General features: G+C 62.4%; 199 protein-coding genes, 1 tRNA gene and 1 pseudogene (1 of these 201 cut by a window edge). 107 read left to right on the top strand and 94 right to left on the bottom strand.

The annotated features are described in order from the left end of the window. On the bottom strand, window positions 1-754 hold the 5' portion of the coding sequence (locus tag C7A17_RS02925) for an HDOD domain-containing protein (protein WP_106736601.1). It extends 83 nt beyond the left edge of the window; only the first 754 of its 837 coding nucleotides appear in the window; its start codon is at window positions 752-754; the stop codon falls past the left edge of the window. A gap of 46 nt (window positions 755-800) precedes the next feature. Then, complete coding sequence (gene ygfZ / locus C7A17_RS02920; RefSeq protein WP_106736600.1) at window positions 801-1,742, bottom strand: CAF17-like 4Fe-4S cluster assembly/insertion protein YgfZ; 942 nt, start codon at window positions 1,740-1,742, stop codon at window positions 801-803. Between the two features lie 145 nt (window positions 1,743-1,887). Here ygfZ and C7A17_RS02915 point away from each other — a divergent pair, with 145 nt between their 5' ends. Together C7A17_RS02915 and C7A17_RS02910 are read left to right on the top strand one after the other, a co-directional pair. After that, complete coding sequence (locus C7A17_RS02915) at window positions 1,888-2,142, top strand: FAD assembly factor SdhE (RefSeq protein ID WP_106736599.1); 255 nt, start codon at window positions 1,888-1,890, stop codon at window positions 2,140-2,142. Beyond that, complete coding sequence (locus tag C7A17_RS02910) at window positions 2,126-2,593, top strand: protein YgfX (protein WP_106736598.1); 468 nt, start codon at window positions 2,126-2,128, stop codon at window positions 2,591-2,593. Before C7A17_RS02915 ends, C7A17_RS02910 begins: the two co-directional genes overlap by 17 nt. Here the strand turns inward: C7A17_RS02910 and nadB are convergent. Beyond that, window positions 2,547-4,178 carry an L-aspartate oxidase gene (gene nadB, locus C7A17_RS02905; RefSeq protein WP_106736597.1) on the bottom strand — a complete coding sequence of 544 codons (1,632 nt, stop codon included), beginning with the start codon at window positions 4,176-4,178 and terminating at the stop codon, window positions 2,547-2,549. The two genes, C7A17_RS02910 and nadB, sit on opposite strands and share 47 nt — an antisense overlap. 507 nt (window positions 4,179-4,685) lie before the next feature. Here nadB and rpoE point away from each other — a divergent pair. The 11 genes from rpoE to pdxJ all read left to right on the top strand — a co-directional run bounded on the left by rpoE (window position 4,686) and on the right by pdxJ (window position 14,820). Then, on the top strand, window positions 4,686-5,267 hold the full coding sequence (gene rpoE, locus C7A17_RS02900) for an RNA polymerase sigma factor RpoE (RefSeq protein WP_003245473.1): 582 nt from the start codon (window positions 4,686-4,688) through the stop codon (window positions 5,265-5,267). A gap of 30 nt (window positions 5,268-5,297) precedes the next feature. Continuing rightward, window positions 5,298-5,870, top strand: a complete 573-nt coding sequence (locus tag C7A17_RS02895) for a sigma-E factor negative regulatory protein (RefSeq protein WP_106736596.1) — start codon at window positions 5,298-5,300, stop codon at window positions 5,868-5,870. An 8-nt stretch (window positions 5,871-5,878) separates the two neighbouring features. Further along, entirely contained in the window at window positions 5,879-6,826 is a 948-nt protein-coding gene (locus tag C7A17_RS02890; protein ID WP_106736595.1) for a MucB/RseB C-terminal domain-containing protein, read from the top strand. Between the two features lie 228 nt (window positions 6,827-7,054). Next, window positions 7,055-8,479, top strand: a complete 1,425-nt coding sequence (locus tag C7A17_RS02885) for a DegQ family serine endoprotease (protein WP_106736594.1) — start codon at window positions 7,055-7,057, stop codon at window positions 8,477-8,479. A 153-nt stretch (window positions 8,480-8,632) separates the two neighbouring features. After that, window positions 8,633-10,432 carry a translation elongation factor 4 gene (lepA, locus tag C7A17_RS02880; RefSeq protein ID WP_106736593.1) on the top strand — a complete coding sequence of 600 codons (1,800 nt, stop codon included), beginning with the start codon at window positions 8,633-8,635 and terminating at the stop codon, window positions 10,430-10,432. A 6-nt stretch (window positions 10,433-10,438) separates the two neighbouring features. Then, the gene (gene lepB, locus C7A17_RS02875) at window positions 10,439-11,293 is read left to right on the top strand and encodes a signal peptidase I (protein ID WP_106736592.1); all 855 of its coding nucleotides are present in this window, start codon (window positions 10,439-10,441) and stop codon (window positions 11,291-11,293) included. An 88-nt stretch (window positions 11,294-11,381) separates the two neighbouring features. Next, window positions 11,382-11,759: a DUF4845 domain-containing protein gene (locus tag C7A17_RS02870; protein WP_106736591.1), complete on the top strand. Its 378-nt coding sequence runs from the start codon at window positions 11,382-11,384 to the stop codon at window positions 11,757-11,759. After that, window positions 11,756-12,445: a ribonuclease III gene (rnc, locus tag C7A17_RS02865; protein ID WP_106736590.1), complete on the top strand. Its 690-nt coding sequence runs from the start codon at window positions 11,756-11,758 to the stop codon at window positions 12,443-12,445. Before C7A17_RS02870 ends, rnc begins: the two co-directional genes overlap by 4 nt. After that, a complete protein-coding gene (gene era / locus C7A17_RS02860) occupies window positions 12,438-13,340 on the top strand; it encodes a GTPase Era (protein ID WP_106736589.1) in 903 nt (300 codons plus the stop codon). The genes rnc and era overlap by 8 nt, the downstream gene beginning before the upstream one ends. Before the next feature lie 51 nt (window positions 13,341-13,391). Continuing rightward, window positions 13,392-14,081, top strand: coding sequence for a DNA repair protein RecO (gene recO, locus C7A17_RS02855; RefSeq protein WP_106736588.1), 690 nt, complete (start codon window positions 13,392-13,394; stop codon window positions 14,079-14,081). Continuing rightward, complete coding sequence (gene pdxJ / locus C7A17_RS02850) at window positions 14,074-14,820, top strand: pyridoxine 5'-phosphate synthase (RefSeq protein WP_106736587.1); 747 nt, start codon at window positions 14,074-14,076, stop codon at window positions 14,818-14,820. The genes recO and pdxJ overlap by 8 nt, the downstream gene beginning before the upstream one ends. Before the next feature lie 117 nt (window positions 14,821-14,937). On the opposite strand, the gene C7A17_RS02845 is transcribed toward pdxJ, so the two are convergent. After that, window positions 14,938-15,822, bottom strand: coding sequence for a LysR substrate-binding domain-containing protein (locus tag C7A17_RS02845; RefSeq protein ID WP_106736586.1), 885 nt, complete (start codon window positions 15,820-15,822; stop codon window positions 14,938-14,940). Window positions 15,823-15,938: 116 nt separating this feature from the next. Here C7A17_RS02845 and C7A17_RS02840 point away from each other — a divergent pair, with 116 nt between their 5' ends. After that, window positions 15,939-16,199, top strand: a complete 261-nt coding sequence (locus C7A17_RS02840) for a hypothetical protein (protein ID WP_106736585.1) — start codon at window positions 15,939-15,941, stop codon at window positions 16,197-16,199. A gap of 62 nt (window positions 16,200-16,261) precedes the next feature. Here the strand turns inward: C7A17_RS02840 and cmoB are convergent, their stop codons facing one another. The 3 genes from cmoB to C7A17_RS02820 form a co-directional block, all read right to left on the bottom strand. Continuing rightward, on the bottom strand, window positions 16,262-17,230 hold the full coding sequence (gene cmoB / locus C7A17_RS02835; RefSeq protein WP_106736584.1) for a tRNA 5-methoxyuridine(34)/uridine 5-oxyacetic acid(34) synthase CmoB: 969 nt from the start codon (window positions 17,228-17,230) through the stop codon (window positions 16,262-16,264). Then, entirely contained in the window at window positions 17,227-17,970 is a 744-nt protein-coding gene (gene cmoA, locus C7A17_RS02830) for a carboxy-S-adenosyl-L-methionine synthase CmoA (protein ID WP_106736583.1), read from the bottom strand. The genes cmoB and cmoA overlap by 4 nt, the downstream gene beginning before the upstream one ends. A gap of 286 nt (window positions 17,971-18,256) precedes the next feature. Beyond that, window positions 18,257-18,895, bottom strand: coding sequence for a lysoplasmalogenase (locus tag C7A17_RS02820; RefSeq protein ID WP_106736582.1), 639 nt, complete (start codon window positions 18,893-18,895; stop codon window positions 18,257-18,259). Window positions 18,896-19,048: 153 nt separating this feature from the next. On the opposite strand from C7A17_RS02820, the gene C7A17_RS02815 reads away from it, so the two are divergent. The 5 genes from C7A17_RS02815 (at window position 19,049) to C7A17_RS02795 (ending at window position 27,845) form a co-directional block, all read left to right on the top strand. Next, window positions 19,049-20,287 carry an RNA polymerase sigma factor gene (locus C7A17_RS02815; RefSeq protein ID WP_106736581.1) on the top strand — a complete coding sequence of 413 codons (1,239 nt, stop codon included), beginning with the start codon at window positions 19,049-19,051 and terminating at the stop codon, window positions 20,285-20,287. 219 nt (window positions 20,288-20,506) lie between these two features. Further along, the gene (bglX, locus tag C7A17_RS02810; protein ID WP_199796388.1) at window positions 20,507-22,801 is read left to right on the top strand and encodes a beta-glucosidase BglX; all 2,295 of its coding nucleotides are present in this window, start codon (window positions 20,507-20,509) and stop codon (window positions 22,799-22,801) included. 259 nt (window positions 22,802-23,060) lie between these two features. Then, on the top strand, window positions 23,061-24,596 hold the full coding sequence (locus C7A17_RS02805) for a glucan biosynthesis protein G (protein WP_106736579.1): 1,536 nt from the start codon (window positions 23,061-23,063) through the stop codon (window positions 24,594-24,596). Continuing rightward, window positions 24,589-27,129: a glucans biosynthesis glucosyltransferase MdoH gene (gene mdoH, locus C7A17_RS02800; RefSeq protein WP_106736578.1), complete on the top strand. Its 2,541-nt coding sequence runs from the start codon at window positions 24,589-24,591 to the stop codon at window positions 27,127-27,129. The genes C7A17_RS02805 and mdoH overlap by 8 nt, the downstream gene beginning before the upstream one ends. 182 nt (window positions 27,130-27,311) lie before the next feature. Then, complete coding sequence (locus tag C7A17_RS02795; protein WP_106736577.1) at window positions 27,312-27,845, top strand: cytochrome b; 534 nt, start codon at window positions 27,312-27,314, stop codon at window positions 27,843-27,845. Window positions 27,846-28,125: 280 nt separating this feature from the next. On the opposite strand, the gene C7A17_RS02790 is transcribed toward C7A17_RS02795, so the two are convergent. The 5 genes from C7A17_RS02790 to C7A17_RS02770 all read right to left on the bottom strand — a co-directional run bounded on the left by C7A17_RS02790 (window position 28,126) and on the right by C7A17_RS02770 (window position 34,218). Continuing rightward, entirely contained in the window at window positions 28,126-29,313 is a 1,188-nt protein-coding gene (locus tag C7A17_RS02790; protein ID WP_106736576.1) for a GGDEF domain-containing protein, read from the bottom strand. A 297-nt stretch (window positions 29,314-29,610) separates the two neighbouring features. Then, window positions 29,611-30,006 carry a GFA family protein gene (locus C7A17_RS02785; protein ID WP_199796387.1) on the bottom strand — a complete coding sequence of 132 codons (396 nt, stop codon included), beginning with the start codon at window positions 30,004-30,006 and terminating at the stop codon, window positions 29,611-29,613. Between the two features lie 83 nt (window positions 30,007-30,089). Further along, window positions 30,090-31,277 (bottom strand): MFS transporter, encoded by a 1,188-nt coding sequence (locus tag C7A17_RS02780; protein ID WP_106736575.1) that lies wholly within the window; start codon window positions 31,275-31,277, stop codon window positions 30,090-30,092. Between the two features lie 107 nt (window positions 31,278-31,384). Then, window positions 31,385-32,284 (bottom strand): LysR family transcriptional regulator, encoded by a 900-nt coding sequence (locus C7A17_RS02775; protein WP_106736574.1) that lies wholly within the window; start codon window positions 32,282-32,284, stop codon window positions 31,385-31,387. Window positions 32,285-32,304: 20 nt separating this feature from the next. After that, window positions 32,305-34,218 carry a DEAD/DEAH box helicase gene (locus C7A17_RS02770; protein ID WP_106736573.1) on the bottom strand — a complete coding sequence of 638 codons (1,914 nt, stop codon included), beginning with the start codon at window positions 34,216-34,218 and terminating at the stop codon, window positions 32,305-32,307. Between the two features lie 150 nt (window positions 34,219-34,368). Between C7A17_RS02770 and C7A17_RS02765 the strand changes: the two genes are divergently transcribed. Next, window positions 34,369-35,262, top strand: a complete 894-nt coding sequence (locus C7A17_RS02765; protein WP_106736572.1) for a DMT family transporter — start codon at window positions 34,369-34,371, stop codon at window positions 35,260-35,262. 40 nt (window positions 35,263-35,302) lie between these two features. Here C7A17_RS02765 and mnmC read toward each other — a convergent pair whose 3' ends face one another. Next, window positions 35,303-37,264: a bifunctional tRNA (5-methylaminomethyl-2-thiouridine)(34)-methyltransferase MnmC2/FAD-dependent 5-carboxymethylaminomethyl-2-thiouridine(34) oxidoreductase MnmC1 gene (mnmC, locus tag C7A17_RS02760; RefSeq protein WP_106736571.1), complete on the bottom strand. Its 1,962-nt coding sequence runs from the start codon at window positions 37,262-37,264 to the stop codon at window positions 35,303-35,305. A gap of 145 nt (window positions 37,265-37,409) precedes the next feature. Here mnmC and pap point away from each other — a divergent pair, with 145 nt between their 5' ends. The 7 genes from pap (at window position 37,410) to C7A17_RS02725 (ending at window position 45,814) form a co-directional block, all read left to right on the top strand. Then, the gene (pap, locus tag C7A17_RS02755) at window positions 37,410-38,897 is read left to right on the top strand and encodes a polyphosphate:AMP phosphotransferase (RefSeq protein ID WP_106736570.1); all 1,488 of its coding nucleotides are present in this window, start codon (window positions 37,410-37,412) and stop codon (window positions 38,895-38,897) included. 216 nt (window positions 38,898-39,113) lie between these two features. Continuing rightward, window positions 39,114-40,301, top strand: a complete 1,188-nt coding sequence (locus tag C7A17_RS02750; RefSeq protein WP_106736569.1) for a thiolase family protein — start codon at window positions 39,114-39,116, stop codon at window positions 40,299-40,301. A gap of 152 nt (window positions 40,302-40,453) precedes the next feature. Continuing rightward, the gene (locus tag C7A17_RS02745) at window positions 40,454-41,074 is read left to right on the top strand and encodes a LysE family translocator (protein WP_106736568.1); all 621 of its coding nucleotides are present in this window, start codon (window positions 40,454-40,456) and stop codon (window positions 41,072-41,074) included. Window positions 41,075-41,137: 63 nt separating this feature from the next. Beyond that, the gene (locus C7A17_RS02740; protein WP_106736567.1) at window positions 41,138-42,061 is read left to right on the top strand and encodes a LysR family transcriptional regulator; all 924 of its coding nucleotides are present in this window, start codon (window positions 41,138-41,140) and stop codon (window positions 42,059-42,061) included. Next, window positions 42,058-42,948 (top strand): LysR family transcriptional regulator, encoded by an 891-nt coding sequence (locus C7A17_RS02735; RefSeq protein ID WP_106736566.1) that lies wholly within the window; start codon window positions 42,058-42,060, stop codon window positions 42,946-42,948. The genes C7A17_RS02740 and C7A17_RS02735 overlap by 4 nt, the downstream gene beginning before the upstream one ends. 143 nt (window positions 42,949-43,091) lie before the next feature. Continuing rightward, window positions 43,092-43,715 (top strand): glutathione S-transferase family protein, encoded by a 624-nt coding sequence (locus C7A17_RS02730; RefSeq protein WP_106736565.1) that lies wholly within the window; start codon window positions 43,092-43,094, stop codon window positions 43,713-43,715. A 53-nt stretch (window positions 43,716-43,768) separates the two neighbouring features. Next, window positions 43,769-45,814: a pyridoxamine 5'-phosphate oxidase family protein gene (locus C7A17_RS02725; RefSeq protein ID WP_106736564.1), complete on the top strand. Its 2,046-nt coding sequence runs from the start codon at window positions 43,769-43,771 to the stop codon at window positions 45,812-45,814. A gap of 334 nt (window positions 45,815-46,148) precedes the next feature. On the opposite strand, the gene C7A17_RS26895 is transcribed toward C7A17_RS02725, so the two are convergent. From C7A17_RS26895 to C7A17_RS27025, 3 genes are all read right to left on the bottom strand, one after another. Next, window positions 46,149-46,322 (bottom strand): hypothetical protein, encoded by a 174-nt coding sequence (locus C7A17_RS26895; protein ID WP_199796386.1) that lies wholly within the window; start codon window positions 46,320-46,322, stop codon window positions 46,149-46,151. A 178-nt stretch (window positions 46,323-46,500) separates the two neighbouring features. After that, window positions 46,501-46,686, bottom strand: coding sequence for a helix-turn-helix domain-containing protein (locus tag C7A17_RS02720; protein WP_234035874.1), 186 nt, complete (start codon window positions 46,684-46,686; stop codon window positions 46,501-46,503). A 42-nt stretch (window positions 46,687-46,728) separates the two neighbouring features. Continuing rightward, window positions 46,729-46,980 (bottom strand): hypothetical protein, encoded by a 252-nt coding sequence (locus tag C7A17_RS27025; RefSeq protein ID WP_234035873.1) that lies wholly within the window; start codon window positions 46,978-46,980, stop codon window positions 46,729-46,731. A gap of 166 nt (window positions 46,981-47,146) precedes the next feature. Between C7A17_RS27025 and C7A17_RS27020 the strand changes: the two genes are divergently transcribed. After that, window positions 47,147-47,419 (top strand): hypothetical protein, encoded by a 273-nt coding sequence (locus C7A17_RS27020; RefSeq protein ID WP_234035872.1) that lies wholly within the window; start codon window positions 47,147-47,149, stop codon window positions 47,417-47,419. A gap of 14 nt (window positions 47,420-47,433) precedes the next feature. On the opposite strand, the gene C7A17_RS02710 is transcribed toward C7A17_RS27020, so the two are convergent. Both C7A17_RS02710 and C7A17_RS02705 read right to left on the bottom strand, forming a co-directional pair. Next, the gene (locus C7A17_RS02710) at window positions 47,434-48,669 is read right to left on the bottom strand and encodes an NADH:flavin oxidoreductase/NADH oxidase family protein (protein WP_106736563.1); all 1,236 of its coding nucleotides are present in this window, start codon (window positions 48,667-48,669) and stop codon (window positions 47,434-47,436) included. Between the two features lie 100 nt (window positions 48,670-48,769). Further along, window positions 48,770-49,279, bottom strand: a complete 510-nt coding sequence (locus C7A17_RS02705) for a winged helix-turn-helix transcriptional regulator (protein WP_106736562.1) — start codon at window positions 49,277-49,279, stop codon at window positions 48,770-48,772. A 137-nt stretch (window positions 49,280-49,416) separates the two neighbouring features. On the opposite strand from C7A17_RS02705, the gene C7A17_RS02700 reads away from it, so the two are divergent. The 3 genes from C7A17_RS02700 (at window position 49,417) to C7A17_RS02690 (ending at window position 52,115) form a co-directional block, all read left to right on the top strand. Beyond that, window positions 49,417-49,713 (top strand): hypothetical protein, encoded by a 297-nt coding sequence (locus tag C7A17_RS02700; RefSeq protein ID WP_106736561.1) that lies wholly within the window; start codon window positions 49,417-49,419, stop codon window positions 49,711-49,713. Then, window positions 49,706-51,037 carry a DUF1329 domain-containing protein gene (locus tag C7A17_RS02695; RefSeq protein ID WP_234035871.1) on the top strand — a complete coding sequence of 444 codons (1,332 nt, stop codon included), beginning with the start codon at window positions 49,706-49,708 and terminating at the stop codon, window positions 51,035-51,037. The genes C7A17_RS02700 and C7A17_RS02695 overlap by 8 nt, the downstream gene beginning before the upstream one ends. Before the next feature lie 76 nt (window positions 51,038-51,113). Next, window positions 51,114-52,115: an NADP-dependent oxidoreductase gene (locus C7A17_RS02690; protein ID WP_106736560.1), complete on the top strand. Its 1,002-nt coding sequence runs from the start codon at window positions 51,114-51,116 to the stop codon at window positions 52,113-52,115. A 79-nt stretch (window positions 52,116-52,194) separates the two neighbouring features. On the opposite strand, the gene C7A17_RS02685 is transcribed toward C7A17_RS02690, so the two are convergent. Beyond that, window positions 52,195-52,647, bottom strand: coding sequence for a MerR family transcriptional regulator (locus C7A17_RS02685; protein WP_106736559.1), 453 nt, complete (start codon window positions 52,645-52,647; stop codon window positions 52,195-52,197). 162 nt (window positions 52,648-52,809) lie between these two features. On the opposite strand from C7A17_RS02685, the gene C7A17_RS02680 reads away from it, so the two are divergent. After that, window positions 52,810-53,559 (top strand): substrate-binding periplasmic protein, encoded by a 750-nt coding sequence (locus C7A17_RS02680; RefSeq protein ID WP_106736558.1) that lies wholly within the window; start codon window positions 52,810-52,812, stop codon window positions 53,557-53,559. Here C7A17_RS02680 and C7A17_RS02675 read toward each other — a convergent pair. Further along, complete coding sequence (locus C7A17_RS02675) at window positions 53,553-54,326, bottom strand: SDR family NAD(P)-dependent oxidoreductase (protein ID WP_106736557.1); 774 nt, start codon at window positions 54,324-54,326, stop codon at window positions 53,553-53,555. The two genes, C7A17_RS02680 and C7A17_RS02675, sit on opposite strands and share 7 nt — an antisense overlap. Next, the gene (locus tag C7A17_RS02670) at window positions 54,323-55,099 is read right to left on the bottom strand and encodes an SDR family NAD(P)-dependent oxidoreductase (RefSeq protein WP_106736556.1); all 777 of its coding nucleotides are present in this window, start codon (window positions 55,097-55,099) and stop codon (window positions 54,323-54,325) included. The genes C7A17_RS02675 and C7A17_RS02670 overlap by 4 nt, the downstream gene beginning before the upstream one ends. 93 nt (window positions 55,100-55,192) lie before the next feature. On the opposite strand from C7A17_RS02670, the gene C7A17_RS02665 reads away from it, so the two are divergent. Further along, window positions 55,193-56,080, top strand: a complete 888-nt coding sequence (locus C7A17_RS02665; RefSeq protein WP_106736555.1) for a LysR family transcriptional regulator — start codon at window positions 55,193-55,195, stop codon at window positions 56,078-56,080. A 66-nt stretch (window positions 56,081-56,146) separates the two neighbouring features. Here the strand turns inward: C7A17_RS02665 and C7A17_RS27015 are convergent, their stop codons facing one another. From C7A17_RS27015 to C7A17_RS02635, 6 genes and pseudogenes are all read right to left on the bottom strand, one after another. Next, window positions 56,147-56,302, bottom strand: a complete 156-nt coding sequence (locus C7A17_RS27015; protein WP_234035870.1) for a hypothetical protein — start codon at window positions 56,300-56,302, stop codon at window positions 56,147-56,149. A gap of 214 nt (window positions 56,303-56,516) precedes the next feature. Further along, on the bottom strand, window positions 56,517-58,763 hold the full coding sequence (locus C7A17_RS02655) for an autotransporter outer membrane beta-barrel domain-containing protein (RefSeq protein WP_158704636.1): 2,247 nt from the start codon (window positions 58,761-58,763) through the stop codon (window positions 56,517-56,519). A gap of 450 nt (window positions 58,764-59,213) precedes the next feature. Further along, window positions 59,214-59,875: pseudogene (locus C7A17_RS02650) on the bottom strand (phytanoyl-CoA dioxygenase family protein). A gap of 184 nt (window positions 59,876-60,059) precedes the next feature. Beyond that, window positions 60,060-62,477, bottom strand: a complete 2,418-nt coding sequence (locus tag C7A17_RS02645) for a TonB-dependent siderophore receptor (RefSeq protein ID WP_106736553.1) — start codon at window positions 62,475-62,477, stop codon at window positions 60,060-60,062. 99 nt (window positions 62,478-62,576) lie between these two features. Then, window positions 62,577-63,539 (bottom strand): FecR family protein, encoded by a 963-nt coding sequence (locus C7A17_RS02640; RefSeq protein ID WP_106736552.1) that lies wholly within the window; start codon window positions 63,537-63,539, stop codon window positions 62,577-62,579. Window positions 63,540-63,547: 8 nt separating this feature from the next. Next, window positions 63,548-64,066, bottom strand: coding sequence for a sigma-70 family RNA polymerase sigma factor (locus C7A17_RS02635; RefSeq protein ID WP_106736551.1), 519 nt, complete (start codon window positions 64,064-64,066; stop codon window positions 63,548-63,550). A gap of 278 nt (window positions 64,067-64,344) precedes the next feature. On the opposite strand from C7A17_RS02635, the gene C7A17_RS02630 reads away from it, so the two are divergent. Then, window positions 64,345-64,830 (top strand): hypothetical protein, encoded by a 486-nt coding sequence (locus C7A17_RS02630; RefSeq protein WP_106736550.1) that lies wholly within the window; start codon window positions 64,345-64,347, stop codon window positions 64,828-64,830. Between the two features lie 12 nt (window positions 64,831-64,842). Here the strand turns inward: C7A17_RS02630 and C7A17_RS02625 are convergent, their stop codons facing one another. The 6 genes from C7A17_RS02625 to C7A17_RS02600 all read right to left on the bottom strand — a co-directional run bounded on the left by C7A17_RS02625 (window position 64,843) and on the right by C7A17_RS02600 (window position 70,926). Further along, window positions 64,843-65,322 (bottom strand): VOC family protein, encoded by a 480-nt coding sequence (locus tag C7A17_RS02625; protein ID WP_106736549.1) that lies wholly within the window; start codon window positions 65,320-65,322, stop codon window positions 64,843-64,845. A 121-nt stretch (window positions 65,323-65,443) separates the two neighbouring features. Continuing rightward, complete coding sequence (locus tag C7A17_RS02620) at window positions 65,444-67,615, bottom strand: TonB-dependent receptor plug domain-containing protein (protein WP_106736548.1); 2,172 nt, start codon at window positions 67,613-67,615, stop codon at window positions 65,444-65,446. A gap of 570 nt (window positions 67,616-68,185) precedes the next feature. Next, a complete protein-coding gene (locus C7A17_RS02615) occupies window positions 68,186-68,527 on the bottom strand; it encodes an antibiotic biosynthesis monooxygenase family protein (protein WP_106736547.1) in 342 nt (113 codons plus the stop codon). A 41-nt stretch (window positions 68,528-68,568) separates the two neighbouring features. Beyond that, on the bottom strand, window positions 68,569-69,543 hold the full coding sequence (locus C7A17_RS02610) for a zinc-dependent alcohol dehydrogenase family protein (RefSeq protein ID WP_106736546.1): 975 nt from the start codon (window positions 69,541-69,543) through the stop codon (window positions 68,569-68,571). A gap of 151 nt (window positions 69,544-69,694) precedes the next feature. Beyond that, complete coding sequence (locus tag C7A17_RS02605) at window positions 69,695-69,997, bottom strand: ArsR/SmtB family transcription factor (RefSeq protein ID WP_106736545.1); 303 nt, start codon at window positions 69,995-69,997, stop codon at window positions 69,695-69,697. Between the two features lie 227 nt (window positions 69,998-70,224). Continuing rightward, on the bottom strand, window positions 70,225-70,926 hold the full coding sequence (locus C7A17_RS02600; RefSeq protein WP_106736544.1) for a hypothetical protein: 702 nt from the start codon (window positions 70,924-70,926) through the stop codon (window positions 70,225-70,227). A gap of 207 nt (window positions 70,927-71,133) precedes the next feature. Between C7A17_RS02600 and C7A17_RS02595 the strand changes: the two genes are divergently transcribed. Both C7A17_RS02595 and C7A17_RS02590 read left to right on the top strand, forming a co-directional pair. Further along, window positions 71,134-72,024, top strand: coding sequence for an NAD(P)-dependent oxidoreductase (locus tag C7A17_RS02595; RefSeq protein WP_106736543.1), 891 nt, complete (start codon window positions 71,134-71,136; stop codon window positions 72,022-72,024). Beyond that, complete coding sequence (locus C7A17_RS02590; protein WP_106736542.1) at window positions 72,021-72,806, top strand: hydroxypyruvate isomerase family protein; 786 nt, start codon at window positions 72,021-72,023, stop codon at window positions 72,804-72,806. Before C7A17_RS02595 ends, C7A17_RS02590 begins: the two co-directional genes overlap by 4 nt. A gap of 103 nt (window positions 72,807-72,909) precedes the next feature. Here C7A17_RS02590 and C7A17_RS02585 read toward each other — a convergent pair whose 3' ends face one another. After that, window positions 72,910-75,090: a putative bifunctional diguanylate cyclase/phosphodiesterase gene (locus C7A17_RS02585; RefSeq protein WP_106736541.1), complete on the bottom strand. Its 2,181-nt coding sequence runs from the start codon at window positions 75,088-75,090 to the stop codon at window positions 72,910-72,912. Window positions 75,091-75,155: 65 nt separating this feature from the next. Beyond that, window positions 75,156-77,327, bottom strand: coding sequence for a hypothetical protein (locus C7A17_RS02580; protein WP_106736540.1), 2,172 nt, complete (start codon window positions 77,325-77,327; stop codon window positions 75,156-75,158). A gap of 275 nt (window positions 77,328-77,602) precedes the next feature. On the opposite strand from C7A17_RS02580, the gene C7A17_RS02575 reads away from it, so the two are divergent. Then, on the top strand, window positions 77,603-78,931 hold the full coding sequence (locus C7A17_RS02575) for a spinster family MFS transporter (RefSeq protein WP_106736539.1): 1,329 nt from the start codon (window positions 77,603-77,605) through the stop codon (window positions 78,929-78,931). Window positions 78,932-79,118: 187 nt separating this feature from the next. Here the strand turns inward: C7A17_RS02575 and C7A17_RS02570 are convergent, their stop codons facing one another. Further along, a complete protein-coding gene (locus C7A17_RS02570) occupies window positions 79,119-80,096 on the bottom strand; it encodes a zinc-dependent alcohol dehydrogenase family protein (protein ID WP_106736538.1) in 978 nt (325 codons plus the stop codon). Window positions 80,097-80,243: 147 nt separating this feature from the next. Here C7A17_RS02570 and C7A17_RS02565 point away from each other — a divergent pair, with 147 nt between their 5' ends. Together C7A17_RS02565 and C7A17_RS02560 are read left to right on the top strand one after the other, a co-directional pair. Then, window positions 80,244-80,969: a substrate-binding periplasmic protein gene (locus tag C7A17_RS02565; RefSeq protein ID WP_106742690.1), complete on the top strand. Its 726-nt coding sequence runs from the start codon at window positions 80,244-80,246 to the stop codon at window positions 80,967-80,969. An 83-nt stretch (window positions 80,970-81,052) separates the two neighbouring features. After that, entirely contained in the window at window positions 81,053-82,198 is a 1,146-nt protein-coding gene (locus tag C7A17_RS02560; protein ID WP_106736537.1) for a PQQ-dependent sugar dehydrogenase, read from the top strand. Between the two features lie 42 nt (window positions 82,199-82,240). Here the strand turns inward: C7A17_RS02560 and C7A17_RS02555 are convergent, their stop codons facing one another. Further along, window positions 82,241-82,432 (bottom strand): hypothetical protein, encoded by a 192-nt coding sequence (locus tag C7A17_RS02555; protein ID WP_003462311.1) that lies wholly within the window; start codon window positions 82,430-82,432, stop codon window positions 82,241-82,243. A gap of 240 nt (window positions 82,433-82,672) precedes the next feature. Between C7A17_RS02555 and C7A17_RS02550 the strand changes: the two genes are divergently transcribed. The 3 genes from C7A17_RS02550 to C7A17_RS02540 all read left to right on the top strand — a co-directional run bounded on the left by C7A17_RS02550 (window position 82,673) and on the right by C7A17_RS02540 (window position 84,115). Beyond that, entirely contained in the window at window positions 82,673-83,515 is an 843-nt protein-coding gene (locus C7A17_RS02550) for a CvfB family protein (RefSeq protein WP_106736536.1), read from the top strand. A 55-nt stretch (window positions 83,516-83,570) separates the two neighbouring features. Further along, window positions 83,571-83,646 (top strand) — tRNA-Thr (locus C7A17_RS02545). A 142-nt stretch (window positions 83,647-83,788) separates the two neighbouring features. Continuing rightward, on the top strand, window positions 83,789-84,115 hold the full coding sequence (locus tag C7A17_RS02540; RefSeq protein ID WP_106736535.1) for a hypothetical protein: 327 nt from the start codon (window positions 83,789-83,791) through the stop codon (window positions 84,113-84,115). A gap of 4 nt (window positions 84,116-84,119) precedes the next feature. Here C7A17_RS02540 and C7A17_RS02535 read toward each other — a convergent pair whose 3' ends face one another. The 5 genes from C7A17_RS02535 to rapA form a co-directional block, all read right to left on the bottom strand. Next, window positions 84,120-85,166: a GGDEF domain-containing protein gene (locus C7A17_RS02535; RefSeq protein WP_106736534.1), complete on the bottom strand. Its 1,047-nt coding sequence runs from the start codon at window positions 85,164-85,166 to the stop codon at window positions 84,120-84,122. A gap of 108 nt (window positions 85,167-85,274) precedes the next feature. Beyond that, window positions 85,275-85,685, bottom strand: coding sequence for a GNAT family N-acetyltransferase (locus C7A17_RS02530; RefSeq protein ID WP_106736533.1), 411 nt, complete (start codon window positions 85,683-85,685; stop codon window positions 85,275-85,277). A gap of 128 nt (window positions 85,686-85,813) precedes the next feature. Then, a complete protein-coding gene (locus C7A17_RS02525) occupies window positions 85,814-88,444 on the bottom strand; it encodes a DEAD/DEAH box helicase (RefSeq protein ID WP_106736532.1) in 2,631 nt (876 codons plus the stop codon). Between the two features lie 199 nt (window positions 88,445-88,643). Continuing rightward, window positions 88,644-89,516 (bottom strand): helix-turn-helix domain-containing protein, encoded by an 873-nt coding sequence (locus tag C7A17_RS02520; RefSeq protein WP_106736531.1) that lies wholly within the window; start codon window positions 89,514-89,516, stop codon window positions 88,644-88,646. Between the two features lie 154 nt (window positions 89,517-89,670). After that, complete coding sequence (gene rapA / locus C7A17_RS02515) at window positions 89,671-92,514, bottom strand: RNA polymerase-associated protein RapA (protein ID WP_106736530.1); 2,844 nt, start codon at window positions 92,512-92,514, stop codon at window positions 89,671-89,673. A 161-nt stretch (window positions 92,515-92,675) separates the two neighbouring features. On the opposite strand from rapA, the gene C7A17_RS02510 reads away from it, so the two are divergent. From C7A17_RS02510 to C7A17_RS02490, 7 genes are all read left to right on the top strand, one after another. Then, window positions 92,676-92,969, top strand: a complete 294-nt coding sequence (locus C7A17_RS02510; RefSeq protein ID WP_106736529.1) for an aspartate-semialdehyde dehydrogenase — start codon at window positions 92,676-92,678, stop codon at window positions 92,967-92,969. Window positions 92,970-93,003: 34 nt separating this feature from the next. Then, window positions 93,004-93,603, top strand: a complete 600-nt coding sequence (locus C7A17_RS02505) for an alpha-ketoglutarate-dependent dioxygenase AlkB family protein (protein ID WP_106736528.1) — start codon at window positions 93,004-93,006, stop codon at window positions 93,601-93,603. After that, a complete protein-coding gene (locus C7A17_RS26890) occupies window positions 93,600-93,761 on the top strand; it encodes a hypothetical protein (protein ID WP_177323694.1) in 162 nt (53 codons plus the stop codon). The genes C7A17_RS02505 and C7A17_RS26890 overlap by 4 nt, the downstream gene beginning before the upstream one ends. Window positions 93,762-93,960: 199 nt before the next feature. Continuing rightward, the gene (gene ccoM, locus C7A17_RS27235; protein WP_017361612.1) at window positions 93,961-94,077 is read left to right on the top strand and encodes a cytochrome c oxidase subunit CcoM; all 117 of its coding nucleotides are present in this window, start codon (window positions 93,961-93,963) and stop codon (window positions 94,075-94,077) included. Window positions 94,078-94,300: 223 nt separating this feature from the next. Next, window positions 94,301-96,289: an FUSC family protein gene (locus C7A17_RS02500; RefSeq protein WP_106736527.1), complete on the top strand. Its 1,989-nt coding sequence runs from the start codon at window positions 94,301-94,303 to the stop codon at window positions 96,287-96,289. Further along, a complete protein-coding gene (locus C7A17_RS02495; RefSeq protein ID WP_106736526.1) occupies window positions 96,276-96,479 on the top strand; it encodes a DUF1656 domain-containing protein in 204 nt (67 codons plus the stop codon). Before C7A17_RS02500 ends, C7A17_RS02495 begins: the two co-directional genes overlap by 14 nt. A 12-nt stretch (window positions 96,480-96,491) precedes the next feature. Continuing rightward, window positions 96,492-97,343: an efflux RND transporter periplasmic adaptor subunit gene (locus tag C7A17_RS02490; RefSeq protein WP_106736525.1), complete on the top strand. Its 852-nt coding sequence runs from the start codon at window positions 96,492-96,494 to the stop codon at window positions 97,341-97,343. Between the two features lie 215 nt (window positions 97,344-97,558). Here C7A17_RS02490 and codA read toward each other — a convergent pair whose 3' ends face one another. From codA to C7A17_RS02465, 5 genes are all read right to left on the bottom strand, one after another. Beyond that, window positions 97,559-98,794, bottom strand: coding sequence for a cytosine deaminase (gene codA, locus C7A17_RS02485; protein ID WP_106736524.1), 1,236 nt, complete (start codon window positions 98,792-98,794; stop codon window positions 97,559-97,561). 11 nt (window positions 98,795-98,805) lie between these two features. Then, on the bottom strand, window positions 98,806-100,029 hold the full coding sequence (locus tag C7A17_RS02480; RefSeq protein WP_106736523.1) for a PucR family transcriptional regulator: 1,224 nt from the start codon (window positions 100,027-100,029) through the stop codon (window positions 98,806-98,808). Further along, a complete protein-coding gene (codB, locus tag C7A17_RS02475) occupies window positions 100,026-101,297 on the bottom strand; it encodes a cytosine permease (protein WP_106736522.1) in 1,272 nt (423 codons plus the stop codon). Before codB ends, C7A17_RS02480 begins: the two co-directional genes overlap by 4 nt. 208 nt (window positions 101,298-101,505) lie before the next feature. After that, entirely contained in the window at window positions 101,506-101,976 is a 471-nt protein-coding gene (locus C7A17_RS02470) for a MaoC family dehydratase (protein WP_106736521.1), read from the bottom strand. Then, entirely contained in the window at window positions 101,973-102,923 is a 951-nt protein-coding gene (locus C7A17_RS02465; protein ID WP_106736520.1) for an alpha/beta hydrolase, read from the bottom strand. The genes C7A17_RS02470 and C7A17_RS02465 overlap by 4 nt, the downstream gene beginning before the upstream one ends. Before the next feature lie 283 nt (window positions 102,924-103,206). On the opposite strand from C7A17_RS02465, the gene fadD2 reads away from it, so the two are divergent. Together fadD2 and fadD1 are read left to right on the top strand one after the other, a co-directional pair. Further along, window positions 103,207-104,895 carry a long-chain-fatty-acid--CoA ligase FadD2 gene (gene fadD2, locus C7A17_RS02460; RefSeq protein WP_106736519.1) on the top strand — a complete coding sequence of 563 codons (1,689 nt, stop codon included), beginning with the start codon at window positions 103,207-103,209 and terminating at the stop codon, window positions 104,893-104,895. 393 nt (window positions 104,896-105,288) lie between these two features. Further along, window positions 105,289-106,977 carry a long-chain-fatty-acid--CoA ligase FadD1 gene (gene fadD1, locus C7A17_RS02455; protein WP_106736518.1) on the top strand — a complete coding sequence of 563 codons (1,689 nt, stop codon included), beginning with the start codon at window positions 105,289-105,291 and terminating at the stop codon, window positions 106,975-106,977. Between the two features lie 73 nt (window positions 106,978-107,050). Here the strand turns inward: fadD1 and pdxR are convergent, their stop codons facing one another. Further along, window positions 107,051-108,535, bottom strand: a complete 1,485-nt coding sequence (pdxR, locus tag C7A17_RS02450) for a MocR-like pyridoxine biosynthesis transcription factor PdxR (RefSeq protein WP_106736517.1) — start codon at window positions 108,533-108,535, stop codon at window positions 107,051-107,053. Between the two features lie 108 nt (window positions 108,536-108,643). On the opposite strand from pdxR, the gene C7A17_RS02445 reads away from it, so the two are divergent. The 4 genes from C7A17_RS02445 (at window position 108,644) to glyA (ending at window position 113,376) form a co-directional block, all read left to right on the top strand. Beyond that, entirely contained in the window at window positions 108,644-109,885 is a 1,242-nt protein-coding gene (locus C7A17_RS02445) for a benzoate/H(+) symporter BenE family transporter (RefSeq protein ID WP_106736516.1), read from the top strand. Further along, window positions 109,885-110,694 carry a YggS family pyridoxal phosphate-dependent enzyme gene (locus C7A17_RS02440; protein ID WP_106736515.1) on the top strand — a complete coding sequence of 270 codons (810 nt, stop codon included), beginning with the start codon at window positions 109,885-109,887 and terminating at the stop codon, window positions 110,692-110,694. Before C7A17_RS02445 ends, C7A17_RS02440 begins: the two co-directional genes overlap by 1 nt. A gap of 43 nt (window positions 110,695-110,737) precedes the next feature. Further along, a complete protein-coding gene (locus C7A17_RS02435) occupies window positions 110,738-111,910 on the top strand; it encodes an aspartate aminotransferase family protein (RefSeq protein WP_106736514.1) in 1,173 nt (390 codons plus the stop codon). A gap of 194 nt (window positions 111,911-112,104) precedes the next feature. Next, entirely contained in the window at window positions 112,105-113,376 is a 1,272-nt protein-coding gene (glyA, locus tag C7A17_RS02430) for a serine hydroxymethyltransferase (protein ID WP_106736513.1), read from the top strand. Between the two features lie 126 nt (window positions 113,377-113,502). On the opposite strand, the gene C7A17_RS02425 is transcribed toward glyA, so the two are convergent. Together C7A17_RS02425 and C7A17_RS02420 are read right to left on the bottom strand one after the other, a co-directional pair. Next, window positions 113,503-114,672 carry a cyanate transporter gene (locus tag C7A17_RS02425; protein ID WP_106736512.1) on the bottom strand — a complete coding sequence of 390 codons (1,170 nt, stop codon included), beginning with the start codon at window positions 114,670-114,672 and terminating at the stop codon, window positions 113,503-113,505. Beyond that, complete coding sequence (locus tag C7A17_RS02420; protein WP_106736511.1) at window positions 114,669-115,571, bottom strand: DMT family transporter; 903 nt, start codon at window positions 115,569-115,571, stop codon at window positions 114,669-114,671. Before C7A17_RS02420 ends, C7A17_RS02425 begins: the two co-directional genes overlap by 4 nt. 85 nt (window positions 115,572-115,656) lie before the next feature. On the opposite strand from C7A17_RS02420, the gene C7A17_RS02415 reads away from it, so the two are divergent. Beyond that, complete coding sequence (locus C7A17_RS02415) at window positions 115,657-116,160, top strand: MarR family winged helix-turn-helix transcriptional regulator (RefSeq protein ID WP_106736510.1); 504 nt, start codon at window positions 115,657-115,659, stop codon at window positions 116,158-116,160. 434 nt (window positions 116,161-116,594) lie between these two features. Then, window positions 116,595-117,899 carry a CitMHS family transporter gene (locus tag C7A17_RS02410; protein ID WP_106736509.1) on the top strand — a complete coding sequence of 435 codons (1,305 nt, stop codon included), beginning with the start codon at window positions 116,595-116,597 and terminating at the stop codon, window positions 117,897-117,899. A gap of 109 nt (window positions 117,900-118,008) precedes the next feature. On the opposite strand, the gene C7A17_RS02405 is transcribed toward C7A17_RS02410, so the two are convergent. Continuing rightward, on the bottom strand, window positions 118,009-118,608 hold the full coding sequence (locus tag C7A17_RS02405) for a TetR/AcrR family transcriptional regulator (RefSeq protein ID WP_106736508.1): 600 nt from the start codon (window positions 118,606-118,608) through the stop codon (window positions 118,009-118,011). A 23-nt stretch (window positions 118,609-118,631) separates the two neighbouring features. Then, window positions 118,632-119,228, bottom strand: a complete 597-nt coding sequence (locus C7A17_RS02400) for an NAD(P)H-dependent oxidoreductase (protein ID WP_106736507.1) — start codon at window positions 119,226-119,228, stop codon at window positions 118,632-118,634. Window positions 119,229-119,549: 321 nt separating this feature from the next. Here C7A17_RS02400 and C7A17_RS02395 point away from each other — a divergent pair, with 321 nt between their 5' ends. After that, window positions 119,550-120,527, top strand: coding sequence for a threonine/serine dehydratase (locus C7A17_RS02395; protein ID WP_106736506.1), 978 nt, complete (start codon window positions 119,550-119,552; stop codon window positions 120,525-120,527). Further along, a complete protein-coding gene (locus C7A17_RS02390) occupies window positions 120,524-121,501 on the top strand; it encodes an ornithine cyclodeaminase family protein (RefSeq protein ID WP_106736505.1) in 978 nt (325 codons plus the stop codon). Before C7A17_RS02395 ends, C7A17_RS02390 begins: the two co-directional genes overlap by 4 nt. On the opposite strand, the gene C7A17_RS02385 is transcribed toward C7A17_RS02390, so the two are convergent. Then, window positions 121,479-122,090, bottom strand: coding sequence for a helix-turn-helix transcriptional regulator (locus C7A17_RS02385; RefSeq protein WP_106736504.1), 612 nt, complete (start codon window positions 122,088-122,090; stop codon window positions 121,479-121,481). The genes C7A17_RS02390 and C7A17_RS02385 overlap by 23 nt on opposite strands. Before the next feature lie 178 nt (window positions 122,091-122,268). Further along, on the bottom strand, window positions 122,269-123,162 hold the full coding sequence (locus C7A17_RS02380; protein WP_106736503.1) for a LysR family transcriptional regulator: 894 nt from the start codon (window positions 123,160-123,162) through the stop codon (window positions 122,269-122,271). A 95-nt stretch (window positions 123,163-123,257) separates the two neighbouring features. Here C7A17_RS02380 and C7A17_RS02375 point away from each other — a divergent pair, with 95 nt between their 5' ends. Continuing rightward, a complete protein-coding gene (locus C7A17_RS02375; protein WP_106736502.1) occupies window positions 123,258-124,424 on the top strand; it encodes an MFS transporter in 1,167 nt (388 codons plus the stop codon). A 49-nt stretch (window positions 124,425-124,473) separates the two neighbouring features. Here C7A17_RS02375 and C7A17_RS02370 read toward each other — a convergent pair whose 3' ends face one another. The 4 genes from C7A17_RS02370 to C7A17_RS02355 all read right to left on the bottom strand — a co-directional run bounded on the left by C7A17_RS02370 (window position 124,474) and on the right by C7A17_RS02355 (window position 128,583). Next, window positions 124,474-124,923, bottom strand: coding sequence for a carboxymuconolactone decarboxylase family protein (locus tag C7A17_RS02370; protein WP_106736501.1), 450 nt, complete (start codon window positions 124,921-124,923; stop codon window positions 124,474-124,476). A 497-nt stretch (window positions 124,924-125,420) separates the two neighbouring features. Continuing rightward, window positions 125,421-127,838, bottom strand: coding sequence for a glucose/quinate/shikimate family membrane-bound PQQ-dependent dehydrogenase (locus C7A17_RS02365; protein ID WP_106736500.1), 2,418 nt, complete (start codon window positions 127,836-127,838; stop codon window positions 125,421-125,423). A 207-nt stretch (window positions 127,839-128,045) separates the two neighbouring features. Continuing rightward, window positions 128,046-128,348 (bottom strand): LasR-specific antiactivator QslA, encoded by a 303-nt coding sequence (locus C7A17_RS02360; RefSeq protein ID WP_106736499.1) that lies wholly within the window; start codon window positions 128,346-128,348, stop codon window positions 128,046-128,048. Next, window positions 128,341-128,583, bottom strand: coding sequence for a hypothetical protein (locus tag C7A17_RS02355; protein WP_106736498.1), 243 nt, complete (start codon window positions 128,581-128,583; stop codon window positions 128,341-128,343). The genes C7A17_RS02360 and C7A17_RS02355 overlap by 8 nt, the downstream gene beginning before the upstream one ends. 683 nt (window positions 128,584-129,266) lie before the next feature. On the opposite strand from C7A17_RS02355, the gene C7A17_RS02350 reads away from it, so the two are divergent. From C7A17_RS02350 to cyoE, 11 genes are all read left to right on the top strand, one after another. Next, window positions 129,267-130,247, top strand: a complete 981-nt coding sequence (locus tag C7A17_RS02350; protein ID WP_158704635.1) for a HamA C-terminal domain-containing protein — start codon at window positions 129,267-129,269, stop codon at window positions 130,245-130,247. Further along, window positions 130,228-132,876 carry a DEAD/DEAH box helicase gene (locus C7A17_RS02345; RefSeq protein WP_106736496.1) on the top strand — a complete coding sequence of 883 codons (2,649 nt, stop codon included), beginning with the start codon at window positions 130,228-130,230 and terminating at the stop codon, window positions 132,874-132,876. Before C7A17_RS02350 ends, C7A17_RS02345 begins: the two co-directional genes overlap by 20 nt. A 179-nt stretch (window positions 132,877-133,055) precedes the next feature. After that, window positions 133,056-133,820: an 8-oxoguanine DNA glycosylase OGG fold protein gene (locus tag C7A17_RS27295; protein WP_394337060.1), complete on the top strand. Its 765-nt coding sequence runs from the start codon at window positions 133,056-133,058 to the stop codon at window positions 133,818-133,820. 361 nt (window positions 133,821-134,181) lie between these two features. Continuing rightward, on the top strand, window positions 134,182-138,198 hold the full coding sequence (hrpA, locus tag C7A17_RS02340) for an ATP-dependent RNA helicase HrpA (protein WP_106736495.1): 4,017 nt from the start codon (window positions 134,182-134,184) through the stop codon (window positions 138,196-138,198). A 63-nt stretch (window positions 138,199-138,261) separates the two neighbouring features. Further along, window positions 138,262-138,525 (top strand): hypothetical protein, encoded by a 264-nt coding sequence (locus C7A17_RS02335; protein WP_013714708.1) that lies wholly within the window; start codon window positions 138,262-138,264, stop codon window positions 138,523-138,525. Beyond that, entirely contained in the window at window positions 138,522-139,097 is a 576-nt protein-coding gene (locus tag C7A17_RS02330; RefSeq protein WP_106736494.1) for a DUF6436 domain-containing protein, read from the top strand. Before C7A17_RS02335 ends, C7A17_RS02330 begins: the two co-directional genes overlap by 4 nt. A 1,049-nt stretch (window positions 139,098-140,146) precedes the next feature. Then, the gene (gene cyoA, locus C7A17_RS02325) at window positions 140,147-141,064 is read left to right on the top strand and encodes a ubiquinol oxidase subunit II (protein WP_106736493.1); all 918 of its coding nucleotides are present in this window, start codon (window positions 140,147-140,149) and stop codon (window positions 141,062-141,064) included. 2 nt (window positions 141,065-141,066) lie between these two features. Then, entirely contained in the window at window positions 141,067-143,055 is a 1,989-nt protein-coding gene (gene cyoB / locus C7A17_RS02320; RefSeq protein ID WP_106736492.1) for a cytochrome o ubiquinol oxidase subunit I, read from the top strand. 2 nt (window positions 143,056-143,057) lie between these two features. Further along, window positions 143,058-143,684: a cytochrome o ubiquinol oxidase subunit III gene (cyoC, locus tag C7A17_RS02315; protein WP_106736491.1), complete on the top strand. Its 627-nt coding sequence runs from the start codon at window positions 143,058-143,060 to the stop codon at window positions 143,682-143,684. Continuing rightward, the gene (gene cyoD, locus C7A17_RS02310) at window positions 143,684-144,019 is read left to right on the top strand and encodes a cytochrome o ubiquinol oxidase subunit IV (protein ID WP_106736490.1); all 336 of its coding nucleotides are present in this window, start codon (window positions 143,684-143,686) and stop codon (window positions 144,017-144,019) included. Before cyoC ends, cyoD begins: the two co-directional genes overlap by 1 nt. After that, window positions 144,019-144,975 carry a heme o synthase gene (gene cyoE, locus C7A17_RS02305; RefSeq protein WP_106736489.1) on the top strand — a complete coding sequence of 319 codons (957 nt, stop codon included), beginning with the start codon at window positions 144,019-144,021 and terminating at the stop codon, window positions 144,973-144,975. The genes cyoD and cyoE overlap by 1 nt, the downstream gene beginning before the upstream one ends. 272 nt (window positions 144,976-145,247) lie before the next feature. Here cyoE and C7A17_RS02300 read toward each other — a convergent pair whose 3' ends face one another. Next, a complete protein-coding gene (locus C7A17_RS02300; RefSeq protein WP_106736488.1) occupies window positions 145,248-145,841 on the bottom strand; it encodes a nucleotidyltransferase family protein in 594 nt (197 codons plus the stop codon). A gap of 12 nt (window positions 145,842-145,853) precedes the next feature. Beyond that, on the bottom strand, window positions 145,854-146,474 hold the full coding sequence (locus C7A17_RS02295; protein ID WP_106736487.1) for a TetR/AcrR family transcriptional regulator: 621 nt from the start codon (window positions 146,472-146,474) through the stop codon (window positions 145,854-145,856). 82 nt (window positions 146,475-146,556) lie between these two features. Here C7A17_RS02295 and C7A17_RS02290 point away from each other — a divergent pair, with 82 nt between their 5' ends. The 3 genes from C7A17_RS02290 (at window position 146,557) to C7A17_RS02280 (ending at window position 150,917) form a co-directional block, all read left to right on the top strand. Then, window positions 146,557-147,804: an oxygenase MpaB family protein gene (locus tag C7A17_RS02290; RefSeq protein ID WP_158704634.1), complete on the top strand. Its 1,248-nt coding sequence runs from the start codon at window positions 146,557-146,559 to the stop codon at window positions 147,802-147,804. A 203-nt stretch (window positions 147,805-148,007) separates the two neighbouring features. Then, the gene (gene nhaA, locus C7A17_RS02285; protein WP_199796385.1) at window positions 148,008-149,351 is read left to right on the top strand and encodes a Na+/H+ antiporter NhaA; all 1,344 of its coding nucleotides are present in this window, start codon (window positions 148,008-148,010) and stop codon (window positions 149,349-149,351) included. A 120-nt stretch (window positions 149,352-149,471) separates the two neighbouring features. Continuing rightward, a complete protein-coding gene (locus tag C7A17_RS02280) occupies window positions 149,472-150,917 on the top strand; it encodes an alpha/beta hydrolase (RefSeq protein ID WP_106736486.1) in 1,446 nt (481 codons plus the stop codon). A gap of 77 nt (window positions 150,918-150,994) precedes the next feature. Here C7A17_RS02280 and C7A17_RS02275 read toward each other — a convergent pair whose 3' ends face one another. The 3 genes from C7A17_RS02275 to C7A17_RS02265 all read right to left on the bottom strand — a co-directional run bounded on the left by C7A17_RS02275 (window position 150,995) and on the right by C7A17_RS02265 (window position 153,793). After that, entirely contained in the window at window positions 150,995-152,641 is a 1,647-nt protein-coding gene (locus C7A17_RS02275; RefSeq protein ID WP_106736485.1) for a methyl-accepting chemotaxis protein, read from the bottom strand. Between the two features lie 360 nt (window positions 152,642-153,001). Beyond that, window positions 153,002-153,256, bottom strand: a complete 255-nt coding sequence (gene grxC, locus C7A17_RS02270) for a glutaredoxin 3 (protein ID WP_106736484.1) — start codon at window positions 153,254-153,256, stop codon at window positions 153,002-153,004. Between the two features lie 18 nt (window positions 153,257-153,274). After that, entirely contained in the window at window positions 153,275-153,793 is a 519-nt protein-coding gene (locus tag C7A17_RS02265) for a carboxymuconolactone decarboxylase family protein (protein ID WP_106736483.1), read from the bottom strand. Window positions 153,794-153,920: 127 nt separating this feature from the next. Here C7A17_RS02265 and C7A17_RS02260 point away from each other — a divergent pair, with 127 nt between their 5' ends. Further along, on the top strand, window positions 153,921-154,745 hold the full coding sequence (locus C7A17_RS02260; protein ID WP_106736482.1) for an AraC family transcriptional regulator: 825 nt from the start codon (window positions 153,921-153,923) through the stop codon (window positions 154,743-154,745). Window positions 154,746-154,850: 105 nt separating this feature from the next. Continuing rightward, window positions 154,851-155,390 carry a DUF3087 domain-containing protein gene (locus C7A17_RS02255; RefSeq protein WP_106736481.1) on the top strand — a complete coding sequence of 180 codons (540 nt, stop codon included), beginning with the start codon at window positions 154,851-154,853 and terminating at the stop codon, window positions 155,388-155,390. Window positions 155,391-155,583: 193 nt separating this feature from the next. On the opposite strand, the gene C7A17_RS02250 is transcribed toward C7A17_RS02255, so the two are convergent. The 13 genes from C7A17_RS02250 to C7A17_RS02195 all read right to left on the bottom strand — a co-directional run bounded on the left by C7A17_RS02250 (window position 155,584) and on the right by C7A17_RS02195 (window position 163,567). Beyond that, window positions 155,584-155,799, bottom strand: coding sequence for a VF530 family protein (locus C7A17_RS02250; RefSeq protein ID WP_106736480.1), 216 nt, complete (start codon window positions 155,797-155,799; stop codon window positions 155,584-155,586). Window positions 155,800-155,846: 47 nt separating this feature from the next. Beyond that, window positions 155,847-156,359 (bottom strand): hypothetical protein, encoded by a 513-nt coding sequence (locus tag C7A17_RS02245; protein WP_106742683.1) that lies wholly within the window; start codon window positions 156,357-156,359, stop codon window positions 155,847-155,849. Between the two features lie 23 nt (window positions 156,360-156,382). Next, window positions 156,383-156,787 (bottom strand): lysozyme inhibitor LprI family protein, encoded by a 405-nt coding sequence (locus C7A17_RS02240; RefSeq protein ID WP_234035869.1) that lies wholly within the window; start codon window positions 156,785-156,787, stop codon window positions 156,383-156,385. A 50-nt stretch (window positions 156,788-156,837) separates the two neighbouring features. After that, on the bottom strand, window positions 156,838-157,263 hold the full coding sequence (locus tag C7A17_RS02235) for a hypothetical protein (protein ID WP_106736479.1): 426 nt from the start codon (window positions 157,261-157,263) through the stop codon (window positions 156,838-156,840). Between the two features lie 742 nt (window positions 157,264-158,005). Then, window positions 158,006-158,563: a hypothetical protein gene (locus tag C7A17_RS02230; protein ID WP_158704633.1), complete on the bottom strand. Its 558-nt coding sequence runs from the start codon at window positions 158,561-158,563 to the stop codon at window positions 158,006-158,008. 470 nt (window positions 158,564-159,033) lie between these two features. Next, complete coding sequence (locus C7A17_RS02220; RefSeq protein ID WP_106736476.1) at window positions 159,034-159,321, bottom strand: putative quinol monooxygenase; 288 nt, start codon at window positions 159,319-159,321, stop codon at window positions 159,034-159,036. A 101-nt stretch (window positions 159,322-159,422) separates the two neighbouring features. Next, complete coding sequence (locus C7A17_RS02215; RefSeq protein ID WP_106736475.1) at window positions 159,423-159,815, bottom strand: hypothetical protein; 393 nt, start codon at window positions 159,813-159,815, stop codon at window positions 159,423-159,425. Window positions 159,816-159,887: 72 nt separating this feature from the next. Beyond that, complete coding sequence (locus C7A17_RS02210) at window positions 159,888-160,427, bottom strand: hypothetical protein (protein WP_106736474.1); 540 nt, start codon at window positions 160,425-160,427, stop codon at window positions 159,888-159,890. Window positions 160,428-160,553: 126 nt separating this feature from the next. Further along, window positions 160,554-160,802, bottom strand: coding sequence for a hypothetical protein (locus C7A17_RS26705; protein WP_158704632.1), 249 nt, complete (start codon window positions 160,800-160,802; stop codon window positions 160,554-160,556). Window positions 160,803-161,335: 533 nt separating this feature from the next. Further along, a complete protein-coding gene (locus C7A17_RS26700; protein WP_158704631.1) occupies window positions 161,336-161,866 on the bottom strand; it encodes a hypothetical protein in 531 nt (176 codons plus the stop codon). Between the two features lie 82 nt (window positions 161,867-161,948). Next, window positions 161,949-162,182, bottom strand: a complete 234-nt coding sequence (locus C7A17_RS02205; RefSeq protein ID WP_106736473.1) for a hypothetical protein — start codon at window positions 162,180-162,182, stop codon at window positions 161,949-161,951. Between the two features lie 131 nt (window positions 162,183-162,313). Next, window positions 162,314-162,769: a hypothetical protein gene (locus tag C7A17_RS26695; RefSeq protein WP_158704630.1), complete on the bottom strand. Its 456-nt coding sequence runs from the start codon at window positions 162,767-162,769 to the stop codon at window positions 162,314-162,316. Between the two features lie 402 nt (window positions 162,770-163,171). Continuing rightward, the gene (locus tag C7A17_RS02195; protein ID WP_106736471.1) at window positions 163,172-163,567 is read right to left on the bottom strand and encodes a hypothetical protein; all 396 of its coding nucleotides are present in this window, start codon (window positions 163,565-163,567) and stop codon (window positions 163,172-163,174) included. A gap of 146 nt (window positions 163,568-163,713) precedes the next feature. On the opposite strand from C7A17_RS02195, the gene C7A17_RS02190 reads away from it, so the two are divergent. From C7A17_RS02190 to C7A17_RS02165, 6 genes are all read left to right on the top strand, one after another. After that, on the top strand, window positions 163,714-164,676 hold the full coding sequence (locus C7A17_RS02190; protein ID WP_106736470.1) for an integron integrase: 963 nt from the start codon (window positions 163,714-163,716) through the stop codon (window positions 164,674-164,676). A 164-nt stretch (window positions 164,677-164,840) separates the two neighbouring features. After that, window positions 164,841-165,764 (top strand): ABC transporter ATP-binding protein, encoded by a 924-nt coding sequence (locus C7A17_RS02185; protein WP_106736469.1) that lies wholly within the window; start codon window positions 164,841-164,843, stop codon window positions 165,762-165,764. Continuing rightward, on the top strand, window positions 165,761-166,492 hold the full coding sequence (locus C7A17_RS02180; RefSeq protein ID WP_003244158.1) for an ABC transporter permease subunit: 732 nt from the start codon (window positions 165,761-165,763) through the stop codon (window positions 166,490-166,492). The genes C7A17_RS02185 and C7A17_RS02180 overlap by 4 nt, the downstream gene beginning before the upstream one ends. Window positions 166,493-166,504: 12 nt before the next feature. Continuing rightward, window positions 166,505-168,334: a GldG family protein gene (locus C7A17_RS02175; RefSeq protein ID WP_106736468.1), complete on the top strand. Its 1,830-nt coding sequence runs from the start codon at window positions 166,505-166,507 to the stop codon at window positions 168,332-168,334. Window positions 168,335-168,423: 89 nt separating this feature from the next. Further along, a complete protein-coding gene (locus C7A17_RS02170) occupies window positions 168,424-169,416 on the top strand; it encodes a DUF4340 domain-containing protein (protein ID WP_106736467.1) in 993 nt (330 codons plus the stop codon). A 230-nt stretch (window positions 169,417-169,646) separates the two neighbouring features. After that, complete coding sequence (locus C7A17_RS02165) at window positions 169,647-169,856, top strand: cold-shock protein (protein WP_106736466.1); 210 nt, start codon at window positions 169,647-169,649, stop codon at window positions 169,854-169,856. A 304-nt stretch (window positions 169,857-170,160) separates the two neighbouring features. Here C7A17_RS02165 and C7A17_RS02160 read toward each other — a convergent pair whose 3' ends face one another. Next, window positions 170,161-170,514, bottom strand: a complete 354-nt coding sequence (locus C7A17_RS02160) for a 4a-hydroxytetrahydrobiopterin dehydratase (RefSeq protein ID WP_106736465.1) — start codon at window positions 170,512-170,514, stop codon at window positions 170,161-170,163. A 107-nt stretch (window positions 170,515-170,621) separates the two neighbouring features. Further along, the gene (gene phhA, locus C7A17_RS02155; RefSeq protein ID WP_106736464.1) at window positions 170,622-171,407 is read right to left on the bottom strand and encodes a phenylalanine 4-monooxygenase; all 786 of its coding nucleotides are present in this window, start codon (window positions 171,405-171,407) and stop codon (window positions 170,622-170,624) included. A gap of 249 nt (window positions 171,408-171,656) precedes the next feature. Here phhA and C7A17_RS02150 point away from each other — a divergent pair, with 249 nt between their 5' ends. Continuing rightward, a complete protein-coding gene (locus C7A17_RS02150) occupies window positions 171,657-173,210 on the top strand; it encodes a sigma-54-dependent transcriptional regulator (protein WP_106736463.1) in 1,554 nt (517 codons plus the stop codon). A 27-nt stretch (window positions 173,211-173,237) separates the two neighbouring features. Here C7A17_RS02150 and ykgO read toward each other — a convergent pair whose 3' ends face one another. The 3 genes from ykgO to C7A17_RS02135 all read right to left on the bottom strand — a co-directional run bounded on the left by ykgO (window position 173,238) and on the right by C7A17_RS02135 (window position 174,867). Further along, complete coding sequence (gene ykgO / locus C7A17_RS02145; protein ID WP_106736462.1) at window positions 173,238-173,393, bottom strand: type B 50S ribosomal protein L36; 156 nt, start codon at window positions 173,391-173,393, stop codon at window positions 173,238-173,240. Further along, window positions 173,390-173,647: a type B 50S ribosomal protein L31 gene (locus C7A17_RS02140; RefSeq protein WP_106736461.1), complete on the bottom strand. Its 258-nt coding sequence runs from the start codon at window positions 173,645-173,647 to the stop codon at window positions 173,390-173,392. Before C7A17_RS02140 ends, ykgO begins: the two co-directional genes overlap by 4 nt. A 332-nt stretch (window positions 173,648-173,979) precedes the next feature. Then, the gene (locus C7A17_RS02135; protein ID WP_106736460.1) at window positions 173,980-174,867 is read right to left on the bottom strand and encodes a LysR family transcriptional regulator; all 888 of its coding nucleotides are present in this window, start codon (window positions 174,865-174,867) and stop codon (window positions 173,980-173,982) included. Between the two features lie 214 nt (window positions 174,868-175,081). On the opposite strand from C7A17_RS02135, the gene C7A17_RS02130 reads away from it, so the two are divergent. The 9 genes from C7A17_RS02130 (at window position 175,082) to C7A17_RS02090 (ending at window position 186,912) form a co-directional block, all read left to right on the top strand. Then, entirely contained in the window at window positions 175,082-175,909 is an 828-nt protein-coding gene (locus C7A17_RS02130; protein WP_106736459.1) for an HTD2 family dehydratase, read from the top strand. A 204-nt stretch (window positions 175,910-176,113) separates the two neighbouring features. Beyond that, entirely contained in the window at window positions 176,114-177,277 is a 1,164-nt protein-coding gene (locus C7A17_RS02125) for an acyl-CoA dehydrogenase family protein (protein WP_100546692.1), read from the top strand. A 199-nt stretch (window positions 177,278-177,476) separates the two neighbouring features. After that, entirely contained in the window at window positions 177,477-178,829 is a 1,353-nt protein-coding gene (locus tag C7A17_RS02120; protein ID WP_106736458.1) for an MmgE/PrpD family protein, read from the top strand. A 14-nt stretch (window positions 178,830-178,843) separates the two neighbouring features. Then, window positions 178,844-180,046, top strand: a complete 1,203-nt coding sequence (locus C7A17_RS02115; protein WP_106736457.1) for a CaiB/BaiF CoA transferase family protein — start codon at window positions 178,844-178,846, stop codon at window positions 180,044-180,046. Between the two features lie 109 nt (window positions 180,047-180,155). Next, complete coding sequence (locus tag C7A17_RS02110) at window positions 180,156-180,983, top strand: HpcH/HpaI aldolase/citrate lyase family protein (protein WP_106736456.1); 828 nt, start codon at window positions 180,156-180,158, stop codon at window positions 180,981-180,983. A gap of 71 nt (window positions 180,984-181,054) precedes the next feature. Beyond that, a complete protein-coding gene (locus tag C7A17_RS02105) occupies window positions 181,055-182,059 on the top strand; it encodes a TRAP transporter substrate-binding protein (protein WP_106736455.1) in 1,005 nt (334 codons plus the stop codon). 186 nt (window positions 182,060-182,245) lie between these two features. After that, window positions 182,246-184,207 carry an acetate--CoA ligase gene (acs, locus tag C7A17_RS02100; RefSeq protein WP_106736454.1) on the top strand — a complete coding sequence of 654 codons (1,962 nt, stop codon included), beginning with the start codon at window positions 182,246-182,248 and terminating at the stop codon, window positions 184,205-184,207. A gap of 251 nt (window positions 184,208-184,458) precedes the next feature. Next, entirely contained in the window at window positions 184,459-186,090 is a 1,632-nt protein-coding gene (locus C7A17_RS02095; RefSeq protein ID WP_106736453.1) for a methyl-accepting chemotaxis protein, read from the top strand. Window positions 186,091-186,132: 42 nt separating this feature from the next. After that, on the top strand, window positions 186,133-186,912 hold the full coding sequence (locus tag C7A17_RS02090) for an EAL domain-containing protein (protein ID WP_106736452.1): 780 nt from the start codon (window positions 186,133-186,135) through the stop codon (window positions 186,910-186,912). 88 nt (window positions 186,913-187,000) lie between these two features. Here C7A17_RS02090 and C7A17_RS02085 read toward each other — a convergent pair whose 3' ends face one another. Beyond that, on the bottom strand, window positions 187,001-187,678 hold the full coding sequence (locus C7A17_RS02085; RefSeq protein ID WP_106736451.1) for a DUF4197 domain-containing protein: 678 nt from the start codon (window positions 187,676-187,678) through the stop codon (window positions 187,001-187,003). A 116-nt stretch (window positions 187,679-187,794) separates the two neighbouring features. On the opposite strand from C7A17_RS02085, the gene C7A17_RS02080 reads away from it, so the two are divergent. Further along, window positions 187,795-188,196: a hypothetical protein gene (locus C7A17_RS02080; protein WP_106736450.1), complete on the top strand. Its 402-nt coding sequence runs from the start codon at window positions 187,795-187,797 to the stop codon at window positions 188,194-188,196. 4 nt (window positions 188,197-188,200) lie between these two features. Here C7A17_RS02080 and C7A17_RS02075 read toward each other — a convergent pair whose 3' ends face one another. Together C7A17_RS02075 and C7A17_RS02070 are read right to left on the bottom strand one after the other, a co-directional pair. After that, entirely contained in the window at window positions 188,201-188,377 is a 177-nt protein-coding gene (locus tag C7A17_RS02075; protein ID WP_199796384.1) for a hypothetical protein, read from the bottom strand. Window positions 188,378-188,466: 89 nt separating this feature from the next. Then, window positions 188,467-189,408 carry a LysR family transcriptional regulator gene (locus tag C7A17_RS02070; RefSeq protein ID WP_158704629.1) on the bottom strand — a complete coding sequence of 314 codons (942 nt, stop codon included), beginning with the start codon at window positions 189,406-189,408 and terminating at the stop codon, window positions 188,467-188,469. Window positions 189,409-189,596: 188 nt separating this feature from the next. Here C7A17_RS02070 and C7A17_RS02065 point away from each other — a divergent pair, with 188 nt between their 5' ends. From C7A17_RS02065 to C7A17_RS02040, 6 genes are all read left to right on the top strand, one after another. Then, window positions 189,597-190,373 carry a response regulator gene (locus C7A17_RS02065; protein ID WP_106736448.1) on the top strand — a complete coding sequence of 259 codons (777 nt, stop codon included), beginning with the start codon at window positions 189,597-189,599 and terminating at the stop codon, window positions 190,371-190,373. 23 nt (window positions 190,374-190,396) lie between these two features. Further along, on the top strand, window positions 190,397-192,739 hold the full coding sequence (locus tag C7A17_RS02060; RefSeq protein ID WP_106736447.1) for a hybrid sensor histidine kinase/response regulator: 2,343 nt from the start codon (window positions 190,397-190,399) through the stop codon (window positions 192,737-192,739). Beyond that, window positions 192,736-194,679: a sensor histidine kinase gene (locus tag C7A17_RS02055; protein ID WP_106736446.1), complete on the top strand. Its 1,944-nt coding sequence runs from the start codon at window positions 192,736-192,738 to the stop codon at window positions 194,677-194,679. The genes C7A17_RS02060 and C7A17_RS02055 overlap by 4 nt, the downstream gene beginning before the upstream one ends. Next, window positions 194,676-197,033: a TonB-dependent receptor gene (locus C7A17_RS02050; RefSeq protein ID WP_106736445.1), complete on the top strand. Its 2,358-nt coding sequence runs from the start codon at window positions 194,676-194,678 to the stop codon at window positions 197,031-197,033. Before C7A17_RS02055 ends, C7A17_RS02050 begins: the two co-directional genes overlap by 4 nt. A 339-nt stretch (window positions 197,034-197,372) precedes the next feature. Continuing rightward, window positions 197,373-204,632 (top strand): DUF7933 domain-containing protein, encoded by a 7,260-nt coding sequence (locus C7A17_RS02045; protein WP_106736444.1) that lies wholly within the window; start codon window positions 197,373-197,375, stop codon window positions 204,630-204,632. Next, window positions 204,629-208,834: an OmpA family protein gene (locus tag C7A17_RS02040; protein WP_106736443.1), complete on the top strand. Its 4,206-nt coding sequence runs from the start codon at window positions 204,629-204,631 to the stop codon at window positions 208,832-208,834. Before C7A17_RS02045 ends, C7A17_RS02040 begins: the two co-directional genes overlap by 4 nt. A gap of 70 nt (window positions 208,835-208,904) precedes the next feature. On the opposite strand, the gene C7A17_RS02035 is transcribed toward C7A17_RS02040, so the two are convergent. From C7A17_RS02035 to C7A17_RS02015, 5 genes are all read right to left on the bottom strand, one after another. Beyond that, window positions 208,905-209,603: an SDR family NAD(P)-dependent oxidoreductase gene (locus C7A17_RS02035; RefSeq protein ID WP_106736442.1), complete on the bottom strand. Its 699-nt coding sequence runs from the start codon at window positions 209,601-209,603 to the stop codon at window positions 208,905-208,907. Next, window positions 209,600-210,133: a DUF3833 domain-containing protein gene (locus C7A17_RS02030; RefSeq protein WP_106736441.1), complete on the bottom strand. Its 534-nt coding sequence runs from the start codon at window positions 210,131-210,133 to the stop codon at window positions 209,600-209,602. Before C7A17_RS02030 ends, C7A17_RS02035 begins: the two co-directional genes overlap by 4 nt. Window positions 210,134-210,141: 8 nt before the next feature. Beyond that, window positions 210,142-210,690: a chalcone isomerase family protein gene (locus C7A17_RS02025; protein WP_106736440.1), complete on the bottom strand. Its 549-nt coding sequence runs from the start codon at window positions 210,688-210,690 to the stop codon at window positions 210,142-210,144. Window positions 210,691-211,057: 367 nt separating this feature from the next. Further along, window positions 211,058-211,756 (bottom strand): SDR family oxidoreductase, encoded by a 699-nt coding sequence (locus C7A17_RS02020; protein WP_106736439.1) that lies wholly within the window; start codon window positions 211,754-211,756, stop codon window positions 211,058-211,060. Then, window positions 211,747-212,610 (bottom strand): MBL fold metallo-hydrolase, encoded by an 864-nt coding sequence (locus C7A17_RS02015; protein WP_106736438.1) that lies wholly within the window; start codon window positions 212,608-212,610, stop codon window positions 211,747-211,749. The genes C7A17_RS02020 and C7A17_RS02015 overlap by 10 nt, the downstream gene beginning before the upstream one ends. A 101-nt stretch (window positions 212,611-212,711) precedes the next feature. Here C7A17_RS02015 and C7A17_RS02010 point away from each other — a divergent pair, with 101 nt between their 5' ends. The 3 genes from C7A17_RS02010 to C7A17_RS01995 all read left to right on the top strand — a co-directional run bounded on the left by C7A17_RS02010 (window position 212,712) and on the right by C7A17_RS01995 (window position 216,078). Beyond that, window positions 212,712-213,611: a LysR family transcriptional regulator gene (locus C7A17_RS02010; RefSeq protein WP_106736437.1), complete on the top strand. Its 900-nt coding sequence runs from the start codon at window positions 212,712-212,714 to the stop codon at window positions 213,609-213,611. Window positions 213,612-213,671: 60 nt separating this feature from the next. After that, window positions 213,672-215,033 (top strand): putative bifunctional diguanylate cyclase/phosphodiesterase, encoded by a 1,362-nt coding sequence (locus C7A17_RS02005; protein ID WP_106736436.1) that lies wholly within the window; start codon window positions 213,672-213,674, stop codon window positions 215,031-215,033. Window positions 215,034-215,421: 388 nt separating this feature from the next. Then, entirely contained in the window at window positions 215,422-216,078 is a 657-nt protein-coding gene (locus tag C7A17_RS01995) for a TIGR04211 family SH3 domain-containing protein (RefSeq protein WP_106736434.1), read from the top strand. Window positions 216,079-216,269: 191 nt separating this feature from the next. Here the strand turns inward: C7A17_RS01995 and C7A17_RS01990 are convergent, their stop codons facing one another. The 5 genes from C7A17_RS01990 to ccoG form a co-directional block, all read right to left on the bottom strand. Beyond that, on the bottom strand, window positions 216,270-216,503 hold the full coding sequence (locus C7A17_RS01990) for a cbb3-type cytochrome oxidase subunit 3 (RefSeq protein ID WP_106736433.1): 234 nt from the start codon (window positions 216,501-216,503) through the stop codon (window positions 216,270-216,272). After that, window positions 216,493-217,926 carry a cytochrome-c oxidase, cbb3-type subunit I gene (gene ccoN, locus C7A17_RS01985; RefSeq protein ID WP_106736432.1) on the bottom strand — a complete coding sequence of 478 codons (1,434 nt, stop codon included), beginning with the start codon at window positions 217,924-217,926 and terminating at the stop codon, window positions 216,493-216,495. Before ccoN ends, C7A17_RS01990 begins: the two co-directional genes overlap by 11 nt. Window positions 217,927-218,084: 158 nt before the next feature. Next, complete coding sequence (gene ubiM, locus C7A17_RS01980) at window positions 218,085-219,257, bottom strand: 5-demethoxyubiquinol-8 5-hydroxylase UbiM (RefSeq protein ID WP_106736431.1); 1,173 nt, start codon at window positions 219,255-219,257, stop codon at window positions 218,085-218,087. Between the two features lie 242 nt (window positions 219,258-219,499). After that, window positions 219,500-220,912 carry a GntR family transcriptional regulator MpaR gene (gene mapR / locus C7A17_RS01975; RefSeq protein ID WP_106736430.1) on the bottom strand — a complete coding sequence of 471 codons (1,413 nt, stop codon included), beginning with the start codon at window positions 220,910-220,912 and terminating at the stop codon, window positions 219,500-219,502. A gap of 258 nt (window positions 220,913-221,170) precedes the next feature. Then, window positions 221,171-222,583: a cytochrome c oxidase accessory protein CcoG gene (ccoG, locus tag C7A17_RS01970; protein ID WP_106736429.1), complete on the bottom strand. Its 1,413-nt coding sequence runs from the start codon at window positions 222,581-222,583 to the stop codon at window positions 221,171-221,173. A 341-nt stretch (window positions 222,584-222,924) separates the two neighbouring features. Between ccoG and C7A17_RS01965 the strand changes: the two genes are divergently transcribed. From C7A17_RS01965 to C7A17_RS01945, 5 genes are all read left to right on the top strand, one after another. Further along, window positions 222,925-224,592: a nitrite/sulfite reductase gene (locus tag C7A17_RS01965; RefSeq protein ID WP_106736428.1), complete on the top strand. Its 1,668-nt coding sequence runs from the start codon at window positions 222,925-222,927 to the stop codon at window positions 224,590-224,592. Then, entirely contained in the window at window positions 224,589-225,119 is a 531-nt protein-coding gene (locus C7A17_RS01960; protein ID WP_106736427.1) for a DUF934 domain-containing protein, read from the top strand. The genes C7A17_RS01965 and C7A17_RS01960 overlap by 4 nt, the downstream gene beginning before the upstream one ends. Further along, window positions 225,116-225,472: a CidA/LrgA family protein gene (locus tag C7A17_RS01955; RefSeq protein ID WP_106736426.1), complete on the top strand. Its 357-nt coding sequence runs from the start codon at window positions 225,116-225,118 to the stop codon at window positions 225,470-225,472. Before C7A17_RS01960 ends, C7A17_RS01955 begins: the two co-directional genes overlap by 4 nt. After that, a complete protein-coding gene (locus C7A17_RS01950) occupies window positions 225,469-226,155 on the top strand; it encodes an LrgB family protein (protein ID WP_106736425.1) in 687 nt (228 codons plus the stop codon). Before C7A17_RS01955 ends, C7A17_RS01950 begins: the two co-directional genes overlap by 4 nt. 298 nt (window positions 226,156-226,453) lie before the next feature. Continuing rightward, complete coding sequence (locus C7A17_RS01945; protein WP_106736424.1) at window positions 226,454-228,058, top strand: malate:quinone oxidoreductase; 1,605 nt, start codon at window positions 226,454-226,456, stop codon at window positions 228,056-228,058. Window positions 228,059-228,201: the final 143 nt, after the last annotated feature.

Below are 228,201 nucleotides of genomic sequence, written 5' to 3'. Positions count from 1 at the left end.
GCTTGGCGAAGGCGGGAATCTTGCTCCAGTCCAGCTGGGTGTAAGGGTGCTCGCTGCCCAGGTAGCTCTGCAGGGTGGCGACCTGGACGATATCGACGTAATCGACCTTGGCCGAGTCGCGGGTGAAGTCCAGGTACTGGCTGGGCACGATGGCGATGGGCTCCGGGAACTCCCAGGTACGCAGGATCTTGTCGCCGATGATCGGGTGGATCTGCTCGATCACATGGTTGAGGCTGATGGAGTCGGCCAGCAGCTCGTTATGTTCTTCGGCGTAGGTGAGAATCGGCAGCACGCCGATCTGATGCACAAGGCCTGCGAGGGTGGCCTGATCCGGCATGAGGCGAGTGTAGTGACGGCACAGCACGTGGCAGATACCGGCGATCTCGGTGCTCTTGTTCCACACTTCGCGCATCTTGCGGTCGACCACGTCACTGGTGGCCTGGAACATCTGTTCCATGGCCAGGCCGGTCGCCAGGTTGCAGGTGTAATTGATGCCCAGACGACTGACCGCCATCTGCAGGTCGGTGATTTCCTTGTTGGTGCGCAGCAGCGGGCTGTTGACCACCTTGATGATGCGGGCAGTGAGGGCGGCGTCGTTGCCGATCACTTTGCTGATCTGCGGGATGCCCACGTCCGGGTCTTCCGCTGCCTCACGAACCTTCAGCGCCACCTCGGGAAGAGTAGGCAGCACCAGCTCATCGTTCTCGATGGCATGGATCAGATCCTGTTGGACTTTTTCGGCAAGCTTGCTCATGAAGTGGCTCTCTTAGGCGATCCGGTGTGGCGCCAGGGAAGTTTAGTCAGCGCTGGATTTCCTTGTCGGCATCCAGCTGGTAAGGCAGATCGAGTAGGGTCAGCGTCGGGCCTTCACTGCTGCCGAGATGAATGCGGCCGTCGTTCACGGCGTCTTCCTGCAGCACTGCGAGCAGTTCGACTGCGTCGCCGGCTTGGGCCGCCAGTACCACTTCGCCAACGCTGGAGCCATGCACCGGGGAGAACAATTCGACACCGATGGCCGGTAGCTCTGCAGCGACCAGACGCAGGCGCTGCAGGCGGCGCTTGAGCTTGCCGAGGTACTGCATGCGCGCGACGATTTCCTGGCCGGTGTAGCAGCCTTTCTTGAAGCTCACGCCGCCCAGGGCTTGCAGGTTGATCATCTGTGGGATGAACAGCTCACGGGTGGCGCCGAACACCTGGCCTACACCGGCACGAACCTGAGCCAGCAACCAGTCGTTCAGTGGCGCTTGTGGCAGATGGGCCGCCAGGTGGCTCTGCAGGCGTGAGGCCTCGGTCGCTGGTGCCCAGAGTTCGGCACGGCCATCGCTCAGGCGTACCGCCAGCAACTGGCCGGCGCTGCTTAGCGAGTCACTGGCATCGCCCAGTTGCAGGCCGAGCTCATTCAGCACGGCGTCGCCGCCCGCGAGGCCGAAGCGTATCCAGTCCTGGCTTTCGTCGCTCAGTTTGGATTTGGAGAACACGGCGTATTTCTGCAGATCGGCCTGCTGCGAGGCGATCAATTCGCGATCCATGGCGAGCAGGTAACCGCCCTCTACCGCAACGATGCGGAAGCTCGACAGCATGCGGCCCTTGGGCGTGCAGCGGGCACCAAGGCTCGATTGTGTCGGGGACAGATAATTGAGGTTGCAGGTCACTTGGCCCTGCAGAAACTTGGCCGCGTCTGCGCCGCGCACGGCGAGCAGGCCTTCGTGGTCGAGGAGGGTGAAGTACGCGCTATCGGCCATGGTAGAAGTGGTATCACTGAGAATAAGTCTGGTGCGCCATCATAGAGGGCGTGATAGGGCCTTGTCAGCGCAATTGCAAAGCGTCGCGGTGAACAGCGAAGCAATTCACCGTTATACTGCCGCCCTCGTTCGAGGAGTGCGTTGCATGGTTGAGCAAAGTGAACTGAATCGTCTGTTCTGGCATAGCCGCCGTGGCATGCTGGAGCTGGACGTCCTGTTGGTGCCTTTCGTCAGGGAGGTGTACCCGACCCTGGATGCCGAGAACCAGGCGCGCTACCGCAAGTTGCTGGAGTGCGAGGATCAGGACATGTTCGGCTGGTTCATGCAGCGCGGCGAACCCGAGGATGCTGACCTGCGCCACATCGTGCGCATGATCCTGGATCGTGTCCAGCCGCAATGATGTCTTCGAGTGCCGTTGGCAGCCGTCCCGCGCGCTGCTGAGGCTCTATCTTTCGGTTCTGGCGCTGGCCTTGCTGGCGCCCTGGCTGGCCGACATTCCCCTCTGGTCGAAACTGCTGTCGCTAGCCGTGTGCCTGGTGCATGCCGCCTGGGTGTTGCCGCGGCATATCCTGTTGTCGTCGGCGCAAGCCTTCACCGGCCTGCGTCGCGACGCGTCGGGCTGGCAGCTGTGGAGCGAGGCGCATGGCTGGCAGTCGGTGCAGCTGCTTCCCGATAGCCTGGCCTTGCCGCTTGCTGTGGTGCTGCGTTTTCGCTTGCCGGGACAACGTTTCGGTCGCGGGCTGTGCATTGCCCGCGATGCGCTGGCGCCCGAGCAGCATCGACGCCTGCGCTTGCGCCTGAAATTCAGCAGGCGACGCTGGGCTGAGCCAGAGGCGTCGGGGTCAGAATAGTATCGCGGGCTTCGGCCAGCTGCTCGGGGTAGTCCAAGGTGTAATGCAGGCCACGGCTTTCATGGCGCTGCATGGCCGAGCTGATCATCAGTTCGGCCACGAGAGCCAGGTTGCGTAGTTCGATCAAATCCCGGCTGACCTTGTAGTTCGAATAGAACTCGTCGATCTCGTCCAGCAGCAGGCGTACGCGGTGCTGGGCGCGCTGCAGGCGCTTGTTGGTACGCACGATGCCTACGTAGTCCCACATGAAACGACGCAGCTCATCCCAGTTGTGGGCGATGATCACGTCCTCGTCCGAGTCCGTCACCTGGCTGGCGTCCCATTGCGGTAGGTCGCTCGGGGCGCTGATGCTATCGAGTTGGGCGACGATGTCGGCACAGGCCGAGCGGGCGTAGACGAAGCATTCGAGCAGCGAGTTGCTGGCCATGCGGTTGGCGCCGTGCAGGCCGGTGAAGCTGGTTTCTCCGATGGCATACAAGCCTGGCACATCGGTGCGCCCGTGCTGGTCGACCACCACGCCGCCGCAGGTATAGTGCGCCGCGGGTACCACGGGAATGGCTTGTTTAGTGATGTCGATGCCGAAGCCCAGGCAGCGTTCGTAAACGGTGGGGAAGTGGCTTTTGACGAAGTCGGCCGGCTTGTGGCTGATGTCGAGATAGACGCAGTCGATGCCCAGGCGCTTCATCTCGTGGTCGATGGCGCGAGCGACGATATCGCGTGGCGCCAGCTCGGCGCGCTCGTCGAAACGTTGCATGAAGCGTTCGCCGTTCGGCAGTTTGAGCAGGCCGCCTTCGCCGCGAACTGCCTCGGTGACCAGAAAGCTCTTGGCCTGCGGGTGGTACAGGCAGGTGGGGTGGAACTGGTTGAATTCCAGGTTGCCCACGCGACAACCGGCGCGCCAGGCCATGGCGATGCCATCGCCACAAGCACCGTCCGGATTGCTGGTGTAGAGGTAGACCTTGGCCGCGCCGCCAGTGGCAAGAATCACGAAACGGGCGCCGAAGGTATCCACTTCGCCGCGGGCACGATCCAGCACGTAGGCGCCCAGGCAGCGATCACCGTCCAGGCCGAGCTTGCGCTCGGTGATCAGATCGACCGCCACACGTTGTTCCAACAGCTCGATGTTCGGGCGTTGGCGAGCCTGTTCCAGCAGGGTATTGAAGATCGCTGCACCCGTAGCATCGGCTGCGTGAATGATGCGTCGATGGCTATGGCCGCCCTCGCGGGTCAGGTGGAATTCGAAGCCGCCATCCTCGCGCGCTGTCTCATCGTCACGGGTGAAGGGGACGCCCTGGTCGATCAGCCACTGGATAGCCTCGCGGCTGTGCTCCACGGTGAAACGGGCGGCATCTTCACGGCACAGGCCGGCGCCGGCATCGAGGGTATCGGCAACGTGGGATTCCACCGTGTCGGTGTCATCCAGTACGGCTGCTACACCACCTTGCGCCCAGTAGGTCGAGCCGTTGGCCAGGTTGCCTTTGCTCAGAACCGCGATGCGCAAATGGGGAGGAAGAGTGAGGGCGAGGGTCAGGCCAGCGGCGCCGCTGCCGATGACCAGAACGTCGTGCTGGAAATGTTGGCTCATGTCGAGTTCCGCGTGAAAGCGAGCCCTAGTATATAGAGAGGGGCAGCGGCACAATAGCCAGCCAGAGCCGGATCAGGATCTGCTGCGCGTCGGCCCTACTGCGTTGAAAACAATCTCGGACTGCTCATTTACAGCTCGTAAACTCCGCGCCCTTGATCGTTTCGCCTTGTAGGGCTCTAGCTCGCAAGCTCCTGAACAGACTCTTATGACCGACCGTGGTGCTCGGGAACTTTCTTAGTCTTTAAGGTTCCATACAGGGTCGCCCATATAAGGGAGAGCGCTTGCGCGTGCCTGCATCTGAAGTCAGCGGAGGGTGTGGAAAATGAGCAGCGATAAGATTATTTGCTCGAGTGGAGAGGTTCCGCTCGTGCCGTTCCGGGCAGAGGGAAGAAAACTCTGCGGGAAGCTTGCTTGGAGGGGAGAACTTTTGCGTAAGGCCCGAGTCTATCTTGGCAAGCTGATTCGCTTTCGGGCGCAAGCCTCCTCCAAGCGTAACGAGGAGAGTGCATGCTAACCCAGGAAGATGATCAGCAGCTGGTCGAGCGAGTGCAGCGTGGTGACAAGCGTGCCTTCGATCTGTTGGTGCTGAAGTATCAGCACAAGATCCTCGGTTTGATCGTGCGATTCGTGCACGACACTCACGAGGCTCAGGATGTCGCTCAAGAGGCGTTCGTAAAAGCCTATCGAGCGCTTGGAAACTTTCGCGGTGACAGCGCGTTCTATACATGGCTGTACCGCATCGCCATCAACACGGCGAAGAACTACCTGGTGTCCCGCGGTCGGCGGCCGCCAGATAGTGATGTCAGTAGCGATGACGCGGAGTTCTATGACGGCGACCATGCCCTCAAGGACATCGAGTCACCGGAACGGGCATTGCTGCGCGACGAGATCGAGGCGACTGTGCATCGAACCATCGCCCAGCTGCCGGATGATTTGCGTACGGCTCTGACCTTGCGTGAGTTTGAAGGTCTGAGTTATGAGGACATCGCTAGCGTCATGCAGTGTCCGGTTGGTACGGTGCGTTCGCGGATCTTCCGTGCGCGTGAGGCAATTGATAAGTCCCTGCAACCTCTGTTGCAGGAAGCCTAAGGCAGCGGCGACAGCCAAGAGAGGAACACCATGAGTCGTGAAACCCTGCAGGAATCGCTGTCCGCGGTGATGGATAACGAAGCGGACGAACTGGAGCTGCGGCGTGTGCTTGCAGCCAGTGAGAATGGCGAGTTGCGTGGCACCTGGTCGCGTTATCAGGTCGCCCGGGCAGCCATGCACCGTGAGTTGCTGGTGCCGCAGCTAGACATCGCTTCTGCGGTTTCCGCGGCGCTGGCTGACGAGGCTGCACCCGCTCGCAAGACGCCGATGTGGCGCAGTGTCGGGCGTGTAGCGGTCGCAGCTTCGGTGACTGTTGCCGTGCTGGCAGGCGTACGTCTGTACAACCAGGATGACCTGAACGGCGCGCAACTGGCCCAGCAAACGACTTCTCCGGTAATCTCTGTGCCGCAAGTGCAGGGGCCTGCACTGCTCGCCGGCTACAACAGCAGCGAAGAAGTCAGCGAGGCCGCCGAGCCCGGTACTGCAAGCTGGCACGAACAGCGCCTGCCGACTTACCTGCGCCAGCATGCACAGCAAGCGGTCATGGGTGCCGGTGAGACCGCTCTACCTTACGCACGAGCTGCCAGCCTGGAAAATCGCTAAGGAATCACATGCGCGCGATCCCTCTCTGTCTGCTCAGTGGCTTGCTGGCTATGCCGGTGCACGCCACTGAGGTGCAGGACTGGCTCAAGCGCCTCGCAGATGCGGAGCGTCAACAGAGCTTTCAGGGCACTTTCATCTACGAGCGTAATGGCAGTTTTTCCACTCACGGCATCTGGCATCGAGTGGGGGAGGGGGGCGAAATTCGCGAGCGCCTTCTGCAACTCGATGGCCCTGCGCAGGAAGTGCTCAAGGTCGACGGACAAGCGCAGTGCGTAAGCGGTGCGTTGGCCGACCAGGTCAGCGAAGGGCAAGCTTGGCCGGCACGCCATCTCGATGCAGAACAACTGAGTAACTGGTACGACATACGTGTCGCGGGACAGTCTCGCATCGCAGGCCGTGCAGCCGTGGTTCTGGTATTGGAGCCCAAGGATCAGCATCGTTATGGCTTCGAACTGCATCTGGATCGCGAGACGGGGCTGCCGCTGAAATCCTTGTTGCTCAATGAGCGAGGCCAGCTTCTGGAGCGTTTCCAGTTCGCCCAGTTGAATGTTGTGGCGCCTGATTCCAGCGACGTGCAGCCCAGCTCGCGTTGTCGCCCTGTGCGCCTGCATGCGGTCGACAGCATGGCTGAAGGCAGTTGGCGCTCGGAGTGGTTGCCTCCCGGTTTCACGCTTAATGCTGCTCAGTTGCGGCAGTTGCCATCCTCTGATGCGAAAGTCGCCTACCTGATGTATGGCGATGGCCTGGCGCGGTTTTCGGTATTCCTCGAGCCCTTGAACGGCAGCGTTGTGGACGACGCGCGAAGCCAGTTGGGGCCGACTGTTGCAGTGTCGCGTCGTATGAGCACTGATTCGGGTGAGGTCATGGTTACCGTTGTCGGCGAAATTCCATTGGGAACCGCCGAGCGTATTGCCCTTTCCATGCGTGCCGGAGTGCCTGCACAGGCCAGCAAATGAGTGAAGAGTCGGGTGTTATGCGGCATTGCTTGGGGCGTCTGTTATGCCCTGTTGGTCAATGCCGCTCTGGCTGCGATTCTCATCTTTCTCCTTATCACCGGCGCGCTGGTGTATTTCGCGTTGTGTCGAGAAACCCGCTTTATAACCCGTTGTCCTACGTACGCTGCTGGTGATGATGCCGGTGGCGCACTGAGAGTGTCCGCGTTTCACATGGGGAGTCGTCGTTCGATGAAAAATCTCAAGTCCGTTGCACCGCTGCTGGTTGCAGCGCTGCTGTGGGGGCAGAGTCTGCTGGCGCAAGCCAGTCTGCCGGACTTCACCGAGTTGGTGGAGGAGGCCTCGCCAGCGGTCGTCAATATCAGTACGCGGCAGAAGGTTCCCGAGCGCAATGTCGCCGGGCAGCCGGGGATGCCCGATCTGGAAGGTCTGCCGCCGATGTTTCGTGAATTCTTCGAGCGCAATATTCCGCAGGTGCCGCGCAATCCTGGCGGTCGCCAGCGCGAGGCGCAGTCTCTCGGCTCCGGGTTCATCATTTCTTCCGATGGCTACGTGCTGACCAACAACCATGTGGTTGCCGACGCAGACGAAATCATCGTGCGTCTTTCCGATCGCAGTGAGCTAGAGGCCAAGCTGATCGGTGCCGATCCGCGCAGCGACGTTGCTTTGCTCAAGGTCGAGGGCTCGGGTCTGCCAACCGTGCCGCTGGGCAAGGCCGATGACCTGAAGGTCGGTGAGTGGGTGCTGGCCATCGGCTCGCCGTTCGGCTTTGACCACTCGGTAACTGCCGGCATCGTCAGTGCCAAAGGGCGTAATCTGCCGAGCGACAGCTATGTGCCATTCATCCAGACCGATGTGGCGATAAACCCAGGTAACTCCGGTGGCCCGCTGTTCAACCTGAAGGGCGAAGTGGTCGGCATCAACTCGCAGATTTTCACTCGCTCCGGTGGTTTCATGGGTCTGTCCTTCGCTATTCCGATGGAAGTGGCCATGCAGGTCGCCGATCAGCTCAAGGCTGAAGGAAAAGTGACCCGTGGCTGGCTAGGCGTGGTGATTCAGGAGGTGAACAAGGATCTGGCCGAGTCTTTCGGTCTGGACAAACCGGCCGGTGCACTGGTCGCTCAGGTGTTGGAGGATGGCCCGGCGGACAAGGGCGGCCTGCAGGTAGGTGACGTTATCCTCAGCCTCAATGGTAAACCCATCATCATGTCGGCTGACCTGCCGCATCTGGTTGGTGGTCTCAAGCCCGGCGAAAAGGCCGAGATGGACGTGGTGCGTGACGGTTCGCGCAAGAAACTCAACGTCACCATCGGCACCTTGCCTGAAGAAGGTCAGGAGCTGGCCTCTACGGGCTCTGCCCAGGGCGGTGAGCGCAGCAACAATCGCCTGGGTGTGACGGTTGCCGAGTTGACGGCCGAGCAGAAGAAGGGGCTCGACCTGAAGGGCGGCGTAGTCGTCAAGGACGTGCTCAACGGGCCGGCCGCGATGATCGGGCTGCGCCCGGGCGATGTGATTACCCACCTGAACAATCAGGCCATCGACTCCACCGCTACCTTCACCCAGGTGGCGCAGGAACTGCCGAAGAACCGTTCTGTATCCATGCGTGTATTGCGCCAGGGGCGCGCCAGCTTCATTACCTTCAAGTTGGCGGAATAAGGCTCATATACGACGGAAAAAGGGCGCTTTCGGGCGCCCTTTTACGTATCTGCGAGTCCGGGTGCCAGACGTGACGCGGCTATCAGGGTTCAGGTACAATCCGCGGCTATTTTCGGCAAGCGTCTTGCCTGTGCCTTCTTCGAGTGTTGATCTGTGAGTGACCTGAGTCATATCCGCAATTTTTCCATCATTGCCCACATTGACCACGGCAAGTCCACTTTGGCTGACCGTTTCATCCAGATATGCGGCGGCTTGACCGCGCGCGAGATGGAGGCTCAGGTACTGGACTCCATGGATCTGGAACGTGAGCGTGGCATCACGATCAAGGCCCACAGCGTTACGCTCTATTACAAGGCGCAGGACGGCATCACCTATCAGCTGAACTTCATCGATACCCCTGGTCACGTCGACTTCACCTACGAGGTCAGCCGCTCGCTGGCGGCCTGTGAAGGTGCGTTGCTGGTGGTCGATGCCGGTCAGGGTGTCGAGGCGCAGTCGGTCGCCAACTGCTACACCGCCATCGAGCAGGGCCTGGAAGTGATGCCCGTGCTGAACAAGATGGATCTGCCGCAGGCCGATCCGGATCGGGTCAAGGACGAGATCGAGAAAATCATCGGTATCGATGCCTCCGAGGCGGTGGCTTGCAGTGCCAAGAGCGGCATGGGCGTCGAAGATGTGCTCGAGCGCCTGGTACAGACCATTCCGGCACCGACCGGCGAGATTGATGCGCCGCTGCAGGCGCTGATCATCGACTCCTGGTTCGACAACTACCTGGGCGTCGTTTCCCTGGTGCGTGTACGTCACGGCCGGGTGAAGAAGGGCGACAAGATTCTGGTCAAGTCCACTGGCAAGGTGCACCTGGTCGACAGCGTGGGTGTATTCAACCCCAAGCACACCGCTACGGCTGATCTGAAAGCCGGTGAAGTGGGCTTCATCATCGCCAGCATCAAGGACATTCATGGTGCGCCGGTGGGCGATACCCTGACCCTCAGTTCGACTCCTGACGTCGAAGTGCTGCCAGGCTTCAAGAAGATCCAGCCGCAGGTCTACGCGGGCCTGTTCCCGGTCAGCTCCGATGATTTCGAAGATTTCCGCGATGCCCTGCAGAAGCTGACCCTCAACGATTCGTCGCTGCAATATCTGCCGGAAAGCTCCGACGCACTGGGCTTCGGCTTCCGTTGCGGCTTCCTCGGCATGCTGCACATGGAGATCATCCAGGAGCGCCTGGAGCGCGAGTACGACCTGGATCTGATCACCACGGCGCCAAGCGTAATCTTCGAGGTCGTGCTCAAGACCGGTGAAACCATTTACGTGGACAACCCGTCGAAACTGCCGGATGTCTCATCGGTCGAGGATTTCCGCGAGCCGATCGTGCAGGCCACCATCCTGGTGCCGCAGGAGCACCTGGGTAACGTCATCACCCTGTGCATCGAGAAGCGTGGCGTACAGCGCGACATGCAATTCCTCGGTTCGCAGGTTCAGGTTCGCTACGACCTGCCGATGAACGAAGTGGTGCTCGACTTCTTCGACCGTCTGAAGTCGACCAGCCGTGGCTATGCTTCGCTGGACTATCACTTCGACCGTTACCAGTCGGCCAATCTGGTCAAGCTGGACGTGCTGATCAACGGCGACAAGGTCGATGCCCTGGCACTGATCGTGCACCGTGACAATGCCCACTACAAAGGGCGTGCATTGACCGAGAAGATGAAAGAGCTGATTCCTCGGCAGATGTTCGATGTGGCGATCCAGGCAGCCATTGGTGGCCAGATCGTTGCGCGTACCACTGTCAAGGCGCTGCGCAAGAACGTATTGGCCAAGTGCTACGGCGGTGACGTCAGCCGTAAGAAAAAGCTGCTGGAGAAGCAGAAGGCCGGTAAGAAACGCATGAAGCAGGTCGGCAACGTGGAAATTCCACAGGAAGCCTTCCTCGCTGTGCTCAGGTTGGATGGCTAAGGGTTTATGTCGATCAATTTCCCGCTCCTGTTGGTTATCGCCGTCGCCGTTTGTGGCTTCCTGGCTCTGATCGATCTGATTCTGCTGGCCCCGCGTCGCCGTGCGGCGATTGCGGCGTATCAGGGGCGGGTCGACGATCCTGAAGACAGGGTGCTGGAGCGCCTGAACAAGGAACCCTTGCTGGTCGAATACGGCAAGTCGTTCTTTCCGGTGCTGGCCATCGTGCTGGTGCTGCGTTCGTTTCTGGTCGAGCCGTTCCAGATTCCTTCGGGGTCGATGAAGCCGACACTGGAAGTGGGCGACTTCATTCTGGTCAACAAGTTTGCTTACGGCATTCGCCTGCCGGTGATCGACACCAAGGTCATCGAGGTGGATAACCCGCAGCGCGGTGATGTGATGGTATTCCGCTACCCCAGCGACCCTACCATCAACTACATCAAGCGTGTGGTCGGTCTGCCAGGCGACCAGATCCAGTACACCCAGGGCAAGCGTCTGTTGATCAATGGTGAGCCGGTGGCCGAGAAACTGATCGGCGAAGAAGCGGGCAGCCTGGGCAGCGCAACGCTCTATCAAGAGCGTCTGGGCCAGGTGGAACACACCATCCGCAAGGAAATGACCCGCATGCGCCGCGAGCCTGGCGGTGAATGGGTGGTGCCTGAAGGGCACTATTTCATGATGGGTGACAACCGTGACAACTCCAACGACAGCCGCTACTGGCGTGATCGTCATATCCCTCAGGAGCTGTGGGGCATGGTTCCCGACGACCATATCGTCGGCAAGGCCTTCGCCATCTGGATGAGCTGGCCGGAGCCCAAGCTCAGCAATCTGCCCAATTTCTCTCGTGTCGGCCTGATTCATTGAGCACTGGCGCGCTGTTCAACGCAGCGCCGCAGGCTATAAATAGTCTAGCCGTCAGGCTTTCCAACAAGACCGTTCATTGGGGATACACATGACTTTCGCGCGCTCGCAGCAGGGGCTTTCCATTCTGGGTTGGCTGGTGGTTCTGGCCGTGGTGGCGTTCTTCGCCAGTACTGCGTTCAAGGTACTGCCGCATTACCTGGATTATATGTCCATGGAGAAGATCATCACGTCGGTGGAAACCGACAAGGCGGCTGACGTGCGAACCCTCAACGAGTTTTACACCCATGTCAGCAAAGGTATGCAGGTCAACAACATTCGTGACCTGAACATGCGCGACGCTCTGCAGGTGAAGGTCGAGAACAACGAGTTCCTGGTTCACCTCAAATATGAAAAACGCGAGCCGCTGATCGAGAACCTCGATCTGGTGGTGAATTTCGACAAAGAATTTCGTGTACGGATGCCGTGAGTCCCAATTTGTCCCGCCTCGAGCGCCAGCTCGGATATAGCTTCAAGGATCAGGATCTGATGATCCTGGCCCTGACCCATCGCAGTTTCGCCGGTCGCAATAATGAGCGCCTGGAATTTCTCGGTGATGCCATCCTTAACTTCGTAGCCGGTGAGGCGCTGTTCCAGCGCTTCCCGCAGGCCCGTGAAGGCCAGTTGTCGCGCTTGCGCGCACGCTTGGTCAAAGGCGAAACCCTGGCCGTGCTGGCCCGTGGCTTCGAGCTGGGTGAGTACTTACGCCTGGGTTCTGGTGAGTTGAAAAGTGGTGGCTTTCGTCGTGAGTCGATCCTCGCCGATGCGCTCGAAGCGCTGATCGGCGCCATCTATCTGGATACCGGCATGGACGCGGCGCGTGAGCGTGTGCTGGCCTGGCTGAGCAATGAGCTCGACGGCCTGACGCTGGTCGATACCAACAAGGATCCGAAAACGCGCCTGCAGGAGTTCCTCCAGTCGCGCGCCTGCGAGCTGCCTCGTTACGAGGTTGTGGACATTCAGGGCGAGCCGCACTGCCGTACCTTCATGGTCGAGTGCCAGGTGGCCCTGCTCAATGAAAAGACCCTGGGCCAGGGCGGCAGCCGGCGTATCGCCGAGCAGGTCGCCGCGGCTGCGGCGCTGATCGCCCTCGGGGTGGAGAATGGCAATGACTGATGCACCTGTGACCCGTTGCGGCTATGTCGCCATCGTCGGCCGCCCCAACGTGGGTAAGTCGACGCTGCTCAACCACATCCTCGGGCAGAAGCTGGCGATCACCTCGCGCAAGCCGCAGACCACCCGCCACAACATGCTCGGGATCAAGACCGAGGGCGAGATCCAGGCCGTCTACGTCGATACGCCCGGCCTGCACAAGCACAACGACAAGGCACTCAACCGCTACATGAATCGCAGTGCCACCACTGCGCTGAAAGATGTCGATGTCGTGGTGTTCGTGGTCGATCGCATGCGCTGGACCGATGAGGATCAGTTGGTGCTGGAGAAGGTGCAGCACGTCAAATGCCCGATCCTGTTGGCGGTTAACAAGGCTGACCGCCTGGAAGACAAGAGTGAGCTGCTGCCGCACCTGAACTGGCTGGCCGAGCAACTGCCGCAAGCGGAGATCGTGCCGATCTCCGCGCTGCAGGGGCAGAACCTCGACACGCTGGAGAAGCTGGTCGGCGAGCGTCTGCCTGAGTCCGAGCATTTCTATCCCGAAGACCAGATCACCGATCGCTCCAGTCGCTTCCTGGCTGCCGAGCTGATTCGCGAGAAGATCATGCGTCAGCTCGGTGCCGAGCTGCCGTACCAGATCACCGTTGAGATCGAGGAGTTCAAGCAAGAAGGTCGCATCCTGCACATCCACGGTCTGATTCTGGTGGAGCGTGACGGGCAGAAGAAAATCATCATCGGCGACAAGGGCGAGCGCATCAAACGCATCGGCCAGGACGCGCGCAAGGACATGGAGACCATGTTCGACTCCAAGGTGATGCTCAACCTCTGGGTCAAGGTAAAAGGCGGCTGGTCCGACGACGAGCGTGCCCTGCGTTCACTGGGTTATCTGGATCTGTAGAGCGCGCTTCGCGCACTCTCTCATGGCCTTCTCCAGGCGGTTGCCATCTTCATGACTCACGCCGCCTACGTCCTGCACAGCCGTCCTTACAAGGAAAGCAGCGCCCTGGTGGATTTCTTCACCGCGCAGGGACGTGTGCGTGCGGTGCTGCGCGCGGCGCGCGGCAAGGTCGGCAGCATCGCCCGGCCTTTCGCACAGCTCGAACTGGAGCTGCGCGGACGTGGCGAGCTGAAGACCGTCGGCCGTCTGGAGAGCGCCGGTATCCCGTTGCTGTTGAGCGGCGAGGCGCTGTTCTCCGGGCTCTACCTCAACGAACTGCTGATTCGCTTGCTGCCGGCCGAAGACCCGCACCCCGTGATGCTCGAACACTATGGCCTGACCTTGCAGGCGCTGGCGGCCGGGCGGCCGCTGGAACCCTTGCTGCGTGCATTCGAATGGCGCCTGCTGGACGAGCTGGGCTATGGTTTCGCCCTGGATCGTGACCAGCATGACCAGCCCATCGAGCCGACGGCGCTGTATCGCTGGCAGCAGGACATCGGCCTGGTGCCGGTGGTACAACTGCAGCCCGGCGTGTTCCAGGGCCGCGAACTGCTGGCCATGGCCGAAGCTGACTGGCAAACGCCGGGTGCACTGGCTGCGGCCAAGCGCCTCATGCGCCAGGCGCTGGCACCCCATCTTGGTGGCAGGCCACTGGTCAGCCGCGAACTTTTCATGACGCTCAAGGAGTCCAAGCGTGACTGAGGCCAATCGTATTCTGCTCGGCGTGAACATCGACCACGTCGCCACCCTGCGCCAGGCTCGCGGCACGCGCTATCCGGATCCGGTCAAGGCTGCGCTGGACGCCGAAGAGGCCGGCGCCGATGGTATCACCGTGCACCTGCGCGAAGACCGCCGGCACATTCAGGATCGCGACGTGCGTGTGCTGGCCGATGTGCTGCAGACGCGGATGAATTTCGAGATGGGCGTCACCGATTTCATGCTCGGTTTCGCCGAGCAGATCCGTCCTGCGCATGTCTGCCTGGTGCCGGAAACCCGCCAGGAACTGACCACCGAAGGCGGCCTCGATGTGGCCGGTCAGGAGGCGCGCATCGCTGCGGCGGTGGAGCGTCTGACGCTGGCTGGTTGCGAGGTGTCGCTGTTCATCGATGCCGAAGAGCGGCAGATCGAAGCAGCCATGCGTGTCGGTGCTCCGGCCATCGAACTGCACACCGGTCGCTATGCCGATGCTCACACCGCGGAAGAAGCTGCGCATGAGCTTTCGCGCATTCGTGATGGCGTCATCTGCGGCCTGAACCACGGCCTGATCGTCAATGCCGGTCATGGACTGCACTACCACAACGCCGAAGCCGTGGCGGCGATTCCCGGTATCAACGAACTGAACATCGGCCACGCCATCGTCGCTCATGCCCTGTTCGTCGGTTTCAAGCAGGCCGTTGCCGAGATGAAGGCGTTGATCGTCGCGGCTGCCAATCGCGGCTAAACGTGGGCGCGCGGCTGTCTAAACGACTAACTGTTGGCCAGGCGGCAGCTCGTAGGGTGCGCTGTGTGCGCACCAGGCAGGCACTGCGATATTCCCGGTGCGCACGGCGCACCCTACTCAGCTCTGCGCGAACGCCTGAACCATCTGCCCGGCGAGTGCCTCGACGGCGTCGTTGCGTTGATGGCCGATAATCAGCTTGATGTGGTACTCGCCCAGCGGCGGTAGGCCTTGTTCCGCACCGAGCCGGCGCAGGGGTGGCCTGACCAGGCTGCGAGGGAAGGGCGCTATGGCCAGGTCGGCAGTCATCGCCGCTTCCTGGCCGGCGCACTGTTCGCACGAATAAGCGATACGGTACGCCAGTCCTTGCCGATCCAGCGCATCGAGGGCGGTACGGCGCCAGGCGCAGCCTGGGTTAGCCAGCGCCAGCGGCAGGGGCGAGCGCTGCATGGCCAGGCCGCCGTCGCGTCCGGCCCAGACCAGCTCTTCGGAATAGATCACGTCGCCGCGCGAATCATCCAGGCCGTCGTTGCCGGCGTTGATCAAGGTCAGATCCAGTTCGCCAGCATCCAGCTTGGCCACCAATTCCACACTGCGCCCGACGTTCACTTCGACCTCCACACCTGGGTGGCTGCGAGCGAACAGCATGAGTACGCCGGGTAGCACACGGTCGCCGATATCGTTCGGTGTGCCAAAGCGCACACGGCCGGTCAGCGTCGGGGTGAGAAAGCGGGCCACTGCCTCTTCGTTGAGCTTGAGCAGACGCCTGGCGTAACCCAGCAACAACTCGCCCTCGGCCGTCAGTTGCACGCGTCTGGCCTCGCGGGTGAACAGGCGCTGGCCCAGTGTTTCCTCCAGGCGCTTGATCTGCAGGCTGACGGCTGCGGTGCTGCGAAACACTTGTGCCGCGGTGCGGGTGAAGCTGCCGCTGTCGGCGATGGCGACGAAGGTGCGCAGCACGTCGCTTTCCAGAAGTGGCAGCGCGGTCGGGGCTGTCGAGTTCATAATTGTTAAATATTACTTAACTTAATGTTTTATATTTGTCGTTTGTTTGAACGATAGGCGCGTTTCATCCTGATCGCAAGCCCGGCACACGCCGGCAGCGAAACGGAGGAAATGCCATGAACAGTTCGAGCAAGCACGACAAGTCGCGCTCGGCCATGCCAGAGTTCTACATGCCGGCCATGTGGCCGCTGGATCTGCAGAACGCCATCGTCGACTGGGTTGGCGCCTGGTTCTGGCGTCGGCGCATGCGTCGCCTGCTGGCGCAGGACATCGAGGGAAGGATCCGCCTGGGCGGTGCCCGTGGCGTGGTGGAGCAGGGCGCCGGTGAACCGCTGCGGCTGATCGCACAGCGGCGTGCACGTTGGCTGCGGCCGTAGGGCGGGTGCAACCCGTCAATTGCAGTCTGGCGGGTTGCCCCGCCCTGCGAGACTCGCTGTCCTTAGGGCTTGCGCGCTACCAACACAGCGCGGGTTGGTGCCGGCAGGCCTTCGACGGTGCGGCTGTGGTCGGCCGGATCGAGGAACTCCGGCAGCGACTGGAAGCGCATCCACTCGGTGGCGCGCTGCTCCTCCACCGAGGTGGTGCTGACATCGACGCAGCGCACGTCCTCGAAACCGGCGCGGCGCAGCCAGCGCTCCAGCGCGGGTACCGAGGGCAGGAACCAGACGTTGCGCATCTGTGCGTAGCGGTCTTCCGGTACCAGCACCTGCTCGCTGTCGCCCTCGACCACCAGTGTTTCCAGCACCAGTTCGCCGCCCTTGACCAAGGCATCCTTGAGGTCGAGCAGGTGATCGATGGGCGAGCGACGGTGGTACAGCACGCCCATGGAGAACACCGTGTCGAAGCCTTGCAGTTTGGTCGGCAGCTCTTCGAAGGCCAGTGGCAGGTGCCACACCGGTTGCTCCGGCAGGTAGCGTTTCATCGCCAGGAACTGGCAGAGGAACAGCCAGTTGGGGTCGATACCGACCACGCTATCGGCGCCGGCGCCGAGCATGCGCCACATGTAGTAGCCGTTGCCGCAACCGACATCGAGGATGCGCTTGCCGGCCAGATCCAGGTGCGGTGCAACGCGCTGCCATTTCCAGTCCGAGCGCCATTCGGTGTCGATGTGTACGCCGAATAGCTCGAACGGCCCCTTGCGCCAGGGAATCAGGCCCTGCAGGGCGGTCTTCAATTGCGCACGGCTTGCCTCGTCGCAGGCACCGCCAAAGGCGAAGCGCTGAACCAGTTCCACCTCGCTCACCGACAGGTTCGGCAGCGCCTGCACGGCGCCATACCAGCGCGCCAGGTCGCCGTGACCGATGGCCAGCTTGGCATCGAGCTGGCCGGGTAGCTCACAAGCCCAGTCCTGCAGCGGAGTGCCAGCCAGTTGCGCCTGCAAGGCATCGAGATCCAGGTCGCGCATCATGGCAGGGCCACCAGCGAGGCGAAGTTCAGGCACTGGAACCAGGGCAGCACCTTGCTGAAACCGGCGGCCAGCAGGCGCTCGCGATGCTGTTCGAGACTGTCGGGCAGCATCACCTTCTCGATGGCACTGCGCTTCTGCGCGATTTCCAGTTCGCTGTAGCCGTTGGCGCGTTTGAAGGCGACGTGCAGTTCGGTGAGCAGGTCGTGCTCGGCGGCGTCCTCGAAACGCAGCTTCTCCGAGAGGATCAGCGCGCCACCGGGTAACAGGGCCTGGCGAATGCGGGTGAGCAGCTCCAGGCGCCGCTCCGGCGGGATGAACTGCAGGGTGAAGTTGAGCGTGACCAGTGAGGTGGGCTGCAGCTCGAGGGCGAGAATGTCGGCCTCGATCACCTCCACCGGCAGCAGCTCCTGGAACATGGCGTCCTGAGCATGCAGGTATTCGCTGCAGCGTGCGACCATGGCCGGCGAGTTGTCCACGGCGATCACCTTGCAGCCATCGACGCGCACGTGGCGGCGCAGGGCCTGAGTCACCGCGCCGAGCGAAGCGCCGAGGTCGTACAGGGTGGTCTGCGGTTGGGCGAACTGGCCGGCAAGTACGCCGATGTTCTCGACGATGGTCGGGTAACCAGGTACCGAGCGCTTGATCATGTCGGGAAACACCCGCACCACGTCCTCGTTGAAGACGAAATCGGGCACCTCGGGCAGAGGCTGGGCGAATAGACGATCAGGTTCTTGGCTCACGGCAGTCGCAACGGATAGCAGAAAAGGCCGGCATTTTAGGCTTTGTACGAAAAGTCGTCGAGCGATGGTCAGGCGAGGCAAAAACGGGTGAGGAAGCGGAGTTTACGAGTTGTAAATGAGCATGACTCGCTGCGCTCGCCCTCCGGGCCGCGCTGAAGCGCGTTAGCCGTAAGCGGCTTGCCGAACCAGTTTTTAACGAAGCATCACCGAGCGCAGGCACTTTTCGTACAAAGCCTGGCCAAGTGCGGGCAATAGTCAGGGTTTTTCCGACTGCTCGCCGGGGCGATCAAACCTGGGTGCGTTGAAAGGCTGAGGCGGTGATTCCCCACTGGCCGAGCCAGTAGGTAAGGATGATGGCGTAGGGTGCGGCGTCGAAACTGGCGACGAAGCGGTCGATGCCGATCAGGCTGTCGGACAGCACGAAGAGGACGGCGCCGCCGGCGGCGAGCCAGGTTGAGCGTGGCTGCAGAGCCGGGTGCCCGATACGGGCCAGGGCGCGCCAGAGCATCAGACAAATCGCGGTGGCATAGCAGGCCACAGGAATCAGCAGCTCGCCCAGGCCGCTGCTGGCCAGTATGGCGAACATCGCGCCACCGGCGATCAGCGCAAGCAGCAGGGCGGGCAGGGCAGGTTGGCGGCTGTCGGAGACGTAGGCGCGCAGGTAGGCCAGGTGGCCGAGCAGGAAGGCGCCGAGGCCGAACACGAACAGGTCGCCGGGCCAGTCCAGCAGAATGTCACCGGCCAGGGAGAACAGCAGGCCGATGCCGATCCAGCGCCGGTAGGTGCCGGCCGGCGCCTGGTGCAGCCATAGGAGCAGGGCGATCACTGGGATGCCCTTGGTCAGCAGGCTGAGCTGCGTATCGCCGGTGATCCGGCCGTAGAGAAATACCGCAGCACCTGCCAGACCGAGCAGCAACCAACGCATAGCAAGACTCCCTTCGTGATTGGAATGGCGCGACTATGCCCAGCGACCGGATGGCTGCCAATGCGAGGGGTGCCAAATCGAGGGGCGGATCGTGCCGCCACTCGACGCCATCGGCAGTATTGGGCAACGTATGTGTTCGTTCAGGAGAAGCGCATGTCGATATCGCCACCTGTCACCGAGCTGATCGAGCGGCTGTACCGCGAAGAGTCTCGTCGTGTACTCGCCACCCTGATTCGCCTGCTCGGCGATTTCGACCTGGCCGAAGAGGCGCTGCACGAGGCGTTTCGCAGTGCGGTAGAGCAGTGGCCGCGCGAGGGCGTACCGGACAATCCGCGTGCCTGGCTGGTGTCTGCCGGGCGTTTTCGTGCCATCGACAGCCTGCGTCGGCAGCGCCGCTTTCAGCCGCTCGATGATCAGGTCGAGTTGTCGGACGAGCGCGGCGCCGAGGAGGGCGAGCTACTCGAGGACGACCGCCTGCGCCTGATCTTCACCTGCTGCCATCCTGCGCTGTCCAGCGATGCCCAGGTGGCGCTGACCCTGCGCGAGGTGTGCGACCTGAGCACCGAAGAGATCGCCCGCGCCTTTCTCTCCAGCCCCTCGACCCTGGCGCAGCGCATCGTGCGGGCCAAGGCGAAGATTCGCGATGCGCGCATCCCTTACGAAGTGCCGGGGCGCAGCGAACTGCCCGAACGCCTGGAGGCGGTGTTGCGGGTGGTCTATCTGGTATTCAACGAAGGCTATTTCGCCAGCTCCGGTGAATCGCTGACCCGCAGCCAGCTGTCCGACGAGGCGATTCGCCTAGGCCGCTTGCTGCTGGAGTTGCTGCCCGAGCCGGAGGTGCAGGGGTTGCTGGCGCTGATGCTGCTGCACGAATCGCGTCGTGCGGCACGCAGCGGGGTCGATGGCGAGGTGATTCTGCTGGAGGCTCAGGATCGCAACCTGTGGAACCGCGAGCTGATCGCCGAAGGCGAGGCCCTGGTCTTGCAGGCGCTGCATTCACGGCGTTTCGGCCCTTACAGCCTGCAGGCGGCGATTGCCGCGGTGCATGCCGAGGCGGACAGTCTGGAGCAAACCGATTGGATGCAGATCGTCGGCCTGTACGACGAGCTGCTGCGCCTGAATCCGTCGCCGGTGATCGAACTCAACCGCGCCGTGGCGCTGGCCATGCGTGATGGGCCTGAGACCGGGCTGGAGCAGGTCGACCGTCTACTGGCCAAGGGAGAGTTGGAAGGCTACCACCTGGCCCATGCAGCGCGGGCCGACCTGCTGCGCCGGCTGGGCCGCCGTGAGCAGGCGCTGGTTGCCTATCGCCAGGCCCTGACGCTGGCGCAGCAGGGCCCGGATCGGCAGTTTCTGCAGAAGAGGCTGGAGGAGTTGGGTGACGAACCGTAGTGTGAACGTTCACCTTTCCTGGGTTGACCAGTTTCCAACTTGCCGCTTGATAAGAATCTGTTCCTTACTCATAGGTTAGCACCAGTCAATGCTTGCAATGTCATTGCGATAGTGTGAAAACACGCCAGTTTTTTTATGCCAGGCAGCGGCGCGGGGGGCGGACTCGGAGTATCGTGGCGAGCATTCAAACAATGATCTGCAGCCCGGATGCCGCTCTTGATGAAATCTCTGCGCCAGTTCGCTCTTGCCTCCCTGTTCGTTGCCCCCTGCCTGGTGGTTGCCGCCCCTTCCATTGATGACAAATCGGCTTTTATCGCCGATCTGGTCAAGCGCATGACCCTGGAGGAGAAGGTCGGTCAACTGCGCCTGATCAGCATCGGCGGCGATATGCCGCGTGAGCGCATCCGTGAGGAGATGGCCGCCGGCCGTATCGGCGCCACGTTCAACTCGGTTGTGCGGCCGGAGAACCGCCCGATGCAGGAGGCTGCAATGCGCAGCCGCCTGGGCATTCCGGTGTTCTTCGCCTACGACATCATTCACGGCCATCGCACCACCTTCCCGATTGGTCTGGGGCTGGCCTCGAGCTGGGACATCCCGGCCATCGAGAACAGTGCTCGAGTCGCAGCCTTCGAGGCCAGTGCCGATGGCCTGGACATGACCTTCGCGCCGACCGTGGATATTTCCCGCGATCCGCGCTGGGGCCGCACTTCTGAAGGTTTTGGCGAGGATCCCTACCTGGTCTCACGCATCGCCACGGCCATGGTGCATGGTTTCCAGGGCAAGGATCCCAGCGATCCGCAGCGCATCATGGCCAGCGTCAAGCACTTCGCCCTTTACGGCGCGGTGGAGGGCGGACGCGACTATAACGTGGTCGACATGAGCCCGATGCGCATGTACCAGGACTACCTGCCGCCCTACCGTGCGGCCATCGACGCGGGCGCCGGTGGTGTGATGGTGGCGCTGAACGCCATCAATGGTGTGCCGGCCTCGGCCAACACCTGGCTGCTGCGCGACCTGCTGCGCCGTGACTGGGGCTTCAAGGGAGTGGCGCTGAGCGACCACGGTGCGATCACCGAACTGATGCGCCATGGCGTGGCCGCTGATGGTCGCGAGGCTGCGCGCCTGGCGATTACCGCCGGTGTTGGTATGAGCATGGCTGACACGCTGTACGATCAGGAGCTGCCAGCTTTGGTGCGCAGCGGCGCAGTACCGCAGAGTGTGCTGGATGAGGCAGTTACCCACGTACTCATTACCAAGTACGACCTGGGTTTGTTCCATGATCCGTTCCGCCGCATCGGCCGCGCCGAGGACGATCCGGCCGACGTCAACGCCGAAAGTCGCCTGCACCGTGCCGATGCGCGGGCCATGGCGCGTGATTCACTGGTGCTGCTGGAAAACCATGGCGACACCCTGCCATTGAGCAAGACCAAGACCGTCGCCCTGATCGGTCCGCTGGCCGATTCGCCGGTGGACATGCTTGGCAGCTGGTCTGCCGTCGGCGTGGCCGAGCAGGCCGTCACGCTGCGCAAAGGTATGGAGGCGGCGCTCAAGGGCCAGGGCAAGCTGCTTTACGCGGTGGGCGCGAACGTCACCGACGATGCTCATGTGATCAACTATCTGAACCAACTCAACTGGGATCGCCCGGAGGTGGTGCTGGACAAGCGCACGCCGCAAGCGATGTTGGAGGAAGCCGTGCGCGTCGCGGCGCAGGCTGACGTTATCGTCGCTGCCGTCGGCGAGGCGCGTGGCATGTCGCATGAGTCGTCCAGCCGCACCCGTCTGGATCTGCCTGACAGCCAGCAGGCCCTGCTGCGTGCGCTCAAGGCCACCGGCAAGCCGCTGGTGCTGGTGTTGATGAACGGGCGACCGCTGGCGCTGAGCTGGGAGAAGGAAAACGCCGACGCGATTCTGGAAACCTGGTACAGCGGCATCGAGGGTGGCCACGCCATCGCCGATGTGCTGTTCGGCGAGCACAACCCCTCGGGTAAGCTGCCGATCACCTTCCCGCGTTCGGTTGGGCAGATTCCGACCTACTACAATCATCTGCGTGTGGGACGACCGTACACGCCAGGGACACCGGGCAACTACACTTCCCAGTATTTCGAGGAGCCCAATGGCCCGCTGTATCCATTCGGCTATGGTTTGAGCTATAGCGATTTCCGCTTGTCTGCTCCAAAGCTGTCCGCCGAGCGCATGGGGCCAGAGGAGAAAATTCGCGTCAGCGTTACGCTTAAGAACGTCGGGCCACGAGCTGGCGCCACCGTGGTGCAGCTGTATCTGCACGACGAGGCCGCCTCGGTGATCCGGCCGGTGAAGGAACTCAAGGATTTCCGCAGGGTCAAGCTTGAGTCTGGTGAGGCTCGCGAGCTGCATTTCGAGATCGATGAAAGCATGCTGCGTTTCTACAACGCTAGCCTGCAGCAGGTCAGCGAGCCAGGCGCCTTCCGCGTTCAGCTAGGGCTGGATTCGGAGACCGTGCAGGAAGCACGTTTTGAATTGCTGCCACGCCAGTGAAGGGGTGGCTCTAGGAGGCGAAAATATACTCGCGCGGGTACCTTTGCCAGACTTCACGATCTGGTAATAATGCGCAGAAAGAATCCGCGCATGCGGGGACGTCTCCGCTCGGTTGGCTGTCTGCATTGCGCTCGCGTTGTCGTTGCATCATTCGCCTGATTTGAATTCCGTGTAGCGGTTGCCCGTGGGGTAGCTGCTGCACGTCAATACGTGTCGCCTTGGAGGCTGTGTGTCGATGAGTCGTTGTTCTGGAGCCCGTATGGGCAAGGCCGGCAAGCTGGCCCTCTGTGTGCTCCCTCTGCTGTTCGCTGCCCAGAGTTGGGCCTTCGATCTGGATGATGTGGCGGTCAAGGCCAAGGCCCTTGCCGCCGAAGGCTATAGCGCGCCACAAAGCCGTTTGCCGGCATCGTTGCGCGAGCTGCCATTTGCTGGCTACCAGAAAGTTCGTTTCCTTGAAGAAAAGGCGCACTGGCGTGACGGCAAGACGCCGTTCCAGCTGTACTTCTTCCACCAGGGCATGCACTTCGACGTACCGGTTAAGATCAACGAAGTGACCGCCGAAGGTACTCATGAGATCAAATACGATCCGTCGATGTTCGACTTCGGCGATCTCAATCTGAATCCGGATGATCTTAAAGGTCTGGGTTTCGCTGGCTTCAAGGTCATCAATGAGATCAACGCCGATGGCAGGCATGACGAAGTGATGAGCGTGCTCGGCGCCAGCTACTTTCGCATCGTCGGCAAGGGGCAGGTGTTCGGCCTCTCCGCCCGTGGCCTGGCGATCGACACGGCGTTGCCCTCTGGTGAGGAGTTCCCGCGTTTCAGTGAGTTCTGGATCGAGAAGCCGCAACCGGATCGCCGCAGCCTGGTGATCTATGCGCTGCTTGACTCGCCGCGTGCCACTGGTGCCTATCGGATGGAAATCAAGCCGGGCCGTGACAGCGTGCTCGACGTGCAATCGAAGGTGTACCTGCGCGAAAACGTCGAGAAGCTTGGCATTGCGCCGCTGACCAGCATGTTCCTGTTCGGTGCCAACCAGCCTTGGCCGCGCCCGAACTATCGTCCTCAACTGCACGACTCCGATGGTCTGGCGATCCATGCCGGCAATGGCGAGTGGATCTGGCGTCCGCTGAATAACCCGCAGCGCCTCAACGTCAGCAGCTACCGTATCGACAACCCGCGTGGCTTTGGCCTGATGCAGCGTGGTCGTGACTTCAACCAGTACCAGGATCTCGACGATCGCTACGAGCTGCGCCCGAGCGGTTGGGTGGAAACCGTCGGTGACTGGGGGGCCGGTCACGTCGAGTTGGTGGAGATTCCTACGCCGGACGAAACCAATGACAACATCGTCGCCCTGTGGCGCCCGGACAAGCTGCCGGCTCAGGGGGAGTCGCTGGATGTCGCCTATCGCCTACACTTCAGCCGTGACGATGCCAAGCTGCACGATCCGCAACTGGCTATGGTCAGCCAGACCCGTCTGTCCGAGGGTGATATCAAGCAGGCCAATCTGATTCGTCAGGCAGATGGCAGTACCGCGCTGGTGGTCGATTTCGTTGGTAAGGAACTGGCCAAGCGCTCGCCCGATGCAGCGCCGACCGCGCAGGTCAGTGTTGATGGCAACGCCGAGTTGCTGGAAGAGAGCCTGCGTTACAACCCGGTGAGCAAGGGCTGGCGCCTGACCCTGCGGATCAAGGTCAAGAACTCGGCGCAGCCGGTGGAGATGCGTGCCGCCCTGGTCGAGGATGGCAAGCCTTTGTCGGAAACCTGGAGCTATCAGCTGCCTTCCCATGAATAACTCCCTCGACGCTACACAGATCCAGGATTATCTCGATGAGCTGCCGCTCGATCAGGAGCGGCAACAGGCGTTGGCCCATCGCTTGGAGTTGGAGGGCGGTGATCTCGCCGCGTTGCACCGGGCTCTGCAGGAGCAGGAGCACGGTGTTGCCGAGCCACTAGAAGAAACCCGTGAGATGCTCGACTCGGTGCCAGCGCGCCTGGCACTGGGCTGGCCGGACGCTGTCGAGCGTGGCTGCCGTATCGTGCAGGATCACCAGGGCCGCCCGACCATCGATTCCACGCCGCCGATCACCCGCACGCGCATGGTTCCGGAGCCCTGGCAGATCAATATCCTGAGTCGCGGCTGGTCGCGTCTCAAGGGTAAGAAGACGGCGCCGCGGCCGCGTACGCGTGAGCCCGAAGCCTTCAGCGAAGCGCACTGGCGGCGTGTCGCCGCCGTGCGACGCAGCGCCCTATTGGTGCTGATGCTGGTGCAGACGGTGGTCGCCACCTGGTACATGAAATCGGTGCTGCCTTACCAGGGCTGGTCGCTGGTCGACCTGGGCCTGGTGTTCGAGCAACCCTGGCTGGAGTCGGCGCGGCAGATTCTGCCGTACGTGGTGCAGACCAGCATCCTGGCGTTGTTCGCCCTGTTGTTCTGCTGGGTGTCGATGGGCTTCTGGACGGCGCTGATGGGCTTCTTCCAGTTGCTCAAGGGGCGTGACCGCTACAGCATTTCGGCCAGCAGCTGCGGTGACGAGCCGATCTCGCCGCGGGCGCGCACCGCGCTGGTCATGCCGATCGCCAACGAGCACGTGCCGCGTGTATTCGCCGGCCTGCGCGCGACCTTCGAGTCGCTCAAGGCCACCGGGCAACTCGAGCACTTCGATTTCTTCGTCCTCAGCGACAGTAACGATCCGGACATCTGCGTCGCCGAACAGCAGGCCTGGATGGAGCTGTGCCGCGAGGTCGAGGGCTTCGGCCACATTTTCTACCGCCGCCGTCGGCGCCGGGTGAAGCGCAAGAGCGGCAACATCGACGACTTCTGCCGTCGTTGGGGCAGCAACTACCGCTATATGGTGGTGCTCGATGCCGACAGCGTGATGAGTGGCGAATGCCTGACGCGCCTGGTGCGCCTGATGGAAGCCAACCCGGGCGCCGGCATCATCCAGACCGCGCCCAAGGCGTCCGGCATGGACACTCTGTACGCGCGCCTGCAGCAGTTCGCCACCAGCGTCTACGGGCCACTGTTCACCGCGGGGCTCAACTTCTGGCAGCTGGGTGAGTCGCACTACTGGGGCCACAACGCGATCATTCGCGTCAAACCCTTCATCGAGCACTGCGCGCTGGCGCCTTTGCCGGGCACCGGTTCCTTCGCCGGGGCGATCCTGTCCCACGACTTCGTCGAAGCCGCGCTGATGCGACGCGCCGGCTGGGGTGTGTGGATCGCCTACGACCTGCCGGGCAGCTATGAAGAGCTGCCGCCGAACCTGCTCGACGAGCTCAAGCGTGATCGCCGCTGGTGCCAGGGTAACCTGATGAACTTCCGTCTGTTCCTCGTGCGCGGCATGCACGCGGTGCACCGCGTGGTGTTCCTCACCGGCGTGATGTCCTATCTGTCGGCTCCGCTGTGGCTGCTGTTCCTGCTGCTGTCCACCGGCCTGCTGGCGATTCATACGCTGATGGTGCCGGAGTACTTCCTGCAGCCCAATCAGCTTTACCCGCTATGGCCACGTTGGCAGCCGGAGCAGGCCATCGCGCTGTTCTCCGCGACCATGACCCTGCTGTTCCTGCCCAAGCTGCTCAGCGTACTGCTGATCTGGATCAAGGGCGCCGACGCTTATGGCGGCCGTCTGCGGGTGTTGCTGTCGATGTTGCTGGAGGCGTCCTGTTCGGTTCTGCTGGCACCGGTACGCATGTTGTTCCACAGCCTGTTCGTGACGGCCGCCTTCCTTGGCTGGTCGGTGCAGTGGAATTCGCCACAGCGTGTCGATGATTCGACGCCCTGGAGCGAAGCCTTCCGCCGCCATGGCACCCAGGTGCTGCTGGGGATCGGCTGGACTGCGCTGGTTGCGTGGCTCGATCCGGATTTCCTCTGGTGGCTGGCGCCGATCGTTGTGTCGCTGATTCTCTCGCCGGTGGTGTCGGTGCTGACCAGCCGAACCACACCGGGGCTGGCGGCCCGACGCAGCAAGCTGTTCGTGATTCCGGAAGAGCACAAGATTCCGCTTGAACTGAGCAACACCTCTGCGTACGAGCAACTGAACAGCGCGCGGGCGCTGCGCAAGGGCTTCCTGCGTGCCGTGGTCGATCCGTTGTACAACGCCCTGGTCTGCGCCATGGCCCGTGCCCGCCACGCCAAGGTGGTGCCGGCTGCCGAAGCATTGCGCGAGGCGCGTATCGAGGAAATCCTCAATGCCGGGCCTGAGGGCAAGGTCGAGGCAACCCGCTGGCGACTGCTCAACGATCCTGACGGCATGGCGCGGCTGCATGCGCGCATCTGGCAGGAGCCGCAATACCACGCCTGGCGCGAAGCGCTGCGCGACGCCTGATCATCCGGCACGTCCTCGTTTTCACGGGTGCGTGCCGTGATGCCTTTCTGACATCCTTGCTAACATCTCTCTTGCTCATGATTTGAGTCGGCGCGGCACCATTGGCTCTGGGACGGGTCTTTCGCACCGATAGCGGCATGAAGCCGCGTAGATTTCATTGATGACATTGGAGAGGAACCGTGATGTCGAACCTGCATGATTCTGCACAGCGCTATGGCGCCGTTACGCGCCTGCTGCACTGGGGTATGGCCGTTCTGCTCGGCTGGCAATTCGTGACCGTGCTCGCGCACACACTGGTAGAGGACAGCGCCCTGGATAAATTCGCCTGGGGTACGCACAAGGCCACCGGCCTGCTGCTGATGGTGCTGGTGGTGATTCGCCTATTGTGGGCGCTGTACAACAGCGGCCGGCGCCCGGCAGCGGTCAGCAGCCTGGCGCGCTTTGGTCACCTGGCGCTGTATGGACTCATGTTCGTGATTCCCTTCATTGCGTTGCTGCGCCAGTACGGTTCGGGACGCGAGTTCGTCGCCTTCGGCATGACCATCATGCCCGGCTTCAGCGATGGCAAGATCGAGTGGATGATTGCCCTGGCCAGCCTGCTGCACGGCAACCTCGGCTGGCTGCTGCTGTTCATGGTGATCGGCCATGCGGCGATGGCTTTCGTCCATCGCCGTCAGAGTGGTGAAGACGTGCTGGCGCGCATGATCGGTCGTTGAGTTGGCCGGCTATAGCGAATGTATTACACGCTATGGCGGTAAGCACCGCTTTTGCCGCACCGGCCTGAGCAGTAATCTACACACATCCCCTGCAGCGATGGAGTGCTGAGGATCAAGGACGATGACCAGGCCATGAATGGCCACCGACAGGATGTCGGATGGTTGGGAGGAAACCCGCTTCGGCGGGTTTTTTGTTGCCTGCAATTTTTCACGGCAAGCGTTCGGGCGTGCAGGCGATGCCAAAGGATGTTCCCGATGCTCTTGTCTGGCCGGCAAAAGCTCAGCCCAGTGTCAGGCGATTTCGACCGGACTGTTTGGCCTGATAGAGCAGGCCGTCGACTCGGCGATACAGCTCCTCACTGCTTTCGCCATCCATGGCCAGGTGCGCGCCAATGCTCACGGTGAGCTGGTTGGCCGTCGGTGAGGCGGCGTGGGCAATGTTCAGGGAGGCCAATTCGCTGTGCAGCGCTTCTCCGAGCGCTCGCACCTGCTCAGCGTCGCAGCCGTACAGCAGTAGGGCGAACTCTTCTCCGCCCAGGCGTACTGCCATGTCCATGGGGCGACGAGCGAAATGCTGCAGTAGTCGGCCGACCTGGCGTAGCGCATCGTCGCCGGCTTGATGTCCGTAGTGATCGTTGAAGCGCTTGAAATGATCGATGTCGAGCATCAACAGCGCGACCTTGGCTGACTCCCGTCGCCCCTGGAGCAGGGCGAGATCCAGGTGCTGAGTAAAGCTGCGGCGGTTGTGCAAGGCCGTGAGCGGATCGTGATTGGCTTGCCAGTCCAGCAGTTGCAGCAACAGAAATTGCTCGCGCTGGGTGTGATCCCTGACATAGGCGCCCATTGCACAGATCAGCAGTGCCAGGCTGAAGATGAAGCACAGGCGCAGGTGATCGACCTGTTGCGTCTCCGTTAATAACCACAGACCTGGTATCACGACCAGGGGCAGGCTGGCCGCTGCCAGCAGCAGATTGCCGCGAAACGACAGGCCGAGGGGAAAGAACAGGGTGATGGCCATCAGCAGCAGCACGCTGTTGGAGATGTGGACGTCTAGATTCTGGTAGAGAACGACCGTTAGCGTGGTGCCCAGCACCAGGCTCAGCAGGGTGACGGTTACCACGTTCGGGCCGTAGTGCCCCCGGCTGCCGTTGAGCAGCTGCAGGGCGAGGAGGCCGAGCATGAGGATGATCGCGCCGCGCACCAGCAGCAGGCTCCAGAGCGCTGCCGGGTAGTCAGGGAAGCGTTGCCACAGATCTAGGCGCAGTACGTCGACAAAGGTGAAGACCATCCATATGCCGAGCCCCAGGAGTACGGCGACTTTCTGGTAGCGCGCCTGCACCTGGCTGATGTATTGGCGATATTCCGGTTCCAGCTGCTGGCTGAAGCGCAAGAAACGAAAACCGCGGTGCAACTGTTCGGCATAGCGATTTTCAGGGAGCGAACGGAGAGCTTCCGGGGCTGAATGCATGACGACTCCTTGTTTCCCTGAGCATAAGGGGCTCGGCAGGATCGTCAATCGGTAACGCTATAGCAAATCTCCTACACGTACTGGCGCCAACCGCTGCTATGTCTGCCTAGGCCCGATCATTAATCTATACACATCCCCTGCAGCGACGGATCGCTGAGGATCAAGGACGATGACCAGGCCAGGATTGGCCACCGACAGGATGTCGGATGGTTGGGAAGAAACCCGCTTCGGCGGGTTTTTTGTTGCCTGCATTTTCCCTGCTACCCCTTTCCTTCGGCGGCACAGCTGGGGCGGGTATCAGCCCTGATTCGGCTCTTGCAGGCGCCACCAGTGGGGGCGGCTGGAAACATGGGAGTGGTACTGCGGCATCAGTGTCTTGCGCTTGGGAGTGTCGAACACACCCACGGCGATGGCTAGTGTCGGCTCGTCGTCGATGGCGCCGATGGTGCTGCCGCATACCGGGCAGAACGCCCGGCTCGACCACTCCGATGAGCGCCAGGTGGCCGGTGCTCCGCCCGGGCCTGTCCACTCGACTTGGTCGATGGCGAACTCCACCCAGGCCTGGGTCAAGGCTCCGGAGTGACGCTGGCATGTTCGGCATGAGCAGGTATGTGGCCGGAGCACCTGACCTTTGGCGGCGAAGCGGATGTGGCCGCACAGGCAGCCGCCTTCGTGAATCTTCATGGTTGCCATCGCAGTGCCTCCTTCCCCTGGTCGAACCAGCAATGTGCGGCCGGTTTCCGTGTGGCGAAGTGAACCACAGCCGGCAGGTGCGATCACCTGTCGCCGCGCAGGAAGGCGCAAAGAGCCAGCAGGGGCAATCCGGCGGCCAGCAGGGCCGTGCCTGACCAACCGAAGCGCTCGTAGACCGGGCTGGCCAGCGCCGAGCCGATGGCGCCACCGACGAAGATGCTGGTCATGTACAGCGCATTGAGGCGGGCTCGGCTCTGCGGCTCTAGGGCGTAGATGCTGCGTTGACCCAGCACCATGCTCATCTGCACCGCGAAATCCAGGACGATGGCGGTGACGATCAGCCCGACCCAGCCCAGCCCGGTGTTCAACAGGTTGGGGGCGAAGGCCAGTGGCGCCAGGATCAGCGCCACCAGGCTGGCGCGCCAGGTGTGGCCGGCATCGGCCAGGCGCCCGGCGATGGGCGCCGCCACTGCGCCGATGGCGCCGGCGAGGGCGAACAGGGCGATGTCCTGTTGGCTCAATCCCAGGTGACGCGACAGTTCCAGCGGCGCCACAGTCCAGAACAGGCTGAAGCTGGCGAACATCAGTCCCTGATAAAGCGCACGGCGGCGCAGTGTTGGGTAGCGGCGCAGCAGGTGGATGAGCGAAGCCAGCAGTTGCCCGTAACTGGCGCGGTGGCTGGGGGCGTGGCGCGGGATGGTGGTGGCGATCACCAGTGTAATCAGCAGCATCAGGCCGGCAGCCATCAGGTACACCGCGCGCCAACCGAGCTCGCCAGCCACCAGACTGGCCAGCGGCCGCGCCAGCAGGATGCCCAGCAACAGGCCGCTCATGATGTTGCCCACGACGCGGCCCCGGCTGGCTTCCGGTGCCAGGTTGGCCGCCAGAGGAATCAGCATCTGCACCGAGACCGAGCTGAGGCCGATCAGTAGTGCCAGACCGAGAAACAGATCCGGCTGATTCGCGAAGGCGGCCGCCAGCAGGCAGAGCAGGGCGGCCGCGGTGGTGATCAGCATCAGCCGACGGCTTTCCAGCAGGTCGGCAAGCGGTACCAGAAACAGCAGCCCGAGGGCATAGCCGATCTGCGTCAGCGAAACGATCAGGCTGGCGCGCTCGGCGCTGAGGCCGACATCCGGGGCGATCAGCTCGATGATCGGCTGGGCGTAGTAGAGGTTGGCGACGATGGCGCCGCAGCACAGGGCGAACAGCAGCACCAATGCCTGCGGCAGGGCTGGCGACTCGCTCGTGAGTGAGGAGGTCTGGCTAGTCATGATGGGATCTCGATGAGAGGAAGCGACAGGCGCAAGGTTAGGCAGGTAACGCCAAGCGGAGAATCCGTCGAACCGGCAACGCTGCGTTGCGCGCCGTGCAAAGGCGCTTAGTCCCGCAGCAATCCCTGGAGAAACTCGCTGAACGCGGCGATGCGCTTCGAACCCCGGTGGTTCGGCAGGTACAGCAGGTGGATGGTGCCTTCGTGAGGGCCGGGGGCAACTTCATAGTCGGGCAGCAGGCGCTGCAGCTTGCCACTATCCACATCGTCGCGTACCAGCCAGTCCGACAGTAGCGCGATGCCCTGACCATCCAGCGCCGCCTGACGCAGGATATCGGCGTTGTTGCTGCGCAGGCGCCCGCTGATCGGCACCTGCAGCGTCGTGCCCTGCTGCTCGAAACGCCAATAGTTCGCCGGGCTGCCATAGTCGTATTGCAGGCAGGCGTGCGCCTGGAGGGCATCCGGATGGGCGATGGTGGAGGTGCGCCCCAGGTACTGCGGGCTTGCCACCAGCCAACGCCTGAAACTACCAACGCGCTGGCTGACCACGTCGTCGCTGACGATGGACGAGCCCAGGCGTAGCGCCAGGTCGACCCGTTCGCTAAGCAGGTCGACCACCTCATCGGTCACGCGCAGCGTCAGCTCCAGGTGCGGGTGTCGCTCCAGCAGTTCGCCCAGGCGCGGAGCGATGATGCGCCGGGCGAACTCCACCGGCACGCTCACTGCGAGCCTGCCACGCACCTCTTCGCCATTGTCGGCCACGGCAGCATCGGCTTCGTCGAGAGCGTCGAGGATGGCCAGGGCGCGTTCGAAATACTCACGTCCAGCCTCGCTGACGCTGATCTGCCGCGTATTGCGGTTGAGCAGCACGCAGCCCAGCTCTTGCTCCAGGGCGTTGACCGCGCGGGTTACCGATGAGGTGGCCAGGCCCAGTTGCCGCGCTGCAGCGGAAAAACCTCCGCAGCGGACGGTGGCGACGAAGGTGCGCAGAGCCAGCAGTTTGTCCATGGGAACGCCTGAAGTGCCGATCAGCCTGAAGCTTGCGCGATTGGCCGGCTCGCTGCCAAGCACTGCGTGGCGCCCTGGGCCTTGCGCGTGTACCACAGTACCCGGCTCACACCGCGGGTAATGGCCACGTAGGCCAGGCGTCTGGCTTCGTCCTGCATGGCCTGGTCGTAGCTACCGGCGAAGAAGCCGCATTGGGCGTAGAGCGCGTTGCGCAGCGGGTGTTTGTCCACGGGCAGGCAGTCGTCGAGGATGATTGCCACTTCGGCCTGCAGGCCCTTGGCGCGGTGGATGGTCATGGTTCTGACCGGCAGCGCCTTATCCAGCTGTGCGCGCACCTGCTGCAACGGCTCGTTGCGTCGGCTGAGCAGCAGCACGGCGGTACGATCCGCGTTGGGACGCTGGCTGACGTGCTGGCACTGCGCGCTGATTTCCTTGAGCAGCGTCGGCAGGCCGCTGGCCAGGTCGAAGCGCTGGATCAGCCTGACACCATGGTCGCCCGGCTGCATCGCCTTGGCCGCGACGCAGGTCTTGGCCTGCTTGTTGTGCACCTCGGCCAGCACCTTCTCGCCGTCACGGATCACCGGCTCGATGCTGCGGTAATTGGTGCTCAGCAGCAGGGTGGTGCTCTTGCCGCGCCCCCGGCTGGGGAAGTGACGGTCGAAGTCGATGAACAGCTCCGGCGAGCTGCCACGCCAGCCGTAGATCGATTGCCAGTCATCACCGATGGCCATCAGGCTGATGCGTTCGCCCGCTGCGTGCAGGCGACGGTGTACTGCCTGCAGCCACAGCACGATCTGTGGCGAGATGTCCTGGAATTCGTCGATCAGCAAGTGACTCAAGGCGAGCAGGGCGGGGCCGGATTTGCCACCGTCGCTGCTCAGGCGCTCGCTCAGCTGCGCGAAGGCACCGTTGAAACTGATCAGCCCCTGGCTGTGCAGCAGCGCACTGAAGTGCTGGTGAAAGCGCTGCATGGCCTCGATGAAATCACGCTCGCGGGGGCCGCAGTCCAGCGCTTTCACGTCCAGACGCTCGAGACGAGTCCCCAGACTCTCGGCGAAATCGATCTGCCCGTGCAGCAACTCGAACAGCGGCAGAGCGGCGAATTCACCGGGCAGCTTGCAGGCGTCCAGTGGTGCCTTGGCCTTGCCCTGTGGCGGCTCCTCGGGCGCCGGTAGCTTGAGCAGGCGGTGAGTCAGGGCGCGAAAGCGCGCATCGTCGGCGTAGGCGTTCTGGTAGGCCTGCTTGAGCAGGCGCTGTTGCGCGGGACGCAGGCGTCCGCCGGCGAGCGGGTTGTCCGGTTCGTCGCTGGGGTCGTCCAGTTGCTCGAACCAGCGCGGGTTGCCCAGGCGCTCCTTGGCCAGCGTCGCCATGGCGGCGTGGAAGGTGCGCACGCATTGGCGCGCATCATGCGGGTAGTGCCAGAAGTCGAGCAGGCGTTGCAGGCGTTCGCGCAGCTCGTGGCAGGAGGCGTTGGTGAAGGAGATCACCGTCAGGCGTTTCGGCTCGACCTCCAGGTGGCAGAGCAGAAACACCACGCGCAGTACCAGGGTGCTCGACTTGCCCGAGCCGGCGCCAGCGAAGATGCGCGCCAGCGGGGCGCGACAGAGGATCATCGCCCACTGTTCGTCCGACGGTGCGCCGATCAGGCCGGCGCTCACCGCCTGGGCCACGCGCTCGCGCATGGCCTGCACCTGGGCATCTTCGATCTTCAGTCGGGCGGCGGGGTAGATGCCGGCGGGGCCAGGCTTGCTCTTGGCCGATTTGCTGGCGATCGCTTTCTTGCTGCCGGTGGATTTCTTCTTGCTCTGTTTGCGTACGGGCTTGCGCGGCTGCGTGGCTTCGCGCTCGGCGCGCAGGTAGGCGGTGGTGCGGGGGAAGTAACGGGCGAGGGCGCTGGACAGCAGTTGTTTGTAGCGCGCGACAGCGGAAAGCATGCGGTGGTGAAGGCCTTAGTGAAAAGGCCTGCATGATAAAGCCTGTGAGGCGATGGCAGGCAGTGATGGCGCAGCGATAAATGCGCAACTTTGTGCAAGCGCCCGGCGTACATCGCTTCCAGACTGTGCTCCAGTCTTGGGAGATGCTCGATGAACCTGTCGCTTTATCTGCTTACCGTACTGATCTGGGGCACCACTTGGATCGCCATCAAATTGCAGATGGGCGAGGTGGCTGTCGCCGCCTCCATCGCCTATCGCTTCGCTCTGGCCTCGCTGGTGCTGTTCGCCATGCTCTGGTTCAGCGGTCGCCTGCAGCCTCTGGATCGACGTGGTCAGGGCATCTGCCTGGTGCAGGGGCTGTGTCTGTTCTGCCTCAACTTCCTGTGCTTCTACACCGCCAGCCAGTGGATCCCCAGTGGCCTGATCGCGGTGATCTTCTCCACTGCCACCTTGTGGAACGCGATCAATGCGCGGCTGTTCTTCAAGCAGCGTATTGCCGCCAACGTGCTGCTCGGCGGCGCGTTGGGGCTTGCCGGCCTTGGCTTGCTGTTCTGGCCGGAACTGGCCGGGCACGAGGCCAGTCGCGAAAGCCTGCTGGGCATCGGCCTGGCGCTGTGCGGCACGCTGTTCTTCTCCGCCGGTAACATGCTCTCCAGTCTGCAGCAGAAGGCCGGACTGAAGCCGCTGACCACCAACGCCTGGGGCATGCTCTACGGCGCGCTGATGCTGGTGGGCATCTGCCTGGTCAGCGGTACGTCGTTCGCCTTCGAATGGAACGCGCGCTACGTCGGTTCGCTGCTGTACCTGGCGATTCCCGGTTCGGTGATCGGCTTCACCGCCTACCTGACCCTGGTCGGGCGTATGGGGCCGGAGCGCGCCGCCTACTGTACGGTGCTTTTCCCGGTGGTGGCGCTGAATATTTCGGTATTTGCCGAGGGCTACCAATGGACAGCGCCCGCGCTGCTCGGCCTGGGGTTGGTGATGCTGGGCAACGTGCTGGTGTTTCGCAAGCCGAAGCCAGTGCTGACCGAGGCCAGAGCCTAAGCGCGGTCTACCCGGTAGGGTGCGCCGTGCGCACCGTCTATCAGCTCCCGCGAATCAGCTTGCGCAGCATAAAGCGATTGGGATGGCTGGCCTCGGCCACGTCGCGCGGCACCGGCAGTGGCTCGTCATCCAGCCAGGCAGCTATCAGCTCGCCCGACAGTGGCGCGGTGATCAAACCGCGTGAGCCGTGGCCGCTGTTGATGTACAGGCCCGGCAGCCAGGGGCAGAGCGTTTCCGGCACCTGGCGAGCGTCTCTGGCCAGCACGGCATAGGCATCGTTGAAGGGCCCCTGCGCGGCCAACGGGCCTACCAATGGCAGGTAGTCCGGGCTGGTGCAGCGAAACGCCGCGCGGCCTTGTAGTGTGGCTGGGTCGAGTGATTGCGTATCGAGCCGCTCGGCCAGATCGAGGGAAATTTCCCGCAGCAGTTCGAGGTTGCCGGCGTGCTCGGCGACGCTGGGCGTCAAATCATCGCTATGGAAGTCGAAGCTGGCGCCCAGGGTGTGTTCGCCTTCGCGCGGTGGCGCGACGTAACCTTCGGCGCAGACTACGGTGCGCAGCGCGCGGCTGGCTTCGCTGGCCGGCAGGCGGCTGATCTGGCCACGGATGCGCTTGAGCGGCAGATTCGCCTTCGGCAGCAGGCGGCCAATCTCGGCGGCGCAGGCAAGTACCAGCACGGGCACCTCGGCCAGCACGCCGTTCTGTCCCTCGACGCGCCAGCGATCATTTTGCCGACTCAGGCTCAGCGCCTCCTGATAGGGGCGCAGTTCGATCAGCGGGTGCTGCACCAGTTGCCGGCACAGCGCTGGCGGGTGCACCCAGCCAGCATTCGGGTAGAACAGGCCACCGGCTGGCAGGCCGATGCCTGCAAGATCCTCGGCCTCATCCTTGGTCAGCGCATGCAGCAGGTCATTCGGGAAGACCGCGGCCAGTTTGGCTTGGCGCTCGGCTTCCTTGGTATCGAAGGCCAGTTGCAGCACGCCGCAGGCATCCCAATCGGCGCCGCGTTGCAGGCGCTCGAGCAGGCGGCGGGTATGGCCGAAACCGGCGACGATCAGTCGCGACAGCGCGGTGCCGTGTGCCGACAGTTTCAGGTAGAGCACGCCCTGTGGATTACCGGACGCCTCGCGGGCGACATCGTCATGGCGCTCCAGCAGGATGACGCGCCAGCCACGTGCAGCCAGGCTGGCAGCCGTGGCGCAGCCTGCCAGGCCGGCGCCGATCACCACGGCATGGCGTTCGCCAGGTGGCAATACCGGGCGGGCGAACCAGGGTGTCGGGTGCTGCGATTGCTCAGCCTGGAAAGGGCCGGCGAGCATCTCGCGCTTGTGGCCGAAGCCCTTCACCCGCACCACGGCGAAACCCGCCGCGATCAGCCCGCGACGAACGAAACCGGCACTGGTGAAGGTGGCCAGGCTGGCGCCGGGGGCCGACAGCCGCGCCAGTTCGGCGAACAGGGCGTCCGTCCACATCTCCGGGTTCTTCGACGGGGCGAAGCCATCGAGGAACCAGGCGTCGACCCTCGCGTCCAGCTGCGGCAGGCACTCGAGCACATCACCGATCATCAGCGTCAGCACCACGCGCCCGCCATCGAGCAGCAGGCGCTGGAAACCGGGGTGGATGGCGCGGTACTGCGCCAGCAGTTGCTCGGCGTAGGGCGTCAGTTCCGGCCATAGGGCCAGGGCGCGCTGCAAGTCTGCTTGGGTCAGCGGGAATTTCTCCACGCTGACGAAATGCAGCCGGGCATCGCGCGGGGCATGCTCGGCGAAGGCCTGCCAGGCGCAGAGGAAGTTGAGCCCGGTGCCGAAGCCGGTTTCGCCGATCACCAGTCGTCCGCCAGCCGGGAGAGCCTGGCAGCGCTCGACGATGTGGTTGTGGGCGAGGAAGACGTGACGGGTCTCCTCCAGGCCGTTGGCGCGGGAGAAATATACGTCGCCGTAGCTGCGCGACAGCGGCTGGCCGTATTCATCCCAGTCGAGCTGGGCGTTGTGGGCGTCGGACATGCTGGGGTTCCGGGTAAAACAGGCGGCGATTCTAACCGCTGCGAGCCGGGTTTTCCTGGCGCAGATCAATCTGCCACGGATGCCTATCGGGCAAAGTCGCGTTCTATCCGTTAGGCTCTGATGATCATTCCAGGGAGGTCATTGCATGTTCGAATCCGCCGAAATCGGCCGCAGTATCGACAAGGCCACGTTCGAGGCCGAAGAGCCGGCATTGCGCGAGGCGTTGCTGGAGGCGCAGTACGAACTCAAGCAGCAGGCGCACTTCCCTCTCATCGTGCTGATCAACGGTGTCGAGGGTGCCGGCAAGGGCGAAACGGTGAAGCTGCTCAACGAGTGGATGGATCCGCGGCTGATCCAGGTCAGCACCTTCGATATCCAGACCGACGAAGAACTGGCGCGTCCGCCGGCCTGGCGCTATTGGCGGCAACTCCCGCCCAAGGGGCGTATCGGGGTGTTCTTCGGCAACTGGTACAGCCAGATGTTGCAGGGCCGCGTGCATGGCCACTTCAAGGACGCCGTGCTGGATCAGGCCATCGACGGTGCCGAGCGCCTGGAACGCATGCTTTGCGACGAGGGCGCGCTGATCTTCAAGTTCTGGTTCCACCTGTCCAAGAAGCAGATGAAGGCACGGCTCGAAGCGCTCAAGGATGACCCGCTGCACAGCTGGCGCATCAGTCCGCTGGACTGGCAGCAGTCGAAGACCTACGACAAGTTCGTGCGCTACGGCGAGCGCGTGTTGCGTCGCACCAGCCGCGACTACGCGCCCTGGTACGTGGTCGAGGGCGTCGATCACTATTACCGCAGCCTCACCGTGGGCCGCATTTTGCTCGAGGGGCTGCAGGCGGCGCTGGCCAATACGGCCCGCGAACCCCAGCGGCCACACGCCGCTCCGTTGGTGTCGAGCCTGGACAACCGCGGCCTGTTGGCCAGTCTGGACATGACCCAGACGCTGGACAAGGACGACTACAAGGAGCAACTGGCCACCGAGCAGGCGCGCCTGTCCGGCCTGATGCGCGACAAGCGCATGCGCAAGCATGCCCTGATCGCGGTATTCGAAGGCAATGATGCGGCCGGCAAGGGCGGCGCTATTCGCCGCGTGACCGGAGCTCTCGATCCGCGCCAGTACCGCATCGTGCCGGTGGCGGCGCCGACCGAGGAAGAGCGCGCCCAGCCCTATCTATGGCGCTTCTGGCGACACATCCCGGCGCGCGGGCATTTCACCATCTTCGACCGTAGCTGGTATGGCCGCGTGCTGGTGGAGCGGGTCGAGGGCTTCTGCAGTCAGGCGGACTGGCTGCGTGCCTACGGTGAGATCAACGACTTCGAGGAACAGTTGACCAACGCCGGGGTGATTCTGGTGAAGTTCTGGCTGGCCATCGATCAGCAGACGCAGCTGGAGCGTTTCAAGGAGCGTGAGCAGATTCCGTTCAAGCGCTTCAAGATCACCGAGGAGGACTGGCGCAACCGCGACAAGTGGGACGACTACGCCGATGCGGTGGGGGACATGGTCGACCGCACCAGCACCGAGATCGCGCCCTGGACGCTGATCGAGGCCAATGACAAGCGCTTCGCCCGGGTCAAGGTGCTGCGCACCATCAACGAGGCCATCGAGGCGGCGTTCGCGAGGGATTGATGTCTTGTCGCGGCTAAAGCCCCTCCCACAGGTTACAGGGAAGCCGTGGGAGGGGCTTTAGCCGCGATGCTTTTATGTCGTTCCCGGTGATCCCGGATTGCATCCGGGCTACGTCTCTGCATCGCCTCGTATACGCCATATCAATGATGGTCGCGCCTATGCATGGGCTGGATTTATCTTCACGCCATTCGCCATCCAATAACAACGAGGTGCGTCATGCGTGAAGTGGTGATCGTCGATAGCGTCCGGACTGGCCTGGCCAAGTCCTTCCGCGGCAAGTTCAATATGACCCGGCCGGACGATATGGCCGCTCACTGCGTCGATGCGCTGCTGGTGCGTAACGGCATCGACCCGAAGCTGGTCGATGACTGCATCGTCGGCGCCGGCTCCAACGAGGGTGCCCAGGGCATGAACATCGGCCGCAACGTCGCGGTGCTCTCGCGCCTGGGCAACCCGGTAGCGGGCATGACCCTCAACCGCTTCTGCTCCTCGGGCCTGCAGGCCATCGCGATCGCCGCCAACCAGGTGGCATCCGGTTGCAGCGACATCATCGTCGCCGGCGGCGTCGAGTCCATCACCATGACCCTGAAAAGCATGAACATGGACAACCTGTTCAACCCGCTGCTGCAAAAGGAAAACCCCGGCATCTATTACCCCATGGGCAAGACCGCCGAGATCGTCGCCAACCGTTACGGCATCACCCGCGAGGCCCAGGACGCCTACGCCCTGCAGAGCCAGCAGCGCACCGCGCGCGCCCAGGCCGAAGGCCTGTTCGCCGACGAAATCGTACCGATGACGGTGAAGTATCAGGTGGAAGACAAGGCGACCGGCGAGAAGAAGATCGTCGACGGCGTGGTCGAGGCCGATGACTGCAACCGCCCGGACACCACCCTGGAGTCCCTGGCCAAGCTGCAACCGGCATTCGACCCGGCGGGTAGCGTCACGGCCGGCAACGCCTCGCAACTGTCCGATGGCGCCTCCATGACCCTGGTCATGAGCCTGGAAAAGGCGCTGGAGCTGGGCCTGACGCCCAGGGCCTATTTCCGCGGCTTCACCGTGGCCGGTTGCGAGCCTGACGAGATGGGCATTGGCCCGGTGTTTTCGGTGCCCAAGCTGCTCAAGGCCAAGGGCCTGAGCGTGGCCGACATCGACCTGTGGGAGCTCAACGAGGCCTTCGCTTCGCAGTGCCTGTATTGTCGCGACACGCTCGAAATCGACAACGAGAAGTACAACGTCAACGGCGGCTCCATCTCCATTGGCCATCCCTTCGGTATGACTGGCTCGCGCCAGGTCGGCCATCTGGTGCGCGAGCTGCAGCGTCGCGAACTGCGCTACGGCATCGTCACCATGTGCGTTGGCGGCGGCATGGGTGCCAGCGGATTGTTCGAGGCCTATCGCGGCTAAACCTAGGGTGCGCCGCGCCCACCACCGGCAACACGCACCGCATGACCGAACCGCGGTGCGCGCGGCGCACCCTACGGGATCGCAGGCCCCCACGACGGCCAGCGATGCGCTGTTTATACTCGCGCTCTGCCCTGCGGACGGAGCGCCTGCCGATGCCCTTTGCCGAAAACCTGATCGCTTTCACCCTTGCCGCCACGCTGCTGACGCTGACACCGGGGATCGACACTGCGCTGGTGTTGCGTACCGCTGCGGTCGAGGGCCGGCAGCAGGCGTTTCGCGCGGCGCTGGGCATCAATGCAGGCTGCCTGATCTGGGGCGCGGCGGTGGCCTTCGGCCTCGGCGCGCTGCTGGCGGTTTCCGAATTCGGCTACAACCTCCTCAAGTATTGCGGTGCGGCGTATCTGGTCTGGCTCGGGCTGAACATGCTGCTGCACCCGCGTACCTCGCTGGCGCCTGCCCAGGCGAGTGGCACACCTGGAGCCAACTGGTTCCTGCGTGGCCTGCTGGGTAATGTGCTCAACCCCAAGGTGGGGATTTTCTACCTGTCCTTCCTGCCGCAGTTCATCCCGCAGGGGCAGCCGCTGATTATCTGGACATTTGGCCTGGTGGGCATCCATGTGGCGCTCAGCCTGGTCTGGGCATTGCTGCTGATCGGCGCCACCCAGCCGCTTGGCCACTGGCTGCGGCGGGCGGCGGTGATCAGGTGGATGGATCGCTGTACCGGGTTGATCTTCGTCCTCTTCGCGGCGCGTCTGGCTCTGAGCCGGCGTTGAGCCCTGCCACCACGTCGGCTTGAGTTACCCTGTGCCGATGCAACAGAAAACCAGGCGGTAACGATGGATCGGTTTCAGGAAATGAGGGTGTTGCTGGCGGTGACCGAGGCCGAGAGCTTCGCCGGGGGCGCCAAGCTGCTGGGCATTTCGCCGCCCAGCGTGACCCGCGCCGTCGCTGCGCTGGAGGCGCGCCTTGGCACGCTGTTGCTGGCCCGCAGCACGCGCAGCCTGCGCCTGACCGAGGCCGGCCAGCGCTATGTCGAGGACTGCCGGCGCATTCTGCTGGAACTGGAAGAGGCCGAGGAACTGGCCGCCGGCGGCAGTGTGCGCCCGCGTGGACGACTCACCGTGACCGCGCCGGTGATGTTCGGCGAGCTGTTCCTGATTCCACGCATCGCCCAGTACCTCGACACCCACCCGGACGTGGAAATCAACGCGCTGCTGGTCGACCGCGTGGTGAACATGATGGAGGAGGGCATCGACGTGGCTGTGCGCATCGGCTCGTTGCCTGAGGGCGATCATCCGGCGTTGCAGGTCGGGCAAATCCGCCCGGTGGTGTGCGCCTCGCCCGCCTTTCTCGATCGTGTCGGGCGCCCGCGCCATCCGGATGAGTTGCGTGATGCGCCCATCGTCATGTCCAGCGCCAGCACCCTGCTGTCGCACTGGCAGTTCGTCGGCGCCGACGGTCCGTTCGGCTTCATGCCTCAGCCGCGCTTTACCGTCAGTTCCAACCAGGCGGCGATCAGCGTGGCACGCCTGGGTTGGGGTTATACCCGCGTGCTGTCCTACCAGGTGGCCGCCGCGGTGGCTCGCGGCGAGATCGAACTGGTGCTCGAAGCCTTCGAACCCCCTGCCTTGCCGGTGCATATCATTCACCAGGGCGGTCGCCAGGTGTCGGCCAAGGTGCGTACCTTCGTCGACCACTGTGCTGCCAGTTTTCGCGCCGATCCGGCGCTGCGTGCAGCAGGGGCAGCGCCTGTTTCATGAGCCATCACCGCGAGATGCAGGTGTTCCTTGCCGTGGCCCAGAGCGGCAGTCTGGCGGCCGCGGCCAGGCACTTGCAGCTGTCGCAAGCCACGGTGATGCGTACCGTGACCGCGTTGGAGAGCCGTCTGGACAGCACCTTGCTGCAGCGCGGGCCTCGTGGTGTCAGCCTCAGCGTGGCTGGGGCGGCGTTCGCCGAGAGCTGCCAGCGTATCCTGCAGCGGGTGGAGGAGGCCGAGCAGTCGGTGACGGGGCTGCACGCCACTCCCGCCGGACAATTGACCCTCGCCCTGCCGCTGTTGATGACCCATCAGGTGCTGACCCCCATCGCGGTCGACTACCTGGCGGCATTTCCCGAGGTGAGCCTGGCCACCCTGGCGCGCGAGGAGCCGCCCAGGTTGCTGGAGGAGGGCATCGACCTGGCCGTGGTGGTTGGCCATCTGCCCAGTTCGTCCGGTTTCGCCGTACCGTTGGGATGGGCGCGGCCGCTGGTGTGTGCGGCGCCGGCTTACCTGGAGCGCTGGGGCTGGCCCGCCAATCCGCAAGCCCTGTACGTGCACCGCACCATTGGCCGGTCTTCGACCGGTCATGCGGGGGAATGGCGTTTTGCGGACGGCGCGGTGAGGCTCGCGCCGCGATTGACCTGCAGCACGCCGCAGGCCGCGATCCGCGCGGCGCTCGCCGGTTTTGGCCTGACCCGCTGCCTGAGCTACGAAGCCTATCAGGAGCTGCAGAGCGGGCAGTTGCAGGCGGTGCTGGAAAGCTTCGCCGCGCCGCCAGTGCCGGTGCAGCTGTATTACCGAGAAGGGCGGCGGGCGGCGGGGCGGGTGCGCAGTTTCCTCGATTTTGCCGTGCCACGCCTGCGTGCCCATCCGGCATTTCAGGCGTGACGGAATTGAATTGCAGAAAGTGAAATAGTGGATTGTCCTGTGTGGTGATTCTTATCGAGATTGGATGAGGCGAACATGGCCCCATCGTCGCGAAGGCAAGCCGTCTCGCGGTGTCCTAAGCCAACCTCAAAGGAATCATCGCCATGTCCCCAGCCATCAAACTGTATAACTTCCCACGCTCCGGCCACGCCCACCGTGCCGAGCTGATGCTGTCGCTGCTGAAAGTGCCCACCGAGCTGATCTTCGTCGACCTGGCCAAGGGCGAGCACAAGACCCCCGAGTTCCTTGCCCTCAACCCCTTCGGTCAGGTGCCGGTGATCGATGACGGCGGCACCATTGTCAGCGACTCCAACGCCATCCTCGTCTACCTGGCCAAGCGCTACGGCAATGACGACTGGCTGCCACAAGAGCCGGCTGCAGCCGCCCGCGTGCAGCGCTGGTTGTCGGTGGCCGCTGGCCTGGTGGCGTTCGGCCCTGCCGCCGCTCGCCTGGTCACCGTATTCGGCGCCTCGTTCAACACCGAGGAAGTGATCAACCGTGCCCATGCGCTGTTCACCGTGATGGAAGGCGAACTGAGCGACACCCCGTTCCTCGCTGGCGACAAACCGAGCATCGCCGATGTCGCCAACTACTCCTATATCGCCCATGCGCCGGAGGGCAACGTCTCGCTGGAGCCCTACCCGAACATTCGCGCCTGGCTGGCACGCATCGAAGCGCTGCCGGGTTTCGTGCCGATGCCGCGTACCGCCGCCGGCCTGCAAGCCTGAGTCGCCGATAGCTGCCGGGATCACTCGGCAGCTTCTTGCGTGGAGGACAGAACATGCAACAGCTCCCCAGCCATCGGCAGTCGCCCTGGCACGCCGGTGAACGGCAACTGCAGGAAAAGGTCGGCGTCGCCGAGCGCATGGAAGTGCTCGGGCAGAAGGTGATCCGCGACTACATGCCGGATCAGCATCGCGAGTTCTACCACCAGCTGCCGTTCATGATCGCGGGTGCTGTGGATGGTGCAGGCCAGCCCTGGGCCACGCTGATCGAGGGCGAGGAGGGTTTCGTCACCTCGCCTGATCCACATCGACTGTCGTTCGATCTCGCCGACATTGCGCTCGACCCGCTCGATCCGGCCACATCCGGCCTGGGCAGCGGCGAGGCCATCGGCCTGCTCGGCATCGAGCTGCATACGCGGCGGCGCAATCGTCTCAATGGGCATATTCGCCAAGCCTCGGCGCAGCGTCTGGAGATTGCAGTGGAGCATTCCTACGGCAATTGCCCGCAGTACATCCAGCTGCGCCAGTACCGCCGCGCGCACGAACGGGGTATCGAGCGCATTGATGCGACCGAACTGGATGCGCGCAGCGTCGAGATGATCCGCAGCGCCGACACCTTCTTCGTCGCCAGTTATGTCGAGCACGACGATGGCCGCCGCTCGGTAGACGTTTCGCACCGTGGCGGACGCGCCGGCTTCGTGCGGGTGGAGGGCAATCGGCTGACCATTCCCGACTACGCCGGCAACCTGTTCTTCAATACCCTGGGCAATCTCAGCGTCAATCCGCGCGCCGGCCTGCTGTTCGTCGATTTCACCAGCGGCGACGTGCTGCAACTGGGCGGCCGCGCCGAGATCATCCTCGACAGCCCGCTGATCAACGCCTTCGAAGGCGCCGAGCGGCTGTGGACGCTCGACGTCGAACAGGCGGTACTGCGCCCGGCGGCGACCTCACTGCGCTGGGCTTTCGAAGAATATGCACCGACCAGCCTGATGACCGGCACCTGGGCGGAAACCGACGCCCGTCTGCGCGAGCGTGAGCAGCGCAACCAGTGGCAGCGCTGGCGCGTGCAGCACCAGCAGCAGGAAAGCACCGATATCCGCTCATTCGTGCTGGCGCCGGAGCAAGGCGTTGCACCGCGCTTCGCCGCCGGTCAGCACCTGCCGATTCGCATCACCACTGTCACGGGTGAAACCCTGCTGCGTACCTACAGCCTGTCCAGTGCGCCGGCGGACGGTCAGCTGCGCATCAGCGTCAAGGCGCAGGGTGTGGTTTCGCGACATCTGCACGAGCAGGTGCAGGTGGGCGATGTGCTGGAAGTGCGTCCGCCGCTGGGCAGTTTCACCCTGAACAGTGACACCAACCGGCCACTGGTGCTGGTCGGTGCCGGTGTCGGCATCACCCCATTGCTGTCGATGCTGCGCGAGCAGGTGGCGCTGGGGCAGGGCAGGCGTATCCACTTCTTTCAGGGCGCACGGACGCTCGCTGACCTGCCGTTCCAGGCTGAGCTGCGCGAGTTGGTAAAGCGCGCAGGTGGTCTGTTGCAGGTTCACCGTGCTCTCAGTGCACCGGAACAGGACGCAGTGCTCGGGCACGACTACGAACAGCACGGGCGCATCGAGCTGGCGCAGATCAAGGCGGCGCTGTCGTTCGACGATTACGACTTCTACCTGTGTGGCCCGGCCGCCTTTACCCAGGCGATCTACGACGGCCTGCGCGATTTGAACGTCGCCGACACGCGTATTCATGCCGAGGCGTTCGGCCCGTCGACACTGACGCGTCGCACGGATGGACAGAGTGTCACCTTCGTCCAGCCGCCCGCCGCGAGCGAGCCGGTACCGGTGTATTTCACCTCCTCGAGCAAGGAGGCACGCTGGAAGCCGGAGGGTGGCAGCCTGCTGGAACTGGCAGAAAGCCGTGGCCTGACGCCTGAGTTCAGCTGCCGTGGCGGTTCCTGCGGTACCTGCAAGACGCGCCTGGTCAGCGGTCAGGTGCACTACCCGAACCCACCGGCTGAATTGCCGGAAGACGGTAGTGTGTTGATCTGCTGTGCAATCCCGGCGCAAGGCGAGGACGGCGTGCAGCCCCTCGTGCTCGATCTGTGAGAGGGCCGAGGTGATGAATATTCAATCTGAAAGCCGTTACGCCTGGTCTGACGTCGATACAGAGGGTTCGCGCAGCTCGTATGGGCGTTACGAATACAGTGAAGTGGAGGTCGGCTATCTGGCGGCGCAGTTACTAGTGCGTAGCGAATTGCTCGGCTACCAAGCGGGCACTTCAAGGTTTTGGCAACGCTGGGCGCGTAGCCTGCGCCGTTGGTTGTCGAGGGAGGGGCGGATGTTGTGCACTGGCGGGAGGGCGGTGGCTCGTTTGAGAGCGGTGGGCTGAGTGCTTCTTCGAAGCTGTTGCCGTTTCGCTGGAAACGGCAACAGCCTCCGCTCATCCTTGCAGCTGCGCTTCTTCCAGCGCCTGGCGGTAGGCATCGGCTTCGTCCTGGGACGGGAAGATGCCGACCAGCTCGCCATTCTGAATCACGTCCCAGACCACGATCCCCATGGCACGGGCTTCACGGGAAAGATGTTCGTTGTCACGCTCATGCACGATCACGTTCATGCTTGTCTCCTCGAAATGCGAATGCGGCGATATGTCGCAGTTCGTTTATACGCCTCGTTAGCAAGCTCATTAAACCGGGGATTTGGCAAAGGACTGTTGCATCAGCGCAACGAGCGAAGCGGCGTTTTGGTTGTCGTCTGGCCTGGCCGACTGTCGCAAAAGACCGGCAGTTACGAGTTCAGACGCGCCCATATTGCTGGCGATACTGCGCGGGTGTCAGTCCGGTCAGCGCCTTGAACATGCGCCGCAGATTGGCCGCGCTGCTGAAGCCCAGTTCGGCACTGAGCGTGCTCAGCGGTGAGGAGGTCATGGCCAGGCGTTCGCTGAGTTGGTAGAGCTTGATGCGCCGCGCGTAGCTCGCCACCGGTTCAGCGGTTTGCGCGCTTACCTTGCGCGCCAGGGCGCGTTACCACCGCTGCGATTGTTCGGCGCTCGCCAGCGCAATCCACTGGTCGAGTTGCCAGTCGGTGCTCGCGCCGCGCAGGAGTCGGTCACTCACTGCCTGATCACCCATTGCCAGAAAGGTCATTTCGATCACCAGGATCGTGCCGGCACCCAGTGGCTGCGCGAACGGCAGATTCCGGTGATCTGCACGCCGCACGACGCCCGCTACCTGCGACAGCGCGGTTTGAACGTGCAGGTGTTGTTGCCAGAGCATGAATACCCCGGCCCTTTTCTCGGCGGACGTATTCGCACCATCCGCTGCACCCATGGCCTGGGAATGATCGGGCGCCTGATGGAGCACGGTGTCGGTTTTCTGATCGAGATGCCGGGTGAGCCGAGCCTGTACCTGGCGGGCGACACGCTGCTCACCGATACGGTGCGTGCCTGCGTGCCTGCGTGCCTGCGTGCGCGAGCATCGGCCTGCCGTCAGTGTGGTGCCGGCAGGTGGTGCGCGTTTCGACCTGAGCGGCGACATCATCATGGGTATCGACGAGGTGATCGAGTTCGCCCGGTTGAGCGGCAAGGCTGTAGTGGCCAATCACCTCGAGGCGATCAACCACTGCCCGGTCAGCCGCCTGGCGTTGGCCGAGGCCGCTACCCGCGCGCAGGTCGAACTGCTGATTCCGCAGGATGGTGAGGTGCTGGCGTTCTGAGTGGTGAGGCGCGGTTACCGCGCCTGTCGCCGCTGCATCCAGCGCCGATATTGGCGAGTGCGAAAGATGTCTTTCACCTGCTGCGTCAGCAGCGCCCACAAGGGGGATACGCGGGGCTGGGACTCCCGGCCCTGGCTGAGCTTGTGCAGTTGGTACTTGACCACCGCCATGTTGGCCAGCGAGGCCAGCACCTTATTGTTCCAGGTGATCGGAGGTAGCTGCGGGGTGTTGCCGAGGCCGAGTTGCCAGTCGCGCGGCAGGTTCGGGTCGATGGCCAGGGCCGTGCCGATGCCGACCATCTCGATGCCACTGGCCAGCACTTCTTGCGCCACCGGTGCACGGCGGATACCGCCGGTGACCATGATCGGCATGCTTGCCACGGCGCGGATCTCGCGGGCGAACTCCAGGAAGTAGGCCTCGCGCGCCAGGGTACGGCCGTCGCGGGCCTGGCCCTGCATGGCCGGCGCCTCGTAGCTGCCACCGGACAACTCGACCAGATCCACGCCCAGCCCGTCGAGCAGACGCACCACCTGTTGTGCGTCCTCGGCGCTGAAGCCGCCGCGCTGGAAGTCGGCCGAGTTGAGCTTGACCGCCACGGCAAAGCTAGGCGTGACCACAGCACGCACTGCCTTGACGATCTCCAGCAGCAGGCGCGCACGGTTCTCCAGCGAGCCGCCCCACTGGTCACTGCGCTGATTGCTCAGCGGTGAAAGGAACTGGCTGAGCAGGTAGCCATGCGCGGCGTGGATCTCCACCCCGGTAAAACCGGCCTGCTCAGCCAGACGCGCGGTGCGGGTGAAGCGCTCGATCACCTCCTGAATCACCGCCGGAGTCATTTCCTGTGGCGTGGCGAAACGCTTGGACAGGTTGCCCAGCTCCAGTGCCACGGCCGATGGCGCCCAGGTCGGCTGGCCCAGGTTGACCTGCATCTGCCGGCCGGGATGGTTGATCTGCAGCCAGAATTGCGCGCCCTTGGCGCGGCCGACACGGGCCCAGTGCTCGAAACGGGTCAGTTGCCTGTCGTCTTCCAGCACCACGCCGCCGGGGCCGGTCATGGCGCGGCTGTCGACCATCACGTTGCCGCTGATCAGCAGACCGGCGCCACCTTCGGCCCAGGCCTGGTAGAGACGTATCAGCTGCGTGGAGGGGGCATGGTCGGCGTCCGCCATGTTCTCCTCCATCGCCGCCTTGGCGAGGCGATTGGGCAGGGTCGAACCATTGGGCAGGGCAAGGGGATCGAACAGGTTCATGGGCGCTTTCTCGGCTGAAGGTGAAGCGACCTTAACTTTAAAGTTCACTTTAATGTCAATGGGGCTCGCTAGCCCCATACCCATGGCGGAGGGCAGTCGCTCAGTGGCCTACCGCAGCCTTCTGCTGATAAGCCTTGCGCAGGCTGTCCAAGCGGTCCAGCGTCGAATCATCCGCGCCAGGGCCGGGGCGCAGGCTCAGGTTCTCCAGCGCAAGCGGTTCGCCGTTGACATCCGTCAGTTGAACCGGGGCGAGCGTCGCTCCGGTCTTGCGGTTGATGGGAATCAGCGGGGCTCCCTCCGGCAGCGGGTTCCACTTATCCCCCCACTGCATCATGGCGATGATGATCACGTGCAGGGCCCGGCCTTTTTCGGTCAGGGCGTATTCGGTGCCGCTGCCGACGGAGTGTTTCACGACGATGTCGTAGTCCTGCAGCAGCTTCAGGCGCTTGGACAGGATGCCCTTGGAGATCTCCAGGTTGCGCTGGAATTCATCGAACTTGGTCGTGCCCCAGAGCAGCTCGCGGATGATCAGCAGGTTCCACCAGTCGCCCAGTACATCCACCGAGCGGGCTACAGAGCAATTGCGATCCTCGAAGGTGACTCGTTCCACGTGAATGTCTCCGGGCGGGTGGGCGGCGTACGAGCGCCGGCAACAAAGCGGTTGACAGGTTTCATGATAGCACCTAATTTCTCGTCACAAGGTTCTGTTATAGAACCTATCGAGAAGCATCCTACCGAGGTCTATCCATGATCAAGCAGCTCCTGACTGCGACGGCCTTCTTCGTCGTCGCCACCGCACAGGCCGAACCCCACAGCAACTGCGTTACCAATGAACTGGACGACCGCCTGATCACGGCGGATCTCGCGATTGCCGTTGGCAACTGCCACCTGGCCCGTGCCAGTGATGAAGGCGAGGCAATATCGGCGCTGGAATACGCCCACAGCTGGTTCCTGCAGGCGCAAGCACTCGGTTCCAGCCAGGCGCGCCAAGGCCTGGACGTCGTCGAAGGAAAACTGGCGCAGGCAGGGCAAGCCCATGACTAAGGCCATCACGATCTCGGTGCTGGCGGCGACCCTCGCCGCCAGCTTCAGTCTTGCTGCGGCGCAGGAATTCACGCCGCTGGGCGCCGAAGCTGCCGGCAATGCCGACGGCTCCATTCCGGCCTGGACGGGCGGCTTCAGTCGTGATGTGACGTGGAGCGATATCGGCAAGCAGTTCGTCGACCCCTTTGCCGACGACCCGGTGAAGTTTTCCATCGACGCCAGTAACTACGAGAGCTATCGAGACAACCTCACGCCTGGGCAGATAGAACAATTACGCCGTAATCCGGACGGCTATCGCCTGAACATCTACGAAACACGGCGTACCGCCAAATACCCCGAATACGTCTACGAGGCGGCGCAAGAGAACGCGCAGACAGCCAGGTTGGTCGCGGGCGGCAATGGGGTACTCGACTACCAGGGCTACTACCCCTTCATCCATCCCAAGAGCGGGGTGGAGGTGCTGTGGAACCACTTCATGCGCTACCGGGGTGGCAGCCTGCTGCGCACGCATACCCAGGTGATCACTCAGCCGAACGGTGCTTTCAGCGAAGTCCAGCTCGAAGACCGTGCGGCCTGGCCGGAGAACCTCAATGGCTTCGACCCGGTGAGCGACGCCAACATCATGATCTTCTCGACGCAGAAGGTGACGGCGCCGGCCCGCCTGGCGGGAAACATCCTGCTGGTGCAGGAAACCATCGATCAGGTCAAGGAGCCGCGCCTGGCCTGGCTCTACAACTCCGGGCAACGTCGCGTGCGGCGGGCTCCACAGGTCGCTTATGACGGCCCTGGCACTGCCGCCGATGGCTTGCGCACGTCCGACAACTACGACATGTACACCGGCTCGCCGGATCGCTACGACTGGAAGCTGGAAGGCAAGCAGGAAATCTATATCCCCTACAACAACTACCGCCTGACCAGCCATGAGCTGACTTCGGACAAGTTGATCGAGAAGGGGCATCTCGATCCGGCCTATCTGCGCTATGAAAAGCACCGCGTATGGAAAGTGGTCGGCACCCTCAAGCCGGGCATGCGCCACATCTACGCCAAGCGCGTGTTCTATGTCGATGAAGACACCTGGCAGATCGCCCTGGCCGAGCATTACGACAGCCGTGGCGTGCTGTGGCGGTTCTCCGAGGGCTTTCATGTGCAGTACGACTACGCCGACACACCCTGGTATGCGGGTGAGGCGATCTACGACTTCACCAATGGTCGCTATCTGGTGTTCGGCCTGACCTACAACAGCACGCAGCCCATCACCTTTGGTTTCAAGGCGAGCAAGTCGGAGTTCGTGCCGGCCGCTCTCAGAGCTCAGGGGATTCGCTGATCCAGCGATAGATCGTCTAACCATCCGGTGGCGTCTTCCTGCGCCACCGGCCACGCAGTGAACCCAGGTGATTTCAATGAAAGCCTTCGTCATCGATCGTTATGGAAAGCAGGAACCCTTGCAACTGGCCGAGGTGCCGGAGCCGAAGCTGGGCGAGCAGGACGTGCTGGTGCAGATCCACGCGGCCAGCATCAATCCATTGGATCTGAAGATTCGCAGTGGTGCACTCAAGCGGATTCTGCCGCTGCGCCTGCCGTTGGTGCTGGGCAACGACCTGGCCGGCGTGGTGACGCGGGTTGGCGCCAAGGTTCAGCGCTTCAAGCCGGGTGATGAAGTCTATGCCCGTACCGATACCCGTCGCATCGGCACCTTCGCCGAGTTCATCGCTGTCGCCGAATCCAACCTCGCCCTGAAACCGGCCAGCCTGAACATGGAGGAGGCCGCCTCGATCCCCCTGGTCGGCCTGACCGCATGGCAGGCGCTGGTGGAGAAGGGCAACCTGCGCAAGGGGCAGAAAGTCTTCATTCATGCCGGTTCCGGTGGTGTCGGCACCTTGGCGATCCAGCTGGCCAAGCACCTGGGCGCGCACGTTGCGACCACCACCAGCAGCGCCAATATCGCGCTGGTGAAAAGCCTCGGCGCGGATATCGTCATCGACTACAAGAAGGACGATTTCGCCAAGACACTGCGTGACTACGATCTGGTACTGCACAGCCTGGGCGCGGAGGAACTGGAGAAATCCCTGAGTGTGCTCAGACCCGGCGGCCAACTGATCACGCTATCCGGTCCACCTGACCCTGAGTTCGCCAGAGATGCCGGCATGCCCAAGCTGCTGCAACTGATCGTGGGGCTGTTGAGCCGCAGGATTCGCAAGAAGGCCAGGCAGCGCCAGGTCAGTTACGCCTTTCTGTTCATGCGTGGCAGTGGCGAGCAACTGGCCACGCTGGGTGAGCTGATCGACAATGGCGTCATTCGCCCGGTGATCGACAAGGTCTTTCCGTTCGAGGCCACCGATCGAGCACTGGCCTACGTCGACAGTGGGCGTGCGAAGGGCAAGGTAGTGGTCAAGTTGAGGTGAGCCTGGCGTCGGCTGGAGCAGCGATCCGGCCATTCACCAACGGAGGCGGTGCGCGCGGAGCACCCTACGAAGGGCAGCCTTATGCGCGCTTGCTGTTCTTGCCGGCGCGCTTGGGTGCCTCGCTCGGTTCGCCCAGGTTCATCTTCGATAGTACCCGCCTGGCGTTGGCGGCGCAGTCGAGGTCGTCCGGTTTGCTTTCGATCTCGTCGATCAACGCCAGCAGGTGCGTCTTGCTCTGCGTCAGGCGCTGCTCCAGCGCCTCAATGTCTTTCACTTTTGCCTGCAGGGTGTCGAGCAGTTTGCCGTGTTGCCATTGCGACAGATCCTGCGGCAGCAGCGTGCGCAGTTCATCCAGGCTGAAGCCGGCTTGCTGGGCCGTGGTGATCAGGTTGAGCACCATCACGGCTTGTTCCGGGTAGCTGCGATAGCCGTTGGCCTGACGCTCCACCAGCTTGAGCAGGCCAATGCTTTCGTAGAAACGAATGCGCGAGGCTGCCAGGCTGGTGCGCTGCGCCAGTTCACCGATCTTCATACCGATTGCGCCTCTATCGTGATGGTCGAGCCATAGGTTGAAGCACTACTTTAACCTTCGTTTTCGCTCATGCAACTGCTGCGTTTCCTCACACGAGTGGCAGCGCGATGCAGGTAGCAACGGCTATGATTGCCTGATCCCTCGAATTGTCAGGCAGGATGCGTGAAGCCTTCGATATTCACCTTAGCGCTGCTCTGTCTGTTGTCTGGTGCCCTGGCCAGGGCCGAGCCATATCAGGTCGTCACGGAGGAGTGGGCACCCTACAACTACCGCGACAACGGCCAACTGACCGGCATGGCCACGGAAGTCGTACGGGCGATCATGGCGCTCACCGGAGATGACTTCGAGATCGTGCTGCTGCCGAGCATGCGCACCGCTCACGTCTTGCAACATCGTCCGCATACCATCATGTACTCGCTCTTCCGTACGCCTGAGCGCGAGCCACTTTACAAGTGGGTAGGGCCCATCGTGGAAGAGTCCATTCATCCCTATCAGTTGGCCAATTCCGCGCAGCCGATCAGTTCTCTGGAACAACTGCTGCGTGCGCCGCAAATCACCACGCGGCATGCCGGCCTGGTGCCGAACATGCTGCAATCGCTGGGTTTCAATAACCTCGACAGGAGCGCAGGCGAGAGTCATCAGCTTTACCGCATGCTGCTCGCTGGTCGTACCGAGATCATCGTCGGTGACACGGACGCCGGGGTGGCCTACTACAGCGGCCAGTTGAAGATCGCCCCTGGCACCTTGCGACGGGTGCCCATCGAGCTGTATCGCTCCTCGCTTTACATCGCCTTCAGCCGTGACAGCGACGACGTACTGGTTGCCGCCTGGGCCGCAGCTCTGGCACGGTTGCGTCGCACGGGTGAGCTGGCGCGTATCCAGCGACGCTACGAACGGCCAGAGGCTCAATGACCGGCTGAGACACCCTGGTCGATCGCCATATCTGCCCCGGTGATCGACCTGGCGCTAGGCTGGCAGAGAAAGAACGCCAGCTCAGCCACTTCCTCTGGCTGGATGAAGCGCGCCTGTTCGCCTTGCGGGTACTTCGCCAGCAGCTCGCGGTAGTAGGCGTCCGGGTCGCCATTGCCGTAACGCTCGGCCTGAAACTTGAGCATGGGTGTGTCGATATCGCCGGGCGAGACGGCATTGCAGCGCACGCCGTAGGGCGCCAGGTCGAGTGCCAACGCCTTGGTGAAAAGGCTGAGGCCGCCCTTGCTGGCGCAATAGGCCGCAGCATTCGGATTGCCCTGGCGCCCGGCGTCGCTGGAGATGTTGACGATCGCGCCGCGGGTTTGCCGCAGATGCGGGATTGCCGCAGCGCAGATGAAGAAGCTGGCCTTGAGGTTGACGCTCAACACCAGGTCGAAATCCTCCTCGCTGAAGGATTCCACCGGCCCCTCGCGCCACACGCCTGCCGCATTGATCACCGCATCGAGCTGACCGGCCGCTGCGATTGCCGCACTCACCACCGCGTTGCAGGCTGCAGGTGTTCGAATGTCCGCCGCCAGGCTGCCGATGAGCACGTGGCGCTTGCCCAGTTCAGCCAGGCCGGCGGCATTGGCGTCGGTGGCAAACACCTGCCAGCCACCGGCCAGAAAACGTGCCACCAGCGCACTGCCCACGCCCCCGGCGGCACCGGTGATCAGAACCACGGGGTTTATCGTTGATTCCAGCTTCATGGTGCTTTGTTCTCGATCAGGCAGTTGCCGCCGTCGACCACCAGGGTTTCGCCGGTGATGTAACTGGCTTCAGGCGAAGCGAGGAAGGCCACGGCCGCCGCCACCTCCTCGGGGCGACCAGCCCGGCCTACCGGTACATAGGCTGCGGCGCGCTGTTCCTCCGGCGTGCTTGACCCGGTGGCAATCCAGCCAGGTGCCACGGTGTTGACCGTGATGCCGTGACGGGCGACCTCCAGTGCCAGGCCCATGTTCAGACCCACCATGCCGGCCTTGGCCGCGCTGTAGGCCGCTTCACCGGGGTTACCGCCGCGGGTGCCGGTGGTGGAACCGATATGAATGACCCGGCCATGACCGCGTGCCTGCATGCCGGGTAGCAGTGCACGGGTGAGCAGGAAGGCACTGGTCAGATTGCGGGCCAGCGAAAGGTTCCAGACCTCCAGGCTCATGCTGGAGACCTCCGCGAACGGCTCGGGACTACCCTGCATGGCCATACCGGCATTGTTGACCAGGATGTCGACCCGTCCCCACAGCCCCTCGGCCCACACGGCGAACGCCATTACGCCGGCTTCATCGGTGAGGTCGACCGCCTTGCCCTCGGCTTCGTAGCCTGCGGCACGCAACTCGGTGACACGCTGTTCGATGCGCGCGCTGCTGGCGGTGACGATCAGTTTTGCGCCGGCCGCACCCAGCCGTCTGGCGATGGCCATGCCGATGCCGTGCTCGCTACCCGCGCCGCTGATCAGCGCGACCTGGTCTTTCCAATTCTGACTCATGACCTTGTTCCTCTCCTGTTGCAGATGGCTGGAAATTAGGTTGGATTTACTGATAAATAAAGACGATCGTTATCAGTGATTCTGACAATAACCATGGCGTTCAACAGCGAAACCCTGCGTGTTTTTCTCGCCGTACTCGATGCCGGATCGTTTTCCGCCGCAGCTCGTCGCTTGGGTCGTGTGCCTTCGGCCGTGAGCATGGCGATTGCTCAGCTCGAGGCGGAGCTGGATCTGGAATTGTTCGACCGCAGTACGCGCAAGGCCCTCCCCACCGAGGCGGCGTTGGCTCTGGAGCCACAGGCGCGTCAGGTTGCCAGCCAGCTCAACCGGCTCGATGCGCAGGCGCTGCAACTGCATCAGGGCCTGGAGCGGCGCCTGATCATCGCCATGGCCCCGGAGCTGCAGACCGGTATATGGAGCCAGCCTCTGGTCGACCTGGCGGATGAGTTTCCCTTGCTGGAGATCGAGGTGCGCTCCGCCTCGCAGGCCGAGGCCGTGCGCCTGATGCACGAAGGCAGCGCTCACCTGGCGCTGGTGTTCGAGCGCCCGGGCATCGATGAGCGTGAGCGCTTTCTCGAGGCGGGTAGTCAGTTGCTGGTGGCAGTTGCCGCGCCGGATTACCTGAAAGCAATGGACGCGCAGATGATGGTCGATACACGGCAGATCATCGTCGCCGCAGGTTCGCCGTCGGCAACCGATCCGCAGGTTGTGCTCTCCCATCGGCTGTGGCTCACCGACAGCCACCTGGCCACCTTGAACCTGGTGCAGGCGGGGCTTGGCTGGGCCTATCTGCCGGCGCCCCTGGTCGCTACGCTGATTGCCTCGGGTAGCTTGCAGGAAGTGAAATTTGACAACATGGCCAGCCAGCTGCGGCTTTGGGTCGACATCGTCTGGAGCAGTGGTCGGCCACTGGGATTGGGGGCTCGACGCTATCTCGAGTTGATACGGGAGCGGATACAGACGCAGCCGCCGCGGTGCTAGAACCGACAGGCAAGTGCTCGCGGTGACACGAACACTTGCCTGATCGCATGGCGTACTGCTTGGCGGTCAGATCGTCTGCCCGCCGGATACCTCGATGCGTTGAGCGTTGATCCAGCGATTCTCCTCACCGAGCAGGCTGGCGATCATCGGGCCGATATCGTCCGGTACGCCCACACGGCCAAGCGCCATCCTCTCCGCGAATACCGTGTTCAGATCCGGCATGTCGGGCACGGCAGCGCCGAAAAAATCCGGCTCGCGCGATGGGGGCTGCGGTATTGACCGCGGCCCCCGATTGCCCAGTTCTTGGTCAGGTAGACGTGCAGCGTCGCCACGCTTGTTCACCGTCTCCCGATAGCGTGCAGGAGAGCGGCGGGATACTGGGCTATATGGTGCCCTCGGCGGTTCGGCTACGCGGGCCTGCTTTGCAGGTGAGCGTTCAAAAACTCCAAACCGCCTTGATCGAGGCTGATTGAGCCAGGTAGTCATTTCGGCCACTGGCTTCGTAGCGAATCGAGATATCCGTTCCGTTCTCAAGGCTGTAGGTATAGCCCACGCCAGCCCTGGCCAGCCAGGGGCCATGGTCGATCCCGGCGGCTACAAAGCTTTGCCCCGGAGCACCGGCATACGTGGCCACCAAGTTGTTGTCGTCGTTGATGACGTCATAACTCACGCCAACGATGGCTTCGAGCTGTGCATTGGGGGTGAGAGTGTGGACGAGACGGCCATCTAAACCGAAGGTCAGAACCTCGACGGTATTAGCTTCGACATCGAGGTTCAGTGCACCTGCACCGCGCTCGGTATAGGACTCACTTCTAAGCCGGGTGTAATCAGCACGGATAGCCGGAATGAAGGTATTGGCCTGATCCAGAACGATGGCTTTGGACAAGTTGGAGCCTGCATGCAGGCTCCAACTGTCATAGCTGGCGCTGGCAGAGCGATTGAGCCCCCCGAAGTCGAGGCTGCGATCACTGTCGTTGTCGTTCCATCCAGCATCGATCTGAAAGCCCAGCACCATGTCACTGAGCGGGCGGCTGCCGTAGAGGGCGATGACATGGCTATCGATTTCCGAGTGGGTTCCTGCACCACTCAGGTGGGTGTTGCCGTCGAGTCGAGTGTTGGCGTAGGCATAGGCAATGCCTAGTTGGGTTTCTCCGATATCACCCTCGACACCCGCCGCCAGTCCCCAGGTATCGGCGCTGTAACCCGAGGCGTTGTCATCGGTATCGTCCTGATCGGCTCTGGAGCCGAAGGGTCTGATCCAGACTTGCTTGTTCATCGCTGTGTCACCAGCGGACATACCGCTGGGTCTGGGAGCGAAGCGACTGGCGAAGATCGAGTTGATGGTGTTGAGTGCCCCCAGTGTGGCCTGGGCACTGGCGTTGAGGGGGAGAGTCTGTGCTGCGGCGCGCGCGACGCTACGCTCGTCCGGCAGGCGGCCAAGCGCGGTAACGACATCGGCCATATCGCCGGTTGGGGCCCCCTGGACTTGAGTATCAAGGACGCTGGCTGCACCCAAGGCCGGGTATAGACGGTTGTTGAGCGCCGAACCGTAGACGGTAGTGCCGCTCGAACCGTTACCACTGGCAATGACGTTGAGATCGACGCTATTACCGTTGATGGTGGCGTTGAAGTCGAACAGCGCGGAATTGTCAGTGACGTTGAAGCTCGTCGCGTTCAGCGTACCGGCCGTGACAACGCCTGTCAGAGAGAGGTTGTTGGCCAGCGTAGGGCTTCCGATGACATCGACGGCGAGGTTGCTGTTGTTGAAGTTGGCGACGCCACTGACATTGAGCCTGCCGTAGTTCGAGCTACTGGCGACGCCAATGGTCAGTGTCTGGCTGCCACTCTGGGTGTAACTGCTCAGCGCTAGTGTGCCTGCGGTTACGGTTGTGTCGCCATTCCAGGAGTTGTTGCCGGCGATGGTCAGGGTGCCCGCGCCCAGCTTGGTCAGACCGCCGGTGCCAATGAGGATGCCGGGCGTTTGAATACCGACGTTGTAGCCGTTGGTATCGAGAAAGGCCCCGTTGTTTGTAATGTTAATGTCCCCGAAGCTGAAGTTGGGGAAGAATTCGAGCTCGTTACTTCTAGCCTGCAGGATACCGCCGTCCCACTGAAGCAGCCCTATACCTATGCCCTTCATGATGTAAGGCGTTGAAAACAGCCCACGGGCATTACCGGTACCGCTGAGTGTCAACTGAGCGTAGCTGTTCAAGCCTGCCGCCAGGTCAGTGCCATCTTGGACGATGACACTTGCACCGTCGTCAACCATGACGATGGCCTGCCCATCAAAACCTATGGAGAGGAAGCCGTTAGTTGTCCATTTGGCGCCTGTGCCGCTAACGAATACCTCGCCCTGGCTCCCATTGCTAAAGCCAACATAAGCATCGGTGTTGGTAGCTTCGCCGCCACCGGCGATGCTGAGTTGGCCAAACGTGTTTCCGCCAACAACAAGGTACCCGGCAGCGTCGAACAGCATACCTGAAGGCACACTCTGGGACATGCCAGAGTCAATAACTATATTGGCTGCTGCAGTGCCTGCTGCTACGGAAATACTCGTTGCTAACAGTGCTTTGGTAAATAAATTATCCGATTTAAGTGCTTTCTCTTTAATCGTCGATAGCGGGGAGACGATCCAATCCTCAGATAGTCCTGTAAATGCGTTTTTTCTATTATTTTTGTTCAAGACTTTCTCCCTAGCATCGGCAATCTGCGGTTTTCCGCTGTTATTAGTCGGCAGGCTACTCTTTAATGTGCAAGCGCTGCAACAAAAAGTATAAAGCTGTCGTCGCTAACTAGAATTCGCGAAGGTACAGCCATGGAGTGTTTGAAGCTGAATTGCCCTGCCAATAGGAATCGACGACCATCTCTGTTCGAGGCCGTATTTGGCGGGGTAGCACCGCATTAGTGACGTGTCCAAGGTACTGATATTGCCCAGGGCTTGGGGGTGATTAATTCGCTGTGAGGCGTTAGCACAGGTAATTGATTCGCAGGGGTATGTATGCCTGTTGTGGTGATGCTCATGTGTTGGGTCGTTATTTAACAAGCTATTGAGCGAATGTTTGGGGATGTGGGGAATGCATTTTTTACCAATTGGCATATTTCAGTAATTGACTGGCCATCCCTTTCTTTTTATTTAGATCCTGAATACCCCAGGCTCGAACCGCTCGCTTGCATCCATCCGAATCCCCCGCATGCTGCGTGTCTGCAGGTAGGACTCATACAGCGCCTCGGAAAAGTAGCTGATCAGGATGGAACGGCGACGGGGGCCGAGTACGTTTCGGCTGCCGGCGTGTACCAGGTCGACGTCGAATACCAGAATGTCGCCCGCTGCACCGGCAAGTTGTTCGGCGTGCGACTCGTCGTTGCAGTCGAATGGTGGCTCGCCCGATTGTGGGCGATGGCTCCCCGGGACGATGCGGGTGGCGCCGTTACCGGGGCCGTAATCGTCGAAGTAGATCATGGCGTTGGCGATATCGCCCGGGCGCTGCGCCGAGAGATCACGGTGCAGCTGTTGATGACCACCGCCTGCCAATGGCTCGCGGCCTTCCACCAGGGCGAGGAAGAAGCGCTCACCGATCAGTTCGCCAACCACTGTCAGCAGCTGTGGCAGGCGTGAACCCTGGCGTCATCATCGAGCTGCGAGTGACGCCAATCGGAACCGCGTGGCACGGGCCATTGATCCGAGGCTCTGACGCCGGCATCGAACACTGTACGCAGTTCATCCAGCCAGCCCGGTGGAACCGCCTGGCTTAGCAGGGCATAGCCTTGCAGATGGAGCAGGTCGCGGTCTGTCATGACGCCATGAGCTTCCCTGCATCTCCAGGAGAAGGGGGCGGATATGCCAACTGGCAAAGGCCTCGTCCACCACCCAAGGCAGTATCGCTCTGCCTTGAGTGGGCGTGCTATCTCACCATGTGGCAGCAGTAGCGTCACGCCCTCAGATGCGAAAACCCGAGTGCTCGAACTGGTGCGGCCGTTTCTACCAGCGGTAACTCACTGTGCTGACGACTTGGCGTTCGTCGCCATAGCGGCAGATGGCGAACTCGCAGTAGGTGTACTGCTTGTTGGTCAGGTTGCTGGCGTTCACCGTCACTTCCCAGTTGTCGTCGATGGTGTAGCTGGCCATGGCATCGAACAGGGTGTACGGCGGCAGGGCCGAGTCGATCTGCGAGGCCTGGGTGCTGCCCTTGTAGCGAGCACCGCCGCCGATGCGCAGCTGCGGCAGGCCGAAGTCGGTGAAGCGGTAATCGGCCCACAGGGCTGCCTGGTGATAGGGCGTGTCCTCGCTGCGCTGGTCGATTTCCGCAGCGATGGTGCTCTTGGTGATGCGCGCATCGACATAGGCATAGGAGGCGATCAGGCTGGCATTCGGCGTGAGGTCGGCGCGGGCCTCCAGTTCCAGTCCGCGCGAGCGTACTTCGCCGGTCTGGGTGTAGGTGTTGTTCAACTGATCCGGCTTGAGCACGTTGCGTTGGGTCAGCTCATAGACCGCTGCGCTGAGCAGCAGGTTGCTGCCTTGCGGTTGGTAGCGTATGCCGATCTCGTACTGCTCGCCTTCGGTGGGCGCGAAGCTCTGCCCGGCGGCATCCGCCACGGCGATGGGGAAGAAGGATTCGCTGTAGCTGATATAGGGCGCCAGGCCGTTGTCGGCCTTGTACACCAGCCCGGCGCGCCAGGTGGTGGCTTCGTTGTCGCTGCTGGCCTTCATGCCGTTGGCATGCGCGCGCTGATCCTGGCCAGCCCAATCGTGACGGGCGCCGAGCACGGCGATCCAGCGATCGTCGAAGCTGATCTGATCCTGCAGATACACGCCTTTCTGCAGGGTGTCGACTTGCGAGCCACGGTCGCGCGACTGGCGCTTGTCCACCACCACGGGTTGGCCGTAGTTGTAGCGGGTCAGATCCAGTGCAGGTGCATTACCGCGGAAGTTGTGCGAGTCGTACGAGGTGTCGTAGCCGTCGAAACCGACCAGCAGCACATGGCGCCAGTCACCGAAATGCCAGTTGGTCTCGATGTTGGTATCGCTGGCAATGCCTCGCGAGTTTTCGGTTCGGTCACTGTACTGACGGCCCAGCACCCCGGTGGTCGGGACATTGGCCAGGCTGGCGTTGTTGACCTGCAGGTAATCCCACTCGACCTTCGACTGGTAGTAGCGCAGCTTGTGGCTGATGCGTGCATGCTCGTTGAAGCGATGCTCGAACTCGTAGCCGAGGGTCGACATCTCGCCGTCCATCTTGTCGTAGTCCGGCTCACCGATGAAGTCATGGCGACCGATTTTGTACGGGCTGTCGCCGACGCCTTTTACCAGTTGGTAGGGCAGCGGTGCAGAGAAGCCGGTCTTGGTCTTCTGGTAGAACGACAGCAGCGTCAGCGAGGTGTCTTCGTTCGGGCGCCAGGTCAGTGCCGGGGCGATGTACAGCTTGTCGTTGTCGATATGATCCTGCGGCGTCGAGCTGTCGCGGTTGAGCAGGGTCAGGCGGTAGCTCAGCGTTTCGCTGTCGCCCAGCGGGCCACTGAAGTCGGCCGAAACCTGGCGCCGATCATCCTGGCCCAGTTGCAGGTTCACTTCACGCAGCGGTGTGCTGGTGGGGCGCTTGCTCACCGCATTGATCAGGCCTCCCGGCGAGAGCTGGCCGTAGAGTACCGAGGCCGCGCCGCGAATCACTTCCGCGCGCTCCAGGCCGTAGGGCTCCTGCACACCGTCGTAGGAGTTGTTCTGCAGGCGCAGGCCGTCGCGCAGGGAGCCGCCGGTGGCCGATTCCACATCGAAGCCGCGGATGCGGAAGCGGTCGGAGGTGCGGTTGAAGCTGGTCGGCTGGCTGGTGAAACCGGGCGTCAGATTCAGCGCCTGGGACAGTGTCTCCGATTGGCGATCACGGATTTCGTCGCTGGTGACCACCGACAGCGACTGCGGTGTTTCGATGATGGGCGTATCGGTCTTGGTCGCGCTCAGGTTGCGCTTGGCCACGTAGCCGGCCACGTACTCGGTGGCGCGTTCCTCGCCGACTCCGGTGACGGTCAGGGCGCTCAGTTCCAGGCTGTCGCCCACGGATACCAGGACATACCCATTGTTGCCCCGGCTGGCTGCGAAGCCACTGCCTTGCAGCAGGGTGGTGAAACCGCTGTCGACGTCATACTGGCCGCGCAGGCCGGTGCTCTGCCGGCCGGCCAGCCGCTGCGGCTCGAACGCCAGGGCGATGCCGGACTGCTGGGCGAAGCGGTTCAGTACGTCGGCCAGCAGGCCGGCGTCGATGTCGTAGCGGTGCTGCACCTGCTCTGCGCCCAGGGCGCTGGCAGGGAGGATGACTGCGGTGCCGAGCAGGGTGGCGAGCGTCAGCTGGACGGCTAGAGCCAATGGGGTGACGGCGTAGCCAAGTGGCGCGGTGGAGAGGCGCATGATCGATAGAGTCCCGTGTTTTTTGGTTTCTATCCTCCTTGACGGGCGAGCACTGAAACCCGGAACCCTCGGTCGTGCAAATTATTTCAGGTCACTGCCTCAGGGCTTGCGGGTGACGATGCGCAGCCATGGGGTGAACTCGCGAACCTGCAGCGGCAGCACCTCGGCGAGCAGGTTCAGTGCGCGAGTGCTGTCATCCAGCGGCAGCACCGCAGAGACGCGCAGATTCGCCAGTTCCTCCCGGTCGAATTGCACATGGCCGGGGAACTGCCTGGCCAGTTGGTCGAGCACTTCCGGCAGCGGCTGATCCTTCACCACCAGTTGATGGTGACGCCAGGAGTCTTCGACGCTACGGGTATCCACCGGGGCCGTCAGTTGCACGTCGCTGCGACTGATACGTGCCTGCTCGCCAGCGCTTACCTCGACGGTTATGGGCGCGTCGACAGCGCTGGCTGCCACGCGTGATTCGAGCATGGTCAGCAGGGTCACGTCGTTCTGCCGGGTGACCACGAAACGGGTGCCCAATGCACGCATCTGACCTTGCTCGGTCTCGACGACGAACGGCCGCGCCGGATCGTGAGCGACCTCCACCAGCACTTCGCCACGCAACAAACGGATACGACGTTGTTCGCCGTCGTACTGCACGTCCACGGCGCTGTTGCCGTTGAGGGTCAGCAGCGACTGATCGGGCAACTGGTGCTGCAACCACTGCGCTGGCTGAGTGCGCAGGTCAGCCAGCATGTAGCTGGGTAGCTCGCTGCGCCACAGCGCCCAGGCGGGCAGCAGGGCGAACAGCAGGAGCAGGGCAGTGGTGCTGCGCTTGCTACGCGTGTTGCGACTGCTGAATGCCGCATCCAGCGCGGCATGCACCGAAGCCTTCTGCGGACGCAGCGCCGCCATCTGGCCGATGAACCCCTGCAGTCGTTCGGCCGCCGCGGCATGACGCGGGTCGCTGTGTTTCCAGAGCTCGAACTCGGCGCGCAGGCGCTCGTCGGCATCCGGCTCGTTGAGCAGGATCAGCCAGTTGGCGGCCTGTTCGTTGATGGCGTCGGTTTTGCTCATGGCAGTGTTCAGATATCCAGCGCGTTACTGCAATGCAGCAGCGCTTGCATCAGGTGCTTGCGCACCATCCGCTCGGAAATACCCATCTGTGCGGCGACTTCGAGTTGCGTCTGGCCGTCCAGGAAATACAGGAGGAAGGCTTGCCGCTGCTTGGCGCTGAGTTCCTCGAGCACGAAGGCGATCTGCTCCAACGCTTCGAGGGTGACGAGAATCTGCTCGGGCGATTGGTAACCCTCCAGACTCTCGGCGACCAGCGCCAGTTCTCGCAGGTAGGCGTCTTCGATCTGCTGGCGGCGTGACTTGTCGATCACCAGGCGGCGTGCCGTGGTGGTCAGGAAGGCTCGCGGCTCACGGATGCTGCCCAGCATCTCGCGTGAGGAGATAATGCGCGCGAAGGTGTCCTGCGCCAGATCCGCCGCGTTGTGCGAGCAGCCAAGCTTGCGACGCAACCAGGCGAGCAACCAACCGTGGTGGTCGCTGTAGAGCTCATGGAGGGCTTGCTGGAAAGGAGGCTCGGCCGCGGACATGCGCAAACTCGCGATGGGGGAATCCATCTCAAATTACATTTGAGAATTATTCGCATGATATGGGTTTGCCGGCTCGTATCGCAACTACCGACCTGATGCATGCGCTCGCAGCAGCGTTGCGGTGGATGCCATGCCGGTTGGCGCCGGCGGCGTATAGCGTTCGGCCGCCTCGAAAATGCCTGTGCCTGGGGCCGACAGTCTTCGGCAATACCCCATACAATGGGCGCCTGACCATTCCGGGCCATGAACATGGCTGCACCAACGAGGAACTCGCCTGCATGGCCTCCCCTGAGAAACAGAAGAAGCGCGCCCAGCGGGCCAAGACCAAGGCCAAGCAGAACCGCATGGGCAAGCCCAAGCACCAGGCCAATCTCGTCCACCCGATTCTGGCCAACCCACTGATCAACGAGCCGTTCGACGATGTCGAGATCGATCTCAGTACGTTCGACTTCAAGGACATCGAAGAGAACGGCTTCGACCCGGCGCATTTCGACGACCTGCTCCAGGCGATGAAGGCCGGCGAGGGCATCAGCCTGCTCGCGCTGTGCCTGGTGTTCCTGCAATACCCGGTGTTGGAGCTGGTAGTCGCCGAGGAGTCGCAAGACGCCGCGACCGATTTCATGATGGGCCTGCTGATCGTCTACCGGGCGATATTCCATGGCGAAGACGAGGATGCGGCGGTCGCCTGGATCGGCAGCGACGCCTTCCAGAGCGCCTATAACGAAGCGTCTCTGATCCTGGAGAAGAAGAACGCCCGCACCTGACCGACGGGCTGATCAACCTCTAAGCGCCGCCTCGATCCGGGCGATATCGATCTTGCTCATGGTCATCATCGCCTCGAAGGCGCGCTTGGCGGCTGCGCGGTCAGGGTTGGCGATGGCATCGCTAAGAATGCGTGGCGTGATCTGCCAGGAAATACCCCATTTGTCCTTGCACCAGCCGCATTCGCTGGCCTGACCACCGTTGTCGATGATCGCGCTCCACAAGCGATCCGTCTCGGCCTGATCGTCGGTGGCGACCTGAAACGAAAACGCCTCGTTGTGTCGGAACACCGGGCCACCGTTGAGGCCGAGGCAGGGAATGCCCATCACCTTGAACTCAACCGTCAGCACGTCGCCCTGTTGGCCGCTGGGGTAATCGCCGGGCGCGTGATGCACGGCCAACACGGTGCTGTCAGGAAAGGTCTCGGCGTAGAAGGTGGCAGCCTCCAGCGCGTCACGGTCGTACCAGAGGCAGATGGTGTTCTTGCTGCTCATTCCGACTCTCCAGAGCGGTGTATGGAGTCAGAAGTCTAGTCGGCAATAACGCTGGCGATGCCAGAATGAGAAAGGCTCCAGGCACTGATGTGCCCGGAGCCTTTGGCGCGGGTGAAACCGGTCAGAAGGCGGTTTGTACGCGTACGTAGAAGGTGCGGTAGGTGCCTTCCTCGGTCAGGCTGTTGCTTTCCAGCAGGCCATTGGCGCCATAGGTGGTGGCGCGGCTGTCCTCGTTCTGGGCGAACAGGTTGAGCACCGACAGGTTCAGGCTGGTGTTCTCGCTGAGTTGGGTACGCGCCGAGACATCGACACGGCCGACGGCATCCTGATCGCCCTCTGCCGTCTTGCCCGAGGTCAGTCGATATTTCTGGTTGTAGCCGCTGTTCCAGTTGTAGTTGACGCCGAAGGTAGTGCGCAGGCTGGCCAGGTAGTAGTCGGCGCCAGCGTTGAACAGGTAGTCCGGTTGATCGAGGAAGCGCCGGGTTTCACCGGTGGCTTCGCTCTTCAGACGGGTGTGCACGGCAGTGGCGTTGGACCATAGCGTTAGCTGCGGCATACCAAGGGCATCCAGCGGCGCGCGTGCTTCCAGCTCCAGACCGCTGGCCTGGCCGTCGCCGGCGTTCTCCGTGTGGCTCAGCCAACGACCGTTGTCCTGCTGGCTGAGGACGCTTTCGATCTTGTCGCTGAACTGGCGATGGAACAGGTTGGCCGAGAGCAGGCCGCGTTGATCATTGAAGAAGTGATCCAGCCCCAGGTCGACACCCCAGATGGATTCTGGCGTCATTGCCGGGTTGCCGCCGGTGTCGGGTCTGGCCAACGTGCCGGAGTCGGTGGTGACGGTCGGGCTCAGTTCGCGCAGATCCGGCCGGCGCAGCGTGCGCGCGATACCCAGGCGCCAGTCGGTGTTGGCGCTGAGATGGCCCAGGTAGCTGATCGAAGGCAGCGGGCTCAGCTTGCTGGTCTGCTGCTTGGCGCCGCTGAAATCGCGGGTGCGGGTGTGGGCATCTTCCAGGCGCAGGCCGTAGGTCAGGCTGTCGCCCCAGGGCAGGAGCCAGGTGTCCTGAGCGAACAGATGGGTGATGTCTTCACGAATTTGATAGGTGCGCGCGGCATTGATTGGCCTGAGCGTACCGTTCTCGATATTGCTGTTGTCCTCTTCGCGGGTTTCGCGGCGTGCCCCGACGCCCCATTCGAGGCTGTGCGCGTCGAGCAGCGTCTTGACCTTGAGGTTGGGAGAGACGGAGGTCATGTGGATGTTCTCGTCGCGTAGGCGCGTGCGATCCAGGGTGCCGTTGGCCCGGTAGCGTTTGGCGTCGCGGGTGGTGTCCTCGTCGGCCTTCTGCAGGTCTAGGCTCAGCAGCAGCTCAGTGTCATCGCTCCACTGGTGCGTCCAGTCGCTGAGCAGGCCCAGGTTGGTGCGCTTGCGCTCGCGATCCTCGAACTCGGTGCGACGAACCGCGTTCTGCGCGGTTTCCAGCTCGGCAGCGATGTCATCGCGGTATTCGGTGGTCTTCAGGTAATCGAGCTGGAAGTTCAGGCGGTTGGCCTCGTCCAGGCGCAGCTCCAGCGAGGGCAGGAAGTTGCCTTGCTCGAAGCGGCGTTCATTGGTGCCCAGCTCACCGCCATTGGCGCCACTGTTGTTGAACACCAGCGAGTCCTTGCTCTCGTTACGGCGCTGCAACTGCACGCCACCCGCCAGGTTCAGCGTGACGTTGTCGTTACCCAGGCTGTAGAAGGCGGTGGCATCTCCCAGGCCACCGTTGCTTTCCATATGCCCGGCACCGATGCCGATCTCGCCGTTACCGCCCTTGGCGCGCTGCTTGAGAATGATATTGACGGTGCCCGCAGCGCCCTGGCCCTCCTGGCTGGCCAGGGGCGAGCGGATAATCTCGACTCGCTCGACCAGTGAGCTTGGGATGCGATCCAGCTGCACGCTGCGCTTGGAGTTGGCATCGAGGATACGTCGACCGTTGACCAGCACCTGCGCGTACTCGGGGCCGATGCCGCGCAACTGCACCTCACGCGCGCGGTTGGCGCCGGCAAAGGAGACCCCGACCAGGCGACGAAGAGCATCGCCCAGCGGCTGGTCGCCAAACTGGTTGAGCTGCTCGGCTTCGATAACAGCCTTCGAACTGCTGGCCTCACGTCGTTCGGCGTGAGCGCGTTGCACGGCGTTCTCGATGGGGGCGCTGGAGATTTCTACCGCGTCCAGGCTGACGACCTGGGCGGCAAGCGGGGCGCTGCAGCTGGCCAGCAGAAGACCCAGCAGAGCTCTCTTATTCCTGTTGTGCATGATGGCTCACATTGTTTTAGATTCATTTAATGATAATTATTTCCAAATGTATAAATCAATCATGCGCATGAAAATCATTGGCAGAAGCCGCTTGCCCGGTGGCAATCGCCGGGAGGGCACTCACCTGAGGTGGGGGCGCGCCATGTTGACGAGGTGGGAGAACGAGCGACGCGGTGGACGATGCGCTCAGCGCTGAGCCGGATCTCGCGCAGGCGCGAGCGGCCTTGAAAACGCCTTGGTTCGGCGTTGGAGGGGGAGGTCAGTCGAGCGGGCGTTGCCATGAAGCACGGAATTGACCTGGCAGCCATGCGCTCAGAGCAATAACTGTCAGGTCAAATCACTGTTGCTGAAAATTGGCGGAATCAAGTCTGAGGATTTCTCGAAACGAACCGTTGCTTAAGACCAATAGGCCTCTAAGAGCGTGTTCAAAGTCTGCTGCGCGTCGGCCATGCAGCGTTGAAATCAAGCTCAGAATGCTCATTTACAGCTCGTAAAGTCGAACGCGACTCCGAGCGTTCTTCGCTCGATTTCGCCTTGCCTGGCTCTAGCTCGCGAGACTTTGAACAGGCTCTAAGGCGCTGCCTGATCGAAGATGCTGCTCTGTTCGTTCTGTCCTGCAGAAACGAAAGGTGCATCTTCAATGTGGTAGACCGTCGGTTCTGCCGAGAAGTATTCCTCTAGCCCATCCATGAATACCTGATGGTCATCACTCGCTTCGAAGACCTTGTGGTCTGTAAGTGAGCGCCAGCGCACGATGAGGTTGAATACCTGAGGCGTTTCGATGCCTTGCGTGAGCATGTGGCCGCCGTAACCCGTGGCGCGTTTCAGCAACGGTTCGACATTGGCAAATGCAGGTCTGAAATTCTCGATATGTTCCGGGTGAACGGGGAGTAGAGCGATCTCGTAAATCATGGGATTTCTCCAAAGTGGTTTGCGTATTTGAACGTTGCCGTTTACCGGGCGAGCGAGGGATCGACGGCAATCGCAATCTTTCCGCGCAGGCCGTTGTTGGGGCTTTCCAGTAGCGCGTGGGCGCGAGGGATGTCGGCAAGCGAAAAGACCGCGCCCACGTGTGGCCGCAGTTGGCCGCGCTCGATCAATGCGCTCAGCTCATCGAGCTTGCCGCGGTTCTGGCGGGTGAAAACGAAGTGGTAACTTGCGTTCTTGCCCCAGGCCAGGATGACGTTCTGCGGCTGGGCGATATCCACGATCGAGACCACGCGGCCCAGTTGTGCGAGGGCGTCGGGGCTGCGCGAGAGGGTGTTGCCGCCGATCGTGTCGAATATCACGTCGACGCCCTGGCCACCGGTTTCTCGCAGGATGGCGTCGACGTAATCCTCTTGTTCGTAGTCGATGACGACGTCGGCACCCAGGCTTCGTGCGAATTCGAAGTTTGCCTCGCGCACTGTGGTGAACACCTTGGCGCCTATGGCTTTTGCCAGCTGGATCGCCACATGACCGACGCCTCCCGCGCCGCCGTGCACCAGAATGCTTTCACCCACCCTGAGCGATGCACGCACCACCAGTGCTTCCCATGCCGTGCCGCCAACCAGGGTCAGGGTGGCAGCCTCGAGATGGCTCAGCGAGGCAGGTTTCTTCCCGACAATGTTTTCGGCCGCAACGTGGTACTCGGCGTAGCTACCGGGGCCATCAAAAATTTGCGGGGTGTACCAGACCTCGTCGCCTGGCACGAAGCTCGTCACACCGGGGCCGACCGCTTCGACGACGCCGGAGACGTCATGCCCGGTAATGCTTGGTAGCGGCACGTAGTCGGCGTAATCGCCGCGGCGAACCTGGAAATCCAGCGGGTTGATGGAGGTGGCGTGGACACGAACCAGGACTTGTCCTGCCTGCGGTACGGGCTTGGGCACGTCACGCAGTTCGAACGATTCCGGGCCGCCAAATGACTTCAGTATCTGTGCTTTCATGGTAAACCTCGTTTCTGGAAAAAGGGATATAGGGAATTTCCGATATGCTGATGCGAAGATTTAAGGGAGCTTCTATGGCCTCAGTTCATTGTGAGCCCTCGTTTCGGTAAAAAGGAATATCGAGATTTTTCGATATGTATGGGTGAAAAAATTACAGCTCCTTGTCCAGAAGCTCGGCAAGGGCACGGATGTTTGCTTCATTGCGCTTGTAGTAAGTCCATTGCCCGATGCGACGGACTTCGACCAGGCCCACTCGTTGCAGCGTCGCAAGGTAATCGGACACCGTCGACTGCGACAGACCGACACCTTCTTGAATGCTGCTGACGCAGACGCCCACCGTATGAACGTCCCCTTCATCTTGTGGGGGGAAGTTCTTCACGGGATCCTTCAGGCCTTTCAAGATCTTGAGGCGTGTAGGGTTCGAGAGGGCTTTGAATACGTCGATCAGTTCCATGGGGAGCGATAATATCGATATTTACCGATATGTCAATGCGTGGTTCATTCATGCTCAACGATACGCCCGCATCCATCGATGCAGGCCCTCTGGCGGGCGCCTTATCAAGCAAGCATCGGAGGGCTGGTCATCGCCCATTTACTAGCATCGGGAGCGAGCCGTGGAGGCGCTGAGGTTTTGAGCAGAAACCCACCTCGCGACAGGTTTCTGCTTGGCTCAAGGCCTGTTCACTTGGCCGCCGTTCCCTTCACGGAGTCGGTACGATACAGCGCCAGGTGGTTGGTGATGCACATGTCCATCGCCTCGATCAGGAACAAGTGGGGCTTGTCCTTGATCGGCGGCACCAGGCAGCGGCTGGCAACGCGTTGGCCGAGTATTTCCGCGTCGATGTAGATGAGGTTCACCGGCGATTTCTCCGGGTTTTCTTCGGCGCTGAAGAAGGCGCGGGTGTATTCCTCGTCCCCGGCGGTTTTGTCGAAGATGCTGCTGTCGATCCGAGTGGTCAGGACTTCGCCGACAGGTAGTTCCTGGCGGCTCAGAATGGCCACGCCAATCGGGCCGGTCAGCCCGGCGAGCAGCGAACTCTTGCGCAGCTGTGACTGCAGGTTGGCGTAGGTCACGAAGTGATGGACGTTGATGGATGGCTGCGTGCCCAGTTCTGGAAACTTCTCGTAGGCGCGGTGGGCGAGCAGCCGTGAGCCTGTGGGCTTGGTCGCGGTGTCCGGCATGCGATAGATCGCGTAGGCGCTGCTGGTGACCAGCAGACTGAAAATTTCCTTCTCTCTCTCGCTGCTTGGGCGTCGATCGTGGATGACGATCTTGTCGGATTGCTCGATGCCTGGATATTCCGGTGGCGGTAGCGAAGGTTGGCTGGCGCAGCCGGCAATGATCAGTGGGCTGGCGACGAGAAGGCATTTAAGGGCGTGCATACGACATCCTGTTGTCGGGAAGGGTTGTTGATTCATGACCAGGCACTGCGCAAGTGCTAAGCGCATGATGGCCATGAGCTATTGATGCTCGCTCAAGCCCTGTGTGTTTTCAATGAGCGTGGTATTGGTGGATGAAACCTCCAGGCAAAGCGCCGTGCGCGGTTAGTATTGGCCGATCGATTTATTCACTGCCATCTGGAGCCTCGTATGACCGCTTCGCTGCCCGCCGTCGCCTTCGCTGGTATTGGCCTGATGGGCCTGCCCATGACCTGTCGCCTGCTCGCTGCCGGCTACCCGCTGACCATCTGGAACCGTACCCCGGATAAATGTGCGCCTCTGCTGGAACACGGTGCGCACCGCGTGGAAACACCGGCCGAGCTGTGCCGCGATGCCAATGTGGTGATGTTGTGTCTGGCCAATACCGACGTGGTGCGTGAGGTGGTATTTGGCGTGGGCGGTATCGTCGAGGGGGCTCGGCCGGGACAACTGCTGGTGGATTTCTCCAGCCTGGAGCCGGCTGCAACGCGTGAGATGGCCGCCGAGCTGGAAGCGCGCACTGGCATGCGCTGGGTGGACGCACCGGTTTCCGGCGGTACGCCCGGGGCCGAAGCGGGCACTCTGGCGATCATGGCCGGCGGGCGTGAGGACGACGTGGAGCGTATCCGTCCGGTGCTCGCGCACCTGGGGCAGCGCCTGACGCGCATGGGCGAGGTGGGCGCCGGGCAGGTGACCAAGGTGTGCAACCAGATGATCGTCGCCTGCAATGCGTTGGTGATCGCCGAGGTGGTGGCGCTGGCCGAGCGCGCCGATGTCGACGCGAGCTTGATCGCTCCGGCGCTGGCCGGTGGTTTCGCCGATTCCAAGCCGTTGCAGATTCTCGCGCCGCAAATGGCCGCCAGCCAGTTCGAGCCGATCAAGTGGCACGTGCGCACGCTACTCAAGGATCTCGATACAGCGGTGAAGCTTGCGCGCGAGCAGGGCAGCGCTACGCCGATGAGCGGTTTGGCTGCGCAACTGATGCGATTGCACGGCAGCCAGGGCAATCTGGAGCGTGATCCGGCCACGCTGGTGCAACTGCTGCGGGAGCAATGCCCATGAGAATTGCCGCCAATCTGTCCATGCTGTTCACCGAGTTGCCGCTGCGCGAGCGTGTGCAGGCCGCTGCGATTGCCGGCTTCGACGGTGTGGAGATTCAGTTCCCCTACGAGCTGCCGGCCATCAGCCTGAAAGAAACCTTGGAACGCACGGGCCTGCCGCTGGTGCTGATCAATGTACCTGCCGGTGACTTGATGACCGGTGGCCCTGGCCTGGCTGGCGTGCCGGCACGTCAGGCGGATTTCGATGCCGCGCTGCAGGAGGCTCTGACCTACGCCACCATGGTGCGCCCGGCCTGCATCAATGTGCTACCGGGGCGCTTGGCTGAGGGTGTGAATCGTGAGCAGGCACTGGATTGCCTTACCGCCAACCTGCGCAAGAGTGCCGAGGCCTTTGCCTTGTTGGGCATTCAGGTGCTGGTGGAGGCGATCAACCCTATCGACATGCCGGGTTTCCTGATCAATACGCCTGAGCAGTTGGACGAGCTGTTGCATGCTGTCGATCATCCCAACCTGGCCGCGCAGTACGACCTCTACCACATGGCACGTCAGGGGCTGGATGTGGCGGCGGGTATGCGCTTGCTGGCCGGGCGCATCGGTCATGTGCAGTTCGCCGATGTGCCGGGGCGCGGTGCGCCAGGTACGGGGGAGCTGGCGTTCCCGGCCCTGCTCAGTGCGCTGCGTGACAGCGGTTACGCCGGTTGGCTGGGCGCCGAGTACAAACCAGGTGATGCGGGCACGCAGGCGAGCCTCGGCTGGCTGGCGCAGTGGCAGCAGCGTACGTAGGGTGCGCTGTGCGCACCGCGGTTCGCATGGTTCTCGGTTGTATCAATTTGGCTCGGTGCGCATGGCGCACCCTACAGTGCCGATGGTGCGCCGGTGACGGAGGTCAGAACCTCGTGCCCACGCGCTCCAGCGGGCGGTAATGTGGCGGGAAGAGGGTGACGATCTCCTCCAGTGGCACCGGTTTGCTGAACAGATAGCCCTGTACCTGATCGCAACCGCGTTCCTGCAGGAACGCCAACTGTTCGGCGGTTTCCACGCCTTCGGCCACCACCTTCAGATGCAGGGCGTGGGCCATGGCGATGATGGCGTGGACGATTTCACGATCTTGGTTCGAATCGGCAATGTCCTGAATGAAGGAGCGGTCGACCTTCAGTGTGTCCAGCGGCAGGCGACGCAGATAGGCAAGGGACGAATAGCCAGTACCGAAGTCGTCGATGGACAGGCTCACGCCCAGTGCACGAATGTTTTCCAGCAGCCCAATGGCGCGGTTGATGTTGCTCAGCAGCGCGCTTTCGGTCACCTCCAACTCCAGGCACTGAGCGGGGCAGTCGGTGGCGTTGAGCAACTGCTCGATGCGGCCGGGTAATTGGTCGTTAGCCAGATTCAGGGCCGAGCAGTTGACGGCGATCTTCAGGCCTGGGTAGCCCATCTGATCCAGGCTGTTGAGGTCGAGGCAGGCGCGGCGTAGCACCCAGTTGTCGAGCTGGTCGATGAAACCATTGGCTTCGGCAACGGCGATGAAGCGCTCGGGCGTGAGCAACCCATGTTGCGGATGATGCCAGCGCACCAGAGCTTCGAGCTTGCTCAGCGCGCCGCTGCTCAGGTCGATGATCGGCTGGTAGAACAGGGTCAGGCCGTGATCCTGCTGCAATGCCTGGCGCAGATCCTCTTCCAGTTGCAGCTCGAACGAGGCCTTCTGTTTCAGGTGCGGATTGAAGAAATGCACCACGTTGCGTCCGCTGCCCTTGGATTGATAGAGCGCCAGGTCGGCGTGCTTGAGCAGTTCGTCGGCGCTGCTGCCATCTTGTGGGAACAGGCTGATGCCGACGCTGGTGGTCATCACGATCTTGCGCCCGGCCAGGCTGATCGGCTCCTTCATCTGTTCCAGCATTCGGTTGGCCAGCGCGCGCGGGTCGGCATTGCTGTCGAGGCTGGCGACCACGCAGAACTCATCGCCACCGAAGCGGGCGATGATGTCGCGTTCACGCAGCGCGGCGCGGATGCGTTGCGCCACGACGCGCAGCAGTTCGTCACCGGCATCGTGACCGAGGGTGTCGTTGATGCGTTTGAAGTGATCGATATCGAGAAACATCACCGCCAGGGTGCGTCCGGTGACGGCATGTTCCTCCAGCGTGGCAGCGAATACCCGATTGAAACCACGGCGGTTGAGCAGCTCTGTCAGCGGATCGAAGTGCGCTACCTGTTCCAACGAGGCCTTGGCCTGATCAAGTTGTACCAGCAGGTTGTTGACCCGCTGCAGGTCGCGCTCCTTGTCGTCCAGCTTGCGTCCGGCCCAGGCGGCGGCCAGGCTCAAGGTGAGGATCAGCAGGGTGATCGAGGCTACGATCACGACCAGTTGCACGCTGTTATCGGCGCTGCGCAACTCCAGGGCCGTGCCATCCGGCACCACCAGATGCAGCGCGGCCATGCCCGTGTAGTGCATCGCGGCGATGGCTGCCCCCATCACCAGGGCTGCGGAATATTTCAGCCAGCGCTGACGGCGCGATGAACCGTAGCGTACGTAGCGGTTTAGTTGCAGCGCGGCAAAGCTGGCACTGATGGCGATGACGATGGACAGGGTGAACAGGCCACCGTGGTAGTAGGCTTGGGCCTGTGAGCGGATCGCTGCCATGCCGCTGTAATGCATGGCGGTGATGCCCAGGCCGATGATCACGGCGGCCAGTAGCTGCCGATCCAAGCCGGGGCGTGGCATGGCCATGCAGTACAAGGCGAGCAGGGCGGCAGCCAGGGCTACCAGTAACGACAGCACGGTGGTGGCCAGGTCATAACGGATGGCGACAGGCGCCTGGAAGGCCAGCATGCCGATGAAGTGCATGGACCAGATTGCGCCCGCCAGGCACAAGCCACCAACTAGGCCCCAAGCCAGGCGCATGCTGCGTCTCTGTACATGATCGAGGTGCTTGGCGATGGTCAGTGTGCTGAGACTGCCGACGCTGGCGATGACGTACGACAGCAACACCAGCCAGGGATCATGGCTGCAGTCGAGCAGGAGTTGGCCCTGCTCGGGCAGATCAGCGAGAAAGCGGATCGAAAGTCCTTCCATAGTCACCCCGCTTGGCAGTGGCTAGCGTGCCCTACTCAGTGAAGCACAAGCACGCCCCAGACCGCCTATTTCCCGTAGTCGTTGAGCGAAATTACCCGGGTTTTGCCGATGCGATGGCGGTAAATCTCGCGCAGGTATTTGATCGCCTGCTTGACGCTTTCGCGCGATAGACGGATGTCGTTGATCGAGACGAACTTCTCAGCGTCATGGATCAGTTCACGGTACTTCTTCTCGTACATCGGTTTGATCGCATACCAGTTGGTGTCGAGGATCTTCGCCGGGTCTTCGTATTCGTTGAGCATGCTGTCGAGCTGTGCCTCGTTGAAGCGTTCGGCGACGATGAAATCGAGCATGGCGTCGTCCAGGCTGTCGTCAAAGCGGTACTGGTCGCGGGCGAAGCAGCGCTTGATGTAGGCGACGATCAAGGTCAGGAAGTCGTCCGACAGGCACGGGCTCTTGACGATCAGGGTGGTCAGCGACAGGTTGGCCGAGGCGCCGATCACCAGTGCGTAGCGCTTGAGCGTGGTGTTGGGGAAGAGGTTGTTGAGGTGGGTCTTGAGCCGGTTCAGATCCATGTACGACAGCTTGTAGTCCTTGGGCAGCGAGACGATGGACACCACCGAGGAACAGTTCTTGAAGAAGTGCAGGTCGCTCAACTGGGTGGCGTCGTAGCCGCTGGACTTGTATTGCTCGAGCGCCTGGCGATAGCGCTTGGATTCGATCGGTAGCAGGCTGATACCTTCGATGGCCTGGGTGACCTTATTGAAGTGCGGCAGGTCGATGGAGCGGAAGAACAGGTCGTCGATGTTCAGTCGCGGTGGGTGCTGTTCCTTGTCCAGCACGCGAAATTTCTCCGAGAGCTGAGCCGGCTGTTCGGGCACCACGGACTCGGCATAGGCCACGGCCACCGGGCCGGCCAGGCTCATGAACAGGTCGTTGGCGTCGAGGCGGATGGTTTCGCCGATGTCGATGCCGGCGCGGCGGAAGTAGTTCTGGTCGTAGTCGCTGGTTACTGCCTGGGCGGTAAGAATGTTGAAGATCTGCTGCGAGATGTACTGGTTGGCATGGCGCTCCATGGCCGTTACGTCGAGGTTGTGGATACTGCCGTCACCGCTCTCTTCGGCGTAGCGCATGATGTCGTTGGAGATCAGCATCATGGCGTTCCATGGGCGGATGCGGCGCATCACGCTTTCGGCGCTGCTCTGCTCGTTGTCGAAGTTGTAGGAGAAGTCCCATTCCTCGGCCAGGTACTTGCACAGCAGACGCCCGGCATTGATGTGCAGCGCTTCGGACATCTCGCTGCGCTGGTCGGAGATGTTCGGCAGGATGCAGATGCCACTAGTGAAAATCGGTTCGAAGACGAAGCCCCGGTCGCGCTCGCCCTCGCTGTCGTCCGGTGCCTTGCTGTCGAAGGTCTTGCTCATGTAGGCGAACTGCTGCGCCAGGCCAAACTCCGAGGCCATGCCCGAGCCAGTACCGCCACCGGCGCTGAAGATGTAGAAGTACAGGCGTGACTGGTTGGCTTTGATCCCGCAGGAGTCGATCAGGTAGCTGTGGATGAACTTCCAGTCCTCGTTGGTGAAACGCTGGGTGTCCTTGTTGAGGATGATCTTGGCCAGGTACTGACCGAGTATCGGCGCGTTGCCGGCCCCGCCGGCATGCACCTCGGACAGATCCATGATCTTCATCTTGCTGTAGTCGTTGAGAAAGCCGCTGGTTTCTCCTTTGCGGGAAAAGCGGATGCGCCCTTCGATGTCCTTGTCCAGATCCCCGAGCATCACCAGCGGTTCGATCAGGAATACCGGTTTGCTGCTCTTGCTCGGCGTACGCAGCAGGTTGCTGCGAATCCAGCGGCTGGGGCGCGAGGCCTGCTCGATGGCGGCGGTGGCTTCGCTGTGAAACTCCTCCAGATAGAACTGGCGCGCGTTGTAGACCAGGGAGGCGACGTCCAGGGCGATGTTCGAGCCGCAGCGGCCGAGACCGATCAGGCACACCGAGGGAAACTGCTGGATGCGGCTGGACTCGCTGTCGTCCAGCGGTTCACCGAGAGGAAACACCAGGTTACGCAGGCCATCGAGGTTATCGAGGATGCGTTCGATGTCGCGTTCGGTGAAGTACAGGTACTGCTCGCCGCTGTCGCTGTGCACCGGCAGCGCGGGTGGCGCCAGCAGGGTGTCGGCGAGATCGGCCAGGGTGGCTTCCTTGGCGGGGGCTACGGCGTCTTTTTTAGTTTTCATCGGTGACAGTCCGGGCGAGTCAGTGGGGTGTTGGCTGTTGGCCATAAAATGACCAACCCCATTGGTTCTAGCACGGAAAAAAGCACCGTGCCTTATTCCGGCCGGATATGAGGCAGATTGGCATCGGTCACCATCGATCTGCATAAACCTAGCGAATGGTCGCAGACAACGCCGGGCAAAGCCTCTAGATTGCCCGTCCCAGCGTTTGGCTGGTGCTGCCAAGGTAGGCGCCACCGTTGTAGGCCGCACGCGGACAACAAAAAAGAGACGTTGCCATGCAGCCCAATCAGCAAGCCACGAATGCCTGGCGCATTCTGTTCCTGCTTTTCCTTGCCAACCTGTTCAACTTCTTCGATCGCACCATTCCCGCCATCATCATCGAGCCGATACGCCTGGAGTGGAGCCTGAGCGATTTGCAGCTCGGCCTGATCGGCACCGCTTTCACCATCGTCTATGCCCTGGCCGGCATTCCGCTCGGGCGGATGGCCGATACCGGCGCGCGGCGCAAGATCATGGGCTGGGGCCTGGCGGCCTGGAGTGGCCTGACAGCGCTCAACGGCATGGCCTGGAATTTCTGGAGCTTTCTGCTGATTCGCATGGGCGTGGGCATCGGTGAGGCCAGCTATGCACCGGCGGCCAACTCGCTGATCGGCGACCTGTTTCCTGCCCACAAGCGCTCACGGGCCATGGGCCTCTTCATGCTCGGCCTGCCGCTGGGGTTGTTGCTGGCGTTCTTCACCATCGGCGCCATGGTTCAGGCATTCGGCAGCTGGCGCGCGCCGTTTCTGATCGCCGCCGTGCCGGGGCTGATTCTGGCGCTGTTCCTGTTCTTCATTCGCGAGCCGGCACGTGGTGCGGCGGAGGTCACTCGCGTCAGCAGCGCGCCAGTGGAGAAGCCGCTGCGCACGGTGCTGGCAATCCGCACCTTCTGGTGGCTGGTACTGGCGGGCCTGGCGTTCAACTTCGCCGCCTACGCCTGCAACTCGTTCATGGTGCCGATGCTGCAACGCTACTTCGGCCTGGGCCTGCAGGATGCGGCAATGGCCACTGGCGTGATCGTCGGGCTCACCGGGCTGGTCGGTCTGACGGCAGGGGGCTGGATCGCCGACAAGGTACATCAGCGCTGGCACAACGGCCGGCTGCTGTTCGCCGCCCTCAGCATGCTGGTGGCCTGCGTCTGCACCGGTTGGGCGCTAAGCGCAGGACGAATCGATACGGCAGTGTTCGTCGGGGTATTCAGCCTGGGCTGGCTGTTCTCCTACAACTTCTATACCTGCGTCTACACGGCGATCCAGGATGTGATCGAGCCGCGCCTGCGGGCCACGGCCATGGCGCTGTTCTTCGCCGGCCTATACCTGCTGGGTGGGGGCCTCGGTCCGCTGGCGGTGGGCTGGCTGTCGGATCATTACGCGCAGGCAGCCATGCACGCAGCCGGTGCCAGCGAGATGAGCGAGGCGTTCAAGGCCGCTGGCCTGCATGACGCGATGGTGCTGATCCCGGTTGCGTTGTTCCTGACTCTGTTGGCATTGCTGCAGGCGTCGCGCTGCTTCCAGCGCGACGCGCTACGGATGCGTGAGGGCTTGGCCGGGGCGGTTCCGGCATAGAGAGTGAGCACGGTGTGCGTGGCACACCCTACGCAGCGGCGTCCCCCCGCGCAGGGCGTACTCGCCGCAGGCCGTACGCCGCTAGTCAGCGGTAGCAGGGTTGGTGCTACGCATTACGTCCCTATCGGGGGAAGCGGGGGTATGGGGCGCGCCCTACGGGAGTAGGGCGCACCACGCGCTGGAGGCTTCAGGGCACCAACAGGATCTTGCCGTCACGCTCGCCGCTGGCGGCTGCCGCCACGGCATCCTTGATATGTGCCAGGTCATAGGTGGCCGCGACGCGGGTCTTCAGCTTGCCGCTGGCGATCAACTGCACCAGTTCACCGAACACCTTCATCTGTTGCGCCTGGTTGGCTTGCTGGAACCACTTGGCCAGCCAGAAGCCACGCAGTGTCACGTCGCGGAACACGAACGAGGCCGGCGATACCTGGCAGGCCTGGCCGCTCATCATGCCGTAGTTCACCAGTACGCCACCGTTGGCCAGCGTGGCTGCCAGGTTGTCGGTACTGACACCGCCGACCGCATCGATGCCCAGGCGCACTTCGGCGCCGCCCGTGGCTACGCGTACGCGTTTGGCCAGATCCGGGCCATCGACCAGCACCAGGTCGCCACCTTCGGCTTCTACTGCGGCAACAGCCGACTCACGGCGCACCACGTTGATGGTCTTGAAGCCGCGCAGCTTGGCCAGCTGGATCAGGTAGCTGCCGACGCCCGAGTTGGCGGCGTTCTGGATCACCCAGTCGCCAGGCTTGAGGTCGACGAATTCGCTGAGCAGCAACGAGGCGGTCGGCGGGTTGACGGTGAGCATCGCCAGTTGCAGCGGGTCGGCATCCGGCAGCGGAATCAGTTTGTCCGCCGGAGCATTCAGGGCTGTGACCCAGGTGCCACAGCCAACCGGCAGCAGCACGGTCTGGCCGACCTTGAAGTGGCTGACGCCTTCACCGAGCGCCTCGACCTTGCCGACACCTTCGTTGCCGCCAATGGCCGGCAGTGGTGGCAGCATGCCGTAGGCGCCCGTCAGGGTCAGCACATCGGAAGGGTTGATCGGTGCAGCCAGTACCTTGACCCGGACTTGCCCAGCGGCAGGTTCCGGCAGTTGCAACGGCACTGCGCTGATGACGTCTTGCGGCACCGGGCCACGGTGTTGGTATTCGGCTTTGAGCATGGGCTTGGTCTCCTGAAAGCAGGCGCAAAATGCGTGGAGCCAGTCTAGCTGCGATAGGGCAAAGCGGAATGAATCAGTTGGCATCCACTCTGGTGATGACCACCTTGAGCCGTCTATGCTCTGCCGGGATCGATAACGGGATAGATGATGCTCAGAGGGTGGCTGGGTTTGGTGGTGGCGTGCCTGAGTACGACGGTTGCAGCAGAGGTACTGCATGTCGGCTTCGGTACGCACAAGCCGCCATACGTATTCGAGGGCGAGCCACGGGGACTGGAATACGAGCTGGTGGATCGTGCCGCTCAACATGCGGGTTTCGAGCTGACTGCTTACTACGCGCCGATCGAGCGCCTGCATCTGATGCTGCGGCGCGGCGAGATCGATGCCATTGCCACGACTCATGAGCGCAGTGGCGTAGAGGCCTTCTATTCGGACGTCTACATCCACTACCACAACGTTGCGGTGTCACTGGCCAAGCGTGGCTATCGCATCGAGCGCATCTCCGATCTCGGTCAATACTCCGTCAGTGCTTTTCAGCGTGCTCGTCTGCTATTGGGGGCGGAGTTCGAGCGCATGGCCCTGAGCAACCCGCGCTATCGCGAAGAGGCCCTGCAGATCAATCGCAACCGTTTGCTCTACAGCGGACGTTCCGAGGTGGTGGTAGGAGACAAGCGCATCATTCGCTATTTCGACCGAGAGGTTGCCGATCAGGTTGACGTGACCCAGCCACTGGCCTGGTTCGAGATTTTCCCGCCTACGCCTTACCGCGTCGGTTTTCGCCGTGCCGAACAGCGTCAGCGTTTCGACCGGGGGCTGCGAATCTTGCGTGAGTCTGGCGAGTACCGGCGTATCGAGCAGCGCTACCTGACGGACTGAAACCTGAGGAAACTTTTGCAGGGCTGCTGGCTTTGGGCGGCTGTTGCACTATGGCCGCTTGTCTGACGCATGGAGATGCCACAATGCCGCGCCTCAAGCCACTTGCTGCCTTTGCTTTGCTCGCCTCGTTCGGTTGTCAGTACAGCTTCGCCGAAGACCGGCAGCAGTCCACCGAGCTGGGGTCGCTGAGCGTCCACACCGTTGCCGAAGGCCTGGCCAACCCCTGGGCCGTGGCCTTTCTGCCGGACGGGCAGGGTTATCTGGTCAGTGAACGGCCAGGTGCGTTGCGCCGGGTAAGCGCCGAAGGTGAAGTGTCCGAGCCGCTGCGCGGTGTACCGGAAGTCTTCGCCGTGGGGCAGGGTGGTTTGCTCGATGTGGTGCTGTCGCCTGATTTCGCCACGGATCGACTGGTCTATCTGTCCTTTGCCGAGGCGGGTGACGGGGCGGCGGGTACGGCTGTTGGGCGTGGCAAACTGTCGGCCGATGCCACGGCGCTGGAGGATTTCGAGGTGATCTTCCGTCAGCAGCCCAAGCTGTCGAGCGGTACGCACTTCGGTTCGCGCCTGGTGTTCGACCGTGACGGCCACCTGTTCATCGCCCTGGGTGACAACAATGATCGTCCCACCGCTCAGGATCTCGACAAGCTGCAGGGCAAGCTGGTGCGTATTTTCCCTGATGGACGCATTCCCGATGACAACCCGTTCCTGAGTCGCGATGGTGCCCGCGATGAAATCTGGTCATACGGCCATCGCAACCAGCAGGGCGCGGCGCTCAACCCCTGGAGCGGTCGCCTGTGGACGCACGAGCACGGTCCGCGTGGTGGCGATGAAATCAATATTCCCGAAGCCGGCAAGAACTACGGCTGGCCGCTGGCGACTCATGGGGTGAACTACTCGATGCTGGCGATTCCCGAGGCCAAGGGCAAGACTGTCGAAGGCACCGAGCCGCCGCATCATGTCTGGGAAAAGTCGCCGGCTATCAGCGGCATGGCGTTCTACGATGCCGAGCGTTTCCCGGCCTGGCAGCACAATCTGTTCATTGGCGCGCTTTCGGGCCAGGCGCTGATACGCCTGCAGCTCGATGGCGACAAGATTGTCCATGAGGAACGTTTGCTTGAGTCGCTCAACGCACGCGTGCGCGACGTGCGGCAAGGGCCGGACGGCTATATCTACGTGCTGACGGATGCGCCGAAAGGGCAGTTGCTGCGCCTGGGGTTGGCGAGCGAGTAATGGGGGAGGAGGGGCCGGGTGCGCATGGCGCACCCAAGGCGATCACTTCTTGCTGATGGTGATCTGGCGAGTGCCGCCGTAAGTTTGACCGCTGACACCTTTGGCGATCTGCTGGATCTCGCCACCACCTTGCAGGAAGGCTGCAATCTGCGCCTCGATGGACTCGCGGGTTTCCACGGCAGGGGCGGGTTTGCTGACTTTGCTGGAGGAGGACTTCACGCGCAGAGTGGCCATGACCTTGATCTCTTTCAGATGGGCGGCCGGCCATTATGCCACAACTGGCCCCTTCCTGCTTGGTTAATCGCCCTGATGCCTACCAGAACCCTATCCAGAGGTCGCTTTTCGCAGCCGTTTATGGCTTGTTTCCCAGGTACTTACGCCACCCGCTGACCGGCCGTCGAATCGCCACGCAGCAAGCCCTGAAGCTCGCTAACTCGGGTAGAATGGTCGGCTGTTTTGGCGAGGTGAAACACGATGGCCTTGATTGGGCGCATGAATTCTTTGCAGGTGGTCAAACACACCGACTTCGGTCTGTACCTGGACGGTGGCGCGGACGGTGAAATACTCCTGCCCAAGCGCTACATCCCCAAGGACACGCCGAGCGAAGTCGATGACTGGCTCAACGTGTTCATCTACCTCGACAGCGAAGACAAGCTGATCGCCACCACGTTGAAACCGAAGATCCAGCTAGGTGAATTCGCCAGCCTCAAGGTGGTGGACATCAACCGTGTCGGTCTGTTCTTCGACTGGGGCCTGCCCAAGGATCTGCTGCTGCCGCACTCCGAAGAGAAGCGCCCGCTACAGATCGGCGATTACTGTGTGATCTACCTCTATCTGGACAAGCACACCCGCCGCCTCACCGCGACAGCTCGCCTGGATCGCCATCTGGACAAGGTGCCGGCCAACTACCAGGTCGGCCAGGAAGTCGACCTGCTGGTGGTCGAGCGTACCGACCTTGGTTTCAAGGCCATCATCGATGGCAAGCACTGGGGGCTGATCCACAAGAACGAGCTGTTCAAGTTCATTCGCAATGGCATGCGCGAGAAGGGCTATATCAAGGAACTGCGCGCCGACGGCAAGATCAGCCTGAGCCTGCAGCCCATCGGGCGTGAGGCTGCCAGCGGCCTGGCCGAGCAGATCATCGAGCGCCTGCGGGCGCAGAATGGCGTGCTGGCGCTGGGCGACAAGAGCCCGCCAGAGTTGATCGCCGAGCAGTTCAGGGTCAGCAAGGGCAACTTCAAGAAGGCCATCGGCGGCCTCTACAAGCAGGGCCTGATTCACATTCACGACGATCGTATCGAACTGCTCGATAGTTGACGCACCAGTGACTTGAGCGCGAGCGCGGCAACTCGCATAATGCGCGCTTGTCATCGCCGGTGTAGCTCAGTCGGTAGAGCAGCGCACTCGTAACGCGAAGGTCGTAGGTTCGATTCCTATCTCCGGCACCAGTTGATTCAAAGGGTTGGCCTCGGCCAACCCTTTGTCGTTTCTGGCCGCACATTCCTGTTCGCTGCTGTCGAAGCACATGTGGTGATAGTGTTTCGGCTGCGGGCGGGTATCGCCTGGCCTCGGCATCGATGGGAGGTGCTCATGTTCATTCGTTCGATTCTGGTGATCCTGGCTGTATCCGTGTGTGGTGCTGCGTTCGCCGATCAGCCGCAGACGATTCGCGTGATTCCCAAGAGCTATGTCAGCCCGGGCGCCAGTGGCAGTGTCTCGGGGTCGTCGAGTTACGAGCAGTACAACCTCTATGGCGGGCAACGCCTGCCGCAGGGCAGCGTGCGCCAGGAAAGCAGCTACGGCAGCCATTCCAGCGAAACGCGCGGCGGGATTCGGCAGAGCATCGAGTATCCGGGTGGGCTGATCATCGAACGCCAACCCGGTAGCGGCAGTTATCAGCAGCAGCGCAGTCGCTGATCGTTCAATGGCTTGCGGCGGTGTGATCCACGGGGCTCGGGGTGCCGGCGATCACCGCACGGTTACGTCCTTCGCTCTTGGCCCGATAGAGACAGGCGTCGGCGCGCTGTAGCCAGCTTTCCCAATGCTCGCCGCTGTGCAGGACGGCGCCGCCGATGGACACGGTGACCGCGCCGCCTGGGCTTTTCAACTCCTGTTCGACCCGCATCAGCAGGTTTTGTGCGGCAGCGCGCAGGCCGTCGATTTCGGTGTTGGGCAATAGCAGGAGAAACTCCTCGCCGCCGAAGCGGAACAGGCGATCTTCCTTGCGCGAGCAACGTATGATCAGCTCGACGAAAGCCACCAGAACCTGATCGCCGACATGGTGGCCGAAGCGGTCATTGATCTGCTTGAAATGATCCAGATCCATTACCAGCAGTCCGTAGTTGTCGCTGTGACGGCGATGGCTGGCCATGGCGATCTTCAGTTCTTCGTTCATCGCCCTGCGGTTGCGGGCACCTGTGAGTGGGTCATGAATGGCCAGCAGCTGCAGTTGGTCGCGCTGGTTACGCGTACGGAACGCGAAGATGAAACTCAGTACGCTGGCCATCATGCAGGTGACCAGAAACGAAACCATCTGGTAGTGGCTTTCGAACACGCTGCCAGGCACCAGCAGGGCGTGGCTGACCAGGCTGACCAGCACCACGGAGGTCGCCAGCAGCGCTTTGCCAGGCGTGACCATGAAGAAGTTGAAGAGAATCAGCGGATAGATCCAGAACAGGCCATTGACGCCCAGGTTGATGGCGATCAGCGTGGCACCGATGGAGAAGACTGCAGCCAGGTAGATACCGGGTTTGACCGTGTCACGGGTAAACCAGGCGTAGAGCACGGCGAATAGTGTGGATAAGACGATGACGGTGTCGGCGATACCGACCAGATAGTTGCCGTTCAGCAGGCGGTAGACGGCGTAGGGAGTGATGCCAATGACGCCGAACAGCCCCATCAGGGTAATGATCGACAGCTGGAAATCATTGCGCAGGCGCTTCAGCAAACGAGCGGTCTGGATAGCCATAGCGTTTCTTTTCGTTGTTATGGAACAAGCATGCAGAGCTTTGACCGCGAATGGCAAGGGGCATTCCTGAGCAAAGTGCCAGTATTTACGCCCGGGGTGACAGGCTGCCTAGTTAATGCGCAGCGATACTAGCGACTTGTTGCGCTGGTAGCGGGCCAGCCGTTCGGCTAGTTCGGGAGGAAGCGTCTGGCAGTCAACGAAGCCCAGGCGTTGATAGAAGATGCGCAGATCGGGGTGGCAGAACAGCCAGACGGGCTCTGGATGCGCTGCGAGGCTGTGACGCAGCAGCTGTGCAGCAACGCCCTGGCACCGCCACATGGGGGCGACGAACAGCCCCGTAAGCCATTGTCCGCCTGTTACTGCACGCAGGCCGAGGGCGGCGACGATTTCTCCCTCACTCTCGGCGACCCACAGCTCATCGCCCGCCTGGCTGCGCATGGGCGAACGATGGCTGCGGTAGAACTTGTCGACCAATGGCCGCAACAACGGTAGCAGGCAGCGGTAGTGGATACGGCTCATCGGCGCACGCAAACGGGGTGGTGGGTTATTTAACCAGAGTCATGGATAGGGTGTGCCATGCTCAGCCGTTGGTAGGCAATACCGTCCTGTCTGCGCGAGCTGATATGGATCTGGCAGGCCTTCCGATATCAACTGAGTGGCGCGAATAACGCTGCCAGGTCAGCTTCATCCAGTTGCCATTGGCCCTGGCCACCTCCTTCCAGCACGCCCTTGGCCAGGCTTGCCTTGGCTTGTTGCAGTTGCTGGATCTTCTCTTCGACGCTGCCACGAGCGATCAGCTTGTAGACGAACACCGGTTTGTCCTGGCCGATACGGTAAGCGCGGTCGCTGGCCTGAGCCTCGGCTGCCGGGTTCCACCAGGGGTCGAAGTGGATCACGGTGTCAGCGGCGGTGAGGTTGAGTCCGCTACCACCGGCCTTGAGGCTGATCAGAAAGACCGGGAATTCGCCGGCTTGGAAGCGTTGCACCGGAGTACGCCGATCCTGGGTGCTACCGGTCAGTTTGGCGTAGGCGATCTTGCGCGCCTGCAGCTCTTGCTCTATCAGTGCCAACATCGAGGTGAACTGGGAGAACAGCAGCACACGGCGGCCTTCGTCCACCAGTTCTTCGAGCATATCCAGCAAGGCGCTGAGTTTGCCCGAGTCACTGGCAGTCAACGGGTTGCTGTCTTCCCCCAGCAGGCGCAGATCGCAGCAGCTCTGGCGCAGGCGCAACAATGCCTCGAGGATGACGATGTGGCTACGCGCCAGGCCCTGGCGAGCAATTTCGTCGCGCACTTTCTGATCCATGGCCAGGCGCAGGGTTTCGTAGCGGTCACGCTGTAGCTGGGTCAGCTCGACCCACTGAGTTATCTCGGTCTTCGGCGGCAGCTCGCGGGCCACCTGTTCCTTGGTTCGGCGCAACAGGAACGGACGGATACGACCATTGAGATGAGCCAGTCGCTGACTGTCGCCGCGCTTCTCGATGGGGGTGCGGTAGTCGCGAGTGAAGGCCTTGGCATCGCCCAGCCAGCCAGGCATGAGGAAGTGAAACAGCGACCACAGCTCGCCCAGGTGATTTTCCAGTGGCGTCCCGGTCAGGCACAAGCGCAGGTCGGCCTGTACCTGCGCGGCCGCGCTGGCCGCCTTGCTGCGCGGGTTCTTGATGTTCTGCGCCTCATCGAGGATCAGCAGGCGATAACGGTGCTGATTGAGCGCCTTGAGGTCGCGCGGTAGCAGGGCATAGGTGGTCAGAATCAGATCGTGTGCAGCGATTTCCTCGAACAGTACCTTGCGTTTGCTGCCATGCAGGGCCAGCACGCGCAACTCCGGGGTGAAGCGTGCGGCTTCATCCTGCCAGTTGGGAATCAGGCTGGTGGGCATGACGATCAGCGCTGGCTGTTGCAGGCGCCCGGCCAGTTTTTCGCAGAGGACATGCGCCAGGGTCTGCAAGGTCTTGCCTAGACCCATGTCATCGGCGAGTACACCGCCGACGCGTAATTCGGCCAGGGTCTGCATCCAGTTCAGGCCCTGCAGTTGATAGGCGCGCAGTTCGGCGCGCAAGCCTGGTGGTGCGCCGATTTCCCGGACGGAAAGATGCTGCAGGCGTTCGGCGAAGCCGCGTAGTTCATCGCCACCCTGCCAGCTCAGGGCAGGGCCTGTAGCCAGTTCGGCCAGGCGTGCGGCGTCGGCGCGGCCTAGGCGTAGCGGCAGGTGATCTTCGCCGGGGTCGCGAAAGTACAGCTCGCCGAGCGTTGCCAGCAGCGGTTTGAGGCGAGCGAAGGGCAGGGCGATGCGCTTGCCTCCGTGCGGCAGATTGACCAGCAGGCGGTCTTCATCCGAGCGCTGCGCCAGCGCTTCGGGCGCCAGCAGCCAGGGCGTGCGTCGGATGGCTTGGAGCAGAATCGGCAGCAGGCTCAGACGCTGGCCTTCCACTTCGATGCCCAGTTCAAGATCGAACCAGTTCTGCTGCGGATCTTCCTCGACCTCGGCATACCAGTCGTCGACCTCAGCCAGGTTGTACTGGAAGTCCGGGCGCATATGGATTTGCCAGCCTTCGGCGCGTAGTTGTGGCAAGCGCTGCTGGACGAAATCCAGCCAGTCGCGTTCGCGCTCCAGTTCGAACGGCTCGCCAGCGTCGGCCGGCAGTGCCTCGCTTTGTCGCAACGCCACCTGCAAGCCGAGGCCTTCAAGGCGTTTGCGCAGCGTGGCCTCTACCGTGGCATCACGGATTACGCGCAGATTGGTATCGCCATCCAGGCGCTTGACCAGATCCTTGGCGGGTTTGCCGAAGACCTTATGGCCGGCATAGTCGAAGGCCAGTGCGGCGCGGTGTTGGGTCTGCTCCTGCATGCGTCCCTTGCGCGCATCGAAATGCACGCGCACCTGGCTGCCAAGACTGAGGACGGCAATGGGGGCGATGCCTTCCAGGCGCGTCTCTGCCAGTTCCTTGTTGACCACGATGATGCTCGAGAGATCGTTGCCGTCGCGCTGCTGAGCCTCCAGCGTGAGCAGGGCGGCCACCACATGCTTGCAGTTGAAACCGACAGGACAGTTGCAATGGCCAGTCACGCTCCATTTGCGGCCGTAAGGGTGCAGAGTGATGCGTTGCTGGTAGACCTGCCCGGCCGAGCCGCGGCAATTGGCGAGCAGGCTGTTGTCCTTGAGGCTGAGCAGTTTGCTGCGTTTTTCTTCTGCGTAGGCGATGCCACGGCGCAGGTCACCGGCGCCAAACTCGGAACGCCAGTCTTCCTGGCGTAACTGGTGAATATCCAGGGGCATCAACGAAGCCCCATCGCGCAGAGAAGTGGACGCATGACTTAGCCGTGGCAATGCAAAGCCGCAGATTTTCGCATAGCTGTGAGGCGATTAGCAGGCGTCGTGGTGAGATTGCCGACGTGCTGTCGTGAGCGTTGCCCAGGCCTTCGGCGAGTAGTGCGGGTGCAACCCGCCGCAGCGAAGTTGGCGGGTTGCACCCGCCCTACAGAAATGCCGCGCGGTACTGCCCCGGCGTCGCGCCGAGTGCCTGGCGGAAGCGGTTGCTGAAATGACTGGAGCTGGCAAAGCCACAGCTCAGCGCGACCTCGCTCAGAGACAAGGAAGGCTGGCGTAGCAACTGGCAGGCGCGAGCCAGGCGTCGGGCCAGCACGTAACGGTGCGGTGGCAGGCCGAAGCTGGTCTGGAACATGCGCGCGAAGTGATATTCCGACAGGGCGCAGAGTGATGCCAGTTGGCTTAGCGGCAGTGGCGTTTCCAGGTGCTGCTCGATGAATTCGCGTACACGTCTGCGCTGTATCGGCGCCAGCCCGCCTTTCAGGCGCAGACCCTGGCGTAAGCCAACCTGGGTCAGCAAGGCGTGATCGAGCAGGGCATGGGCCAGACTGCTGGTCAGAAGGCGCTCGCCCGGCTCTTGCCAGTCCAGCGCACAGATCTGACGAAAGCGTGCGGCTTGCTCGGCATCTTCGAGAAAGGTCGCTTCTTCCAGTTGCAAGCTACGCGGCTCACGGTCGAGCAGGGCGACCGCGCCCAGAGCAAAGCGCTCTTGCTCGATATAAAGGTGGGCCAGCTGGATTTCGCCATTGATGATCCAGGCGGATTGGTGTTCGGCCGGCAGGATGCACAATCTGTTCGGTGCCCCCTTGTCACCCGGACGCTCGCGACGAAAGGTACCGGTGCCACCGCTGAGGTAGCACGACAGCGTGTGATGGCTGGGGGCGAGGTAGTCGCGCGCATCATGGGCATTGCTCCAGCGCGCCACGGCCATACCACTGCCCAGTTCGGCAAGACCATGCAGCCGCGCGTTGGGTGAGCGGCTCATGCTTTGAAAAACCTGCAGGTGTTCGAGTTGCGCCATCGTGTTCTCCCGGATGACGCCAATCCTACGCCTGCGCAGCCTGGTTACCAGTCTGCGCGAGTAAAAAAGCGCAATTTTGCGCAAGGGCGGGCAACGCGTGCAAACCGGTCGAGGCCATACTGGATTACTGCCTCGACCGGAGGTGCTGAGAGGATTACCCCGCCACCAGCACGCGAATCGCTTCCAGGCGCAGGGCGGCCTTGTCGAACATCGCCAGGCTCTGTTCGCGCTGCTCGCGCAGGGCGTCGATCTCGCTGTCACGTACGCTCGGGTTGACCGCGCGCAGGGCGACCAGGCGCGCCAGTTCTTCGTCCAGTTCGGCGATCAGGCGGCGCTTGGCCTCACTCACGCGCTCGACATGGCGCGGCATGACCTTGGCTTCGGCGTCGTTGATCTGCTTGGCCAGTACGTCGCGCTGGGCCTGGACGAACTTGTTGGCGCTGGCACGCGGTACGCTTTCGAGCTGGTCGTTGAGCGTCTCGAAGCCAACCTTGGCAGCCAAGTCGTTGCCGTTGGCGTCGAACAGGCAGCGTAGCGCCGCCGGTGGCAGGAAGCGGCCCAGTTGCAGCTTGCGCGGGCCTACCACTTCGCTGACGTAGAGCAGTTCCAGCAGCACGGTGCCGGGCTTGAGCGCCTTGTTCTTGATCAGCGCGACGGCGGTGTTGCCCATCGAGCCGGACAGCACCAGATCCATGCCGCCCTGCACCATGGGGTGTTCCCAGGTAAGGAACTGCATGTCCTCGCGGGCCAGGGCCTGCTCGCGGTCGTAGGTGATGGTCACTGCCTCGTCGTCGCCCAGGGGGAAGCTGGCGTCCAGCATCTTCTCGCTGGGACGCAGGATCAGGGCGTTGTCGGAGTGGTCTTCGCTGTCGATGCCGAAGGCGTTGAACAGCTCTTCCATGTAGATCGGCAGGGTGAACTGGTCGTCCTGTTCGTGGATGGCTTCGACCAGCGCTTCGCCTTCACCGGCGCCGCCGGAGTTCAGCTCCAACAGACGGTCGCGGCCGCTGTGCAGCTCGCCTTCGAGGCGGATGCGCTCGGCGGTGGCTTCGTCCACCAGCTGCTGCCATTGGCCATCGTCGCCGTTTTCCAGCAGCGGCAGCAGGCGCGGGCCGAACTGGTGCTGCAGGGCGTTGCCGGTCGGGCAGGTGGCAAGGAAGGCGTTCAGCGCCTGGTGGTACCACTGGAACAGGCGTTCCTGCGGGCTGTTTTCCAGGTACGGCACGTGCAACTGGATGCGGTGCTTCTGGCCGATACGGTCGAGACGGCCGATGCGTTGTTCGAGCAGATCCGGGTGCGCTGGCAGGTCGAACAGCACCAGGTGATGGGCGAATTGGAAGTTGCGACCTTCGGAGCCGATTTCCGAGCAGATCAGCACCTGTGCGCCGAATTCTTCGTCGGCGAAGTAGGCCGCCGCGCGGTCGCGCTCGAGGATGCTCATGCCTTCGTGGAACACCGTGGCCGGGATGCCGGAACGTACGCGCAGGGCGTCTTCCAGATCCAGTGCGGTCTCGGCGTGGGCACAGATCACCAGCACCTTGAATTTCTTGAGCATCTTCAGGGTATCGATCAGCCACTCGACGCGCGGGTCGATGCGCCACCAGCGTTGCTCGTCGTCGATATCTTCCTGGGTCTGGTAACTGACTTCCGGGTACAGCTCGGCATGCTCGCCCAGCGGCAGCTCCAGGTATTCGTCCGGGCTTGGCAGCGGGTAGGGGTGCAGCTCGCGCTCGGGGAAACCCTGCACGGCGGCGCGGGTGTTACGGAACAACAGACGGCCGGTACCGTGGCGGTCGAGCAGCTCGCGCACCAGGCGGGCACGCGCGTCTTCGTCACCGCCATCGATGGCGTCGAGCAGTTCGCGGCCCTCGTCACCGAGGAAGCCGCCGATGGCATCGCGGGCCTGGGCGCTGAGCTTGCCCTGGTCGAGCAGCTCCTGCACGGCTTCGGCGACCGGGCGGTACTGGCTGCTTTCGGCGCGGAAGGTTTCCAGGTCATGGAAGCGCGCCGGGTCGAGCAGGCGTAGGCGGGCGAAGTGGCTGTCCTGACCGAGCTGTTCCGGGGTGGCGGTAAGCAGCAGCACGCCGGGGATGACCTCGGCCAGTTGCTCGACCAGTGAGTATTCGGCGCTGGCCTGTTCCGGGTGCCAGACCAGGTGGTGGGCTTCGTCGACCACCAGCAGATCCCATCCGGCGGCGAACAGTGCGTCCTGGGCTTTTTCGTCTTCCTTCAGCCACTCCAAGGCGACCAGCGCCAGCTGGCAGTCTTCGAAGGGGTTGCTGGCGTCGCTTTCCATGAAGCGCTCGGCGTCGAACAGGGCCACGTCGAGGTTGAAACGGCGGCGCATTTCCACCAGCCACTGGTGCTGCAGGTTTTCCGGCACCAGGATCAGCACGCGGCTGGCGCGGCCGGAGAGCAGCTGGCGATGGATCACCAGGCCGGCTTCGATGGTCTTGCCCAGGCCCACTTCGTCGGCCAGCAGCACGCGTGGTGCGATGCGGTCGGCCACTTCGCGGGCGATGTGCAACTGGTGGGCGATCGGCTGCGCGCGTGCACCGCCCAGGCCCCACAGCGAAGACTGCAGCAGGCGGCTGTTGTGTTCCAGGCTGTGGTAGCGCAGGGCGAACCAGGCCAGCGGGTCGATCTGGCCGGCGAACAGGCGGTCGCTGGCCAGGCGGAACTGGATGAAGTTCGACAGCTGGGTTTCCGGCATGGTGACCGGCTGATGCTGGGCATTGAGGCCGTGGTAGACCAGCAGGCCGTCGACGTCCTCGACTTCCTGCACGGTGAGCTTCCAGCCCTCGAAATGGGTGATTTCGTCACCCGGGGCGAAGCGCACACGGGTCAGCGGGGCATTGCGCGTGGCGTACTGGCGGGTTTCGCCGGTGGCCGGGTAGAGCACGGTGAGTAGGCGGCCGTCCTCGGCGAGGATGGTTCCCAGACCCAATTCCGCTTCGCTGTCACTGATCCAGCGTTGCCCCGGTTGATACTGCGCCATGCCTGTCTCCCGCGTGAAAAAGCCGGCTATGGTAACGGATGCCGAGCCGCGGCCAAAGCGGTCGTGGCACTATCGTTGCGTCCGTCAGTCGAAAGTGTAGCGAGCACGCCCTCAAGTCGCGTGTCGCGGGGCCGACAGCCTGACCAAAGGAGGTGCTGTTCATGCTGCCACCGATCCCCCATAGCCTGGTGCCGGTCACGGCCACGCAGGACGTGATCAAGCCCAAGCCCGAGATCCCGCCGGTGACTCCGGCCGAGGAGAGCGCCAAGGAAAGTGCGCTGGGCCTGGAGAGGCGGCACCCGCAGGAAACCGAGGAACTGCTGCGCGAGGAGCAGCGTCGGCGCCAGCGGCGTGGCTACACCCCTGAACAGTTGGCCGAGGCCGAGCCGGAAGAGGTGGAACAGGCTCTGGGTGACTTGCCCCGCCAAGGACTGTGGGTGGATGTTGAAGTCTGAGACACTCCTTTCATTCTCGTTCATGTAGATCGTCATGCTGTTCGCCGACCCCTTGCCCTCACTCGCCGATGCCGAACTGAACTACCTGCCCGGCTGGGTCGACCCCGCGCTCGCCGACAACTGGCTGCATACGCTGGTCGAGCAGACGCCCTGGCAGCAGCCGGAGCTGTTCATTCACGGCCGTTATCACCGAACGCCTCGGCTGACCGCCTGGTACGGCGACCCGGCGGCGCGCTATCGCTATTCCGGGACGATTCACCAGCCGCTGCCCTGGACGCCGCTGCTCGACGAGGTTCGTCAGCGGGTCACGGAGACTGTGGGGCAACCGCTCAATGCCGTGCTGCTCAACTATTACCGCGACGGCCAGGACTCCATGGGCTGGCACAGCGATGCCGAGCCAGAGCTGGGGCGCGATCCGCTGATCGCCTCGCTCAATCTGGGCGGCAGCCGCCGTTTCGACCTGCGCCGGGTCGGCAGCACGCGCATCGAACATTCGCTGACGCTGGAGCACGCTTCGCTACTGGTCATGCGCGGGCCAACCCAGCATCATTGGCAACATCAAGTGGCGAAGACGCGCCAAGCCTGCGCGCCGCGCCTGAACCTGACCTTTCGCCTGATCCGGTTTCCGCTATGAGCAATGACGACAAGCTGATCGATTTCGCCGCCGAGCGCGACAAGCGTATCCATGATCTCAACGACAAGCGCCTCAACGAGATGCGCCAGGTCTTCGAGCAGGTGCTGCCGCTGGGCAAGGCCAAGAAGAAGTCCAAGAGCAAGCCGAAGAAACGCTGAACACCTCTGCATTTCCCGTTGCATGCGGCCGCTGGGCCGCGCCTCCCGCCTCCTACCCCCTCGATTTCTTGACCTGGGTCAGTATTCCCCCAGGCCGGGTCGCGCCTGCTCGTCGGCTATTGATCCAGATCAATTTTCCCGCCGCCAGCGCTGATAACGTGAAGCCATCCCAGACAGACAGGCGCAAAAGGAGACAGCCATGTTCGTCGATACAGTAGTTCTCGCCGGAGTCGGCACCGTGCTTCTGATGGTCGCGTTCTTCGGGGGTGTTGGTTATTTCATCTGGAAGGATGCTCACAAGCGCAAGCAGAGCTAACCCTTCCAGTTCACTGGGCACGCAAGGCAATTCGGGCGACTTCGGTCGCCCTTTTTTTTGCCCGACGTTCCGGGTGACAACCTGCGGGCTGCTGCCTGGCGACCTGAAATCATTTCTCCCTCTGGACAGATATAGTTAGCTAGCTAATAATTTGTTTTCGCATGGAAGCGGAACCCTATCGCTGCAGCTATGTTCAGAGCTGAGATTTCTTCAGGTAGCCATCGTGCGTGATTCCTTGCTGGCGTTTCTCGTGCCAAGCTCGCAAGCCGTTCAATTCGCCATCAAGACCCTGCTCGGCGGCGGTCTGGCGCTGTGGTGCGCGTTGCGTTTCGGCCTGGAACAACCGCAGTGGGCGCTGATGACCGCCTTCATCGTAGCCCAGCCGCTGTCCGGCATGGTGGTGCAGAAAGGACTGGCGCGGCTGCTCGGCACTCTGGTCGGCACCTTCATGGCCGTGGTGATGATGGGGCTGTTCGCCCAGGCGCCGCTGCTGTTCATACTGGCCTTCGCCTTGTGGCTGGCGTTGTGCACGGCTGCCTCGACCATGTTGCGCAGCGCCTGGTCGTACTCTTTCGTGTTGGCCGGCTACACCGTGGCGATCATCGCCTTGCCGGCCATCGGCAAGCCGCATGTGGTGTTCGATGAAGCCATCGCCCGCTGCACGGAAATCTGTCTGGGCATTGTCTGCGCCACCCTGAGCAGCGCCTTGCTCTGGCCGCAACGCGTTGAGCGGCAACTGGCGCAGCAGGCGCGCAACACCTGGCAGGCCGGCGTCGCCGCGTCGCGCCAGGCGCTGGCCGGCGAGGTCGACTCGCGGCAGGGCTTACTGGAGGTGCTGGCGCGTATCGTCGCCGTCGATGCCCAGCGTGAGCACGCCTGGTTCGAGGGCGCGCAGGGGCGCCAGCGCGCCGTAGCGTTGCGGGTGTTGAGCCGTGACCTGCTCGGTATGCTGCGTCTGGCCCGTGGTGTAGCGCGGCAGTGGCGACAGCTGGGTAGCACCGAGGCGCAGGCGGTCGCGCCCTGGTTGCAGGTGGTGGATGAGCGTCTGCAACAGACACAACCAGCAGGCCTGTTGGAGCTGGTCGAGCAATTACGCTTGGCCGCGCAGGACGAAGAGTTGAGCAGTGGCCAGCAGTTGTGTCTGGAGCGGTTGATGGTGCTGTTGCTACGTGTCGAGGACGCCAGTCGTGCCTTGCGCGCGGTCGAGGAGGGTAAAGCTCCGGCCGATGCGCCGCGTGCCTTGTCCTGGCATTACGACTGGCAGGCCGCACTGGTGTATGGCTCGCGCAGCGCGCTGACCTTCCTGACCCTGGCGGCGTTCTGGCTGGCCACTGGCTGGACGCACGCCACCGGTGCGTTGCTCCTGGCCTGCGTGGTCTGCAGTCTGTTCGCGCGGCTCGAAGCAGCGCCGCAGATCGGCATGATGTTCTTGCGCGGCATCTTCTACGCACTGCCGGTGGCGTTCTTCGTCGGGCAGATCCTTATGCCGCAGATCGATGGCTTCGTGATGCTTTGCATGGTGCTAGGCGTGCCGCTGTTCTTCGGCGTGCTGGGCATGGCCAAGCCGGCGACGGCCGCCACATCCACTTCGTTCTGCCTGCATTTCATCGTGCTCTGCCTGCCGGCGCCGGGTGTCGGTTACAACGTCGAGTTCTTCCTCAATGAGGCGCCGGGCATGCTGATGGGCGTGGGCTGTGCGGTGATGGCGTTCAAACTGGTGGTACTGCGCAATCCGGTCTGGCATGGCCGCCGCCTGATGCAGGCGGTTCTGGCCGACCTCGGACGCTTGACCCGTCGCGACCTGGGGCGTGCCGAGAACTGGTTCGGCGGGCGTATGGCTGATCGTCTGATCCAGCTGGCGAGGCACTATCCGGTACGTCCGGATCAGGCGCGCAGCCGCTGGGACGATGGCGTGGCCGGTCTCGACCTGGGCGACGAGTTGCTGCACCTGCGCAAGTGTCTGGCCAATGCCGATGCAGGCCTGGCGCGGTCGCAGCAGCGTTTCCTGGAGCGCCTCGACGACGCGCTGGAACGTGGCCCCGCGCCAGGGCGTGAAGATGATCTGAACGCAGCGGTGGCCGAATTGCAGGAGGCCCTGCGCGCCTGCACGCCCAGCATCGACAAGCGCCTGGCCGAGGCGGCGTTGTTGCAGCTGCAGAACGGCTGGCGCCACTGGTGCCATTTGAAGGGAGAAGCCCATGGGCTTGCATGAATGGTCGCTGGGCGGCGTGTTGCTGAGCCCGATGGCGGCCTACGCGGTATTGGCGCTGTTGCTGACCGGCGTGTTGCGCCTAGGGCTGCAGCGCGTCGGGCTGTCGCGCTGGATCTGGCATGAAGCCCTGTTCGACTGTGCCTTGTATGTCTGCGTGCTGGCGGCCGTGATGGTCGTCCTGGCGCATTGAGGAGAAGAAAGCATGCATTCGACCATTCGAGTCGGCATCACCCTGGCCATGGTGGGGGCGGCGATATTCGCCGGTTCCTGGATCTGGCAGCACTACATGTACTCGCCCTGGACGCGTGACGCCCGCGTGCGCGCCGACGTGGTGACCATCGCCCCGGACGTGTCCGGCTGGGTGGTCGAACTCAAGGTGCGCGACAACCAGCAGGTCAAGGCGGGCGATCTGCTGATGAGCATCGACCGTGACCGCTATCAGGCGGCGGTGGAGAAAGCCAGGGCGGTGGTGGACATTCGCCGTCAGCAGTTGAGCCTGCGTGAACATGAGGCCTCGCGCCGTTCCCGCCTGGGCGCCCAGGCGATCAGTGCCGAGCTGCTGGAAAACGCGCAGATCAATGCCGAGATGGCGCGCAGCGAATACCGCGAAGCGCAGGCTGATCTGCGTGTGGCCGAGCTGAATCTGGCGCGCAGCGAAGTGCACGCCCCGCGTGATGGGCAGATAACCAATCTGGTGCTGGCGCAGGGCAATTACGTGAATGCCGGGCAGGCGGTGATGGCGCTGGTCGATACCCAATCGTTCTACGTGCAGGCGTATTTCGAGGAGACCAAGCTGCCGCGCATTCAGATTGGCGCGCCGGTGGAGGTCTGGTTGATGGGCGGTGATCAGCAGATCCGCGGCGAGGTGGAAAGCATCAGTCGCGGCATCACCGACCGCAACGCCAGCCCGGACGGGCAATTGCTGGCCGATGTCGAACCGACCTTCAACTGGGTGCGTCTGGCGCAGCGCATTCCGGTGCGCATCAAGCTCGACCAGGTGCCCGAGGGCATGGTGCTGAGCGCCGGGATGACCGCCAGCGTGCGGGTGGAGTAGGGCGTGTGGGAGGGGCTTTAGCCGCGAGCCCTTTATCGGTTGTCGCGGCTAAAGCCCCTCCCACATGATCGCTCCCACGCTCCGCGTGGTAGCACAGTCTAGGACGCGGAGCGTCCGCTGCGGTTCAGGCAGCGTCTAGCATCGCCAAGAGAGACGCGGAGCGTCCCAAGTGCAGGTGCCCACGCAGAGCGTGGGTACCATCAACACACATTGTGTCAGCCGCGCTCGATCTGCGCCGGCGTACGGCGCATCAGCACCTTGCCGTGGCGCACCGACACCAGCGCGTGGCCCTGGCTGCGCACCATCTCGTAATCGTCCGGCGCCGACAGGATCAGCAGGTTGGCCGGGCGACCCGCCTCCAGCCCGTAACGATCGCCCAGCGCCAGAGCGCGCGCCGAGTTGTCGGTGATCAGATCCAGGCTGCGCTTGAGGTCTTCGTAGCCGAGCATGTGGCATATATGCAGGCCGGCTTCGAGGATGCGCAGGATGTTGCCGTTACCCAGCGGATACCAGGGATCGACGATGGAATCCTGGCCGAAGCAGACGTTCATCCCGGCGCGGTCGATCTCCGCCACGCGAGTCAGACCGCGGCGTTTCGGGTAGGTGTCGAAGCGGCCCTGCAGGTGGATGCTTTCGGTGGGGCAGGAGATGAAGCTGATGCCGCTCATTTTCAGCAGGCGGAACAGCTTGGAGCAGTAGGCGTTGTCGTAGGAGCCCATGGCCGTGGTGTGGCTGGCGGTGACGCGCGCGCCCATGCCGCGCACGCGGGCCTCCTCGGCCAGCACTTCGAGAAAGCGCGACTGCGGGTCGTCGGTCTCGTCGCAATGCACGTCCACCAGACAGCCGGTGCGCTCAGCCAGATCCATGAGGAACTTGATCGACGACACGCCCTGGTCACGGGTGTTCTCGAAGTGTGGGATGCCGCCGACCACGTCGGCGCCCAATTCGATGGCCTGCTCCATCAGCGCGCGACCATTGGCGTAGGACTCGATGCCCTCTTGCGGGAAGGCGACGATCTGCAGGTCGATCAGATGGCGGGTTTCCTCGCGCACTTCGAGCATGGCCTTGAGCGCGGCCAGGGTCGGGTCGGTGACGTCGACATGGGTACGCACATGCTGGATGCCGTGGTCGACCAGCATGTCGATGGTCTTCCTGGCGCGGGTTTTGGTGTCTTCATGGGTGACCAGCGCCTTGCGCTCGGCCCAGCGCTCGATGCCCTCGAACAGCGTGCCGCTCATGTTCCAGGCCGGCTCGCCGGCGGTCAGTGTGGCGTCGAGGTGGATGTGCGGCTCGACGAAGGGCGGCACGACCAGGTTGCCGGCTGCGTCCAGATCGCCCTCGGCGATGGGATGCAGGGCGTGCTGGGCCTCGATGGCGGCGATGCGCTCTCCGTTCAGGGTGATGCGGTGCAGGCCGTCGCGGCCGCGCAGGCTGGCATTGTGGATGATCATCAGGTTTCCTCTCAGGCAGGCGACGACAGACGCCGGATCAACAGCGCGACGCTGATGTTCAGGCGGTCGTGCGGGTCTTCGAACGAGCAGCCGGTCAGCGCTTCTATGCGCTGTAGACGGTAGCTCAGGGTATTGCGGTGAACGTTCAGGCGTTGCGCGGCCAGGGCCAGGTTGCCGTTCTCGGCGAACCAGGCTTCCAGCGTCGGCATCAGCACCGGTTGGTGGCGCGAGTCGTCGCCGATCAGCGGGCCGACCACGCGTTCGACGAAGCGATCAAGCAGGCTGCGGTCGCGAATCGCGCCGAGCAGCTCCAGCACGCCCAATTCATTGAAACTGCACAGACCCAGACGCTCGGGAAAGCGCTGCGCTACGGCCAGTGCCTGGCGCGCCTCACCCAGGCCCTGGGCGAAACGCGAGGCACCGCAACCGGCGCTGCCCAGGCCTAGGAACAGCCGCAGAGGGCCGAGTTGTGGGCGCAGTTCGTCGAGCAGCGCAGTCATGGCCTGGCGGTTACGCGCTTCGGCGGGGGCATCAGGGCAGGGCAGCAGGGCGATCCAGTGGCGGCCCTGGCTGACCAGCGGCAGCGCGTCACCGAGTTCGCCGAGACATTGCTCCAGACGCCGTTGCAGCAATTGCTGGCGACTCTGCAGCTGGCGCTCGGCGTCTTCGTCGGGCAGGTCGCCGAACAATTGCTCGCTGCCGTCGAGGCGCAGCAGCGCCACCTGACGCGGCACATGCAGGGCCAGGCCAAGGCTGTCGCCACGTTGCAGCAGCACGTCGAGTGACTGGTAATCGCCGTCGAGTACCTGCTCCAGTACGTGCTGGCGCGAACGGCCGAGCTGTTGCGCCTGAACCAGCGCAGTGCCGATAGCCTGGGTGACCACCACCATCTTCAGCGCATAGGGCTGCTCGATTAGCGGCAGGCCAAGGCGCTCGGCTTCGGCTATGACGCTGGGCGGAATGGCCTGGATGAACTCGGCACCCGTGAGGATGACCATGCCGGCGACGAGGCGCTCATGCCCCTCGCGCACCAGGCGTAGCAGGTTGCCTTCGTCGCGCGGGTGGTTGATGCCGGTGACGAAGATCAACTCGCCGCCCATGACCCAGTCGGCGATGCCTTCGTTCTCGGCCACGTAGGGCCAGCGCACGGCATTGTCGCGCCCGGCCTGGCCGGCACGCAGGTGCATGCTGTCCAGGCCGGGCAGGGCAAGTACGTCGGCGACGGTCAGGCTCACGCGCCGGCGACCTGCTGGCGGCCGGCCAGAACTTTGTGCAGTTCGAACAGCGCGACGTAGACCACCGCCGCTACAGCGATGCCAACCAGTGGCGCGACCCAGGGCGAGAAGTAGGCGCACAGCGCGCCAGCGAAATAGGCGCCCAGGCCGACCCAGTTGAACGCCGGCAGGTTCGCGTCGAAGAGTTTCGGGTAGTGTCCGCGATGGCCGTAGAAGTAGTCGGCCATGATCACGCCACCGATGGGCGGGATGATCGAACCGAGCAGGATCAGAAAGGGAATCAGCAGCTCGTACATGCCGCCGATGGCCAGCCCGGTACCGATGGCTGCGCCGACGATGGTCATGGTCTTGCGCCGACCGGTACGCAGCAGGTTGCAGCCGGCGGCAGCGAAGTTGTAGATGGTGTTGTCCTGGGTCGTCCACAGGTTGAGGAACAGCATCACCACGGCGGCCATGGATAGGCCCTGCAGCACCAGCACTTCGACGATGTCCGGTTGCTGGTAGACGATGGCGCCATAAGCGCCGGCGACGATCATCAGACCGTTGCCGATGAAGAAACCGACCATGCTGGCGATCACCGCGGTACGACCGTTGCGGGCGAAGCGAGTCCAGTTGGTGGCCTGGGTGGCGCCACTGACGAAGGTGCCGAAGACCAGGGTGATGGCGGCGCTGAGGGTCATGCTCTGGGTCGGCTCCACGGCCATCAGCGCGGCCAGGCCGCCGATGTCGTCGGTGGCGATCCACAGCGAACAGACCAGCAGGGCGAGCATGGCCGGTACGGAAATGCGCGAGAGGATGTCCAGGCCCTTGTAGCCGACGAAGGCTGTGACGCAGAAACCGAAGCCGAACAACACCATCAGCGGGATGGTCAGGCCTTGCGGCAGGTCGAGAATCTTCACCAGGACGATGGCGATGGTCGCCGTTCCCCAGGCGTACCAGCCGATCTGGGTGAAACCGAGTAGCACGTCGGACAGCTTGCTGCCGGCCTCGCCGAAACAGAAGCGGCCCATCAGCACCGAGTTCAGGCCGCTGCGGCAGGCGATCAGGCCGAGCACCGCGGCGTACAGACCGAGCAGCAGGTTGCCGATGATCGCAGCCCAGATCAGCGTGGTGAAATCGAAGGCCATGCCGATCTTGCCGCCTGCGAACATGGTGGCGGTGAAGAAGGTGAAGGAGAACAGCATGATCGACGTGGAGAACAGACCCTTGCGGGCGTGGCTGGGGACTTCGCTCAGCGGGAAATCGCTATCGGGGGTAGGGTGGCTCATGGCCCTGGCTCCGGTAAGAGGGTGAGGCCTTGGCGATAGCAGGGGGCGTGCCAGAATCGGCGCAGCGGGCAGGTTGGCAAGGTGATCAAAGGATTTTGTGCGAAGTGCACAAAGAAATGCACTTATGCAGCGCCAGGTCGCTCAAGGTTTGTGAGTGTAGAACAAAAGTGGTGCGCGGCGCTGCTGCCGCGCACCAGCTTGCAGCGCCTCAGTTGACGGTGACTTGCGGCATCGGCGGCATGGTCACGGTCTGCTCGGCACTCGGGGCGAGCACTTCGGCTTCGCCGTCGACCACTTGCTTGCCGTCCTGGTTGAACACGCGGGTGGCGATGCGCACGCGGTTCTTCGGCAGCTTTTCCAGTACTTCCAGCTTCACGGTGAGGGTGTCGCCGAGTTTCACCGGGCGGGTGAACTTGAGCTGCTGGCCGAGGTAGATGGTGCCCGGGCCAGGCAGGTTGCAGGCGATGGCGGCACTGATCAGTGCGCCGGTGAACATGCCGTGGGCAATGCGTTCCTTGAACATCGTCTCGGCGGCGAAGGCGGCGTCCAGATGCACCGGGTTGTTGTCGCCAGATACTGCCGCGAACAGTTGCACGTCGCGCTCTTGCACCTGCTTTTCGAAGCTGGCCTGCTGGCCAACGCTGAGGGCGTCGTAAGGGATATTGGTGACCTGACTCATGAGGGCTCCTTGAGAGGGTGTCGGCTATGGTTCAGCGCCTGCTGCAACCACTCGATCAGTTGGGCAGTGACCTCGTCACGATTGCTCTCGTTGAGCAGCTCGTGACGGGCCTCGGGATAAATCTTCAGTTGTACATCGCGCACCCCGGCTTCGCGCAGGGTGCCAGCCAGATCCTTCAGGCGCTTGCCTTCACTGATGGGGTCGCTGTCGCCGCCGATCACCAGCAGCGGCAGATCGGCATCGATCTGCGCCAGATTCTGCACCGGGGTGATCTGTTGCAGACCTTCGAACAGGTCGCACCACAACTGCGTGGTGCAGACGAAACCGCACAGTGGATCGGTCACGTACTTGTCCACTTCGACCGGGTCACGGCTGAGCCAGTCGAAGGCGGTGCGGTTAGGCTTGAACGCCTTGTTGAACGAGCCGAAGGAAAGAAAATCGATGACCTTGCTGCGGCCCTTCGGCCCCAGACGCCAGCGTTCGAAGCCGGCGATCAGCCGGGCGGCCTTGTACAGCGCCACCGGCTGGTAGTTGGAGCCGGAGAGCACGGCGCCCTGCAAGCTGCAGCTATGCCCCATCAGGTAGGCCATGCCGATGTAGCTGCCCATGCTGTGGCCGAGCAGGAATATCGGCGTATGCGGGTGTTGCTGGCGGATGTGGTGGTTGAGGGTAGAGAGGTCACCGACCACCTTGCTCCAGCCATTTTCGTCGGCGTAATGACCGAGGGTACCGCGTTCGGCGGTGGCGCCATGACCGCGCTGATCCAGCGCGTAGAGTGCGAAGCCTGCCGCTACCAGCGCTTCGGCCAGGCGTGCGTAGCGCAAGCTGTGCTCTGCCATGCCATGAGAGAGCATGACCATGGCCCGTGGTGGTTCGGCGCCGTACCAGTGGTTGACGTGCAGCGGCAGGCCGTCGCTTGCATTGAGGGTGAAACTGTCGTGGCGCATGGCGAATCCTTGTGCCGGAAGTTGGCGGCATTGTGCACCTTGGCCGTCATCAGGCATAGCACCGGCGCTTTCCCTCGAAGCGCAAAGATCGGTTACGAATCACTACATTTATTGCGAAATTCAGCCCATCAATGACGCCTTCGAGCTATTTGCGGCGCAGCTCTAAGCTGCTACTTTCCGGGCAGTCCCTCAGGGCGCCTGCAAGAACTCTCCGCATTGTCAGCGTGGCGTTGCAAGGTGCTCGATGCGGGCCAGATCACTTCAGGGGAAGAGGACAAGAACAATGCAACCTGATTTCTGGAACGACAAACGCCCGGCCGGCGTGCCTAACGATATCGATATGGCCAGCTACAAGTCGGTGATCGAGGTGTTCGAGCGTTCATGCAAGAAGTTCGCTGACCGCCCGGCCTTCAGCAACCTGGGCGTGACCCTGACCTACGCCGAACTGGATCGCCTGTCCGCGGCCTTCGCCGCTTATCTGCAGAAGCACACCGATCTCAAGCCGGGCGAGCGCATCGCCGTGCAGATGCCCAACGTGTTGCAGTATCCGATCGCCGTGTTCGGCGCCATGCGTGCTGGCCTGATCGTGGTCAACACCAACCCGCTGTACACCGCCCGCGAGATGCGCCACCAGTTCAAGGATGCCGGTGTACGCGCGCTGGTTTACCTGAACATGTTCGGCAAGCTGGTGCAGGAAGTGCTGCCGGACACCGAGATCGACTACCTGATCGAAGCCAAGATGGGCGACCTGCTGCCGAGCCTCAAGGGCTGGTTGGTCAACACCGTGGTGAAGAAGGTCAAGAAGATGGTGCCCGACTACCATCTGCCCCAGGCCATTGCCTTCAAGCAGGTGCTCAAGCAGGGCCATGGTCAGGCGCTGACGCCGGTCAAGGCCAGCCATGACGACATCGCCGTGCTGCAGTACACCGGTGGCACCACCGGCGTGGCCAAGGGCGCGATGCTCACCCACGGCAACCTGGTGGCCAACATGCTCCAGGTCGATGCCTGCCTGTCCCAGCTCGGCGACGACGGCACGCCGCTGATGAAGCAGGGCCAGGAGATCATGATCGCGCCGCTGCCGCTGTACCACATCTATGCCTTCACCGCGAACTGCATGTGCATGATGGTCAACGGCAACCACAACGTGCTGATCACCAACCCGCGTGACATCCCCGGCTTCGTCAAGGAACTGGGCAAGTGGAAGTTCTCCGCGTTGCTGGGCCTGAATACCCTGTTCGTCGCGCTGATGGATCACCCGGACTTCAAGAACCTCGACTTCTCCAACCTCAAGGTCACCAACTCCGGGGGTACTGCGCTGGTCAAGGCGACCGCCGAGCGTTGGCAGGCCATGACCGGCTGCACCGTGGTGGAAGGCTACGGCCTGACCGAGACCTCGCCCGTAGCCAGCACCAACCCCTACGGCGACAAGGCGCGCCTGGGTACCGTCGGCATTCCGGTGCCGGGCACGGCGTTCAAGGTGATCGACGACGACGGCAACGAGCTGTCCACGGGCGAGCGTGGCGAGCTGTGCATCAAGGGCCCGCAAGTGATGAAGGGCTACTGGCAGCGCGAGGAAGCCACCGCGGAGGTGCTCGACGCCGAGGGCTGGTTCAAGACCGGCGATATCGCCGTGATCGACCCGGACGGCTTCGTGCGCATCGTCGACCGCAAGAAGGACATGATCATCGTCTCGGGTTTCAACGTGTATCCCAACGAGATCGAAGACGTGGTCATGGCGCATCCGAAAGTCGCCAGCTGCGCGGCCATCGGTGTGCCGGACGAGAAGTCCGGGGAGGCGGTCAAACTGTTCGTGGTGCCGCGTGACGGCGGCGTCACCGCGGAAGAGCTCAAGGCCTACTGCAAGGAAAACTTCACCGGCTACAAGGTGCCCAAGCACATCGTGTTCAAGGATGCCTTGCCGATGACCCCGGTCGGCAAGATCCTGCGTCGCGAGCTGCGCGACATCGCCTGACCCGAAGTCCCCTCTCTCCCAGTGGGGGAGGGGACTTTCCCGCCTCAACTGCCGTCGGGCAGTCCAATTGTTGTGATTTCGTAACCGCCCCGGTGCGTTTCATCGATCATTGCACGGCATTCTCTGCACAACCGAGCTAGGCTCTATGCGCTGTAATATGCGAGCTAGAGGCCTTCGTTCGGCTCTTCAGGCGAACAATATGTCGTGACTATTCGATATTTTTTGGTCACTTTTTCGACTCTGAAGGCCATGTTTGATGCTGGTGAGCCTCTGGCAAAGCTGCTACTCTCGGCGCGCTTCCGGGCCCTGAGCCAGGGTAAAAGCGAGCTAAACACACAACAAACAACCGCCTTCGCGCGGTGAAGATCAGCTGTTGCTTAGGAGTGGGCTTCCATGACCGAAAACTTCTGGAAGGACAAGTATCCCGTTGGGGTCGCTGCCGAAATCAATCCCGACCAGTACCCGAACATCCTCGCGGTACTGAAAGAGTCCTGCCAACGCTTCGCCGACAAGCCTGCTTTCAGCAACCTGGGCAAGACCATCACCTACGGCGAGATCTACAAGCTCTCCGGTGATTTCGCTGCCTACCTGCAGAAACACACCGATCTCAAGCCTGGCGACCGTATCGCCGTGCAACTGCCCAACGTGTTGCAGTACCCCATCGTGGTGTTCGGTGCCATGCGCGCCGGCCTGGTGGTGGTCAACACCAACCCGCTGTACACCGCGCGGGAAATGGAGCACCAGTTCAACGACTCCGGCGCCAAGGCGCTGATCTGCCTGGCCAACATGGCGCACCTGGCCGAGCAGGTCGTACCCAAGACCGGCGTCAAGACCGTGATCGTCACCGAAGTCGGCGACATGCTGCCGACCTTCAAGCGTCTGCTGGTCAATGCCGTGATCAAGCACGTGAAGAAGATGGTGCCGGCGTACAACCTGCCCAAGGCGGTCAAGTTCAACGATGCCCTGACCAAGGGCCGTGGTCAGTCCTTCAGCGAAGCCAACCCGAGCAACGACGACATCGCCGTGCTGCAGTACACCGGTGGCACCACGGGTGTCGCCAAGGGCGCGATGCTGACCCATCGCAACCTGGTGGCCAACATGCTGCAGGTCAAGGAGCTGATGGGCGCCAACCTCAATGAAGGTTGCGAGGTGCTGATCGCGCCGCTGCCGCTGTACCACATCTACGCCTTCACCTTCCATTGCATGGCGATGATGCTGATCGGTGGCCACAACATCCTGCTGACCAACCCGCGCGATCTGCCGGCGGTGATCAAGGATCTGGCCAAGTACCGCTTCACTGGTTTCGTCGGCCTCAACACCCTGTTCGTTGCCCTGTGCAACAACGAGGACTTCCGCAAGCTGGACTTCTCCAGCCTGAAGCTCACCGTATCCGGCGGCATGGCCCTGCAACTGGCCACCGCCGAGCGCTGGAAGGACGTCACCGGTTGCGCCATCTGCGAAGGCTTCGGCATGACCGAGACCAGCCCGGTGGCTACCGTGAACCCATTCAGTGCCATCCAGCTGGGCACCATCGGCATTCCGGTGCCTTCGACCCTGTGCAAGATCATCAACGACGAGGGCCAGGAGCTGGCCATCGGCGAGATCGGCGAGCTGTGCGTGAAAGGCCCGCAGGTGATGAAGGGCTACTGGCAGCGCCAGGAAGCCACCGATGAAATCCTCGACGCCGACGGTTGGTTGAAGACCGGCGACATCGGCCTGATCCAGGAAGATGGCTACCTGCGTATCGTCGACCGCAAGAAGGACATGATTCTGGTGTCCGGCTTCAACGTCTACCCGAACGAACTGGAAGACGTGCTCGCCACCCTGCCTGGCGTGCTGCAATGCGCCGCCATCGGTGTGCCGGACGAGAAATCCGGTGAGGCGATCAAGGTGTTCGTGGTGGTCAAGCCGGGAGAGAGCGTGACCAAGGAGCAGGTGATGGAGCACATGCGCGCCAACCTCACTGGCTACAAGGTGCCCAAGGCCGTCGAGTTCCGCGATGTGCTGCCGACCACCAACGTCGGCAAGATCCTGCGCCGCGAACTGCGTGACGAAGAGCTGAAGAAGCTGGGCAAGAAGTGATTCGAGCTCGCTGAAACGAAAACCCGCTACGGCGGGTTTTTTGTTGCCTGGCGATGGTGATAGCGCCGTCTCTTCAACCGCACCTGGCACGCAGCAGGCCGGCCAGCTTCTTCACCGCAGGCTCCAGCTCGTGCGGCGCGTGGGCGGCGAAGCCCATGAGGAAGCCTGCCGTGCGCTGCGGCGTGGCGTGCAGGGCGCTGAGCCCCAGCAGGTCGATGCCGGCCTGGCGTGCGGCTGCCACCAGTTCGTCTTCGTCGATGTCGCGGATGAACGTGCAGGGCATCTGCATGCCGCCACCGGGTACCTGAGTTTCGACGAACTCGCTGAGGTGCTCACGCACCAGGCGCGCCAGCACATCGCGGCGTTCGGCATAGACGGCGCGCATGGTGCGGATGTGCGCGCCGAAGTGACCGCCCTCGATGAAGCGGGCGAGGGTGAGCTGCGGGATCGGTGCGCTGTGCCCGTCGAGCAGGGTGCGGGCGACGGTCATGGGTGCGACCAGTTGTGGCGGCAGCACCATGTAGCCGATGCGCAGGCCGGGAAACAGCGATTTGGTGAAGGTGCCGATGTAGATCGTGCGTTCGTGCGGGTCGAGCCCCTGCACGCAGGCCGTGGGTTTGCCGGCGTAGTGGAATTCGCTGTCGTAGTCGTCTTCGATGATCCAGCCTTGCTGACGCTGCGCCCATTCGATGATGGCCAGGCGGCGATCCAGTGCTAGCGTCGCGCCCGTCGGGAACTGGTGCGACGGGGTGAGGAACACCGCCCTGGCGGATTCGCCCTCGTGGTTCAGTCGCTCCACCTGCATGCCGTGTTCATCCAGCGGCACCGGCACGCACTCGAGGCCGGCCGCCTCGAAGGCTTTGCGTGCGCCGTGGTAGGCCGGGTCTTCGATGAAGATGCGCTCGCCCGCATCGAGCAACACAGTGGCGCACAGGGTCAGCGCCTGCTGCGAGCTGGTGAGGATCAGCACGCGTTCTGCCGTGGCGCTGGCGCCTCGTTCGAGGTTGATGTAGTCGGCGATGGCGCGGCGCAGTGTCTCCACGCCTTGTGGCGGGCTGTGCAGCAGCGCTTGATGGCCATACTCCTTGAGTACCTGGCGCTGCAGGCGCTCCCAGGTCTGCAGGGGAAAGTTGCGCGTCTCCGGCACACCAGGGGCGAATGGGCGTGGCATCAGAAAATCGCGCACACCACCGTTCGCGAACATGGCATCGCCGCGCTGGCTGAGACGTGGCAGTGCCTGGCGCGATGGCGTGTGCCTGGCCCTGCCACGCCCAGGCAGGCGCTGGGTGCGTGGCGAGACGAAGCTGCCGCTACCGACGCGGCGCTCGATGAAACCTTCTGCATGCAACTGGCCGTAGGCCGCTTCGACCGTATCGCGCGATACCTCCAGGGATTTGGCCAGGGCACGTGATGCCGGCAATGGCTTGCCCACATCGAGTACGCCATCGAGGATCAACTGACGAATCGCCCGCTGCACGCGCAAGTGCAGGGGCTGACCGCCATGCGCTGGGTCGCCGATCCAGGCTTTGACGGACTCGAGCTGGGCATGTTTGAACAATTGGTCGGTATCTCTTTGTAAAAATGGCAGGATAAATCAGGCCATTCTAGGCCTATAACGGTGCCTCGCAAGCCTTCTCCCCATTCTTTCAGGAGTCCTTGTCAGGCCATGTCTGCCAATCCTTCGTCTTCGTCCATCCGCTTTGGCGATCTCACCCATCCCGTCGTGGCGGGGCTGATCTCGGTCATCGTCAACTACGGCGGCACCTTCATTCTGGTGTTCCAGGCTGCCAAGGTGGCAGGCCTCAGTCCTGAGCTGACGGCTTCCTGGGTGTGGTCGATCTCCATTGGTGTGGGCGTGACGGGCATCCTACTGAGCTGGATTGCCCGAGCGCCGATCATCACCGCCTGGTCGACGCCTGCCGCGGCATTTCTGGTGACGGCGCTGGCGACCACGCCTTACGCCGAGGCCGTGGGTGCCTACCTGATCTCGGCGGCGGCCTTCGTCCTGCTGGGCTTGTCGGGCTGGTTCGAGCGGGTCATCCGCCTGATTCCGCCAGGCGTGGCGGCTGGTTTGCTGGCGGGCATCCTGCTGCAGTTCGGCATCGGTGCGTTTGCCAGTGTCAGCCTCGACCCGTTGCTGGCTGGGCTGTTGATCATCGTCTACCTGGTATTCAAGCGTTTCAGCGGCCGTTATGCGGTGGTCGGCATCCTGTTGCTGGGCCTGGCCTTTCTACTGTTGCAGGCGCGTGTCGACCTGTCGGCAGTGAGCCTGACACTGGCGGCGCCGGTGTTCACCATGCCGGCGTTTTCGCTCAACGCGCTGCTGAGCGTGGCGCTGCCACTGTTCCTGATCACCCTGACCGGGCAATACATGCCCGGCATGCTGGTGTTGCGCAACGATGGTTTCACCACCAGCGCCAATCCCATCGTCACCATCACCGGGCTCGGTTCCTTGTTGATGGCACCATTCGGCTCGCACGCCTTCAATCTCGCTGCAATCACCGCGGCCATCTGTACCGGGCGTGAGGCTCACGAAGACTCCTCCAAACGCTGGATCGCCGGTATCGCTGCCGGGGTGCTGTACATCCTGGTCGGCGTATTCGGCGTCACCCTTGCGGCGGTGTTCATGGCGTTTCCGGCGACCTTTATCAGCACGCTGGCCGGCCTGGCACTGCTCGGCACCATCGGCGGCAGCCTGGCCAGCGCCATGATCGATGCGAAGACCCGCGAGGCATCGCTGATCACCTTTCTGGCGGCGGCCGCCAACATCAACCTGCTGGGCATCGGCGGTGCGTTCTGGGGGCTGGTGATCGGCTTGCTGGCTTACGCCGTACTCAATGCCCGCTGGTCGCAACCCGTGGCGCAGCCCACGGCGGCAGAGCTGCCCTTGAACAAGGGGGCGAACTGATGCCGGTACCTGGCGCGACAGCGACTCACCACGACAACCACGGGCGCTATCCCGAGGCCGTTTCGGTCGAGGATTTTCGCCACAACCTGGCCGAGGTGCAGCGGCGTATCGAGGCGGCTTGCCGGCGTGTCGATCGCGACCCGGCCACGGTGCGCCTGCTGCCGGTGAGCAAGACCAAGCCCGAAACCAGCCTGCGTATGGCCTATGCCGCCGGTTGCCGGATGTTCGGCGAGAACAAGGTGCAGGAGGCCCATGGCAAGTGGCAGGCCATGCAGGATCTGGCCGATCTGCAATGGTCGGTCATCGGCCATCTGCAAACCAACAAGACCAAGCTGGTGGCGCGCTTCGCCACGGAGTTCCAGGCACTGGACAGTCTGCGTCTGGCCGAGGCACTGGATCGTCGTCTGCAGATCGAGGGGCGTTCGCTGGACGTGTTCGTGCAGGTCAACAGCTCCGGCGAAGCCAGCAAGTACGGCCTGGCTCCGGACGATGTAGCGGCCTTCCTTCAGGCACTGCCGGCGTTCTCCGCATTGCGCATACGCGGGTTGATGACGCTGGCGCTGTTCTCCAGCGAGGCCGAGCGGGTGCGCCAGTGCTTCATCCGTTTACGCACCCTGCGTGACCAGTTGCGTCAGGTCGCACCTGCTGGCGTCGAGCTGGATGCGCTGTCGATGGGCATGTCCGGCGATTTCGAGATCGCCATCGAGGAGGGCGCCACGGTAGTGCGCGTCGGCCAGGCGATCTTCGGTGCCCGCCCGTTGCCGGACAGCCACTACTGGCCAGGCGCTGTATCCGATGAACAGCCATGACGCTTTCCCCATTCTTCCACCGTCCCGAATCGAGGTTCGATCCATGCCTGCTGCCCATTCTCATCTGATGCGCGCCTATGCCCGCCAACCGGTGTCCTTCGTTCGCGGCAGCGGGGCGCTGCTATGGGATGAAGAGGGCGTCGAGTACCTCGATGCCATCGCCGGCGTGGCTGTCACCAGCCTGGGCCATGCTCACCCAGAGATCGCGGCGGTCATCGCCGAGCAGGCGGGGATGCTGCTGCACACCTCCAACGTCTTCCGTATCGACTGGCAGGAACGGCTGGGCGAGCGCCTGTGCGCGTTGACCGGGATGCAGCGCGTCTTCTTCTGCAACTCGGGCGCTGAGGCCAACGAGGCGGCCCTCAAGTTGGCACGCCTGCATGGCCAGCGTCGCGGCGTCGCCCAACCGAAGATTCTGGTGATGGACAACGGTTTTCATGGGCGCACCCTCGGCACGCTGTCCGCCTCGGGCAACCCGGCGAAGCAGGCCGGTTTCGAGCCCCTGCTCGATGGCTTCGTGCGTGTGCCCTACGACGATATCGAGGCCGTGCGCCAGGCCGCCGAACGGCACCCGGACATCGTGGCGGTGCTGCTCGAACCGGTGCAGGGCGAGGGCGGCATCCGCGTCGCCAGCATCGCCTACCTGCGCGAGCTGCGGGCCCTGTGCGATCAGCATGGCTGGCTGTTGATGGTCGATGAAATTCAGTCAGGCATGGGGCGCACAGGCGCCTGGTTCGGCCATCAGCATGCAGGTATCAGCGCCGACGTGATGACCCTGGCCAAGGCCCTGGGTAATGGTGTGCCGATTGGCGCCTGCCTGGCGCGCGGGGCGGCAGCTGATCTGTTCTCTCCGGGCCTGCACGGCTCCACTTTCGGCGGAAATCCCATGGCGTGCCGGGTGGCTTACAGCGTGCTCGAGATCATGCAGCGCGAGCACCTGCCGGAGCGCGCCGCTGTACTGGGTGACCGCCTGCTCGGGCGCTTGCAAAAGGCGCTGGGCGATCACCCCGAGGTCATTGCCATCCGAGGGCAGGGGCTGATGGTCGGCATCGAACTTAACAGGCCGTGCAAGGAACTGGTGGGACGGGCGCTTCCCGAACAGCGCCTGCTGATCACCGTCACCCGTGACAGCACGATTCGCCTGCTGCCGCCGCTGATCTGCAGCGAGGCGCAGATCGACGAGATCGCGCGGCGTGTCGCTCGGCTGCTGGCTTAGATTTTGGCGGGCTGTTCGCTGGCGCTCCTGAGCCCGCCCTACGAGGTGTTTGGGGCTAGTCGCGTAGGGCGTACTCGGCTTTAGCATCCTGCGTCGCTCTACCTCCTGCATCCATGCAGTCGTCGCGAAGCAGTACGCCTTTGGCGTGCTGATCAAACCGCTCAATTTTTTAACCCGCACAGGAAATGACCCCCATGTATGACACCGCTCTGAGCCTGGCCGATTTCGACCCCGAACTGGCCGAGGCCGTGCGCCTCGAAGAAGGCCGCCAGGAGGATCACGTCGAGCTGATCGCCTCCGAGAACTACGCCAGCCCGCTGGTCATGGCGATGCAGAACTCGGTGTTCACCAACAAGTACGCCGAAGGCTACCCCGGCAAGCGCTACTACAGCGGCTGCGAGCATGTGGACGTGGCCGAGCGTCTGGCCGTCGAACGGCTCAAGGCGTTGTTCGATTGCGACTACGCCAACGTCCAGCCGCACGCCGGGGCCCAGGCCAATGCGGCGGTATTCCTGGCGTTGACCAATCCAGGCGATACCGTGATGGGCATGAACCTGGCGCAGGGCGGCCACCTGACGCATGGCAATCCGTCCAACTTCTCCGGGCGCCACTATCGCATCGTGCCCTATGGCCTCGACCCCGAGACCGGTCTGATCGACTACGACGAGATGGAGCGCATCGCCCTGGAGACCCGGCCGAAGATGCTGATCGGCGGCTTCTCCGCCTATTCGCGCTACAAGGATTGGGCACGCATGCGCGCCATCGCCGACAAGGTAGGCGCGATCTTCTGGGTGGACATGGCGCATGTCGCCGGCCTGGTGGCCGCCGGTGAATACCCCAGCCCGCTGCCGCATGCCCATGTGGTTACCAGCACCACCCACAAGACCCTGCGCGGCCCGCGCGGCGGCATCATCCTGGCCAAGGGGCAGGGCGAGGATTTCTACAAACGGCTCGATTCGGCGGTATTCCCTGGTATCCAGGGTGGGCCGCTGATGCACGTCATCGCCGCCAAGGCGATAGCCTTCAAGGAGGCGCTGCTGCCCGAGTTCAAGGCATATCAGCGCCAGGTGGTCAGCAACGCCCGGGCCATGGCCGCCGTGCTGCAGCAGCGTGGTTATCGCATCGTCTCGGGCGGCACCGACAACCACCTGATGCTGATCGACCTGTCCGACAAGCCTTACACCGGCAAGGAGGCGGATGCGGCGCTGAGCGATGCGCATATCACCGCCAACAAGAACTCGGTGCCCAACGACCCGCGCTCGCCGTTCGTGACTTCGGGGCTGCGCATCGGCACGCCAGCCGTGACCACGCGCGGCTTCGGTATTGCCGAATGCGGACGCCTGGCCGGCTGGCTATGTGATGTGCTGGATGCGCTCGAGGTGGGTGGCGAAGCGCAAATGGAAGTGCGTGACCGGGTGCGCCAGGACGTGACGGAACTGTGCCGACGCTTTCCGGTTTATCGCTAGCGGCACTCAGGGCGGGCGAAGGGAGCGGCCGTAGGGCGTACTCGCGAAGCAGTACGCCTTTGGTTTACAGGCGGACTGTTCGCTTCGCTCCTGAGTCCGCCCTACATGCTGAGTCCGCCTTACATTTTAGGCAGGGGGCCGTGTATGGAAGCGTCCGCTGCCTGGCTTGAACTGCGTTGCCATGCCCATCAGTACCAGGGTGGCGGCGGCCATTGCCAGCCAGCTCAGGCGCAGGTCGGCGGTGTACTGGCGTAGCAGGCCTGCCAGGAATGGTGCGGTGGCGGCGATCAGGTAGCCGCCGCCTTGCACGAAGGCCAGCAGGTCGCCAGTCTGGCGTGGGTCGTCCAGGTGATCCTGGGCCACTACCAGCGACAGCGGAAACAGTGCACCGATGCCGATACCTAGCAGCATGCAGATCGGTACCACCAATTGCAGCGGTGCGAGCATCAGGCCGAGCAGGCCTGTCAGCAGCGCAAGCAATACCACGCCCAGCAACACGCGCCGATCCGGGCAGCGCGGCAGCAGGCTCGATGCCAGCAGGCCGGCGAATACTTCGCAGAGCGTCAGCGCAGCCAGCAGCAGACCGCTGGACTGCGCACTCCAGCCCAGCGCGGTGTAGTAGGGCGGCAGCCAGGCCAGTACCAGCGTGTAGCCGGCGGTACCGATGCCGAAGAAGCTCATCAGCAGCCAGGCTCTGGGCGAGCGCCAGACATCCAGATGCGGCACGTTGCCTGATGCCGCCAAGGCATCCGCCGGTGCTGCGCGGCGCCAGACTGCTGCAGCGAGCAGGGCGGGCAATGTCCAGCTCGCCAGTGCCCACGACCATCCTATCGACTGTGCCAGCCAGGGCGTCAGCGCCGCACCGAAGGCCGCGCCCCCCATGATCGCGCAGCTGTAGAAACCGATCAGCCGGCCGCTGTCCGCAGCAAAGCGCGACTTGATCAGGCCCGGCAACAGCGCTTGCACGAAGGCGATCCCCGCGCCGGCCAGCAATGCGGTGACGATCAGGATGCTGGAATCGGGCAGCACGCCGCGCGCCAGGCAGGCGAGGGCGATCAGCAGCACGCCGACGAGAATCCCGTTGCGCTCGCCCAGGCGTTTACGCAGCAGACCAGCGGCCAGAGCGCCGAGGCCCATGATGACGACCGGCAGGCTGGTCAGCAGGCTGGCGCCGATATGATCCAGCCCTGTGTCGAGCTGGATACGGTCGAGCAGTGGCCCGATGGCCGCCAGCACCGGGCGCAGGTTCAGGCCGAGCAGGACGATGGCGATCAGCAGCAAGGTCTGGCGCTTCATGCTTGTGCCTCCTGCGCGCCGCGCCAGGCCACCAGCAGTACGCTGACGACGATACACAGCGCTGCCAGCAGCAGGCTCAGGCTGCCCTGTTCACCGAGCAGGCCGATGGCGATGACAGCACCGGTGATCGCCGCCACCGAGCCGATCTGGCTGAGAAACACCGTGCCAGCCAGGTTCTGCAGAACGAAGAACAGCGCGTAGACCGTCGCGAACAGCAGCATCTGCGCCAGCAGCAGGCCGACGGCCATGGCACTGTTCAGCTGGAGGGAAAAGTCGACCCCGAGCAGGGCGGTCGGCACCAGCAGCACGGCGCCGCCGAGCAGCATGCCGGGAGCCAGCGACAGTGGCGTGGCACCGCTCGGCCAGTAGCGGGCGCGATAGATATTGCCCAGCGCGAGGAACACCGGCACGCACAGCGCTGCTATCACCCACAGAACCGGACTGCTGCCGCCGTGCAGCTTGCCCAGCGCCAGCAGCAAGCTGCCGGACAGACCGATGCAGATGCCCAGCAGGCGGATGCGGCTGAGCGCCTCCATGCGCAGCGCCAGGGCCAGCAGGTAGGTGAACAAGGGCGGGAAGGCCAGGCACATCGAGGCGAAACCGGCGCCGACATGGCTGATGGAGCTGAACAGCAAAGCGTTCGGCACGGCAATGCTGAGCAGGCCAGAGGCGAGGTAGTAGCGCTGTTGCGGCAGGCTCATGCCAGGCCGCTCGCCACGCCACCAGGCGAACAGCAACAGCAGCAGACCACCACCGAGCAGGCTCCACAGCAGATAGGCCATCGGTTGCCAGCCCGCGTTGCCGGCAAGCTTGACCAGGATGCTGGTCAGCCCCATCAGCGCGCCGACCGTGAACAACAAGGCCAGTGCCAGAAGTGGTCGATATTGATTGCCCGACATGCGGGTGCCTCCCTGGTGTGGATACGTTACGATGGCAACATTCTTTTTGAAAAGTATCTTGATGGCAAGATAAATCGAGGGCGACATGCAAGACCGTGCGCAACTGGCTGCCGAGCAATGGCAGCAACAACGACCCGATCTGGACGGTTTTTCCATGGCCGTGATCGGGCGCCTGGGCGAGCTGAGCCAGTTGATCAGCCGTGATCACCTGCTGCCATTCTTCGCCGAGCATGGCCTGCAGGCCGGCGAGTTCGACCTGCTCGCGACCCTGCGCAGATCGGGCGAACCCTATGCCCTGATGCCGACCACGTTGTACGAGAGCGCGATGATTTCCTCCGGTGGTATGACCAGTCGCATCGACCGCCTGGAGAAAGCCGGGTTGATCGAGCGCCGCAAGCACCCGAGCGATCGCCGTGGCGTGCTGGTGGCGCTGACGCCGGCTGGTTTCGAACTGATCGACAACATGCTCGCCGCCCATGTGGCCAACCTGCAGCGAGTGCTCTCAGGATTGACCGCCGAGGAGCAGCGCACGTTGCATGAATTGAATGGCAAGCTGCTGGCGGGGCTGGCTCCGCGGGATGGGGCGTGAGCGCGGAACCTTGTGTCGCAGGGTATACGCCGTTCTGGCAGATGACCGTTGGAGTGCCATGTTCGTGGGAGGGACTTTAGCCGCGACATGGGCATCCTTACCTGTTGCTGTAGCGCGCCAATGCGGGATGAGAGGCGCGTCATCCCCGTACACGCCTGCAAGCCCGTGCAGCGCGCGAATCGCTAAATATGAATTTTTTGTGACAGCTTCGTGATGAAAGCTGCCAGAAAGCTTCCACGCCTATGTTCTTGCCCATGGCGGGCGCAGACCTGCCACCGCGTCGTGACCGCCCAGGCGGCCGACCATTACCAACAAGAACAAAACGGTACACATCCATGCCTCTGACAGGCCTCGCGTTCCCTCTCTCCGTTCGTTCGTCCAGCAACCCTCGCTGATCGCCCTCGCATCCAGCCGAATCACGTCCGGAGAATCCCATGCTCACATTCCTTGGCTTCGCCATGGTCTCGACCTTCATGTACCTGATCATGAGCAAACGCCTGTCGGCGCTGATTGCCCTGATCATCATCCCCATCCTTTTCGCGCTGATCGGTGGCTTCGCCAACCAGATCGGCCCGATGATGCTCGAAGGCATCAGCAAGCTCGCGCCCACCGGCGTGATGCTGATGTTCGCCATCCTCTACTTCGCCATCATGATCGACTCCGGGCTGTTCGATCCGCCCGTGCGCCTGATCCTCAAACTGGTCAAGGGCGACCCGCTGAAGGTCGCGGTCGGCACCGTGGCCCTGGCGCTGATCGTCTCCCTGGATGGCGACGGCTCGACCACCTACATGATCTGTGTCGGCGCCATGCTGCCGCTGTACAGTCGCCTGAAAATGAGTCCGACCATCATGGCCGGTCTGATCATCATGGCTGGCGGCATCATGAACATGACGCCCTGGGGCGGCCCGACCGCACGTGCCGCCAGTGCCCTGCATGTCGACCCGTCCGATGTCTTCGTGCCGATGATTCCGGGCATGGTCATCGGCGCCATCGCACTGTTCGGCGTCGCGTATCTCTACGGCCTGCGCGAGCGCAAGCGCCTGGGCGTGCTGCATCTGCCGGACGATCAGCTCACTCAGGAAGAGATCAGCGTGTCGCAGTTTCCCGAGGCGCGCAGGCCGAAGCTGCTGTGGATCAATGCCATCCTCACCGTGGTGCTGATGACCACTCTGATCGCCGGCCTGCTGCCGATGCCGGTGCTGTTCATGATCGCTTTCAGTATCGCCATGATCATCAACTACCCCTGCCTACAACAGCAGAAGGAGCGCATCGCGGCGCATGCCGGCAATGTCCTGGCGGTGGTCGGGTTGATCTTCGCGGCGGGTATCTTCACCGGCATCCTCAGCGGCACCGGCATGGTCGAGGCGATGTCCAAGAGCCTGCTGGCGGTCATCCCCGAGGCACTCGGCCCGCACCTGGCGGTGATCACCGCGCTGGTGAGCATGCCGTTCACCTTCTTCATGTCCAACGATGCCTTCTACTACGGCATCCTGCCGGTGCTGAACCAGGCAGCGTCCAGCTACGGCATCAGCGCCGTGGAAATGGCTCGCGCCTCCATCGTTGGCCAGCCGGTGCACCTGCTCAGCCCACTGGTGCCGTCCACCTACCTGCTGATCGGCCTGGCCAAGATCGAGTTCGGCGACCTGCAACGCTTCACCCTAAAATGGGCGGTGATGGTGTGCATGGTGATTCTGGCGGCGGCTCTGTTGCTGGGCGTGTTTCCCTTCATCAGCAGTTGATTGATTGCGGTTGTCTGCTTGAACACAAACGCCCGCCTATGCGGGCGTTCGTGTTTCTGCTGGGTGTGGCGAGGGCGATTACAGGTGCTGAGCCGCTTATGGTGGGGCCTTAGTTGCTGCGCTGAACCATTCCCAGGATGGTCAGGCGCAGTTCTTCCTTGGCCTGTGCCTCGGTGATGTCGCCCACGACTGCGGCATCCGACAGGGCGTCGGCGGCCCCCAGCATCGCCCACAGGCTGGCTGTCGAAACGCCCTCTGGCCCGGCGAAAGGCGCGAATATCCCGGCACACTTCTTGATGAAGGCCTCCTGGTACTGACGCTTGACTGCGGCCAGCTCGGGCGAGCCGCTGAGTGCAGCCAGTACTCCCTGGATCTCGCGCCCCTGGGTCAGTACGCAGTCGACATACGCGCTGGCAATGACGCGGGCCTTGTCCTGCACGGTGGGCTTGGCGGCTGCGACAGCGGCATCGAAGAGGGCGGTTTGCCGAATGTCGTAGTCTTCGTAAAGCGCGGCCAGCAGGCCATTGCGGGTGCCGAAGTGGTCATAGACCACCGGCTTGGTGATGCCCGCAGCCTCGGCTAGGCGGCCGAGGGTGAGAGCGTCCGTGCCCTCATCGCGGATCAGCGTCCACGACGTTTCCAGCAACTGGCGAGTGCGGGCTTCTCGGGGGAGGCGTCGGCGCGAGGGCGTGGAAGTAGGCGAGGTCATGCGCCCGATTGTCCCACTCCGACTCAGGGCTGGGAAGCGAATACGCCAGCACCGATCTTCTGTGCAGTCTCCAGATGGGCCGCCGGGTAACCGGCATCCGAAGCCAATAGCACGGAGGAGCTGCGCACGCTTGCACCGCAGTAATCGAAAATCCCATGGTCGATCTGGGTCTTCATCGCGGGAGCGTAGCCGTGTCGGGTGAAGGTGCCTTCATCGGCACCACCGATGGCAACCAGATGAACCTGCAGGCGTTGCAGTTTCTTCACCACCTTGCCGTTGTCACTGTCCTCATAGGCCCAACCCTGGGCGAATACGCGATCGATCCAGCCCTTTAGCAAGGCGGGGAACGACCACCAGTAGATCGGGTAGACGATCACCAGGGCGTCGGCACGATCCAGCCGCTGTTGCTCGGCTGCGACATCGGCGGGTGCTGCTGCCTGCTTCGTGAACAACGCCTGATCCGCCTGATTGAAGCGCGGGTCGAAACCTTCCTCGGCCAGGTCGGCCAGCTCGAAGGTGTGGTGCGGGTTGGCACTGGTGATGCCTGCTGCGACGCGCTGAGCAATGGCGTGGGTCAGTGAATTGGGATTGGGGTGGGCGACGACGATCAGGCTGTGCATGGTTGGCTCTCCAGTAGGGACGGTTAGCGGCTCGCTGAGCGAAATAGCGTCGGCGAGTCATTACCTACTAAAAGTAACTTACCATTGGTAGGTTGTCGAGCCAGGGCGGAACTGCCTCAAGCAGTGATCTTGTTGTTTGTGGAATAAAAGTCTACTGTAGACTTGTATTTTATATTGGCGCAGCTGTGAACTGTTGAGCTCACACCGCCTGTCTCGTCACGCCGTCCTGTTCCAGGCGGGAGCGACAGCGCCGGCGCGCCGCTTTTGAGCAAGGGCCAGAACGGGCAACCGTTTCATCATTTCTGACGTTAGAGGTTCCAGATGCAACTCGACGATACCTACCTGCAGCAGCTCTTCGAGGCGATCAGCCAGGCGCATGTCGCGCTGCGGCCGCAGGTGGCGGTTACTCCGCTGATTCACAGTGCTGCGCTTTCCGCGATGACGGGCTGCGAGGTTCATCTCAAGTGCGAGCACCTGCAGCACACCGGGTCGTTCAAGTTTCGCGGTGCCAGCAACAAGATCCGTCTGCTACCCGAGGTGCAGCGCCAATCCGGGGTGATCACGGCGTCGTCCGGCAATCACGGGCAGGCGCTCGCGCTGGCTGGCAAGACGTTGGGCGTGCCGGTCACTGTCTACACGACCGCCACGGCTTCGCGGGTCAAACTCGACGCCATCCGTGCGCAGGGCGCAGAGGTGGTGAGCCTGGATACGGATCCGCTGAGTGTCGAACTCGAAGCCGCGCGCCAGGCCGAGCTCCAGGGCAAACCGTTCGTGTCGCCCTACAACGATGCCCAGGTCATCGCGGGTCAAGGCACCATCGGTATGGAGCTGCATGAGCAGGCCGAGCAACTGGATGCGGTGTTCGTCGCCGTGGGTGGCGGCGGCATGATTTCTGGCATCGCCACTGCACTCAACTGGCTGAGCCCATCGACGCAGATCATCGGCTGCTGGCCTGCCGTTGCCCCGACGCTGCAGAAGTCGCTGGAGGCCGGGGCGCTCATTGAAATGGAGGAGGGCGAGACCCTGTCCGATGGCACCGCCGGAGGCGTCGAGCCCGGCAGCATCACCTTCGCGCTGTGCCAGCAGCTTCTGGATCGCACCGTGCTGGTTTCCGAACAGGAGATCAAGGCAGCCATGCGTGATGTGGCCGCCAGCGAGCGTTGGATCATCGAAGGGGCGGCTGGCGTTGCCGTGGCGGCGATGCAGAAACTCGCGCCGGAGTATCGTGGCAAGCGAGTCGCTGTAGTGATTTGCGGACGCAATATCACCCTCGAGAAATTCCTCGGAGCGTTGGCGTGAGGATCGTCGACAAGCAGCAAATCGTTGCCCACATCGACCTAGACCTGGCGGTGCAGTGGATCGAAGAAGGCTTCGTCGCGTTCTCCAATGGCAAGGTGCAGGTGCCTCCGGTGCAAACCTTCGCCTTCACCGGTGCGAACGGCGATTGCTGCGTCAAATCCGCCTTCGTAGAGGGCAGCGAAACCTTCACCGTCAAGGTTTCAACCGGGTTCTACGACAACCCCAGCAAAGGGCTGGAGAGCAACGACGGCTTGGTGCTGGTGCTGTCGGCCAGCAACGGTCAGCCGCTTGCACTGTTGCAGGATCAAGGCTGGCTCACCTGCATGCGCACGGCACTGGCTGGGCGCATCGCGGCACGACTTCTGGCGCCGCGTGAGGTGCATGCCATCGGCATTCTCGGCACGGGAATGCAGGCCCGCATGCAACTCGAACAACTGCTGCCGGTTACCGCGTGCCGCAAGGTGATCGTCTGGGGCCGCAGCGAGGCCGCGCTGGAGTCGTACAGCGCGTTCGCCTGTGCGCTCGGATTCGACGTTCACACCACCACGGAACCACGGCGGGTGGCGGAGGGCGCCAACCTGATCGTCTGCACCACGCCATCGCGCGCAGCGCTTCTCGACAATGAGTGGATCAGGCCGGGTACGCATATCACCGCAGTCGGTGCGGATGCGCCGGGCAAGCAGGAACTCGACCCGCTGCTGGTCGCGCGGGCCGATCGCATCATCGTGGATTCAATCGTGCAATGCCGTCAGTACGGCGAGGTGTCCCACGCCTTGAAGGCAGGGCTGATCGAGGAGGCGCAACTGGGTGAAATCGGCGCCTTGCTGGACGGGCGAATTGCCGGGCGCACGAGCGACGATGAAATCACCCTGGTCGACCTGACCGGGGTCGCCGTGCAGGATGCGCAGATCGCGCTTTGCGCGCTCCAGTCTGTCATGACGCTGCCTGCTATCAGGCGGCGCGCAGGGCCTTGAGGTATTTGTAGACCGTCGCGCGGCCCATGTTCAGCACATTGGCGACGTAGTCTGCCGCGCTGCGCCCATCGAACGCGCCTTCCTTGAAAAGCGCCTCGATCAGCTCCTTCTTGTGCTTCTGGTTCAGCGCACCGAGAGACAGCTGCCTGTCGCGTAGCCAGCTGTGCAGAAAGGTGTTGATCCGCTCCTGCCAGTCATCGCGGAAGAGGGCGTCCGGCTGGGGAATGATGCGGCTCATCTGGAAGAACGCATCGAGCGCTTCACGCGCCTGGTCGAGCACCGACAGGTTGAGGTTGATGCACATCAGCGCCTCGGGCTCGCCCTGGTCATTGCGCAGCACGCTGCTGATCGAGCGCACCTTCTGGCCGTTCCAGTTCAGCTTCTCGTAGGGCCCGAGGTTGGACGCCGAGATGATGTCTTGCGCCAGGTCTTCCAGCGCCGACTCGTCACCGAGTTTGCGCTTGGAAGTGTTGTTGGCGATGTGCGCGACCGTCTGGCTGGCCAGGTCGTGGATGACGACCTCCGCATGAGGAAAAAGCAGCGTGGCGATGCTGTCGGCAATGGCTTTGTAATTGTCGAACTTGTTCATTGATCAGCGATTCGATGGCCGTTCCATAGGCATCCGTGGCGGGCACGGATGGCGGGTGCTTGAGCGCACGGCTGCGATCATACCAGCTTGATTGCCGGTCAAGCCTTGCGTGCAGCCGGCTTCACAGGTGTTTGCTGGCGACGCCTGGCGGAGGTTGGCGAGGCAGCGCGCGACGCCCTCATATCCGGTGATGCTCCAGCAGGAAATCCACGAACACCCGTACGCGCGCCGGCATGGCCGAGCCGCCAACGAACACCGCATGAATCGGCTCCCGGTCACCGGGGTTCCAGGTTTGCAGCAGCGGCACCAGATCGCCGCGTTGCAGATCCTCTGCCACGCTGAATTCGCCGATGCGCGCGATGCCAGCGCCGACCCGGGCGAACTGCGCGAGCGCTTCGCCGCTGCTGCATTCGATATTGCCGCAGACCTTCAGAGAGAATTCCTTGCCGTCACGGATGAACGGCCAGTTGGGTTCGGCGCGGCGGAAGTTGAAGCGCAGGCAGTTGTGTTGCAGCAGGTCTTCCGGTTGCTGCGGCGTGCCGTGGCGCTGCAGGTAGTCGGGGGAGGCCACCACCACCTGGCCGGTTTCGCCGACCTTGCGGGCGGTCAACGGGCTGTCCGGCAGATGGCCGAAGCGCACGGCCACGTCAGCCTGGCCACCGAGAATGTCGACCACTTCGTCGCCCAGGCTGAGGTCGACGGTGATGTTCGGGTAACGCGCGCTGAATGCGGCTACCAGCGGCACGATGGCCAGCCGCCCGTGACCGAGCGCAGCACTGACGCGCAAGCGACCCCGAGGCACGCCCTGGTCGGCGATGGCTTCTTCGACCTCGGCCATGTCGGCGAGGATGCGCCGGGCACCGCGCAGGTACGCCTCACCCTCGGCGGTGAAGGTGATCGCGCGGGTGGTACGCAACAGCAGGCGGGTGCCGAGGCGCTGCTCGGTGCGCGCGATGATCCGGCTGACTGCCGAGGGTGTCAGCCCCAGTGCGCGTGCAGCGGCCGACAGGCTGCCTTCCTCCGCCACGGTGGCGAACACCACCATGTCGCCTGATCTGCCGCCTATGTCCATTTGTGCTCCGTAAGCAAAGGTGTTTGCCAGAAAAGCCATCTACCGCCGGTAAAGGCTGGATCGTAGCATTCGCGGCATAGATGAGGAGACTTTCCATGCGTATCAATCCACCACTCGTTGCACTCGCCATCGGTGCCTTCGGCATCGGTGTCACCGAGTTCGCCCCCATGGGCATGTTGCCGGGTATCGCCAGCGATCTCGGCGTTTCCATTCCCGCCGCCGGCCTGCTGGTCAGCGCCTATGCGCTGGGCGTGTTGCTCGGCGCACCACTGATGACCCTGACCACCGGCAAGATTCCTCGGCGCTATCTGCTGATCGGGCTGATGGCCATCTTCACCCTGGGCAACCTGATGTCGGCCCTGGCGACTGACTACACCAGCCTGCTGATCGCCCGGGTGGTGACCTCGCTCAACCACGGCGCCTTCTTCGGCGTCGGCTCCATCGTCGCTGCCAGCGTGGTCGCACCAGACAAACGTGCGGGGGCGGTGGCGGCCATGTTCATGGGCCTGACCCTGGCGACCATCGGCGGTGTGCCGCTGGCGGCCTGGTTCGGTGAGGTGTTTGGCTGGCGCACGGCGTTCTGGGGCATCACCGGCCTCGGTGTGCTGGCGATGCTCTCGCTGTGGTTCGCGCTGCCCAATGTGCCGCTGCCGAAGAGCGACGGCGTACTGGCTGAAATCCGCGTGCTGGGCCGTGGTCCGGTGCTGGCAGCGCTGGCCCTGACCGTGATCGGTTCCAGCGCGATGTTCACCGTGTTCACCTATATCGCGCCGATCCTCAGCAGCGAGACCCAGGCCTCCACCGCCTTCATCACCGCCATGTTGGTGCTGTACGGCATCGGCCTGACGCTGGGCAACGTGTGGGGCGGCAAGGCGGCGGATCGCTCCGTCGACCGCACTCTGATCGTCTCGCTGGGTACTCTGATTCTGGTCTTGCTGGCCTTCACCGTGCTGATGCGCTGGCCGCTGCCCGCCGCCGTGGCCATCCTGATCTGGGGCATCGCCAGCTTCGCCATCGTACCGCCGCTACAGATGCGCGTGATGGAGGCGGCCAAGGCCGCACCCAACCTGGCCTCGGCAGTGAATATCGGTGCCTTCAACCTGGGTAACGCCATCGGCGCGGCACTGGGCGGTGCGGTGATCAAGGCAGGGCTGGGCTACCCGGCGATCTCCCTGGCCGGTGCGGCGATGGCGGGGCTGGGACTGCTGATGGTGCTGGGGTTTGCCTGGCGTTCCAGGGCAGTGGCAGCTGCGGCGATCTAAGAGAGCGGCAATTGGAAAGGGGCGGATTAATGATCCACCCCTTTTCGGTTTACGCCTTCGCAGCAGGACTCAAGCGAAAGCTGACGCCCATACGGTTGAAAGCGTTCATGGCTGCGATAGCCGCCGTAAGGTCGACCAGGTCTTTCGGGGTGAATGCGGACGATACTGCGGCATAAGCTGCGTCGGAAACATGCGTCTCACTGACCAAGGTCACTTCTTCCGTCCAGGCCAAAGCGGAGCGTTCCTGCTCAGAAAACAGATCCGCGGCCTCATGCCAGACAGGCACCAGCACGAGTTTTTCTACTGACATACCTCCCTTGATCAGATCCCGTGAATGGATATCGATGCAGTGCGCGCATCCATTGATCTGTGACGCCCGCAAGAACACGAGATGGATGAGTTGAGGCGGCAGGTTTGTTCCGGTGGTGACGAAATGGTGCAGACCTCCCAGTGCTTTAGCTGCACCGGCTGATGCCTCAAACCAGTTAATACGATTCATGGAGCAATACCCTTTGAGGATGTGGAATCAGTAAGGCGTTGCCCCATTAAGACAACTAAGAGGATCAAGGTATTGATCCAATTAAAGGCTTTATGAGTGATCCACTTTTGCGGCATCTCCATCGCATGATGGCAACCGCCGAGGTTGTGCCCAGCCAGGCTTCGGTGTTGGGCGGTACGGTGCTCAAGGCAGGGGCGGGCTATCTGGCGATCTCCCAGGTGGGAGCGGTGATGATTTGGGGCGAGGCCGCTAGAGCGTAGGGCGTACTCGGCTTTAGCATCCTGCGTCGCTCTACCTCCTGCATCCATGCAGTCGTCGCGAAGCAGTACGCCAATGGAATTTCGAGCGATCGCGTGTTGCCAGGTTTGGCATGGATCGGTGGACTGTTCGCTAACGCCACGAGTGGTCGGCGTTCCGATCCGTCCTACGTCTGCCTGATTCGGCACAGCTGTTACCGCGCCGGGGAGGGAGCGCCCGCCGTTTGGCGGGCGTTTTCGTCAGGGCAGGGCGTAGGCCATCACGTAGTCGCCGCGGTCTGGCGACTGGCGGGCTCCGCCTGCGGTGATGACGACGTACTGCTTGCCGGTTTTCGGCGAGACGTAGGTCATCGGGCCGCCCTGGCTGCCGACGGGCAGGCGAGCTTTCCAGATTTCCGCACCGTTGCTGCTGTCGAAGGCGCGCAGGTAGAAGTCCTGGGTGCCGGCGATGAACACCAGGCCGCCCTGGGTCGACAGCGTGCCACCAAGGGTCGGCAGGCCGATGGGGATCGGCAGATGCATGCGGATGCCCAGCGGGCCGGTGTCCTCGACGGTGCCGACCGGTACTTGCCAGGCAATCTGCTGGGTCTTCATGTCGATGGCGGTCAGGGTGCCGTAGGGCGGCGCCTGGCAGGGGATGCCGGCCACCGAGAGGAAGCGGTTCTTGTTCACCGCATACGGCGTGCCCTTGAGCGGCACCGCGCCCATGCCGGTGTTCAGTGCTTCACCGCCGCCAGCGGTCTTGGCGTCTTTCTGCTGCGGCTGCATCTGAATCCATAGGCCCAGGCGCATGTCATTGACGAAGATGAAGCCGTGCACCGGGTCGGTGGACAGGCTGCCCCAGTTCATGCCACCCAGCGAACCCGGGAAGCTCAGCGACAGGTCGGTGCCAGGAGCGGTATAGAGGCCGTCGTAGCGCATCTGCTTGAAGTTGATACGGCACAGCATCTGGTCATACGGCGTGGCGCCCCACATGTCCGACTCGGTCAGGGTCTGTGCGCCGATCTGCGGCATGCCTACGGATTTTGGCTGGGTCAGCGAGTACTGCTCGTTGGGGATGCCGGCAGACTTGACCGGGACTTCCTCGACCTTGGTCAGCGGCTTGCCGGTGGCGCGGTCGAGCACGTAGATCTGCCCGGCCTTGGTGCCGATCACCAGCGCGGGAACGCTCTGGCCGTCGCTCTTGGTGAAGTCGATCAGGCTTGGCTGCATCGGCAGGTCGAAGTCCCAGAGGTCGTTGTGCACGGTCTGGTAGACCCACTTCTCGGCGCCAGTGCTGGCGTCGACGGCCAGCACCGAGGCGCCGTACTTGTGGTTCAGCTCGGTGCGCTCGGCCCCGTAGAGGTCGGTGGAGGAGCTGCCCATGGGCAGGAACACCGTGTTCATCGCCGCATCGTAGGACATCGGCGCCCAGCTATTGGGGGTGCTGCGCACATAGGTGCTGCCGTCGGCCGGCGCCTGTTTGTCTTCGGGGTTGCCCGGGTCGAAGGCCCAGCGCATGGCGCCGGTGATGACGTCGAAACCACGGATCACGCCGCCGGGCATGTCGGTCTGCACGTTGTCCGCTACGCGGCCGCCGACCACCACGGTGGTGCCGGCCATCAGCGGCGCCGAGGAGAGCTGGTAGTAGGAGTCCGGCACGTCACCGAGGCCGGCCTTGAGGTCGACCTGGCCGTTGTCGCCGAAGCCCTGGCAGAACTCGCCGGTGTCGGCATCGACCGCGATCAGGCGGGCATCGATGGTGTTGGTCAGCAGGCGACGCTGGCAGTTGGCGCCGGCCGGCACGTTGACGGCGATCACCGGCGAGCTGTCCGGCTGGCTCGGCTGGGCGACCGGCTGAGTGGCGTCGAAGTAGGCCAGGCCACGGCAGCGCTGCCAGACCTTGGACTGCGCGTTGATCTCGTTCTTCCAGAGTTCCTTGCCGGTATCGGCATCCAGCGCGATCAGGTTGTTGTGCGGGGTGCAGATAAACACCTTGTCGCCGATCTGCAGCGGCGTGAGCTGGTCTTCGGCACCGTTGCCGTCGCTCTGGGCGACATCGCCAGTGCGGTAAGTCCAGGCGACCTGCAACTGGTCGACGTTGCCACGGTTGATCTGATCCAGTGCGGCGAAGCGGCTGCCACCCTCGGTATTGCCGTAGTGCGCCCAGTCCTTTTGCGCGTGGGCTGGGTCAACCGGAGTCAGGCCTGGGCCGTTGCCGGTGTCCGCCACGCTGGGGTGGGGAACGAACATGTTGCCCACTGCCCAGGCCAGGGCAATCGCCATTACCCCGGCCACGCCATAGGCGCCGCGCCCGGCGTTACCACCGGCAGCGCGCACCAGCGTCGGGTAGACCAGTGCCACTACCAGGCCGATCACGCTGAACATGAACAGGCGCGAGAACATCGGCCAGAAGCTGCGATCCGTGTCGAGGACGGCCCACACGGCGGTGCCGATGAGGAAGGCGGCGAACAGCCAGGCGCCGACCGGTTTGCGCAGGGCAATCAGCAGACCAGAGAGGGTCATGGCCAGGCCGCCGATAAGGAAATACGCGCTGCCGCCTAGGCCGATCAGACGAACGCCACCAGCGGCCAGGGCGAGGCCGAGCAGGGCAATGACGGCGCCCAGACCGATCAGGATGAACCTGCTGAGGCCGGAGGCCTGCGGTTGTTTCTTCATGGCAAGTATCTCGCTGTTTGAGTCGCCCCATTATAATCTTAGCTTGCTAATCAATTAGCCGGTTCACGGGAAAGTTATGTTCGATTATTGGACGCTCGCATGGCCTGCCAGCCAGCAGCATGGCTGTGTTCGAGCGCAATTCCCGCCTGGTTCTACCAGCGTAGCTTGCTGCTGCGAAGAGGCGAGGGCATGCCCTCGCCTCTGTCGTCACAAGCGCAATTCCGTCCGTAAGGCCTGATGCCCGCCGCCCAACGGTGAGCACAAGCGTTGGTGGATGCGGCTGAGAAAGCCCAGCTCGAAGGCATGGCGCTGAGCACCCGGCGGATACAGCTGGCGCTCCAGCAACAGATTGGCCCATAGCCAGCCGCTGTTGGCGTCGTCCAGCCAGGCCTGAGCGGTTTGCACGCCGTGGCCGAAGCTCGCCTGGCAATCTGCGTTCCAGCCGAAGTTGGCAGACGGTTGCCCGTCATGGGCGGGCAGGTGGGTGAGGTGCCTTTGCAGTTCAATCATGGGCTGCCCTCCCGGATGCCTGAGCGATGGCTCGGCGGTAGAGCACGATCAACTCGCTCAGCAGCGCACTGGTGCTATTGGCCAACTCAGGTTCCGGCATTCGCCGCAATAGTTTGGCCAACAATGCCGCCCGATACTCGGCTGCTGCCTGCAACGGACACTCGTCCGCGACAAAGCTGTGCAAGGGATTGCGTGGCGTAGGGAAGGGGATAACGACGGATTCAGACTTGGTCATGCAACACCTCCACAGCGGAAGTCGGCACAACAGCCAGCAGCCCAGGGCGGAGCCCTTGGGTAAAAGGGGGATAGTGCATTTTCCTTATGCTCCTCGAACGTTTAAGGAGCCGCGTTCCACCCGTTACCACACGGAATGGAGGCGGACCGTGCAAGGGTGGTAAACCGGCGTCCGAGGGAACCGGCCAGGCCGAAGCCTGCCTCACACGGCCCGCCATAAATGCACGAGAAAACAGCAGGCACAAAAAAAGCGCCTGCTCTCGACTATGGCGCTACCGCGCCCGGACAAAACGGGTTACCACACCCGGTCACGGGATTGACCGTGACGGGGCGGACTGTAGCGCGGGGTGGAAGACAGGGCAAGGTGTGGAGTGGCAACTATCGGCCAGGAGCGGCCAGTCGGCATGGTAGTTCTTGGATAGGATTTCTCCCCGGAGTGAATTTCCCTATGGGGCTAATCACCGCATTCTCATACACATGCGCCCTGAAAAAGCCATACTGTAATGACTAGCTATGGCGATATCACTAGGCTACTATCCTGATTAGGCCACGGTTATCCACTAATAAATCGTTAATGTATTTATATTGTGTTCTATAGGTGGAATATCAATTTAAATGAGAGCCTATTTCTATAGAATGGTAATCTTTCGTTCATTGCTATACTGAAAAATACAGGGACTTTTAGTGACAGCAAACGTAGAGAACTATTTCGATGCATTGCTTGAGCCGATTGACGGACTGGAAAATGTCCTCAAGGAAGTTTCTGCTTCGCCACTGCTCAAACAGCCGCGAATGCTATTTGTTCGATTTCGAGAACACGAGGCGCAGACTAATGAGTTTGTGGAGCTCTTATCTGACCATCTCGTTGACTATGCGATACCTTTGACGAAGCGCCAGCAAGCAAATGCTCAAGGTGCTAAATCTAATACGGGCGGCAGCATGGCTGCTTCATCTAGATTGAGGCGCGAAGCAATCCGTTTGTTGGTCAAATACAGTAAGGAAAACTCTAGCCGTTATGGGGAGATTGGGGAGCTGATCTCCTATGTGATTGCTGTTCACTTCCTCCGTGCCGGTCAAGTAGGCGCTAAGATGGCGCTAAAAACATCCTCAGAAATGCCCATCCATGGCGCTGATGGACTACATGCTAGAGCAAACGATGATGGTACCGTAACATTCTTTTTATTAGAGTCAAAAATAACTCCAAGCGCAGCGGATGCGTCTCGTGAGATGGTCGATTCAGTATCGGAATTCCAAGCTGATCGGGGTAGGCGACTGAACGAGCTCCGCCTTGTAAGCGATCTATCAAACCTTGAGGCTCTACAAGGGGAGCAGCGCGAAGCCGCTAAATCTTTCTTCAATGTCTATTCAGGGAGCGGAAACCATCTCAAGCGCAGAGATATACATGTTGGCAGCCTCGTCTTTAGCGAAGAGGCTTACAGTGAGAAGCTAAAGCGAGATGCTGAACAGCCCATCACAATTCACGAAGATCACTTCGAGTCTCAATATGTGGCCAAGCACCCTAGATTCCAAAAAAATCTAACCAATCAAGCAGCGGCTAAGAGTTTGGATCTTGGTGGATGCATAGTCTTCTTGGTTGCCGTGCCTGATGTCTATGAGTTGAAACGAATATTCGCCGAGCTGAACAATGAACACATTTGCGACTGAAGTAGCACGAGATATTCGTCGGGAAGAAGCATTCTGGACTGACTTGGCTGAGCTTAGAGCAGTAGGCATTCGTTCAACACTTTCTGCAGCCGCTAAAGTTGCGGAAGTAAAGGGCCCCGAGCTAGAGGGCGCGACTGTAGCCAGACTTCTTAGCTCCGCTAGCATTTTTGCTCAGGCCAGCGATGAGCAAAGTCGTGACCTAGCCCAGCAAATTGCAGTCTTTTCCTCACTTGCTTCTGATGATGAAGCAGTGCATCAGGCTGTAGTACATGTGATGTCAGATTTGGGGAATTTTCCTGGCCTGAACAAGCTTGAACAGGCGAACGCCATTGCCCAAAGTTTCCAAGCGTATGTGCGACGACATCTGCTTGAAGAAATCAACACTGTTGAGATGGCGGGTAAGAGAGTCTCCCTAACCGAGTTCCAGTTGGATGTTTGGGATAGCTTAAAATCCAGCATTGCAGCAGCGATATCAGCGCCTACCTCCGCAGGAAAATCATACGTAGTCCTTGAGCACTTGTGCGAGCGAGCAATTGCGGAAGCCAGCTTTACCGCTTTGTACATAGCACCAACCAGAGCGCTACTGACGGAGATACAAGTAAAACTAGAAAAGCGTTTGTCTCCAATTTCCTCGGAGCTTCGAATTACGACCATTCCGGTTCTTGATCCCTCAAGGCGCCCAAAACAAATTTATGTCCTCACTCAAGAAAGAGTTCAGTTGTTACTTTCAGTCGTGGATCTCTCTGGGATTATTAATCTAGTAGTTGTGGATGAAGCCCAGGCTATGGGGGATGACAGTCGCGGCATGATATTGCAGGATGTGCTAGAGAAGATAAAAATATCCAACCACAATGCTCGCTTCCTATTTTTAGCTCCAGGCGCAAGCGGGTTTCAGCTTATAGGAGATAGCGTTGGTTTACCTGAAATGGAAATTAAGGAAACGTCACTATCTCCTGTGGTTCAGAACCGAATTAATGTTCGTTTCTCGATGCAAAATGAAAATCTCGTTGAGCTGGAGCTAGTCACACCCAAAAAACTTGAAGCTATTGGTTCCTATGTTTTTAAGCGCGGCTTTGCATTAAAGGAAGATGCTAAGCTTGCAGCAGTAGCCCAAGAATTTGGAGTGTCAGGCCGGTCGTTGGTCTATGCCACAGGAGCAGCTAACGCTGAGGCAGTAGCGGGCCTTATTGCTTTCAATCGCGAGTCTAAAACTACAGAAGCGCTGCGAGAGTTATCAAAATTCATCAAGCAACATATCCATAAAGATTACTCCCTGGCAGATTATGTACTGAAGGGCGTTGCTTTCCACTACGGCAGCATGCCCAGCTTACTGCGCGAAGGTATTGAGGACACGTTTCGAAAAGAAGATCTGGATTACCTTTGCTGTACGACAACTTTATTCCAAGGCGTTAATCTGCCTGCTCGAAATGTTTTCATCGATACACCTACAAGAGGAAATAAAGGTGAGTCTCTTGATGAAGCGGCACTTTGGAACTTCGCAGGACGTGCAGGTAGACTCGGAGAAGAGGTTGTTGGTAATGTCTTCTTGGTTAATTATGAGAATTGGGAATCCCAGCCGCTTACAGAGCGAAAACCATTTGCAGTAAAGGTTGCTTTCAAACAAGCTATAGAAGATGATTTTGAATCGGTAGTTAAAGTTCTTGAATTTGCAGCAACTAAGGCGCAAGACGGATTAAATCGACTAAGCACTGACGAACGAATAACTGCTGCGGCAGGACTAGTGCTATTTCGTTCCGCCCAAGGAAGTCTTGGTACACTTCTAGGACGCCCCAATCTCCAGCTCACTGATGCACAGAAAATAACACTTAAAAATTCTGCTGAGAGGGCATTGTCAGAGCTCGGCTTGCCAGAGCAGGTGCTTGCAAGCAGCTGGATGATCGACCCTACAGCATTGACAAGCCTGCTGCAGCGATTACGTCAAGGAGTGAAAAAAGGAGAATTTGAGAAGCTGATTCCAGTTAATCCCTCCTCTGACTCATACAAGGTTTACAATGGCATAATCCGCCGTTTATACAAGCATTTAGGAGGTGTGACTCTATCAGGAGATGAAGGCCAAAGAGCTCGCGGATTTGTTAATCATGTAACCGTTACAGCTTTAAGCTGGATGAGAGGCGAGCCACTTACACAGTTGGTCAGAGAGTCGGTTAAGTATCACCTAAAGAAAGCATCCGACGCCTCTAAAAGAAATCGCAAACAAGCTATAATTGATGCTGCGATTAGAAACATGTTTAGTTTGGTCGAACAGACAATTCGCTTTAAGTTAGTCCAATGGGCAAAGGCATACGTAGACCTACTTCGTTTTGTGTTGTTGGAGTCAGGGCGGAGTGATCTTATTGGTCAAGTCTACGATTTCTCCCTAGCATTAGAGCTAGGCATATCTACCGAAACTGGACGCTCGCTGGTTGAGCTTGGTCTTTCACGGATTACTGCCTCTGTAATTGCTTCATTGATAACCGATTCGTCGTTGACGCCAGAGCAAGTTAAGGAGTGGGTTCGTAACCAACCTAATGTGCAGCTGCTTCAGTTATCCAGCCTTGTAGTCGCGGAGCTGCGGGCGAAGCAGCTTCTTGCTCCAGAGGCTGAGTTAGAAGTAGGGACTGACGATTAAATGCAGTGCGAGCAATGCATTTAAATAAGTAGGCGGATTTTTTTATAAGCTAAACTGTCCGCCATCTGGACGATGGCCGCCCGCTACCGACGATAGGTTGCATGCTCGGAAGGGCATAATCGCTACTACATTAATGTGTTTCCTGTATTTTGCATCGGCAAGCCACGGATGAACACTGCATGATTCCACCATTGATTCCTTCCGAAATTATCCGCTTTCAAAGCCTCAACGTGGGGAAACTATCCGCCTGGGTTGGTGTAGACCCCTATTCTTGGGCTGAGTCGTTAGAAGCTGGTTTGGGCAATCGATTTGGTTTGTCTTCTACTCCATTTACTCGATCCTCTCTACGGGCGGTCTGGGCGAACTCAACCATCCCGACAGAGGCTTGTTTCTTAAGCACCATGGCCTGGGGAGGAATGCAAAGAGGTAACGGCCGACGTGCTTGGGCCGCGAGAGAAAATTGGCTGCCCGTTTGCCAGGACTTACGGGCTGGGCGTCACTCACGCTCTACCGGATATGCAGCGTTTTCAGCGCTGCGAGCTGACGGACGATTGCCAGGTATGGGGCCGGCGTACTTCACGAAACTTTTATTCTTCGCTGACCCGAAGGCTGATGCATACATCTTGGATCAGTGGACAGCTCGAAGCATCCACTTGCTTACTGGGCAAGGCCAGTACCCGGGTGTACGGAAAGATCAGGCTACCGCCAAGAAAGCTGCTCTTCTTGGAGCTCCTACTAAGATGCGGCTAATTGTTGATGACAGTGTTTCGTTCTCTGATTACCTAGATTATTGCTTGCGAGTCGAGGAACTAGGTCTAGCTCTCAACATGCATCCCCATGCGGTAGAGGAGAGGCTATTCAGCGCCGGTGGAAGACATCCTCATCCTTGGCGGGCGTATGTAATGTCTGCTTGGAACCATTCAACTCCGAGCCTTTACCCCTAACGCAAGGAGGTAAATCAATCTTGGTTCGTGAAACGATACTGATCGACAACTGCGCAAGTAGGGTCGCCATTTCGGCCTCTGCAAATCTCTGAGCTTGTAGGCTAAGCGGTAGAAGTAGGGTCACTACTGAATTGTTCGTGCCCCATGTGCCCTCCTAAAACCGACGCAATATCTCACGTTCTTTGCGTTTTTCGACCATACCACTCCAGCCCCGGCATTGGAGTTTCAGATGTGCTGCTTCTGGCCGAAACTCGCCGCTCCCTTACGCCTTAATCTCACTCTCTTTCGCTGCGGTATAGCCTGCCCGCTATAAGCCGTAATCTGCGACAATCCCGCCTTTGCCCTGATTGCCCCGATCCAGATGACTGACCTCGCCACGCTGCAGAAGAACCTCGACCACGTCATGATTGCCGAGCGCCATCGCTTGCGCCGGCAATTGCATGAGCTGCAGAAGCAGCCCGATGAGGCCAAGCTGGCGCAGTGGCTGGAGCGTTTTCAGGCGTCCAGCGACAAGGTGGCGGCGCGGCGCAGCAGCATTCCGGCGATGCGCTATGACGATGCGCTGCCGATTGCGGCCAAGCGCGACGAGATCAAGGCCGCGCTGGAGAAGAGCCAGGTGGTGGTGATCGCCGGTGAGACCGGTTCGGGCAAGACCACGCAGTTGCCGAAGATCTGCCTGGAGATTGGCCGGGGTGTGCATGGGCTGATCGGTCATACCCAGCCACGCCGGCTGGCGGCGCGTAGTGTGGCGACAAGGGTGGCCGAGGAAATCGGCACACCGCTGGGCGAGCTGGTGGGTTATCAGGTGCGGTTCGAGGATCAGAGCAAGGACGGCACGCTGATCAAGCTGATGACCGACGGCATCCTGCTCGCCGAAACCCAGCACGACCGTTTTCTGGAAAAGTACGACACCATCATCGTCGACGAGGCGCACGAACGTAGCCTCAACATCGACTTCCTGCTCGGCTACCTGAAGACCCTGCTGCCACGTCGCCCGGATCTGAAGCTGATCATCACGTCGGCGACCATCGATCTGGAGCGTTTTTCCAAGCACTTCAACGACGCGCCGATCATCGAGGTGTCCGGTCGTACCTACCCGGTGGAAACCTGGTACCGCCCGCTGGCGGCCGAGGTGGACGAGGAGGGCGAGCGTCTGCTCGATGACCTGTCCATCGACCAGGGCATTCTCGCTGCGCTGGAGGAGATCGCCGAGCACGAGCGCAGTGTGGGCAAGCGCCCTGGCGATGTGCTGGTGTTCCTGCCCGGCGAGCGCGAGATTCGTGAGGCGGCCGAGGTGCTTCGCAAGGCCAACCTGCGTTTTACCGAGGTGCTGCCGCTGTATGCACGGCTGACGCCGGCCGAGCAGCAGAAGATTTTCGCGCCCATGGCCGGGCGCAAGATCGTGCTGGCCACCAACGTCGCCGAGACCTCGCTGACGGTGCCGGGCATCCGCTACGTGATCGACAGCGGCACCGCGCGCATCAGTCGCTACAGCTACCGCGCCAAGGTGCAGCGCCTGCCCATCGAGCCGGTGTCGCAGGCCAGCGCCAACCAGCGCAAGGGCCGTTGCGGGCGGGTCGAGCCGGGTATCTGCATTCGTTTGTACAGCGAGGAGGATTTCCTCGGGCGCCCTGAATTTACCGACCCGGAGATTCTGCGTACCAACCTGGCGGCGGTGATCCTGCAGATGCTGCACCTGCGCCTGGGTAGCATCGAGGACTTTCCCTTTATCGAGCCGCCAGACGGCAAGGCCATCAGCGATGGCTTCAACCTGTTGCAGGAGCTGTCAGCGGTCAACCGCGAAAGCCAGCTCACGCCCATCGGCCGGCAACTGGCGCGCCTGCCCATCGACCCGCGCCTGGGGCGCATGGTGCTGGAAGGCGCCAAGCAGGGCAGCCTGGAGGAAATCCTGATCGTCGCCGCCGCGCTGTCGGTGCAAGACCCGCGTGAGCGACCGATGGATCGCCAGCAGGCCGCCGACCAGGCGCATGCGCAGTGGAAGGATGTGGACTCGGACTTCGCCGCGCTGATCAACCTGTGGCGTGGCTTCGAGGAAAAACGCCAGGAGCTGGGCAGCAACCCGCTGCGCACCTGGTGCAAGAAGAACTTCCTCAACTACATGCGCCTGCGCGAGTGGCGCGACGCGCACCGGCAACTGGTGCTGATCGCCCGTGATCTGCAACTGATGGGCAAAGGCAGCCAGAACCGCTCGGAAGCGCAGGGCGAGCAAGCGGCGAACTCGCCGCAACCGACCAAGGACACCCGCGTCAACGCCATCGCCCGCCAGCAGGCCGAAGCCAGCGAGGCGGCGGTGCGGGCGAAGAACTACGCCGCCGTGCACAAGGCTATTCTCGCCGGCCTGCTCAGCCAGATCGGCCAGAAGACCGAGGAGGGCGACTACCTCGGCGCGCGCCAGCGGCGCTTCTGGATTCACCCGTCGAGCGTGATTGGGCGCAAGAAGCCCAGCTGGATCATGGCTGCCGAGCTGGTGGAAACCACCAAGCTGTTCGCCCGTATGGTGGCGAAGATCGAGCCGGACTGGATCGAGCCGCTGGCTGGCCACCTGGTGAAGAAGAACCATCTGGAACCGCACTGGGAGAAGAAGCGCGGCCAGGTGGTGGCGTACGAGCAGGTCACCCTGTACGGCATGATCATCGTTGGTCGTCGCCCGGTGCATTACGGCCCCATCGACCCGCCGGTGGCGCGCGAGATGTTCATTCGCGAGGGCCTGGTGCGTGGCGAGATCAACAGCCGCGTGCGCTGTCTGACCGCCAACCGCCAGTTGCTCGAACGCCTCGACGAACTGGAGGCCAAGTCGCGCCGCCGCGACATTCTCGCCGACGAGGAAACCCTGTTCGGCTACTACGACGCGCGCATCCCGCAGGACATCTACCAGGCCGCCAGTTTCGAGAGCTGGTACAAGAAGGGCAGCGCCGCCGACAGCCAACTGCTGATCATGCGTGAGGAAGACGCCCTGGCCCGCGATGCCAAGGAAGTCACCGCCGCGCAGTACCCGGACACCTTGCGCATCGGCGAGCTGCAACTGCCGCTGAGCTATCACTTCGAGCCCAACCATCCGCGTGACGGCGTGACCCTGCGCGTGCCGGCGCCGCTGTTGCCGCAACTGCCGCCCGAACGCCTGGAATGGCTGGTGCCGGGGTTGCTGGAGGCCAAGTGCATCGCTCTGGTGCGCGGTCTGCCCAAGGCGCTGCGCAAGAACTTCGTGCCGGTGCCGGACTTCGTTGGTGCGGCGCTGGACAAGCTGGTATTCGGTCAGGGCTCGTTGCCGCAGGCGCTGGGGCATGAGCTGCTACGCATGACCGGTGCGCGGGTGCCCGACGAGGCCTGGCAGGAGTCTGCCGCCGGGCTGGAAAACCACCTGAAGATGAACATCGAGGTGGTCGATGCCCAGGGCAAGTTTCTCGGCGAAGGCCGCGACCTGGCCGAGCTGACCGCGCGTTTCGCCGAGGCCAGCCAGGCTGCGCTGGCCATTCCGCAGCAGGACAAGACGCCGAAAACGGTGGAGGCCAAGGCCTTCGCCCAGGTGGCGGAAAAGACTCAGCAGAAGATCGCCGGCCTCTCCATGACGGTCTATCCGGCGTTGGTGGAAGAAGCTGGCGTGGTCAAGGAAGGGCGCTTCCCGACCCAGGCCGAGGCCGACTTCCAGCACCGCCGTGCGCTGCAACGCCTGCTGCTGCAACAGCTTGCCGAGCAGGCCAAGTTCCTGCGTGGCAAGCTGCCGGGGCTGACCGAGTTGGGCCTGCTGTATCGCGATATCGGCCGCGTCGAGGCGCTGGTCGAGGACATTCTGCTGGCCAGCCTGGATGCCTGCATCCTCGAAGGCGAAGCGACGCTGCCGCGTGATGGCGCTGCCCTGGCGCAACTGGCCGAGCGCAAGCGTGGCGACTGGACCGCGCATGCCGAGCGTATTGCCCGCCAGGCACTGGAAATCCTCAAGCTCAACCATGGCCTGCAGAAACGCTTCAAGGGCAAGATCGATCTGGCCCAGGCGATGGCGCTCAACGATATCAAGCAGCAGCTCGCGGGCCTGGTGTATGCCGGCTTCGTGCGCGAGACGCCGGGTGAGTGGCTCAAGGAAATTCCGCGTTATCTGAAGGCCATCGAGCAGCGCCTGGACAAGGTCGGCGCGCAGGTGCAGCGTGACCGCGTATGGACGGGCGAACTGGCTGGCTACTGGGAGCAGTACAAGGCCCGCGCTGCCAAGCATGCCCAGGAAGGCAAGCGTGATCCGGAGCTGACGCTGTACCGCTGGATGCTGGAGGAATACCGCGTGTCGCTGTTCGCCCAGCAACTGGGCACTAAGATGGCGGTGTCGGACAAGCGCCTGAGCAAGCAGTGGACGCTGGTTGAAAGTTGATGATCGGCGCTCGCCCCGGCGGTGGGGCGAGCTATCCACTGATGAATGCGGAAATAGAGAAATATGAGCGTGAATGATGAAAACGTCGGGCTGGGGCGCCGTGGCTGCCTGGGCCTGTTTCTGGCTGGCTTGGCGTTCGTGGTGCTGATATTCGCCGGCCTCATCTACATCATGACCCGCCCCCAGGATGGCGAGATCGAGGCGGCCGAGCGTGCGGCCATCGAAGCCTGCTGGAAGAGCGCACAGGCCACCGAACGCAGCTTCACCGAGGAAAGTTGCCAGGAAATGGAGAAGCAGTTCCTGCGCAAGTTCGGCCATCAGCCATGAGCCTGCTGGAGCGCCTGAGCTTCAAGCACCTGGTGGTGGGCTTCTGTGTATTGGCGCTGGGCGCCGTGGTGCTGATCTGGTGGCTCAGCGGCGCAGCCTATCTACGACCCTATGCCGAGCAGATGGTGATCTTCGGTCGGGGCGAGTTGAAGCTGCCGCCTGAATTGGCCGGCCCTGGCCCGATCCGGGTGGTGCACTTCTGGGATCCGGACTGCCCCTGCAACGCGGAGACCGACGCGCACCTGCGCTATCTGATTGGCCTGCACCGCAATGCCGATGTGGCGTTCTACAGCGTGCAGAAGCCGGGCAGCACAGGCGAGATCGCGCCGTTCCTGCGTGGGCGGATGAAGCCCTTGCCGGGTATCGAGGGCATGCAGTCGTTGCCGGCCAGCCCGGCCCTGGCGATCTGGGATCGCGACGGCAACCTGGCCTATGCCGGGCCTTACAGCGAAGGTTTGGTGTGCAATTCCAGCAACAGCTTCGTCGAGCCAGTGCTCGATGCGCTGACCCAGGGGCGCCAGGTTTCCCTGGCCAGTGGGTTGGCGGTGGGGTGTTATTGCGCCTGGAAGTAGCGAGGTAGGCTGGTTGTAGGGTTGGGAGCAGGGCAGGGTTGCCTGTGTCTTTAGCAGTGATGCTTGTCGCGGCTAAAGCCCCTCCCACAGCTCCCACAAAAGCCCCTCCCTCGGACGCCCCAGTCGGCTGCAATCCGGTAGCCCATCGAATCGTTCGGGATCGAATGTGGGCTAGATAAAGCTATCGCGGCTGAAGCCGCTCCTACAGGTGTACTCAAGACCCGGCTTGTGGCGGCTGAAGCCCCTCCCACAGCTCCTACAAAAGCCCTTCCCACGGATGTCCCTGCCGGCGGCAATTGCACGAACCGGGTGCTATCTGGGCGCCTATCGAATCGTTCAGGATCGAATGCGGGTTAGGTAGAGCTATCGCGGCTGAAGCCGCTCCTACAGGGTGGGGAAATGTCTGTAGGCGCGGCGAGAAGGCTTCAGCTTCGCTGCTCGTCGCGGCTAAAGCGGAATGCCGCCCAGCCGCTTCTCCAGGTGCCCACCAGTCCCGTGGGAGCGGCTTCAGCCGCGATGCTTTTGGGCCGCAACCAATGACCCCGGATTGCATCCGGGGTACGCAGTCAGTCGTTCCCATCCTCTATCTGACCGCCGCGTGCACCTCAGCCTTTCGCAGGGCTCAAGCGCCTCTCGCTCGCACTCGAAATATCGAATGGCCATCAATGTCAAGGCCTATCGCGCAACCGGCTGGCGGCATCTTTCCTTGCAATGATTCCTGTCAATTTGCTGACAAACAGCTCTAAAACGGGCCTGTGATCATTTGTCGCACCCCTGCGCTTCTTTGCTGGCTTCTTGCTGCAAAGTGTTTCAAATCTTTGCGTAAATGTTTCTAAACATGTCGAGAAGATGCTGTAAGTTCGCTCATAAGTAGGCCGCTAATGAATTGTATGAGGCCCTTTTAGCCTTCAACATCGGCGATTCCCACGGATTTACCGCTTCGCTTGCACGGATGCTCAAGCTCTGAGTTCCCGCTGCCGGCCTTTGCTCGATGGGCCGCACGGCAACTGAAGCCGCATGTGGGACATCACTCAGTTGAAGGTCGTGACATGAAAGAAGAGAAATACCATCGTTGTGTGCGCTGGTTGCTGATGGCGATTGCCTGCTCAGCGCTCGGTGGATGTGACTGGGCGCTGTTCAACTCGAAAGGGCAGATCGGCGTCGAGCAGGGCAATCTGATCCTGATCTCCATCGGACTCATGCTGATCGTGGTCATCCCCGTGATCGTCATGACCTTCTGGTTTGGCTGGCGTTATCGCGAGTCGAACGAGAAGGCCACCTACATGCCCGACTGGGCACACTCGCACAAGATCGAACTGGTCGTCTGGGGCGTTCCCCTGATCATCGTCGCCGTTCTGGCGGTCATCATCTGGCAAACCTCGCATTCGCTCGACCCCTATCGCCCGATCGAATCGGACAAGCCGGCGCTGAACATTGAGGTGGTCTCGCTCGACTGGAAATGGCTGTTCATCTACCCGGATCAGGGCGTGGCCGTGGTCAATGAACTGGTGATTCCAGAGAAGACGCCGGTGACCTTCCACATCACCTCCGACACGGTGATGAACGCGCTGTCGATCCCGCAGCTCGGCGGGATGATCTACGCCATGGGCGGCCAGCGCACCCAGCTCAATCTGATTGCCAACGAACAGGGCGAGTTCTTCGGCCAGTCCGGCAACTTCAGCGGCGAAGGCTTCTCGGCCATGCGCTTCACCACTCACTCGGTCAGCGAGGAAGCGTTCGCGCAGTGGCTCGACAAGGTCAAGCAATCGCCCGAGGTCATGGACTTCGCCACCTTTAAGCAGGTGGGCGAGCCTGGCGAGATGGTCAACCACCGCTATCCGATCTACCCGATCCGCTACTTCGGCCAGGCCGAACCGAACCTGTTCAACAAGGTGATCGGGCAGTACGTGACCCTGAAAGATTCCCACAGCACAGCCATGCACGAAGCAGCGGAGGTGCAGGAGTGAATATGTTTGGAAAACTGACTCTGGACGCGATTCCGTACCACGAGCCAATCATCATGATCACCCTGGCCATCGTGGCGCTGGGTGGTCTGGGGATGTTCGCGGCGGTGACCTACTTCAAGAAGTGGGGCTACCTGTGGCGCGAGTGGCTCACCTCGGTGGATCACAAGAAAATCGGCGTGATGTACATCCTCGTCGCACTGGTCATGCTGGTGCGTGGCTTCGCTGACGCGATCATGATGCGTACCCACCTGGCGATGGCCCACGGTGACGGGCAGGGCTACCTGCCGCCGGAACACTACGACCAGATCTTCACCGCGCACGGCATCATCATGCTGATCTTCGTGGCCATGCCCTTGGTCACCGGCCTGATGAACATCGTCGTGCCGCTGCAGATCGGCGCGCGTGACGTGGCCTTCCCCTACCTGAACTCGCTGAGCTTCTGGCTGTTCGTCGGCGGCGCGCTGCTGATCAACCTGTCGCTGGGCCTGGGCGAGTTCGCCAAGACCGGCTGGGTGGCTTATCCGCCGTTGTCAGGGATTCAGTACAGTCCCGGCGTGGGCATGGACTACTACATCTGGAGCATGCAGCTATCGGGCTTGGGCACGACCCTGACCGGGGTCAACTTCATCGCCACCATCCTCAAGATGCGTGCACCGGGCATGAGCCTGATGAAGATGCCGATCTTCACCTGGACCATCCTGATCACCTGCATCCTGATCTGCGGCGCCTTCCCTCCGCTGACCGCCACCCTGGCGATGCTGTCGCTGGATCGCTACCTGGATTTCCACTTCTTCACCAATGAACTGGGCGGCAACCCGATGATGTACGCCAACCTGTTCTGGGTCTGGGGTCACCCGGAGGTGTACATCCTGATCCTGCCGGCGTTCGGCGTGTTCTCCGAAGTGGTCGCGACCTTCTCGCGCAAGACCCTGTTCGGCTATGCCTCGATGGTCTGGGCGACCGCGGCCATCGGCATCCTGTCGTTCGTGGTGTGGCTGCACCACTTCTTCACCATGGGCTCGGGCGCCAGCGTCAACGCCTTCTTCGGCATCATGACGTCGATCATCGCCATCCCTACCGGGGTGAAGATCTTCACCTGGCTGTTCACCATCTTCCGTGGCCGTCTGCAACTGAACGCCATGACCTGGATGACCCTGGGCTTTCTGGTGACCTTCTCCATCGGCGGTATGACCGGTGTGCTGATGGCGGTGCCAGCGGCGGACTTCGTGCTGCACAACAGCCTGTTTTTGATCGCCCACTTCCACAACGTGATCATCGGCGGTGCGGTGTTCGGCTACCTGGCGGGCATCATCTACTGGTTCCCGAAAGCCTTCGGCTTCAAGTTGCTCGACCGCTTCGGCCGTTACTCCTTCTGGTGCTGGCTGCTCGGCTTCTACTTCGCCTTCATGCCGCTGTACGTGCTGGGCTTCATGGGTATGACCCGTCGCCTCAACCACTTCGACAACCCGGCCTGGGTGCCGTGGGTGCAGGTGGCCGTGGTCGGCGCTGTGCTGATCGGTATCGGCATCGTGTTCACCGTGGTGCAGTTCGTCACCAGCTACATCAAGCGCAAGGAAAACCTCGATGTCACCGGCGACCCGTGGGATGGCCGCACCCTGGAGTGGGCAACGTCCTCGCCGCCACCGTTCTACAACTTCGCGGTCATCCCGACGGCGGACAAGATCGACGCCTTCTATGAGGCGAAGAAGAACGGTGTCGAGCTGATGCCCGCGCCGGAGCACTACGAGCCGATCCATATGCCGAAGAACACCGGCAACGGCCTGGTGGTGTCAGCGTTCGTCATCGCCTTCGGCTTCGCCATGATCTGGCACATCTGGTGGCTCGCCATCGTGGGTCTGGTCGGCGCCGTGGTCAGCTTCATCGTGCGTTCCTACGACGAGGACATCGACTATTACGTGCAGCCCGAAGAGATCGCGCGGATCGAGCAGGCGCACCACCAAACCAAAGCCAACGCAGTGGTACAGGCCTAACCATGACCGCTTACGAACCCCATTTTCCACATGACGCTCATGGCCACGGCTATGAGCACCACCACGACACCAGTGGGATCAAGCTGTTCGGCTTCTGGGTTTACCTGATGACCGACCTGCTGATCTTCGCCACGGTGTTCGCCACCTTCGCGGTGCTGAGCAACTCCTTCGCCGGTGGCCCCACCGCGAAGGAAATGCTCGGCGGCGGCCTGCACCTGGTGCTGGTGGAAACCTTCGCGCTGCTGTTTTCCAGTATCACCTACGGCATGGCCATGCTCGCTACCTACCGTGGCGACAAGGGCGCGGTGCTGCGCTGGCTGGGCATCACCTTCCTGTTCGGCGCGGCCTTCATCAGCATCGAGCTGTACGAGTTCCGCCACCTGATCCATGAAGGTGCCGGGCCGCAGGTCAGCGCCTATTGGTCGGCGTTCTTCACCCTGGTCGGCACGCACGGCCTGCACGTCAGTGCCGGTCTGCTGTGGATGCTGGTGCTGATGTTCCAGGTCGGCAGCCGTGGCCTGACCGACACCAACAAGACCCGCGTCGGGCTGCTCAGCCTGTTCTGGCACTTCCTCGACGTGGTGTGGATCTGCGTGTTTACCGTCGTCTACCTGATGGGGGTGCTGTAATGGCTCACCAAGACAATCACGCCGCTCATGCGGTGGGCTTCAAGGATTACCTGACCGGTTTCATCCTGTCGGTGATCCTGACGGTGATTCCGTTCGCCCTGGTCATGCATCCTGAACTGCTGGGCCTGAGCCGTGGCGCGACCCTGATCACCGTGGTGCTCTTCGGCCTGGCGCAGGTGCTCGTCCACCTCGTGTACTTCCTGCATATGAAGACCGATGCGGAAGGCCGCTGGAACGTGATTTCGATGATCTTCACCGTGTTGATCATCGCGTTCGTGGTGGGCCTGTCGGTCTGGATCATGTGGAGCATGCACTATCACATGATGACCAACTGATGCTGGCTCTCCTGAAGCAGTACCTCAACCTCGCCAAGCCAGGTATCGTCTTCGGCAATCTGATTTCCGTGACGGGTGGTTTCTTCCTGGCTTCGCGTGGCGATGCCGATCTGGCGCTGTTCCTCGCGACAGCGCTGGGGGTTTCGCTGGTGATCGCCTCAGGCTGTGTGTTCAACAACTACATCGACAGGGACATCGACCAGAAGATGGAGCGCACGCGTAATCGCGTCCTGGCGCAGGGTCTGGTTTCACCTGCGCACGCCATCGTCTATGCCTGCGTGCTCGGGGTTGCCGGGGTGGCTTTGCTGTACGCCGCCACCAATACCCTGGCGGTGATGCTGGTGCTGATGGGCTTCGTGGTCTACGTCGGCCTCTACAGCCTGTGGCTCAAGCGTGGCTCGGTGTACGGCACTCTGGTCGGCAGCCTGTCCGGGGCGGCTCCGCCCGTGGTCGGCTACTGCGCGGTGAGCAACGAGTTCGATGCCGGCGCGGCCATCCTGTTGTTGATCTTCAGCCTGTGGCAGATGCCGCATTCCTACGCCATCGCCATCTTCCGTTTCAATGACTACCAGGCCGCGAACATTCCGGTGCTGCCCGTCATCAAGGGGATTTCGGCGGCCAAGCGGCAGATCGTGCTGTACATCGCGGCCTTCGTGGTCGCGACCCTGATGCTGACGCTCAGCGGCTATGCCGGCTACAGCTACTTCGTGGTCGCCGCGCTGAGCGGCGCCTACTGGCTGTGGATGGGCGTATCGGGCTACAAGGCCGCCGATGATCGAGTGTGGGCGCGCAAGCTGTTCACCTTCTCCATCGTCACCATCACCATGCTCAGCGTGATGATGTCGGTGGATTTCATCTCCTCGCCCGAGCAGGTATTGGTGACTTCCATCAATCACCTGTGCAGTCAGTTCGCCGGTAGCGCGCAGGGCATCTGCGCGGTGGTCGCCGGTATCTGACCTCGGCTCTGCGGGAGGGGCTTTAGCCGCGCTTGTCGCCGCTGAAGCGCCTCCCACGGAGTTCCTGGCGTAGGGTGGATTCGCTCTTCACATCCCTCGCCGGTGGACATGTAGCTGGGTTTCGCTCCGCTCTACCCAGGCTACGTCAACTTTGTAGGAGCGCGGTGGTCGCCGGTATCTGACCTCGGCTCTGTGGGAGGGGCTTTAGCCGCGACTGTCGCCGCTGAAGCGCCTCCCACTGTGTTTGCGCCGTAGGGTGGATGACGCTTTTTTCATCCGCCAGCCGGTGGATCGATGAAGCGTGATCCACCCTGCGGCAGCACCTTCAACTTTGGCCAGGTGGCCTGCCAGTTCTTGCCAAGCAACCGTTCCCGGTAGATCGGCAGTTTCTCGTCCTTGAACCTTCCGGCTGGGCGCACGATCAGGCCGAATAGATCTTCCAGGCCGAGCGGTGCGGCAATTTCAACCTCACCCTGCGCATCCATCCGCACGGCCACCGCCGTGGCGGTCTCCGGCCAATACCGCATCGCTTCGGTCGCCGAGGTGTAAGGCGCATCGCCATTGCGCAGGTGCATGCGTGCCTGGTTCTTCACCGACCACTGCAGCGATTCGTCCTGGTGTCGCAGGATCGCCTCCAGCTCATAGTCGCGAGCAGGGGAGGTCTGGCTGCGGTCGAACCAGATCACGTCGATGTCTTCCGGCAGCGGGGATGATGTGCGTCGGTGGAGGTGATCCCAGACCGCGCTGCGCACGAAACCGGCAGCCACCCAGCAGTCGGGCAGGCCGAGGTCACGTACCTGTTTGAGGATCCGCAGGCGTTGCGGGTCGGCCTTGATCAGGGTCTGGATGCGGGCGATGGGCGTCATGCGCGCAGCCTATCAGCCGCCGCGTTTCGCTGCCTGCTGCGCGGTTGGCTGACACAGCGCCTCGACCATCCGTACCAGTGCTTCGATCACCTCGTCACGGCCAAGCAGCGACCTTTCCTCGCCGAGATAGCGGGCTGTGGTGTATTGCACCGCGTTGATCAGCACGAACAGCAGCGCCGGCAGATTCTCGATCCGGTACTCGTCGACATGACGCATCAGGTACTGGCGACACAGCTCGGTCATTTGCCTTTCCAGCGTCTGGAATACCGGCGCTGCATTCAGGCGCTGCCAGTGCCGCAGCAGTTCGCGTTGCGTCGGGTCGCCGGCGACCTGCTCGAAGATGCCGAGCAGCACTGCGCGCGTCACCGTGGCGATGTCCCCACCCAGCAGCGGGTGCAGGCGTTCGTGAACCACGCCCATCAGCCGCTCGGCCTTTTGCATCAACAGGGCGTCGACGAGCATTTCCTTGTTGGCGAAGTACTGATAAAGCGAGCCGATGCTGACGCCGGCGCGTTGCGCGACGTGGTTGGTGGTGAGCCGGTCCAGGCCGCGGTCGGCGATTTCCAGGGCCGTGGCCTCGAGCAACAGGGCGATCATCAGGTTGGCGCGATGCTGCTTTGGCTGCTTTCTCATGCGCGTCCCGTCCGCGAGTTGTTTGCGAGCAATTAGTCGCAATAGCGTAGAGCGACCCCATCAGCAGGCAACCAACCAAGGTATGAAAACTTCCAGCGACTCCCTCGTTCTACCGGCCCGCCATGGTGCGGACATGCTGCGTGCACGGCAGGTGGCGGCGCCGATTCGGCGTTTCATCAAGGGGGCGAGTGAGCCTGAGCCCGCGCAGTGGCAGGCCATCGGCGAGTCGCTGTTGCAGGGCGATGCGCCTATGGATGCACTGGTCGAGTGGATGTTCGAAGTCGGCCTGGCGCAGGCCATGCCACTCTACAACCAGGCACTGGCGCATGGAGTTGCGGCGATTGCCGACGCGCCGCCGCCACTGCTGCGCTTCTTCGCGAGTGTGGAGGCGGTACCGGATTGGCTGGAACCCGAGCGGCTGCTCGAGGGCGCTCGGGTCTGTGGTCTGTCAGGTTTGACCGGCATGCGCGTGCTACGCGATCTGGGGTTGTTGGCGGGTTACCAGGCCTCGGCGATCAATCGCACGCTGGTGCTGACTGGCGCATTGGAGAAGGGCGCTCAGCGCCGCGTCGCGGAAACCACCAAGTGGTGGGTCGACTGTACGCGTCCGGGTGGTATGGCCCGCGGTTCTGCCGGCTACCATGGCACCTTGCACGTAAGGTTGGTGCACGCGCTGGTGCGTCGGCGCGTGTCGCGCATGGCCGAGTGGGATGCGGATTACCACGGGGTGCCGATCAACCAGGGCGACATGCATGCCACCTACCTGGCGTTCTCGGTGATCTTCCTGATCGGCCAGCGCATGCTCGGCGTACCGCTGTCGGTGGGCGAGCGTGAGGCCGTTTTGCACCTGTGGCGTTACATCGCCTGGTTGATGGGCGTGGAGGCGTGCTGGTTGCATCAGCATGAGAACGATGCCGTGCGCGCGCTCTACCATAACCTGCTGTCGCAGGCGCCAGCCGATGCCAGCAGTCGCCAGCTTGGCTCGGCGCTGATCGACGAGCCGCTGCAGCGGCATTACCCGAACCTGCCGTGGCTGCGCGGCCGGCTCAATCGGGCGATTCACCTGAGCATCGCGCGAACCTTCATCGATGCTGAGGGACGCCGTGCCCTGGGGCTGCCGGATCGCATTCTGCCGTGGTATCCGCTGCTCAGTGCGCCACCGCGTTATGTGCTGCACCGCCTGGCGCGCTGCCTGCCGGGTGGGCGTCAGTGGTTGATCCGGCGAGGAGCCAGGCGTCAGGAGGCTTATCTGCTGACGCTGTTCGGCGATGATCATCCGCGCCTGGTGACAGCGACGCACATGGTCCCGAATGAATCTCATCGCCACTAGCCGCAGTCCTGCCATGGTGGTTCGGCGTTGTTGGCAGGGCTGAGCTTCGCGCCAGCAGCAGGATTCGACCAATAGCTATCGGGCGGACGCTGTTCAAGTCGCAAGCGCCTGTGTAATGTAGATTTCGGGTGCCGCGCGCATGGTGCGTGTGGCAGGTTTAATCGTGCTGGTCGGGCCGCCGCACACTGTCCCTGCGTGCGCCCATGAATCAGCATCCTTCCCCCAAGGCCGTGCCAGCTGCACGGCGCCTGGCCGACAAGGCCTTGGCCAGTCTGGAAAAATTCCTCCATATCGAAGCGGTCAGCGGCATCGTTCTGCTGGTCGCTGCTGCCGTTGCCCTGCTCTGGGCCAACTCGCCCTATGCCGCCAGCTACGAACACCTCTGGCACACGCCGCTGTATTTCGGTATCGGCGATTTCAGCCTGTCCTATTCGCTGCACTTCTGGATCAACGATGCGCTGATGACCGTGTTCTTCCTGGTCGTCGGCATGGAGATACGTCGCGAGATCCACGATGGTTCGTTGTCGACGGTCGGTCAGGTGGCTTTGCCGATGGTCGCCGCCATCGGCGGGGTAATGGTGCCGGCGCTGGTCTACCTGTCGCTCAATGGTGCCGAGAGCGTGCGCCATGGCTGGGCCGTGCCGACCGCCACGGACATCGCTTTCGCCGTCGGCGTGCTGGCCATCCTCGGCCGTTCGATTCCGTCCTCCGCGCGTATCTTCCTGCTCACCCTGGCAATCATCGACGACATCATCGCCGTGCTGATCATCGCGCTGTTCTATTCCGAGGGCCTGGCGCTGGAAGGCTTCGCCATCGCCGGCGTGGGGATGCTGATGGTGCTCGGCCTACAGCGCATCGGCGTTGGTTGCGCCTGGTTCTATCTGCTGCCTGGCGCGTTGCTGTGGTTCGGCCTGCTCAAGACCGGCGCGCACCCGACCCTGGCCGGGGTGGTGCTGGGGCTGATGACGCCGGTGCGCCCGGTGCGTTTCGAGGATCGACCGCTGGAGCTGGCTCGCAATGCGTTGCGCGCCCTCGACGAGCGTTCCACGCCCGAGGTGCTGGCGCACTCCGTGCGCAGCTTGCGTTATGCCCAGCGCGAGCTGATGCCGCCGGCCGTGCGTGTGCAGAGGGCGCTGCACCCATGGGTGGCCTACGGCGTGATGCCGCTGTTCGCGCTGGCCAACGCCGGTGTGGCGCTGAACGATGTGGATCTCACTCAGGGTAGCGGTATGAGCGTGATGCTCGGTGTGATGCTGGCGCTGGTGGTGGGCAAGCCGGTGGGCATCATGCTGTCGAGCTGGTTGCTGATCCGCGTCGGTGGCTGCCGCATGCCGGAGGGCATGAGCTGGAACTGGATGTGCTTGGTGGGCTGCCTGGCCGGTATCGGTTTCACCATGTCGATCTTCATCGCCAACCTGGCGTTCGCCTCGCCGGCCCTGCTCAGCGCGGCGAAACTCGGTGTGCTGCTGGCCTCGGTCACGGCTGCGGTGATTGGCCTGACACTGGGCTGCGCGATGGTAAGACGAGCGCGTCTGCACACAATCTGAATCCTTCGGGTCTGCTGAAAGGGCGGCGCTTCTGGTTCAATAGCCACGCTGTGGATCGGCGTCAGGTGCTACCTGGCAGCCGAACCGAGGAGGCCATTGAATCGATGAAGGAGACGCCTGATGAGTCTGTCACGCCTGCGCAGCATCTTCGCCTGGGTACTGGTGTTGGTGCTGCTGGTTGTCGTGGTGCTGCTGGGCGTGCGTATCGCCGGGTTGTCGTCCCTGCCGGAGCTGGAAGACTGGCACCGGGTGACGCTCGAAGAACCGAGCGTCACGGAAATAGACGGCATGGACTGGGCCGCCTACCAGGCCGCCGAAGAGCAGGTATTCGAGGCGCTGCGCCGCAAGATCATCGAGCCCCTGAGCGACGGTAATGCGCATAGCTATAACCGCTACTCCAGCGCCAGCCCGGTGTATCCGGGTAACCTGCCACGCGACTGGAACCGCTCCTTCATCCTGCAACCACCGGGCAAGGCGCGTGGTGTGGTGGTGCTGTTGCACGGTCTGACCGATTCGCCCTACAGCCTGCGGCATCTCGCCCAGCATCTGAGCGAGCAGGGTTTCGTCAGCCTGGTGCCGCGCATGCCGGGCCACGGCACGCTGCCGTCCGGGTTGACCGATGTTCGTTGGGAACAATGGCTGGCGACCACTCGGATGGCGGTTCGCGAGGCGCGTGAGCAGGTAGCGGACGGCCCGCTGTATCTCGTCGGTTATTCCAACGGCGGTGCCCTGGCCCTGCGTTACAGCCTGGCAGCATTGGAGGATCGGAGCCTGGCGATGCCGCAACGGCTGGTACTGATCTCGCCCATGGTCGGCGTCACCAGCTATGCGCGCTATGCCGGGCTGGCAGCGTTGCCGGCAGTGCTGCCGGCGTTCGCCAAGTCGGCCTGGATGAACGTGCTGCCAGAGTTCAATCCGTTCAAGTACAACTCCTTCCCGGTGCATGCCGCGCGGCAGACCTACGAGCTGACGCATGAGGTGCAGGGAGCCTTCGACAGTGCCGCGCGCGCTGGGCGGCTGGCGCAACTGCCACCGGTGCTGGCCTTCCAGTCGCTGGCCGATAGCACGGTAAGCACGCCGGCCGTGGTGCATGACCTGTTCGAGCGTCTGCCCGCCAATGGCAGCGAGCTGGTGATTTTCGACATCAACCGTTCGCAGGCCATCGGCTCGCTGCTGCGTCCGGACATGAGCGGTCTGCTGGAGCAACTCGTGCCGCCGGCGCAGCGTGACTACGACCTGACCGTAGTGGGCGTGGGCGAGCAGGGCGGGCACCAGGTCGAGGCGCGTCGCATCGCTGCCGGTGAGCGTGATGCCGTGGTCACGCCGTTGAACGTCGAGTATCCGAGTCAGCTGTTCTCGCTGTCCCACGTCGCCTTGCCGTTCCCCCCGGATGACCCGCTGTATGGCAGCGAACCGACTTCCGAGGAGTTCTATGGCGTCGCCCTTGGCACGCTGGCGCCGCGCGGGGAGCGGGGCGTGCTGGTGGTCGGGCTCGCTGGCCTGCAGCGTGTGACCTCCAACCCGTTCTACGCCTATCTGCGTGAACGTATCGACGAGGATCTGTAGGGCATTGGGCTCGGTGCACACGGCGTACCCTACGGTTGCCTTGCGTGCGCACTGGCTTGGTCGGAATGAGGTTCAGGTTACAACCGGAAGCGACCGACCAGGCCATCCAGCTGGGTCGAGAGCGCCTGCAGGTCGCTGCTGGCCTGGTTGAGCTGATCGGCGATGTGCGTGGTGCCGACGGTCAGCTCGTTGATGTCGACGATATTGCGGTTGATGTCCTCGACCACGCTGGATTGTTCCTCGGTGGCGGTGGCGACCTGGATGTTCTGATCGCTGATCTGGCCGATATGGCTGTTGATCTGCTCCAGCGCCGCCGATGCCTTGCTCGCGTATTCCACCACCAGCGCGCTCTGCCGTTGCCCCTTGGCCATGGCCTCGACGGCCGAGCGTGATTCGTTCTGCAGGCGGTCGATGACCTGCTGGATTTCCTCGGTGGAGGCACCGGAGCGGCTGGCCAGGGTGCGCACCTCGTCGGCCACCACGGCGAAGCCACGGCCCTGTTCGCCCGCACGTGCAGCCTCGATGGCGGCGTTGAGGGCGAGCAGGTTGGTCTGCTCGGAAATGCTGCGGATGGTGTTGAGTGTGGTGCTGATGGCGTTGGTCTGTGCGGCCAGCGCTTCGATCACCTTGGCGGCCTGTTCCAGCTCGCCGTTGAGGGCGTCGACCTGGCGATGTGCCTGGCTGACCACGGCGCTGCCGTCGCTGGCGTGCTGGGTGGCCTCGCGGGCGACTTCTGCGGCGTTCTCGGCGTTACGCGCGATTTCGTTGACGGTCGAGCCCAGCTCGTTGATCGCGGTCGCTACCTGCACCGTGCGGTCGCTCTGCGCCGTGCAGTTGCTTTGCGTCAGGCGCGCGCGTTCGGCCACATCGCGGGCCATGCCCGAGAGCTGGCGCGAGTTGTCGGCGAGCTCGCGCATGGCGCCGTGCACCTTGTCGATGAACTGGTTGAAGCTGCGCGCGATCTCGCTCAGCTCGTCCTGACCGGGCATGTCGATGCGGGTATTCAGGGCCAGGTTGTCGGCGGCCTGGCCCAGGCTGTTCTGCAGTACGCTGACGCGGCGGCGCAGCTGGATGACGATCAGCCAGGAAATGAGGATCGACACCAGCAGGCCGGTGACGATGATGGCGATCTGGCGGGTCAGGCCATCGTCATAGCTTTGCGCGCTGTGCAGGTTCTGTTGCTCGGCCTGTTTGAGCAGGGCGTCGAGCAGGTCGTTGGCGCCCTGGCGCATCCCGCCGTAGGTCTTGGCGTACTGGTCACGGTAGATCTGCTGCGCCTTGGCCATGTCACCAGCATCGAAGGCGGCGAGCATCGGATTCAGCTCGTTGCTGACCATCGCCTCGAACTGATCCAGCAGTTGCTGCGCCTGCGCCTTGCGCTCCGGGTTGACCTGGGCGGCCACAGCCTGGCGCATCGCTTCGCGCATGCCGGGTACGTCTTCGTTACGGGCGTCCTGTACGCGTGATTTCACGCCGCGTTCGTCACGCAGCGGGGTTTCCTGCAACAGCATCATGTCGAGGCCCACGCGCATGCGCGGAATGCGCGACGCTACCTCGGCCATGGCGCGCATCGGCGCGGCGGTATTGAGATAGAGCACCTCCGTGTCCCGGTGCATGCTCGACATGCTGCTCAGGCTGGTCAGCGCCACCAGCAGCAGGGCGATGCAGGGGATCGCCACCGCGATGATCAGGCGGGTTTTCAGGGAGAGGGCGTCGAGGCGCATGGGGATACTCCATTTCGAAATAAGGCGCAGGGCAATGCTCAGCCTATCGGGCCGATGTTGCCGCTCCTGTATCGGCAGCGATGGCCCGGCGCATGAGGGCAAAGGCGACCGCCGTAGCGAAAAGGAGTAGGCCAGCACAATTACCGGCCAGGAGGGCGCGACACCCTAATGCCGATCAGATAAGACGTAATGTCTGTCACGGATGGCCTTTGTAGGGTGTGCCGCGCGCACCGAAATGCCGGCGCCACCACCATTGGTGCGCACGGCCTAGGCAGCCTCGCGACACCCTACGTAACCTTATCCTGGCGCTTAACTGACTGGCATTAGGCGAAGGCCGGCCATCAGGCCGGCCTTCGACGTTCAGGCTTGCAGCAGCGTATCCAGTTCGCCGCCGCGCTCAAGTGCGGCCAGATCATCGAAGCCGCCGACATGGCGTTCGCCGATGAAGATCTGCGGCACACTGCGGCGGTTGCTGCGTTGCAGCATCTCCGCCAGCCGCTGTGGCGAACTGCCCACGTCGATTTCCTCGAAGGCCACGCCCTTGCGCGTCAGCAGAACCTTGGCGTTGACGCAGTAGGGGCAGTGGCCCGTGGTGTAAAGAGTGACGGCTTGCATGATGTACCTCCTGTCTCGTCAGACGGCTACGGGCGGAAAGTCGACATCGGTTTCCGCCAGATTGTTGAGGTAGTTGGTCAGCGTCATCAGGGCGACGTTGGCCACCACTTCGACGATGGCCGCGTCGCTCAGCCTGGCCTCACGTGCGGCCTGCAGTTGCGCATCGCTGAGGCGGCCGCGGCTGTCGATGACCTGTTGGGTCAGGCGCGCCACGGCATCGAACTCGCCGTCACGGGCGCTGCGAATATCCGCCTCGCTCAGGCCAGCCTTGCCGGCGAACAGGGTGTGTGCGGCCAGGCAGTATTCGCAGCCATTGACCTGCGAGCTGGCCAGGGCCACCACTTCGCGCGCCTTGGCATTCAGCGTGCCCTTGCCCAGTGCCTGGGACAGCGCCAGGTAGCCGCTCAATGCCGCAGGGGCGTGGGCCAGGGTGGCGAAGGTATTGGGAATGAAACCGAGGCCCTTGCGGATGCCTTCCAGTTGCGCCTGTGCGCTGGCGGCGGTTTGTTCGAAGGGCAATGCAGTGATACGCGTCATGGTGATTCTCCAGTCTTGGGTGGGAGCTTGTTGTTCAAGCTTGGAGCCATGCTAGTGAAACGATCTGGCTTTTCGGATTCAGATCGTCGATGTTATGCGACAGATCGTCCAAGAGTGCGAAACGACCATGGATCGCCTGTCCAGCTTGCTGCATCACTTCAATCTGCACGCCAGCACCTTCCACCGTGGCGGGTTCTGCGGCACCAGTAGCCATGGCGAGCATGAGCCGCATGGCTACATTCACCTGCTGCGCGCCGGGCGCATGAGCTTTCGCGAGGACGATGGCCGCGAGCTGCGCCTGGAAGAACCGAGCCTGATGCTGGTGGCGCGGCCGCGCCTGCATCGGATGAGTGCCAGCGAGGCCGATGGCGCCGAGCTGGTGTGCGCCACGCTGGCCTTCGACGGTGGTATCGACAATCCGCTGTCGCGCGCATTGCCTGGTGCCATCGTCAAACCCCTGCGCGAGCTGCCGAGCCTGAGCGGTTGCCTGGACTGGCTGTTCGCCGAGGCAGAAGGGGAGGACTGCGGGCGCGAGCTGGTGCTCAACCGCCTGTTCGAGTTGATGGTGATCCAACTGCTGCGGCATTTGATGAACAGCCGCGAGCTGGCTTCGGGAATGATGGCCGGGCTGGCCGAGCCGCGTCTGGCGCGTGCGCTCAATCAACTGCATGAGCGACCGGAACATGGCTGGTCGGTGGCCGAGCTGGCGGCGCTGGCTGGTATGTCGCGCGCCAGTTTCGCGGCGCATTTTCACCAGGTGGTCGGTGCCACCCCGGCGGATTATCTGGTGGGCTGGCGCGTCAGCCTGGCGCAGAAGCGCCTGCGTGAAGGCCGGCCCATGGCGCTGATCGCCGATGAGGTCGGCTACGAAAGCCCCTCGGCGCTGGCGCGTGCGTTTCGCCGCAAGGTCGGAGCCAGCCCCAGTGAATGGTTGCGCCATGCCGTTCCCTGACGCGTGCAGTGGCTCACGACAAACGGTCGGTAACGATCGCAGGTTCGTGCAATCCGCTGCGCTGGCGTAACATCGCGCCTCGCCCTCGTTTCAGAGCCCATGCGCATGTTCGAAATTGTCCCCACCAGCCCCGAGAAATATCGTCAGCAGACCCGTCGCATCACGATGCTGGTGGCGGTGATCTTCGTCAGCCTCGCCATGTTGCTGGCGACACTCAGCGTGCAGCTGTTCGGTGAGCCGGGTGGTGACGACAACTTCCGCTGGAACCTGCTCGGTGTGCTGACTGGCTTTGCCCTGACAGTGGCACTGGTGCGCTTGCAGTTCTGGTCACGCCCGTGGATGGCGCCGGCCGTTTACGGCTGGCGGCTCAAGCGTAGCCTGATGCGCATCACCAACGTCATGCATCACGTCAAGGCGGGCGTTGCTCAGGGCGATGAGACGGCAATGAAACTGCTGCGCTTCTATCACTTGGGCGTGACCCAGATGCACCAGCTCGATGGCAACTCCAGTGAGCTGAGCCAGATGGTTCACGAGATCGACGCGCACCGCGAGGCGATGGAGCAACAGGGGCTGGACGTGGAGCAGAATCGCCTTGATCTGGCCTGGGTGGAAGCAGTCAAGCGCATCGAGGCCACGCGCGCCTGAGAGCCTGTTCAAAGTCTCGCGAGCTAGAGCCAGGCAATACCGATGGCGGCCCCGCGAATCGAGCGAAAAACGCTCGGAGTCGCGTTCGACTTTACGAGCTGTAAATGAGCATTCTGACCGGGCTGGCGTTCCAGCTTGATTTCAACGCTGCATGGCCGACGCGCAGCAGACTTTGAACACGCTCTGAGAGCGATCAGGCGTGCCGCGCGATGTCCTTGATGTAAAGCGCCTCGACCTTCTCCCTCGCCCAGGGCGTCTTGCGCAGAAATTTCAGACTCGACTCGATGCTCGGCTCATGCTGGAAGCAGCGGATGCTGATCAGCTGTCCGAGCCGATCCCAGCCGTGCTTGTCGACCAGCGCCTGGAGAATGGCCTTGAGCGTCAGGCCGTGAAGAGGATCGTTGCTCATCGTGTTCGACTCGGGAGTGGGAGCGGCGATTCTACCGGGAATCGCGCTCAGTAATCGCTCCAGATACCGGCGTCGTACATCAGCCGCATCGTGTAGTTGAGCTGCAGGGTCTGGTTGCCACCACAGGCGATCTCTATCTGCTTGCCCTGACCGGAGGGCAGGGCGACGAGAATGGACGATGCTCCTCTGAGCTGATCGACCAGCGTGTAGCCATGCCCACCGTTGCTGAATTCGATGGAGGCATTACCGTTGCCGAAGGAGTTGTAGGTAAACGAACCCAGCGGTGGTTTCTTCTGCTGCGGGTAGGTGAATTCGACCTTGCCGTGCCGGGATGCGCGGTACTGCATATAGCCTGAGGTGCGGGTTACCTCGCGGGACGAACAGAACGCGTAGGCGCGACTGCCGGCCTCGCAACTCCACAGGGTGAGTTCATCCTTGCCACACAGCGGGCTTGGCCAGTACTCGCCGGCGAACTGTTGCCAGGTGGCTGTCAGGATGGAGTCGACGGGTGTGCGCTCCTCCCCGAGAGCAGATATGGACGTCAGGGCGAGAAGGCCCATCGAAACGGCTCCGATCAGGTTATTCATCCTGCCACCACACCCTTGAAGTACTCCGTACGCTCGATGGTCATTCTCAACTTGCATTCCTCGACCTGAACGCCTTGCCAGGGCGAAGGCGTCGAAGAGATACCGGCGAACTGACACTCGGCGTCGCGGAAGTTCAGCCACGCCCGTTGTGCCGCGCGAAACAGGCTGACCAGCTCGGTGTTCGGCCAGGTCTGACGCAGGGCGCGTTCTTCTTCCTCTATTCGTTGCAGGGCGAGCTGGTATTCGGCGTTCAACTGTTCATCCACCACCTTGGCTTTCTGGGCGATGCACAGGTAACCGGCCATCACGCCACCACCCTGGGCGTTGCAGGGATCTTCGTCTGCCTCGGCGGCGAGGACGGTGGTCGAAATGAGTAGAAGTAGAGGGTAGAGGTATTTCAACGGGCGTCTCGACAGTCAGGGTGAAGGAAGAAGAGTTCGTCTTGTCAGCTTCAAATGGTGGGGCGTGCAGTCTCCAGCAGGGCTTCCATGAGCAGGGGCTCTGAGTCCGATAAAGACTTGATGCCTTCACCGCACAGATGAATCTCGTCCGACACCCAAAGTAGCCGCTCGCGGGATTGGCCTTTTGCGAGCAACGCCAGTTGATAGCAGTGAAGGCCAAGCTCGTTCATATCCGAGGTGTCGTTGAATCTCTCCAGAATGAGCTGCGCCAGTTGAGCGATTTCTGACTCATTGGGCTCGTTGCGAACGAGATCCAGCGCTTCGGGGTCTGTCGGCAGGTCGCCCAATGCGAGGTCGATGAGATAGCCGGGTGGTTCACTGGTGCCCAGAATCATCGCATCTGCCCAAGCGATCAACTCGTCCGGTGTTAGCAACCCGATACGGTTTGCGAGGATCATGATTCTTGCTTTGAGCATCGTTGGCTCCATGTCGTCTCGCAGGGTGCCAAATGGCCTGCTGGGTCGATTCAAACCGTACTTCGCCCCCGTTGAAGGCGTGACTGGAGACCCTCTAGAAGTTGAACGAACTCCGACCTTGAACGATTCACTAACCGTATGTTGTTTTCCCTGGCAAGCAGCAACTGGCCGCCACTTCCGATATTGGCTGGATCCAGGTTGCTTTCGCTCAGGGCACGAAGCAGGAAAATTCCCTGCTCATTAAACGACTCGGGCAGAACGTGATATTCGACCGCTTGTGCGTGATGATCCGGGTGGACGGATGGGCGGTAACGGCAGAAGAAGACAACGAGCTCATCAACGGTATGTGAGGAGCTGCGATAGAGTTCCAGACATTTTCGGATCGAAGCCAAATTGGGTCTCGATCCCGTGCGGTATTCGTTATGACCCTTGACGTCGATGAGTAGTCGAGCCCTTCCATGTGGGCCGATGAAGGTCACCGCAATGTCTTCCATCGCTCTGCCGGATTCAGGTATTTCACATAGAATCTGGCCGTCAAAAGGCGTGGTGCTCAGTTCATGCGGGAGTCGTGCTAAAACGAAACTCTCGACTAGGCGGCCTCCAATCTCAGATACGGCGCGTCCTGAAAGTGGCCATGTGGCTTGAATGCTTGGGGCCTGCTGTTGGAAACATCGTGCAAGCGACGTTCGGACGATGGACAGACACTCGTCGATCATGCCGACGTCTGAGGGGGAGTTTGTTGTCATGGCGTCGATGCAGGCTCCACGACATTCTCGATCTCCCGTTTGTCGCAGATACTGGAGAGGTCGATAGGCAGGAACTCGAAGCGGCTCTCGTCCGTGCTGAACCTTGAGTACGTCATCCTTACTACCTTGGCATTGTTCAGGTTGAAGAGTATCGAATGCCTGGGGTTTTCCCAGCGATGTGGATCATATCCGGTATCGTAAAAATCGACGTTGATATAGGGCGGCAGCAATGTCAGGTCGTGATACCACGAGGCCGTCAGGCCTATGTGAGATACGTGCCGGGTGTTGAGCCGCTTCACCACACACGGCGGAAGTGTCGAGGTATAGGCTGAAATGCGTATCTGGATGCCCTGCAACAGTGATTCGCTGGAGCCGCCGGAGCGTTCGATTTTCAGCGCCGCCGGTGAGTAGCGCTCGGGCAGGCCGGTGATGTCCTCATCGTTGTGAAGGCTCAGTACTCTGTCTTGATGCCCGAGGCATTCGATGCTCAGGACGCAGAGCAGTAAAGCCAGCGACGCTCTGCGTTTCATGGGGCTGGTGGCCAGGCTTGCCATGTGCCTAGAAGATGCAGAGTACCCAGCCCGAGACAGATTGCCGAACTCCAGCACCAGAACGCCACGCTACGTTCACCTGGGGCTACCGCAGCCAGGGCGAATCCAGCCAGACCGCGCAGAAGGTAGACGCCGGTAATGACACAAAGCGCGATGGGCGTTAACGGAAGGGGTGCAATGACTCCGGCGCCAGAAAGCGCATAGAGCGACCAGAGTGCGAGTAAGGCTGCAATGCCGGCAGTGATGAGCGCGGGTGCTTTGTGTCCGGCAGCGGAGAGTCGAACCATGCGCTCTCCTGCACCGAAGAAGCGGTACCACGCTGGGCCGAAAAAGATACAGCCGATGTGCAAGAGGGCTGCAACAGCGCTCAATGCAGACCCGGCTATCAAGTATGAGTTTTCCATATGCGAAAGCAATCCAATGCCTGAGGCTAGTGTGCCGAACAGCGCGTCTGCATTAACGATCGAGCGGAATCACTGGAATGCGTCCATGAGCAGGTAGGTTCCAGGTGATCGTTGATATTGATCGATCAGTGGTACCAGCCTTTTGAAATGCTCGCTATTGCAGTGTGCATCCAGCGCCGCACGATCAGGCCACTCCTCTATGAATACGAAGTGCCCCGGGTCTTTTTGATCGATGAACAGGTCGTAAGACAGGCACAGAGGCTCTTCCCTGGTTTTCTCCACCAGCTCTTGGTAAAGAGGCATCACGTCCTCGATATGCTCCGGTTTGATGAAGTCTTGAGCAATAACTTTCAGCATTTCTGTGTATCCGCTTATTCAGCCTAACGTTTGGTTAAGGGGCGGGCTTTAGTCCGTCCCAGTGAGCGAAGCGAACTGTTTGAATCACTAGTTAGAAGGCATCACAACACGTCTTTTGTTAAGAAAAGCCCCTCGAACTGCTCTTTTCTGTCGTCGGAACTTTGATCTAGTAAACCTACACCGACCAAACCATAAACGATTTCACCGATGTCCATTGATGACGTAATGCCCCACGAGTTCAGCGTGTCTCTAGGGGCTTCAAAAACCTCTTTGGCGTGAAGCACATAGCAGTAAGCAAAGTTGAAGGCACTTACATGATATGTGAGCCCAAGGTTAGGAGGCGGTGCGGGAATATTCTCATGATATTCAGGGGCGTACTGGTATGCCTCAAGCGCGAATTCATACGCCTCGAGGTCGTACCTTGTCTCTCCAAGTGCCTCTAATCTCTCGGCTACATGGGTTTGGTATTCGATGGTGTTGTACCAGTTATCCATGATGACTTCTAACGTTTGGTTAAGGGGCGGGCTTTAGCCCGTCCCAGTGAGCGAAGCGAACGGTTTGAACCACTAGTTAGAGGGCGCTGCTATCCCGGCTTTTCTAATACGGTTAATTAGAAGGCCTATTCCGTCAGATTTGATGCAGAGAAATAGGCCTAGGAGCATTTCAACGATTGTAACTAGCTCGTTAATTATCAGTTCAGTGAGGGCGCCAGGATAGGCCTCGGGTTGGCTGAAGTGATGAGTTATCCAAGCGGCATTAAGTATGAGTTCCGGGATGGTTTTGGTGAGTATATATATACCTAAAACGCAAAGTGTGACTGATTGGAGTTGCTCAAATGTGATGCTAATGCTTAACGTACTTTCAGGTTTTGCTGGAGAAAGAAATTTTGAAATTGTCAATGGTAGCTTTACTAGTAAGAAAGCCGTGATCACCATTATGCTCACTTCTAGAATTGCAGTGATAGCATAGGTTTTATATGTGTCGGGGGTTGTTGCGGCTACCTGACCCAGCGCAAAGTAATGCCGTATTACAGCAAGAAATGCCGAGTAAAATATATAAACTCCAAGCACTCGAATAGGGATGCTCAGAAGCTCAGTGTATTTCATAGATACCTCTAACGATTGGTTAAGGGGCCGGCTTTAGCCGGTCCCGAGTGAGCGGAGCGAGCGGCTTGAACCATTTGTTAGGCCGCCCCCAAGCTAAAGGGTTGAACGTAGATAAGCGTTCGTAACTCAAGCTTCTACCCATACCGTTTCATTTGGATGGTGCTCTTTTATGGTTTCGACTGCGCATGAAATTGCTTCCTTGTCGTTAGGCTCAATTGCATAGTTAAAATCGGAGAAATTCACGCCTGATCCTCTAAGTGCTACAAGTTCCGCATTGGAAAATACTCCAGCGGATAGCCAGAGCGCATCACCTGCCTTGCCTCCAATGCGCTGGTAGCTTTCATAACCTTTACGTGTAAGTGCCAGGAATACCATAGGGAGCCTAACGTTTGGTTAAGGGGCGGGCTTTAGCCCGTCCCAGTGAGCGAAGCGAGCGGTTTGAACCATTTGTTAGGCGTTTTTGAATAATTTCATTTCTATGTATGAGAGCAATAGCGGGGCGGTAATGATAAAAATTATTACTGCCGAAACCGAGTAGTGCACTGCGGTTGATTTGTAGATTGCAAGGCATAGGAAGTAAATTGAAATTATCAGTGCCGCAAAAAATTTCCTTCTTGTATTTAGATAGAATAACGCGGTCATGGCAGTTGATATTGCGATCACTGTGGCAATGAAGCCGATTGATCCGTAACTTGGATCTCTTGCAGCTAACTTTAAACTAATGAATGGATAGCTGAGTGCGAGCGCCCCAAAAAATAGGCACGCAACCCAGCTTAGAATATCTGAAATTTTGAATGTGACTTTTATGACTGCTGAGATCATGATTTGCCTAACGTTTGGTTAAGGGGCGGGCTTTAGCCCGTCCCAGTGAGCGAAGCAAGCGATTTGAACAATTTGTTAGGCTTTACCTAAATTACTGGGTGATAAGGAAAGCTCTTGAGCTCACTTTCGGTACACTGAGATTTTAGATTGATTTCAGGCTCTTGGTAACCCAAGCCATCATCAAGAATTTCATACTTGTTCATGCTTATTAGTGTGTTATTTCTAAGGTTAACTAAAATCGAATATCCGGTATTCACCCAAGATTTTGGATTATATGTGCTGTCGTAGAATTTAAAGCTCAAATGATAAGGGAGATACGACTCGTCGTGATACCATGAACCGGATGCTATTACAGTGTTGATTTTATTTGTTTCTAGAAGGTTGCTAAGGCACGTAGGGAATACGAGGGATTTACCGCCGATGATTAGTTCTAGTTTAGAAATAGATGCGGACGCGTTTTCATTGGAAAATTCAATATTTAGCTTTACTGCCCCAAATTCTGGCGGTATCCCGGATATTGAACCGTCGGCACTTATCGACAGTGAAGTGTCTTCATGAGCCGAAGCGATACTATTGAATATAAAAAATGTTATAAGGTTTGCGATGATTTTTTTCATAGGGCCTAACGATTAAGATAAGGGGCCGGCTTTAGCCGGTCCCGGCGAACGAAGTGAGCGACTTGAGTGCATTGTTATGTGCCTATTCTTCGTACTCAATGAAATCCCAAGGAATCTCTTTTTTGAAAATTCGAATGGACTCTTCCATAAGCTCAAGCGAAATGGATTCTTTGAATAGAGTTACTGTACGAGTTCTTTCCCTGTCATCCCTGAAGATTTCAACGACCAATTTGTCGTCTCTGTAAATTTCGACGCCGATCCCGTCTCGTGGATTTACATCACTTGCGACTACAACTCTGTCTTTAGGGAACGACATCGGCCCTCCTTTGGCACATAACGTTTCGATAATCGGTGGTTTTTAAGTAGCACTTTTGCCGTAAAATGGAGCGAAGCGGAATGGCAAAAATGCTACTTAAAAATCATCCGGTTCATTGCTTTGTTAGGAATTTATAAGCCCGCTAATTTTTTACGCAGCTTATTGTATTCCTTAAATTCCTCAAAACACTGTTTGTTTTGTATTAGAAACTCAAAATGTTTATTTAGCCTAGAAATTTGAGTTTTTGATAGATTCTGAGATTTTAGCAAACGTGCAAACCTAGCCCTCAGAAAGCCAGAGTAAGAACCAAAATAATTCAGCTCAATATAACGAATAGCTAACTCAAAACACGCGGGCTCACCAGCTTTTATTCCTTTAGCAATGCCGCGCAATGCCTCTCTGTATTGAAGCCAATTGTAACGGTCAGGCATCCAAGATGGTGCGCCAGGCTCAGTTGCTTCTATTGCAGCAATTGGAAAAGTACCACCTAACGATTTATGAATTGCGACCAATTCTGAACGAGACCAGCCCCTTGGTACGCCGTGATAAATTTCCAGTGGTATGTTTCGAGATGAAATACGTTCCATGGATTTCCTAACGATTAAGCTAAGGGGCCGGCTTCGCCGGTCCCAGCGAACGGAGTGAGCGCTTTGAGCGCATTGTTAGGCATGATTAACACTCATCTCTGAGCCTATTTTGCGCAGCACGCAAAATTTCGGTGTAGTTAGCATCAAATGGGACTGATAAGTGCTTTTCGAAAAGGCAGCATAGGTTCCAAAGCGCTCGCTGCTCCGATTGATCTTCGATAGTTAATTCATCGGTACTGCTGAAACGCTGTAAGAACTCAAATAGGACAAGTGCTTCGTCAGCCGTGAGAGGAATTAGCACGCTGTCAGATTGCTGGTGGCTCATGATTAATGCCTAACGTTTGGTTAAGGGGCGGGCTTTAGCCCGTCCCAGTGAGCGAAGCGAGCGATTTGAACCTGTTGTTAGGTAACGGATTGCCACCTTTTAATTATTTTATTTAGTTCGTGAGCGTCAATATTCGCAGGCTGGTTGTTTGCCAAGTGGCCCAAGAAGGCTAGCATAGCTTTCTTTTGGTGGACTGAGAGAATAAACCACAGTCCGGCATGGGTGTCTCCGGGATTTTTACACTTGCTGTAGTTGTTTATTGTGGTAATTAGCTGCAAGTAAACCATGGAGCCAGGGTTGCTCCTTAGGTTTTTCAGCGCATATACCATGTATGCAGGAATTAGCTCAACGGCCTCACAGGCAGATAGTGACTCAAATATATACGGGTTTCTTTCAATCGACTCGTCGCTCAAGTTCTTCATTTCTGGAAAGGCCAGAGCGATTTTCTCGGAGGTGAATTGCTCCGCCTTCATGAGTGAGTTACCTAACTATAAATAGACACCAAATGGTGCATAACCTGCGGCCTGCTTTGGTGGATAACCTTCCTTGTCATCGTGCGATTCCCTGTCTAGGCTGGTGCTTTCCGGGTCAGGACGACCATTTTGGAAGGTTATGCACCATGGATGATAAGCCTCGTTTACTCGATCAGATGCGTGATCGAATTCGCCTCAAACACTACTCCATCCGTACCGAGCGAGTCTATTGCGAGTGGGTGAAGCGTTTCATTCGCTTTCATCGTTACAGACATCCCCAGGATATGGGCGCTGCGGAGGTTGAGGCCTTCCTGACTGATCTTGCTGTACGGCGGGATGTCTCGGCTTCTACTCAGAATCAGGCACTGGCGGCGCTATTGTTTCTTTACAAGGAAGTGCTGGGGCTGGATCTGCCTTGGTTAGCCGATATTGTTCGGGCGAAGAAGCCGCAACGGTTACCGGTGGTATTGTCTGTCGATGAGGTGCGTCGAGTGCTGAGTGGGCTGGATGGCGATATTTGGTTGGTGTGCAGTCTGCTGTATGGCACGGGGATGCGTTTGATGGAGGCACTGCGTTTGCGCATCAAGGATGTGGATTTCTCCCGATACGAAATCATCATTCGCGATGGTAAGGGTATGAAGGATCGCGTGACCATGCTGCCACAACGCTTGGAGCAACCGCTGCGCAATCACCTTGCGGTGGTGAAGGCGCTGCATGAGTTGGAGTTGGCGCAAGGGCGCGGCGATGTATGGTTGCCTTTTGCCTTGTCTCGCAAGTACCCCAATGCGCCCCATGAACTGGGCTGGCAGTATGTCTTCCCGGCAGCTGGGTTATCAGTTGATCCGCGCTCCGGAGCCGTGCGGCGTCATCATCTGGATGAGAAGCGTGTACAGCGCAATCTCAAACGAGTAGCCAAAGCGACCGGTATCGTAAAGCCCATTTCACCTCATACGTTGCGTCATTGTTTTGCGACGCATTTGTTGGAGGCCGGGCAGGATATTCGTACTGTTCAGGAACTGCTTGGTCATGCAGATATCAGAACCACGCAGATCTATACCCATGTTCTCAACCGAGGTGGCCTTGCGGTTCTCAGCCCCCTGGATCGCTGAGCACATATTCCATTTACTGCATGTTTCCAGCTGCCGACTGAACTTTTTCCTTGTGCTACGGTCTTGCCCTCGTCCGGGTAAGCGGTTTTTGCCCGGCGTTCTTGCGGCCTGCGTTGGTGCGGTGGTTTCGCTCGGCGCGGGTGTTTTCGCGACGGTGAGAAGCCATGATCGAAATAAGAAACCTGACCAAGCGTTTTGCGCAGCACACGGCAGTCGATGATCTGTCGTTCCAAGTCCAGCCAGGGGAAGTGCTGGGCTTTCTCGGTCCCAACGGGGCCGGTAAATCCACCACCATGAAGATGCTCACCGGCTTTCTCGCGCCGACTTCCGGCACGGCGAGCATTCTCGGTTGCGATATCCAGACCCAGACCCTCAAGGCCCAGCGGCAGATCGGTTATCTGCCGGAAGGTGCGCCGTGCTATGGCGACATGACGGTGCGCGGTTTCCTTGAGTTCATCGCCGAGGTGCGCGGCTTTCGCGGCGCCGAGAAGACGCTGCGTGTCCAGCGCGCAGTGGAGCAGGTGGAGCTGGAGAAGGTGCTGGAGCAGAGCATCGAGACGCTGTCCAAGGGTTTCAAGCGCCGCGTCGGTCTGGCCCAGGCGATTCTGCATGACCCGCGCGTGCTGATCCTCGACGAGCCCACCGACGGCCTCGACCCCAACCAGAAACATCAGGTGCGTCAGCTCATCCAGGGCCTGGCGCAGGACAAGATCGTGATCATTTCCACCCACATCCTCGAAGAGGTCACGGCGCTGTGCACCCGCGCCGTGGTGATTGCCCAGGGCCGCCTGCTGGCCGATGGCACGCCGCTGGAGCTGGAGAGCCGTTCGCGCTACCACCAGGCGGTGACGCTGGTGGCCGATGAGGCACTCGACCAGGCCGCCCTCGCAGCGCTGCCGGGCGTTGCCGGTGTAGAGGAGAATACTCGCGAGCACAGCCTGAGCGTGCTGGCGCAGCCGGGCGAGGTGATCTTCCCGCAGGTCAATGCGCTGATCGCAGAGCGTGGCTGGAAGGTGCGCGAACTCAATGTGGAGCGCGGCCGACTCGATGAAGTGTTCCGCACGCTGACCCGGGGAGAGCAGCCATGACCCAGTTGCCCGTGATCTTCAAACGCGAGCTGGCGAGCTACTTCGCCACGCCGCTGGCCTACGTGTTCATCGTGATCTTCCTGGTGCTGTCCGGGGTGTTCACCTTCTATCTGGGCGGCTTCTTCGAAGGCGGCCAGGCCAATCTGTCGGCCTTCTTCAACTTCCACCCCTGGCTGTACCTGTTCCTGGTGCCGGCCATCGCCATGCGCCTGTGGGCGGAGGAGCGCAAGTCCGGCTCCATCGAGCTGCTGATGACCCTGCCGATCACCCGCTTCGAGGCGGTCACCGGCAAGTTCCTGGCGGCCTGGGTATTCGCTGGCATCGCGCTGCTGCTGACCTTCCCGATGATCATCACCGTCAACTACCTGGGCGAGCCGGACAATGGTGCCATCGTCACCGGCTACATCGGCAGTTGGCTGCTGGCCGGGGCGTATCTGGCCATCGGCTCGTGCATGTCGGCGTTGAGCAAGAACCAGGTGATCGCCTTCATCCTCGCGGTCAGTGCCTGCTTCCTGTTCATCGTCAGCGGTTTTCCGATGGTGCTCGACGCCTTTGCCTGGGCGCCGCAGTGGCTGGTGGATGCCATCGCTTCGCTGAGTTTCCTGGTGCGCTTCGACGCCATCAGCAAGGGTGTGATCGATTTGCGCGACCTGCTGTATTTCCTCTCGCTGATCGCTGCCTGGCTGACCGCCACCGCGGTGGTCATCGATCTGAAGAAAGCTGACTGAAGGAATGCGCCCATGAAAAAGCTGATCTATTCCGGCGCCGGGTTGCTGCTGATCGCGGTCGCCTTCGTCGCCTTCAACCTGCTGGCCGGCCTGGGCCTGGGCGGTGCCCGCCTGGATCTGACCGAGCAGAAGCTCTACACCATCTCAGGCGGCACCAAGCAGATACTTGGCGAGCTGGACGAGCCGATCAACCTGTACTTCTTCTACTCGGACAAGGTGGCCAAGGATCTGCCGGCGCTGCGCACCTATGCCCAGCGGGTGGAGGAGATGCTCAAGGCCTACCAGGCGCAGGCCGGCGGCAAGATTCGCCTGCACATCATCGACCCCGAGCCGTTCTCCGAGGATGAGGACAAGGCCGCCGAGTTCGGGCTGCAGGGCATTCCGCTGCAACAGGGTGGTGATTCGATCTACTTCGGCCTGGCCGGCACCAACGCGCTGGACGACACCCAGGTGATCCCGTTCTTCGCCCTGGATCAGGAGGAGCATCTCGAATATGAGCTGAGTCGTCTGGTACAGACCCTGGCTCAGCCGCAGTTGCCGGTGGTTGGCGTGCTCTCCGGGCTGCCCATGACCGGTGGCTTCGATATGGCCACACGCCAGCCAACACCTCCGTGGATGGTGCTGGAGCAGGTGCGTCAGCTGTTCGATATCGAGACCCTCAAGGCCGACATTGACCTGATCCCCGACAACATCTCGGTGCTGTGGCTGGTGCATCCGAAGCATCTGCCCGAGCAGGCGTTGTACGCCATCGACCAGTTCGTGCTGCGCGGCGGCAAGCTGATGGTGTTCGTCGACCCTTACGCCGAGGCCGATACGGGCGATATGCCGGGCGAGGTGGCGATGGACAGAGCCTCGAACATCGAGCCGCTGTTCAAGGCCTGGGGCCTGCGCATGGTGCCGGACAAGGTGCTGGGCGACGGCTCCTATGCCATGTCGGTGAACATGGGGCAGAACCAGCGCCCCGTGCGTCACGCCGCCTGGTTGAGCCTGCCGCGCAAGGCGCTGGATCAGACCGACATCGCCACCGCCGGGCTGGAAAGCATCACCGTCGCCACTGCCGGGATTCTCGAACCGGTGGAAGGCGCGAAGACGCGTTTCACGCCGCTGATGCAGAGCTCCGAATACGCCATGCCGTTCGACGCCCAGCGCTTCGCCATGCTGAACAACCCGGAGGAGCTGATCCGCGAACTGGAGCCGACCGGCGAGCGCTACACCATCGCCGCGCGTATCGATGGCCCGGCGCAGAGCGCCTTCCCCGATGGCATCGAAGGGCGCAAGGACGGGCTCAAGCAGGCTGACAACATCAACGTGATCGCCGTGGCCGACACCGATATCCTCAGCGACCGCATGTGGGTGCAGGTGCAGGACTTCTTCGGTCAGCGCATTCCGCAGCCCTGGGCCGACAATGGCACCTTCACCATCAACGCGCTGGATAACCTGGCCGGTTCCGAAGCACTCATCAGCGTGCGTTCGCGTGGCCGCTTCAGCCGTCCGTTCGTGGTAGTGGAAGAGTTGCAGCGCGCTGCCGAACAGCGCTTTCGCGACAAGGAGCAGGCGCTGCAGGCGCGCCTGGCGGAAACCGAGCAGCAACTGGCCGCGCTGCAGCAGAGCGACGACCCCAGCAAGGCACTGGAGTTGACGCCGGAGCAGCAGACGGCACTGCAGCGTTTCATCCAGCAGAAGCTGGAGATACGCAAGGAGCTGCGCGATGTGCGTTATCAGCTCAACGCCGATATCGAGGCACTGGGCCGCACGCTCAAGGTGATCAATATCGCCCTGGTGCCGGCGCTGCTGACCCTCGGTGTGCTGGCGCTGTGGCTATGGCGGCGTCGCCGCGCTTGATGACCATCACTTGTGGGAGGGGCTTTAGCCGCGACAATCGCCGCTAAAGCGCCTCCCACGAATCGGGTCGTATTCGAGAGTGAGAGTTCATGGGACGTAAAGGTCTGATCGTATTGATCGTTATCGTGCTGCTTTGCGTGCTGGGTTATCTGGCCGTGCAGCAGAGCCAGCAGCAACGCACGGCGCAGGTCGAGCGGGCGCCCTGGCTGGCGGCCGAGCAGGTTTACCTGAGCAGCCTGCAAGCCCTTGAGATCGAGCAGCCTGGCCAGCCGGCGGTGCGTATTGAGCGTCGCGGCGATGCCTGGGTGGTGCCGGCCAAGGCGGACTATCCCGCAGCGCCGCAACCCTTGGCCGAGCTGCTGCGGGCACTGCGTGAGGCGCGGACGGTGGAGGCCAAGACGGCCAACGCGCAGTGGCATGGGCGCCTGGGCCTGGCCGAAAGTGGCGAGGAGGGCGAGCAGGCGCTGCGATTGAAATTGCAGTTCGAAGGGCATCCCGATCTGAATCTGCGCCTGGGCAATCCGTCTCTGCAGGGCAATGGCCAACTGGTACGCCGTGCCGGGGAGGATCAGGTCTGGCAGATCGATCAGTCGCTCGCGCTACCTGTGATCGAACTGGAATGGCTGGATCGCCGCATCACGGATATTCCATTCACCAGCGTGCAGCGTCTGGCGTTGAACTACGCCGATGGCGAGACGCTGACGCTGAGCAAGGCCGATGCCCAGCAATACAATTTTGCCGTCGAGCAGCTGGCCAGTAACCAGACGCTGAGTTTCGAGGGCGCCGCCAATGGCATGGTCACGCTGTTTTCCAATCTGCTGTTTGCCGATGCCGCGCCGTTGTCGCAGATCGGTTTCAAACAGGCGCCGATCTTGAAATTCCAACTGAGCGGGTTCGATGGGCAGTCACTGGCGGGCGCCTTGTACAAGCAGGGCGATCAGCATTGGCTGGTGCTCGGCAAGCACGAAGGCTTCAAGGCTGATGAGGTGATTGGGCACGGTGATTGGGCCTATCGACTGGACGCCGATCAGGTTCAGCGGCTGACGAAGAAGTTGCGCGATCTCCTGGCTAAAAGCGGGTAAAGCCGGCGCTAAGCCTTATATTTTCTGGTTTTCTATCGGTTCCAAAAAAGTGCTTTTCAGTCACAGATCATGCTCTATACTCGGCCTTCGGCTGCAGCAAGAACGCTATTCGCTTGACCTGCTCCACGCTCGAAGTGTCGGGGTTGGCGAGCGATGAGAAGAACGTTTTTACCGAGCCATCAAAGCGCCTTCGGGATAATAAAAATATAGCGAGTTTGGAGAAGTTGGTAATGGCAGATCGCGAGACGGGCACCGTCAAATGGTTCAATGATTCCAAGGGTTACGGGTTCATTCAGCGCGAAAGCGGCCCGGACGTATTCGTTCACTACCGCGCCATCCGCGGCGATGGTCACCGCACTCTGGTCGAAGGCCAGAAGGTCGAATACAGCGTGACCCAGGGCCAGAAAGGACTGCAGGCGGAAGACGTTTCTGCACTCTGAGCTGTAGCTCGAAAGCACAAGGCCCGTCACTGACGGGCCTTGTCGTTTCTGCGGTAAAGGCAATGGCATCGAGGCGGGAAGGTGCACTGGTCAATCCGTCAGGCGATAGACCGAGTTGCGCCGATGGTGGGTTACGCCGCAGCAGACATTGTGGGTGTTCCTGGCAACTGTGGCAGGCGGCTAACCCACCCTACGGGATTGCGACGATCGGGTAGGGTGCGCTGTGCGCACCGCTGGTTTGACGCGATACTGGAGTCGGTGCGCACAGCGCACCTTACGGCTCAGCCCCGGTTCAAGTGAACGTTTACTTACGCCCCTCGGCATTGGCGGCGAGCACGTCGGTGCGGGCTGCCATGATGAAGTCGTTACGGTGTAGGCCGCGCATCTCATGGCTCCACCAGGTCACGGTGACCTTGCCCCATTCGGTGAGCAGCGCCGGGTGATGGCCGACTTCCTCGGCGATGGCGCCCACGGCGTTGGTGAAGGCCAGGGCGTGGCGGAAATTCTTGAACAGATAGACCCGCTCCAGTTCCATGTGGTCGTCGCGCACTTCGATGTTCCAGTCCGGAATCTCGCGAATCAGTTCGGCAAGTTCCTCTTCCGAGACGTGCGGCGCGTCGGCGCGGCAGGCTTCGCATTGGGCTTGGGCAAGGCTCATGGAGTTCTCCTGGTTTTTGTAGCCCGGATGAAATCCGGGGCCATGTCTGTGGGTGATCCCGGATTTCATCCGGGCTACTCGCTGGCAAGCCTGACGGCATGTCCGCTCTATGCGGCTTTCGGTGGGAATTTAGGCGCATGCAGACCCATCTGTCTGGCTTGTTGTACCAGCGCCATGATGTCCTCCTGGGCCAGCTCGAACAGACGCTTGAGATCCGGCAGGACGAAATACAGAGGTTGCAGGATATCGATGCGGTAGGGCGTACGCATCGCCTCCAGTGGATCGAAGGCCTGGTGCTCGGGTACGTCGGACAGTGCGTAGCGGGTTTCCTTCGGCGAGGAAAGGATGCCGCCGCCATAGATACGTCGACCCTTTGGCGTGTCGACCAGGCCGAACTCGATGGTCAGCCAGTACAGCCGCGCCAGGTAGACGCGCTCTTCCTTGCTCGCTTTGAGGCCGAGTTTGCCGTAGGTGTGGGTGAATTCGGCGAACCAGGGATTGGTCAGCAGCGGGCAGTGACCGAAAAGCTCGTGGAAGATGTCTGGCTCCTGCAGGTAGTCCAGTTCCTCGGGCGTGCGGATAAAGGTGGCCACGGGAAAACGCTTGCTGGCCAGCAGCTCGAAGAAGGTCTGGAAGGGGATCAGCGCCGGTACCCGAGCGACGTTCCAGCCGGTACTGGCTTCGAGCACGCGGTTGACTTCGCCAAGCTGCGGGATGCGCTCGAGGGGCAGGGCGAGCTGCTCGATACCGTCGAGGTACTCCTGGCAGGCACGCCCCTGGATCACCTCGAGCTGGCGGGTGATCAGCGTGTGCCAGACCTGATGTTCGCTGTCCGGATAGTGGATAAAGCCGCTTTCATCCGGTTCCCGTGCCAGGTACTGCGTGCTCTTCATCGCTGCCTCCTGTTGTTATTGTCTTGACCGGAGAATGGGCCTGTTGTGCCGTATGTGGCAGAGGCAGAGCGACAGGTGCCCATGTGCGCCTGCGGTAATTTCGTAAAGAATTGATTACGGATTTCCGGCGGCCACAGTGCGTCACCTTGCTGCTGCGCTAATCTGTCACATATTCTTGACGGAAAATTCGCAGCCACGGCCGATTGCTCGCCCTGGCGGCCCATAACAAGACCGATAAGAGCCTGCGCCATGCGTATCAAGATCCACTGCCAGAACCGTGTCGGCATCCTGCGCGACATCCTCGAACTGCTGGTCGACTACGGCATCAACGTGGCACGTGGCGAAGTCGGGGGCGAGCAGGGCAACGCCATCTATCTGCATTGCCCGAACCTGATCAACCTGCAATTCCAGGCATTGCGCCCGAAGCTGGAAGCCATTGCCGGGGTGTTCGGCGTCAAGCGCGTCGGCCTGATGCCCAGCGAGCGCCGTCACCTGGAACTCAACGCCTTGCTCGGCGCCCTTGATTTTCCGGTGCTGTCCATCGACATGGGCGGTTCCATCGTCGCGGCCAATCGCAGCGCTGCGCAGTTGCTCGGCGTGCGTGTCGACGAAGTGCCGGGCATTCCGCTGTCGCGCTACGCCGAGGACTTCGATCTGCCCGAGCTGGTGCGGGCCAACAAGGCACGGATCAATGGGCTGCGTGTGCAGATCAAGGGCGACGTGTTTCTTGCCGATATCGCGCCGCTGCAAAGTGAGCATGACGAGAGCGAGGCACTGGCCGGTGCGGTGCTCACCCTGCATCGCGCCGACCGTGTCGGTGAGCGCATCTACCACGTGCGCAAGCAGGAGCTACGCGGTTTCGACTCGATCTTCCAGAGTTCCAAGGTCATGGCGGCAGTGGTGCGTGAGGCACGGCGCATGGCGCCGCTGGATGCACCGCTGTTGATCGAGGGCGAAACCGGTACGGGCAAGGAGCTGCTGGCGCGCGCCTGCCACCTGGCCAGCCCGCGTGGCCAGTCGCCGTTCATGGCGCTCAACTGCGCCGGCCTGCCGGAGTCGATGGCCGAGACCGAGCTGTTCGGCTACGGCCCGGGGGCCTTCGAGGGCGCGCGTCCGGAAGGTAAACTCGGCCTGTTGGAGCTGACCGCCGGCGGCACGCTGTTTCTCGATGGCGTCGGTGAGATGAGCCCGCGCATGCAGGCCAAGCTGCTGCGTTTCCTGCAGGATGGTTGCTTCCGCCGCGTGGGCAGCGACGAGGAGGTGTACCTGGACGTGCGGGTGATCTGCGCCACCCAGGTGGACTTGTCCGAACTGTGCGCGCGTGGCGAATTTCGCCAGGATCTCTACCACCGTCTCAACGTGCTCAGCCTGCATATCCCGCCGCTGCGCGAATGCCTCGACGGCCTGGCGCCGCTGGTCGATCACTTCCTCGATTCGGCCAGCCGGCAGATCGGCTGCAGTCTGCCGAAGCTGGCGCCGCAGGCCTTCGAACGCATGGCGCATTACCACTGGCCGGGCAATGTGCGGCAACTGGAGAACGTGCTGTTCCAGGCCGTATCGCTGTGCGACGGCGGTACGGTGAAGGTCGAGCATATTCGCCTGCCGGATTACGGCGCACCGCAGCCTCTGGGTGAATTCTCGGTGGAAGGCAGCCTCGACGATATTCTCGGGCGCTTCGAAAAGGCTGTGCTGGAGCGCCTGTATCACGAGCACCCGAGCAGCCGCCAATTGGGCAAGCGGCTCGGGGTTTCCCATACCACCATCGCCAACAAGCTGCGTCAGCATGGGTTGGGCAAGGAGTGATGGCAGGACGCTGAACGCGCACGACTTTCAGCCCTTGTTCTTGCGCTTCGGCTTCGGTCGTCCCTGCACGCACTTGAAACGTGGTTCGGTCTTGCAGATCACATAGACACGGCCGCGACGTTTGACGATCTGGCAGTCGCGGTGACGCAGCTTGGCCTGCTTCAGTGAGGCGACGACTTTCATTTCCCACCTCCGGCAAAACCAGCGAAGCGTTTGTTGAAGCCTGCGATGCGGCCTTCGCTCTTGGCCTGGCGTTGCTGGCCGGTATAGACGGGGTGCGAGGCGCTGGAGACGTCGAGGATGACGTAGGGATAGACCTGTCCCTGGTAGTCATGGGTCTTGTCGGTGGCGACCGTGGAGCCGATCAGGAAGTAAGCGTTTGCGGCCACGTCATGGAAGAGCACGGGGCGGTAGTCGGGGTGGATGCCGGGTTTCATGAGGATTTTGCCTTTGGTTACTGTATAACATTTCATTAATGATAATGGTTATTGATTGCAAGGCAAGTCCTTTCGATACCGGTCTCGTCGTGTGGTGGGCGCGCAATGAGTGGAGGTTCGTCGCTGCCGCAGAGGCTGGTGGCAGTGCCTGTCGATTGTCGGTCGCGCATACGACCTTGGTGCAATAGGCAGGGCAGGCACCTGCGGCGACACTGAGGCCGTCCCAATGATCCTGCGTGATTTGGGTGCAAGCGTTTCCGCATTCCTCTATGGGAATGCCTTGAATGGGCGGGCGACCAATTGGTCGCCCTTTTTTTGCCTGTCGCTTCTGCCTAGACGCCCTGGTTCAGCCGATCGATCAACGCCCGCACGCTGCCTGGCAGCGCGTCCAGTTCACGCACCAGCATGCTGCGTTCGCGCACCGCCCAGGCTTCGTCCAGCTGCAGGGTCGCCAGCTGCATGGTGCGGCTGTGCCGCAACGCCGATGACTCGGGAATGATGCCGATGCCTACGCCGGCCTCGACCATCCGGCAGATCGCCTCGAAACTCGATACCTGAATCCGCAGTGCCAGGCTGCCGCCAAGGGTTTCCACCTGTTCGCGCAAGAAGCTCAGCAGTGTGCTGCCTTCGTGCAGGCCGATGTGCTGGTAGGCGAGGGTGTCGGCGAAGCTCACCGACTTGTGCTGCGCCAGCGCATGGCCCAGTGGCACGGCCAGCACCAGGCGGTCGGTGCTGAAGTGCAGCACTTGCAGGCCGGGCGCCTGCACCGGGCCGGCGATGATGCCAAGGTCAGCGGCGCCATCGAGTACGCCACGCACGATGTCGCGGCTGAGGCGCTCCTGCAGGTCGACGGTGACGCCGGGGCGTTCGGCGAGAAAGCCGGCCAGCACCTCGGGGAGGAATTCGGTCACTGCCGTGGTGTTGGCGAAGATGCGGATATGCCCGGCGGCGTCGGTGCCGTATTCGGTGAACTCGCTTTTCAGGTAGTCCACCTGACGCATGATCAGCCGCGCATGTTGCAGCAGACGCTGACCGGCCGGCGTCAGCTCGACACCGCGACTGTCGCGATACAACAGACGACTGCCGAGCTGGCTTTCCAAGGTCTTGATCCGTGCGCTGGCGGCGGCTGGTGAGAGGAACGCCTTGCGCGCACCTTGAGTCAGGCTGGGCGACTCGGCGATATGGATGAACAGGCGCAGGTCGGCAAGATCGAAGTGCATGGGTTCCTCTGCTTCTGTGGGAGGGGCCGGGCGGCGATCCGCTTTAGCCGCGACGCCCTGGCTTCCCCGGAAAACATCGCGGCTAAAGCCCCTCCCACATAGAAATATGGCGTTCAGCATATCCGAACGCTGGGTTAAATAAATGCGGATTCTATGAACGCACGGCAGCGTTGCATGCTTCGGTTCACACAAGAGCGAGCTGGAACCTGCCCCTATGAGTGACTCTGCTGTTTCTGCCTGGATCGGTCGTAGCGAAGAGGCCCACGACCAACTCAGTCGCAATCTGGTCAAGCGCATCGCCGCCACCCTTGGCGAAGCCACGCCGGCGCATGGCGAGGCGCTGCCGCCGCTGTGGCATTGGGCCTTCTTTCAGGAGCCGCTGAGCGAGAACCAACTGGGCGAGGACGGTCATCCGGCACGCGGTGGCTTCCTGCCGCCAGCGGACAATCGCAACCGCATGTGGGCTGGCGGCCGCGTCGAGTTCTTCCAGCCGCTGCGAGTGGGCGGCGAAGCCAGCCGGGTATCGACCATCAAGCACATCGAGGAAAAGCACGGCCGCACTGGCGCGCTGCTGTTCGTCACCGTGCAGCACGACTACCTGCAGGACGGCCAACTGGCCATTCGCGAAGAGCAGGACATCGTCTACCGCGAGCCCAGCCCACCCAAGGCCAGCAGTGGCGAGCCGATGGTGGCGGGCGATTGGCGCGAGGCGGTCACGCCGTCCAGCACGCTGCTGTTTCGCTACAGCGCGGTGACCTTCAACGGGCATCGCATTCACTACGACTGGCCCTACGTCACCGAAACCGAAGGCTACGGCGGCCTGGTCGTGCACGGCCCGCTGATCGCCACGCTGAGCCTGCGCGCCTTCTGCCGTGCCAACCCCGAGGCACGTCTGCGCCGCTTCGCCTACCGCGGCTTGCGTCCGTTGATCTCGCCGCAACCCTTCGAGGTGGGCGGGCGTCTGCTGGGCGAAGGCCAGGCCGAGCTGTGGGCCGGCAACGAAGCCGGCCTGGCACAACGTGCCGACGTGCAATTCGACTGATTCGTAGGGCGGACCGGGACGCCGGCCGCTCGTAGCCTAAGCGAACAGTCCGCCGAACCATGCCAATACCGGCACCGGGCCTAAGGCTCAGTTTTCTAACGGCGTACTGCTTCGCGACGACTGCATGGATGCAGGAGTTAGAGCGACGCAGGAGGCCAAAGCCGAGTACGCCCTACGTGTCATCCATGATTCCGAGGAAGACCGATGAACCCCAACAATAACGAAGAACTCAATGCGATCCGCGAAGGCGTGCGCGCCCTTTGTGCGGAATTCCCGGCCGAATACTGGCGCAAGATCGATGAGGAGAAGGGCTTCCCCGAAGCCTTCGTCACGGCCATGACCGAAGCCGGCTGGCTGTCGGCGATGATCCCGGAGGAGTACGGCGGCTCGGGTCTGGGCCTGGCCGAGGCGTCGGTGATTCTCGAAGAGGTCAATCACTGCGGCGGCAACTCCGGCACCATCCACGGGCAGATGTACAACATGTTCACCCTGCTGCGTAACGGCAGCGAGGAGCAGAAGCGCTACTACCTGCCCAAGCTCGCCAGCGGCGAGCTGCGCCTGCAATCGATGGGCGTCACCGAGCCGACCACCGGCACCGACACCACCAAGATCAAGACCACCGCCGTGCGTCAGGGCGACAAGTACGTGATCAACGGCCAGAAGGTGTGGATCTCGCGCGTTCAGCACTCTGATCTGATGATCCTGCTGGCGCGTACCACGCCGCTGGCCGAGGTGCAGCGCAAGTCCGAGGGCATGTCGATCTTCCTGGTCGACCTGCGCGAAGCCATCGGCAACGGCCTGACCGTGCAACCGATCGCCAACATGGTCAATCACGAGACCAACGAGCTGTTCTTCGACAACCTGGAAATCCCCGCCAGCAGCCTGATTGGCGAAGAGGGCAAGGGTTTCCGCTACATCCTCGACGGCCTCAATGCCGAGCGCACGCTGATCGCCGCCGAGTGTATCGGTGACGGTCGCTGGTTCATCGAGAAGTCCGCGCAGTACGCCCGTGATCGCGTGGTGTTCGGCCGCCCCATCGGGCAGAACCAGGGCGTGCAGTTCCCCATCGCCGAGGCGCACATCGAGATCGAGGCCGCCGACCTGATGCGCTGGCGCGCTTGTGAAGAGTACGACGCCGGGCGCAACGCCGGTGCTGCCGCAAACATGGCCAAGTACCTGGCGGCCAAGGCCAGCTGGGAGGCGGCCAACGCCTGCCTGCAGACCCACGGCGGTTTCGGTTTCGCCAACGAATACGACGTCGAGCGCAAGTTCCGCGAGACCCGCCTGTACCAGGTGGCGCCGATCTCCACCAACCTGATCCTGAGCTACGTGGCCGAGCATTTGCTCGAGCTGCCGCGCTCTTTCTGAGGAGCCTACTTATGAACTGCTGCGCGTCGGCCATGCTGCGTTGTAATCGATCTGGGTCGCCAGCCCGGTCGAATGCTCATTTACAGCTCGTAAACTCGGGTGCGAGCCCAGTCCGTTCCTCGCCCGCTTACGCGGGGCCGCCATCGGTATTGCCTGGCTCTAGCTCGCGAGCTCATAAGCAGACTCCTGGAGGCTGTGTATGAGCAAGCATACTCAGCAACTCGCGGCATTCCTCGCCAATCTCAATTACGAGCAGATTCCCGAGCACGTACTGGATCGCACCGAAGACCTGTTCCTCGACTGGCTCGGCTCTGCGCTGGCCAGTGAGGGTGCAAGGCCGATCCCACTGTTCGAGGCCTATGCGCAGAAGATGGGCCCGGCCGACGGCCCGGCGCGCATCCTGGTCAATGGTCGTGGCACTTCGGCGTACTTCGCCGCCTTGGTCAACGGCGCGTCGTCCCATCTGGTGGAGCAGGACGACCTGCACAACAGCTCGGTGCTGCACCCGGCCACCGTAGTTTTTCCTGCTGCCCTGGCTGCGGCGCAGGATCTCGGCAAGTCCGGCCGCGAGCTGCTGCTGGCCTCGGTCGCCGGCTACGAGGCGGGCATTCGCATCGGCGAGTTCCTCGGTCGTTCGCACTACCGCATCTTCCACACCACCGCGACGGTCGGCACCCTGGCTGCCGCCGTGGCGGTGGGCAAGCTGCTGAACTTCGACCAGCAGCAGTTCATTCACCTGCTCGGCAACGCCGGCACTCAGGCTGCCGGGCTGTGGGAGTTCCTGCGTGACGCCGCCGACTCCAAGCAGCTGCACACCGCCAAGGCGGCCGCCGATGGCCTGCTGGCCGCCTACTTCACCGAACAGGGCCTGACCGGCGCGCAGAACATTCTCGAAGGCGAGCAGGGCATGGCTGCCGGCATGTCCAGCGATGCCGATCCGGCGGCATTGTCCGACCGTCTCGGCCGCCGCTGGGCGCTGGTGGAGACCTCGTTCAAGTACCACGCCTCCTGCCGCCATACCCATCCGGCTGCCGACGCGCTGCTGGCGCTGATGCAGCGCGAGAAGCTGCGTCACGGCGATATCGCCAAGGTCATCACCCATGTGCACCAGGGCGCCATCGACGTGCTGGGCCGCGTGCAGGTGCCGCAAACCGTGCACCAGGCCAAGTTCTCCATGGGCACGGTACTCGGCTTGATCGCGGTGCATGGCAAGGCGCAGCTCACCGAGTTCGAGAACCTGGCGCTGCGCGACGATGACGTTGCCGAGTTTCGCGACAAGGTCAGCATGCGTCTCGACCCCGAGGTGGACAACGCCTACCCGGCGCGCTGGCTGGGCCGGGTCGAGGTGGTCACGGTCGATGGTCGCACCCTGCGCGGCGCCATCGACGAGCCCAAGGGTGACCCCGGCAACAGCCTCAGCCGCGCCGAGCTGGAAGACAAGTTCCGCCGCCTGCTGGCCTTCGCCGGCAAACGCAGCAGTGATGAGGCGGGCGAGCTGATCGCCAAGGTCTGGCGTCTGCGCGAGACCGATGACCTGAGCCACCTGGCCTGATCGAGGACATGGACATGAACAACGCACAACAACCCCGGCCACTGGATGGCGTCACCGTGGTCAGCCTGGAGCACGCCATCGCCGCGCCGTTCTGCACCCGCCAACTCGCCGACCTCGGCGCGCGGGTGATCAAGGTCGAGCGTCCCGGCAGTGGCGATTTCGCCCGTGGCTATGACGAGCGGGTCAATGGCCTGGCCTCGCATTTCGTCTGGACCAACCGCTCCAAGGAGAGCCTGACCCTCGACCTCAAGCAGGACGATGCGATGCAGGTGCTGGACAGCCTGCTGGCCGATGCCGATGTGCTGGTGCAAAACCTCGCGCCCGGCGCCGCTGCGCGCATGGGGCTGTCGTTCGAGGCGTTGCACGAGCGCTTTCCCCAGTTGATCGTCTGCGACATCTCCGGCTACGGCGAGGGTGGCCCGTACGAACAGAAGAAGGCCTACGACCTGCTGATCCAGAGCGAGGGCGGTTTTCTTTCCGTCACCGGTGGGCCGGGCGAGGAGGAGATGGCCAAGGCCGGTTGCTCCATCGCCGATATCGCTGCCGGCATGTACGCCTACACCGGCGTGCTGTCGGCGCTGATGCTGCGCGGCAAGACCGGCGTCGGCAGCCGCGTCGACGTGTCGATGCTGGAAAGCCTGGTCGAGTGGATGGGCTACCCGCTGTACTACGCCTACGACGGCGCCACGCCGCCGCCGCGTGCTGGTGCTGCGCACTCGACCATCTACCCCTACGGGCCGTTCCCGGCCGGCGACGGCGGCACGGTGATGCTCGGTTTGCAGAACGAGCGCGAATGGCAGGCGTTCTGCGCCAAGGTGCTGGAGCAGCCAGAGCTGGCCGGTGATGAACGCTTTTCCGCCAACTTCAAGCGCTCGGCCAATCGCGCCGAACTGCGCGCCATCATCGTCGACGCCTTCTCGCACCTGAGTGCGGCGCAGGTCATCGAGCGCCTGGAGCAGGCGCAGATCGCCAATGCCCAGGTCAATGACATGGCCGGCGTCTGGGCCCACCCACAACTGCAGGCGCGTCAGCGCTGGCGCCAGGTCGACAGCCCCTGCGGCCGTCTGCCGGCGTTGCTGCCGCCGGGGCGCAACAGTGCCTTCGAGCCGCGCATGGACGCCGTGCCTGCGCTGGGCCAGCACACCGATGCATTGCTCGCCGAGCTGGGCTACGGCGCGAGCGATATCCAGCGTCTGCATCAGCAGGGGGCGGTATGAGATCGCCTGTTTGCGGATTCAATCCGGTTGCGTGTCGCTGCGTAGGGTGCGCTGTGCGCACCGATGAACCCAGAAGCTGGTGCGCACGGCGCACCCTACGGGGCAAGGTATGAATTCACAGATAATCCGCAGTGCCCTGTTCGTGCCGGCGAGCCGGCCCGAGCGTATTCCCAAGGCGCTCGCTGTCGGTGCCGACGCGGTCATCGTCGACCTTGAAGACGCCGTGCAGGAAAGCCTGAAGGTCGAGGCTCGGGCCAATCTCGATGCCTTTCTCACCACCAATCCCGAGGCACAGCTGCTGGTGCGGATCAACGCACCCGAGCATGCCGGGCACGCTGCCGACATCGAGTTATGTGGCCGTCATGCCGGTGTCATCGGCGTATTGCTGCCCAAGGTGGAGTGCGCTGCTCAGGTGGCGCGCGTGGCGGCCTGCGGCAAGCCGGTATGGCCGATCATCGAGAGTGCAGCGGGGCTGCTGGAGCTGCCTTCAATCGCCCGCGCCAATGGAGTCGAGCGATTGTCCTTCGGTGCCCTCGATCTGGGCCTCGACCTGGGGCTGAGCAGCGGCAGCGCCGCCGCTGAACGCATCCTCGACCAGGCCCGCTACGCGCTCCTGCTGCACTCGCGCACGGCCGGTCTGGCGGCACCGCTGGACAGCGTGTTCCCGGCCATCGAAGACCGCGAGGGTCTCGCTCGCACTGCGCGTGATGCCCGTGACATGGGCTTCGACGGCCTGCTGTGCATTCACCCGACGCAGGTCGACACCATTCATCGCGCCTTGTGCCCGGCTGAAGAAGAACTGGCCTGGGCGCGGCGGGTGATGGCGGCCGCCAGTAGTGGCGAGGGCGTATTCGTGGTCGACGGCCAGATGGTCGACGCCCCGGTGCTTGGCCGTGCCCGCCGATTGTTGCAACGCGCGGGGGAGAACCTCGCCTGAAACCGGCCGGGCGGGTGCGTCCGGCTTCCTTCCATCCACGTACCGACCTACAAAAACAATGAGGTAACGTCATGTTCAAGCTCACCGCCAAGGCGCTCGCCTGCGCCGCCATTCTTTCCTGCGCAGGCCTGGCTCAGGCTGCCGAGACGGCGTCCGCTCCCATCGTCATCAAGTTCGCCCACGTGGTGGCCGAACACACGCCCAAGGGGCAGGGCGCGCTGATCTTCAAGAAACTCGCCGAAGAACGCCTGCCAGGCAAGGTCAAGGTCGAGGTCTACCCCAACTCGTCGCTGTTCGGCGATGGCAAGGAAATGGAAGCGCTGCTGCTCGGTGACGTGCACATGCTGGCGCCGTCGCTGGCCAAGTTCGAGCACTACGCCAAGCCGATCCAGATCTTCGATCTGCCGTTCCTGTTCGACAACATGGAGGCGGTCGACCGCTTCCAGGCCAGCGCCGAAGGCAAGGCGCTGCTGGCCAGCATGGAGGGCAAGGGCATCACCGGCCTGGCTTACTGGCACAACGGTCTGAAGCAGCTCTCGTCGAACAAGCCGATGCACGAGCCCAAGGATGCGCGTGGCATGAAGTTCCGCGTGCAGGCGTCGGCGGTGCTCGACGAGCAGTTCAAGGCATTGCGCGCGGCGCCGCGCAAGATGAGCTTCGCCGAGGTCTACCAGGGCCTGCAGACCGGCGTGGTCAACGGCACCGAGAACACCTGGTCGAACTACTACAGCCAGAAGGTGCATGAGGTGCAGCCGTACTTCACCGCTTCCGACCATGGCCTGATCGATTACATGGTGATCACCAACACCAAGTTCTGGAAAGGCCTGCCGGATGACGTGCGCACTGAGCTGGAATCGATCATGGTCGAGGTCACCGCCGAGGTGAACCGTCAGGCCGACGACCTCAACAAGGAAGCGCGTGCCGCCATCGTCAAGGCTGGCACCAGCGAGATCATCGAGCTGACGCCCGAGCAGCGCGAGCAATGGCGCGAAGCCATGCGCCCGGTGTGGAAGAAGTTCGAGAAGGACATCGGCGCCGACCTGATCCAGGCAGCCGAGGCGGCGAACCGCGGTTGATGAGTGGATGATTCGGTTGCACCTGTCGCGGTGCAGTGGTCTGTCCATTGAGGGCATGCCAGCCGAACCACAGGCCACCTCAAGACCATGGTCTTAGACCGGTAAGACCATGGTCGAATGGCCTCACGAAGGGCCGGGAGATACAAAAGGCAGCATAGAAAAACAACTACCGGAGAGGTTTCCCCGATGAGTGCTGCGTCCCTGTATCCCGTGCGTCCCGAGGTGGCTGCCCGAACCCTGACCGACGAGGCCACTTACAAGGCCATGTACCAGCAGTCGGTGGTCAACCCTGAAGGCTTCTGGCGCGAGCAAGGCAAGCGCATCGACTGGATCAAGCCTTACACCAAGGTCAAGCAGACCTCCTTCGACGATCACCATGTCGATATCAAATGGTTCGCCGACGGCACCTTGAACGTCTCCTACAACTGCCTGGATCGTCATCTGGAAGAGCGTGGCGATCAGGTCGCGATCATCTGGGAAGGCGACAACCCGGCTGAGCACAAGGAAATCACCTACCGCGAACTGCACGAGCAAGTGTGCAAGTTCGCCAACGCCCTGCGTGGCCAGGACGTGCACCGTGGCGACGTGGTGACCATCTACATGCCGATGATCCCGGAAGCCGTGGTAGCGATGCTGGCCTGTACCCGCATCGGTGCGATCCACTCCGTGGTGTTCGGCGGCTTCTCGCCCGAGGCGCTGGCCGGTCGCATCATCGATTGCCAGTCCAAGGTGGTGATCACCGCTGACGAAGGGCTGCGTGGCGGCAAGAAAGTGCCGCTGAAGGCCAACGTCGACGACGCCCTGACCAACCCCGAGACCCGCAGCATCCAGAAGGTCATCGTGGTTCAGCGCACCGGTTCCGAGATCAAGTGGAACCAGCATCGTGACATCTGGTACGAAGACCTGATGAAGGTCGCGGGCAGCGTCTGCGCACCGAAGGAAATGGGCGCCGAAGAAGCCCTGTTCATCCTCTACACCTCCGGTTCTACCGGTAAGCCGAAGGGCGTGCTGCATACCACCGGTGGCTACCTGACCTACGCTTCGCTGACCCATGAGCGTGTGTTCGACTACCGTCCGGGCGAAGTCTTCTGGTGCACCGCCGACATCGGTTGGGTCACCGGCCACACCTACCTGGTCTACGGGCCGCTGTCCAACGGCGCCACCACCGTGATGTTCGAGGGCGTGCCGAACTATCCGGACGTCTCCCGCGTCGCCAAGATCGTCGACAAGCACAAGGTCAACATCCTCTACACCGCACCGACCGCCATTCGCGCCATGATGGCCGAGGGCAAGGCTGCCGTCGAAGGCGCCGATGGTTCCAGCCTGCGCCTGCTCGGTTCGGTTGGCGAGCCGATCAACCCGGAAGCCTGGCAGTGGTACTACGAGAACGTCGGTCAGAGCCGTTGCCCGATCGTCGACACCTGGTGGCAGACCGAAACCGGCGCTTGCCTGATGACTCCGCTGCCGGGCGCTCATGCCATGAAACCGGGATCTGCTGCGCGTCCGTTCTTCGGCGTACAACCGGCACTGGTGGACAACCTGGGCAACATCATCGAGGGCGCTGCCGAAGGCAACCTGGTGATCATCGATTCCTGGCCAGGCCAGGCGCGTACCCTGTTCGGTGACCACGACCGTTTCGTCGACACTTATTTCAAGACCTTCCGCGGCATGTACTTCACCGGTGACGGTGCGCGCCGTGACGAAGACGGCTACTGGTGGATCACCGGTCGCGTCGATGACGTGCTCAACGTCTCCGGCCACCGCATGGGCACAGCCGAAATCGAGAGCGCCATGGTCGCCCACCCGAAAGTGGCCGAGGCGGCCGTGGTCGGTGTACCGCACGACATCAAAGGGCAGGGTATCTACGTCTACGTCACCCTGAATGCGGGCGAGGAGGCATCCGAGCAACTGCGTCAGGAACTGCGTAACTGGGTGCGTAAGGAAATCGGCCCGATCGCCACGCCGGACGTCATCCAGTGGGCGCCGGGGCTGCCGAAGACCCGCTCGGGCAAGATCATGCGCCGTATCCTGCGCAAGATCGCTACCGCCGAATACGATTCCCTCGGCGACATCTCCACGCTGGCCGACCCTGGCGTGGTGCAGCACCTCATCGATACGCATCGTCAGATGCAAGCCGCCTGCGCCTGATCGGCAACGGCACACAAGAAGCCCCGCCCGGCCACAAGCCCGGCGGGGCTTTTCATTTCCTGCTTTCGATTAATCCTGTATTTAAGTTGTACATAAATAGGTGTTTGTACAATTTTTCGCAGTATGCATAATGTCGCTGTGCCACCTCATGGCATGCATCTTTCCCGTTTCAGTGTTTGGCGTGTCTTGGCCTGTGTGCCGAGGCCGTTGGATTCCTGCGCCTGTCCACTTCCTCAGTTCAGAGGTCTTCGATGTTTGCCAATCTCAGCATGTCTCAGAAGTTGTATGCGGGTTTCGCTGTCGTTCTGTTGGTCATCGTCGGGCTCGTGCTTTCAACATGGCAGGGCTTCGACCAGGTCGACAGCACGGTGAAAAAGAACATCCACACCTATAACGTGATCAATGAGTCGGCCTCCTTGCTGACCAGCCTGATCAACATCGAGACCGGCATGCGCGGCTTCGCGCTGACCGGGCGTGAGCAGTTTCTCGCGCCACTGACTGCAGGTGAGAGCAGCTTCCAGACGCATTTCGCGCAATTGCGTCAGTTGACCCGTGACAACCCCATGCAGCAGCGGCGCCTCGATCAGTTGCAGGCGCTGCATGACCAGTGGTTGCGCGAGGACATCGACAGCAGCGTCGAACTGCGTCGCCAGGTGTCGAGTGGCGCCAGGAGCCTGGATGCCGTCGTCGAGCAGATCGCTGCTGGTCGTGACAAGGCGAAGATGGATGCCATGCGGCAGTTGCTGGACGCTGTCCGTGAAGAAGAAAGCGCGTTGCTCGAACAACGCACCGTGGCCATGAACAGCGCCAAGTCGATGTCGCTCACCATCCTTCTGCTCGGCGGACTGTTGGCCACTGTGCTCTCCATCGGGGTGGCATTCGCCATGTCGCGCAGTATTGCCGGGCGTCTGCAGCAGGTGGTCGAAGTCGCTCGCAGGATCGCCGATGGCCGTCTCGATTCGAAGATCGCGCAGGCAGGGCGCGATGAAATTGGTGTGCTGCTCGATGCCTTCATCACGATGCAGGATCGCTTGCGCGAGATGATCGGGCAGATTCGCGCCGGCGCCGAGCAACTGGTCGCCTCGGCGCAGAACATCTCCAGCGCGTCCACACAGCTGTCGGTATCGACTCAGGAACAGTCGCATGCGGCCTCCAGTATGGCGGCGACGGTCGAGGAGCTGACGGTGAGCATCAACCATGTCGCCGACAACGCCAACGAGGCCCATGGCCTGTCGAGCGAGTCGGGGCGGCAGTCGGCCGAAGGCGGTACGGTGATTCAGAGCACGCTGTCGAGCATGCAGCGCATTGCCGACACCGTGCAGGGTGCCGCGGTGCAGATCAGCGAACTAGGCCAGCACTCGGATCAGATTTCCTCTATCGTCAATGTGATCAAGGAGATCGCCGACCAGACCAACCTGCTGGCGCTCAACGCGGCGATCGAAGCAGCGCGTGCCGGTGAGCAGGGCCGCGGCTTTGCCGTGGTTGCCGATGAGGTGCGGCTGCTGGCGCAGCGCACCGCCAATTCCACCCAGGAAATCACCGAGATGATCAAGAAGATCCAGACCGGTACGCGCAATGCGGTGGGCAACATGGAAGTCGGCGTGCAACAGGTCAGTAGCGGGGTGGAGCAGGCCAATCAGGCCGGCGACGCCATCGTCACCATCCGTCAGGCCTCCGACCGGGTGGTCGGTGTGGTCGATCAGATTTCCCTGGCACTGCGCGAGCAGACAGTGGCCAGCCAGGACGTGGCACGTAACGTCGAGCGCATCGCGCAGATGTCGATGCAGAACAGCGAGGCCGTGGCCGACACCGCACGCACGGCGAGGGATTTGCAACAGTTGGCCCTGTCTCTGGAAAGGCAGGTGGATTACTTCAAGCTCTGATTCGTCAGCAGCCGGCGTCTTCTCCTGATCAGGATCCGTTCAATGGACATTGTCAGCACGAGCATCTTTCCTGAACCTTTTCGTTCGGTTGGCTGTAACGAGTGCCGCAATCCCGAAGCGCTGGGGTTCGATTTCACCATGGCGTTCCAGCTGATCCTGGATGTCGAGGAGCAGCGGCCGTTCGCCTACGAGGCACTGGTGCGCGGCCTCGATGGCGAGTCCGCAGGAGAAGTACTCGGGCGGGTCAACGATGGCAATCGCTATCGCTTCGATCAGGCGTGCCGGGTCAAGGCCATCGAGCTGGCGGCTGGCCTCGGCCTGCACAGGATTCCCGACTGCCTGCTCAGCATCAATTTTCTGCCCAATGCGGTCTACCGGGCCGAGACCTGCATTCGTGCCACCCTGGAGGCCGCCAGGCGCTTCGATTTTCCGCGCGAGCGGTTGATGTTCGAGGTGACCGAGGGCGAGCAGATTCACGATGCCGAGCATCTCAAACGAATCTTCACCGAGTACGGGCGGCAGGGCTTCACCACCGCCATCGATGATTTCGGCGCGGGTTATTCAGGGCTCAACCTGCTGGCGGCTTTCCAGCCGCATGTGCTCAAGCTGGACATGGTGCTGACCCGTGGCATCGACCATGATCCGGTACGCCAGGCCATCGTCGCCGGGATCGTGCTGGTCGCTCGGCGCCTGGGTATTCGCATCATCGCCGAGGGCATCGAGACCGCCGGGGAGCGTGACGCGTTGATCGAGCTGGGCATCCGCTACATGCAGGGCTACCTGTTCGCGCGCCCTCAGCTTGGCGTGCTCGGTCTCCCTTGAGGGGCCTTGCCCCGGTTCGCTTCAGCCGACATGAAAACGCCCCGCCGGCCACAGGCCGAGCGGGGCGTTCGCGTCAGGTGGCTGGGCCTTACAGGGCGCCGAAGACCTTCTTCGCCAGGCTGGTGGCGGCACCGGCCGGGTTCTGGCGGATGCTGGCTTCCTGCTTGGCGATCATCTCGAACAGGCCATCGAGCGCCTGCTCGGTGACGTAGCTTTCCACCGTGCTGTTCTTGGCATCGCCCACGCCGAAGCTGGCCGCTTGGCCGGCGAAGGCGTTGTACTGCTGGGCCAGGCCGACCTGGTCGGTGGCCTGCTTGACGATGGGCAGGAACTTGGCGCGAATCTGCTCGCGGCTGCTCTTGTTCAGGTACTGCGTGGCGGAATCATTGCCGCCGCTGAGAATCGCCTTGGCGTCAGCCACGGTCATCTTCTTCACGGCATCGACCAGCAAGGTCTGGGCTTGTGGCACGGCGGCTTCGGCGGCCTTGTTCATGCTCGCTTCGAGCTGATCGACCTGGGCACCCATGCCCATCATCTTCATGGTCTTGGCGGCTTTGCCGAGTTTGCCGGGCAGCTCGATGCGCACGTCCGGGTTATTGCTGAAACCACCGGGCGCGCCCAGCTGTTTGACGGCCACCTGGGCGCCCTGGATCAGCGCGTCTTTCAGGCCGCCGCTGGCGTCCTGCTGGCTCAGGTCGGAAAGGGACAGGGCGAAGACGTTGGCCGAGAGCAGCAGGCCAGCGGCGAACGTGGTGAGGCGCAACATGGTGTTCATCCTTGCATCGGGGGTAATAGCGTCAGCTTAACGGAGTCTGTGGCACTGGCAAGCCAGCCGATAGGCGTGGATGGGCAGGGCGCTCGGCGATGGCTATGATCAGGGCCATGAATTCTCCGCTGCCCATACGAAATTCCTGCCCGCCGGGTGCTTGTGACTGTCAACGCGATGAGCTGTTGGACAGGCCGGGCGCCGACACGCGCGTGTTGCTGCTGACGCGTAACGAGGAGCATCGCCTGCTCGAGCGTCTGGAGAACCTGCAGAGCCTGGAAGATCTGCAGCGCATGCAGCAGCGCCTGTTCGAGCAACTGGGTATTCGCCTGCACATCGAACCGAGCCACGGCGAGGTGCGCAGCATGCGCGGTATCCATATGCACTTCGATGCTCACCCGGGGTTGTGCCGCAAGACCCGGCAGAGCATCCCGGCAGCGATCCGTCGGGCCATGGAGAAACGGCCGGAAATCGCCTGGCGCCTGCTCGACTCCAACGATCTGTTCAGCGGCCTGTGAGCGCTCAGCCCTGCCTGGCCTTGTGCAATGCCAGGCGATAGGCCTCGACCAGTTCCTGCAGCAGGGCATTGGCCATTTCCGAGTCGGCCTGGCTCGGTTGGCTTCTGAGCAGCTTGCCCAGGCGAGCGGCCTGGTATTCGGCGGTTGCCTGGTGTTGGCAGGGGGCATCGCGGCGGGGCAAGGGCAGCGTGGAGCTCTGGCGGGGTGGCGCATGACGTCTGACGGGTAGGCTTACCGCTTGCAGAGGTTGCGCAGAAGGGCGTTTGCAGTTCATTGGTCTCGCTCTCCAGGCGCTGCTTCGAAGAGCAGGCTGATGCCTTTGCGCTCCTTGCTGATCAGCCGCTGGCGCATATGTTCGATCAATTGACGGGCCGTCGAGGTAATCCCTTTGTGCGGCGGCGTGAGGGCATGCAGGATCATTGGACAGGGGTGTTCACCGGGACAAGCGCGTTGCAGGCGCTGCTCGATGAGATCCTCGCTGCAGGCGTAGAGTGGCACACAGGCCAGGCCCAGGCCGGCTTGCGCCGCCTTGAGCAGGGTATTGGTGTTATCGGCCAGCAGTGCCGGCTGATGGATATCGCGCAGGCCGGTTTGCAGCTTCCAGGGCCGTGGCAGGGTGTTGGTGCCAAGCGTCAGCAGGTGTTCGTCACTCACTTCGCCGAGGTGTTTCGGGTTGCCAAGGCGGGCGAGCAGGGCCGGAGTGCCGACGATCACCATGGTCAGCTCGGCCAGCGGTCGGGCAACCAGGGTGCTGCTGTCGGTGGGCACCTCATCGAGGCTCAATGCCAGATCCAGACGCTGGGCAGCGAGATCCAGCGAGCCGTCTTCCAGTGTCAGTGCGAACTGCACCCTGGGGTGACTGCGCTGGAAGCTGGCCATGGTATTGAGCGTCCACTCCGATAGCGAGCTGGGCGCCGCCAGGCGGATCAGGCCGCTGGCCGTGTTGTTGGTTTCCAGTGCGCAGAGCAGCGCTGCCTCCATGGAGTTGATCATGTCCAGGGCGTGGCGATAGATCTGCTCGCCGATGGTGGTCATGGCGAACAGGCGTGTGCTGCGATTGAGCAGTTGCACGTTGAGTGCACGCTCCAGTTGGGCGATACGTCGGCTCAGGCTGGACTTGGCCACACCGGTGCGGTCGGCCGCTCCAGAGAAGCTACCGGCCTCGACCACCTGCACGAACCAATAGAGATCACCCAGCATTCTGGCGGCCATGTTGGTCTGCAGTTGCTGTTTTCGGTACGTAGTGTTCGATCCGTGTGAACGGTCATTCATTCAGCTTCCCCCGGCAATGCGCTATCTTATGCGCCGCTCCGAACACGGGCTTTTGCTGGAGCGGACGAAGGTTTTGCTTGGGGGGATTGCTACCGGTTCCCTCGCACCTGGAAGGGGAACGAGTAGTCATGTTCGCGAGCAAAGAGGCCGTTCAGAGTCCGTTGATTCTGGTGATCGACGATATGCCGGAAGCGCTGCAAACGCTGCTGCAGCAGATCCGAGCCCAGGGCTGGCGTCTGTCGCTGGCCAGCGAAGCCCGGCAGGGGCTGCAACGTGCCCTGGCCCTGCGCCCCGATCTCATCGTGCTCGATGTGCGCATGCCGCAAATGGATGGCTTCACCCTCTGCCGCCTGTTGCGCGAGGCACCGGCCACGCGCAATACGCCGATCATCTTCCTGACCTCGGCCGGTAGCCTCGAAGAACGTCTCGAAGGCCTGGAGATGGGCGGCGTCGACTACGTGCTCAAGCCTTTCGAAGCAGCCGAAGTCATGGCGCGCATTCGCATTCATCTGCAGCTGTCGCGTACCGGACAGCCGCAGGGGGCGATCAACAATCCGCTCGAACCGGTGGATGAAGAGGTGGTGATTCTGCAGGCCGCGATGCGCCTGATCGCGCAGAACCTGGCGGATCTGCCTTCGCTGGCCGAGATCGCCCGCAAGGTCGGTACTCATGACAAGCGTCTATCGGCGATCTTTCGTCAGCACTTGCAGACCACGGTGTTCGCCTACGTCCGTGAGGCACGCCTGCGCAAGGGCCAGGAGCTGTTGGCTGGCAGTGGCATGAGCGTGCAGGACATCGCCGAACTGGTCGGCTTTCGCAGTGCCTGCAATTTCACCACGGCGTTTCGTGAGCGTCAGGGCATGACGCCCAGCCAGTTTCGCCAGCAGATGCGAGAGCCGAGTTGAGCGGGGCGCTGCCCAGCTGGAGCATGTGTCTATTGCTTGCGCTGTTGCTGATGCAGCAGGCGCTGGCGGCGGATGGCAGGCCGGCCTGCCAGCTCGACGGTGAGGCTCCGATCCGGGTGTTGGAAGACGCCTCTCGCCAGCTGAGTGTGGAACAGGTGCTGGCTGCGGACGAACAGGATTTCTGGAGCCTGCCGCCAGGCTCCTTTCCTATCGAGTTCAGTCATTCTGCGTTCTGGCTGCGTTTTTCTCTGAGCGCACCGTCCGATGTTTCCTGTTCGAACTGGCTGAGCGTGGGGGAGCCGCGGCTCAATGATGTACAGGTATATGTGCTGCGCGATGGTGAGATGACTCGCATGCAGGCCGGTCGTGACTACCCGATCGAGCAATGGCCAACCCGTACGCGTACCCCCCTGTTTCCGCTGGTGCTGGAGGAGGGCGAGCAGGTTCAGGTGCTGGTGCGAGTGACCAGCCGCGGCGTATTGATGATCCAGCCGCGTCTGTGGGGCGAGCTGGAGTTGCTGCAGGCCAGCCCGGATCTGTACATGGCGGATGGTCTGGTATTCGGCATCGTGTTGCTGATCGTGCCGTTCAGCCTGATCGTTGGCTTGCAGATCCGCTCCGGGCTGCTGGTGATCAACGCCCTGGCGATTCTCGCCTACGTGATGCTGGCCTGCGTCGCCAACGGTTACCTGTTCTACCTGCCGAAGATCCTGCCCTACAGCAGTGAGGTCAGCAGCCTGATGGGTTGTACGGCGCTCATGTTGTTCATGGCCTATTTGCACGTGCTGTTCAAGGTGCAGCAGATGTCCAGGTTCTGGCGCGGCTTGCTGGCGATCAGTGCGCTGCTGCTCGGCGGTTTACTGCTATCTGGTGTCCTGCTCGATTACACCGTTACACGCAGCCTGTTCAGCGAGCTGCGCTGGATCTTCTATGTGTTGGTACCGCTGCTCTGTCTGGCCGCCTGGCACAGTGGTTTGCGGCCGAGTTGGCTGGCCTGGTCGCTGAGTGGTTTCTTCACCCTGCAGGCGTTGTCACGCTATGTCTTTGATATCAGCGATGCCGCCTGGCAGTACGGCGAGGACTACCTCGGACTGGCTTCCAGCCTGCCGGGCGTGCTGTTGCTGGTCTGCACCCTGATCATGGAGTTCGCCCACAGTCGACGTCGCGAGCGCCTGGCGTTGGCCGAACTGGACGCACAACGCAATGCCGAACACGAGCGCCTGGAAAGCACCGTGGCACGGCGTACCGAGCAGTTGCGCGAGTCGCTGCGTGCACGCAGTTCCTTGCTGGCGCGAATCACTCACGATTTGCGCTCGCCGCTGTCGAGCATCATCGATTACGCGCGTCTGCTGCGTGCCGAGACCCGTCAGGATTATCCGCAGAAGATCGAACGTAACGCGCGCCGCCAACTGGAGTTGATCGACGAGTTGCTGGAGTTCTCGCGCAGTGAATTGCAACAGCAGGAGCTGGTGTTGGCGCCCGGTTACCTGTACGGCTTTCTGGGCGAGATCGAGGACGAGGCGCGCTTTTTCGCACAGCGTCAGGGCAATCAGTTGCACTGCCAGTTCGGTATCGATCTGCCACCGTTGGTGCAGGCCGATTTCCGCCGCCTGCGCCGGATTCTGGTCAACCTGCTGGCCAATGCCGGCAAGTTCACGCACCAGGGCCGGATCGATTTCAGCGTGAGCCTGGTCAAGGCCGAGGCCGCTGAAGTGGAGTTGGCTTTCAGCGTCCGTGACACCGGCATCGGTATCTATCCCGATGATCGCGCGGATCTGCTGCAGCCCTTCAGCCGTGGGCGCAATGCCAGGCGCTATGAGGGCAGTGGTCTGGGGTTGTCGATCGTCAATCAACTCCTGGAGCAGATGGGCGCCGAGTTGCTGATCGATACGCGACCGGGGCACGGCAGCTGTTTCTCCTTCCACCTGTTGCTGGCGACTGCCAACGAACACGAACTCGATGTGGTGATGGAAGAGAGCCGCGGCATTGCCATCCGTGGCGACGACCGCCGGGTGCTGATCGTCGACGATACCGAGCAGAACCGCGAAAGCATCAGCGACCTGCTCGGTGGCTATGGCTTCGATACCTTCGTAGCCGAGGACGGCGCGCAGGCCCTGCAAGCACTCGAAGAGACGGCCTTCGATCTGTTGATCACCGATCAGATGATGCCGGTGATCGACGGCTGGGAGTTGCTGTCGGTGGTACGTACTTCGTATCCAGCGCTTCCGGTGTTGCTGTACTCCGCGGCGCCGCCTCTGCGCCCCGCATCCTGCAGTCCCGCTCTGGCCTTCGATGCCGCGCTGCTGAAACCTGCCGATGGCGGCGAGTTGCTCGAGCAGATAGCCAGGTTGCTGGATACGGCATGATGCGTCTGGCGCTGCTGTTCGTCCTGCTGGTCGTCAGTGAGATGGCCGTAGCCACGGTATGTGCCGATCAACCACCTGCGCGTCTCGAACGCCTGGCGGTCTTCGAGGATCGTGGTGCGCAATTGCGCCTGGAGCAGATCCTGGCTTTACCGGAGCAGGCTTTCAGCAACTTCGAACAGGGCTACCTGTTTGCCAATTACACCCACTCGGCGTACTGGGTGCGCTTCTCTCTGGCCGGTGTGACGAGCCGCGATTGCTTGCGCTGGCTGACGGTGGGCGATCCGCGCCTGAACGATATCCAGGTATTCATCCGGAGCGCTGGCCAGTGGCAGCGCATGCACGCCGGTAGTGCCTATCCCGCCGAGGAATGGCCGGTACTGGGGCGCCAGCCGAGTTTTCCCCTCTACGACGAGGACGACGGCCTCGTGTTGATTCGCGCGACGAGCCGTTCGGCGCTGATCGTCGAGCCGATCCTGTGGTCGGAGCTGGCGATGCTCATGCAGCGTCAGACCAGCGCGTTGGTCGATGGCCTGAGCCTGGGGATCGTGTTGCTGGTGGTGCCTTTCAGCCTGGTCGTGGGCAGCATCATGCGTTCGCCATTGTTGCTCACTCACGCGGCAACCGTGCTCACTTACATCGTCGTGACCTGCGTGCTGAACGGTTATCTGACCCACTGGCCGGCGCTGTTGCCGTGGAGCGACGTGATCCGTTCGCTGGTCAGCGTGATCAGCTTCGCCTGCTTCCTTGGCTACGCCCGTGTGCTGCTGCAGGTGCGTCATCTGCCGCGCTGCTGGGGATTGTTGTACGGCGCTTTGCTGGTGCTGTTCATCGGCAGTCATCTGTGGACGCTCTTGCTCGATCACGCGCAGGGCGGGGCCTTCACCGATCTGCTCAGGCGCTTCACCGTCTATCTGCTGATGCCGCTGACCCTGCTGGTCGCCTGGTACCGCGGGGTATCGCTGATCTGGATGGCCTGGGTCATACCGCTGCTGTATCTGCTGCAATTTTTCATGCGCTACGTGCTGCAGGCCGATCAGGTGATCTGGCAGTCGCGCCAGGATTTTTTCAGCCTTTCCTCCATCGTTCCGGGGGTGGTGATGCTGACCTGTACGCTGCTCACCGAGCTTTACCGCAGCCGCAAGCGAGCGCAGCGGGCGCGCGGCGAACTGGAGGATCGGCGTCAGGCGGAGCAGGGGCGCCTGGAGGGCATGGTGCAACGCCGCACCGAGCAGTTGAGCGAGTCGCTGCGGGCCCGCGGGGCGATGTTGGCGCGAATCACTCATGACCTGCGCACGCCATTGTTGGACATCGTCGACTATGCGCGGCGTCTGGTCGCCGAGAGTCGTCATGACTATCCACAACGGATAACGCGCAGCGCTCACCGCCAATTGGCGTTGATCGACGAGTTGCTGGAGTTCTCCCACAGCGAACAGCCACAGCATGAGGTGCCGGGTGATCTGCACCTGTTCCTGCGGGAGATCGCGGAGGAGGTGGAGCCGCTGGCTCGGCGGCATGCCAACGATTTTGAGCTGCACCTGGCGACGGACGTGCCGCAGCAGGTGAGTGCCGATTTCCGGCGCTTGCGCACGGTGTTGCTGAACTTGCTGGGCAATGCCGTCAAATTCACCCGTGACGGTCGCATCCAGCTACATGTGAACTGCCAGCCGCGTGGTGTCGCTGCGGTAAGCCTGCAACTGCAGGTGGAAGATACGGGGCCGGGCATTCACCCTGACGATCAGCAGCGCCTGCTGCAACCTTTCGAGCGAGGAGCGGGAGTCGAGGCAGTCGAGGGCAGTGGCCTGGGTCTGGCCATCGTCACCCAGGCGTTGCAGGCCATGGGCAGTGCGCTGCAGGTACAGAGCGACGGCGTATCCGGTAGCCGCTTCAGCTTCGAGCTGAACCTGGCGCTGCCAGGCGAGCGAGCGGAGGTCCTGGCATGAGGTGTCTGTGGTCGTGCTGGCCGGGTCTGCTGGCGTTGCTCGGCAGCACGGCGCTGGCGCAGGTGGCCACCGAGGAGCCGGCGCTGCTGCAGCTCGATGACCTCAGCGTCAATGCCCGCCAGCGCCCGGAGAAGGCTGGCGAGGTGCCCATCGCGATCAGCGTGATCGAGGGGCGGCAACTCGACGAGGCCGGGCTGACACGTGCCAGTGAGCTACCGGAGCGAGTACCTGGCCTGTCGCTGGCCGCACCCAATGCGCGGCAGGCCAGCTATGCCATACGCGGGCTGGGTTCGAGCGGCTACAACGATGGGCTGGACGGCAGTGTCGGTGTGTTCGTCGACGGCGTTTACCTGGGGCGGCCGGGTATGTCCGTCGGCACGCTCTTCGACCTCGAGCGTGTCGAGGTGCTGCGTGGCCCGCAGGGCACTCTGTATGGCAAGAACAGCACCGCCGGTACGCTGAATTTCTACAGTCGCCTGCCCACTTTCCATCCCCAGGCCAGCGGCGAGGTGACGATGGGCGAAGACGGGCTGCGCCGATATCGCGGGGTACTGTCTGGCGAACTGGTGGAGGGCGTACTGGCAGGGCGACTGTCCGGCTACGACAGCCAGCGGGAGGCGGCGGTCGACAATTTTCATCCCGGCGTTTCATCGCGTGACCGTGATGAGCAGGGGCTGCGCGGCCAGTTGCTGTGGCAGCCGGATGAGCGTTTCAGTGCACGGCTGATTCTCGATCATGATCAGCGTCGCGAGAATGTCGCCCTGGCCGCCAGCAACTACAGCCAGGCGACCGTGCAACGCAGCGCCTATGTGGGTTATGCGCTGCCGCCAATCGACCCCTACGCCCGCGAGGTCGATCATGACCGGGAGAGTTTCGCCGATGTGCGCCAGAACGGTATTTCCCTGGAGCTGAACCGCTACTGGGATAATGGCACCACACTGACCAGCATCAGCGCCTATCGCGATTGGCGTTACGACACCCGGCTGGACGCCGATGGCACCGGCCTGGCGGTCGCAGCCGGCAGTGCCGAGCTGGATCACTGGCAGTTCAGCCAGGAGCTGCGCCTGGCCGGTTCGCCCCATGAGCGGCTGGACTACGTGGCCGGGCTCTACTACCTGAGGCAGAACCTGGCGCGCGACATCGGCGTGGGCTTCGGTCGCGATGCGGCGGCATTCTTCCTGGGTGATCGGCCCGAGCTGCACTTGCCGCCGCCGTTCGGCTCCTTGCCGCCGAGCGTCATCCCGGCGTCCCTGCTCGAAGGCGCCCAGCAACATCTCGACAGTGAGCAGCGCAGCGAGAGCCGCGCCCTGTTCGGTCAGCTGACCTGGCACCTTACGCCGCGCCTGGCAGTCACTCCAGGCCTGCGCTACACCCATGAACGCAAGCGTGCCTGGCTGTCGCGGACGGTCTCCAACCTGGCGCCGCTGGTGTCCAACCCGCTCGATCCGCTAGACCCCTTGTGGCAGTGGGGCGGCCCGCTGCTGCGCCAGGTGGCGCTGGGTGGGGACTACTATCGACGCGACACCATCGACGAGCACAATCTGTCTGGCCACCTGAGCATCAGCTACCGCTTCAACGATGACCTGCTCGGCTACGCGAGTTGGTCGCGCGGTTACAAGGCTGGTGGCATCAACCTCGATGTGACCAGCCGCTATGCACAACCCACTTTCGCTGCCGAGCGGGCCACGTCGCTGGAGGTCGGCCTCAAGCAGTGGTTGTGGAACGAGCGCGCCTGGTTGGAGCTGGCGCTGTACCAGACCGACGTCGACGACTACCAGGCACTGACCAACAGCCCACCGGCCGATGCGTTCTCTCCGCCGCTACGCGACAACCTGATCAATGTCGGCCAGGTTCGCCTGCGCGGTGTCGAACTGGACGGGCGCCTGCGTGCCAGCGAACAGATCGAACTGCGGCTGGGCGTCGCATACAGTGATGCCCGCTACCGGGACTTCGCCAACGCGCCCTGTGCACCGCAAAGCCAGAGCTGGACATGCGATCTGAGCGGGCAGCGGCTGTTCAATGCGCCGCGCTGGGGTGTCACTGCTGGTCTCGATTATCGCCAGCCGCTGGAGCAGGGCCTGGCCGTCTTCGCGGGGCTCGACTACAGCTTGCGCAGTGCCTCGCAGGGCACCCTGGAAGGCGGCGCCGGCAGCCAGCAACCGACTTATGCGCTCACTCATCTGCGCTTCGGTCTTGGCCGTAGCGATGGTGGTTGGGAACTTGAGCTATGGGTTCGCAATCTGTTTGACAGGCAGTACATCACCGCCGTGCGTGGCCAGCTCGGTTCCGGCGACTACGGGGTGGTGGTCGGCGAGGCCAGGCAGTTCGGTAGCACCTTGAGAGTGGCCTACTGAGTCGCCTCGCGCAGGCGCTCCGGCAAAACTTTCCTCCCGCCTTTTTGGTTTTCAACCTTCTGTTTTAAAAGCACTTTTCACGAATCGGCGAGTGGCCTCGATCTTTGCCAAAGAGGATCGGGGTTGCGCACGCAGCAACGCTACTTCCCGCTCCGCTGCCTTGTTCGCGGACTCCCCATCGCGAAACTTGCGCCCTCATTTGGGAGCTGTGGATTCGCTTGCCGATTCGTCGTTCGCCTCGACCGAGAATGTCGGGAGCATGACGTGCTTAGCACGCTGAATGACTGAGTCGCCAAGGTAGGCGAATCCCTTGGGCGCACTGCGCTGGGGGAGGGTTGCATGTTGTCGACACCGAAGCATCGGTCGTGGCTGCTTGGCTGCGCACTATTGGGGGCGGGGTTGTTGCCGCTGGCGGCACAAGCCAGTCTGGGCATCAGCAAGACGCGGGCACCCGGCTTTGCCGACCCGGTCTACGTCGGTGATACCGACGGCTTTCTCATCCAGCTGACCAACAACTTCAATGACGGCGACATCACCGATGTCACCTTCACCGACAATATGCCCGCCGGTTTCCGCGTGGCGGGTACGGGTGTGGTCTCGACCACCTGTGCCGATGGCAGTGGCAACCCGGTACCTTTCGTCGGTAGCGTTGCCGCGGCGCAGGGCAGCAACAGCATCACGCTGAGCGGTGGCGTGATCCCTTCGCGCGGTGCCGGTACCCAGGCCGGGCGCTGCGAGATCGTCGTTCAGGTCACCTCCACCACGGCCGGTAGCGGCAACAACGTCATCCCCGCCAATGCCGTCAGCGGCACCTACAACGGCAGCACGGTGCGCAACGCCGACCCGGCGCAGCAGTCGCTCAACTTCCTCACCCTGGCGGCGCCGACCATCAGCAAGAGCTTCGCCGCCGGCACCATCGTCAAGCGTGATCAGGCCACGCGCCTGAGCATCGTCATTCGCAACAACGCCTCACAGCCGCTGCCGCTCAATGGTGCTGGCGACAGCCCGGCTTTCGCCATTCGTGATCGTCTCGGTGACTACGGCCTGCAGGTTGCTTCCAGCCCTGATGCACAGATCAACTGCGGCGCGACGCCACCGAGCTTCAATCCGGCGGCCGGTGCCAGCGAGATCAGCGCGGTCGGCGGCGTGGTGCCGGCCAACGGCACATGTACCCTGAGCGTGATGGTGGTGGCCGACGGCTCGGCCAGCGCCTATTCGATGGGCCTGACCAACGTCATCAACCGCACCACCGATTTCGGCAACAAGCGCGGCCTGGTGCCGCCGAGCAACGCCAGCGCCAACCTCACCGTTACCGCGCCGCTGCGCGTGGCCAAGAACTTCAACCCGGCCACCGTGGCGGCCGGCCAGGAAGCGTTGCTGACCATCACCCTGACCAACGCCAGCCCGCTGACCACGCTCAACCTGCAAGCCTTCAGCGACGACATCGACGGCGCGGCCAGCGGCCTGCAGATCACCTCGGCGCCGACTGCCACCTGTACCGGTGGCTCCAGCCTCACGGGCCTGGGCGGGCAGGGCAGCCAGACCCTGGTGTACAGCAGCGGCACCCTGGCGCCCAACAGCAATTGCGTGATTCGCGTGCCCTACACGGCGACGCTGAGTACGGCGGGTGTGCCCGAGTCCTTCACCAATACCATCCCGGCCGGCGGCGTCAGCGTCAGCAATCCGGATGTGTTCAGCCAGGGCGCGGCCGCCTCGGTCACCGTGGTCGATCAGTTCCTTATCGAGAAAACCAGCAGCCCGGATGTGGTGGCCCCTGGCAACCCGGTGTACTTCAGCGTGGCGGTGCGCAACTACTCGACCACCGCGCAAAGCGGTGTGACGGTAACCGACCACCTGCCCAGCGGGATGGTGCTGCTGAGCGCTCCGAACCGAGCCAACCCTTCCATCAGCGGCGCCGGTTGCAGCGGCTCGGTCGTCGTTGGCGGCAGCGCCACCAGTCCGACCTTCACCTTCGACATGGGCGCAGGCGCGGCGGGTAACCCGGCGATCTGCACCCTGAATTTCTGGGGCATGGTGCCGGCCGACGCCAGCAGCGGCGCGGTGATCAACGAGATTCCGGCCGGTGGCGTGTGCGCCAGCGGTATCTGCAACCACAGTTCGACGTCCGCGCAGTACAGCGTCAGCAGCTCCACTTTGACTGTGGAGAAGGGCTTCGATGCCAGCTCCAGGCCCGAGGGCAGCGCGGCGACCATGACCATCGACCTGGTCAACCTGTCGGCGCAGGCACTGAGCGACGTCAGCCTGCTCGACAACCTGCCGTTGGGCAGCAACAACACGCCGATGCAGGTGGCATTCCCCAGCAACGCCGCCACCACCTGCGGCGGTACTCTGGTTGCGGTGCCGGGCAGCAACGAAGTGCGTCTCACCGGGGCCAGCGTGCCCGCTCGTAGCGGTGACGGCCTGGGCGCGGTCGGCCGCTGCCAGGTGCGGGTGAACGTGGTCGGCGCTGCTGGTCATTACGTCAACTCCCTGCCTGCTGGCGCCGCCAGCGGTGTCGAGCGTTACGCCGATGGCTCGCCCAATCCGGATCGCGTGCAGAGTCCTGGCCCGGTCAATGCCAGCATCGATTTCCTCTCGGCACTGGCGGGCAACAAGACCTTCGTGCCCAACCGCATCCAGCCGGGTGGTCGCTCCACCGTCAGCATCAACCTGAGCAACTCGCAGGCTGGTGTGCTGACCAACGTCAGCATCACCGACGACCTGCCGGCCGGCATGACCGTAGCCAACCCGGCCAACGCCTACTCCACCTGCGATGGTGCGCCGACGATCAATGCCGCGCCTGGCAGCAGTCAGGTGACGCTAAGTGGCGCACGGATTCCCACCGGCAGCTGCGACCTGTTGTTTGACGTTACCGCCACGGGCGGCGGCGACTGGGTCAACAGCATCGCTGCTGGCCAGCTCAAGGCCGACGGTGGCGTGCAGAACGTCACCGCTTTTGGCGCCACCCTGCAGAACGCCAGCGGCGGCGGGGTCAGCGTGACCCTCAACCACGCCACGGCCAGCGTCGCTGCGCCGGGGGCGGTGACCCAACTGACCCTGACCCTGTTCAACAGCGGCAGCCTGGATCTGAGCAACCTGACGCTGGACAGCTTCTTCACCGATGATGGCCTGGTGGGTGGCGCTCCGACCGGCGAGCGTATCGCCGGCGTGCCCAACGTCAGCACCACTTGCCCCGGTGGCGTGGTCAACGCACCGGCCAACGGCAACCGCCTGGCCCTCAGCGGGGCGAGCCTGGCGGCGGGGCAGAGCTGCACCGTCACGGTGGACGTGACCATGGTCAACACCGGCACGGTGACCGCCGTGATCCCGGCGAGCGCGATCAGCACCGACCAGGGCGTCAGCAACGTCGATCCGGCGTCGAGCAGCCTGCAGACCAGCAGCGGCCTTGGCCTGGTCAAGCAGTTCACGCCCAAGGTGATCGCACCAGGTGAGCGTTCACGCCTGCGTATCACTTTCTACAACCCGACCACCCAGCCGATCAGCGACTTGAGCGTGGTCGATACCTATCCGGCTGGCCTGGTCACGGCAAGCCCGGCCAACGTCGTCAACACCTGCCAGGGCAGCGTCAGCAGCAGCTCCGGTCAGGTGAGCCTGAGTGGCGGTCAACTGCCTGCCGGCACGGGCGCGGCTCCGGCTTCGTGCTACGTGGAGATCGACGTGACCGCCAATAGCCAGGGCGAGTACGTCAACACCATTCCCGGCGGCGGCCTTACCGGCAGTGCCGGCGGCAGCCCGGTGACCAACAACGAGGACACCACCGACACCCTGCGCGTCACCTCGCCGCTGACCGTGCACAAGGCCATCGCCACGCGCACGCTGGATGCCGGCAACCCGGCCGGTTTCACCACCGGCACGGCCAATGGTTCGGCCGGTGTGCCGGTGCGCCTCGCCATTCGCCTGGACAACCCCGGCAGCAGCCCGCTGACCGGTCTGGCTTACACTGACACCTTGCCCGACGGCCTGGTCGTGGCCCAGGTGCCCAATGCCAGCAACAGTTGCAGCGGCACGCTGAGCGTCACGCCGTCGGGCACCAGTGTGCGCCTGTCCGGTGGCGCGCTGGCAGGCAACGCCAGCTGCCTGGTCGAGGTGGATGTACTGAGCAACATCGCCGGCACCTATACCAACAGCATCGGTGTCGGTGCGGTGAGCAGTTTCGAAGGCGTGCGCAACGAGGAGCCGACCCGCGCGCGTCTGATCATTTCCAGCCCGCCAAGCGTCAGCAAGCAGTTTGCCCCGGCGGTGATCCCGCCAGGCGGCATCTCGCGCCTGACCATCTTCGTCAACAACCCCAATGCCACGGCGATGACCCTCAGCGCGGCCCTGGTCGACAACCTGCCGACCTTGCCGGGGGCCGTGCGTGTCGCTGCCACACCGAATATCGCTGGCAGTTGCCCGGCTGGCGCCATCACCGCCGCGGCCAACAGCGCCAGCGTGCGCCTGGCCAGCGGCACTGTGGTGCCGGCCGGCGGCTGCACCATCGAGGTGAATGTCACCGCCGATACGGCGGGTGAGCACACCAACATCATCCCGGCCGGCGCCTTGCAGACCGACATGGGCAACAACCCGGAACCGGCCCATGCGCCATTGACGGTCAGCACCCTGGGCTTCATCTCCGGTCGCGTGTATCTGGACAACGACCTGAGTGGCAGCTATTCGGCTGGCACCGACAGCCCACTGGCTGGTGTGGCCATCGAGCTGCGCAGTGGCGCCAGTTGCGCCAGCGGTGCGCCGGTCAGCGGCATCATCGGTCTGATCAACCCGAGCACCACCGATGCCGCTGGCAACTACCTGTTCGCGGGGCTGCCGGCCGGCACCTATTCGGTGTGCCAGGCCAGCCAGCCGGCGGGCACGCTGAACGGCCAACCGGTGGCCGGTGGCATTGTCGCGGTGAACGGCAGCAGCGGTACCGTCGGTACGCCGAGCAACCCGAGCGAGAGCAGCAGCCAGATCGCCGCCATCGTGCTTCAGGGCAACGGCGCCGGTGGTGAGGTCAGCGGTTCGTCCGGCAACGACTTCCCTGAAGTGCGTCCAGCCAGCCTCAGCGGTTCGGTTTTCGTCGACCTCAACAATGATGGCATCCGCCAGAGCGGCGACAGCGGCCTGGCTGGCGTGCCCATCGAGCTGAGCGGTACCGACTGGCTCGGCCGTCCGGTCACGCGCAGCAGCGTCACCGACAGCAATGGGGATTACCGTTTCAACGGCTTGCCGCCGGGTGATTACCGCGTGACCGAGCCGACCCAGCCGGACGGCACCACCAACGGCATCACCCGCGCCGGCAACAGCGACGGCACCACGCCCAGCGTGACGCCGGTGAGCAGCACGCCGAGCATCATCGATGGCGTGCGCCTGAGCCCGGGCTACGTGTCGGAGAACAACGACTTCGGCGAAATCCTCAATGGCCGCGCCATTCACGGCAAGGTGTTCCACGACCGTGATGTGGACGGTGCACCGACCTCCGGCGACAGTGGCCTGGCGGGCCAGCTCATCGAGCTGAGCGGTACCGACGTCAATGGCAACAGCATCACCCGTAGCACCACCAGCGATAGCAACGGCGACTTCAGCTTCACCGGCCTGCCGCCGGGCACCTACACCCTGGTGCAGCCGAACCAGCCCAACGGCCTGATCAATGGTTCGACCACGGCCGGTACGGCAGGTGGTGTGGTCAGCGAGACACCGAGCACCATCACTGGCATCGACCTGAGTGGTACCGCGCTGTCGGTGGACAACTGGTTTGCCGAGGTGTCCATCCCGTCGCTGTCCGGCACCGTGTGGATCGACAGCAACCATGACCGCATCCGTGATCCGGGCGAGACCGTGTTGCCCGGTTGGACCGTCGAGCTGCTGCAGCACGGCACGGTGGTCGCCACCACCACGTCCGACAGCAACGGCGCCTATGCCTTCAACGACCTGACGCCGGGTAACGGCTACGAAGTGCGCTTCCGCCATCCGGATTCCGGCACGCTGTTCGGCCGTCCGGTGCCGAACGAGCAGGGGGTTGGCTACACCCCCGGCACCACAGGCCCCGGCAACCCCGCTGGGGCCGACAACACGGGCGGCACCCTCGATGGCATCACCATCAGTCATGGTCGCAACGTGGTCGAGCACAGCCTGCCGATCGACCCGTCCGGTGTGGTGTACGACGCCATCAGCCGGCAGCCGGTGCGCGGCGCCGTGGTCAGCATCAGCGGCCCGCCCGGTTTCTCCGCTGCCAACGTGCTGGGCGGCTCGCTGAGCCAGACCACCGGCAACGATGGCCTGTATCAGTTCCTGCTACTGGCAGGCGCGCCAGCGGGTACCTACACCCTGACCGTGACCGCACCGGCGGGTTACCTGCCGGCACCGTCGGCACTGATTCCGGCCTGTACCAATACCCTGCCGGTCACGGCGGTGCCCGACCCGGCACTGGTGCAGAACAGCAACCTGGCGCCGGCCGAGTCGGTGACCCTGCATGACCCGGCCACCTGCCCGGCGAGCAGCGCCGGCCTGGCCGGCGGTGCCGGCAGCACGCAGTACTACTTCAGCTTCGTGCTCGACGGCAGCAGCGCCGACCTGGTCAACAACCACATCCCGCTCGATCCGGTGATGGGCGGTGCGATCGTCATGACCAAGGTGTCGCCCAAGGTCAACGTCACCCGTGGTGAGCTGGTGCCCTATGTACTGACTGCGCGCAACACCCTGGGCACCTCGCTGGCCGATGTCGCCATCGAGGATCAGATTCCACCGGGCTTCCAGTACGTGAAAGGTTCGGCGCAGGTCGATGGCCTGCCGCAGGAGCCGGAAATGGAAGGGCGCCGTCTGCGCTGGCCGCCACGCACCCTGGTCGGTGGCCAGGTGGTGACCGTCAAGCTGCTGCTGGTGGTCGGTTCCGGCGTCGGTTTCAACGAGTACGTCAACCAGACCTGGGCGCTCAACCTGGCGGTCGGCACGCGTGTGTCGAACGTCGCCAGCGCCACCGTGCGCGTGGTCGCCGACCCGACCTTCGACTGCTCCGACCTGATCGGCAAGGTCTTCGACGACAAGAACCGCAACGGCTACCAGGACGAAGGCGAGCCCGGCCTGCCCGGCGTACGTCTGGCCACGCCGCGTGGCTGGCTGGTGACCACCGATGCCCATGGCCGCTACCACATCGCCTGTGCCGACGTGCCCGGTGATCTGCGTGGCAGCAACTTCATCCTCAAGGTCGACGAACGCACTCTGCCGAGCGGCTACCGCATCGTCACCGAGAACCCGCGCGTGGTGCGCATGACCCAGGGCCGCCTGGTCAAGGCCAACTTCGGCGCCAGCATCCATCGCGTGGTGCGCCTGGATCTGACCGGTGATGCCTTCGCCGGCGAGCGCCTGAGCGCGGACTACCTGGCACGCATGGATGAGGTACTGGCCGCGCTGTACGCCGAACCGTCGATCCTGCGGATCGCCTACCACCTGCCGCTGGGTGGCGATGCCGAGCAGGCCCGTGCACGGATTGGCCATGTCAGGGATTTGATCAAGGAACGTTGGGAGCCCCGCGAGTGCTGTTACGACCTGCAACTGGAAGAAGAAATCGTACCGGCGACCGAAAGCGTGGAGGTGATCCGATGAGCATGCGCAAACTGCTGGCGTGCACCGTCGCCGCCATGAGCCTGAACCCGCTGGCGGCCGCCGTGGCCCAGGCCAGCGAACGCTGTGAAGTTGGCCAGGGTTGCGGCCTGCAAGGCCCGCGTGGGGCGATGGAAGACGAGTCGCTGCTGCAGCGCCGGCCTTTCACTCCCGGCGGCCTGCCGGCCCTGCCGCACAATGCCGAGCGTGAGTTGCCGCGTGAGAAGCTCATTCTCTGGCAATACGAAGGTGCGCTCGGCGAGCGCGAACACCTGCTGGAAGTCGGCGAGGAAACCATCGACACTGTGGCCTTGCGCGACGGCCTGCCGGTGGTGCGTTTCGCCTCGGGCCGCTCGGCGGTGCCGGATACCGACAGCGATGCCCTGGCCAGGCTGATGCAGCGCCTGGGCGACAAGCGCAACCTGCGCCTGCGTCTGATCGGCCATACCGACCCGCAGCACCTGTCGGAACGCACCCGTGCCATCTACCAGGACAACCTCGGTCTGGGCTTGCAGCGGGCCAAGGAAGTCGGTGCGATCTTCCGTGAGCGCCTGAACCTGCGCCCAGAGCAACTGATGTTCGACAGCCGCGGGCCGAGCGAGCCGCTGGTGCAGGGCGACAGCCCCGAAGCCTGGGCCACCAACCGCCGTGTGGAAGTGGAAATCTGGTACGACGAATCCATCGTCAGCACGCCGGCCAAACCGCAGGAGTGCGCGCCCGGTAGCGTCTCCGGCGAAGGTGTTGCACCGTTTCGCCTGAGCATCGACGGCCAGCCGCAGGGCGGCCAGGCCGCTGGCAGTGCCGATACCCAGCGCTGCGTGGATGTGGCCCTGGCGCGTGACCTGCTGCAGGTGCGCTACGACAACCTGTCGGCCAAGCCGCGCCTGAACCTGACCTCCAGCGCGCGCCTGGCGCGTGTCGGCCAGCCGCTGAGCTTCCGTGGTTCGAGCAACTACCTGCACTGGATCGACCGCGCCGAAGTGCGCATCGTCGGCAAGAAGCGCCTGTTCGGTGAGCCAGAGCTGCTGGAAACCCTCAAGCTCGACGAACAACTGCAAGGCCAGTGGACGCCGTCCGCCAGCTTGCCGGAGCGCGTCTATTACCAACTACGGGTCTATGACGCCGAAGGCCGCTACGATGAGACCAGCCCACAACTGATCAACGTTGCCCGTGGCCAGCGCGAAGCCGAGGAAGAGGCCGACAGCGAGGCCAATCTGCTGGCCGGCTACGACGGCAATCGCCTGGAGCGGCACAGCATCCCGGTGGCCGGCGGCACCGTGACCATCAATGGCAAGCAGGTGCGCGAAGGGCAGCACGTGTTCGTCATGGGCAAGCCGGTGCCGGTCGATGGCAACGGCAGCTTCGCCAGTGCGCAGATCATCCCGCGCGGCCTGCACACCGTGGAGGTGGCGGTGCTCGACGGGCAGGGCAAGGGGCGCATCTACCGCCGCGACCTGCGCCTGCCGCAGCAGGACTGGTTCACCGTGGCCATCGCCGACTTCACCGTCGGCCAGCAGAACACCAGCGGCCCGGCTAGCCTGGTCACTGGTGAGGATCGCTACTACGACGACAAGCTCTACGCCGATGGCCGCCTGGCCTTCTACAGCAAGGGCAAGATCGACGGCAAATACACCGTCACTGCCAGCGTCGACACTGGCGAGGAGCCAGCGGACAGCCTGTTCAGCAACTTCAACGAGAAGGATCCGCGCGAGTTCCTGCGTCGTCTCGACAACGAGGCCGACAAGGGCTGGACCACCTTTGGCGACGACTCGACGCTGATCGAGGATGCGCCGACGCGCGGCAAGTTCTACGTGCGGGTCGAGGACGAGAAGTCTCACGCCCTGTGGGGTAACTTCCGCCAGCAGATTCGCGACACCGAGCTGGCGCAGGTCGACCGCAGCCTCTACGGCGCCCAGGCCCGCTATCGCAGCGACGGTTTCACCAGCTTCGGCGAACGCCGCCTGCAGGTCGAGGGCTTCGCCGCCGAGCCTGGCACCGCCTCGGCCCGTGAGGACTTCCGCGGTACCGGTGGCTCGCTCTACTACCTGCGCCACCAGGATCTCACCGTGGGCAGCGAGCGTGTGCGCATCGAGGTGCGCGACAAGGATTCCGGCCTGGTGCTGCAGAGCCAGGATCTGGTCGCCGGTATCGACTACGAGATCAACGCCATGCAGGGCCGGGTGATTCTCAGCCAACCGCTGTCGGCCAACGCCGATGGCAGTGGCCTGATCCGCTCCGGTGGCAGCCTGTCCGGGCATCCGGCGTTCCTGGTGGTTGGCTACGAATACTCGCCAGGGCTGGATCGCCTCGACGACCTGGCCTACGGTGGTCGCGTCGCTTATTGGGCCAACGACAAGGTGCGCATCGGCGTCACCGGCAGTCAGCAGCAACAGACCGGTCGCGAAGACCAGACCCTGGGCGGCGGCGACCTGCTGTTGCGTCACAGCGAGGGCACCTGGTTGAAGGTCGAGTCGGCGCAGAGCCGTGGTGACAGCCTCGATCAGCGTTTTTCCTATGACGGTGGTTTCGGCTTTGGCGAGCAGATCGCCGGCACCGATTCGCGCGCCCGTGCCAATCGCCTGGAAACCGCGTTCGACCTGCGTGACGTGGTCACCGATGCCGAAGGGCGCGGCACCTTCTACTACGAGAGCCGCGACGCCGGCTTCGCTGCGCCGGGGCGTCTCACCGACCTGGCCACCGATCAGGTGGGCGGCAGCTACACCGCACCGCTTGGCGAGAAGACCGAGGTGACCCTAAAGGGTGACCAGACGGACGAGGAGGGCGGCCGTTCGCGGCGTGCGGTCGAAGGCATCATCGCCTACGACCTGAGCGAGGCCTGGCGCCTCTCCGCCGGGCTGCGCAACGATCGGCAGACCTACGGTGGCGCCTACCGCAGTCTCTACACCGGCACCTACGCCGGTTACGACAACGGTGAACGTGACGAGGGCGAGCGCAACGACGCCATCCTCCAGGCGCTGTACCACGAGGCTGATGACTGGTCGCTGTACGGCTTCACCCAAGGCACCGTCAGCCGCGACGCTGGTCGTCAGGCCAACAACCGCCTCGGCGTGGGTGGCGACTATCGCCTCAACGAGCGCACCTCGCTCAATGGCGAACTGTCCGGTGGCAACCTCGGTCTGGGCGCCAAGGGCGGGATCAACTACGACGCCTCCGAGCGCACCAACCTGTACCTCAACTACCAGCTCGACAGCGACCGTGGCGACGATGGTTTCGCCAGCCGCAGTGGCCTGGTGGGTACCGGTCGCACCGGGCAACTGGTATCCGGTGCCCGTTCGCGCTGGACCGACAGCACCAGCGTGTACGCCGAGCAGCGCATGCAGCATGGCGAGCAGGCCGGTCTGATTCAGGGCTACGGTCTGGACTTCGCCCCGGACGAGTTCTGGAGCTACGGCCTGAGTACCGAGTTCGGCACCTTCAACAGCGAGACCGAATACGAACTCAAGCGCCGTGCCTATGGGGCCAAGATCGGTTACAGCAATGGCGACCTGCGTTACGCCAGCCGCCTGGAGTACCGCCAGGATCGCAGCCAGGTGCAGGATCTGTCCGTGTGGCTGATGCGCAACAACCTCAGCTATCAGGTCAACCCGGACTGGCGCTTCCTCGGCCGCCTGGACTTCTCGGTGGGCGACTCCGACCGTGGCGACTACTTCGACGGCGACTTCGTCGAGGCCTCGCTCGGCTACGCCTACCGCCCGGTGTTCAACGACCGCCTCAACCTGCTGGCCAAGTACACCTACCTGTCGGATCTGCCACCGCCAGATCAGGTGTCCACCGCCACCGGCACCAGCGTCGACTACGCCCAGCGCAGCCACGTGTTCGCCATCGATGGCATCTACGACCTCAACGAACGCTGGAGCGTCGGCGGCAAGTACGCCTACCGCCTCAGTGAATTGCGCATGAGCCGCGATACTTCGGCCGACTGGTTCAACAGCCGCGGCCAGCTCTATGCGGCGCGGGTCGACTGGCACGTGGTGAAGAAGTGGGATCTGATGGTCGAACTGCGCCGCCGTGAGGAATCACAGGCGCGCGACAGCAAGAACGGCGCGCTGGTAGGCGTCTACCGGCACTTCGGCAATCACTTCAAGGCCGGTGTGGGCTACAACTTCAGTGACTTCAGCGATGACCTGACCGACCTGTCGTACCGCAGCCAGGGCTGGTTCTTCAACGCCATCGGCAAGTACTGACCCCCCCCCCCCGGAAACGACAACGCCACGCATAAGCGTGGCGTTGTCGTTATGGGCGGCCGAGCCGTTGTCACCAAGGCAGGGGCTGTCCGTCATAGGCGTGAAAGCTGCCGCTGTGCTGCGGGCCGAGCCTGTCGATCACCTGCAGCATCTGAGTCGCAGCCAGTTCGGCTGGGCGCGCGGCAGTCGCTCCGCGAAAGGGTTGTGACAAGGGGGATATCACCGTACCGGGATGCAGGCTGAGCAGGCGTGCCTTGGGTTTGCTGCGCGCCAGTTCGATGGCGGCGGTCTTGATCAGCATGTTCAGCGCCGCCTTGGACGCGCGGTAGGCATACCAGCCGCCCAGGCGGTTGTCGCCGATGCTGCCGACCTTGGCCGAAAGCATGGCCATGGCCCCCTGTTTGTCGAGCAGCGGCAGGAAGTGGCGCAGCACCAGGGCAGGGCCCAGGGCATTGACCTGAAATACCGCCTGCAAGGCATCGGCTTCGATGGCGTTGAGGCTCTTCTCCGGGGCGATGCCAGGACGATGCAACAACCCGGCTGTATGCAGAATCAGCTGGAAAGGGCCCGCGTCGGCCAGTGCTTGCGCGGCGGCGGCGATACTGGACGGGTCTTCCAGATCGAGTGCAGGCATGCTGCCACGGCTCAGTTCATGCACGCTGGCGCAGTGGGTATCGGCGCGAAGCAATTGGCAGAAGGCCTGGCCAAGCGTGCCACTGGCGCCGATCACCAGCGCCTTGTAGCCGCTGCCCAGACTGGTCAACGTCATGGTTGCGCGGCACCGCGGCGGAAGAACAGCGTCACCTGGCCCAGCTCGATGCCGAACTTGCTCATGCTCGAACGGTTGATCAGGGTGTCGTCGTCCATCAGGTACATCCAGTCGTCGAAGTAGACGACATAGGTGCTGTCATCCACCGGCAGGTTGAGGTGGTAGCGCCAGCGCAGGGCATTACCGGCCACTTCACCGATGGCTTCGCCGACCACGTCGTCGGCGGTGCCGATCCAGCGTCCGGAGCTGTCAGGCGTCAGCGTCCAGACCCGGCGCTGGCGGGTGCCGTCGCTGTACAGGAAACGCTCGTCGAGGATCAGCTTGTCGCCGTCGCGGCGACTGCTGATGTCGACGTGGAAACGCTTGATCACTTCACCGGAGCGATCCTGGAACATGCCCCAGGCCTGTACCGGCCCGGCGAAGAAGGTAGGCAGGTCGAGCGCCGGTTTCTCGTTGGCGTAACGCTCGACCGGTACCTGGCCGCAGCTGATCAGCATCAGGCTGGCCAGCACAATCAACAGGGTTTTCATGCAATACCTCATGGGTTAAGGCCTAGCAGCGCGGCGCGCAGTTTCGGGCTGCGGGTCTGTGGGTCGAGCCAGATTGAGAAGAAGGCGCGGGCGAATTCCGGGTCGTCGATGACGTGCTGCAACTTGCCGTCGACGTAGAACCGGCACCCTTCATCGGGCAGGAACACGCCCGTGATACGGGTGCCATCCTGCACATCGACGAAGGCCTGGCGCATCTGCTGCGTCCAGTCCTGTTGCTGCTCGCGGTCTAGCGGTTCGCCGTTGATCCGACGAATCTCATCGAGGCTGGTATCGACCAGGGTTTCCCGGCTGATGCTGCGCCGGTAGGTGAGTTCCAGCGCGAAGGGCTGCGAGAAATCCACGCGCCGCTGCGGACTCCACAGCTTGGCGTTGTACACCGAGAAGCCGAACCAGCTGAAATCGCCGCTGCCGATCAGGCTGGCCTGCGGCAGTCGTTCACGCCAACCGCTTTGGGTGTTGGCCAACACGGGCAAGCTGGCCAGCAGCAGAACCAGCAGCACGGCTGGGCGCAGAGGAGGTCGCAATGGTGCTGCCATGGTCGTTCCCTCTGGTTCGGCTGGCGTGAGCCGCGCCCAGCCGTTGGCTCGGATACCCGGCGGCTGCGGGCATGCAATAAAAAAATCCGGCAACCAAAGAGGGGAGAAGAGTGTTACCGGATTGCGCAGCTTGTCGACAGGGTTCGTTGTCGTCTTGAGCAGACCTGGAGAGGCTTGCACGAGCGTTGTACGAACCGCCTTGCTATCCAATATATGTACAAATAACTAACTTGTACAGATTTTGTATAGGTGTTTCGGATTCGAGAAAGAATTCCACGCGCTTCTACGAGCGCCTGACTCAGGTGGTGTGGATCAGGGCGCCTGCAATGCCTCGACTAGGAGGCACTGCTGGGAGGTGGAAGAGGAGTCACCAGGGCAGTGACTGGCCCCGGTAATCGAGAAAGGCGCACTGACGTCGGCCCAATTGCTGGGTGATCACTTCACGCAGGCCACTGGCGCTCTGTTCCACACTCAGGGGGGCGCTGTCTCCGCCCATGTCGGTGCGCACCCAGCCGGGATGCAGCGCCAGCAGGCTCCAGGGCAGCTCTGGCAATTGCGCCTGCCAACTGCGCAGCAGGCTATTCAAGGCCGCCTTGCTGGCACCGTACAGCGGCATATTGGCGGCGAGCGCCAGTTCTACGCTGGCCATCTGTGAACTCATGCAGGCAATCACGCCGCCGTCGACCACATGCCCGGCCAGCTGTTGAGCCAGGCGGATTGGCGCGACGGCGTTGGCCAGGAACAGCTGGCCGATGTCCGTGACCTCGGCCTGGCGCGGATCCTGATGGGCGGGGCCATAGACCCCGGCATTGAACAGCGCACAGTCCAGGCGCTGGCCGTTCAGGGCCGCGTCGATGGTGCAGGCGGCGTCGAGTCGGTTGAGGTCGCAGGTGATCACCTGCAGGTCATTCGCGTACTGGGTGCGCAGCGCCTCCAACAGGCTGGCCGGGCGCAATTCACGAACCACCGCATGCACCTGCCAGCCGGCTTCGAGGAAGGCGCGCACCAGGCCGAGGCCCAGTCCGCGCGAGGCACCGCCAATCAGGATCTGGCGTTTCACGGCCACTGCATCTCTCCTTTGAGCACCTTGGCGCTCAGCTCCAGGCTGCTGTCATCGTGCAGCTGAGGATAGCGCGCCTTCATTGCGGCGATCAGCGCCTGGCTGTCCTTGGCCTTGGGCAGTTCCTGCTGCACCGCCAGCAGGTAATCGCGGGTGAAATGCAGGTCGCCCAGGTTCATCGCCGGTTCGCCCAGGTAGTGGCCTGGCACCAGGGTGGTCGGTTGCAGGGCTTCGAGTTCGTCCAGCGACTTCAGCCAGCTCTGCCGTGCCTCGGCGCTTTGCGCGTCGGCGACCCACAAATGGATATTGGCGCTGGTCAGCACTCCGCCGACCACGGTCTTGATGCTGGGAACCCACAGGCTGGTGTGCTGCGGATCGTGGCCGACCACTTCGATGCGCTGGCCTTCCAGCTCCAACTGATTGCCTTGCAGGGCTTCAGGCACCAGGGTGCGAGCTGGCGCGCTGTCTTTCAGGATCGGGCCCCAGTAGGCCAGCTTGGGCGCACGGGTTTTCTCGATGTAGGCAACGGTGGCCGGCGTGGCTAGCACCTTGGCTTCGGGATAGGCGCGAGTCAGCACATCGAGACCGAAGTAGAAGTCCGGGTCGCCATGGCTGATGAAGATGGTGGTCAGGCGCTTGCCACTGGCGCGAATGCGTTCGACCAGCGCCTGGGCTTCGCGATTGGAGAACTGTGCATCCACCAGGATGACGTCCTTCTCGCCACTGATCAGGGTCGAACTGACCGGGAAAACGGCGGTTTCGCGCGGGTTGTAGGTATCCAGCGTCAGCGGTTGGGCGAGGGCGCCGCCAGCAGCGGCGAGCAGGCCGAGGCTGGCGATGAAACGGGTGGCGAGGGACATGGCGAACTCCAGGCAGGTAAGGTGCGGCGCATCTTATGTGCTATATGGCGAACGAAAAGCCTCGTAAACTGGCCGTGTTTGTTGCATGAATCGGGCGAATTATGGATCGACTGACAGCAGCACGAGTCTTTGTCGAGGTGCTGGAACGGGGTAGTCAGACGGCTGCTGCCGAGGCGCTGGATATGTCGCGGGCGATGGTTTCACGTTATCTCGCCGAGCTGGAAACCTGGGCTGGCGTGCGCCTGCTGCATCGCAGCACGCGACGCCTGAGCCTGACCGCCGCGGGCGAGCAGATGTTGCCGCAGTGCCGCGAGATGCTGGCGTTGGCCGAGCGCATGCAGGCACTCGGTCAGGGCGTGGATGACACGCCGCGCGGCACCTTGCGCATCACCTGTAGCCAGTCCTTTGCCCAGGCCTGGTTGGTGCATACGCTGCAGGCCTTCACCGAGCGTTATCCGCAGGTCAACGTCGACCTGCTGGTGGGCAGCGAGGCGGTCAACCTGGTGGAGGCGCGTATCGACCTGGCGCTGCGCATTACCAACCAGCTCGACCCCAATCTGATCGCTCGACGCCTGGCGGTATGCCGATCTGTGGTCTGCGCCAGTCCGGACTATCTGGTGCGGCACGGCGCGCCGCAGCGCCCGGAGGATCTGGCTCGGCACAATTGCCTGGCCTATGCCTATTTCGGTCGCAGCTTGTGGGAGTTCGAGCACCAGGGCGAGGTGAGTGCCGTGTCGGTTGCCGGCAGTCTCAGTGCCAACGAGTCGATGGTGCTGCTGGAGGCGACCCTGGCCGGCGCCGGCATCAGTCTGCAGCCGCTCTACTCGGTGGCAGGTTTGTTGAGCGAAGGGCGTCTGGTGCGTTTGCTGGCGGATTACCGGCCGCCGGAGCTTGGCATCCATGCGCTGTACGGCACGCGTCGGCAGATGATGCCGGCGATGCGCCTGTTGCTCGATTTCATCGCCGAGCGCCTGGCGAGCGAGGCGCACTGGCAACATTAAAAGCTGCTTGCATTTGGCCAGCTGTCTCCGAGAATGGAGAGATCGGACAAGGATTTCTCCATGCCAGCACTCCCTACCTTCGACAAGCGCGTTCGCCAACTCTGGCATGGTGCGGATCTGGCCCTGGTCGGTCAGCGTCGCGAGCGTCGTATGCGCATGCTGGCGAGCCTGGTCATGATCGTGATGGGGCTGCTCTGGGGGCTGTTCTTTTCTTCTCGGGGATACTGGGCCATCGTCGTCATGGATGTGACGATTGTCCTCAGCGGCCTGGCGGTGTTCGGCCTGACCTTGCGTAACCAGGCGCGTGGCGCCAATCTGATCCTGTTCGGCGCTCTGACGCTGATCGTGGTGCTCTCTACGCTGCTGCTCGATCCGCCCACGCTCACCGCGCCACGCGCCACTCATCTGTATCTGCTGCCAATCGCCGTAGGGGCCTTGATGGCTTTTCGCGATGAGCCGCTGTGGTTGCGCTACGGCGTTTCTTTGTTCAGTTTGCTGCTGTTCGTCGCGCTGGCCGCCTCCAACTGGCGACCTACCGATTTCTATGCCTTGCCGGACGATGTGCGGGTGGTCGGCTCCTGGGTACAGGGACTGGTGGCCATGGCGCTGTTCTTTCTCCTGTTGCACATCCTGCAGAGCGACACTGCCGAGCGTTCTGAGCTGGATCGGGATTTGCGCGCGGCCGTTCGCGAGCAGCAGTTCGTGTTGTATTACCAACCGCAGCTCAACGACGCCAACCGGGTGATCGGCGCCGAGTTGCTGATTCGCTGGCAGCATCCTCAGCGCGGACTGCTGGCACCGGGCGAGTTCATCGACCATGCCGAGAACACCGGGCTGATCATCCCCATCGGCCAATGGGTGCTGGAACAGACTGCCGCACGACTGCGGCAATGGAAGGATGATCCGCTCTTTGGTGATGTAGGGCTGGCGGTGAACATCAGCCAGAAGCAGTTCTCACAGACCAGTTTCGTTGCCGAAATTCTCGGTTTGATCGAGCGCCATGGCATCGATGCGCAGCGCCTGGAACTGGAACTGACCGAAACCCTGATTGTCCGCGACATGGAAGACCTCACGCGCAAGATGACGGCACTGGTCGAGCATGGCGTGCGTTTCTCGCTGGATGACTTCGGCACCGGGTTTTCCTCCCTCAGCCATCTCAAGCGGCTGCCATTGAGCAAACTCAAGATCGACCGTTCGTTCATCTTCGATGTGCTCACCGATGCCAACAGCGAAACCATCGTGCGCACGGTGATCGCTCTTGGCCAGAGCATGGGCATGACGGTGATCGCCGAGGGTGTGGAAACCGAGGCGCAGCGGCGCTTTCTGGCCGACAACGGCTGCAGCCAGTTCCAGGGTTACCTGCTCGGTCGGCCGATGCCGCTGGCGGACTTCTGCGTCTTCGTGCAGCGTCACAACGCCTGAGAACCTGTTCACGATCTGCTGCGCGTCGGCCATGCTGCGTTGAAACCACGCTCAAAATGCTCATTTACAACTCGTAAAGTCGAACGCGACTCCGAGCGTTTTTCGCCTGGTTTCGCCTTGTCTGGCTCTAGCTCGCGAGATCGTGAACAGGTTCTGAGACGACGCTCCGTCCATCCACCATCTCCAGCTTCGAGTGAACTCCAAGCAAGCGAGCAATGTCTGTCTGCTGTCGGCCTGTACCGGCAGGAATAGATGGCTATTGGCCGCTAGCGTGGCGTCTTCGTCGCGGATTCTGCCTGGATCGTGCTTGAGCATGCGCTCGTGCGTGTGGCCGGCATCGTTCATCCCGTTCGCCGGGTTCGTCTGACTGCCACGTGAAGATCGCCCCATGTTTTTATCTCGTCATGCTCCATTCCAACCCCGCATTCTCGGTGCCTGCCTGCTGCTTGGCGGCCTGCTCGGCGGCGCTCAGCCAGCGCTGGCCGAAGAGCCCGCCAGTAACCAGCGTTGGGTCAGCGACAGCCTCAATACCTATGTGCGCAGTGGCCCCACCGACGGCTACCGTATCGTCGGCACCCTGGTTTCCGGGGAGAAAGTGGAGCTGTTGCGCACCCAGGGCGACTACAGCCAGGTACGCAGCGCCAGTGGCAGCACGGTGTGGATTCCCAGCCGCGACCTGCAGTCGGTGCCCGGCCAGGCCGAGCGCCTGCCGCAACTGGAACAGAAAGTCGCCGATCTCACCGCCGAGTTGAAAGGCATCGACGATGCCTGGAAGGCTCGCGTGCAAGGCATGCAGGAAACCCTGGACACGCGCAAGAACCTGATCGACGAGCTGCAGGCCGCGCGCGGTGCGCTGGACGCCGAGCTGACCACCACCCGTTCGCAACTGCGCGATGCCCAGGCGCAATTGGGTGAGGAACAGCAGCAGGTGCTGATGCGCTACATGGCCTATGGCGGCAGTATCGCCGGCGCTGGGCTGCTGCTTGGCCTGATCCTGCCGACCATGCTGCGGGTCAAGCGCAAGCGCAGCGACCAGTGGGTCTGAGTTCTCAGAGCCTGTTCAAAGTCTCGCGAGCTAGAGCCAGGCAATACCGATGGCGGCCCCGCGAATCGAGCGAAGAACGCTCGGAGTCGCGTTCGACTTTACGAGCTGTAAATGAGCATTCTGACCGGGCTGGCGTTCCAGCTTGATTTCAACACTGCATGGCCGACGCGCAGCAGACTTTGAACACGCTCTCAGAACTCCTGCCGCCCCTGATGCTCGCAGTCTCCGCTGCAGGTGCCGGGGCAGGCGCAGCCGCGAGTGCTGCGCCCGGTATCGCGTTCGACCCGCCGGGCCACTTCGGGATCGTCGGCGAATGGCAGCATGGTGGCCTCGTCGAGGTCACGCTGGCTGCCACGGCCGAGGCTCAGTTGCACGCCGAGGAAGAACACCGCCAGGGCGATCATCCACCAGGCTTCAGCTGGCATGAGCGGCCTCTGCGGCATCGTGCGATTCGGTGGCTGGGCGGCGCAGGGTCAGCCAGGTATTGAGCGCCATCAGCAGCATGCCGGCGAGGAAGCACAGGCCGCCGACCAGGCGCACCACGAAGCCGGGGTGACTGGCTTCCAGCGCCTCGACGAAGGAGTAGGTGAGGGTGCCGTCCTCGTTGACTGCGCGCCACATCAGACCCTGGGTGATGCCGTTGACCCACATCGAGGCGATGTACAGCACGGTGCCGATGGTGGCCAGCCAGAAGTGCGCGTTGATCATCCCGGTGCTGTACATGCCGTCGCGGCCGAAGACTTTCGGGATCAGGTGATAGAGCGAGCCGAAGGTGATCATCGCCACCCAGCCTAGCGCGCCGGCATGTACGTGGCCGATGGTCCAGTCGGTGTAGTGCGACAGGGCGTTGACGGTCTTGATCGCCATCATCGGGCCTTCGAAGGTGCTCATGCCGTAGAACGCCAGCGACACCACCAGAAAGCGCAGGATCGGGTCGGTGCGCAGCAGGTGCCAGGCGCCTGACAGCGTCATCATGCCGTTGACCATGCCGCCCCAGCTTGGCGCCAGGAGGATGATCGACATCACCATGCCGAGCGACTGTGCCCAATCGGGCAGGGCGGTGTAGTGCAGGTGGTGCGGGCCGGCCCAGATGTACAGGGTGATCAGCGCCCAGAAGTGGACGATGGAAAGGCGGTAGGAATACACCGGCCGGTTCACCTGCTTGGGTACGAAGTAATACATCATCCCGAGGAAACCGGTGGTGAGGAAGAAGCCCACCGCGTTGTGCCCGTACCACCACTGCACCATGGCGTCGGTGGCGCCGGAATACACCGAATAGGACTTGAACCAGCTCACCGGGATCGACAGGTGGTTGACCACGTGGAGGATGGCGATGACCAGGATGAAGGCGCCGAAGAACCAGTTGCCGACGTAGATGTGGCGCGTCTTGCGCTGCGTCAGTGTGGTGAAGAAGACGATGCCGTAGGCGACCCAGACGATGGCCATCCACACCGCGCCGGTGAATTCGATCTCGGCGTATTCCTTGGTGGTGGTCAGGCCCATGGGCAGGGTCACCAGCATGATCAGGATGGTCGCCTGCCAGCCCCAGAAGGTGAACGCAGCCAGTTTGTCGGAGAACAGTCGCGTCTGGCAGGTGCGCTGTACCGCATAGTAGCTGGCGGCGAACTGCGCGCTGCCGGCGAAGCCGAAGATCACCAGGCTGGTATGCAGTGGGCGCAGGCGGCCGAAACTCAGCCAGGGCGTGTCGAAATTGAGCTCCGGCCAGACCAGCTGGGCGGCGATGAACACGCCGTTGCACATGCCCACCACGCCCCAGAATATGGTCATGATGGTGAATTGGCGAACGACCTTGTAGTTGTAGGCCGGATGGGGAACAGCAGAATGCATCGCGGTAACCTTCCATACAGTAATGCGGGCGCAGCCGCGCGAATGGCGAAACTGTAGGGAGGCTGGGGAAAACAAAACAGACTCAGAAACTGCTGTCTGATGCGTATCAGATGGAGCGGCGAGTGACGCGCGCCTTGTCCGGCGCGCGCTTTCAGTGCTCAGGCCTGGGCGGTCAGGTGACGGGCAATGCCCTTCTTCAGCGGCAGCAGGCCCTGCGCCACACGTAGGCCGGCACCGCGCAGCAGGCGGGCAGGCAGGTGGTCGTTGGTGTACAGCTCCACCAGCAGGTTGGTGGCCTGATACAGCGGCCAGGTGGCCAGACGCAGCTGACGTTCGTAGCGGGCCAGCGGGGCGACTGCGCCGATGTCCTGATGCTTGGCATGGGCAGCCAGCAGTGCGTCGCTGAGCAGTTGCACACCAATCAGGCCGAAGTTGAAGCCATGCGCGGTGACCGGGTGCATGCCCACGGCGGCATCGCCGAGCAGGGCGCAGCGGTTGCCGACCATACGCCGCGCGTAAGCACCCACCAGCGGGTAGGCGTGGCGGCTGCTGACCAGTTGCATGGCGCCCAGACGGCGGTCGAAGCGTTGCTCCATCTCGCGAGCGAAGCTGGCTTCGTCCAGCTTCTGCAAGCGCTCGATCTCGCGTGGCGGCAGGGTCAGCACGGTGGACGACTGGCTGCCATTGAGCGGCAGCAGGGCGAGTGTCTGGCCATAGCCGAACCACTCCCAGGCCACCTGCTGGTGATCCTCTTCATGCTGCATGCGGCACACCAGCATGGTTTTGCCGAAGTCCTTGAGCTGCGCGCCGATGCCGAGTTGGCGACGGGTCTCCGAGAAGCGGCTGTCGGCGGCGACCAGCAGGCGTGGTTGCAGCACCTGGCCGTCCTGCAGCACCAGTTTCACCTCGCTCTCGCTCTGCTGAATGGCATGAATACGGGTGTCACACAGCAGTTGCACGTCGGCGCACTCGCTGACGGCCTGATAGGCGGCGCGGCGAATCGCCTGGTTGGCCACCAGATGGCCGAGGCGCTCGGCGCCGGCCTGTTCGGCGCGGATCTTCAGGGCGAACAGCGAGGGGCCGTTGAATACCTGGGCATCACGCAGCACGGCGATGTCTTCGGTAGGTAAGCGTGGCCACAGCCCGAGGCGTTCTAGCAGCGCCTGCGAGCCATGGGTCAGGGCGATCTCGCGACCGTCGAAGGCCGGTTCCGCCAGGGCCTGCTCGGCCTGGCGCTCCAGCATCACGATGGACAGGCCTTGCCCAGACAGGGCGCGCGCCAGGCATAGGCCGGCGGGGCCGGCGCCGACGATGACGACATCGGGTGACATGCTGCTCTCCTTGCGAACTCGGGAAAGCCCGAGTCTAGGGCGGGGAGCGGTGGCAGATATTGTCCGGGATCATGCCGGGAGTGCGGGTGTTGATTTCGGTGCGCACAGCGCACCCTACGCGGTAGGCATAGTCGCGGAGGATTGTAGGGTGCGCAGCGCGCACCAGCCGTCGGACGCTTTCAGCGGCGTAGCCCGGATGCAATCCGGGAAAACTCCTTCTCCTGCCACGGATTTCATCCGGGCTACAACAAGCCCGCCACCAGGCGCCCGAGCACTTCCATGGCCTGCTCGTTGCGCGGGTTCCAGGGGTGGCCGTAGTTCAGCCGTGCGCAGTGACGGAAGCCCTGGCTGGCGGAGAAGATCGGCCCCGGCGCCAGGCTGATACCCTGTGCCAGCGCCAGGCGCAGCAGTTGCAGCGAATCCAGGCGCTCGGGAAATTCGAACCAGAGGAAGTATCCGCCTGCCGGTCGCGTCACCCGTGTGCTGGCCGGAAAGTGCCGGGCTGCCGAGGCGAGCATGGCGCTCTGCTGCATTTCCAGGGCGTGGCGCAGCTTGCGCAGGTGGCGGTCGTAACCGCCGTGCTGCAGGTAGTCAGCCAAGGCCGCCTGGGCCGGCACCGACGGCGAGATGGTGGTCATCAGCTTGAGCCGGGCGATCTGCTCGGCATAGCGGCCGCCGGCCACCCAACCGATGCGATAGCCCGGAGCCAGGCTCTTGGAGAAGGAGCTGCAATGCATCACCAGCCCTTCGCGGTCGAAGCTCTTCACCGGCTTGGGCGGGTGGCTGCCGAAATAAAGCTCGGCGTACACGTCGTCCTCGATCAGTGGCACCTGATGCTCGACCAGCAGATCGTACAGCGCCTGCTTCTTCGTCTCGCTCATGCTTGCGCCCAGTGGGTTCTGCAGGCTGCTCATGAACCAGCAGGCCTTGATCGGCAGTTGCTTGAGACTCTCCGACAGGGCGTTCAGGTCGATGCCCTCGCGCGGGTGCACGGGGATTTCCACGGCCTTGAGCTGCAGCCGTTCCAGCACCTGCAGGCAGGCATAGAAGGTCGGTGACTCGATGGCCACCAGGTCGCCCGGCTGGGTCACGCACTGCAGGCAGAGGTTGAGCGCCTCCATGGCGCCGTTGCTGATCACCAGTTCCTCCATTGGCAGCATCACGCCGCTGACCATGTAGCGCAGGGCGATCTGCCGGCGCAGGTCGGCGTTGCCGGCGGTCATGTCGGCGATGATCTCGTGCGGCGAGAGCATGCGCAGGGCGTGCGCCATGCTCTTGGCCAGGCGCGGCAGGGGGAACAGGTCGGGGCTGGGGAACGCCGAACCGAAGGGCACGGTGTGCGGATCCTTCAGCGAGGCGAGCACGGAGAACACCAGTTCGCTGACGTCCACCTCGGTGGTCTGCGCCGCGTGAGCGGTCAGCTCCGGTTCGTGCAGCGGGCGCTTGGCGTGCTCGCGGACGAAGTAGCCGGAACGTGCCCGCGCCTGGATCAGGCCGCGGTCTTCCAGCAGGTAGTAGGCCTGGAACACGGTGGATGGGCTGACCCCGTAAGTGCGGCTGGCGTGGCGCACCGAGGGCACCTTCTCACCGGGGCCGAGCACGCCGGTGCGGATCAGCTCGGCGATCTCGTCGGCGAATTTTTCGTAGCGTTTCATCCTGTCCTGGTTCACCGACGCAAAGGGTACGGACGAACACTTTACGGGGTGAGCGGCAGACATGGCAGTGCCTCGTTAGTGGGAGGGCAGGTTTCGGATGTAGGAGCGGATTTATCCGCGAATGGTGCAGCGCGGTGGTTTCGCGGCTGAAACGAAATGCCGCCCAGCCGCTCCTACAAAACTCGTGGCAACCGTAGCCCGGATGCAATCTGGGGAGCGGACAGCGGCCGCCCCGGCTTGCATCCGGGTTACCAGGCCTCAACGCAGCGGCGCGAGGAAGGTGCTCTTGGTGCTGACGCGGCTCTGCGAGTCGGCTTTGTCGCTTACCTCGAAGCGCAGGGTTTGCGGGCCGGCGCCATTGTGCGTGGCGGTCAGCGCGACGCTCACCGGCAGATCGCGGATCTCGCCCGGAGCCAGGTTCAGCGTGCGTGGGCCATGCAACTCGAAGTCGCCAGCATCGACCAGGCCAATGGCATAGCTACGTGGCTGCTGGGTCTTGTTGATGATCTTCAGGCTGTAGATGTTCTCGATCTGGCCCAGAGCGTTCTCGCGGAACAGGCCACGGTCGCGGGTCACATCCAGGGAGATCAGTGGTCGCTCGTTCAACGCCCAGACGAAGGCGCCGATCATCACCGCCAGCATCGCTGCGTAGCCGATCAGGCGCGGGCGCAGCCAGTTGGTCTTGCCGCCAGCCAGTTCGTGCTCGGAGCTGTAGCGCACCAGGCCACGGTCATAGCCGAGCTTGTCCATCACGCTGTCGCAGGCGTCGACGCAGGCGCCGCAGCCGATGCACTCCAGTTGCAGGCCATCGCGGATGTCGATGCCGGTCGGGCAGACCTGTACGCACATGGTGCAGTCGATGCAATCACCGAGGCCTTCGGCCTTGTAGTCGGCATCCTTGCGACGCGGGCCGCGGTTTTCGCCACGGGCGGCGTCATAGGAGATGACCAGCGTATCGCTGTCGAACATCACGCTCTGGAAGCGCGAGTAGGGGCACATGTCGCGGCACACCTTCTCGCGCAGCCAGCCGGCGTTGATGTAGGTGGCAGCGGTGAAGGAGAGCACCCAGAACGCGGTGGTCGCACCCATCTCCAGGGTCAGCAGGTCAGTGGTCAACTGGCGCACCGGGGTGAAGTAGCCGATGAAGGCCATCGCCGTGACCACGCTCACGGCCAGCCACAGGCCATGCTTGGCGCTGCGCCGAGCCAGTTTCTGCAGTGACCAGGGCGCGGCATCGAGCTTGATGCGCTGGCCGCGGTCACCTTCGGTGATCTGCTCGACGCGCATGAAGACCCAGGTCCATACGCTCTGTGGGCAGGCGTAGCCACACCAGACGCGGCCGGCGAGTACGGTGATGAAGAACAGGCCGAAGGCGGCGATGATCAGAATCGCCGAGAGCAGGATGAAGTCCTGCGGCCAGAAGGTCGCGCCGAAGATGTGGAACTGGCGGTTGTCCAGATCCCAGAGTACGGCCTGGCGGCCATTCCAGTTGATCCAGGCGGTGCCGAAGAACAGCAGGAACAGCAGGCCGGCACCGAGCAGGCGCAGGTTGCGAAAGCGTCCGGTGAAACTGCGCGTGTGGATCGGGCCGCCGGCCTGGGCCGGTGTCAGGCGGATGGGTTTGGCAGGATCGATGGTCTCGATGGCCCGCACGGGGATACGGTCAGTCATGTTGTTGCCCTCATCAGGCGTTTATCAGGCTGGCGCCATGATCAGAGGGGAACTGATCGCAAAACAGACTCAGGTTTTCTATAAAAAAGCGGATCAGATATGGCGGGGAATCGTGCCGAAAAGCACCTGATACGTCTCCAGGCCACGTCATATCTGGCGTCTGTGGTTTTAAGCCTTCGCGGTACAGAAGCGCACCTGCGACATCGCGCCGCGCCAATCAGCGCTCGGTTCTGGCCACTGCCGCACCTATCTGATCTGGTTTTTTTAGGCTTTTCTGGCGCTGTTTTCGAAGCACACCTGACAGGCATAGTCGACGCCCCGTGATCAGGAGGCCTGCCGGCATGTACCAATACGACGATTATGACCGCGCACTGGTGCGCGAACGCGTGGCCCAGTTCCGCGACCAGGTACAGCGGCGCCTGGCCGACGAGCTGAGCGAAGAAGAGTTCCTGCCGTTGCGCCTGCAGAACGGCCTGTACCTGCAGAAGCATGCCTATATGCTGCGCGTGGCGATCCCCTACGGCACCCTCTCTGCCCCGCAGATGCGCGCGCTGGCGCACATCGCCCGCGAGTACGACCGGGGCTACGGCCATTTCACCACGCGGCAGAACATCCAGTTCAACTGGATCGATCTGGAGCGCGTACCGGACATCCTCGACTGGCTGGCTGACCACGATATGCATGCCATCCAGACCTCGGGCAACTGCGTGCGCAACATCACCACCGAAGCCTTCGCCGGGGTTGCCGCCGACGAGTACCTCGACCCGCGTCCACTGGCCGAGATTCTCCGCCAGTGGTCGACGGTCAATCCGGAATTCCTGTTCCTGCCGCGCAAGTTCAAGATCGCCCTGTGCGCCGCCGAGCAGGATCGTGCGGCGATTCAGGTGCATGACATCGGCCTGCAACTGTATCGCGACGAGGCCGACGAGCTGCGCCTGCGCGTGCTGGTAGGCGGTGGCCTGGGGCGCACGCCGATCATCGCCCAGACCCTGCGCGAGGGGTTGCACTGGCAGGATTGCCTGTCTTACGTCGAGGCTATCCTGCGCGTGTACAACCGCCATGGTCGGCGCGACAACAAGTACAAGGCGCGCATCAAGATCCTGGTCAAGGCGCTGGGTATCGAAGCCTTCGCCGCCGAGGTGGAGCGCGAATGGCAGCCGATCAAGGATGGCCCGGCGCGGCTCACCGAGGATGAATACCAGCGCGTCGCCGCGTCCTTCCATAAACCGGCCTATGCCCCGCTGGACGGCCTCGACCTCGAATTCGGCACTCACCTGGCACGCGACGAGGCCTTCGCGCGTTGGGTGTCGCGCAATGTCATGGCGCATCAGGTGCCCGGCTACCTCAGCGTGGTACTGTCGACCAAGCCCGGCATCAGCGCGCCGCCCGGCGACGTCACGGCCGAGCAGATGGAGGCCGTTGCCGACTGGAGCGAGCGCTACGGTTTCGGCGAGATTCGTATCGCGCACGAGCAGAACCTGGTGCTGCCCGATGTACGCAAAGCCGACCTGTACGCGCTCTGGACGCAGGTGCAAGCTGCCGGGCTGGGCACCGCCAACGCCGGCTTGCTCACCGATATCATCGCTTGCCCGGGCGGCGATTTCTGCGCGCTGGCCAACGCCAAGTCGATCCCCATCGCCCAGGCCATCCAGCAGCGTTTCGACGACCTCGACTACCTGCACGACCTGGGCGAACTGAGCCTGAACATCTCCGGCTGCATGAACGCCTGCGGTCATCACCACATCGGTAACATCGGCATCCTCGGCGTCGACAAGAACGGCAGCGAGTGGTACCAGTTGACCCTCGGCGGCAGCCAGGGCCAGCAAGCGGCGCTGGGCAAGGTGATCGGCCCATCGTTCGCCGCCGAGCAGGTGCCGGCTGTGATCGAGCGGATCGTGCAGACCTACGTCGACTATCGCGAAGTCAACGAGGGCTTTCTCGATACCTTCCAGCGCATCGGCCTGGAGCCCTTCAAGGAACGCGTTTACACCCGGGAGGTGGTGGCATGAACAATCTGATCCGCCTGGTCGATGGCCAGGCCCGCATCGTCACTGATGATCCCTGGCAATTGCATGACGCCGAGAACGTTGGTGCGGCGCCACTGATCCTGCCACTGGCCGCCTGGCGTGAACGGCAGTCGCCCGAGGTGCTGCAGGGCAGGGCGATGAGCGCCGACGGTCTGTTGCTGCAGGTGGATGACGAACCTGAGGAGCTGCAGCCGTTTCTGCCCAGCCTGGCGCTGATCGCCATCGACTTTCCCAGCTTTCGCGACGGCCGTGGCTACAGCCAGGCCTACCTGCTGCGCACCCGCCTGGGCTGGCGCGGCGAGTTGCGCGCGGTGGGCGATGTGTTGCGTGATCAGTTGGCGCATATGCGCCAATGCGGCTTCGATGCCTTTGCCGTGCGCGCCGACAAGTCGGTGGAGGATGCGCTCAAGGGCCTGGCAGGGTTGAGCGTGCTCTACGGACGCTCGGTCATCGAGCCGCGTCCGCTGTTCCGGCGTGGGCGTGCCGGTGCCGAGGCAGAGCCAACATGACGCTGTTGCGCGGACTGTTCTGGCTGGTGCTGCTGCAACTTGCCGGTGTGGCCCTCAACCACTGGCTGCTGCCGATGTTGCCGGGGTCGATCATCGGCCTGCTGTTGCTCTCGGTCTGGCTGATGTGGCGCGGCGCCGTGCCTGAGCCGTTGCAACAGGCTGCTGGCGGTCTGTTGCCCTACCTGCCGCTGCTGCTCGCGGTGCCGGCCGCCGGCATCATGACCAGCAGCGATCTGCTGCTCGGCGAACTGCCGGTGATCGCCGCCGCGCTGGTGCTGTCGTTGCTGGTCACGGTGCCGTTCTGCGGCTGGTTGCTGCAGACGCTGATCCGTCGTCAGGAGCGCGACCGATGAATATGTTGACCCAGCATCCGCTGTTCGCCATCGCGCTGACGCTGGCGGCGTTCCTGTTCGCCGCTTGGCTCTACCGGCGCAGTGGCTGGCTGGTGCTGCAGCCGGTGCTGGTTTCGGTCGTGCTGATCGTCAGCACCTTGCTGCTGTGCGGCGTGGACTACGCGACCTACCGTGCTGGCGCTGAACCCATCGCCTGGCTGTTGGGGCCAGCCACTGTCGCTTTGGCGGTACCGCTGCAGCACAACATCGAGCGCATCCGCCAACTGTTCTGGCCGGTGATGATCACCCTCACGGCCGGTGGTGTGCTGTCGGTGGCGCTGACCCTGGCTATTGGCTGGGTTCTGGGCGCTGACTGGAGCGTGGTGATGAGCCTGGCGCCGAAGTCGGTGACCATGCCGATCGCCATGCCGGTGGCCGAGCAGATCGGCGGTATCGCTTCGCTGGCGGCGGTGATGGTGATGCTCACCGGCGTCATCGGCACCGCGCTCGGGCCGTTGTTGCTGAGCTGGGCGGGCGTCGAGCATCCGGCTGCGCGTGGCCTGAGCTACGGTATCAATGCCCACGCCATCGGCACCGCCCATGCCTTGCAGGAAGGGCAGGAGTGCGGTGCGTTCGCCGCGCTGGGCATGAGCCTGCTGGGTATCGCTACCGCCTTGTTGCTGCCCCTGCTGTTCGCCCTCTGAGCAAGGGGGCGGAATCCCGCCACCCTTGCCCCCTCGCTCGGCCGAGTTTGGCGAGAACTCGCCAACCCCGGCCGCAGCAGCAGGCGGCCAGGCCTCCAGACTATGGCTGAATCCATTCAGCGGCATGCATCTTGCTGCTGCATGGCGCGAGCGGAACGAGCCCGCCAAGAGGCCTGGAACACCCTTCCTTCCGCAGCGCTGCATACCTGCAGCATTCGTCCCATGAGTGGCCCAACCGGCCACTGTCAGAAACCTTGCGCGTACGGCGTCCACCGTGCGTCACCATCTGGACTGTGTCATGAAGAAAATCCTGCTGACGCTGCTCAGCCTCAGCCTGATCGGCTGCTCCAACAACCGCGAGCCCGAGAAAACCGTCGATGTCCTGCTGATCGGCGCTGGTGTGATGAGCGCGACCCTGGGCACCTACCTGCACGAGCTGGAGCCGACCTGGAACATCGAGATCTACGAGCGCCTCGACCGCGTTGCCGGTGAGAGCTCCAACGCCTGGAACAACGCCGGTACCGGTCACTCCGCCTTCTGCGAGCTGAACTACACCCCGGAAACCGCTGATGGTGGCATCGACATCAGCAAGGCCGTGGCGATCAACGAGTCCTTCGAGATTTCCAAGCAGTTCTGGGCCACTCAGGTCGAGCGCGAGGTGCTGAGCAAGCCCAAGAGCTTCATCAACACCACGCCGCACATGAGCTTCGTCTGGGGTGAGGAGAACATCGAATACCTGCGCAAGCGTCACGCCGCGCTGCAGCACAGCAACCTGTTCCGTGGCATGGAGTTCAGCGAGGATCACGCGCAGATTGCCCAGTGGGCGCCGCTGATCATGCAGGGCCGTGACGAGGGCCAGCACGTTGCCGCCACTCGCATGGCCATCGGCACCGACGTCAACTTCGGCGAGATCACCCGCCAACTGGTCGACTCGCTGATCGGCAGGGGCCAGGCGCGTCTGCACCTTGAGCACGAGGTGCGTAACCTCGAGCGTAACGATGATGGCACCTGGCGTGTGACCGTGGCTGACCTGGCCAAGGACGAAGAGAAGGTGGTCGATGCCCGCTTCGTCTTCATCGGCGCCGGTGGTGGTGCACTCAAACTGCTGCAGAAGTCCGATATCGAAGAAGCCAAGGGTTACGCCGGCTTCCCGGTGGGCGGGCAGTTCCTGATGACGCGCAACAAGGAAATCGTCGCGCAGCACCTGGCCAAGGTGTACGGCAAGGCCTCGGTCGGCTCGCCGCCCATGTCCGTACCGCACCTGGACACCCGCGTGATCGATGGTGAGACCGTGCTGCTGTTCGGCCCGTTCGCCACCTTCTCCACCAAGTTCCTCAAGCAGGGTTCGCTGCTGGACATGTTCAGCACCCTGACCACCGACAACGTCCTGCCGATGGCCAACGCCGGTATCGACAACTGGTCGCTCAGCACCTACCTGATGGGCCAGCTGATGCTGAGCCAGGAAGACCGCATGGATTCGCTGCGCGAGTACTTCCCTGACGCCCGCAGCGAAGACTGGCAACTGCTGCAGGCCGGCCAGCGCGTGCAGATCATCAAGAAGGATGCGGAAAAGGGTGGCGTGCTGCAGTTCGGCACCGAGGTCGTGACATCCGCCGATGGTAGCATCAGCGCGTTGCTGGGCGCCTCGCCGGGTGCCTCTACCGCTGCACCGATCATGCTGCACCTGATCGAGAAGGCGTTCGCCGACAAGGTTGCCACGCCTGAGTGGCAGGCACGTCTGAAAGAGATCATCCCGTCCTACGGACAGAAGCTGAACGATGATCTGGAGCTGACCAACCGCATTCGCCAGTGGAGCAGCGAGCGCCTGCAACTGCAGCATGTGGAAGTGGCACCGGACATGGAAATGGCCGTTGAGCCCGAGCCGACGCCCGTGACGCTGTAAGGCGTTTAAGCGTTACGAAGAGCCCGCCCTGCGTGATGCGCAGGGCGGGTTTTTTATTGGCCGGCCGTTCGTATTTCGTGGCGAGTAGCCCGGATGCAATCCGGGGGCTGTTCGAACCGATGGCCAGACTGATCGCGGCTGAA

It is taken from the genome of Pseudomonas mendocina (assembly GCF_003008615.1).
GTDB lineage: Bacteria > Pseudomonadota > Gammaproteobacteria > Pseudomonadales > Pseudomonadaceae > Aquipseudomonas > Aquipseudomonas mendocina_C.
This window is presented reverse-complemented; position numbering and strand designations above follow the sequence as displayed.

What these genes read in the sequence shown, in the direction of transcription:
- C7A17_RS26700 (WP_158704631.1), bottom strand. Translation starts at nt 161,866, where the DNA reads ATGAAAAAAATCATCGCAAACCTTATAACATTTTTTATATTCAATAGT.
- C7A17_RS02805 (WP_106736579.1), top strand. Translation starts at nt 23,061, where the DNA reads ATGGGCAAGGCCGGCAAGCTGGCCCTCTGTGTGCTCCCTCTGCTGTTC.
- C7A17_RS02185 (WP_106736469.1), top strand. Translation starts at nt 164,841, where the DNA reads ATGATCGAAATAAGAAACCTGACCAAGCGTTTTGCGCAGCACACGGCA.
- C7A17_RS02015 (WP_106736438.1), bottom strand. Translation starts at nt 212,610, where the DNA reads ATGTCCCTCGCCACCCGTTTCATCGCCAGCCTCGGCCTGCTCGCCGCT.
- C7A17_RS02745 (WP_106736568.1), top strand. Translation starts at nt 40,454, where the DNA reads ATGCCCTTTGCCGAAAACCTGATCGCTTTCACCCTTGCCGCCACGCTG.
- C7A17_RS02345 (WP_106736496.1), top strand. Translation starts at nt 130,228, where the DNA reads ATGAACACATTTGCGACTGAAGTAGCACGAGATATTCGTCGGGAAGAA.
- C7A17_RS27015 (WP_234035870.1), bottom strand. Translation starts at nt 56,302, where the DNA reads ATGCCGGATCTGAACACGGTATTCGCGGAGAGGATGGCGCTTGGCCGT.
- C7A17_RS02370 (WP_106736501.1), bottom strand. Translation starts at nt 124,923, where the DNA reads ATGAATCGTATTAACTGGTTTGAGGCATCAGCCGGTGCAGCTAAAGCA.
- C7A17_RS02025 (WP_106736440.1), bottom strand. Translation starts at nt 210,690, where the DNA reads ATGGCAGCACCATTGCGACCTCCTCTGCGCCCAGCCGTGCTGCTGGTT.
- C7A17_RS02615 (WP_106736547.1), bottom strand. Translation starts at nt 68,527, where the DNA reads ATGATTTACGAGATCGCTCTACTCCCCGTTCACCCGGAACATATCGAG.
- ccoG (WP_106736429.1), bottom strand. Translation starts at nt 222,583, where the DNA reads ATGACTGACCGTATCCCCGTGCGGGCCATCGAGACCATCGATCCTGCC.
- C7A17_RS26705 (WP_158704632.1), bottom strand. Translation starts at nt 160,802, where the DNA reads ATGGTATTCCTGGCACTTACACGTAAAGGTTATGAAAGCTACCAGCGC.
- C7A17_RS02290 (WP_158704634.1), top strand. Translation starts at nt 146,557, where the DNA reads ATGAAAACTTCCAGCGACTCCCTCGTTCTACCGGCCCGCCATGGTGCG.
- C7A17_RS02840 (WP_106736585.1), top strand. Translation starts at nt 15,939, where the DNA reads ATGAACAGTTCGAGCAAGCACGACAAGTCGCGCTCGGCCATGCCAGAG.
- C7A17_RS02085 (WP_106736451.1), bottom strand. Translation starts at nt 187,678, where the DNA reads ATGTTGCGCCTCACCACGTTCGCCGCTGGCCTGCTGCTCTCGGCCAAC.
- C7A17_RS02620 (WP_106736548.1), bottom strand. Translation starts at nt 67,615, where the DNA reads ATGCACAACAGGAATAAGAGAGCTCTGCTGGGTCTTCTGCTGGCCAGC.
- C7A17_RS02005 (WP_106736436.1), top strand. Translation starts at nt 213,672, where the DNA reads ATGCCAGCACTCCCTACCTTCGACAAGCGCGTTCGCCAACTCTGGCAT.
- C7A17_RS01945 (WP_106736424.1), top strand. Translation starts at nt 226,454, where the DNA reads ATGAAGAAAATCCTGCTGACGCTGCTCAGCCTCAGCCTGATCGGCTGC.
- C7A17_RS02105 (WP_106736455.1), top strand. Translation starts at nt 181,055, where the DNA reads ATGTTCAAGCTCACCGCCAAGGCGCTCGCCTGCGCCGCCATTCTTTCC.
- C7A17_RS02740 (WP_106736567.1), top strand. Translation starts at nt 41,138, where the DNA reads ATGGATCGGTTTCAGGAAATGAGGGTGTTGCTGGCGGTGACCGAGGCC.
- C7A17_RS02820 (WP_106736582.1), bottom strand. Translation starts at nt 18,895, where the DNA reads ATGCGTTGGTTGCTGCTCGGTCTGGCAGGTGCTGCGGTATTTCTCTAC.
- C7A17_RS02630 (WP_106736550.1), top strand. Translation starts at nt 64,345, where the DNA reads ATGGCCTCCCCTGAGAAACAGAAGAAGCGCGCCCAGCGGGCCAAGACC.
- C7A17_RS02585 (WP_106736541.1), bottom strand. Translation starts at nt 75,090, where the DNA reads ATGGAAGGACTTTCGATCCGCTTTCTCGCTGATCTGCCCGAGCAGGGC.
- C7A17_RS02165 (WP_106736466.1), top strand. Translation starts at nt 169,647, where the DNA reads ATGGCAGATCGCGAGACGGGCACCGTCAAATGGTTCAATGATTCCAAG.
- C7A17_RS02690 (WP_106736560.1), top strand. Translation starts at nt 51,114, where the DNA reads ATGAAAGCCTTCGTCATCGATCGTTATGGAAAGCAGGAACCCTTGCAA.
- C7A17_RS01990 (WP_106736433.1), bottom strand. Translation starts at nt 216,503, where the DNA reads ATGCCAGCTGAAGCCTGGTGGATGATCGCCCTGGCGGTGTTCTTCCTC.
- cyoA (WP_106736493.1), top strand. Translation starts at nt 140,147, where the DNA reads ATGAAAGAAGAGAAATACCATCGTTGTGTGCGCTGGTTGCTGATGGCG.
- C7A17_RS02440 (WP_106736515.1), top strand. Translation starts at nt 109,885, where the DNA reads ATGCCGGTACCTGGCGCGACAGCGACTCACCACGACAACCACGGGCGC.
- C7A17_RS02215 (WP_106736475.1), bottom strand. Translation starts at nt 159,815, where the DNA reads ATGGATAACTGGTACAACACCATCGAATACCAAACCCATGTAGCCGAG.
- lepB (WP_106736592.1), top strand. Translation starts at nt 10,439, where the DNA reads ATGTCGATCAATTTCCCGCTCCTGTTGGTTATCGCCGTCGCCGTTTGT.
- C7A17_RS01950 (WP_106736425.1), top strand. Translation starts at nt 225,469, where the DNA reads ATGAATATGTTGACCCAGCATCCGCTGTTCGCCATCGCGCTGACGCTG.
- C7A17_RS02265 (WP_106736483.1), bottom strand. Translation starts at nt 153,793, where the DNA reads ATGACGCGTATCACTGCATTGCCCTTCGAACAAACCGCCGCCAGCGCA.
- C7A17_RS02175 (WP_106736468.1), top strand. Translation starts at nt 166,505, where the DNA reads ATGAAAAAGCTGATCTATTCCGGCGCCGGGTTGCTGCTGATCGCGGTC.
- C7A17_RS02055 (WP_106736446.1), top strand. Translation starts at nt 192,736, where the DNA reads ATGATGCGTCTGGCGCTGCTGTTCGTCCTGCTGGTCGTCAGTGAGATG.
- C7A17_RS02195 (WP_106736471.1), bottom strand. Translation starts at nt 163,567, where the DNA reads ATGAAGGCGGAGCAATTCACCTCCGAGAAAATCGCTCTGGCCTTTCCA.
- C7A17_RS02295 (WP_106736487.1), bottom strand. Translation starts at nt 146,474, where the DNA reads ATGAGAAAGCAGCCAAAGCAGCATCGCGCCAACCTGATGATCGCCCTG.
- C7A17_RS02735 (WP_106736566.1), top strand. Translation starts at nt 42,058, where the DNA reads ATGAGCCATCACCGCGAGATGCAGGTGTTCCTTGCCGTGGCCCAGAGC.
- C7A17_RS02280 (WP_106736486.1), top strand. Translation starts at nt 149,472, where the DNA reads ATGAGTCTGTCACGCCTGCGCAGCATCTTCGCCTGGGTACTGGTGTTG.
- fadD1 (WP_106736518.1), top strand. Translation starts at nt 105,289, where the DNA reads ATGACCGAAAACTTCTGGAAGGACAAGTATCCCGTTGGGGTCGCTGCC.
- C7A17_RS02845 (WP_106736586.1), bottom strand. Translation starts at nt 15,822, where the DNA reads ATGAACTCGACAGCCCCGACCGCGCTGCCACTTCTGGAAAGCGACGTG.
- C7A17_RS02130 (WP_106736459.1), top strand. Translation starts at nt 175,082, where the DNA reads ATGAGTGACTCTGCTGTTTCTGCCTGGATCGGTCGTAGCGAAGAGGCC.
- C7A17_RS02235 (WP_106736479.1), bottom strand. Translation starts at nt 157,263, where the DNA reads ATGCTCAAAGCAAGAATCATGATCCTCGCAAACCGTATCGGGTTGCTA.
- ykgO (WP_106736462.1), bottom strand. Translation starts at nt 173,393, where the DNA reads ATGAAAGTCGTCGCCTCACTGAAGCAGGCCAAGCTGCGTCACCGCGAC.
- C7A17_RS02230 (WP_158704633.1), bottom strand. Translation starts at nt 158,563, where the DNA reads ATGGCAAGCCTGGCCACCAGCCCCATGAAACGCAGAGCGTCGCTGGCT.
- C7A17_RS02790 (WP_106736576.1), bottom strand. Translation starts at nt 29,313, where the DNA reads ATGCATTCAGCCCCGGAAGCTCTCCGTTCGCTCCCTGAAAATCGCTAT.
- ubiM (WP_106736431.1), bottom strand. Translation starts at nt 219,257, where the DNA reads ATGTCACCCGATGTCGTCATCGTCGGCGCCGGCCCCGCCGGCCTATGC.
- nhaA (WP_199796385.1), top strand. Translation starts at nt 148,008, where the DNA reads ATGAATCAGCATCCTTCCCCCAAGGCCGTGCCAGCTGCACGGCGCCTG.
- C7A17_RS02090 (WP_106736452.1), top strand. Translation starts at nt 186,133, where the DNA reads ATGGACATTGTCAGCACGAGCATCTTTCCTGAACCTTTTCGTTCGGTT.
- C7A17_RS02590 (WP_106736542.1), top strand. Translation starts at nt 72,021, where the DNA reads ATGAGAATTGCCGCCAATCTGTCCATGCTGTTCACCGAGTTGCCGCTG.
- cmoB (WP_106736584.1), bottom strand. Translation starts at nt 17,230, where the DNA reads ATGATGCGCGACCTGGATCTCGATGCCTTGCAGGCGCAACTGGCTGGC.
- C7A17_RS02420 (WP_106736511.1), bottom strand. Translation starts at nt 115,571, where the DNA reads ATGTCGGGCAATCAATATCGACCACTTCTGGCACTGGCCTTGTTGTTC.
- C7A17_RS02415 (WP_106736510.1), top strand. Translation starts at nt 115,657, where the DNA reads ATGCAAGACCGTGCGCAACTGGCTGCCGAGCAATGGCAGCAACAACGA.
- C7A17_RS02725 (WP_106736564.1), top strand. Translation starts at nt 43,769, where the DNA reads ATGCAACAGCTCCCCAGCCATCGGCAGTCGCCCTGGCACGCCGGTGAA.
- C7A17_RS02300 (WP_106736488.1), bottom strand. Translation starts at nt 145,841, where the DNA reads ATGACGCCCATCGCCCGCATCCAGACCCTGATCAAGGCCGACCCGCAA.
- C7A17_RS01960 (WP_106736427.1), top strand. Translation starts at nt 224,589, where the DNA reads ATGAACAATCTGATCCGCCTGGTCGATGGCCAGGCCCGCATCGTCACT.
- C7A17_RS26695 (WP_158704630.1), bottom strand. Translation starts at nt 162,769, where the DNA reads ATGGAACGTATTTCATCTCGAAACATACCACTGGAAATTTATCACGGC.
- C7A17_RS02490 (WP_106736525.1), top strand. Translation starts at nt 96,492, where the DNA reads ATGCATTCGACCATTCGAGTCGGCATCACCCTGGCCATGGTGGGGGCG.
- C7A17_RS02525 (WP_106736532.1), bottom strand. Translation starts at nt 88,444, where the DNA reads ATGCCCCTGGATATTCACCAGTTACGCCAGGAAGACTGGCGTTCCGAG.
- C7A17_RS27295 (WP_394337060.1), top strand. Translation starts at nt 133,056, where the DNA reads ATGATTCCACCATTGATTCCTTCCGAAATTATCCGCTTTCAAAGCCTC.
- C7A17_RS02895 (WP_106736596.1), top strand. Translation starts at nt 5,298, where the DNA reads ATGAGTCGTGAAACCCTGCAGGAATCGCTGTCCGCGGTGATGGATAAC.
- C7A17_RS02360 (WP_106736499.1), bottom strand. Translation starts at nt 128,348, where the DNA reads ATGATTGAACTGCAAAGGCACCTCACCCACCTGCCCGCCCATGACGGG.
- C7A17_RS02045 (WP_106736444.1), top strand. Translation starts at nt 197,373, where the DNA reads ATGTTGTCGACACCGAAGCATCGGTCGTGGCTGCTTGGCTGCGCACTA.
- C7A17_RS02885 (WP_106736594.1), top strand. Translation starts at nt 7,055, where the DNA reads ATGAAAAATCTCAAGTCCGTTGCACCGCTGCTGGTTGCAGCGCTGCTG.
- bglX (WP_199796388.1), top strand. Translation starts at nt 20,507, where the DNA reads ATGAAATCTCTGCGCCAGTTCGCTCTTGCCTCCCTGTTCGTTGCCCCC.
- C7A17_RS02030 (WP_106736441.1), bottom strand. Translation starts at nt 210,133, where the DNA reads ATGAAAACCCTGTTGATTGTGCTGGCCAGCCTGATGCTGATCAGCTGC.
- C7A17_RS02775 (WP_106736574.1), bottom strand. Translation starts at nt 32,284, where the DNA reads ATGGACAAACTGCTGGCTCTGCGCACCTTCGTCGCCACCGTCCGCTGC.
- rpoE (WP_003245473.1), top strand. Translation starts at nt 4,686, where the DNA reads ATGCTAACCCAGGAAGATGATCAGCAGCTGGTCGAGCGAGTGCAGCGT.
- C7A17_RS02870 (WP_106736591.1), top strand. Translation starts at nt 11,382, where the DNA reads ATGACTTTCGCGCGCTCGCAGCAGGGGCTTTCCATTCTGGGTTGGCTG.
- C7A17_RS02710 (WP_106736563.1), bottom strand. Translation starts at nt 48,669, where the DNA reads ATGAACCTGTTCGATCCCCTTGCCCTGCCCAATGGTTCGACCCTGCCC.
- C7A17_RS02010 (WP_106736437.1), top strand. Translation starts at nt 212,712, where the DNA reads ATGGATCGACTGACAGCAGCACGAGTCTTTGTCGAGGTGCTGGAACGG.
- C7A17_RS01965 (WP_106736428.1), top strand. Translation starts at nt 222,925, where the DNA reads ATGTACCAATACGACGATTATGACCGCGCACTGGTGCGCGAACGCGTG.
- C7A17_RS02795 (WP_106736577.1), top strand. Translation starts at nt 27,312, where the DNA reads ATGTCGAACCTGCATGATTCTGCACAGCGCTATGGCGCCGTTACGCGC.
- C7A17_RS02425 (WP_106736512.1), bottom strand. Translation starts at nt 114,672, where the DNA reads ATGAAGCGCCAGACCTTGCTGCTGATCGCCATCGTCCTGCTCGGCCTG.
- C7A17_RS02150 (WP_106736463.1), top strand. Translation starts at nt 171,657, where the DNA reads ATGCGTATCAAGATCCACTGCCAGAACCGTGTCGGCATCCTGCGCGAC.
- C7A17_RS02770 (WP_106736573.1), bottom strand. Translation starts at nt 34,218, where the DNA reads ATGCTTTCCGCTGTCGCGCGCTACAAACAACTGCTGTCCAGCGCCCTC.
- fadD2 (WP_106736519.1), top strand. Translation starts at nt 103,207, where the DNA reads ATGCAACCTGATTTCTGGAACGACAAACGCCCGGCCGGCGTGCCTAAC.
- C7A17_RS02385 (WP_106736504.1), bottom strand. Translation starts at nt 122,090, where the DNA reads ATGAACAAGTTCGACAATTACAAAGCCATTGCCGACAGCATCGCCACG.
- C7A17_RS02140 (WP_106736461.1), bottom strand. Translation starts at nt 173,647, where the DNA reads ATGAAACCCGGCATCCACCCCGACTACCGCCCCGTGCTCTTCCATGAC.
- C7A17_RS02640 (WP_106736552.1), bottom strand. Translation starts at nt 63,539, where the DNA reads ATGAGCAAAACCGACGCCATCAACGAACAGGCCGCCAACTGGCTGATC.
- cyoC (WP_106736491.1), top strand. Translation starts at nt 143,058, where the DNA reads ATGACCGCTTACGAACCCCATTTTCCACATGACGCTCATGGCCACGGC.
- cyoE (WP_106736489.1), top strand. Translation starts at nt 144,019, where the DNA reads ATGCTGGCTCTCCTGAAGCAGTACCTCAACCTCGCCAAGCCAGGTATC.
- C7A17_RS02205 (WP_106736473.1), bottom strand. Translation starts at nt 162,182, where the DNA reads ATGTCGTTCCCTAAAGACAGAGTTGTAGTCGCAAGTGATGTAAATCCA.
- C7A17_RS02380 (WP_106736503.1), bottom strand. Translation starts at nt 123,162, where the DNA reads ATGGACATAGGCGGCAGATCAGGCGACATGGTGGTGTTCGCCACCGTG.
- C7A17_RS02570 (WP_106736538.1), bottom strand. Translation starts at nt 80,096, where the DNA reads ATGCTCAAAGCCGAATACCAACACCGTGGCCCGGTGCCGCAAGACGTC.
- C7A17_RS02670 (WP_106736556.1), bottom strand. Translation starts at nt 55,099, where the DNA reads ATGAGTCAGAATTGGAAAGACCAGGTCGCGCTGATCAGCGGCGCGGGT.
- C7A17_RS02540 (WP_106736535.1), top strand. Translation starts at nt 83,789, where the DNA reads ATGTTCATTCGTTCGATTCTGGTGATCCTGGCTGTATCCGTGTGTGGT.
- C7A17_RS01995 (WP_106736434.1), top strand. Translation starts at nt 215,422, where the DNA reads ATGTTTTTATCTCGTCATGCTCCATTCCAACCCCGCATTCTCGGTGCC.
- C7A17_RS02115 (WP_106736457.1), top strand. Translation starts at nt 178,844, where the DNA reads ATGAACAACGCACAACAACCCCGGCCACTGGATGGCGTCACCGTGGTC.
- nadB (WP_106736597.1), bottom strand. Translation starts at nt 4,178, where the DNA reads ATGAGCCAACATTTCCAGCACGACGTTCTGGTCATCGGCAGCGGCGCC.
- C7A17_RS02395 (WP_106736506.1), top strand. Translation starts at nt 119,550, where the DNA reads ATGCAACTCGACGATACCTACCTGCAGCAGCTCTTCGAGGCGATCAGC.
- C7A17_RS02815 (WP_106736581.1), top strand. Translation starts at nt 19,049, where the DNA reads ATGTCGATATCGCCACCTGTCACCGAGCTGATCGAGCGGCTGTACCGC.
- C7A17_RS02220 (WP_106736476.1), bottom strand. Translation starts at nt 159,321, where the DNA reads ATGCTGAAAGTTATTGCTCAAGACTTCATCAAACCGGAGCATATCGAG.
- C7A17_RS02675 (WP_106736557.1), bottom strand. Translation starts at nt 54,326, where the DNA reads ATGAAGCTGGAATCAACGATAAACCCCGTGGTTCTGATCACCGGTGCC.
- C7A17_RS02535 (WP_106736534.1), bottom strand. Translation starts at nt 85,166, where the DNA reads ATGGCTATCCAGACCGCTCGTTTGCTGAAGCGCCTGCGCAATGATTTC.
- C7A17_RS02125 (WP_100546692.1), top strand. Translation starts at nt 176,114, where the DNA reads ATGAACCCCAACAATAACGAAGAACTCAATGCGATCCGCGAAGGCGTG.
- C7A17_RS02330 (WP_106736494.1), top strand. Translation starts at nt 138,522, where the DNA reads ATGAGCCTGCTGGAGCGCCTGAGCTTCAAGCACCTGGTGGTGGGCTTC.
- ygfZ (WP_106736600.1), bottom strand. Translation starts at nt 1,742, where the DNA reads ATGGCCGATAGCGCGTACTTCACCCTCCTCGACCACGAAGGCCTGCTC.
- C7A17_RS02180 (WP_003244158.1), top strand. Translation starts at nt 165,761, where the DNA reads ATGACCCAGTTGCCCGTGATCTTCAAACGCGAGCTGGCGAGCTACTTC.
- acs (WP_106736454.1), top strand. Translation starts at nt 182,246, where the DNA reads ATGAGTGCTGCGTCCCTGTATCCCGTGCGTCCCGAGGTGGCTGCCCGA.
- C7A17_RS02355 (WP_106736498.1), bottom strand. Translation starts at nt 128,583, where the DNA reads ATGACCAAGTCTGAATCCGTCGTTATCCCCTTCCCTACGCCACGCAAT.
- C7A17_RS02665 (WP_106736555.1), top strand. Translation starts at nt 55,193, where the DNA reads ATGGCGTTCAACAGCGAAACCCTGCGTGTTTTTCTCGCCGTACTCGAT.
- C7A17_RS02700 (WP_106736561.1), top strand. Translation starts at nt 49,417, where the DNA reads ATGATCAAGCAGCTCCTGACTGCGACGGCCTTCTTCGTCGTCGCCACC.
- C7A17_RS02050 (WP_106736445.1), top strand. Translation starts at nt 194,676, where the DNA reads ATGAGGTGTCTGTGGTCGTGCTGGCCGGGTCTGCTGGCGTTGCTCGGC.
- C7A17_RS02250 (WP_106736480.1), bottom strand. Translation starts at nt 155,799, where the DNA reads ATGAGCAACGATCCTCTTCACGGCCTGACGCTCAAGGCCATTCTCCAG.
- C7A17_RS02245 (WP_106742683.1), bottom strand. Translation starts at nt 156,359, where the DNA reads ATGGGCCTTCTCGCCCTGACGTCCATATCTGCTCTCGGGGAGGAGCGC.
- C7A17_RS02605 (WP_106736545.1), bottom strand. Translation starts at nt 69,997, where the DNA reads ATGGAACTGATCGACGTATTCAAAGCCCTCTCGAACCCTACACGCCTC.
- C7A17_RS02565 (WP_106742690.1), top strand. Translation starts at nt 80,244, where the DNA reads ATGCTCAGAGGGTGGCTGGGTTTGGTGGTGGCGTGCCTGAGTACGACG.
- C7A17_RS02530 (WP_106736533.1), bottom strand. Translation starts at nt 85,685, where the DNA reads ATGAGCCGTATCCACTACCGCTGCCTGCTACCGTTGTTGCGGCCATTG.
- hrpA (WP_106736495.1), top strand. Translation starts at nt 134,182, where the DNA reads ATGACTGACCTCGCCACGCTGCAGAAGAACCTCGACCACGTCATGATT.
- rapA (WP_106736530.1), bottom strand. Translation starts at nt 92,514, where the DNA reads ATGGCGCAGTATCAACCGGGGCAACGCTGGATCAGTGACAGCGAAGCG.
- cyoD (WP_106736490.1), top strand. Translation starts at nt 143,684, where the DNA reads ATGGCTCACCAAGACAATCACGCCGCTCATGCGGTGGGCTTCAAGGAT.
- C7A17_RS02375 (WP_106736502.1), top strand. Translation starts at nt 123,258, where the DNA reads ATGCGTATCAATCCACCACTCGTTGCACTCGCCATCGGTGCCTTCGGC.
- C7A17_RS02070 (WP_158704629.1), bottom strand. Translation starts at nt 189,408, where the DNA reads ATGGCCGCCAGAATGCTGGGTGATCTCTATTGGTTCGTGCAGGTGGTC.
- grxC (WP_106736484.1), bottom strand. Translation starts at nt 153,256, where the DNA reads ATGCAAGCCGTCACTCTTTACACCACGGGCCACTGCCCCTACTGCGTC.
- era (WP_106736589.1), top strand. Translation starts at nt 12,438, where the DNA reads ATGACTGATGCACCTGTGACCCGTTGCGGCTATGTCGCCATCGTCGGC.
- C7A17_RS02560 (WP_106736537.1), top strand. Translation starts at nt 81,053, where the DNA reads ATGCCGCGCCTCAAGCCACTTGCTGCCTTTGCTTTGCTCGCCTCGTTC.
- C7A17_RS02060 (WP_106736447.1), top strand. Translation starts at nt 190,397, where the DNA reads ATGTGTCTATTGCTTGCGCTGTTGCTGATGCAGCAGGCGCTGGCGGCG.
- C7A17_RS02120 (WP_106736458.1), top strand. Translation starts at nt 177,477, where the DNA reads ATGAGCAAGCATACTCAGCAACTCGCGGCATTCCTCGCCAATCTCAAT.
- C7A17_RS02255 (WP_106736481.1), top strand. Translation starts at nt 154,851, where the DNA reads ATGTTCGAAATTGTCCCCACCAGCCCCGAGAAATATCGTCAGCAGACC.
- C7A17_RS27025 (WP_234035873.1), bottom strand. Translation starts at nt 46,980, where the DNA reads ATGCTCTGGCAACAACACCTGCACGTTCAAACCGCGCTGTCGCAGGTA.
- C7A17_RS02915 (WP_106736599.1), top strand. Translation starts at nt 1,888, where the DNA reads ATGGTTGAGCAAAGTGAACTGAATCGTCTGTTCTGGCATAGCCGCCGT.
- C7A17_RS02465 (WP_106736520.1), bottom strand. Translation starts at nt 102,923, where the DNA reads ATGCGCCACGACAGTTTCACCCTCAATGCAAGCGACGGCCTGCCGCTG.
- C7A17_RS02685 (WP_106736559.1), bottom strand. Translation starts at nt 52,647, where the DNA reads ATGAAGATCGGTGAACTGGCGCAGCGCACCAGCCTGGCAGCCTCGCGC.
- C7A17_RS02365 (WP_106736500.1), bottom strand. Translation starts at nt 127,838, where the DNA reads ATGAAGAAACAACCGCAGGCCTCCGGCCTCAGCAGGTTCATCCTGATC.
- C7A17_RS02170 (WP_106736467.1), top strand. Translation starts at nt 168,424, where the DNA reads ATGGGACGTAAAGGTCTGATCGTATTGATCGTTATCGTGCTGCTTTGC.
- codB (WP_106736522.1), bottom strand. Translation starts at nt 101,297, where the DNA reads ATGAGCCACCCTACCCCCGATAGCGATTTCCCGCTGAGCGAAGTCCCC.
- recO (WP_106736588.1), top strand. Translation starts at nt 13,392, where the DNA reads ATGACTCACGCCGCCTACGTCCTGCACAGCCGTCCTTACAAGGAAAGC.
- mdoH (WP_106736578.1), top strand. Translation starts at nt 24,589, where the DNA reads ATGAATAACTCCCTCGACGCTACACAGATCCAGGATTATCTCGATGAG.
- C7A17_RS02405 (WP_106736508.1), bottom strand. Translation starts at nt 118,608, where the DNA reads ATGACCTCGCCTACTTCCACGCCCTCGCGCCGACGCCTCCCCCGAGAA.
- C7A17_RS02260 (WP_106736482.1), top strand. Translation starts at nt 153,921, where the DNA reads ATGGATCGCCTGTCCAGCTTGCTGCATCACTTCAATCTGCACGCCAGC.
- C7A17_RS02625 (WP_106736549.1), bottom strand. Translation starts at nt 65,322, where the DNA reads ATGAGCAGCAAGAACACCATCTGCCTCTGGTACGACCGTGACGCGCTG.
- C7A17_RS02610 (WP_106736546.1), bottom strand. Translation starts at nt 69,543, where the DNA reads ATGAAAGCACAGATACTGAAGTCATTTGGCGGCCCGGAATCGTTCGAA.
- C7A17_RS02410 (WP_106736509.1), top strand. Translation starts at nt 116,595, where the DNA reads ATGCTCACATTCCTTGGCTTCGCCATGGTCTCGACCTTCATGTACCTG.
- cyoB (WP_106736492.1), top strand. Translation starts at nt 141,067, where the DNA reads ATGTTTGGAAAACTGACTCTGGACGCGATTCCGTACCACGAGCCAATC.
- C7A17_RS02890 (WP_106736595.1), top strand. Translation starts at nt 5,879, where the DNA reads ATGCGCGCGATCCCTCTCTGTCTGCTCAGTGGCTTGCTGGCTATGCCG.
- C7A17_RS02400 (WP_106736507.1), bottom strand. Translation starts at nt 119,228, where the DNA reads ATGCACAGCCTGATCGTCGTCGCCCACCCCAATCCCAATTCACTGACC.
- C7A17_RS02080 (WP_106736450.1), top strand. Translation starts at nt 187,795, where the DNA reads ATGAATTCTCCGCTGCCCATACGAAATTCCTGCCCGCCGGGTGCTTGT.
- mnmC (WP_106736571.1), bottom strand. Translation starts at nt 37,264, where the DNA reads ATGTCCGACGCCCACAACGCCCAGCTCGACTGGGATGAATACGGCCAG.
- C7A17_RS02730 (WP_106736565.1), top strand. Translation starts at nt 43,092, where the DNA reads ATGTCCCCAGCCATCAAACTGTATAACTTCCCACGCTCCGGCCACGCC.
- C7A17_RS02160 (WP_106736465.1), bottom strand. Translation starts at nt 170,514, where the DNA reads ATGAGCCTTGCCCAAGCCCAATGCGAAGCCTGCCGCGCCGACGCGCCG.
- C7A17_RS02095 (WP_106736453.1), top strand. Translation starts at nt 184,459, where the DNA reads ATGTTTGCCAATCTCAGCATGTCTCAGAAGTTGTATGCGGGTTTCGCT.
- C7A17_RS02335 (WP_013714708.1), top strand. Translation starts at nt 138,262, where the DNA reads ATGAGCGTGAATGATGAAAACGTCGGGCTGGGGCGCCGTGGCTGCCTG.
- C7A17_RS02765 (WP_106736572.1), top strand. Translation starts at nt 34,369, where the DNA reads ATGAACCTGTCGCTTTATCTGCTTACCGTACTGATCTGGGGCACCACT.
- C7A17_RS02785 (WP_199796387.1), bottom strand. Translation starts at nt 30,006, where the DNA reads ATGGCAACCATGAAGATTCACGAAGGCGGCTGCCTGTGCGGCCACATC.
- C7A17_RS02550 (WP_106736536.1), top strand. Translation starts at nt 82,673, where the DNA reads ATGGCCTTGATTGGGCGCATGAATTCTTTGCAGGTGGTCAAACACACC.
- C7A17_RS02040 (WP_106736443.1), top strand. Translation starts at nt 204,629, where the DNA reads ATGAGCATGCGCAAACTGCTGGCGTGCACCGTCGCCGCCATGAGCCTG.
- C7A17_RS02135 (WP_106736460.1), bottom strand. Translation starts at nt 174,867, where the DNA reads ATGCACTTCGATCTTGCCGACCTGCGCCTGTTCATCCATATCGCCGAG.
- ccoN (WP_106736432.1), bottom strand. Translation starts at nt 217,926, where the DNA reads ATGCATTCTGCTGTTCCCCATCCGGCCTACAACTACAAGGTCGTTCGC.
- C7A17_RS02750 (WP_106736569.1), top strand. Translation starts at nt 39,114, where the DNA reads ATGCGTGAAGTGGTGATCGTCGATAGCGTCCGGACTGGCCTGGCCAAG.
- C7A17_RS26890 (WP_177323694.1), top strand. Translation starts at nt 93,600, where the DNA reads ATGAGCAATGACGACAAGCTGATCGATTTCGCCGCCGAGCGCGACAAG.
- C7A17_RS02580 (WP_106736540.1), bottom strand. Translation starts at nt 77,327, where the DNA reads ATGAAAACTAAAAAAGACGCCGTAGCCCCCGCCAAGGAAGCCACCCTG.
- pap (WP_106736570.1), top strand. Translation starts at nt 37,410, where the DNA reads ATGTTCGAATCCGCCGAAATCGGCCGCAGTATCGACAAGGCCACGTTC.
- C7A17_RS01955 (WP_106736426.1), top strand. Translation starts at nt 225,116, where the DNA reads ATGACGCTGTTGCGCGGACTGTTCTGGCTGGTGCTGCTGCAACTTGCC.
- C7A17_RS02470 (WP_106736521.1), bottom strand. Translation starts at nt 101,976, where the DNA reads ATGAGTCAGGTCACCAATATCCCTTACGACGCCCTCAGCGTTGGCCAG.
- C7A17_RS02275 (WP_106736485.1), bottom strand. Translation starts at nt 152,641, where the DNA reads ATGCGCCTCGACGCCCTCTCCCTGAAAACCCGCCTGATCATCGCGGTG.
- C7A17_RS02065 (WP_106736448.1), top strand. Translation starts at nt 189,597, where the DNA reads ATGTTCGCGAGCAAAGAGGCCGTTCAGAGTCCGTTGATTCTGGTGATC.
- C7A17_RS02595 (WP_106736543.1), top strand. Translation starts at nt 71,134, where the DNA reads ATGACCGCTTCGCTGCCCGCCGTCGCCTTCGCTGGTATTGGCCTGATG.
- C7A17_RS26895 (WP_199796386.1), bottom strand. Translation starts at nt 46,322, where the DNA reads ATGAACGTGATCGTGCATGAGCGTGACAACGAACATCTTTCCCGTGAA.
- C7A17_RS02555 (WP_003462311.1), bottom strand. Translation starts at nt 82,432, where the DNA reads ATGGCCACTCTGCGCGTGAAGTCCTCCTCCAGCAAAGTCAGCAAACCC.
- C7A17_RS02600 (WP_106736544.1), bottom strand. Translation starts at nt 70,926, where the DNA reads ATGCACGCCCTTAAATGCCTTCTCGTCGCCAGCCCACTGATCATTGCC.
- C7A17_RS02520 (WP_106736531.1), bottom strand. Translation starts at nt 89,516, where the DNA reads ATGGCGCAACTCGAACACCTGCAGGTTTTTCAAAGCATGAGCCGCTCA.
- codA (WP_106736524.1), bottom strand. Translation starts at nt 98,794, where the DNA reads ATGATCATCCACAATGCCAGCCTGCGCGGCCGCGACGGCCTGCACCGC.
- C7A17_RS02510 (WP_106736529.1), top strand. Translation starts at nt 92,676, where the DNA reads ATGCTGCCACCGATCCCCCATAGCCTGGTGCCGGTCACGGCCACGCAG.
- ccoM (WP_017361612.1), top strand. Translation starts at nt 93,961, where the DNA reads ATGTTCGTCGATACAGTAGTTCTCGCCGGAGTCGGCACCGTGCTTCTG.
- mapR (WP_106736430.1), bottom strand. Translation starts at nt 220,912, where the DNA reads ATGAAACGCTACGAAAAATTCGCCGACGAGATCGCCGAGCTGATCCGC.
- C7A17_RS02695 (WP_234035871.1), top strand. Translation starts at nt 49,706, where the DNA reads ATGACTAAGGCCATCACGATCTCGGTGCTGGCGGCGACCCTCGCCGCC.
- C7A17_RS02435 (WP_106736514.1), top strand. Translation starts at nt 110,738, where the DNA reads ATGCCTGCTGCCCATTCTCATCTGATGCGCGCCTATGCCCGCCAACCG.
- C7A17_RS02780 (WP_106736575.1), bottom strand. Translation starts at nt 31,277, where the DNA reads ATGACTAGCCAGACCTCCTCACTCACGAGCGAGTCGCCAGCCCTGCCG.
- glyA (WP_106736513.1), top strand. Translation starts at nt 112,105, where the DNA reads ATGTATGACACCGCTCTGAGCCTGGCCGATTTCGACCCCGAACTGGCC.
- C7A17_RS02110 (WP_106736456.1), top strand. Translation starts at nt 180,156, where the DNA reads ATGAATTCACAGATAATCCGCAGTGCCCTGTTCGTGCCGGCGAGCCGG.
- C7A17_RS02575 (WP_106736539.1), top strand. Translation starts at nt 77,603, where the DNA reads ATGCAGCCCAATCAGCAAGCCACGAATGCCTGGCGCATTCTGTTCCTG.
- C7A17_RS02645 (WP_106736553.1), bottom strand. Translation starts at nt 62,477, where the DNA reads ATGCGCCTCTCCACCGCGCCACTTGGCTACGCCGTCACCCCATTGGCT.
- C7A17_RS02505 (WP_106736528.1), top strand. Translation starts at nt 93,004, where the DNA reads ATGCTGTTCGCCGACCCCTTGCCCTCACTCGCCGATGCCGAACTGAAC.
- C7A17_RS02210 (WP_106736474.1), bottom strand. Translation starts at nt 160,427, where the DNA reads ATGAAATACACTGAGCTTCTGAGCATCCCTATTCGAGTGCTTGGAGTT.
- C7A17_RS02035 (WP_106736442.1), bottom strand. Translation starts at nt 209,603, where the DNA reads ATGACGTTGACCAGTCTGGGCAGCGGCTACAAGGCGCTGGTGATCGGC.
- C7A17_RS02495 (WP_106736526.1), top strand. Translation starts at nt 96,276, where the DNA reads ATGGGCTTGCATGAATGGTCGCTGGGCGGCGTGTTGCTGAGCCCGATG.
- C7A17_RS02445 (WP_106736516.1), top strand. Translation starts at nt 108,644, where the DNA reads ATGTCTGCCAATCCTTCGTCTTCGTCCATCCGCTTTGGCGATCTCACC.
- C7A17_RS02635 (WP_106736551.1), bottom strand. Translation starts at nt 64,066, where the DNA reads ATGTCCGCGGCCGAGCCTCCTTTCCAGCAAGCCCTCCATGAGCTCTAC.
- C7A17_RS02190 (WP_106736470.1), top strand. Translation starts at nt 163,714, where the DNA reads ATGGATGATAAGCCTCGTTTACTCGATCAGATGCGTGATCGAATTCGC.
- phhA (WP_106736464.1), bottom strand. Translation starts at nt 171,407, where the DNA reads ATGAAGAGCACGCAGTACCTGGCACGGGAACCGGATGAAAGCGGCTTT.